At 68.5% G+C, this 230,686-nt stretch carries 177 protein-coding genes, 5 tRNA genes and 3 pseudogenes (2 of these 185 running past the window's edge); 92 read left to right on the top strand and 93 right to left on the bottom strand.

What is annotated here, in order from left to right; all coding sequences use genetic code 11:
- The 5 genes from AB0L60_RS02685 to purM all read left to right on the top strand — a co-directional run.
- Positions 1-989: the 3' portion of an ABC transporter substrate-binding protein gene (locus AB0L60_RS02685; RefSeq protein WP_364606074.1), read on the top strand. It extends 598 nt beyond the left edge of the window; only the last 989 of its 1,587 coding nucleotides appear in the window; its start codon lies off the left edge, out of view; the stop codon is at positions 987-989.
- Positions 990-1,107: 118 nt separating this feature from the next.
- Positions 1,108-2,118 carry an ABC transporter permease gene (locus AB0L60_RS02680; protein ID WP_364606741.1) on the top strand — a complete coding sequence of 337 codons (1,011 nt, stop codon included), beginning with the start codon at positions 1,108-1,110 and terminating at the stop codon, positions 2,116-2,118.
- Entirely contained in the window at positions 2,118-3,140 is a 1,023-nt protein-coding gene (locus AB0L60_RS02675; protein WP_364606071.1) for an ABC transporter permease, read from the top strand. The genes AB0L60_RS02680 and AB0L60_RS02675 overlap by 1 nt, the downstream gene beginning before the upstream one ends.
- The gene (locus AB0L60_RS02670; RefSeq protein WP_364606068.1) at positions 3,133-4,869 is read left to right on the top strand and encodes an ABC transporter ATP-binding protein; all 1,737 of its coding nucleotides are present in this window, start codon (positions 3,133-3,135) and stop codon (positions 4,867-4,869) included. The genes AB0L60_RS02675 and AB0L60_RS02670 overlap by 8 nt, the downstream gene beginning before the upstream one ends.
- Positions 4,870-5,081: 212 nt before the next feature.
- The gene (gene purM / locus AB0L60_RS02665) at positions 5,082-6,161 is read left to right on the top strand and encodes a phosphoribosylformylglycinamidine cyclo-ligase (protein WP_364606065.1); all 1,080 of its coding nucleotides are present in this window, start codon (positions 5,082-5,084) and stop codon (positions 6,159-6,161) included.
- Between the two features lie 345 nt (positions 6,162-6,506).
- Here purM and AB0L60_RS02660 read toward each other — a convergent pair whose 3' ends face one another.
- The 4 genes from AB0L60_RS02660 to AB0L60_RS02645 form a co-directional block, all read right to left on the bottom strand.
- Positions 6,507-6,719, bottom strand: a complete 213-nt coding sequence (locus AB0L60_RS02660; RefSeq protein WP_354831003.1) for a DUF3073 domain-containing protein — start codon at positions 6,717-6,719, stop codon at positions 6,507-6,509.
- 187 nt (positions 6,720-6,906) lie between these two features.
- On the bottom strand, positions 6,907-7,869 hold the full coding sequence (locus tag AB0L60_RS02655; protein WP_364606061.1) for an asparaginase: 963 nt from the start codon (positions 7,867-7,869) through the stop codon (positions 6,907-6,909).
- Between the two features lie 26 nt (positions 7,870-7,895).
- Positions 7,896-8,567 carry an MOSC domain-containing protein gene (locus AB0L60_RS02650; RefSeq protein WP_364606058.1) on the bottom strand — a complete coding sequence of 224 codons (672 nt, stop codon included), beginning with the start codon at positions 8,565-8,567 and terminating at the stop codon, positions 7,896-7,898.
- The gene (locus tag AB0L60_RS02645; RefSeq protein WP_364606055.1) at positions 8,564-9,679 is read right to left on the bottom strand and encodes a folate-binding protein; all 1,116 of its coding nucleotides are present in this window, start codon (positions 9,677-9,679) and stop codon (positions 8,564-8,566) included. Before AB0L60_RS02645 ends, AB0L60_RS02650 begins: the two co-directional genes overlap by 4 nt.
- A gap of 356 nt (positions 9,680-10,035) precedes the next feature.
- Here AB0L60_RS02645 and AB0L60_RS02640 point away from each other — a divergent pair, with 356 nt between their 5' ends.
- The 5 genes and pseudogenes from AB0L60_RS02640 to AB0L60_RS02620 all read left to right on the top strand — a co-directional run bounded on the left by AB0L60_RS02640 (position 10,036) and on the right by AB0L60_RS02620 (position 17,446).
- Positions 10,036-10,962, top strand: coding sequence for an aminodeoxychorismate lyase (locus tag AB0L60_RS02640; protein WP_364606052.1), 927 nt, complete (start codon positions 10,036-10,038; stop codon positions 10,960-10,962).
- 179 nt (positions 10,963-11,141) lie between these two features.
- Positions 11,142-12,614, top strand: a complete 1,473-nt coding sequence (locus AB0L60_RS02635; RefSeq protein ID WP_364606049.1) for a cytochrome ubiquinol oxidase subunit I — start codon at positions 11,142-11,144, stop codon at positions 12,612-12,614.
- 9 nt (positions 12,615-12,623) lie between these two features.
- Positions 12,624-13,673 (top strand): cytochrome d ubiquinol oxidase subunit II, encoded by a 1,050-nt coding sequence (cydB, locus tag AB0L60_RS02630; RefSeq protein WP_364606046.1) that lies wholly within the window; start codon positions 12,624-12,626, stop codon positions 13,671-13,673.
- A 66-nt stretch (positions 13,674-13,739) separates the two neighbouring features.
- Positions 13,740-15,434 (top strand): annotated as a pseudogene (gene cydD / locus AB0L60_RS02625) (thiol reductant ABC exporter subunit CydD); the annotation flags it as partial.
- Between the two features lie 335 nt (positions 15,435-15,769).
- Positions 15,770-17,446 carry an ATP-binding cassette domain-containing protein gene (locus AB0L60_RS02620; protein ID WP_364606043.1) on the top strand — a complete coding sequence of 559 codons (1,677 nt, stop codon included), beginning with the start codon at positions 15,770-15,772 and terminating at the stop codon, positions 17,444-17,446.
- A 408-nt stretch (positions 17,447-17,854) separates the two neighbouring features.
- Here the strand turns inward: AB0L60_RS02620 and AB0L60_RS02615 are convergent, their stop codons facing one another.
- The 6 genes from AB0L60_RS02615 to AB0L60_RS02590 all read right to left on the bottom strand — a co-directional run bounded on the left by AB0L60_RS02615 (position 17,855) and on the right by AB0L60_RS02590 (position 22,107).
- Positions 17,855-18,523: an FABP family protein gene (locus AB0L60_RS02615; RefSeq protein WP_364606738.1), complete on the bottom strand. Its 669-nt coding sequence runs from the start codon at positions 18,521-18,523 to the stop codon at positions 17,855-17,857.
- A gap of 273 nt (positions 18,524-18,796) precedes the next feature.
- On the bottom strand, positions 18,797-19,102 hold the full coding sequence (locus AB0L60_RS02610; protein ID WP_354830981.1) for a DUF1416 domain-containing protein: 306 nt from the start codon (positions 19,100-19,102) through the stop codon (positions 18,797-18,799).
- Between the two features lie 6 nt (positions 19,103-19,108).
- Entirely contained in the window at positions 19,109-19,942 is an 834-nt protein-coding gene (locus tag AB0L60_RS02605; RefSeq protein ID WP_364606039.1) for a sulfurtransferase, read from the bottom strand.
- A 69-nt stretch (positions 19,943-20,011) separates the two neighbouring features.
- A complete protein-coding gene (locus tag AB0L60_RS02600; protein WP_364606036.1) occupies positions 20,012-20,521 on the bottom strand; it encodes a DUF4395 domain-containing protein in 510 nt (169 codons plus the stop codon).
- Positions 20,522-20,776: 255 nt separating this feature from the next.
- A complete protein-coding gene (locus AB0L60_RS02595) occupies positions 20,777-21,235 on the bottom strand; it encodes a thioredoxin family protein (protein WP_364606033.1) in 459 nt (152 codons plus the stop codon).
- Positions 21,232-22,107, bottom strand: coding sequence for an LmeA family phospholipid-binding protein (locus AB0L60_RS02590; RefSeq protein WP_364606030.1), 876 nt, complete (start codon positions 22,105-22,107; stop codon positions 21,232-21,234). Before AB0L60_RS02590 ends, AB0L60_RS02595 begins: the two co-directional genes overlap by 4 nt.
- 246 nt (positions 22,108-22,353) lie before the next feature.
- On the opposite strand from AB0L60_RS02590, the gene AB0L60_RS02585 reads away from it, so the two are divergent.
- From AB0L60_RS02585 to AB0L60_RS02555, 7 genes are all read left to right on the top strand, one after another.
- Positions 22,354-23,109 (top strand): response regulator transcription factor, encoded by a 756-nt coding sequence (locus AB0L60_RS02585; protein ID WP_364606027.1) that lies wholly within the window; start codon positions 22,354-22,356, stop codon positions 23,107-23,109.
- Positions 23,109-24,005, top strand: a complete 897-nt coding sequence (gene mshD / locus AB0L60_RS02580; protein ID WP_364606024.1) for a mycothiol synthase — start codon at positions 23,109-23,111, stop codon at positions 24,003-24,005. Before AB0L60_RS02585 ends, mshD begins: the two co-directional genes overlap by 1 nt.
- A 230-nt stretch (positions 24,006-24,235) precedes the next feature.
- Positions 24,236-25,354, top strand: a complete 1,119-nt coding sequence (pstS, locus tag AB0L60_RS02575; protein WP_364606021.1) for a phosphate ABC transporter substrate-binding protein PstS — start codon at positions 24,236-24,238, stop codon at positions 25,352-25,354.
- A gap of 114 nt (positions 25,355-25,468) precedes the next feature.
- Complete coding sequence (gene pstC / locus AB0L60_RS02570) at positions 25,469-26,440, top strand: phosphate ABC transporter permease subunit PstC (protein WP_364606018.1); 972 nt, start codon at positions 25,469-25,471, stop codon at positions 26,438-26,440.
- The gene (gene pstA / locus AB0L60_RS02565; RefSeq protein ID WP_354830962.1) at positions 26,437-27,336 is read left to right on the top strand and encodes a phosphate ABC transporter permease PstA; all 900 of its coding nucleotides are present in this window, start codon (positions 26,437-26,439) and stop codon (positions 27,334-27,336) included. Before pstC ends, pstA begins: the two co-directional genes overlap by 4 nt.
- 12 nt (positions 27,337-27,348) lie before the next feature.
- Positions 27,349-28,125, top strand: coding sequence for a phosphate ABC transporter ATP-binding protein PstB (gene pstB / locus AB0L60_RS02560; RefSeq protein WP_040854892.1), 777 nt, complete (start codon positions 27,349-27,351; stop codon positions 28,123-28,125).
- A gap of 325 nt (positions 28,126-28,450) precedes the next feature.
- A complete protein-coding gene (locus tag AB0L60_RS02555; protein WP_364606013.1) occupies positions 28,451-30,067 on the top strand; it encodes an MFS transporter in 1,617 nt (538 codons plus the stop codon).
- A 56-nt stretch (positions 30,068-30,123) separates the two neighbouring features.
- Here the strand turns inward: AB0L60_RS02555 and phoU are convergent, their stop codons facing one another.
- The 7 genes from phoU to AB0L60_RS02520 form a co-directional block, all read right to left on the bottom strand.
- Complete coding sequence (gene phoU / locus AB0L60_RS02550) at positions 30,124-30,795, bottom strand: phosphate signaling complex protein PhoU (protein WP_364606010.1); 672 nt, start codon at positions 30,793-30,795, stop codon at positions 30,124-30,126.
- Positions 30,796-30,905: 110 nt separating this feature from the next.
- Positions 30,906-33,056, bottom strand: a complete 2,151-nt coding sequence (locus AB0L60_RS02545; RefSeq protein ID WP_364606007.1) for an LCP family protein — start codon at positions 33,054-33,056, stop codon at positions 30,906-30,908.
- Positions 33,057-33,320: 264 nt separating this feature from the next.
- Positions 33,321-34,469 (bottom strand): tRNA dihydrouridine synthase DusB, encoded by a 1,149-nt coding sequence (dusB, locus tag AB0L60_RS02540; RefSeq protein WP_364606004.1) that lies wholly within the window; start codon positions 34,467-34,469, stop codon positions 33,321-33,323.
- A 294-nt stretch (positions 34,470-34,763) separates the two neighbouring features.
- Positions 34,764-35,537 (bottom strand): alpha/beta hydrolase, encoded by a 774-nt coding sequence (locus AB0L60_RS02535; protein ID WP_364606001.1) that lies wholly within the window; start codon positions 35,535-35,537, stop codon positions 34,764-34,766.
- A 137-nt stretch (positions 35,538-35,674) separates the two neighbouring features.
- On the bottom strand, positions 35,675-36,661 hold the full coding sequence (locus tag AB0L60_RS02530; RefSeq protein WP_364605998.1) for an acyl-ACP desaturase: 987 nt from the start codon (positions 36,659-36,661) through the stop codon (positions 35,675-35,677).
- A gap of 210 nt (positions 36,662-36,871) precedes the next feature.
- Positions 36,872-37,450 carry a DUF937 domain-containing protein gene (locus tag AB0L60_RS02525; protein WP_364605995.1) on the bottom strand — a complete coding sequence of 193 codons (579 nt, stop codon included), beginning with the start codon at positions 37,448-37,450 and terminating at the stop codon, positions 36,872-36,874.
- Between the two features lie 135 nt (positions 37,451-37,585).
- Positions 37,586-37,658 (bottom strand) — tRNA-Lys (locus AB0L60_RS02520).
- 1,116 nt (positions 37,659-38,774) lie between these two features.
- Here AB0L60_RS02520 and AB0L60_RS02515 point away from each other — a divergent pair.
- From AB0L60_RS02515 to AB0L60_RS02490, 6 genes are all read left to right on the top strand, one after another.
- A complete protein-coding gene (locus tag AB0L60_RS02515) occupies positions 38,775-39,440 on the top strand; it encodes a TetR/AcrR family transcriptional regulator (RefSeq protein WP_354830940.1) in 666 nt (221 codons plus the stop codon).
- Positions 39,441-39,532: 92 nt separating this feature from the next.
- Positions 39,533-39,605: transfer RNA gene (locus tag AB0L60_RS02510), tRNA-Glu, on the top strand.
- Positions 39,606-39,640: 35 nt separating this feature from the next.
- Positions 39,641-39,714 (top strand) — tRNA-Asp (locus tag AB0L60_RS02505).
- A gap of 57 nt (positions 39,715-39,771) precedes the next feature.
- Positions 39,772-39,845 (top strand) — tRNA-Phe (locus AB0L60_RS02500).
- 105 nt (positions 39,846-39,950) lie between these two features.
- Entirely contained in the window at positions 39,951-40,121 is a 171-nt protein-coding gene (locus AB0L60_RS02495) for a hypothetical protein (RefSeq protein WP_354830937.1), read from the top strand.
- Positions 40,122-40,244: 123 nt separating this feature from the next.
- The gene (locus AB0L60_RS02490) at positions 40,245-40,946 is read left to right on the top strand and encodes a polyprenol monophosphomannose synthase (protein WP_364606735.1); all 702 of its coding nucleotides are present in this window, start codon (positions 40,245-40,247) and stop codon (positions 40,944-40,946) included.
- Here AB0L60_RS02490 and AB0L60_RS02485 read toward each other — a convergent pair whose 3' ends face one another.
- Both AB0L60_RS02485 and AB0L60_RS02480 read right to left on the bottom strand, forming a co-directional pair.
- A complete protein-coding gene (locus tag AB0L60_RS02485) occupies positions 40,947-42,476 on the bottom strand; it encodes an HAD-IB family hydrolase (protein WP_364605990.1) in 1,530 nt (509 codons plus the stop codon).
- The gene (locus tag AB0L60_RS02480) at positions 42,473-44,842 is read right to left on the bottom strand and encodes a glycerol-3-phosphate 1-O-acyltransferase (protein ID WP_364605987.1); all 2,370 of its coding nucleotides are present in this window, start codon (positions 44,840-44,842) and stop codon (positions 42,473-42,475) included. The genes AB0L60_RS02485 and AB0L60_RS02480 overlap by 4 nt, the downstream gene beginning before the upstream one ends.
- Positions 44,843-45,050: 208 nt before the next feature.
- Here AB0L60_RS02480 and AB0L60_RS02475 point away from each other — a divergent pair, with 208 nt between their 5' ends.
- Positions 45,051-46,385 (top strand): salicylate synthase, encoded by a 1,335-nt coding sequence (locus tag AB0L60_RS02475; RefSeq protein WP_364605984.1) that lies wholly within the window; start codon positions 45,051-45,053, stop codon positions 46,383-46,385.
- A 3-nt stretch (positions 46,386-46,388) separates the two neighbouring features.
- Here AB0L60_RS02475 and AB0L60_RS02470 read toward each other — a convergent pair whose 3' ends face one another.
- On the bottom strand, positions 46,389-47,258 hold the full coding sequence (locus tag AB0L60_RS02470) for an oxidoreductase (protein WP_364605981.1): 870 nt from the start codon (positions 47,256-47,258) through the stop codon (positions 46,389-46,391).
- Between the two features lie 23 nt (positions 47,259-47,281).
- A complete protein-coding gene (locus AB0L60_RS02465) occupies positions 47,282-48,919 on the bottom strand; it encodes an AMP-binding protein (RefSeq protein WP_364605978.1) in 1,638 nt (545 codons plus the stop codon).
- 142 nt (positions 48,920-49,061) lie between these two features.
- Here AB0L60_RS02465 and AB0L60_RS02460 point away from each other — a divergent pair, with 142 nt between their 5' ends.
- From AB0L60_RS02460 to AB0L60_RS02445, 4 genes are all read left to right on the top strand, one after another.
- Entirely contained in the window at positions 49,062-52,592 is a 3,531-nt protein-coding gene (locus AB0L60_RS02460; RefSeq protein ID WP_364605975.1) for an amino acid adenylation domain-containing protein, read from the top strand.
- 282 nt (positions 52,593-52,874) lie between these two features.
- On the top strand, positions 52,875-53,756 hold the full coding sequence (locus tag AB0L60_RS02455; protein ID WP_364605972.1) for an oxidoreductase: 882 nt from the start codon (positions 52,875-52,877) through the stop codon (positions 53,754-53,756).
- 19 nt (positions 53,757-53,775) lie between these two features.
- Complete coding sequence (locus AB0L60_RS02450) at positions 53,776-54,138, top strand: PH domain-containing protein (RefSeq protein ID WP_354830917.1); 363 nt, start codon at positions 53,776-53,778, stop codon at positions 54,136-54,138.
- A 250-nt stretch (positions 54,139-54,388) separates the two neighbouring features.
- Positions 54,389-55,483: a 3-deoxy-7-phosphoheptulonate synthase gene (locus tag AB0L60_RS02445; RefSeq protein WP_364605968.1), complete on the top strand. Its 1,095-nt coding sequence runs from the start codon at positions 54,389-54,391 to the stop codon at positions 55,481-55,483.
- A 128-nt stretch (positions 55,484-55,611) separates the two neighbouring features.
- Here AB0L60_RS02445 and AB0L60_RS02440 read toward each other — a convergent pair whose 3' ends face one another.
- Positions 55,612-56,193: a GNAT family N-acetyltransferase gene (locus AB0L60_RS02440; RefSeq protein WP_364605965.1), complete on the bottom strand. Its 582-nt coding sequence runs from the start codon at positions 56,191-56,193 to the stop codon at positions 55,612-55,614.
- Positions 56,194-56,289: 96 nt separating this feature from the next.
- Between AB0L60_RS02440 and sigJ the strand changes: the two genes are divergently transcribed.
- The 3 genes from sigJ to AB0L60_RS02425 all read left to right on the top strand — a co-directional run bounded on the left by sigJ (position 56,290) and on the right by AB0L60_RS02425 (position 59,242).
- A complete protein-coding gene (sigJ, locus tag AB0L60_RS02435; protein ID WP_364605962.1) occupies positions 56,290-57,219 on the top strand; it encodes an RNA polymerase sigma factor SigJ in 930 nt (309 codons plus the stop codon).
- A gap of 69 nt (positions 57,220-57,288) precedes the next feature.
- Positions 57,289-58,491, top strand: a complete 1,203-nt coding sequence (locus AB0L60_RS02430; RefSeq protein ID WP_364605959.1) for a pyridoxal phosphate-dependent aminotransferase — start codon at positions 57,289-57,291, stop codon at positions 58,489-58,491.
- 106 nt (positions 58,492-58,597) lie between these two features.
- Entirely contained in the window at positions 58,598-59,242 is a 645-nt protein-coding gene (locus AB0L60_RS02425; RefSeq protein WP_364605956.1) for a LysE family translocator, read from the top strand.
- Between the two features lie 57 nt (positions 59,243-59,299).
- Here AB0L60_RS02425 and AB0L60_RS02420 read toward each other — a convergent pair whose 3' ends face one another.
- From AB0L60_RS02420 to AB0L60_RS02405, 4 genes are all read right to left on the bottom strand, one after another.
- The gene (locus AB0L60_RS02420; RefSeq protein ID WP_364605953.1) at positions 59,300-60,703 is read right to left on the bottom strand and encodes a M1 family metallopeptidase; all 1,404 of its coding nucleotides are present in this window, start codon (positions 60,701-60,703) and stop codon (positions 59,300-59,302) included.
- Positions 60,704-60,766: 63 nt separating this feature from the next.
- The gene (locus tag AB0L60_RS02415) at positions 60,767-61,405 is read right to left on the bottom strand and encodes a LysE family translocator (protein ID WP_364605950.1); all 639 of its coding nucleotides are present in this window, start codon (positions 61,403-61,405) and stop codon (positions 60,767-60,769) included.
- Between the two features lie 63 nt (positions 61,406-61,468).
- Positions 61,469-62,137 (bottom strand): DUF3239 domain-containing protein, encoded by a 669-nt coding sequence (locus AB0L60_RS02410; RefSeq protein WP_364605947.1) that lies wholly within the window; start codon positions 62,135-62,137, stop codon positions 61,469-61,471.
- Between the two features lie 37 nt (positions 62,138-62,174).
- Positions 62,175-63,833 (bottom strand): DNA repair helicase XPB, encoded by a 1,659-nt coding sequence (locus AB0L60_RS02405; RefSeq protein WP_364605944.1) that lies wholly within the window; start codon positions 63,831-63,833, stop codon positions 62,175-62,177.
- Between the two features lie 228 nt (positions 63,834-64,061).
- On the opposite strand from AB0L60_RS02405, the gene AB0L60_RS02400 reads away from it, so the two are divergent.
- Positions 64,062-65,690, top strand: a complete 1,629-nt coding sequence (locus tag AB0L60_RS02400; RefSeq protein WP_364605941.1) for a cellulase family glycosylhydrolase — start codon at positions 64,062-64,064, stop codon at positions 65,688-65,690.
- A gap of 348 nt (positions 65,691-66,038) precedes the next feature.
- Positions 66,039-66,542, top strand: a complete 504-nt coding sequence (locus tag AB0L60_RS02395; RefSeq protein WP_364605938.1) for a hypothetical protein — start codon at positions 66,039-66,041, stop codon at positions 66,540-66,542.
- A gap of 92 nt (positions 66,543-66,634) precedes the next feature.
- Here the strand turns inward: AB0L60_RS02395 and AB0L60_RS02390 are convergent, their stop codons facing one another.
- The 4 genes from AB0L60_RS02390 to AB0L60_RS02375 all read right to left on the bottom strand — a co-directional run bounded on the left by AB0L60_RS02390 (position 66,635) and on the right by AB0L60_RS02375 (position 70,840).
- Positions 66,635-68,908, bottom strand: coding sequence for a helicase-associated domain-containing protein (locus AB0L60_RS02390; RefSeq protein ID WP_364606732.1), 2,274 nt, complete (start codon positions 68,906-68,908; stop codon positions 66,635-66,637).
- 290 nt (positions 68,909-69,198) lie between these two features.
- A complete protein-coding gene (locus tag AB0L60_RS02385; RefSeq protein ID WP_120743826.1) occupies positions 69,199-69,387 on the bottom strand; it encodes a hypothetical protein in 189 nt (62 codons plus the stop codon).
- A 146-nt stretch (positions 69,388-69,533) separates the two neighbouring features.
- A complete protein-coding gene (locus tag AB0L60_RS02380) occupies positions 69,534-70,166 on the bottom strand; it encodes a transglycosylase family protein (protein ID WP_364605934.1) in 633 nt (210 codons plus the stop codon).
- Positions 70,167-70,609: 443 nt separating this feature from the next.
- Complete coding sequence (locus AB0L60_RS02375) at positions 70,610-70,840, bottom strand: hypothetical protein (RefSeq protein ID WP_354830880.1); 231 nt, start codon at positions 70,838-70,840, stop codon at positions 70,610-70,612.
- Between the two features lie 182 nt (positions 70,841-71,022).
- Here AB0L60_RS02375 and AB0L60_RS02370 point away from each other — a divergent pair, with 182 nt between their 5' ends.
- The gene (locus AB0L60_RS02370; protein WP_364606729.1) at positions 71,023-71,466 is read left to right on the top strand and encodes a cold-shock protein; all 444 of its coding nucleotides are present in this window, start codon (positions 71,023-71,025) and stop codon (positions 71,464-71,466) included.
- Positions 71,467-71,540: 74 nt separating this feature from the next.
- Here the strand turns inward: AB0L60_RS02370 and AB0L60_RS02365 are convergent, their stop codons facing one another.
- The 3 genes from AB0L60_RS02365 to AB0L60_RS02355 form a co-directional block, all read right to left on the bottom strand.
- Positions 71,541-72,134, bottom strand: coding sequence for a DUF2771 family protein (locus AB0L60_RS02365; RefSeq protein WP_364605930.1), 594 nt, complete (start codon positions 72,132-72,134; stop codon positions 71,541-71,543).
- A gap of 16 nt (positions 72,135-72,150) precedes the next feature.
- Positions 72,151-74,130, bottom strand: a complete 1,980-nt coding sequence (locus AB0L60_RS02360) for an MFS transporter (RefSeq protein ID WP_364605927.1) — start codon at positions 74,128-74,130, stop codon at positions 72,151-72,153.
- 153 nt (positions 74,131-74,283) lie between these two features.
- Complete coding sequence (locus tag AB0L60_RS02355; RefSeq protein ID WP_364605924.1) at positions 74,284-75,078, bottom strand: glutaminyl-peptide cyclotransferase; 795 nt, start codon at positions 75,076-75,078, stop codon at positions 74,284-74,286.
- A 47-nt stretch (positions 75,079-75,125) separates the two neighbouring features.
- Here AB0L60_RS02355 and AB0L60_RS02350 point away from each other — a divergent pair.
- Both AB0L60_RS02350 and AB0L60_RS02345 read left to right on the top strand, forming a co-directional pair.
- Positions 75,126-75,827: pseudogene (locus AB0L60_RS02350) on the top strand (DUF3027 domain-containing protein); the annotation flags it as partial.
- 784 nt (positions 75,828-76,611) lie between these two features.
- The gene (locus tag AB0L60_RS02345; RefSeq protein WP_364605921.1) at positions 76,612-79,779 is read left to right on the top strand and encodes an ATP-binding protein; all 3,168 of its coding nucleotides are present in this window, start codon (positions 76,612-76,614) and stop codon (positions 79,777-79,779) included.
- A gap of 129 nt (positions 79,780-79,908) precedes the next feature.
- Here AB0L60_RS02345 and AB0L60_RS02340 read toward each other — a convergent pair whose 3' ends face one another.
- A complete protein-coding gene (locus AB0L60_RS02340) occupies positions 79,909-80,523 on the bottom strand; it encodes a TetR family transcriptional regulator (protein ID WP_354830864.1) in 615 nt (204 codons plus the stop codon).
- A gap of 131 nt (positions 80,524-80,654) precedes the next feature.
- Positions 80,655-80,897, bottom strand: coding sequence for a DUF2530 domain-containing protein (locus AB0L60_RS02335; protein ID WP_364605917.1), 243 nt, complete (start codon positions 80,895-80,897; stop codon positions 80,655-80,657).
- Positions 80,898-81,007: 110 nt separating this feature from the next.
- Between AB0L60_RS02335 and AB0L60_RS02330 the strand changes: the two genes are divergently transcribed.
- A complete protein-coding gene (locus AB0L60_RS02330; RefSeq protein ID WP_364605914.1) occupies positions 81,008-81,445 on the top strand; it encodes a MarR family transcriptional regulator in 438 nt (145 codons plus the stop codon).
- A 1-nt stretch (position 81,446) separates the two neighbouring features.
- Here the strand turns inward: AB0L60_RS02330 and AB0L60_RS02325 are convergent, their stop codons facing one another.
- The 5 genes from AB0L60_RS02325 to pdxH all read right to left on the bottom strand — a co-directional run bounded on the left by AB0L60_RS02325 (position 81,447) and on the right by pdxH (position 87,153).
- The gene (locus tag AB0L60_RS02325) at positions 81,447-81,836 is read right to left on the bottom strand and encodes a YccF domain-containing protein (protein WP_364606726.1); all 390 of its coding nucleotides are present in this window, start codon (positions 81,834-81,836) and stop codon (positions 81,447-81,449) included.
- A 260-nt stretch (positions 81,837-82,096) separates the two neighbouring features.
- A complete protein-coding gene (locus AB0L60_RS02320) occupies positions 82,097-83,302 on the bottom strand; it encodes a GNAT family N-acetyltransferase (RefSeq protein ID WP_364605911.1) in 1,206 nt (401 codons plus the stop codon).
- Positions 83,303-83,537: 235 nt separating this feature from the next.
- Positions 83,538-84,851, bottom strand: a complete 1,314-nt coding sequence (locus AB0L60_RS02315; RefSeq protein ID WP_354830853.1) for a citrate synthase — start codon at positions 84,849-84,851, stop codon at positions 83,538-83,540.
- Between the two features lie 186 nt (positions 84,852-85,037).
- Positions 85,038-86,321, bottom strand: coding sequence for an MFS transporter (locus tag AB0L60_RS02310; protein WP_364605906.1), 1,284 nt, complete (start codon positions 86,319-86,321; stop codon positions 85,038-85,040).
- A 106-nt stretch (positions 86,322-86,427) separates the two neighbouring features.
- Entirely contained in the window at positions 86,428-87,153 is a 726-nt protein-coding gene (gene pdxH, locus AB0L60_RS02305; RefSeq protein ID WP_364605903.1) for a pyridoxamine 5'-phosphate oxidase, read from the bottom strand.
- 100 nt (positions 87,154-87,253) lie between these two features.
- Here pdxH and AB0L60_RS02300 point away from each other — a divergent pair, with 100 nt between their 5' ends.
- Positions 87,254-88,396: a citrate synthase 2 gene (locus AB0L60_RS02300; RefSeq protein WP_354830844.1), complete on the top strand. Its 1,143-nt coding sequence runs from the start codon at positions 87,254-87,256 to the stop codon at positions 88,394-88,396.
- A gap of 96 nt (positions 88,397-88,492) precedes the next feature.
- Here AB0L60_RS02300 and AB0L60_RS02295 read toward each other — a convergent pair whose 3' ends face one another.
- Positions 88,493-89,296 carry an RDD family protein gene (locus AB0L60_RS02295; protein WP_364605899.1) on the bottom strand — a complete coding sequence of 268 codons (804 nt, stop codon included), beginning with the start codon at positions 89,294-89,296 and terminating at the stop codon, positions 88,493-88,495.
- Positions 89,297-89,591: 295 nt separating this feature from the next.
- Here AB0L60_RS02295 and AB0L60_RS02290 point away from each other — a divergent pair, with 295 nt between their 5' ends.
- A complete protein-coding gene (locus AB0L60_RS02290) occupies positions 89,592-90,458 on the top strand; it encodes a polysaccharide deacetylase family protein (RefSeq protein ID WP_364605896.1) in 867 nt (288 codons plus the stop codon).
- Positions 90,459-90,543: 85 nt separating this feature from the next.
- Here AB0L60_RS02290 and AB0L60_RS02285 read toward each other — a convergent pair whose 3' ends face one another.
- Positions 90,544-91,299: a hypothetical protein gene (locus AB0L60_RS02285; protein WP_364605893.1), complete on the bottom strand. Its 756-nt coding sequence runs from the start codon at positions 91,297-91,299 to the stop codon at positions 90,544-90,546.
- 193 nt (positions 91,300-91,492) lie between these two features.
- Between AB0L60_RS02285 and serC the strand changes: the two genes are divergently transcribed.
- The 3 genes from serC (at position 91,493) to AB0L60_RS02270 (ending at position 94,884) form a co-directional block, all read left to right on the top strand.
- Entirely contained in the window at positions 91,493-92,617 is a 1,125-nt protein-coding gene (gene serC / locus AB0L60_RS02280; protein WP_364605890.1) for a phosphoserine transaminase, read from the top strand.
- 232 nt (positions 92,618-92,849) lie between these two features.
- On the top strand, positions 92,850-93,899 hold the full coding sequence (gene sepH, locus AB0L60_RS02275) for a septation protein SepH (protein ID WP_364605888.1): 1,050 nt from the start codon (positions 92,850-92,852) through the stop codon (positions 93,897-93,899).
- Positions 93,900-94,143: 244 nt separating this feature from the next.
- Complete coding sequence (locus AB0L60_RS02270; protein ID WP_364605886.1) at positions 94,144-94,884, top strand: hypothetical protein; 741 nt, start codon at positions 94,144-94,146, stop codon at positions 94,882-94,884.
- 1 nt (position 94,885) lies between these two features.
- Here AB0L60_RS02270 and AB0L60_RS02265 read toward each other — a convergent pair whose 3' ends face one another.
- Positions 94,886-95,179, bottom strand: a complete 294-nt coding sequence (locus AB0L60_RS02265; RefSeq protein ID WP_364605884.1) for a DUF2537 domain-containing protein — start codon at positions 95,177-95,179, stop codon at positions 94,886-94,888.
- Positions 95,176-95,979, bottom strand: coding sequence for an RNA methyltransferase (locus AB0L60_RS02260; protein ID WP_364605882.1), 804 nt, complete (start codon positions 95,977-95,979; stop codon positions 95,176-95,178). Before AB0L60_RS02260 ends, AB0L60_RS02265 begins: the two co-directional genes overlap by 4 nt.
- Positions 95,980-96,069: 90 nt before the next feature.
- Between AB0L60_RS02260 and AB0L60_RS02255 the strand changes: the two genes are divergently transcribed.
- Entirely contained in the window at positions 96,070-96,432 is a 363-nt protein-coding gene (locus AB0L60_RS02255; protein ID WP_354830823.1) for an FKBP-type peptidyl-prolyl cis-trans isomerase, read from the top strand.
- Positions 96,433-96,508: 76 nt separating this feature from the next.
- Here AB0L60_RS02255 and AB0L60_RS02250 read toward each other — a convergent pair whose 3' ends face one another.
- The 7 genes from AB0L60_RS02250 to AB0L60_RS02220 all read right to left on the bottom strand — a co-directional run bounded on the left by AB0L60_RS02250 (position 96,509) and on the right by AB0L60_RS02220 (position 103,851).
- On the bottom strand, positions 96,509-97,195 hold the full coding sequence (locus AB0L60_RS02250) for an RDD family protein (RefSeq protein WP_364605879.1): 687 nt from the start codon (positions 97,193-97,195) through the stop codon (positions 96,509-96,511).
- Positions 97,196-97,251: 56 nt separating this feature from the next.
- Positions 97,252-97,533 (bottom strand): hypothetical protein, encoded by a 282-nt coding sequence (locus tag AB0L60_RS02245; RefSeq protein ID WP_364606723.1) that lies wholly within the window; start codon positions 97,531-97,533, stop codon positions 97,252-97,254.
- Between the two features lie 147 nt (positions 97,534-97,680).
- The gene (locus AB0L60_RS02240; protein ID WP_364605877.1) at positions 97,681-98,841 is read right to left on the bottom strand and encodes a hypothetical protein; all 1,161 of its coding nucleotides are present in this window, start codon (positions 98,839-98,841) and stop codon (positions 97,681-97,683) included.
- 70 nt (positions 98,842-98,911) lie between these two features.
- Complete coding sequence (locus AB0L60_RS02235) at positions 98,912-100,312, bottom strand: HAMP domain-containing sensor histidine kinase (protein ID WP_364605875.1); 1,401 nt, start codon at positions 100,310-100,312, stop codon at positions 98,912-98,914.
- Positions 100,309-101,007, bottom strand: a complete 699-nt coding sequence (locus AB0L60_RS02230) for a response regulator transcription factor (RefSeq protein WP_364605873.1) — start codon at positions 101,005-101,007, stop codon at positions 100,309-100,311. Before AB0L60_RS02230 ends, AB0L60_RS02235 begins: the two co-directional genes overlap by 4 nt.
- 192 nt (positions 101,008-101,199) lie before the next feature.
- Complete coding sequence (locus AB0L60_RS02225; RefSeq protein ID WP_364605871.1) at positions 101,200-101,586, bottom strand: hemophore-related protein; 387 nt, start codon at positions 101,584-101,586, stop codon at positions 101,200-101,202.
- A gap of 126 nt (positions 101,587-101,712) precedes the next feature.
- The gene (locus AB0L60_RS02220) at positions 101,713-103,851 is read right to left on the bottom strand and encodes an AMP-binding protein (protein WP_364605869.1); all 2,139 of its coding nucleotides are present in this window, start codon (positions 103,849-103,851) and stop codon (positions 101,713-101,715) included.
- 339 nt (positions 103,852-104,190) lie between these two features.
- Between AB0L60_RS02220 and AB0L60_RS02215 the strand changes: the two genes are divergently transcribed.
- From AB0L60_RS02215 to AB0L60_RS02190, 6 genes are all read left to right on the top strand, one after another.
- On the top strand, positions 104,191-108,225 hold the full coding sequence (locus AB0L60_RS02215) for an ATP-binding protein (RefSeq protein ID WP_364605867.1): 4,035 nt from the start codon (positions 104,191-104,193) through the stop codon (positions 108,223-108,225).
- Positions 108,222-108,635, top strand: coding sequence for a roadblock/LC7 domain-containing protein (locus AB0L60_RS02210; protein ID WP_029930951.1), 414 nt, complete (start codon positions 108,222-108,224; stop codon positions 108,633-108,635). Before AB0L60_RS02215 ends, AB0L60_RS02210 begins: the two co-directional genes overlap by 4 nt.
- Positions 108,636-108,642: 7 nt before the next feature.
- On the top strand, positions 108,643-109,017 hold the full coding sequence (locus AB0L60_RS02205) for a DUF742 domain-containing protein (RefSeq protein WP_033085504.1): 375 nt from the start codon (positions 108,643-108,645) through the stop codon (positions 109,015-109,017).
- Positions 108,998-109,600: an ATP/GTP-binding protein gene (locus tag AB0L60_RS02200; RefSeq protein ID WP_174391578.1), complete on the top strand. Its 603-nt coding sequence runs from the start codon at positions 108,998-109,000 to the stop codon at positions 109,598-109,600. Before AB0L60_RS02205 ends, AB0L60_RS02200 begins: the two co-directional genes overlap by 20 nt.
- 174 nt (positions 109,601-109,774) lie before the next feature.
- A complete protein-coding gene (locus AB0L60_RS02195; protein ID WP_364605863.1) occupies positions 109,775-111,325 on the top strand; it encodes a carboxyl transferase domain-containing protein in 1,551 nt (516 codons plus the stop codon).
- A 179-nt stretch (positions 111,326-111,504) separates the two neighbouring features.
- Positions 111,505-112,302, top strand: a complete 798-nt coding sequence (locus AB0L60_RS02190) for an aldo/keto reductase (protein ID WP_364605861.1) — start codon at positions 111,505-111,507, stop codon at positions 112,300-112,302.
- Positions 112,303-112,304: 2 nt separating this feature from the next.
- Here AB0L60_RS02190 and AB0L60_RS02185 read toward each other — a convergent pair whose 3' ends face one another.
- On the bottom strand, positions 112,305-113,435 hold the full coding sequence (locus AB0L60_RS02185; protein ID WP_364605859.1) for an NAD(P)-binding domain-containing protein: 1,131 nt from the start codon (positions 113,433-113,435) through the stop codon (positions 112,305-112,307).
- An 82-nt stretch (positions 113,436-113,517) separates the two neighbouring features.
- On the opposite strand from AB0L60_RS02185, the gene AB0L60_RS02180 reads away from it, so the two are divergent.
- The 4 genes from AB0L60_RS02180 to AB0L60_RS02165 all read left to right on the top strand — a co-directional run bounded on the left by AB0L60_RS02180 (position 113,518) and on the right by AB0L60_RS02165 (position 118,234).
- Positions 113,518-114,243 (top strand): enoyl-CoA hydratase, encoded by a 726-nt coding sequence (locus AB0L60_RS02180; RefSeq protein WP_364606720.1) that lies wholly within the window; start codon positions 113,518-113,520, stop codon positions 114,241-114,243.
- Between the two features lie 11 nt (positions 114,244-114,254).
- Positions 114,255-115,406 (top strand): MBL fold metallo-hydrolase, encoded by a 1,152-nt coding sequence (locus tag AB0L60_RS02175; RefSeq protein ID WP_364605857.1) that lies wholly within the window; start codon positions 114,255-114,257, stop codon positions 115,404-115,406.
- 35 nt (positions 115,407-115,441) lie between these two features.
- Positions 115,442-115,786: an antitoxin gene (locus AB0L60_RS02170; RefSeq protein WP_364606717.1), complete on the top strand. Its 345-nt coding sequence runs from the start codon at positions 115,442-115,444 to the stop codon at positions 115,784-115,786.
- Between the two features lie 171 nt (positions 115,787-115,957).
- The gene (locus AB0L60_RS02165) at positions 115,958-118,234 is read left to right on the top strand and encodes an ATP-dependent DNA ligase (protein ID WP_364605855.1); all 2,277 of its coding nucleotides are present in this window, start codon (positions 115,958-115,960) and stop codon (positions 118,232-118,234) included.
- Positions 118,235-118,243: 9 nt separating this feature from the next.
- Here the strand turns inward: AB0L60_RS02165 and AB0L60_RS02160 are convergent, their stop codons facing one another.
- Positions 118,244-118,888 carry an isochorismatase family cysteine hydrolase gene (locus AB0L60_RS02160; RefSeq protein ID WP_364605853.1) on the bottom strand — a complete coding sequence of 215 codons (645 nt, stop codon included), beginning with the start codon at positions 118,886-118,888 and terminating at the stop codon, positions 118,244-118,246.
- 20 nt (positions 118,889-118,908) lie between these two features.
- Here AB0L60_RS02160 and AB0L60_RS02155 point away from each other — a divergent pair, with 20 nt between their 5' ends.
- From AB0L60_RS02155 to AB0L60_RS02140, 4 genes are all read left to right on the top strand, one after another.
- Positions 118,909-119,337, top strand: a complete 429-nt coding sequence (locus AB0L60_RS02155; RefSeq protein WP_364606714.1) for a TetR-like C-terminal domain-containing protein — start codon at positions 118,909-118,911, stop codon at positions 119,335-119,337.
- Between the two features lie 214 nt (positions 119,338-119,551).
- Positions 119,552-121,630 (top strand): ATP-binding cassette domain-containing protein, encoded by a 2,079-nt coding sequence (locus AB0L60_RS02150; protein WP_364606711.1) that lies wholly within the window; start codon positions 119,552-119,554, stop codon positions 121,628-121,630.
- Positions 121,627-122,391: an energy-coupling factor transporter transmembrane protein EcfT gene (locus AB0L60_RS02145; protein ID WP_364605851.1), complete on the top strand. Its 765-nt coding sequence runs from the start codon at positions 121,627-121,629 to the stop codon at positions 122,389-122,391. The genes AB0L60_RS02150 and AB0L60_RS02145 overlap by 4 nt, the downstream gene beginning before the upstream one ends.
- A gap of 162 nt (positions 122,392-122,553) precedes the next feature.
- On the top strand, positions 122,554-123,192 hold the full coding sequence (locus tag AB0L60_RS02140) for an ammonium transporter (RefSeq protein WP_364605849.1): 639 nt from the start codon (positions 122,554-122,556) through the stop codon (positions 123,190-123,192).
- Between the two features lie 38 nt (positions 123,193-123,230).
- Here AB0L60_RS02140 and AB0L60_RS02135 read toward each other — a convergent pair whose 3' ends face one another.
- Positions 123,231-124,460 (bottom strand): lipase family protein, encoded by a 1,230-nt coding sequence (locus AB0L60_RS02135; RefSeq protein WP_364605847.1) that lies wholly within the window; start codon positions 124,458-124,460, stop codon positions 123,231-123,233.
- Between the two features lie 295 nt (positions 124,461-124,755).
- Between AB0L60_RS02135 and AB0L60_RS02130 the strand changes: the two genes are divergently transcribed.
- From AB0L60_RS02130 to AB0L60_RS02120, 3 genes are all read left to right on the top strand, one after another.
- The gene (locus AB0L60_RS02130; RefSeq protein ID WP_364605845.1) at positions 124,756-125,397 is read left to right on the top strand and encodes a hypothetical protein; all 642 of its coding nucleotides are present in this window, start codon (positions 124,756-124,758) and stop codon (positions 125,395-125,397) included.
- Positions 125,398-125,481: 84 nt separating this feature from the next.
- On the top strand, positions 125,482-125,907 hold the full coding sequence (locus AB0L60_RS02125; protein ID WP_364605843.1) for a DUF4260 family protein: 426 nt from the start codon (positions 125,482-125,484) through the stop codon (positions 125,905-125,907).
- Complete coding sequence (locus AB0L60_RS02120) at positions 125,900-126,421, top strand: TetR/AcrR family transcriptional regulator (protein ID WP_364605841.1); 522 nt, start codon at positions 125,900-125,902, stop codon at positions 126,419-126,421. The genes AB0L60_RS02125 and AB0L60_RS02120 overlap by 8 nt, the downstream gene beginning before the upstream one ends.
- 21 nt (positions 126,422-126,442) lie before the next feature.
- On the opposite strand, the gene AB0L60_RS02115 is transcribed toward AB0L60_RS02120, so the two are convergent.
- Entirely contained in the window at positions 126,443-127,594 is a 1,152-nt protein-coding gene (locus AB0L60_RS02115) for a lipase family protein (RefSeq protein ID WP_364605839.1), read from the bottom strand.
- 380 nt (positions 127,595-127,974) lie between these two features.
- Between AB0L60_RS02115 and AB0L60_RS02110 the strand changes: the two genes are divergently transcribed.
- On the top strand, positions 127,975-128,355 hold the full coding sequence (locus tag AB0L60_RS02110; RefSeq protein ID WP_364605837.1) for a hemophore-related protein: 381 nt from the start codon (positions 127,975-127,977) through the stop codon (positions 128,353-128,355).
- Between the two features lie 172 nt (positions 128,356-128,527).
- Here AB0L60_RS02110 and AB0L60_RS02105 read toward each other — a convergent pair whose 3' ends face one another.
- Positions 128,528-129,982, bottom strand: coding sequence for an NAD(P)/FAD-dependent oxidoreductase (locus AB0L60_RS02105; protein WP_364605835.1), 1,455 nt, complete (start codon positions 129,980-129,982; stop codon positions 128,528-128,530).
- 95 nt (positions 129,983-130,077) lie between these two features.
- Here AB0L60_RS02105 and AB0L60_RS02100 point away from each other — a divergent pair, with 95 nt between their 5' ends.
- Positions 130,078-131,145 (top strand): AraC family transcriptional regulator, encoded by a 1,068-nt coding sequence (locus AB0L60_RS02100; protein WP_364605833.1) that lies wholly within the window; start codon positions 130,078-130,080, stop codon positions 131,143-131,145.
- On the opposite strand, the gene AB0L60_RS02095 is transcribed toward AB0L60_RS02100, so the two are convergent.
- The 4 genes from AB0L60_RS02095 to AB0L60_RS02080 all read right to left on the bottom strand — a co-directional run bounded on the left by AB0L60_RS02095 (position 131,126) and on the right by AB0L60_RS02080 (position 135,119).
- Positions 131,126-131,905, bottom strand: a complete 780-nt coding sequence (locus AB0L60_RS02095) for a metallophosphoesterase (RefSeq protein WP_364605831.1) — start codon at positions 131,903-131,905, stop codon at positions 131,126-131,128. The genes AB0L60_RS02100 and AB0L60_RS02095 overlap by 20 nt on opposite strands.
- A gap of 135 nt (positions 131,906-132,040) precedes the next feature.
- Positions 132,041-132,829: an RNA pseudouridine synthase gene (locus AB0L60_RS02090; protein ID WP_364605829.1), complete on the bottom strand. Its 789-nt coding sequence runs from the start codon at positions 132,827-132,829 to the stop codon at positions 132,041-132,043.
- A 46-nt stretch (positions 132,830-132,875) separates the two neighbouring features.
- On the bottom strand, positions 132,876-134,234 hold the full coding sequence (locus AB0L60_RS02085; RefSeq protein ID WP_364605827.1) for a wax ester/triacylglycerol synthase family O-acyltransferase: 1,359 nt from the start codon (positions 134,232-134,234) through the stop codon (positions 132,876-132,878).
- A 159-nt stretch (positions 134,235-134,393) separates the two neighbouring features.
- Entirely contained in the window at positions 134,394-135,119 is a 726-nt protein-coding gene (locus AB0L60_RS02080; RefSeq protein WP_364605825.1) for a hypothetical protein, read from the bottom strand.
- Positions 135,120-135,341: 222 nt separating this feature from the next.
- Here AB0L60_RS02080 and AB0L60_RS02075 point away from each other — a divergent pair, with 222 nt between their 5' ends.
- Complete coding sequence (locus AB0L60_RS02075; RefSeq protein ID WP_364605823.1) at positions 135,342-136,205, top strand: LLM class flavin-dependent oxidoreductase; 864 nt, start codon at positions 135,342-135,344, stop codon at positions 136,203-136,205.
- A 12-nt stretch (positions 136,206-136,217) separates the two neighbouring features.
- Here AB0L60_RS02075 and AB0L60_RS02070 read toward each other — a convergent pair whose 3' ends face one another.
- On the bottom strand, positions 136,218-136,622 hold the full coding sequence (locus tag AB0L60_RS02070; RefSeq protein WP_364605821.1) for a hypothetical protein: 405 nt from the start codon (positions 136,620-136,622) through the stop codon (positions 136,218-136,220).
- A 252-nt stretch (positions 136,623-136,874) separates the two neighbouring features.
- Between AB0L60_RS02070 and ctaD the strand changes: the two genes are divergently transcribed.
- Both ctaD and AB0L60_RS02060 read left to right on the top strand, forming a co-directional pair.
- A complete protein-coding gene (gene ctaD, locus AB0L60_RS02065) occupies positions 136,875-138,611 on the top strand; it encodes a cytochrome c oxidase subunit I (protein ID WP_364605819.1) in 1,737 nt (578 codons plus the stop codon).
- Between the two features lie 184 nt (positions 138,612-138,795).
- Positions 138,796-139,869 carry a zinc-binding alcohol dehydrogenase family protein gene (locus AB0L60_RS02060; RefSeq protein WP_364605817.1) on the top strand — a complete coding sequence of 358 codons (1,074 nt, stop codon included), beginning with the start codon at positions 138,796-138,798 and terminating at the stop codon, positions 139,867-139,869.
- On the opposite strand, the gene AB0L60_RS02055 is transcribed toward AB0L60_RS02060, so the two are convergent.
- A complete protein-coding gene (locus tag AB0L60_RS02055) occupies positions 139,820-140,308 on the bottom strand; it encodes a MarR family transcriptional regulator (RefSeq protein ID WP_364605815.1) in 489 nt (162 codons plus the stop codon). The genes AB0L60_RS02060 and AB0L60_RS02055 overlap by 50 nt on opposite strands.
- Between AB0L60_RS02055 and AB0L60_RS02050 the strand changes: the two genes are divergently transcribed.
- Positions 140,256-140,975, top strand: a complete 720-nt coding sequence (locus AB0L60_RS02050) for an AMP-binding protein (protein ID WP_364605813.1) — start codon at positions 140,256-140,258, stop codon at positions 140,973-140,975. The genes AB0L60_RS02055 and AB0L60_RS02050 overlap by 53 nt on opposite strands.
- A gap of 73 nt (positions 140,976-141,048) precedes the next feature.
- Here AB0L60_RS02050 and AB0L60_RS02045 read toward each other — a convergent pair whose 3' ends face one another.
- Both AB0L60_RS02045 and AB0L60_RS02040 read right to left on the bottom strand, forming a co-directional pair.
- Positions 141,049-141,810 (bottom strand): SDR family oxidoreductase, encoded by a 762-nt coding sequence (locus AB0L60_RS02045; RefSeq protein ID WP_364605811.1) that lies wholly within the window; start codon positions 141,808-141,810, stop codon positions 141,049-141,051.
- A gap of 201 nt (positions 141,811-142,011) precedes the next feature.
- The gene (locus AB0L60_RS02040) at positions 142,012-143,592 is read right to left on the bottom strand and encodes a serine/threonine-protein kinase (protein WP_364605809.1); all 1,581 of its coding nucleotides are present in this window, start codon (positions 143,590-143,592) and stop codon (positions 142,012-142,014) included.
- A 167-nt stretch (positions 143,593-143,759) separates the two neighbouring features.
- On the opposite strand from AB0L60_RS02040, the pseudogene AB0L60_RS02035 reads away from it, so the two are divergent.
- The 3 genes and pseudogenes from AB0L60_RS02035 to AB0L60_RS02025 all read left to right on the top strand — a co-directional run.
- Positions 143,760-143,894: pseudogene (locus tag AB0L60_RS02035) on the top strand (transcriptional regulator); the annotation flags it as partial.
- 302 nt (positions 143,895-144,196) lie between these two features.
- A complete protein-coding gene (locus AB0L60_RS02030) occupies positions 144,197-144,499 on the top strand; it encodes a hypothetical protein (RefSeq protein WP_364605807.1) in 303 nt (100 codons plus the stop codon).
- 162 nt (positions 144,500-144,661) lie between these two features.
- A complete protein-coding gene (locus tag AB0L60_RS02025) occupies positions 144,662-147,547 on the top strand; it encodes a tetratricopeptide repeat protein (RefSeq protein WP_364605805.1) in 2,886 nt (961 codons plus the stop codon).
- Positions 147,548-147,971: 424 nt separating this feature from the next.
- Here the strand turns inward: AB0L60_RS02025 and AB0L60_RS02020 are convergent, their stop codons facing one another.
- Together AB0L60_RS02020 and AB0L60_RS02015 are read right to left on the bottom strand one after the other, a co-directional pair.
- Positions 147,972-148,883, bottom strand: a complete 912-nt coding sequence (locus tag AB0L60_RS02020; RefSeq protein WP_364605803.1) for a hypothetical protein — start codon at positions 148,881-148,883, stop codon at positions 147,972-147,974.
- A gap of 812 nt (positions 148,884-149,695) precedes the next feature.
- Positions 149,696-150,202, bottom strand: coding sequence for a hypothetical protein (locus AB0L60_RS02015; RefSeq protein ID WP_364605801.1), 507 nt, complete (start codon positions 150,200-150,202; stop codon positions 149,696-149,698).
- A gap of 180 nt (positions 150,203-150,382) precedes the next feature.
- On the opposite strand from AB0L60_RS02015, the gene AB0L60_RS02010 reads away from it, so the two are divergent.
- From AB0L60_RS02010 to AB0L60_RS01985, 6 genes are all read left to right on the top strand, one after another.
- The gene (locus AB0L60_RS02010) at positions 150,383-151,138 is read left to right on the top strand and encodes a DUF5919 domain-containing protein (RefSeq protein ID WP_364605799.1); all 756 of its coding nucleotides are present in this window, start codon (positions 150,383-150,385) and stop codon (positions 151,136-151,138) included.
- Positions 151,131-151,598 carry an NUDIX domain-containing protein gene (locus AB0L60_RS02005; RefSeq protein ID WP_364605797.1) on the top strand — a complete coding sequence of 156 codons (468 nt, stop codon included), beginning with the start codon at positions 151,131-151,133 and terminating at the stop codon, positions 151,596-151,598. The genes AB0L60_RS02010 and AB0L60_RS02005 overlap by 8 nt, the downstream gene beginning before the upstream one ends.
- A gap of 1,054 nt (positions 151,599-152,652) precedes the next feature.
- Positions 152,653-153,129 carry a hypothetical protein gene (locus AB0L60_RS02000; protein ID WP_364605795.1) on the top strand — a complete coding sequence of 159 codons (477 nt, stop codon included), beginning with the start codon at positions 152,653-152,655 and terminating at the stop codon, positions 153,127-153,129.
- Between the two features lie 131 nt (positions 153,130-153,260).
- Entirely contained in the window at positions 153,261-154,847 is a 1,587-nt protein-coding gene (locus AB0L60_RS01995; protein ID WP_364605793.1) for a cell division protein FtsK, read from the top strand.
- Complete coding sequence (locus AB0L60_RS01990; protein ID WP_364605791.1) at positions 154,844-156,490, top strand: replication initiator; 1,647 nt, start codon at positions 154,844-154,846, stop codon at positions 156,488-156,490. Before AB0L60_RS01995 ends, AB0L60_RS01990 begins: the two co-directional genes overlap by 4 nt.
- A gap of 103 nt (positions 156,491-156,593) precedes the next feature.
- The gene (locus tag AB0L60_RS01985; RefSeq protein ID WP_364605789.1) at positions 156,594-156,770 is read left to right on the top strand and encodes a hypothetical protein; all 177 of its coding nucleotides are present in this window, start codon (positions 156,594-156,596) and stop codon (positions 156,768-156,770) included.
- Here the strand turns inward: AB0L60_RS01985 and AB0L60_RS01980 are convergent.
- On the bottom strand, positions 156,767-158,497 hold the full coding sequence (locus AB0L60_RS01980; RefSeq protein WP_364605787.1) for a recombinase family protein: 1,731 nt from the start codon (positions 158,495-158,497) through the stop codon (positions 156,767-156,769). The two genes, AB0L60_RS01985 and AB0L60_RS01980, sit on opposite strands and share 4 nt — an antisense overlap.
- 45 nt (positions 158,498-158,542) lie before the next feature.
- Here AB0L60_RS01980 and AB0L60_RS01975 point away from each other — a divergent pair, with 45 nt between their 5' ends.
- Positions 158,543-159,253: a helix-turn-helix transcriptional regulator gene (locus AB0L60_RS01975; RefSeq protein WP_364605785.1), complete on the top strand. Its 711-nt coding sequence runs from the start codon at positions 158,543-158,545 to the stop codon at positions 159,251-159,253.
- 15 nt (positions 159,254-159,268) lie between these two features.
- Here AB0L60_RS01975 and AB0L60_RS01970 read toward each other — a convergent pair whose 3' ends face one another.
- From AB0L60_RS01970 to AB0L60_RS01930, 9 genes are all read right to left on the bottom strand, one after another.
- Entirely contained in the window at positions 159,269-160,258 is a 990-nt protein-coding gene (locus tag AB0L60_RS01970; RefSeq protein ID WP_364605783.1) for a cation diffusion facilitator family transporter, read from the bottom strand.
- A 109-nt stretch (positions 160,259-160,367) separates the two neighbouring features.
- Positions 160,368-160,544, bottom strand: coding sequence for a hypothetical protein (locus tag AB0L60_RS01965; protein WP_364605781.1), 177 nt, complete (start codon positions 160,542-160,544; stop codon positions 160,368-160,370).
- 364 nt (positions 160,545-160,908) lie between these two features.
- Positions 160,909-161,565 carry a hypothetical protein gene (locus tag AB0L60_RS01960; protein ID WP_364605779.1) on the bottom strand — a complete coding sequence of 219 codons (657 nt, stop codon included), beginning with the start codon at positions 161,563-161,565 and terminating at the stop codon, positions 160,909-160,911.
- Between the two features lie 153 nt (positions 161,566-161,718).
- A complete protein-coding gene (gene dmpI / locus AB0L60_RS01955) occupies positions 161,719-161,943 on the bottom strand; it encodes a 4-oxalocrotonate tautomerase DmpI (protein ID WP_364605777.1) in 225 nt (74 codons plus the stop codon).
- A 152-nt stretch (positions 161,944-162,095) separates the two neighbouring features.
- Positions 162,096-162,980 (bottom strand): LysR substrate-binding domain-containing protein, encoded by an 885-nt coding sequence (locus AB0L60_RS01950; protein ID WP_364605774.1) that lies wholly within the window; start codon positions 162,978-162,980, stop codon positions 162,096-162,098.
- A 69-nt stretch (positions 162,981-163,049) separates the two neighbouring features.
- Complete coding sequence (locus AB0L60_RS01945) at positions 163,050-163,961, bottom strand: dienelactone hydrolase family protein (RefSeq protein WP_364605772.1); 912 nt, start codon at positions 163,959-163,961, stop codon at positions 163,050-163,052.
- Between the two features lie 119 nt (positions 163,962-164,080).
- On the bottom strand, positions 164,081-165,571 hold the full coding sequence (locus AB0L60_RS01940; RefSeq protein WP_364605770.1) for an NAD(P)/FAD-dependent oxidoreductase: 1,491 nt from the start codon (positions 165,569-165,571) through the stop codon (positions 164,081-164,083).
- Complete coding sequence (locus AB0L60_RS01935) at positions 165,564-166,634, bottom strand: FO synthase (RefSeq protein WP_364605768.1); 1,071 nt, start codon at positions 166,632-166,634, stop codon at positions 165,564-165,566. The genes AB0L60_RS01940 and AB0L60_RS01935 overlap by 8 nt, the downstream gene beginning before the upstream one ends.
- Positions 166,635-166,728: 94 nt before the next feature.
- Complete coding sequence (locus AB0L60_RS01930) at positions 166,729-167,364, bottom strand: hypothetical protein (protein ID WP_364605766.1); 636 nt, start codon at positions 167,362-167,364, stop codon at positions 166,729-166,731.
- Between the two features lie 128 nt (positions 167,365-167,492).
- Here AB0L60_RS01930 and AB0L60_RS01925 point away from each other — a divergent pair, with 128 nt between their 5' ends.
- Complete coding sequence (locus tag AB0L60_RS01925; protein ID WP_364605764.1) at positions 167,493-170,672, top strand: BTAD domain-containing putative transcriptional regulator; 3,180 nt, start codon at positions 167,493-167,495, stop codon at positions 170,670-170,672.
- On the opposite strand, the gene AB0L60_RS01920 is transcribed toward AB0L60_RS01925, so the two are convergent.
- Positions 170,656-171,465, bottom strand: a complete 810-nt coding sequence (locus tag AB0L60_RS01920) for an ABC transporter permease (RefSeq protein ID WP_364605762.1) — start codon at positions 171,463-171,465, stop codon at positions 170,656-170,658. The genes AB0L60_RS01925 and AB0L60_RS01920 overlap by 17 nt on opposite strands.
- Positions 171,462-172,406 (bottom strand): ATP-binding cassette domain-containing protein, encoded by a 945-nt coding sequence (locus AB0L60_RS01915; RefSeq protein ID WP_364605760.1) that lies wholly within the window; start codon positions 172,404-172,406, stop codon positions 171,462-171,464. The genes AB0L60_RS01920 and AB0L60_RS01915 overlap by 4 nt, the downstream gene beginning before the upstream one ends.
- A 308-nt stretch (positions 172,407-172,714) precedes the next feature.
- Between AB0L60_RS01915 and AB0L60_RS01910 the strand changes: the two genes are divergently transcribed.
- Both AB0L60_RS01910 and AB0L60_RS01905 read left to right on the top strand, forming a co-directional pair.
- Positions 172,715-172,945: a hypothetical protein gene (locus AB0L60_RS01910; RefSeq protein WP_364605758.1), complete on the top strand. Its 231-nt coding sequence runs from the start codon at positions 172,715-172,717 to the stop codon at positions 172,943-172,945.
- A gap of 116 nt (positions 172,946-173,061) precedes the next feature.
- Positions 173,062-174,615, top strand: a complete 1,554-nt coding sequence (locus AB0L60_RS01905; RefSeq protein WP_364605756.1) for an acyl-CoA carboxylase subunit beta — start codon at positions 173,062-173,064, stop codon at positions 174,613-174,615.
- 102 nt (positions 174,616-174,717) lie between these two features.
- On the opposite strand, the gene AB0L60_RS01900 is transcribed toward AB0L60_RS01905, so the two are convergent.
- The gene (locus AB0L60_RS01900) at positions 174,718-175,893 is read right to left on the bottom strand and encodes an alkane 1-monooxygenase (protein ID WP_364605754.1); all 1,176 of its coding nucleotides are present in this window, start codon (positions 175,891-175,893) and stop codon (positions 174,718-174,720) included.
- 254 nt (positions 175,894-176,147) lie between these two features.
- Positions 176,148-177,407: an alpha/beta fold hydrolase gene (locus tag AB0L60_RS01895; RefSeq protein ID WP_364605752.1), complete on the bottom strand. Its 1,260-nt coding sequence runs from the start codon at positions 177,405-177,407 to the stop codon at positions 176,148-176,150.
- A gap of 712 nt (positions 177,408-178,119) precedes the next feature.
- Here AB0L60_RS01895 and AB0L60_RS01890 point away from each other — a divergent pair.
- Complete coding sequence (locus tag AB0L60_RS01890; protein ID WP_364605750.1) at positions 178,120-179,103, top strand: lipase family protein; 984 nt, start codon at positions 178,120-178,122, stop codon at positions 179,101-179,103.
- 384 nt (positions 179,104-179,487) lie between these two features.
- Here AB0L60_RS01890 and AB0L60_RS01885 read toward each other — a convergent pair whose 3' ends face one another.
- Positions 179,488-180,090: an LppP/LprE family lipoprotein gene (locus AB0L60_RS01885; protein ID WP_364605748.1), complete on the bottom strand. Its 603-nt coding sequence runs from the start codon at positions 180,088-180,090 to the stop codon at positions 179,488-179,490.
- 344 nt (positions 180,091-180,434) lie between these two features.
- On the opposite strand from AB0L60_RS01885, the gene AB0L60_RS01880 reads away from it, so the two are divergent.
- Positions 180,435-180,782 carry a hypothetical protein gene (locus AB0L60_RS01880; protein WP_364605746.1) on the top strand — a complete coding sequence of 116 codons (348 nt, stop codon included), beginning with the start codon at positions 180,435-180,437 and terminating at the stop codon, positions 180,780-180,782.
- Between the two features lie 327 nt (positions 180,783-181,109).
- The gene (locus tag AB0L60_RS01875) at positions 181,110-181,397 is read left to right on the top strand and encodes a hypothetical protein (protein WP_364605744.1); all 288 of its coding nucleotides are present in this window, start codon (positions 181,110-181,112) and stop codon (positions 181,395-181,397) included.
- A 534-nt stretch (positions 181,398-181,931) separates the two neighbouring features.
- On the opposite strand, the gene AB0L60_RS01870 is transcribed toward AB0L60_RS01875, so the two are convergent.
- Together AB0L60_RS01870 and AB0L60_RS01865 are read right to left on the bottom strand one after the other, a co-directional pair.
- Positions 181,932-183,383 (bottom strand): DUF222 domain-containing protein, encoded by a 1,452-nt coding sequence (locus AB0L60_RS01870; protein ID WP_364605742.1) that lies wholly within the window; start codon positions 183,381-183,383, stop codon positions 181,932-181,934.
- A 113-nt stretch (positions 183,384-183,496) separates the two neighbouring features.
- The gene (locus AB0L60_RS01865; protein WP_364605740.1) at positions 183,497-183,736 is read right to left on the bottom strand and encodes a hypothetical protein; all 240 of its coding nucleotides are present in this window, start codon (positions 183,734-183,736) and stop codon (positions 183,497-183,499) included.
- Positions 183,737-184,447: 711 nt separating this feature from the next.
- On the opposite strand from AB0L60_RS01865, the gene AB0L60_RS01860 reads away from it, so the two are divergent.
- Entirely contained in the window at positions 184,448-185,191 is a 744-nt protein-coding gene (locus tag AB0L60_RS01860) for an HPF/RaiA family ribosome-associated protein (RefSeq protein ID WP_364605738.1), read from the top strand.
- 325 nt (positions 185,192-185,516) lie between these two features.
- Here the strand turns inward: AB0L60_RS01860 and AB0L60_RS01855 are convergent, their stop codons facing one another.
- The 5 genes from AB0L60_RS01855 to AB0L60_RS01835 form a co-directional block, all read right to left on the bottom strand.
- Positions 185,517-186,308 (bottom strand): PP2C family serine/threonine-protein phosphatase, encoded by a 792-nt coding sequence (locus AB0L60_RS01855; RefSeq protein ID WP_364605736.1) that lies wholly within the window; start codon positions 186,306-186,308, stop codon positions 185,517-185,519.
- On the bottom strand, positions 186,305-187,138 hold the full coding sequence (locus tag AB0L60_RS01850) for a sigma-70 family RNA polymerase sigma factor (protein ID WP_364605734.1): 834 nt from the start codon (positions 187,136-187,138) through the stop codon (positions 186,305-186,307). The genes AB0L60_RS01855 and AB0L60_RS01850 overlap by 4 nt, the downstream gene beginning before the upstream one ends.
- Before the next feature lie 169 nt (positions 187,139-187,307).
- Complete coding sequence (locus tag AB0L60_RS01845) at positions 187,308-187,490, bottom strand: type I restriction-modification system subunit M N-terminal domain-containing protein (RefSeq protein WP_364605732.1); 183 nt, start codon at positions 187,488-187,490, stop codon at positions 187,308-187,310.
- A 184-nt stretch (positions 187,491-187,674) separates the two neighbouring features.
- A tRNA-Arg gene (locus tag AB0L60_RS01840) sits at positions 187,675-187,747 on the bottom strand.
- A gap of 134 nt (positions 187,748-187,881) precedes the next feature.
- Positions 187,882-189,351, bottom strand: a complete 1,470-nt coding sequence (locus tag AB0L60_RS01835) for an NAD(P)/FAD-dependent oxidoreductase (RefSeq protein WP_364605730.1) — start codon at positions 189,349-189,351, stop codon at positions 187,882-187,884.
- 543 nt (positions 189,352-189,894) lie between these two features.
- Between AB0L60_RS01835 and AB0L60_RS01830 the strand changes: the two genes are divergently transcribed.
- Positions 189,895-191,532 (top strand): long-chain fatty acid--CoA ligase, encoded by a 1,638-nt coding sequence (locus AB0L60_RS01830; protein WP_364605728.1) that lies wholly within the window; start codon positions 189,895-189,897, stop codon positions 191,530-191,532.
- A gap of 74 nt (positions 191,533-191,606) precedes the next feature.
- Here AB0L60_RS01830 and AB0L60_RS01825 read toward each other — a convergent pair whose 3' ends face one another.
- Positions 191,607-191,990, bottom strand: a complete 384-nt coding sequence (locus AB0L60_RS01825; protein WP_364605726.1) for a nuclear transport factor 2 family protein — start codon at positions 191,988-191,990, stop codon at positions 191,607-191,609.
- 111 nt (positions 191,991-192,101) lie between these two features.
- Complete coding sequence (locus AB0L60_RS01820; RefSeq protein WP_364605724.1) at positions 192,102-192,437, bottom strand: cupin domain-containing protein; 336 nt, start codon at positions 192,435-192,437, stop codon at positions 192,102-192,104.
- Between the two features lie 71 nt (positions 192,438-192,508).
- On the opposite strand from AB0L60_RS01820, the gene AB0L60_RS01815 reads away from it, so the two are divergent.
- Positions 192,509-193,444, top strand: a complete 936-nt coding sequence (locus tag AB0L60_RS01815) for a helix-turn-helix domain-containing protein (protein WP_364605722.1) — start codon at positions 192,509-192,511, stop codon at positions 193,442-193,444.
- 20 nt (positions 193,445-193,464) lie between these two features.
- Here the strand turns inward: AB0L60_RS01815 and AB0L60_RS01810 are convergent, their stop codons facing one another.
- Positions 193,465-194,229 carry a class I SAM-dependent methyltransferase gene (locus tag AB0L60_RS01810; protein ID WP_364605720.1) on the bottom strand — a complete coding sequence of 255 codons (765 nt, stop codon included), beginning with the start codon at positions 194,227-194,229 and terminating at the stop codon, positions 193,465-193,467.
- Between the two features lie 255 nt (positions 194,230-194,484).
- Here AB0L60_RS01810 and AB0L60_RS01805 point away from each other — a divergent pair, with 255 nt between their 5' ends.
- Positions 194,485-196,104 (top strand): acyl-CoA synthetase, encoded by a 1,620-nt coding sequence (locus tag AB0L60_RS01805; RefSeq protein ID WP_364605718.1) that lies wholly within the window; start codon positions 194,485-194,487, stop codon positions 196,102-196,104.
- 155 nt (positions 196,105-196,259) lie between these two features.
- On the opposite strand, the gene AB0L60_RS01800 is transcribed toward AB0L60_RS01805, so the two are convergent.
- Positions 196,260-196,652, bottom strand: coding sequence for an SCO5389 family protein (locus AB0L60_RS01800; RefSeq protein ID WP_364605716.1), 393 nt, complete (start codon positions 196,650-196,652; stop codon positions 196,260-196,262).
- 57 nt (positions 196,653-196,709) lie between these two features.
- The gene (locus tag AB0L60_RS01795) at positions 196,710-197,753 is read right to left on the bottom strand and encodes a nitronate monooxygenase (protein ID WP_364605714.1); all 1,044 of its coding nucleotides are present in this window, start codon (positions 197,751-197,753) and stop codon (positions 196,710-196,712) included.
- 198 nt (positions 197,754-197,951) lie between these two features.
- On the opposite strand from AB0L60_RS01795, the gene AB0L60_RS01790 reads away from it, so the two are divergent.
- The 6 genes from AB0L60_RS01790 to AB0L60_RS01765 form a co-directional block, all read left to right on the top strand.
- The gene (locus tag AB0L60_RS01790) at positions 197,952-198,791 is read left to right on the top strand and encodes a M23 family metallopeptidase (protein ID WP_364605712.1); all 840 of its coding nucleotides are present in this window, start codon (positions 197,952-197,954) and stop codon (positions 198,789-198,791) included.
- Between the two features lie 59 nt (positions 198,792-198,850).
- Positions 198,851-199,831, top strand: coding sequence for a helix-turn-helix transcriptional regulator (locus AB0L60_RS01785; protein ID WP_364605710.1), 981 nt, complete (start codon positions 198,851-198,853; stop codon positions 199,829-199,831).
- Between the two features lie 216 nt (positions 199,832-200,047).
- Positions 200,048-207,472, top strand: coding sequence for an amino acid adenylation domain-containing protein (locus tag AB0L60_RS01780; RefSeq protein ID WP_364605709.1), 7,425 nt, complete (start codon positions 200,048-200,050; stop codon positions 207,470-207,472).
- A gap of 261 nt (positions 207,473-207,733) precedes the next feature.
- Positions 207,734-215,185 (top strand): amino acid adenylation domain-containing protein, encoded by a 7,452-nt coding sequence (locus AB0L60_RS01775; RefSeq protein WP_364605708.1) that lies wholly within the window; start codon positions 207,734-207,736, stop codon positions 215,183-215,185.
- A gap of 252 nt (positions 215,186-215,437) precedes the next feature.
- Entirely contained in the window at positions 215,438-230,320 is a 14,883-nt protein-coding gene (locus AB0L60_RS01770) for an amino acid adenylation domain-containing protein (protein WP_364605706.1), read from the top strand.
- A 147-nt stretch (positions 230,321-230,467) separates the two neighbouring features.
- Positions 230,468-230,686: the beginning of an alpha/beta hydrolase family protein gene (locus AB0L60_RS01765; protein WP_364606708.1), read on the top strand. It continues 774 nt past the right edge of the window; only the first 219 of its 993 coding nucleotides appear in the window; the start codon lies at positions 230,468-230,470; its stop codon lies beyond the right edge, outside the window.

The following is a 230,686-nucleotide window of genomic DNA, read 5'->3' as shown; positions in this document are numbered from 1 at the left end:
CCATCACCAGCTACGACAAGAACAAGCTGGTCGAGTACAAGTCCAACCCGGACTACAACGGCCTGTTCGGCAAACCCAAGACCGACGCGGTCACGGTGAAGTACTACGCCGAGGCCGCCAACCTGAAACTCGATGTGCAGCAGGGCAATATCGACGTCGCCTGGCACACCCTCACCCCGACCGACCTGGACTCGCTGAAGACCAGCGACAAGGTGACCGTGCACCAGTCGCCCGGCGGCGACACCCGCTACATCGTGTTCAACCTCAACACCCAGCCCGGCGGCAATCCCGCCCAGAAGCTGGCCGTGCGCAAGGCCGTCGCCGTCTCCGTCGACCGCGAGGCGCTGGCCAACAGCGTGTTCAAGGGCACCTGGGCCCCGCTGTATTCGCCGGTGCCCAAGGGCGTTCCGGGCGGCACCGAGGCCCTGAAGGACATCTACGGCGCGCTGCCGAACAAGGACGCGGCCGCCAAGTTCCTCGCCGACGCGGGCGTGGCCACGCCGGTCGAACTGAACCTGCAGTACACCACCGAGCACTACGGGACCGTCAGCTCCGAGGAGTACGCCGCCGTCAAGAGCCAGCTCGAGGCCACCGGGCTGTTCAAGGTGAATCTGCAGTCCACCGAATGGGTCGCCTACCAGAAGGCCCGCTCCACCGACGGCTACCCGGTATTCCAGTTCGGCTGGTTCCCGGACTACCCGGACGCCGACGACTACCTGCGCCCCTTCTTCACCGAGGACAACTTCCTGCGCAACCACTTCGGCGATCCGAAGATCACCGCTGAGCTGAACGCCGAACTGACCGAACCGGATCCGGCCAAGCGGACTGCCGCGCTCGCCACCGTGCAGCACGACCTGATGGCCGATTTCCTGCCCATCGTGCCGCTGCTCACCGGCAACCAGATCGCGGTGGCGGGCAAGAACATCCAGGGCGTGGAGAACACCCTGGACCCGTCCTCCAAGTTCCGCTTCGGCGTCCTGAGCAAGTAGCCGGATGGTGACGACCACCGAACCCGAGGGCGGGCCGGCGATCCCGGCCCGCCCGGCGGGTACACGAACGCACCGCAGGTTCTTCCCGGCCCGCCGCGGCGACACCCGCTACGGCGCGCTGGCTCGGTACCTCGGGGTGCGAGCCCTGCTCATCATCCCCACCACCTGGATCCTGGTGACCCTGGTCTTCTTCCTGATGCGGGTGATCGGCGATCCCATCACCGCCGCGCAGGGCGGGCGGCTCACGCCCGAGGAGTTGCAGCGGCGCAAGGAGGCCGCCGGACTCACCCGGCCCATCCTCACCCAGTATTGGGACTACCTGTCCGGTCTGCTGCGCGGGGATTTCGGCCGCTCCCAGGACAATCGGGCCATCAGCGACGTCATCATCACCTACGGTGCGGCCACGCTGGAACTGGTGTTCTGGGCGCTCCTCGTGGCCTTCGCGGTGGGTGTGCCGCTGGGCAGATACGCCGCCACCAAACGGGATTCGGCCGCCGACGTTAGCCTGCGGTTGTTCGCGATCCTGGTGTATGCGGCCCCGGTGTTCTTCGTGGGGCTGCTGTTGAAGTTGATCTTCGCGGTCGAGCTGGGCTGGCTGCCCGTGGCCGGGCGGGCGAGCACGACCGTGGAGCTGCAGCTGCAGCACGTGTCGCCCAAGACCAACATCATGATCGTCGACGCGATCCTCTACGGCGACACCGGGAACATCGTCGACGTGCTGAAACACGCAGTGCTGCCGGCGATCGCGCTCGGCCTGCTCACGGCGGGCGTGTTCCTGCGACTGGTGCGGATCAACCTGATCCAGACCCTGCGCTCGGGCTATGTGGAGGCCGCCCGGGCGCGCGGCCTGTCCGACCGCGTCGTCACCGGGCGGCACGCCTTCCGCAATGCCCTCATCCCGGTGGTCACCGTCATGGGCATGCAGATCGCCATGATGCTCGGCGGCGCGGTGCTCACCGAAACCACCTTCGAATGGAAGGGATTGGGCTACCAGCTCGCCACCTACCTGCAGGCGCGCGACTTCGTGGCGGTGCAGGGCATCGTCGCGTTCATCGCCATCGTGGTGGCCGTCATGAGCTTCCTGGTGGACCTGATCGTGGCGCTGATCGACCCGAGGGTGAGGTTCTGATGACCGTCATCGAAACCGGCGTGCGGGCACCGGTCCCGCCGACCCGCTCCCGGCTGCGGATCCCCGGAACGGCCCTGGTGCGCATGACCTCCGGGCTGCAGCGGGCCACGCTGCTGCTCGGGCTCGCCCTGGTCGCGGGGTTCATCCTGGTGGCCGTCCTCGCGCCCCTGCTGGCGCCCTACGGATTCGCGCAGAACGCCTCCGGCGGCGTCGATTTCGCGCGACAGCAGGCGCCGTCGGCCGCGCACTGGTTCGGCACCTCGGTGCGCGGGGAGGACGTGCTCTCCCGCGTCCTCTTCGGGGCGCGCACCGCGCTGTCGGTGATCGCGGTGTCGCTGGTGCTGTCGCTCATCGTCGGCGTGCCGCTCGGCCTGGTGTCCGGCTACCTCGGGCGCTGGGTGGACCGCGTGCTGGTGCTGTTCATGGACGCCATGTACGCGTTCCCGTCGCTGCTGCTGGCCATCGTGGTGTCGATCGTGGTGTCCGGCGGGCAGTCCAGCAGCTTCGGCGGCATCCTGTCGGCCGCCATCGCCATCACCGTCATCTTCGTGCCGCAGTACTTCCGGGTGGTGCGCAACGCCACCATCTCGGTGAAACAGGAACCGTACGTGGACGCCGCGCGCGTCACCGGCGCGTCCACGCCGCGAATCCTGTTCCGGCACATCCTCGCCAATGTCACCCAGTCGCTGCCGGTACTCATCACCCTCAATGGCGCGGAGGCCATCCTCACGCTGGCCGGGCTGGGCTTCCTCGGGTTCGGCATCGAACCCACCCAGGCCGCGGAATGGGGCTATGACCTCAACAAGGCGCTGGCCGACGTCTCCAACGGCATCTGGTGGACCGGCGTGTTCCCCGGCGCCGCCATCGTGATCGTGGTGCTCGGCATGACCCTGGTCGGCGAGAGTCTCAACGAGGTGCTCAACCCGCTGCTGCGCACCCGCCGCGCCGCCACCATAGCCGCCACCGAGACCGAGCCCGCGGCCACCGAATCCGAACCCGCGCAGGAGGCGGCCGATGCCTGAACCCGTCCTGTCCTTCGACTCCCTCACTGTCACCTTCGCCACCGACGCCGGGGCCGTCACCGCCGTGAAAAACGTGTCCTACCAGGTATATCCGGGCGAGGTACTGGCCGTGGTCGGCGAATCCGGCTCCGGCAAATCGGTCAGCTCGCGCACCGCCATGGGACTGCTGCCGCCGACCGCGGGCGTCCGCGGGCACGTCCTGCTGGGGACGAAGGCGATCACCGAAATGAGCGAGAAGGAACTCACCGCGGTGCGCGGCGGAGCCGTCTCCATGATCTTCCAGGAGCCCGGCGCGGCCCTGGACCCGCTGTTCACCGTCGGCTTCCAGATCGGCGAGGCGCTGCGGGCGCATTCGGGCATGAAGCGGAAACCGGCCCGCGCCAAGGCCATCGAACTGCTGCGCGCGGTCGGGCTGCCCGACCCCGAGGCGCGAGTGGACTACTACCCGCACCAGCTCTCCGGCGGCCAGAAACAGCGCGTGGTGATCGCCATCGCCATCGCCTGCGAACCGCGGGTGATCATCGCCGACGAACCCACCACCGCCCTCGACGTCACCGTCCAGGCCGAAATCCTGGCACTACTCCGAGATCTGCGCGACCGCATCGGCGCGGCCATCGTGCTCATCACCCACAATATGGGCGTCGTGGCCGATCTCGCCGACCGCGTCGTGGTGATGCGTGAGGGGCGCATCGTCGAAGAGGCCGCGGTGGAAAAGCTCTTCGCCGAGCCCGAGCACGAATACACGCGTGCCCTTCTGGCCGCGGTGCCGAAACTACATGTGCTGCCGGATAACTGGGAAGCCGCGGAGCGTCCCGGAGACACTGCACCGGCCATTGGGGTCGAGACCCCAGCAGACTCCGCGCCCGTGGCCGGAGCGGCACTGGCGAGAACGATTGTCCGCAAACCCATCCCGGCCGACGCGGCCACCGTGCTGGAGGTCTCTGGCCTGGTGGTGGAGTTCCCGGCCCCGCTCGGCCGCCCGTCCTTCCGGGCCGTGAACGAGGTCGGCCTCACCCTGCGCCGCGGCGAAACCCTCGGCCTGGTCGGCGAATCCGGCTCCGGCAAGTCCACCATCGGCCGCTGCGTGGCCGGTCTGCAGCGGCCCACCGCGGGCAGCGTCCGGGTACTCGGCACCGATATCGCGGGCCTCTCCGAACGCCGGCTGCGGCCCATCCGGCGCCGTTTCGGCTTCGTCTTCCAGGACCCCGCCACCTCCCTCAACCCGCGCCTCACCATCGGCGACTGCGTCGCCGAACCCCTGCTGGTGCACAAACAGGCCAAGGGCGCGACCGCCCGCGACCGCGTCCGCCGCCTCCTCGACGACGTGCAACTCCCGGCCGGGGTGGAAAAGCGCTACCCGCACGAACTTTCCGGCGGCCAGCGCCAGCGGGTCAGCCTGGCCCGGGCCCTGGTCCTCAATCCCGACCTGCTGGTCGCCGACGAACCCACCAGCGCCCTGGACGTCTCCGTCCAGGCCCGGGTGCTCGAACTGTTCGCGGGTCTCCAGCGCGAGTTCGGCTGGGCCTGCCTGTTCATCAGCCACGACCTCGCCGTGGTGGATCAGCTGGCCGACCGGATCGTGGTGCTGCGCAACGGGACCGTCATCGAACAGGGCACCAACGACGACATCCTGCGCAACCCGCGCGAGGAGTACACCCGCCGCCTCGTCGCCGCAGTCCCCGTCCCCGACCCGGTAGAGCAACGGCGTCGGCATCGTTACGAAACGTGACAACAGATTTCGTAGCGCTTGGGGTAACTCACCGGGTACGTCCAAAATAGATCTGGCACCCAGCCGCCGGCACGGGTGCCGGAGTCCGACGGCTCTATGCCATCCGCTGAATTCTCGGGGAGGCGGGCGAGCCCGCTGAGTTCTCGGGGAGCCGCGTGAGCTAGCGTGAGCAGGCATCTATCCATCGATTCGGCTTGGAGCTCTCTCCGACAATGACTGAACAGATCCCCAGCGGTGCCGGTGCCTCGTACGCGGCGGCCGGCGTCGACATCGAAGCCGGTGACCGTGCAGTCGAGCTGTTCGCTCCCCTGGCCAAGAAGGCCAGCCGCCCCGAAGTACAGGGCGGACTCGGCGGCTTCGCAGGACTGTTCGCACTGAAGGGCGGCTACAAGGAGCCCCTGCTCGCCGCCTCCACCGACGGCGTCGGCACCAAGATCGCGGTCGCCCAGGCCCTCGACAAGCACGACACCGTCGGCCTCGACCTGGTCGCCATGGTCGTCGACGACCTGGTGGTCTGCGGCGCCGAACCGCTGTTCCTGCAGGACTACATCGCCGTCGGCAAGGTGGTCCCGGAACGCGTCGCGCAGATCGTCTCCGGCATCGCCGAGGGCTGCGTCATCGCCGGCTGCGCCCTGCTGGGCGGCGAGACCGCCGAGCACCCGGGCCTGATGGGTGTCGACGACTACGACCTGTCGGCCACCGGCGTCGGCGTGGTCGAGGCCGACGCCGTGCTCGGCCCGGACCGCGTCCGCCCCGGCGACGTGGTGATCGGCATGGGCGCCTCCGGCCTGCACTCCAACGGCTACTCGCTGGCCCGCAAGGTGCTGCTCGACATCGACCGCATGTCCCTCACCGGGCACGTGGAGGAATTCGGCCGCACCCTCGGCGAGGAACTGCTCGAGCCGACCAAGATCTACGCCAAGGACTGCCTGGCCCTGATCGCCGAGACCGACGTCCGCACCTTCTGCCACGTGACGGGCGGCGGCCTGGCTGCCAACCTGGCCCGCGTGCTCCCCGCCGGCCTGGTCGCCGAGCTGGACCGCGGCACCTGGAACCCGGCCCCGGTCTTCAAGATGATCGCCCAGCGCGGCCGCGTCGAGCGGGCCGAGATGGAGAAGACCTTCAACATGGGCGTCGGCATGGTCGCCGTCGTCGCCCCCGAGGACGCCGACCGCGCCCTCGCCGTCCTCACCGCCCGCCACATCGACTGCTGGACCCTCGGCACGGTGAAGAAGGCCAAGGACGTCGACGCCGCCCGCGCCGTCCTGGTGGGAGACCACCCGCGCTTCTGAGCGCCGGACAGCAACGAACGAAAGGCCCCGGCCACTCTCCAGAGTGGCCGGGGCCTTTCGCTATATCCGGCGGCGAGCCAAATCGCCCGTCTCCCAACGCGACAACTGATTTGGTTCCGGCGAGGGTAATTCTTCGGGTACATCCAGATTCGGGTCGGCACGCAACCGGCGGCACGCGTGCAGAATCAGCGACGGCTCCCCAGCCGTGCGCCAAGGGCGCGGAGAGGCGGGGGAGCCGTTAGTGCTGCTGGCAAACCCTCAGCGTGACGTGCTTCTCGGCTCAAAACGACGTGCTAAAGGGGGAAGCCCATCGGCCTCCCCCTGCAGTACGTCGAAATATCCGAGTCAGCGACGCCAGTCGTCGTAGCTGTCTTCTTCTTCCCAGCTCGACCGCGATTCGCTCGCGTCATGCTCGTCGGAAAGCACACCACTCCGCTGTGTGTCGGAGGCACTCCCCGACAGCTCGCGCTGAAGGCTCGTGAAGTCGGTCGACGGCGAGCTGTACTTGAGCTCCCGTGCAACCTTGGTCTGCTTTGCCTTAGCCCGGCCACGGCCCATGGCTGACCCCCTCGCGTCACTGCGGGGCGGCCTGGGGTGGGTTTGGCGGCCCCGTTCGAATTAATACTCTTCCTGACGAACACTTTAGCGTGTGTCCGGCGGTCGCGCTTCCAGGAGTGGGGGATAAACGTCCCGGGGCCGGGCCGGGCGCTCTCCGGGCCCGTGCGAAAAGGTTGCCGACCGGGGGCTACAGCACCCCGGGAATCGCTCGGACGATGCCCACCCGGGTTCCGCCGCCGAGCACCGCGGGGGCCGCCAGCTCAGCGTGCTCGTCGGTCCACGGCACCCCCATACGCTGGAGAATGGCCAGCGTCAGGGGAAGTCGCGCGCGATCGGCGCCGTCATCGATCTTGTAGGCGAAGGCCGAACCGTCCGGCAGCGCGCCGGCGTGCACCCCGTCCGCACCGATCTTGCACACGAGGCCGGGGGTCGCGGTCATCACCCGGAAATCGGGACCATCCGTGCCGGAAATCACTCGCGGATGCGTGCGAATCGCGTCCGCGAGACGGCGTTCCGGGCTGTCCTCGGGCGCGGTGGCGAAGGTCGCGTAGGCGCGCGCCAGATTCACCAGCGACACCGGCACGATCGGCAGGCCGCAGCCGTCGATGCCCAGATCGGTCTCCGGTTCACCGGTCAGCTCGGCGACCGTCTCCAGTACGGCCCGCTGCAGCGGGTGCCCGACCTCGAGATAGCCGCGGGTGGGCCAGTCGTTGATCCGGCAGGTCGCGAGCATGGCGGCATGCTTGCCGGAGCAGTTCATGTAAACGCGGCGGGACGCCTCGGCGCGGTTGCGGCCGGTCAGCGCCTGGGCCCGGGCGTGCTCCTCGAACGGCAGATCGGGCGGGCACTCGAGATCGTCCTCGGTGAAGCCGAAGCGGTCCAGCAAACGCTGTACCAGCTCCACATGATCGGCCTCGCCGAAGTGCGAGGCGGTGGCGATGGCCAGCTCGGCGTCGTCCACCGGCTCGAAACCGTTGCGCAGCAGGGTGAGTGCCTGCATCGGCTTATTGGTGGAGCGCGGGAAGATCGGGCCGTGCACCGCGCCCACCTCGACCAGCGGCTCGCCGTCCGGGCGCAGCACCACCGCCGAGCCGCGGTGCACGCACTCCCGGAACCCGGACCGCACCACCTCGACCAGATCGACGCTCATGGTGGGGCTCCCCTCGGAAGTCGGTGTCATCGGGCGGCCGCCCCGGCGTGACGGCGGCGGTGACGATCGATCTGCATGCGGACGTCGTCGGAGATGGTGGGTTCGGCCTCGGCCAGCAGGTCCAGGCGGGCCGGGTCGGCGCCGGTGAACAGGTCGCGGACGGTGATTCGGTGCTCGGGTACGTACATCACCCGCACCTCGTCGCCCGCGCCGATCGTGCCGTCGGTGAGCACGCGCAGATAGGCGCCCGTATTCGCCCGTGCGGTGAAGCGTTTCACCCACTGCGGTTCGCCGGAGTGCCACTGGAAGGTGGAGCACGGGACGCGCGGGGCGGACACCTCGAGCAGGGTGTCGCCGATGGCCCAGCGTTCGCCGATGACCGCGTCGCTCACGGGCAGGCCGGTCAGGCGCAGGTTCTCGCCGAACCAGCCCGCGTCGAGTTCCCGGCCGAGCTCGGCGGCCCAGCGCAGCGCGTCCTCCTCCGCATAGGCGTAGACGGCCTGGTCCACGCCGCCGTGATGTTTGGTGTCGCACACGTGGTCGCCGTCCAGTCCCAGCGCCCGGACCGGAACCCGGTGCGGCACCGGGCGTTTGTCGATGGCGGTGCGACCAACCTTGGAGGAGCGGGCGGGCACCTCCAGCTCGGCGTGCACGACGCAGACGGCCAGCACCCGGCCGGCCGGAACGACGGCGTTCACCGGCCGCGCAGCTTCTCGACGGCGAGCCGGCCGGCCTGCGGCTCGTCGTGGGCGGGTATCGAATCCGGGTCGATGGCCGCCGCACAGGGGCCCGCGACCAGGGCGGTGTCGGCCGGGATGGTGCGCTTGATCAGAGCGAGGGCGATCGGGCCGAGTTCGTAGTGGTCGATCACGGTGCCCAGGACGCCGACGGCCCGGCCGCCCGCGGTCACCGGGTCGCCGGTCGCGGGGCGGGAGTCCGCGGAACCGTCCAGGTGCAGCAGCACCAGGTGCCGGGGCGGCTTGCCGAGGTTGTGCACCCGGGCCACTGTCTCCTGGCCGCGGTAGCAGCCCTTGTTCAGATGCACCGCACCGTGTTCGGCGGGGCCGCCGATCCAGTTCACCTCGTGCGGAATGGTGCGGTCGTCGGTGTCGACGCCCAGGCGCGGGCGCAGCGCGGCCACCCGCAACGCTTCGAATGCCCACAGGCCCGCGGCCGCCGCACCCGCGTCGCGCAGCCGCGTCCACCACGTGGCCAGCTGGTCGCGCGGGACGATCAGGTCGAAGGAGTCGGCGGTGGGCCAGGGCATGCGGCGCAGGAAACCGCCGCCGGGCAGCGGGATCGCGCGGTAGGTGCCGGGAAGGGCTGGGACGCCGAGGGTTTCGATGAGCTCGGCCACACCCGGGCCCAGCAGGCTCAGCACCGCATTGTCGTTCGCGTCGACGGGTTTCGCGTCGGCCCAGAACACCATCTTCTGCAGGAAGCTCAGCAGTTCGGGGCCGCGCGCGCCCTCGGTGTCGATCCACACCGTGCCGTCCAGGTCGGTGAGCACGAAGTGGTTGAGCACCCGGCCGTTCAGATCCAGGTCCAGATTCTCGGCGGATTCCCGGTCGCCCAGATCGGCGACCGCCTGGCTGGAGATGGTGTGCAGCCAGCTCAGCCGTTCCTTGCCCGTGATCGACAGCACGAATCGGTGGGAGCGATCGACCACCGCGACCCCGTGTACCGCCGCGCGCTGCTCGCCGAAGGGATCGCCGTAGTGCCACGCGACCGCGGCATCCGGTGACTCCGGCAGCGCCGCGACCGCCCCTGGAACCTGCAGAATCGGACTGGGTGCAACCGATGAGGACACACACCCACACTAACCCGCCTCTTCGCGCCTTCAGCGCACGGCTCGAGAGCTCCCCCGCCTCCCCGAATATTCAGCGCACGGCTCGAGAGCCCTCACCGGCCGTGCCGCGTACCAGCGATTGGGTGCCGAAACGATTGTGGCCGTACCCGGTGATTTACCCGGATCGGTGCGAGATCAGTTGTCGCGTTGGGAGACGAGACGGTGGCGTGATCGGGTCATGGGTGGGTTTGTCGCGTCCGGAACGATGTCGCCTATGGGCCGCGGGCAGAGGTTTACGGCGTGGCGGCAGGCGGGTTGACCGGCTGGGCGGCGCGGTATGGCCGCCGGGGTCCGCCATCTGTCATAGGGTCGAGTCCATGGTGGAACGGGTTTTGGTGACACTCGACGGCGCGATCCGGGATCCGGACGCGCCGTTGTTGTATGCGGACGACATCGGGGTGCTGCGGGGGGACGGCATCTTCGAGACGGTGCTGGTGCGCGGGGGCGTGCCCGGTGCGCTGGAGTTGCATCTGGCCCGGCTACGCCGCTCGGCGGAGGCGCTCGATTTGCCCGCGCCGGATCTGGAGGCGTGGCGGTTCGCGGTGGAGCTGGCCGCCGAGCAGTGGGGGAGCGAGCGTGAGGGGACGCTGCGCATGGTGCTCACCCGGGGGCGTGACAGCGATCACGGAGCCGCCGGCGAACGCATGGCGAACAAGGGCGGGGACCTGGCCGGCGCCGAACCGGCAACCACCGGTTACGTTTTCGTGGTGCCGGTGCCGGACCGCGTGGAAAAGGCGCGCACCGAAGGTGTTTCGGTGATCACGCTCTCGAAGGGCATCTCCATCGACCTGGCGCAGAACGCGCCGTGGCTGCTGCTGGGTGCGAAAAGCCTGTCCTACGCCACCAATATGTCCGCGCTGCGGTTCGCCCAGCGGATGGGCGCCGACGACGTCATCTTCACCAGCACCGAGCATCGGGTGCTGGAGGGTCCGCGCTCGACAGTCGTCGTGCAGCGCGACAACCAGCTCATCACCCCGCCCGCGCGCAATGGCGTGCTGCCCGGCACCACCCAGCGCGCATTGTTCGCGCAGGCGGAGAAGGCGGGCTGGGAGTGCCGGTACGAGCCGCTGTTCACCGCCGACCTGATCACCGCCGACGCGATCTGGATGCTGTCCTCGATCACCCTGGCCGCGCGGGTCAATTCCCTGGACGGACTGCGCATGTCGGCGCCGGGGAACGCGGACGAGATCGTCGAGATGGTCAATCGCGGCATCGCACTGCCCGGGAGCCTCGCCGACTGGTGATCGGCCCGGGTTTCCCTGACGGTCACCAGGTTCCGGCGGCGACCGGTGGGATTCGCCGCGGCGTGTCCGTCACATTCCGGCAAATATCTGGCACGCTGTGGTGAGGCATACGTTGATCTGAGCTCCCATGGGCGTAATGTCTGATACTACGTCATGTCGTAGATCGGCAGGGAGGTCGGATGAGCGTCGTAGATCTGGCGCGCTGGCAATTTGGAATTACCACCGTCTATCACTTCATCCTGGTGCCGCTCACCATCGGCCTCGCTCCGCTCGTCGCGGGCATGCAGACCGCCTGGGTGATCACCGGTAAGGAGCATTGGCTCAGGCTCACAAAGTTTTTCGGCAAGCTGTTCCTGATCAACTTCGCCCTCGGCGTCGCCACCGGCATCGTGCAGGAATTCCAGTTCGGCATGGGCTGGAGCGAATACTCCCGCTTCGTCGGCGACGTGTTCGGCGCCCCGCTGGCCATGGAGGCGCTGGTCGCCTTCTTCATGGAATCGACCTTCCTGGGCCTGTGGATCTTCGGCTGGACCCGGCTGCCGCAGAAAGTGCACCTGGCCTGCATCTGGCTGGTCGCCATCGGCACCAACGCCTCCGCGTACTTCATCATCGCGGCCAACTCGTTCATGCAGCACCCGGTCGGCGCGAAGTACAACCCGGAGACCGGCCGCGCCGAACTGCACAGCATCTGGGAGGTGCTGACCAACAACACCACCCTCGCCGCCTTCCCGCACGTGGTGGCCGGATCCTTCCTCACCGCAGGCACTTTCGTCGCGGGCATCGCCGGATGGTGGATGGTGCGCAATGCGCGCAAGGGCAAGGCCGAGAGCAGCGACGCGCCGATCGAGGAGGCCCGCACCATGTGGCGGCCGAGCGCGCGCCTGGGCCTGTACGTGATCCTGGTCGCCTCGGTCGCACTCATCTTCACCGGTGACATCCAGGGCAAGCTCATGTTCAAGCAGCAGCCCATGAAGATGGCCTCGGCCGAATCGCTGTGCCACACCCAGACCGACCCCGACTTCTCGGTCCTGACGGTCGGCACCCACAACAACTGCGACAGCGTCGACCACCTCATCGAGGTGCCCTACGTGCTGCCGTGGCTGGCCAGCGGCGACTTCACCGGCGTCACCCTGAAGGGCGTCAAGGACCTGCAGGTCGAGTACAACCAGAAGTACGGCGTCGGCGACTACCGGCCCAACCTGTTCGTGACCTACTGGTCCTTCCGCGCCATGATCGGCTTCATGGCCGGCCCGATCCTGTTGGCGCTGGCCGGATTCTGGGTCACCCGCCGCGGCCGGGTACCGGATCAGACCTGGTACAAGTGGCTTTCGCTGCTCGCCATCGCGACCCCCTACCTGGGCAATATCTCCGGCTGGGTGTTCACCGAGATGGGCCGTCAGCCCTGGGTGGTCGCGCCCAACCCGACCGGCGACCAGCACATCCGGATGACGGTGCAGCAGGGCGTCTCCGGGGTATCGGCGGGCACGGTGCTGACCTCGCTGATCGTCTTCACGGCGCTCTACGGACTGCTGGCCATCGCGTGGTTCTACCTGATGCGCCGCTACGTGAACGCCGGACCCGAGAAGGCGTCCACCGATACGGGCCCGGAGATGACCGGGGAGCCCGTCGAGAAGCTTTCCTTCGCCTACTAGGAGCCGAGGATGAGTCTCCCAGAATTCTGGTTTCTCCTGATCGCGGTGTTGTTCACCGGCTATTTCGTGCTGGAGGGCTTCGACTTCGGCGTCGGCATGCTGATGCCGATCATCGGTCGCGGCGACGAGCAGAAGAAACGGACCGTGCTCAACACCATCGGCCCGGTGTGGGACGGCAACGAGGTGTGGCTGCTCACCGGCGGCGGCGCCATGTTCGCCGCCTTCCCGGAGTGGTACGCCAGCCTGTTCTCCGGGTTCTACCTGGCGCTGCTGCTCATCCTGGTCGGGCTGATCGCGCGGGCCTGCGCCATCGAGTGGCGCGGCAAGATCAACGATCCGCGCTGGCGCACCTGGTGTGACGTGGGCATCGCGCTCGGTTCGTGGATTCCGGCGCTGGCCTGGGGTCTGGCCTTCGCGAACATCGTGCGCGGTGTGCAGCTCAACGAGCACAAGCACATCCAGGGCACGCTGCTCGACCTGCTCAACCCGTACGGCATTCTCGGCGGGCTGGCCACGCTGCTGCTGTTCCTGCTGCACGGCGCGTTGTTCATCGCCCTGAAGACCGGCAGCGAGGTGCGCGACGACGCCCACCGCATCGTCCGGCTGATCTTCGCGCCAACCGCGGTGGTGGTGGCGTCCTTCGGCATCTGGACCCAGCTCGCCCACGGTAAGGGCTGGACCTGGATTCCGCTGGTGCTGGCCGTGGTCGGACTGGTGGTGGCGGGTCTCGCCGCCATCCGGGGCCGGGACGGCTGGGCCTTCACCGGCACCGCGGTCACCATCGCGGCGGCCACCGTGCTGCTGTTCGGGTCGCTGTTCCCGGATGTGCTGCCGTCCACCATCAATGACGCGTACAGCCTCACCGTCGATGGCCGCGGCGGCACCGTGGCGGCGTCCTCGACCCACTACACGCTGGTGGTGATGAGCTGGGTCGCGGTGGGCCTGGTCCCGATCGTGCTGATCTACCAGGCTTGGACGTACTGGGTGTTCCGCAAGCGGCTCACCGTGGAGCAGATCCCGGCCTCGATCGGGCTGCCCATGGAATCCGCGAAGAGCTGAACGGAGCGGGCGCACCGGACGTGATGTCCACGGGCCCGGCGCGCCCGTTCGCAGAGGAGATCGACCATGGCACGACCGGTGGACCCGCGATTGTGGCGGCACGCTCGCTCCGCCCGCAGGTATCTCGGGCTGAGCGTGGGGCTGTCGCTGGTCACCACGGGGTGCATCGTGGTCGCCGCGCTCGCGCTGGCGCGGGTGCTCGCGGGGGTCATCACCGAACCGGACCAGCGGCGTATCGGTTCCTGGACCGTCGAACTGGTGATCTTCGCGGTCGCGGTCGGGTGCCGGGCGGCCGCCACCTGGTGGCAGTCGCGGCTCGCGCACCGGGCCGGGGCGCAGGTGGTCGCCGAACTCGAGACCGCCGCGCTGGCAGCCGGGGCCCAGCTCCCGCCGCGGGAATTGGAGAGCCGCCGCACCGAACTCGCGGTCGTGGTCGGCTCCGGATTGAGCGGGCTGCGCGCCTACCTCGCGGGCTACCTGCCCGCCCTGCTGCTGGCGATGCTCGTCCCACCGGTGGTGCTGGCCGTGATCGCGGTGCACGACTGGGTCTCCGGCCTGATCATCGTCGTCACCCTGCCGCTGATCCCGATCTTCATGATCCTCATCGGCCTGCTCACCCAGGGGAAATCCGCCGGCACCCTGGCCGCCACCACCCGGCTCTCCGACCAGCTCCTCGACCTCTTCGCGGGCATGCCGACCCTGCGCGCGCTCGGCCGCGAGACAGGACGCGCGGATAGCGGTGGGGGAGACGGCGATTCGCCGCGCAGCATGGCGGGCCGGGTCCGCGAGCTCGGCGATGTGCTGCACCGCCGGACCATGTCGGCGCTGCGCTTGGCGTTCCTGTCCTCGATGGTCCTGGAAATGCTCGCCACCCTGTGCGTGGCTCTGGTCGCGGTCAGCATCGGCATGCGCCTGGTGTTCGGCCACATGGGCCTGTACGCGGGCCTGCTCGCTCTCATCCTCGCCCCGGAGGTCTACCTCCCGCTGCGCGCCGTCGGCGAACGTTTCCACGCCGCCCAAGACGGAATGGCCGCCGCCGACAAGGCTTTCGCCATCCTCGAGCCGGACACCGCGTCCGCGGCGCCGACGCCCGTGCCGGCCGCACCCGAGCACCGGAACCTGCACGGCCACATCGACATCCGCGAACTCACCGTGCGGTCCCGCGACGGATCCGCCCCCGAAGGGCTGTCCGCTGCCCTCCGGCCGGGCACGGTCACCGTCCTGACCGGTCCGAACGGGTGCGGCAAATCGACCGCGCTGCAAGCCATCCTGGGCCTGCTCACCCCGGACGCCGGCAGCGTTCTCGTCGACGGCACACCCGTCTCCGATCTGGACCCCGACCACTGGTGGTCCCACATCGCCTGGCTCCCCCAGCGCCCCGTCCTCGTCCCCGGCACCCTCCGCGCCAACCTCGAACTCCTGGGCCCGCCATCCGGCCCGGACCAGGTCGACGCCGCCTGCGCCGCAACCGGTTTCGACGCCGTCCTGGCCACCCTCCCATCCCGCTGGGACACCGTGCTCGGCGCCGGCGGCATCGGCCTCTCCCTGGGCCAGCGCCAGCGCCTCGCCCTCACCCGCACCCTCGCCGCCCCACGCTCGATCCTGCTCCTGGACGAACCCACCGCCCACCTCGACGACGCCTCCGAGACAACGGTTCTCGCGGCCCTGACCGCCCGCGCCCGCGCCGGAGCCACCGTCGTCGTGGTCGCCCACCGCCCCTCCGTTCTCGCCATCGCAGACCACGTGGTCGAAGTCCGGGCCACGACCACGGCGCAGTCCGAGCATGAACCGCAGTCGGATACGACGGCCGCTGCCCCACGGCGATCACAGGCGGCGACGAACTCGGCTGCCGAGCTCAGCGGCAACGCCGCGCCAGGGTCTTCCGGCGCATCCGCCGGAACAGGGATCGAAGGGTCAGCGGCCGCTTCGGATCCGGGCGCCTGCGGACCCGCGCCGGAAACCGCTGCCGCCAAGTCAATATCAGGTCCGCGAGCGGATCCGGGTCCTCGTCGAGCGGACGGGGGCGCACTCGGCCGAGCCGGGAGCGGCGCGGCCGGGAGCGCGGGTGCGGTGAGCTCGATGGAGGTGTCGGCGCGATGAGACCGGTACTGGCCGATTTCCGGCGGATTCGGGAGCTGCTCGAGCTGTCCCGGGGACGGATGGCGCTGTCGGTGGGATGGGGGGTGCTGGCGCTCGGGAGCGGGCTCGGGCTGGCGGCGTTGGCGGCGTGGCTGATTGCGCGGGCGTGGCAGATGCCGCCGGTACTGGATCTGAGCATTGCCGTGGTGACCGTTCGGGCGCTGGGTATTTCGCGCGGGCTGTGCCGGTATCTGGAGCGGCTGGCCACTCACGATGTGGCGCTGCGGTCCATGAGCACCGCGCGGACCACGACCTATCGGACGCTGGCGGGTGCGGACATCTGGCGGTTGCGGCGGACCGGGTCGGCGGACGGCGATGCCGCCGGACCGGCGGGCGCGGAAGACGAAGCCCGGCAGGGGGATCCGACGCATCTGCGGCGCGGTGAACTGCTCGGCCGGGTCATGAGCGATATCGACGATCTCGGCGCCGTGGTGGTGCGCGCGTTCGTCCCGATCGCGGTGGCGCTGATCCTATCGCTGCTGGCCGTCGGACTGCTGGCGAGTATCTCGGTGCTCGCGGCGGTGATTCTGGCGGTGGCGCTGGCCGTTTCGGGCATCATCGCGCCGTGGCTGTCGGCGCGCGCGGCCCGGGAGGCGGAGCTCGCGGTGCGGACCGATCGCACCGAGTTCACCGCCGAGGCGCTGAGCGTGCTGGACCACGCACCCGAATTGCGGGTGGCGGGCCGGCTTTCCGCGGCGGTCGGCGCGGCCGCCGCGGCGGGGCAGCGGGCGGTCGCGGCGGAGGATCGGGCGGCGGCGCGCAGCGCGTGGGCCGCGGCGGTGCTGCCGCTGTCCATCGGGGCGAGCGTGCTGGGTGCGCTGCTCATCGGAATCGTGCTGTACGGCAGCGGTTCTCCCATCCCGACCGCGGGCTTCCAGACCGTCCCGCCGGGCGGCATCACCCCGATGGCGTTCACGGTGCTGGTCCTGGTCCCGCTGTCCGCTTTCGAGGCCGTGGCGGTGCTGCCGGCCGCCGCGCAGGCCCTCACCACCGGCCGCGCCGCCCTGCACCGCCTGGATCGGCTCGAGCACGGCGTATCCGAGGCTCCCGCACCGAATCTCCCCGCACTGCCGCCGGGCCGTCGGATCGCCGTGGTCGGCCCCAGCGGCGCGGGCAAGACCACGCTGCTGATGTCCTGGGCTGGGCTCTTCGAGACGCCGCGCCCGGGCGTCACCTTCTTCGCCGAGGACGCGCACCTGTTCGGCACCACGGTGCTGGAGAACCTGCGCGTGGCCCGCGGCGACATCACCCCGGGCGAGGCCGAATCCGCCCTGCGCGCGGTCGGAGCCGGCGACTGGCTGGACTCCCTCCCCGACGGCGTCGAGACCGATCTGGTCGGCGGCGCGGCCGCGGTCTCGGGCGGTCAGCGCCGGCGCCTCCTGCTGGCCCGCGCCCTGCTCTCCCCGGCCCGCGTGCTGCTGCTCGACGAACCCACCGAGCACCTGGAGGCCGAAGCCGGGGCCGAGCTGCTGCGCCGCCTGCTCGACGAATCCAGTGGCCTGGTGGAGCGCGACCGCACCGTGGTCGTCGTCACCCACCAGCTGCCGCCGGACACGAAGGCGGACACCATCGTTCGCGTCGAGCCGGGCGGAACCGTCGCCATCGCTCGATCTATTCCCACAACGCCGGTCTGACCTGCGATTTCGCAATCCGAGAAAATACGTTGCCGCCACCGTCTCATCCGACTAATTTCGTCGGTACACAGGAAGGAGGTGGTTCGAGAATGATTTCTAGGACGCGTGAGGTGGCTGCCAGCTAGGCGCTACCGCTGCAATCGGATTCCGATCGCGCGAGCCCTCGCGAATCCAAGGCAGTCACCCGGCCCCCGAGTTACGGTCCGTCCGACCGGACCCACGTGAACGTTGCATCCGTGGGTACAACTCGGGGGCCGTACTGTTCCGCCTCCCCGCGACTTCAGCGGGCGGCTGAGAGCCGTCCCGGTCGGCATTCCGTGCCTGCGTCGGGCGCCGAAACAATTTTGGGGGTACCCCAAGAGGTACCCCCATCGCTGCGAAATCAGTTGTCGCGTCGAGAATCGGCCGCTAGCCGATGTAGCGCTGCAATCGTGCCGAGAGCCGCGGCTCCAGTGCGCCGTCGGCGGCGATGCGCTCCTCGACGTAGCCCAGGTCGCCGCCCTCGACAATGCCGTAGAGCCGCTTCGCACCGCCCACCACGATGCCGGACTGGCTGCGGATCACCACGTCGGTGGCCAGCTCCCAGGAGGACTGGGTGAGCGCCTGGCCGTAGAACAGCTCGACAATGCCGGTGGAGTGGGTGAGCAGCAGCTCCAGCACCTCGTCGTCACCGTCGATGCCGACCCGCCAGAAACCGCTCTCCCGCAGATCCGGTCCCGCGTACTCGCCCTGGGCGTCCAGCTTCCAGGAGCGCGCCTCCCAGGTCAGGTAGTCGCCGCCGTCGTGCGAGACGATGATCTGCTGACCGAAGCGGTAGTCGCCGGTCTCGAAATCATTGCCCTCGCCCTCACCGCGCCACACGCCGACCAGCGGCAGCAGCGCGAGCATGGAGGAACTCAGATCCGGGCCCAGCCGCAGGTTCGCGGTATCGACGGGCAACGGCAGATCGGGGAGCGTCGGAACGTTCAGCGACCCGGTCGACTTGGCGCGCTCGGCCGCGTCCGCGACCGCCTGGTCGCCGCTGCGCCGGGGGGCGGCAGCATCAGCGGGCTTCGCGCCCTCGTCGTGGCGAACGATCGGCGTCGACGACGACGAACCGTTGGCCACTCCGTTTTCGATGTTCTCGTGGGCCGGATCTGTCACGACTCGGTGAACAGGCGGTAGAGGACGTACAGACCGAACCAGGCGATCAGCACGGAGACGAGAACCAGCAGAATCTCGAAGGTAAGCACCACGGCTCGGAGTCTAATCGCACCGCCGGGATCACATGAAAACGACCCCGGGAAAACTCCGGCACGTACGAGAACGGCCCCGGGATCACGAATCCCGGGGCCGTTCTTGATGTTTCGCCTACTTGGCGACGCTGACGTCCACGTTGTGGATGCCGGCGCCCTCCGGCGACACCTCGACGGTGCCGTTGCCGGACGCGGACAGCGCGCGCAGGGTCCACGTGCCCGGCGCCGCGAAGAAGCGGAAGTCGCCCGTGCCCGAGGCCACGACCTCGGCGGTGAAGTCGCCGTTGCCGTCCAGCAGGCGGACGAACGCGCCACCGACGGTCTGGCCGTCAGCGGTCAGGACGCGGCCGGTGATGACCGTCTCCTTCTCGACGTCGACGTTGGCGGGCAGGGCCTGGCCCTGGGTAGGTGCTGCACACATAGGTAATTACGCTCCCAACTCGATCGGTGCACCGACGAGGGACCCGTACTCGGTCCAGGACCCGTCGTAGTTCTTGACGTTCTGGTGGCCCAGCAGCTCCTGCAGCACGAACCAGGTGTGCGAGGAACGCTCACCGATGCGGCAGTAGGCGATGGTCAGCTTGTCGCCGTCCAGCCCGGCCTCCTTGTAGATCTCCGCCAGCTCGGCGTCGCTCTTGAAGGTGCCGTCCTCGTTCGCGGCCTTGGACCACGGCACGTTGATGGCGGTCGGGATGTGGCCCGGACGCTGCGACTGCTCCTGCGGCAGATGCGCGGGAGCCAGGATCTTGCCCGAGAACTCGTCGGGGGAGCGCACGTCGACCAGGTTCTTGGCGCCGATGGCCTCGATGACCTCGTCGCGGAAGGCGCGGATGGACAGGTCCTGCGCGGCGGCCTTGTACTCGGTGGCAGCGCGGTCCTTGATCTCCTTGGTCAGCTCACGGCCGTCCAGCTCCCACTTCTTGCGGCCGCCGTCGAGCAGCTTGACGTCCTGGTGGCCGTACAGCTTGAAGTACCAGTAGGCGTAGGCCGCGAACCAGTTGTTGTTGCCGCCGTACAGCACCACGGTGTCGTCGTTGGCGATGCCACGCTCGGACAGCAGGGCAGAGAACTGCTCCTGGTTCACGAAGTCGCGGCGAACCTGGTCCTGCAGGTCCTTCTTCCAGTCGAGACGCACGGCGCCCTCGATGTGTCCCAGGTCGTAGGCCGAGGTGTCTTCGTCGACCTCGACGAGGACCACGCCCGGGGTGTTGAGGTTCTCTTCGACCCAGTCTGCGGAGACCAGGACATCGGAGCGAGCCATGTTGTTCCTTTCGATGCGGTGCCGGTACAGGCGTTGCGTTCGTGTGGTTGAGGGATGGACGGTCGGGGGTCAGACAGAGGAGTTCACGGAGCTGGTCGAGGTCGGGACGGCGCTGCCCGGGGACGAGCGGAACCGCGCGACCAGCGGATAGATCTTGCAGCCCAGGCAGATTCCGAAGGCCGCGTTGAGGAAGGCCGCGAACAGCGCGAATCCGGTGAAGATCGCGCCCGCCACGGGGCTGCCGGCGGCGAAGCCCAGCACGCCCAGCACCGCGAAGGCAAGGCCGACCAGCTGCGCGAACCGCAGCGGCGCAACGGGTTCCAGCTCGGTCGGCGCACCGACGCGCGGGGCGACCACGGTGGCGTAGACCCGGCCGTACGGGCTCCGGCGCGGACCATAGGCCGCACCCAGGCCGAACACGATGGCCTGCAGCGCCAGCAGCACGGTGGCGGCGGGAACCGAGACGGCGGCGAGGATCAGAACGAGGGCGAGCACCGCGGTGGTGATCCAGGCGGCGAAGCGGGGGCCGCGGACATCCACCTGTCCTGCGGGTGATGTGCTCGGATGAGGGTTCGACATGGGAGTACTCCTGCGCTGAAGGTGTATTGGCCAGATCGCCGGAGGATCGAAACGATCTCTCGACAGCGGGACAAATCCGGTCGGCGACAGAGGAATACGAAAGGCCGACCGGCTAGCGGCACAGGCAGCAACAACCACCGAGCCGGCACAGGTCTACCGTGCGGCGTCGGGTGAGCATCAGCTCGCGGTTGGATTGCACGAGAGGGAGTTTACCCAATTTTCGGGGGAAATTGGACCCGGGGTCCGTAATGCTGATCACTCAGCGGAGCCGGCGACCGTTAAAGGGGCCAATGACGTGCGCAGATCCGCCGCCTTCGGAACGCCGGAGATACGGAAGCGTTCCAATCCTCGAGAATCCAATCCGAAAGTGGTGGGCAGCGAGAGCACGTTCAGCTCGCGCGCCAGCTCCGGATACGCGTCGATGTCGACCTCGAGATCCAGTGGCGGCACCTCGGCCGACTCCAGCTCGCCGACCACCGACGCGACCACCCGGCGCACCGCCGCGCACGGGCCGCACCAGTCGGCCGAGAAGTGCAGCACGGCGGGCCGTCCCGGGATCACGCCGGCCGCGGCCAGCAGTGCGGCCCGATTCGATTCGGGCTCAGGCGGATTCGGCGCGGCGGCGGCGCGCACGCGACCCTCGTTGCGGCGCACCAGGATTCCCACGCCGGTCGCCAGGACCAGCATGACCACCAGGATCACGATCGCGATCATTGTTTCTGCAACCTGTCCAGGTCGACGATCGCATTGCGGCCGACGCCCTCCACGACGATCTGCCCGCCGCTGGCCTGGACCCGGGTCGGGACGATGCCGAACGGCATGTTCTTGGTGTCGAGGGTACGGGTGAAGCGGGCCAGCACCGCGGGCCGGTCCTGCTCGGGGATGACGATCCGGTCCTGGTCGGGCAGCACCGAATCGGTGTCGGCCTGCAGATCCCGGCCCGCGATGGCGGTGGCGGTGATCCGCACCTCGTCGCCCACCAGCCGCAGATCGGCCAGCACGTGCACCTTCTTCTTCGTCACCTTCTCGCCGCCGTCGCCGCGCGGGTCGGTGACCGCCACGGTGTCGGCGTCCGGGCCGACCGGCACGGTGCCCTCCAGGATGATGGTGCCCCCGTTGGTCGTGGGGACACTGCCGGAACCGCCGGAGCCGTCGGACTTGTCGGTGGGCGGGCCGAAGACCTGCAGGTCCGGAATCTTGAACAGCCGGCCCAGCTCGGTCGGCTCGATGCGCATGCGGGCCTGCACCTCGTCCACCGGGACCTGGCCCACATCGCCGTCGATGAGATTGCGCATCGACAGGTGCACGCCGGTCAGATTGGCCTCGACCGTGATCCGGCCGGGAATGTCCGGGCGCATGGCGCGGGCGCGGACATCGATATTTCCGTACTGACCGTCCAGCGCCTGGGCGACGAACGGGTGCCGCAGCGACTCGTGAATGGTGATCTCCGGATCGGCGCTCAGGTCCGAACCGGTCCGCAGCAGTCGCGAGACCCGGTACTCGGAATACGCCGCTACCCCGAAATCGAGTAGGACGGCCAGCCCTGCCAGGCAGAGCAGTCCGATGAGCAGCCTCCGGAAACGCATAGCTGCACCCTAATAGGGAGGTGTGTCGTTACCACCCGCAGACGTCCGACTCGGGCCGGTCGCGGCCCGGTGAATGACGGGTGAATCGGAAGCGGACCGGACCGAACGGTTGCGACGGCTGGCCGGAATACGAGGGTGTCGGCCGAGACACGCTAATGTAGGCAGCGATTACCTGTGATGACCTGCATGAGGTAGTGGCGGACAGTGCGGTAGCCACACACATGCCAGATGGGATGGAGGGCCCTCATGGAGCTGCTCCTGCTGACCTCCGACCCCAACCCCGAGTCGGTGTTGCCGTCGCTGGCGTTGCTGCCGCACCACGTGCGACCCGCGCCGACCGAGGTGGCATCGCTGCTCGAGGCGGGTTCCGCCGATGTGGCGCTGGTCGATGCCCGCACCGATCTGGCCGCCGCGCGGGGACTGTGCCGTTTGCTGGGCAGCACCGGATCGTCGGTGCCGGTGGTGGCCGTGCTGACCGAGGGCGGTCTGGTCGCGGTGAACGCGGACTGGGGACTCGACGACATCCTGCTGCCCGGCACCGGGCCCGCTGAACTCGACGCCCGGCTGCGCCTGCTGGTGGCCCGCAACGGCGGGGTCGCCAGCCCGGAGAACACCGGCAAGATCACCCTCGGCGAGCTGGTGATCGACGAGGGCACCTACACCGCCCGGCTGCGCGGCCGACCGCTCGACCTGACCTACAAGGAGTTCGAACTCCTCAAGTACCTGGCGCAGCACGCCGGCCGGGTGTTCACCCGTGCCCAGCTGCTGCAGGAGGTCTGGGGCTACGACTTCTTCGGCGGCACCCGCACCGTGGACGTGCACGTGCGACGCCTGCGCGCCAAGCTGGGCAGTGAATACGAGTCGCTGATCGGTACGGTCCGCAATGTCGGCTACAAGGCGGTGCGTCCCGCGCGCACGGCCGGTAAGGGCGACGCGGTCGCCTTCCCCGACTCCGACGGCACCGACGACTCCGAATTGACCACGGCGAACGGCGCGCTCTGATGACCTCCTGGACCGACCGCCTGCCCGCCGAGACCGCCGCGCAGGTGCGCGCGGTCCTGGAGCGCGCCACCGCCGCCGACGGTGTGGCACCGGTATCCGAACAAGCGGTGCTCTCGCTCGGAAATGATTCGCCCGCACGACATCTGGTGGACATCCGCGATGGCGTGGTCGCCGGGTACGCGAATCTGGTTCCGGCCCATGACGAGCATCCGGCCATGGCGGAGGTCGCCGTGGATCCGGCGGCCCGCGGGAACGGGATCGGCGCAGGTCTGGTGGCCGCCGCACTGGCCGCGGGCGGGCCGGGTGCGCGGGTCTGGGCGCACGGTGACCTGCCGCCCGCGCGGGTGGTGGCGGCCCGGTTGGGCTTGTCCGTTTCGCGTGAATTGTGGCAAATGCGAAGAGAATTGGCTAATTCGGAGCTACCGGAATTGACGGTGCCCGACGGACTCGAACTGCGCACCTACACAGGGCCTTCCGACGATGCCGAACTGCTGCGTGTGAACAGCGCGGCCTTCTCCTGGCATCCCGAACAGGGCGGCTGGACCGAGCGCGATATCGACGCCCGCCGCGCCGAATCCTGGTTCGATCCCAAGGGCCTGTTCATCGCCGTGGATCCGGCGCGGCCGGACCGCGTTCTCGGATTCCACTGGACCAAGGTGCATTCCGACGAGTCCCCGCCGATCGGTGAGGTCTACGTGGTCGGCATCGACCCCGATGCGCAGGGGCGCGGTCTCGGCCGGCTGCTGACCCTGGCGGGTCTGCACTATCTGCGGGACCGCGGTCTCGGCGCGGTGCTGCTCTACACCGAGGGTGACAACACCGCGGCCGTTCACACCTACACCCGGCTCGGTTTCAGTCGATTCCACATCGACGTCGCCTACTCGAGCGGGTCCTGAAAACCCTTCGGCAACAGTGCGGCTAATGTCACATCCGGTGTGCCGCAAAGAGGGTGGGTTGTTCATCTCTCGTTCACCTGCGCTGGTCCAACTGTCAACCAGGCGCCCTTACGTTGCAAGTGGGCCGCAGACCGCTGCCCGGTGCGCTAGTTCGCAGCGAACAGCCGCCAGATCGCGCCCGTCCGACCGTTGAGGGGTTGGACGTGCAATCGTGATTCCCGGAGGAATAGGTGAATCTCAAGCGCAGCAGCGCCCTGCTCGGTGTGTTGGCCGCGGCCGGTGCCCTGACTCTGTCCGCGTGTGGCAGTGACAACAACAGCACCACCAGCGGCGCCGCCAAGATCGACGTCGCGTGTGGCGGCAAGTCGTCGCTGAAGGCCAGCGGCTCGACCGCCCAGAAGAACGCGATGGACCGCTTCGTCGCCGCCTACCAGGCGAACTGCAGCGGCGCCAAGCTGGACTACACCGGCTCGGGCTCCGGCGCCGGCGTGAACGAATTCATCGGCAACCAGACCGATTTCGCCGGTTCGGACTCGCCGCTGGACAGCGCCAAGGGTGAGACCGACAAGGCCGCCGGCCGCTGCGGCAGCCCGGCCTGGAACCTGCCGGCCGTCTTCGGCCCGATCGCCGTCGCCTACAACATCCCCGGCCTGGACGACCTGGTCCTGGACCCGCCGACCCTCGCCAAGATCTTCTCCGGTGACATCACCACCTGGAACGACCCGCAGATCAAGGCCCTGAACACCAACAAGGCCGACAAGCTGCCGTCGGACAAGATCGGCGTGATCTTCCGCTCCGACGAGTCGGGCACCACCGACAACTTCCAGAAGTACCTGACCGCCGCCGGTGGCTACACCAAGGGCGCGGGCAAGGCGTTCAACGGTGGCGTCGGTGAGGGCGCCAAGGGTTCGGACGGCACCTCGGGCGCGGTCGCGAACACCAAGTTCACCATCACCTACACCGAGTGGTCCTTCGCCAAGGCGCAAAAGCTGTCCACCGTGCGCGTGCTGACCACCGCCACCTCCAACGACCCGAAGCCGGTCGAGCTGACCGCCGAGTCCGCGGGCAAGGCCGTCGACGCCGCCAAGGTCAAGGGTGAGGGCAACGACCTGGTGCTGGACAACAGCTCGATCTACAAGCCCACCACCGCGGGCGCGTACCCGATCATGCTGGCCACCTACGAGATCGTCTGCTCGAAGTACAGCGACGCCGACACCGCCAAGGCCGTCAAGGCGTTCCTGACCTCGGCGGTCGGCAACGGCCAGACCGGTCTCGCCGACGCCGGCTACGTGCCGCTGCCGGACGCGTTCAAGACCAAGCTGACGACCGCGATCAACGCCATTCAGTGATCGCCTGATCGAAAAACCACGATGACCGTGCACGATGAAGCTGCATCCTCGGGTCTGTCCGTTTCGACCGACCCGAGGGATGACCGTGCCCAACTGCCGGGGGATACTGCGCTGATGCCGACCGAACCCAGCACCAAACCGGCCGCGGGGCGCGGCGCACCCACGAAGTTCGGCGCGGAGTTCGCGTTCCGCTCGGCGGCCACGGCCGCCGGCGGGATCATCGTCGCCGCCATCGCCCTGATCGCACTGTTCCTGCTGATCCGGGCGTGGCCTTCGATCATGGCGAACAAGGCGAATTTCTTCACCACCACCGAGTTCAACGTCAAGGACGAGAACAACCTGCGCTTCGGCATCAAGGACCTGTTCATGGTCACGGTGCTGAGCTCGGTGTTCGCGCTGGCGATCGCCGTGCCGATCGGTGTGGGCATCGCGCTGTTCCTGACGCAGTATTCGCCGAAGGCGCTCGCACGGCCGTTCTCGATCATCGTGGATCTGCTGGCGGCCGTGCCGTCGATCGTGTTCGGTCTCTGGGGTCTCCTGGTCGTGGCTCCCAAGCTGGGGCCCTTCCAGGACTTCCTGAACAGGAATCTGAACTGGTTGTTCCTGTTCTCCGACGGCAACGTCAGCATCGCCGGCGGCGGCACCATCTTCACCGCCGGTGTGGTGCTGGCGGTGATGATCCTGCCGATCATCACCTCCGTCAGCCGTGAGGTCTTCGGCCTCACCCCGCGCTCGCAGATCGAGGCGGCGCAGGCGCTGGGCGCCACCAAGTGGGAAGTGGTGCGCCTGACCGTGCTGCCGTTCGGCCGCTCGGGCGTGATCGCCGGTTCCATGCTCGGCCTGGGCCGCGCGCTCGGTGAGACCATCGCGGTCCTGATCGTGCTGCGCACCTCGACCAAGGCCGGCCACTGGTCGCTGTTCGACGGCGGCTACACCTTCGCCTCCAAGATCGCCTCGGCCGCTTCGGAATTCAGCTCGAAGCTGCCGACCGGCGCCTACATCGCCGCCGGTTTCGTGTTGTTCGCTCTGACGTTCGTCGTCAACGCACTGGCTCGGCTGGCGGCCGGCGGGAAGGTCAACGGATGACCACCACACTCGACAAGCCGATCAAGGCGCCGACCTTCCGGCATGTCAGCGTCGCCCGCCGGCTCAAGAACAATGTCGCCACCGGCCTGGTCTGGCTGTGCTTCGGCCTGGCCCTGGTGCCGCTGCTCTGGGTGCTGTACGTGGTGATCCAGAAGGGCGCGAAGGCCGTCGCCAATATCGACTGGTGGACCAAGTCGCAGAACGGTGTGCTGCCCGATCAGCACGCCGGCGGTGTCTACCACGCCATCTACGGCACCATCGTGCAGTCGGGCATCGCCGCGATCATCGCGGTGCCGCTCGGCATCATGGCCGCCGTCTTCCTGGTCGAGTACGGCCGGGGCTGGCTGGCCAAGACCACCACCTTCATGGTGGACATCCTGGCCGGTGTGCCCTCGATCGTGGCCGCGCTGTTCATCTTCGCGCTGTGGATCGCCACCTTCGGCAACCCGCAGAGCGCCTTCGCGGTGTCGCTGGCCCTGGTGCTGCTCATGCTGCCGGTGGTGGTGCGCAGCACCGAGGAGATGCTCAAGCTGGTTCCGGACGAATTGCGGGAAGCCTCTTACGCCCTCGGCATTCCGAAGTGGAAAACCATTGTGCGGATCGTGATTCCGACCGCCGCGCCGGGCATGATCTCGGGCATGCTGCTGGCCGTCGCCCGTGTCATGGGTGAGACCGCGCCGGTGCTGGTGCTGGTGGGTTACTCGAAGGCCATCAACTTCGATGTCTTCAACGGCAATATGGCCTCGCTTCCGCTGCTGATGTACCAGGAGCTGTCGAATCCGGAGCCCGCCGGCCGCGAGCGCATCTGGGGTGCGGCGCTGACCCTGATCCTGATCATCGCGCTGCTGTACCTCGCCGCCGCGGCGGTCAACAAGCTGCTGACGCGGAACCGATAGAAGGAAAGACTGATGGCCAAGCGAATTGACGTCAAAGACCTCAATATCTACTACGGCAAGTTCCATGCGGTCGCCAATGTCGGGCTGACGGTGCTGCCGCGCAGCGTGACCGCGTTCATCGGTCCGTCCGGTTGTGGCAAGTCGACCGTGCTGCGCGCGCTCAACCGCATGCACGAGGTGACCCCGGAGGCCCGTGTCGAGGGCGCGGTGCTGCTCGACGGCGAGGACATCTACGGCGCCCAGGTCGATCCGGTCGGCGTGCGCCGCACCATCGGCATGGTGTTCCAGCGGCCGAACCCGTTCCCCACCATGTCGATTCGCGACAATGTGGTGGCGGGCTTGAAGCTGCAGGGCATTCGCAACAAGTCCCAGCTGGACGAGGTGGCCGAGCAGTCGCTGCGCGGCGCCAACCTCTGGAACGAGGTCAAGGACCGCCTCGACAAGCCGGGCGGCGGCCTCTCCGGTGGTCAGCAGCAGCGTCTGTGCATCGCCCGCGCCATCGCGGTGTCGCCGGACGTGCTGCTCATGGACGAGCCGTGTTCGGCGCTGGACCCCATCTCCACGCTCGCGATCGAGGATCTGATCACCGAGCTGAAGAAGGAGTTCACCATCGTCATCGTCACCCACAACATGCAGCAGGCCGCGCGTGTGAGTGACCAGACCGCATTCTTCAATCTGGAGGCGCAGGGCAAGCCCGGCAAGCTCATCGAGATCGACGAGACGGAGAAGATCTTCTCCAACCCGTCGCAGAAGCAGACCGAGGACTACATCTCGGGTCGCTTCGGCTAAAGAACAGACTCGCCCGCCTCTCCGTGCCTTCAGCGCACGGCTGAGAGCCGTGGGCGGTCGTGTATGCGTGCCGCCGGTTGGTCGCCGAACCAATTTCGGGGGTACCCGGGGAGTTACCCCGGTCGGCATGAAATCAGTTGCCACGAACGATTCGGCGTCAGGAAGCGGTCCGGCTCTTGCAGGCTGGGCCGCTTCTTCCTTTGTCGTGGCTCAGGCCGGAACGTGTCGTAGGTCATATCTTCCGAGCATGCCATTGTGTGCAACTGACGGTAACAGTTAACCTGCCCTCGTTGGTAAACCGATTGGTTTAGTAAGGAGGTGTCGGATGACCGTCTCAACGGCGAGCCCGGGATCCGGACAGGCCGCGGCGGAACTGCCGCAGCGGGCCAAGGTGGCGGCCCTGATCGCCATCTGTCTCGCGGAATTGCTGGTGGTCCTGGACAACACGCTGGTCAATGTGGCCCTGCCGTCCATGGCCGTACAGCTGCAGGCCGACATGAGCGGCCTGCAATGGATCGTGGACGCGTTCACCCTGGCCTTCTCCGGCCTGCTGCTCGCCATGGGACACCTCGGCGACCGGTTCGGGCGACGGCTGTTCATGATCATCGGACTCAGCGGCGTCGCGGTCATGTCCGCGGCCGGCGCACTCTCCTCCGGCCTCGGACAGGTCATCGCCGCGCGCGCCGGCATGGGCGTGTTCGCGGCCGTGGTCTTCCCGGCCACGCTGGCGCTCATCACCAATATCTTCACCGCGGCCCGCGAACGCGCCGCCGCCATCGCGCTGTGGACGGCCATGGCCGGCATCGCCGTCGCCATCGGCCCGACCGTCGGTGGCTGGCTGCTCGAGTACTTCTCCTGGCACTCGGTGTTCTGGATCAATGTCCCCGTGGCGCTGGTGGGCATCGGGGCGGTGCTGGCCACCGTGCCGGAATCCCGTGCCGACCAGGTGGATCGGCTCGACCGGATCGGCATCCTGCTGTCCCTGGCCGGGGTGACCGCGCTGGTGTGGTCCATCATCGAGGCCCCCAAGCATGGCTGGTTCGCGACCGAAAGCCTTGCGGGCTATCTGCTTTCGATCGCCCTGCTGGCCGCGTTCGTGGGCTGGGAGCTGCGGGTGCCCACGCCGGTGCTGAACATGCGGCTGTTCCGCAATCGCCGCTTCGCGCTGCCGTCGCTGGCCATCACGGTGTCCTACTTCTCGGCGTTCGGCTTCCTGTTCCTGATCACCCAGTACTTCCAGGGCGTGAAGGAGCTCTCGCCGCTCGAATTCGGCATCCACTCACTGCCTTTCGCGGTGGCGGTGGGCTTCGGCGCACCCATCGCGACCATGCTGGCGCAGCGGGTGGGCACCACGGCCATGCTGGTGTCCGGGCTGCTGATCCTGGCGGTGGCCATGTACATCGCGGGCCGGACCACCGTCGAAACCCCTTATCTGGGACCGGTTGTGGTGTCCATGATCCTGATGGGCCTGGGCTTCGCGGTGGTGCAGGGGCCGGCGACCGAATCCATCATGGGCGCGGTGCCGATCGAGGAGGCGGGGGCGGGCTCGGCGGTCAACGACACCACACGTGAGGTGGGCGGCGCGCTCGGGGTGGCCCTGCTGGGCTCGATCATGACCTCGGTCTACGCCGGGAAGATCGGCGGCCGGATCGACGCGATTCCCGCGCAGATCATGAACGCGCAGCAGAAGGAACTGGCGGGCAATACGCCCATCAGCATCATCGGGATCGTGAAGGCGCCGGTGAATCCGCTACTGGCGCAGGCGAAGTCGGAGCTGATTCATGCCATGAAGGTCGCGGCCATGCAGGGCGCCGAGGCCGCGTCCTATGTCGCGGTCGGCACCCTGGTGGTGTGCGCGGTCATCGTGGCCGCGACGCTCCCGTGGCGCCCCGAACGAGGTCGATCGATCCTGATGGGCTGGCGCGAGTCCGGCGAGGACTGACCCGCACCGAAAGGAGGGAGTTCCGGGGTCGCCCCGGAACTCCCTCCTTCCTCGTCCTAGATGCTTTCCTTCTCGGAGTCCGGGTCGGGCGGCAGCACGCCGGTGACCAGGAACACCACGCGACGCCCGATCTCGACGGCGTGGTCGGCGAAGCGCTCGTAGTAGCGGCCCAGCAGGGCCACGTCCACGGCCGCCGCCACGCCGAACTGCCAGTCGCGGTCCATGATCAGCGTGAACAGGTGCTTGCGCAGGTCGTCCATCGCCTCGTCGTCGTCGGTGAGCTTGGCGGCCCGCTCGGGATCGCGGGACTCCAGCACCTCCTTGGCGGTGGCGCCCATCTTGACCGCGACCCGGCCCATCTCGGCGAAGTAGCTGTTGACGGCCTCCGGCACAGCGTGCGCCGGGAAGCGACGCCGGGTCATCTTGGCCACGTGCAGCGCCAGCACGCCCATCCGGTTCACATCGGAGACGATCTGGATCGCGCTGACCACCTGCCGCAGATCACCGGCGACGGGGGCCTGCAGGGCCAGCAGCGCGAAGGCCTTCTCCTCGGCCAGCTGGATCATCTCGGCGATGCGGTCGTATTCGGTGATCACCTGCTCCGCGAGCTCGAGATCGGCGGTGAGCAGGGACTGGGTGGCCCGCTCCATCGCCGATCCGGCGAGCCCGGCCATGCCGCCGAGCAGATCGGCGAGCTCGGCCATTTGTTCGTTGTAGATGACACGCATGATTCAAGACATTAGTGCCGACCGCTGACCAAGTCACCAACTGCGGGTTAACCGTCGGTGCCGGTCGGTTCCAGCGTCGATGCCGCAGTTCCGGCCAGTGGGACGCGCGGTCACTTACAGAGGTCGTCGGCGGCGTTGACGTGCTCGAGATCGGACGGAAGTGTGACCGGAGCCGCACTGGGTCCGCCGGAATCGCTCGGCGTGTCGGGCAGCGGCTGCCCGAAGGCGGTGGGCGCCTTCACGGTGCCGGTGAAATCGGAGCCGGCGACCACTTCGACAATGCTGCCCAGCCCGCCCGCCGGTTCCAGGATGGCGCCCGGAATGGCACTGGCCACCGTCCCGGCCTCGGCCTCGTGGCCGCTGGAATAGCGGACCTTGGTCCTGGGCGAGGTGCCGTCGGCGTAGTTGCCGGTGCTGTAGATCTGGAAGCCCTGCGCGGCCAGCTTGGTCGCCGTGGTGCTCGCGATGCCCGCCTGGCCGGAGCCGTTGGACACCTGCACCGAAAAGGTGCTCGGATCCACCGCAGCCAGCTTGGGCTTGGCCACGGGCGCGGTGCTGGCGCTGGGCGGCGGGTCGGTCTTCTTCTCGCCGGGCAGCGGCTGGTCGTCGATGATGGCGCGGAAGATGGCCTTGATATCCGATTCGCGCGGGATCTCGTTGCCGTAGGAGGTGGTGCCCGCGGTGGGGACGGTCAGGAAGGTGATGGCCCCGGCCTGCATCTTCTGCATCGAACGGCCCAGTGTCAGCAGGTCTTTGGTGCTGACGTTGTCCATGAAGGAGTGCTTGGCGAAGGCATCGATGAAGCCGTTGAGCTTGCCCGGATCGAAGAGCACCTTGCTCGACAGCGCACTGCGCAGCAGCGAGGACAGGAACCGCTGCTGCCGGTTGATGCGGTCGTAGTCGCTGCGCTCCTCGCCGTACACGTGCCGGGCGCGCACGTAGTCCAGTGCGGTGGAGCCGTTCACGACCTGCTTGCCCGGCGTGGTGAGCACGGTGCCGAGGATCTCGTCGACCAGCGGCTTGGTGGTGCACACCTCGACGCCGCCGACCACGTTGACCATGGATTCGAAGCCGGAGAAGTCGATGCCGACGAAGTGGTTGATCTTCAGGCCGGACAGTTTGGTGATCACCTTGGTCAGGCACTTGGGCCCGCCGAGGGCGTAGGTGGCGTTGAGCTTGTCGCCGTCGGCTGCGGGGAACTTCTCGCTGCTGTAGGCGGCCTTGTCGTTGTCCCAGCCCTCGCAGACCGGGCGGGAGACGTCCAGGTCGCGAGGGAAGGAGACGGCGACCACGCGGGACCGGTTGGCGGGGATATTGACCAGCATGACGGTGTCGGAGCGCGCGCCCTCGGCGTCGTCCACGCTGCCCGCGCCGAGGCTGCCGTTGGCGCCCGCGCGGGTGTCGGTGCCGACGATGAGGAAGTTCTCGTCACCGGTCTGGCCGTCGGCGTCGACGACGTCGGGTGAGTTGTCGTCGAGTGCGGAAACCTGCTGGAAATTGCTGTCCTTGGCGCGCAGGTAGCTCCAGCCGGTGCCGGTCACGATGAGCGCGATGACGGCGACGAGGGCGAGCGTGGCGCGGCCGGCCAGCCGCAGCCGCCGGTTGCGGCGGCGGCGCGTGCTCGAAACCCATTTGGCCGGTGCGGGTCCCACGGCCGCCGGGAGCGCGGTGGTCGGATAGTCGGCGGGCGACTTGACCTTTCGCGCGAGCAGCGCCCGGGTGCGGGCGGCCGCGCCGGGTGCGGCCGGTGGCGGTGCGGTCTCGGCGACCGGGGGCAGTTCCACGGTGACCGGATCCGCGGTCGGGTCGGCCGGGCGCGCGCCGCGATTGCCCGGTGCGCTCGCGACCCGGCGTAGGTGGCTGGTGTCGCGCACAGTGCGCTGGGACCCGGTGTTCGCCGCGGGCTGCGCGCCGGTCGAGGCCGCCGGCTGCGATCCGGTGGCGGGCACGGGAGCCGGTGGGGCTGCCGGTTGCGGCGGCACGGGTGCCGAGCCGTTCGGCCCGGGGGTTTCGCTGCTCGCCTCGACTTCGGGTTCGTTCGGAGTCTCCGGTTCGGCGCGGCGCCGGCGGGTCTGGCGTTCGCTGTCCACGCGCTCGACCAGGTCCTGGACCGAAATGGGTGCGGCGGCAGCGGGTTCGGCGTCGTCGGTGTGCCGCGAGCGGCGGCCGGTGCGCGCCGGATCGTCCCCGTCCGCGTGGTAGCGCTCCCAGGGGGCGCGACCGCCGGGTCGTGGCGTACGCCCGTACCGATCGTCACCCACCAACGAACCTCACTTTGCTTCTGATGCCGAGGGCCATGATAACGATTTCGCCACGACGGACCACTCGAACGTATGTCCACCGCAGGTGAGGGCGGTTTTTCTGCTTTGTCGGGTATGTCGCACGCCCGGTTGGGCACGCTTCGCAAAGTGTGCCAGGGCGTCGCCACAACGCCCGGGAGCTGCGCCGGGCGGTGATCGGATCGAACTCGAAACGGGGAGCGATCAGCCGCCGCTGTCGACGACTCAGCCGCCGCAGTAGATGACTCAGCCGCCGCTGTGCATGACGTCGGCGGCGGTGGGCACGGTCGCGTCCTCAGGGTCGTCGAGCCAGCCGTCGGGGAGGGCCACCTTGGTCTGCGGGGAACCCTGGCGCCCGCGCGGGCCGAGCGCGTCGGCCGGGAACGGCACGTCCGGCTCCAGCTGCCCGGCCAGATCCGCGATCTGCGCCAGGCTGGTCACGGTGGCGAACTGCCGGCGCAGCGCCGATCCCACCGGGAAGCCCATCAGGTACCAGGCCATGTGCTTGCGGATATCACGCATGGCCTTGTCCTCGCCGTCGTGCTCGACGAGCAGCGCGGCGTGCCGGTAGAGGATCTCGCCGACCTTGCCGAGGGTCGGGCCCTCCGGAATCGGCTCGCCGCGCAGGGCGGCGCTCAGCTCCGCGAACAGCCAGGGCCGGCCCAGGCAGCCGCGGCCCACGACCACGCCGTCGCAGCCGGTCTCGGCCATCATGCGCAGGGCGTCGTCGGCGGTGAAGATATCGCCGTTGCCCAGCACCGGGATGCTGGTCACGGTCTCCTTGAGCCGGGCGATGGCGGACCAGTCCGCCTGCCCGGAGTACAGCTGCGCGGCCGTGCGGGCGTGCAGCGAAACCGCCGCGGCGCCTTCGGCTTCGGCGATCCGGCCGGTGTCGAGGTAGGTGTGGTGCTCGTCGTCGATGCCGATGCGGAACTTGAAGGTGACCGGCACATCGCCTGCGGCCGCGACCATTTCGCGCACGATCTCGCGGAACAGCCGCCGCTTGTAGGGCAGCGCCGACCCGCCGCCGAGGCGGGTGACCTTGCGCACCGGGCAGCCCAGGTTCATGTCGATGTGGTCGGCCCAGCCCTCGCCGACGACGATGCGCACCGCCTCGCCGAGGGTCTTGGGGTCGACGCCGTAGAGCTGCATGGACCGCGGCGACTCGTCCGGCCCGAAGGCCATCATGTTCAGCGTCTTCTCGTTGCGCTCCACGATGGCGCGGGCGGTGATCATCTCGCACACGTACAGCGAAGTGGCGCTGCCGAATTCGCGGCACAGGGTGCGGAAGGCGACATTGGTGATGCCAGCCATCGGGGCCAGCACGACCGGCGGATCGAGCGGGTAGGGCCCGATCCGCAGCTCGGTCTTGGGGGCTTCGAGCGAGGCAGTCACGTCGTCCAGTCTCTCATCCGCGCGCTCGCGGCCAGAGCCGCGTACCGCCCGCAGTGCCCCCGGTCACACGGGTCACCACATGCGCAGGCCGCGGCGGCGCACCACGGCGACCGCGAGCACCGTGCCAGGCCGGCCACACCGCGAGCCCGACCCCGAGGTGGATCGCACTGCGCAGATCGCCCGGCATCGAGCGGCCCAGGTGATAGCCGAGGATGGCGCGCTGCTCGCCGTCGATCGGCGCGACGAAGTAGTAGAGCCCGTACGGCAGGACCAGGTGCGTCAGCCAGCATCGGTTCAGTCCAACGAGTCGGCAAAGTCGCCTATCCGGGCGGCCACGGCGCCGGGCAGCCGTCGTGGCAGATGGTGGCCACCCCCACTGATCAGATCGATTCGGGCACAGGGCAACTGCTCGCACAGTGCGTGGGAGGTGGAGATCGGCACGACCTTATCGGCGGGGTCGGCGAGGATCAAGGCCGGCACGCGGATGTCCGCGAGCCGCGCCGTCCACCGGTCCAGCGTGTCGAACATTTCCCGCTGTTCGGTCAGGAAACTGCGCCACACCGGACCGTGCCGGTGGTGCACGCCGGCGAGCAGCGCGAGCGCGGTCCCGGTGGCGGTCCCGGCCGGGCTGTGGTCGAGGCCCTTGCGCGCCAGCCACGGCAGCACCGACCACGCGGTCAGTGCCAGTGCGGTGCCGGCGTACGGTGCGGCGAGCAGTTCGTCCCAGGCGGTCAGGCAACCCGGCCCCACGCTGGAGACCAGTACCAGTCCGCGTACCCGGTGCGGCGCGATCGTCGCGGCCGCCAGCGCGACGGCCCCGCCGTACGAATGTCCGGCCAGGACGGCACGGTCGATGCCCTCGTGATCGAGCCGCTCGAGCAGCCAGCGGGCATTGTCCTCGATGGATCCCGCCGGTTCCGGATTGTCACCGTATCCGGGACGGTCCAAGGCCAGGGCGGTGAGCGATCCGGGCAGCCGGGCGGTCACCGCGTCCCAGTCGGACCGATCGCCCGGTTGCCCGTGCAGCAGCACCACATTCGCCGTGCGGACCCGGGTGTCGAGGCTCATGCAGTCATGATCGGGCCTGCGGGCCTGGATCGGCTGCGGAATCCCGGTGAGCTTGCTGTGAGTCGCGCGCGGGGCGCGAAACGGCCCCTCCGGATCGAAATCCGGAGGGGCCGTGGCCTATTCGCAGCCCGCAACCGCTAGCTGCCGGTGGCGGCCAGCTCCTTCTCGCGCTTGGCGGCCTCACGGGCCAGCATGCGGTCGCGCTGCTCCTCGAACTTCACGACGTCCTTGCCCAGCTTCTCGAGGAAGGTGCCCAGGCGCTCCCGGATCTCCTCGCCGCGCGCGGTGAAGTCGTCGCGCTCGAAGATCCGCCACTTCTTGAGCACCGGGTTCACCACCTCTTCGAGGTGCTGACGCAGGTCGTAGATGCCGTGCTTGGCCATCAGCACGCCGTTGCGGCGGAAGTTGGGCATACCGGCGCCGGGCATCTGGAAGTTCTCCAGGATGAGGGTGATGGCCTCGAGGGTCTGGTCGGGCGACAGGTCGAGGGCAGCACCGCACATGTTGCGGTAGAAGATCATGTGCAGGTTCTCGTCGGCGGCGATGCGCTGCAGCATGCGGTCGGCGATCGGGTCGTCGCAGACACGGCCGGTGTTGCGGTGCGAGACGCGGGTGGCCAGCTCCTGGAAGGTCACGTACGCGACCGAGTAGAGGAAGCCGGCATTGTTCGACAGCCGCTCGAGTTCCTCTGTGGGCGAGGCGAACCCGTTGGTCATGTGGATCATGCGGGCCTGCTCGAGGGCGACCGGGTCGACGCCGCGGGTCACGACCAGGTAGTCGCGCATGACGATGCCGTGCCGGTTCTCCTCGGCGGTCCAGCGACCGACCCAGGTGCCCCAGGCCCCGTCCTGCGAGAAGTTCTCGGCGATCTCACGGTGGTAGGACGGCAGATTGTCCTCGGTGAGCAGGTTGGTGATCATGGCCGCCTTGGCGACCTCGCTCAGCTTCGACTGTTCCGGATCCCAGTCGACACCACCCATGGCGGCGAAGTTTCGACCTTCGTCCCACGGCACGTAGTCGTGCGGGTGCCATTCCTTGGCCAGGGAGAGGTGGCGATTGACGTTCTCCTCGGCAACCGGCTCCAACTCCGTCAGCAGCTCGAGTTGAGTCAGATCCTTTGCCATACGTGTGCCCTTCGTGTCGTGCGTAGTGCTGTCGTACCCTCGCCGGCCTGCCGCCGCGCCCATACCTTACGTGACCGTAGGGTGATGTGAAACTCACATGTGCGCCATTGCGGCGTAGGTGAGAGATGTCATATGACAAGCGGCCCGCAGCGACGGGTGTATCGCCGTGGGCCGTGGTTCGTTAGCCGCGCATCCGGTCGAGATGCCCGATCACTTCCTACCCAGTAGCCCGCCCAGCACGTTGCCGAGCACACTGCCCGCGTTCTGGCCGGCCGCCTTGCCGAGTATGTCGCCCAGACCGCCGCCACTGTTTCCACCGGTGGCGCCGCCGAGCAGACTGCCGAGCAGATCGCCGATCCCGCCGCCGGACTGGCCGGCCGCGCCCCCGCCCAGGGCCTTCTTGCCGAGGTAGGCCAGCACGATCGGCGCGAGCATGGGGAGCAGCTTGCTCATCAGGTCCTGGCTGATGTTGCTACCGCCGACATTACCGAGAGCGCTGATCACCGTGGTCTTCTCGGCGCCGAAGGTCTGATCGACGATCTGGCTGCCGTTGGAGATGTCCACCTGATTCATATCGACACCGCCGTCGAGCAGCCCGTGCGGCTGGCCGGCGACTTCGTGCTCCAGATTCATTCCGACCTCGGGGTTGCCGGCCTGTGCCTGGAAGCCGCCGAGTAGCACAGGGACGGCCGCATCGATCGCCGTCTTCGCGGTCGCCTCGTCGACGCCGAGCCGCTCGGCGATCTGGGCGACTGGGACATTGGAGAGCAGGTCATCGAAGGAAGTCATGAACTCCGCCTGTGGTGATGGTTCCCGGGAAAAGCTCTGCTCCGGCCACGGTAGGTGAAGTCCGGATGGATTGCTACAGATTCGCAGATGTGGCGAGGGGCCCGGAGGTATCGTTCCGGGCCCCTCGCGTGGGGGTGCCCCCACCAGGGCTCGAACCTGGGACCTGCGGATTAAAAGTCCGTAGCTCTACCAACTGAGCTATAGGGGCGTGCGGGACGTCAGTTTAATGGGCCGACCCCATAAGTGTTAAACGAGTATCCGATTGCGCTCTGGCAGACGGTATTTACGCAGGTCAGGATGTGCCGTCGAGGGCCGGGCCGGTGCGGCGCGGGCGCACGGCGGGGAACCACGGGGACCGGTGGCGTCCGGGTGGGGAATGACGCGGTGTGCCGTTGGGGTGACGGGCCGTGCCGATCGGCGGGGCTCGGGGAGCCGGGGCGGTCGGTTGGGGGGACGATGTGGCCCTGTGAGGGTGCGGACCGGTCGGTGCGGCACCGCGAGAAGGTGGACCCGGGGGTGGGACGGGGTCGGCGCGGAGTGTGGGCGGGGTGGGGTGGCGGCGTGGTTTCGCCGTGTCCATTGCCCGATGGGTTCTGGACGGCCCGGTAAGCGGGCGCTGATTGCCGGTGCCGAGGGGTCCGGCAATCGCCTTGCCACTCAGTTTGTTTCGTTGCCCTGGAGTGTGAATATCATCCAATGGTGATGTGTGGCAAGCTATTTGGAGCTGGGGGTGGAAACCGGTCGGAGTCGGCGCGGGCGTGGGGGCGGCGGCTCGGCGGCGATGCGGTGTCGGTGTGGACAGCGCGCGCGGCGGCGATCGGCCGGCCGAACATCGGTGGGATATGGGCGAATTCGTCGATTCGAACCAATCATCCTTACGATTGCTGGGGAATTGCGGCATTTGATAGGAGGTGTGCTGGCTAACTGACTTTCCGGTACACCTCACGCTGGGTGCGCTTTCCGGGTACGGTGACCGACTGGTGAATTCCCGAGGAACCGGGATTGCCCCGGCGGCACGGGATTCGGCTTATCGTTGATGTGCCCGAACGTGTCGCGACCGGTCTGGCCGATCGCGGCTCCCATACGATGAAGCTGCGGGGAGGCGGACCAGGACGATGAACGCCCGGGTGCGCACCCCCTGTGGTCCACCCGGGCGGGAAAAACTATACCTGTTGGTGTGTTTCAAGTTTTTCGCGCTTTTTCGTACCAGAAGTTTGGTAATTCCGGGCGAAGCCCGTTTTGAAGTATTTGAAAGACACGTAACTTTGCGTCGAGGCCGCGCGGCGGTCGGCGACGGTTAGCTAGCTTCGGAGGCGTTTCGAGCATGGCACGGCAGCAAGAGCGGGCCCGCCGGACACGCGCGGCGATCATCAGGTCCGCCGCCGTTGAGTTCGGGAAGAGCGGCTATGCCGCTGCTTCGCTCAACCGCATATTGGAAGGTTCCCGGGCGACCAAGGGGGCCATGTACTTTCACTTCGACTCCAAGGAGGACCTGGCTCGTGCGGTGCTGGAGGCGGCGGTCGACCGCTATCGGGCATCGACCGAAAGGTGGCTCGCTAGAACCGATCTCGGTCCGCTGGATGTGCTGCACGGCATGATCGACGAGATCGCGCTGCGGCTGGAGAACGACATCATCATCCAGGCGGAGTTCCGGCTCATCATCGAGCCGGAGTTCTACCGCGACATCCAGGCCGGCGGCGGCCGCATCCTCGGGCGTGCCATCCGGCAGCTCGCGGTGAAAGCGACCGAGCACAAACAACTGCGCCCGGATTCGGATCCGGACCGGTTCACCCGCACCTTGGCGGCGGCGCTGGCGGGCCAGCGCTATATCTCCGATGTGCTGGCGGGCCCGGTGGATCTGCGGGCCCGGTTCGCCGAGGCGCTCGAGGTGATCGTGGAAGCCACCGCGACACCCGAGTGGACCGAGGAGTTCCGCCGCACCGGCTGGCGGGTGTCCGCCCGGCTCGAAGATCTCAACTTGGGACTCTGACCAGCTGATTTGGGAATCACGCGGAGCCTGTCATAAGCTATCTCCGCTCCCAACGGAAGCCGTTGAGCAAACGGTCCGGAGAGATCCGGCGGGCCCCCTTCGTCTAGCGGCCTAGGACGCCGCCCTTTCAAGGCGGTAGCGCGGGTTCGAATCCCGTAGGGGGTACAACGATGGCAACATCGTTGTCGGAGCAAGAGCAAGGCCCTGTGGCGCAGTTGGTTAGCGCGCCGCCCTGTCACGGCGGAGGTCGCGGGTTCGAGTCCCGTCAGGGTCGCAAGACTCCTTGCATGGCAAGAAGTGGTACAGCGTGGCATTCGAATCGGGTGCCTACGGCCAGGTAGCTCAGTTGGTACGAGCGTCCGCCTGAAAAGCGGAAGGTCGCCGGTTCGATCCCGGCCTTGGCCACCGGATCTGGAAGACCCCGTCCCTCGGACGGGGTCTTTCCGCATTCCCGGGCTCTCCGCGTGTTTTTCGACCTGTGGGTCTGATCTTGGTGGAATGCTGGACCTCATGGCTGAAGACAACCAGTGGTATTACTGCATCTCCCATCAGAAGGCGGAGCAGGGGAAGACCTGTTGGGTCGGCGATCGGATCGGGCCTTATCCGGATAAGGCGACAGCGGAGCGGGCGTTGGATATTGTGCGGGAACGAAATCGGCGCGCGGACCAAGAGGACGACTGACGCCGGAGTGACGGGGGTGACGCGCCGTTCGGTGCGCTCACGAGGCACTCAGGTTGACCAGGTACGGTTTCGTAGCCAGAAAACGACCAAGCGGGAGGGTAAACCTTGAAGGTCACCGTGGTGGTGCCGACCTACAACGAGCGGGAGAACCTGCCGGTGGCGGTGGAGCGGCTGACCGCGCTACCGGTGGCCGACCTGCATGTGCTGGTAGTGGACGACAATTCGCCCGACGGCACGGGTGAGGTGGCCGACAAGCTGGCCGCCGACCTGCCGAACGTGGTGGGCGTGCTGCACCGCACCGAGAAGGACGGTCTGGGCCGGGCCTACATCGCCGGCATCACCCGGGCGCTGGACGAGGGCGCCGACGTGGTCATTCAGATGGACGCCGACCTGTCGCACCCGGCCGAGGTCATCCCGGCCATGCTGGACAAGCTGGAGTCCACCGACGCCGGCGTGGTGCTCGGATCCCGTTATGTTCCCGGGGGTTCCACGGCGGCGGAGTGGAAGTGGTACCGCAAGGCGCTGTCGGCCTGGGCCAACTTCTACGTGAACATGATTCTGCACCTGGGCGTGAAGGACTCGACCGCCGGTTTCAAGGCGTGGAAGGCGGACACGCTGCGCGCCATCGACGTGGCTTCGATCAGGTCCAACGGCTATTCGTTCCAGGTCGAGATGAACTACCGGACGGTCAAGAAGGGCATTTCGATCGCCGAGGTGCCGATCCGTTTCGAGGAGCGCACCAAGGGCGCGTCCAAGATGAGCCTGAAGGTGCAGCTGGAGTCCGCGGCCATGCCGTGGAAACTGCTGTTCGGTCGGGCTGTCTGACTAACCGCCGGGGCGGCTTTCGGGCCAGTGGAGCAGCGTGTCCACGAACAGCTGCCGGACCTGTTCCACCTCGGCGTCCATATCGGCCGGATCCCAGCCGCTGACATCGATCGGCGGTAGGACCGCCACGTCCACGACGCCCTTGCGCAACACGGCCGAATTGCGCCACGCTATTTCGCCGGCATTCCGGATCACCACCGGAATCACCGGCACGCCCGCCTGCCGGGCAATGTGGAACGCGCCCTTCTTGAACGGCCCGATGCGCGGGGTCAGGGATCGGGTGCCCTCGGGCGCGATCACGACCGACAGTCCGCCGCGCAGGGTGTCGACGACGGGTTCCAGCGCGGCCTTGGCGGCCGCGGTATCGGCGCGGTCGATGAAGGTCACCTCGACGAAGCGCATCAGGGGACCGAAGATCGGGTTCTTGGTGATCTCCCGCTTGGCGATGCCGGTGAATCCGGTGCCCAGCACCTCGGCCAGCACCACGATGTCGAACTGGCTCTGGTGGTTGAAGATGAACACGGCCGGGCGTGGGGCGCGGGCGTTCCCGGCGCCCACCACGCGGACCTTCACTCCGGTGCCGCGCAGGGTGGTGTCCGCGGCGTAGGTCATCATCGAATCCGCCATCTGGCGGCGCTGTTTCGTGTGTGCCTTGGCGGCCACGCCGAACAGGGCCCCGCCCAGCAGACCGGTGAATCCGGCCAGGGTGCGGGCGTAGTCGGTGGCCCCGGGCGCTTGCCGGGGCCGGAAATGCAGCACCGGCCAATCCTTTTCGGCCGCCTCCAGCACGACGCGCGGATCCGGATTCACCGCCACCGGGTGCCCGGCGGTCTGCAGCAGCGGCAGGTCGGCGGCGCTGTCGGCGTAGGCCCAGCTCTGGGTGAGGTCGATGTCGTGGGTGATGGCGAAGCGGCGCACGGCGTCGGCTTTGCCGTTGCGCCACAGCGGCTTTCCCTCCACGTGCCCGGTGAGCACGCCGTCCTGCACGGCCATGGCGGTGCACAGCACGTGCGGGACGCCGAGTTCTTCGGCCACCGGCCGCACCTGGTAGCAGGTGACCGAGCTGATCAGCACCAGCGTGTGCCCGGCCGCCTCGTGTTCGCGCACCAGCCGCCAGGCCTCCGGATAGATGTGCCCGTACACGCTGCGCGCGAACGCCTGTCGCCCGAGCCGGGCCAGCTCGTCCTCGGCTGTCCCGGCCCAGCTGTACATCACCGATTGCAGGAAGCGCTCGTACTCGCCCTCGCTGCGCGCCCCGCGGATACTGCCGAGCAGGGTGGCGGTGAGCGCGCCCTGGGTGCTGCAGCGCCGCAGCAGTCGCCGGGGCAGCGGCGGCGGGTTGAATCCGTGGACGACGGTGCCGCCGAAGTCGAAAATCGCTGCGACGCGGGGGCCTTGCGGTCCGGTGCGCACGGCTTCGAGGGCCGCGCCGAGATCCTGTGCGCCGACCGGGCGCTGGGTGACGCCGACGCCGGGCCGGAGCGGCAGTGCGGGCCGGCCCGCGCCGATCCCCCGGACCCGGTGTGTCATAGCGCTTCCAGGCGGTTGGAGGGGTCGAGGGTGGCGGCCCGGGAGATGCGCTGGCCGATGGCGCGCAGTTCGGCGGCGAAGCGGCTGCGCCGGGCGGCCAGATCGGCGGGTTCGTCGGAGGGGGTGAGCAGGCCGTGGTTGTCGGCGAGTTTGATCGCGCTGCCGAACAATTCGGAGGACACCGATTCGGGGCTGTGCAGCCGCTGTTGCAGCAGCATCTGTTTGCCCACCTGCAGGCATTCGTCGATGAGGGCCTTCTTGTCGACCTCGGCGACCGGGTCGCGGGCGGCCAGCCGTTCGGCCACCACCAGTTGCGCGTCGAAGAAGGAGCGCAGCACCCGGTGCGCCATCATGAACCCGGATTCGGCCAGCCGGGCCAGGATGTCGGAGCCGACGGTGCCCGCGGCGGTGCGCTGATGCCAGTCATGGTCCACCAGCAGCATTTCCGCGGTGAGCTGGCTGGTGAATTCGGCCCGCTCCGGGAAGAAGAATTCGAACTTGAGCAGGTCGCGCAGCCGGAAGGCGGCCTCCCAGCCGACCTGGAGCTGATCGCCCTCGGGCGCCTCGACGGCGGTGAGGATGGACAGTTCGAGGATGGCGCGGTTGACGAACCAGTGCACGGCGCTGTTGCGGTAGAACGCGGCCTCCAGGTGTGCCCCGGCATTGATGGCGTACACCGGTTCCAGCCCGCCGCGGTACACGGTGACCACGGTGGCGACGGCCAGCTGTTCGAGCACCACGGCCAGCCCGTGATCGTCGCGCAGCGCGTCGAGTTCGCCGCTGGGCAGGTTCCGGCGCTGGATGTAGCCGAGCACGGGCGCGATGGCGGTGCGCAGTTCGCCGCGGGTGAGGGCGCGCTCGTGCACGCCCAGCAGCACCAGGGTGGTGAGGGCGTTGACGGTGATCGGGGTGACGTCGTTGATGCCGACGGCGACCTCGAAGGCCAGCCGCTGCACGGCCAGGTGCTCGAGTTCGAGGGTCCGCTCGGAAGGCGGATTCGGGTGGACCGTCAGCGGATCGCCGTTCACGGCCAGCCGGTCGCGGGCCGAGAGCGGCGTCCCAAAGCGCACGTACACGCGCCCGGCCGAGTGCTGCTGGTTGCGCACGTAGCGGGCCAGCCAGGTCAGGCCCTCGGGTTGTTTACGGCCGCCGGTCTGTTCGAGGGCGATGGCCCCGATCTCGTTGAGCCGCTCGTAGGTGATGGATACCGGCACCAGCATGACGTCGTCGATGCGTTTCGAACGCAGCGCGGCCGCAAGGTAATTCAGCAGTCCGTAGCGGGGCGGCCGGAGTTTGCCGGTGCGGGTGCGCCCGCCCTCGAAGTACCACTCCAGGTTGAAGCGTTTGGTGAGCAGGTAGGCGAAGTACTCCTCGACGACCGCCTTGTACACCTCGTCGTCGCCGAAACTGCGGCGGATGAACACGGTTCCGGTGCGCCGCGCGATGGGCCCGATCGGCCAGAACTTGAGATTGGCTCCGCCGACCACGTGATTGGGCGGAAAGTCGTTGCGCGCCAGGATGTCCCCGAGCACGAAGGCGTCCACGTAGGACCGGTGCGAGGGCAGGAAGACCAGCGGGTAGCGCCGGTTGAGCGAGCGCAGCCGGTCCAGCCCGGACTCGTCGGCGTCGACCTTCCAGGTGGAGGCGTGCACGGGCCGCATGGCCTGGGTGAACAGGTCCGACACCAGCCGGCTCTGTGCCGCGACGAGTTCGCGCAGGCCCTTCTCGGCCCGCCGGTACACCTCGCGGGCGGGCACACCGGTCTCCTCGGCGATGGCGTCGAGCCGTCGCAGGAATTCGGGCGAGTCCAGGATTTCCTCGACCACCAGCCGCGGCACCTTGTACCGGTCGCCGATGACGGCGCGCTCGGCGCGTTCCAGGGCGACGATGCCGGCGCGCACGATGGCCCGCCCGAAAGCGTCGGGCGCACCGGCGGATCCGGGATTGTTGGCGCGCAGCTCGCTGAGCCGGGCGGGTTGCCCGGTCAGCACCAGGTGCCGGTCGGGGGCCTTGCTGAGCAGCCGCCGCTGCATGAGCCGGTTGGGTTTGCGCGGGTTGGTGAGGGTGAGCAGATCGCTGAAGGTGGTGCGGCGCACGCCGTCTCGCTCGGGCGGCAGCCACAGCACCCGGACCGGCACCACCAGCGGATCGTCGCTGCGCCCGACCAGCCGGGCGGTGACGGCCTCGGGGTCGAGGTCGAGCTGGGTGACGGGGGCGGCGGTGCCGAACTCCTGGGTGATGCCGCCCTCGGCCAGCCAGTGTCCGACGAGGGCGCGCTCCACCTGCGAGGCGGCGTCGACCAGGGCGACCACGGACTGCGGAGCGGTGAGCGCGGCTTCGGGGAGCCGGCTGTCATGATCGAGCATTCTGGTTACCTCCGCATGAGCCGCTGCGATCCATTGAAGCCCAAACGTGCGGCGTCGGTCGGTAGGTCGGGCAATTCCCCGGTCGGGGCGTGGGTTTCGGGGCGGCGCGGGGCGTCGTGACGCAGGTCGCGATCGACCCCTCCCCACTCTGGGAAAGGTAATGCTAACCTCACTAATCAAGTTAGGTAAGCATAACCTTGGAGGTTTGGTGTCGGTCGCTGACGAACGGGTACGGCTCGAGGGGGAGCAGCGGTGGGGCGAACACGTCACCGATCCGGTCGCGGCGGTCACCGCGCTGGCGGCGGCGGATCGCTTCGGCGAATACGTGGTGTACGAGCGGCCCGGCGAATGGGTGTTCGCGGCCGACCCACTGGGCGGCGTCGAGCTGGACGCGAACGAACTGCGGGTGAGCTGGGACGGGCGCACCACCGCCGGGCCGTGGACGGGGAATCCGGCGCACGCCGTCGACGGCGCGCTGGCCGCACTGCCGCTGGATGGCCGGAACGCGTTCGGGTGGATCGGATTCGAGTTCTGTGCCTGGTCGCTGGGCGCGACCGCGCACGTGCACCCGCGAGCGACGCTGGCGCAGCTGATGATTCCGCGCATCGAGGTGCGCATCGACGCCTCGGGGGTGCGGGTGTCGGGTGCGACGCCGTCCGAGACCGGCGACATCCACGCGCTGATCGCGGCCGCGCAGGACACGCCGCTGCCGGTCGCGCACCCGGTCGACGTCACCGTGGATCCGACGGGCTACCGGGACCGGGTGGCCACCGGCGTCGCCGAGATACGGAATGGCAAGTACCAGAAGGTGATTCTGTCGCGGAAGGTGGAACTGCCCTTCGCGGTGAACATTCCGGCCACCTACCGGCTGGGCCGCGTGCACAACACCCCGGCGCGCTCGTTCCTGCTGCGGCTGGGCGGGCTGGAGGCCGCGGGCTTCAGCCCGGAACTCGTCGCGGCCGTGGACGGGGACCGGGTGGTCACCACCGAGCCGCTGGCCGGGACCCGGGCCTTCGGGCGCGGCGACGAGGTCGATCTGGCCGCCCGCGCCGACCTGGTGCGGGATCCGAAGGAGATTGTCGAGCACGCCATTTCGGTGCAGACCTCATTCGCCGAGATCGCGGCCGTGGCGGAGCCGGACACCACCGCGGTCTCGGACTTCATGGCCGTGCGTGAGCGCGGCAGCGTGCAGCACCTGGCCTCCACGGTGCGCGGGCGGCTCGCGGCCGACCGCAGCCCGTGGGACGCGCTGGAGATGCTGTTCCCGTCGGTAACCGCCTCCGGGATTCCCAAGGCCGCGGGCGTCGATGCGGTCTTCCGCCTCGACCACGATCCGCGCGGTCTGTATTCCGGTGCGGTGGTGACGGTTTCGCCCGACGGTGCGCTGGAGGCGACGCTGGTGCTGCGCGCGGTCTACCAGACCGGTGCGGGCGCGTGGCTGCGCGCGGGCGCGGGCGTCGTCGGGCAGTCACGGCCCGAACGCGAATTCGAGGAGACCTGCGAGAAACTCGGCAGCGTCGCGCCGTACGTGGTGCGCGCCTGAGCGTCAGACGCCGAACTCGACCCCGGTCAACCGCTCGGACAGCTCCCAGAGCTGCCGGGCGGTCTTCTCGTCGTGGGAGGCGGCATTGGAGCCGACCTTGGCGGGGTGACCGCGCCAGTTGAACCGGTCCGGCCCGTAGTAGCCGCCCGGTTCGACCGCGCCGGTGGCGGCGTACAGCGTTGGGAGAGCGCCCATCTCGGCGCTCTGCGCCACCAGCCGATTGCCGAGCCCGACGATCTGCTCCAGCAGGTTCTGGGTCTCCGAGCTGATCTCGGTGGCGGCATAGCCCGGGTGCGCGGCCACCGAAAGCGTGGGCGAGCCGGTGAGCGTCAGCCGCCGCTGCAGCTCGTAGGTGAACAGCAGCAGCGCCAGCTTGGACTGCGCGTACGCGCCGAAACGGGAATAGGCGCGCCGCTCCCAGTTCAGGTCCTCCAGATCGATTCGGCCGATGAAGTGGGTGATGCTGGAGGTGTTCACCACCCGCTCCGAAATCCGGTCCAGCAGTAGACCGGTCAGCGCGAAGTGGCCCAGATAGTTGGTGCCGATCTGCAATTCGAAGCCGTCGGCGGTGCGCTGTTTCGGCACCGCCATCACCCCGGCGTTGTTGATGAGGACATCGGCGCGCTCGACACCCGCGGCGAAGGTACGCACCGAGGCCAGGTCGGCCAGGTCGAGCTGGCGGATCTGCACGGTCCCGGGCATGGTCCGGGCCACGGCCTGCGCCTTGATCTCATTGCGGCAGGCCATGATCACCTGGGCGCCGGCGGCGGCCAGGGCCCGCGCGGTGGCCTCGCCGAGGCCGCTGGTCGCGCCGGTGACGATCACGATGCGACCGGTCTGGTCAGGAATGTCCGATGTATTCCACCCGCCCATGGCTGAACCCTAGGGCGTGTGGCTCAGTAGCGCGCGGCGAGGGCCTTCTTGTCGATTTTGCCGACCGCGGTGACGGGCAGGACGTCGGCCTGCCGCACTACATCCGGGAGCTTGTAGGTGGCCAGGCCGCGCTCGGTCAGGAAGGCCTTGATGGCGGCCAGCTGCGGGAGGTCGCCCGCGGTCACCAGGACCACGCAGACCTTCTCGCCGAGCGCCGGATCGGGCAGGCCCACGGCGGCCGCGTGCCGGACGCCCGGATAGGCGAGCAGGTGTTCCTCGAGCTCGTCACAGGAGATGTTCTCGCCGCCGCGATTGATGACGTCCTTGATGCGGCCCGACACGATCAGGTGGCCGCTGGGCAGGCGGCGCACCAGATCGCCGCTGCGGTAGTAGCCGTCCGGGGTGAAGGCGCGCGAATTGTGTTCGGGGGCACGGTAGTAGCCCCGCAGGGTGTAGGGGCCGCGGGTGAGCAGCTCACCCTCCTCGCCATCTTCGACGTCGTCGCCCTGCTCGTCCACCACGCGGACCTCGTCGGCGGGGGAGAGGGGGCGGCCCTGGGTGGTGCAGACCAGTTCGTCGGAGTCCTCGGCGCGGGTGTAGTTGAGCAGGCCCTCCGCCATGCCGAACACCTGTTGCAGCCGCACGCCCAGGGCGGGGACGACATCGCGGGCGTTCACCTCGGCCAGCTTCGCGCCGCCGACCTGGAGCAGGCGCAGCGAGGACAGGTCGGCGTCCTCCCACTCCACTGCCGCGCACCAGAGCTGGGCCAGCGGCGGCACCACCGCGGTGACGGTGACACGGTGGCGTGCGATGGCGGCGAAGGCGCTCTCCGGACTGGGGTCGGTGACGAAGGCCATGGCGCCGCCGGTGGCCACCGTGCCGAGCACGCCGGGGCAGGCCAGCGGGAAGTTGTGGGCGACCGGGAGGGTCGCGAGATAGACGTCGTCGGGGCCGAGGTCGCAGACCTCGGCGCTGGCCTTCGCGTTGTAGGCGTAATCGTCGTGGGTCCGGGCGATGAGCTTGGGCAGGCCGGTGGTGCCGCCGGAGACCAGCATCAGCGCGATATCGGAGGCGTCGACCTCGGGCAGCGAATCGCCGTCGACGGGAATCGAATTCAGGTCGGTGAACGGTCCGGGGTCGCCCAGCACCAGGACGTGCCGCAGGGCCGGGACGCGCGCGCTCACCTCGGCGGCGAGGATGCGGTAGTCGAAGTCGGCGAGCCGGTCCGCCGTCACGTAGGCGACCGCGCCGGAAAGCCTTGTCAGATGCTCGATTTCGGCGCGCCGGTGGGCGGGCAGGGTGAGTACGGGGATGATCCCGGCGCGCAGCAGGCCGAACAGCACCGGAACGAACTCGGGGACATTGGGCAGCTGCAGGACGACCCGGTCGCCCGGCCGGATGCCCAGGGTGAGGAAGCCGTGCGCCATCCGGTCGGCCGCCAGATCGAGTGCCGCGTAGGAGGTCTCGGTGCCGCTCAGCAGCGCCGGTCGGCCGGGCCACTGCCGGGCCGCGTCGCGCAGGAGTTCGCCCAGCGGCCGGCCTGCCCAATATCCGGCCCGCCGGTACTGCTCGGCCAGGTCGCCGGGGAAGGGGACGAAGCCGTCGCGGTGGTCCGTGGCGGGTTTTGCGGCCGATGTCTCCGCGGATGCGGTCGATGTCACAGCTCTGACCTCTGGCTAGTAAGGGTGGCCTTGCATAGGTTAGGCAACCCTATCTCAATGGGTTACGCTGCTGTCGAACGACATCCGAATTCCGGATCGGCAGCGGCCATCCCCTCCCCTCGAACAAGGAGTACCACCGGAAATGGCGTCACCCCAGGGGGCAGCGGCGAGCATCGCCCGGGACGAGATCCGCACCGCCGTCGCCGGCCACCTCGGCCTCGACCCGGTCGCCGTCTCCGATCACGCCGACCTCATCGAGCTCGGCCTCGATTCCATCCGCACCATGAAACTCGCGGGTTCCTGGCGCAAACGCGGCCTGGCCGTCAACTTCGCCCAACTCGCCGCCGAACCCACGGTCGCCGCGTGGCACCGCCTCCTCGGCGGGGCGGAATCGAATGATCTGACCGACGATGTGCTCGCGGCCGCGAGCGAGAAGGCGGATGACGGAAGTCCGTTCGGGCTGGCACCGATGCAGCACGCGTACTGGGTCGGGCGGGGCGAGGGCCAGGAGCTCGGGGCGGTCGCGGCGCATCTCTATGTCGAATTCGACGGGGCCGGGGTGGATCCGGAGCGGCTCCGGGCGGCGGTCGGGGGGCTGGTGCGGCGACATCCGATGTTGCGGACGCGGTTCCTGCCCGACGGGACCCAGCAGACGCTGGAGCGGCCGGGCCGGGATGTCTGGAGTGTCACCGATCTGCGCGGGGCCGACGCCGAATCGGTGGAGCGGACGCTGGAGGCGTTGCGGGAGCGCCGGACTCATCAGCTGATGGCGGTGGAGGCCGGCCAGGTCATCGATATCGCGCTGACCCTGCTGCCGGACGGGCGCACCCGGCTGCACCTGGATGTGGACATGCTCGCGGCCGACGCCATGAGCTACCGGATCCTGGTGGCCGACCTGGCGCGGCTCTACCACGGCGAGCAGCTGCCGCCGCAGCACTACACGTTCCGGCAGTACCTGGCCGAACACGCCGGTCCCGCACCGGAACACGCCGCCGATCGCGCGTGGTGGCAGCAGCGGCTCGCGGATCTGCCGGGTGCGCCGGAACTGCCGGGCGCCTCCGCGGTCCAGGAGCAGGCACGCACCGTGCGGCTGCATCGGTGGCTGTCGCCGGAGGCCAAGGCGCGCATGTTCGCGGCGGCGCATGCGCGGGGGATCACCCCCGCGATGGCGTTGGCGTCGGTGTTCGCCGAGACCATCGGCGGGTGGTCGGCACAGCGGCGGTTCCTGCTGAATCTGCCGCTGTTCCAGCGGGAACCGGTGCATCCACAGGTGGACGGGGTGGTGGGTGACTTCACCTCCTCGGTGTTGCTGGAGGTCGATGTGACCGAGCCGGCTACCGTCACCGACCGGGCCCGCGCCCTGCAGCGTGAATTGCACACCGCCGGAGCGCATTCCGGATACACCGGCCTCGAGGTGCTGCGCGACCTGGGCCGGCAGCGCGGCGAACCGGTGCTGGCCCCGATCGTCTACACCAGCGCCATCAATCTCGGCGAACTCTTCGCCGACCAGGTCACCACTACTTTCGGCGAGCCGGTCTGGATCATCTCCCAGGGCCCGCAGGTGCTGCTCGATGCTCAGGTCACCGAGGTTCGCGGCGGCCTCCTGCTGAACTGGGACGTTCGCGCCGACGCCTTCCCGCCCGCCATGGTCGAGACCATGTTCACTCGCTACATCGACGCCGTCCTGCGCCTGGCGGGCAGTGACGAGCCGGACGTGGAGGTCCGCGACGCGGGGTGGGAGGCCGAGGCGGCGGTGCGAATTCCGGTGGAGCAGGCGGTGGTTCGCGCCCGGGTGAATGCCACCGATGGTCCGGTGAGCGGGCGGGCGCTGCACAGTGGGCTGTTCGAGTTCGCCGCCGCGAATCCGGATGCGTCCGCGGTCATCTGGGAGGACGACCTCGTGGATACGTCCGCCTCCGCAGCACGGGTGCTGACCTATGGCGAGCTGGCCGGGCAGGCGCTCGCGGTGGCGGGTGCGTTGCGTGCGGCGGGGGTGCGGCCGGGTGATGCGGTCGCGGTGCAGTTGCCGAAGGGGCCCGATCAGATCCTGGCCAGCGTGGGTGTGCTCGCGGCCGGCGGCGTCTATGTGCCGATCGGGTTCGATCAGCCCGCGGCGCGCCGGGACGAGATCGTGCGGATCGGTGCCGTAGTGGCGGCGGTGACGGCCGGGGCGGAGGTCGCCGGGCTGCCGACGCTGGCGCTGACCGAGGCGCGGCGGTATCCGCAACCGTTGGCCGAGGCGGTGATTCCGGATCCGGAGGCCATCGCGTATGTGCTGTTCACGTCGGGGTCGACGGGGCAGCCGAAGGGCGTGGAGGTGCCGCATCGGGCGGCGATGAACACCATCGACGACCTCAACGAGCGGTTCGGGATCGGCGCTGACGATCGGGCGCTCGCCCTGTCGGCGCTGGAGTTCGACCTGTCCGTCTACGACATCTTCGGCCTGCTGAGTGCCGGGGGTGCGGTCGTCGCGCTGGATGAGGGACAGCGCGGCGAGCCGGGGCGGTGGGCCGAAATGATTCGGCGGCATCGGGTTTCGGTACTCAACTGTGTCCCCAGCCTGCTGGACATGCTGCTCGAGGCGGCCGCCGGGAAGCCTGTGGACAGTGTGCGCATGGTCATTCTCGGCGGTGACCGGGTGGATGTGGCGCTGCCCGGACGGCTGGCCGCGGTGGCCCCGGACTGCCGGTTCGCCGGATTGGGCGGGGCCACCGAGACCGCCATCCACTCCACCATCTGTGAAGTGGTGAATGCCGAAGTGCCGCAGGAGTGGTCGGCCGTCCCGTACGGCACACCGCTCCGCAATGTGCGCTGCCGGGTGGTCGGGCCCTCGGGGCAGGACTGCCCGGACTGGGTCACCGGCGAGCTGTGGATCGGCGGGGCGGGCGTGGCCGCCGGGTATCGCGGCGACCCCGAGCGGACCGCCGACCGGTTCGTCACCCACGAGGGCCTGAACTGGTACCGCACCGGCGATCTCGCGCGGTACCTGCCGGACGGCTGCCTGGAGTTCCTGGGCCGCGCCGACCATCAGGTCAAGATCCGCGGGTATCGTGTGGAACTCGGCGAGGTCGAGAACGCCCTGCGCGCCCTGCCGGGCGTGCGACACGCCATCGCGGCGGTGATCGGTGCGGCCGCACCGAAACTCGCGGCGGTCGTGGTGGCGGGCGAAGGCGTCACCCTCGAGATCCCGGCCCTGCCGGCGGCCGCCGCGGACCTGTTGCCCGCCTACATGATTCCGTCCCGGGTCGAACTGCTGGCCGAGCTGCCCTTCACCTCGAACGGCAAACCGGACCGCAAGGCCATTGCGACCCTGCTGGCCGCGGGTGATCGGGACGGCGAATTCGTCTCCCCCCGAACCGATATCGAGCGCGCCGTGGCCGACCTCGTCGCCACGGTGCTGGGCCGCGAGCGGGTCGGCGTGACCGACGACTTCTTCGCCCTCGGCGGCGATTCGGTGCTGGCGACCGCGGTCGTCGCGCGCGTGCGGGATTGGCTGGATTCCCCGGACACCGTGGTCGCCGACTTCTTCGCGGCCCGCACGGTCGCGGGACTGGCCCGCCGTCTGCTGGATCGTGAGGAGCGGGCCGGCGCTGCCGGCCGGCTGGACGAGGTGGCCCGCCTCTATCTGGAGGTGGCCGCCATGTCCGACGACGAGGTCCTCGCCCTGTCCTGAAACGCCCGATCCCGCTCGGTGAGGGTGGTCGCGGTGTCCGTGGCGATCACAATGTCAGATCGGCACGAGAACGTCGGATCAGCACCAGAACGCCCAGCAAACCCGGTTGTATCAGAGTGTCCATGGCCGCGGACGCTACCGCTCGAGCAGGTCGCAGGGGTCGGCGGCGAGGCGGACGCGACGCGCCGGAGCGCCCTCGGCCGGCGTCGGCAAATTCCGAATCCGGGAGCGGTTCGCGCCGAGATCAGACGAGCACGCCGCCGCGCCCCTAGACTCGACCCCGTGAGTGGTTGGGACATCTCCGACATCCCCGATCAGGCGGGCCGGACGGTCATCGTGACCGGCGCCAACAGCGGGCTGGGCGCGGTCACCGCGCGTGCGCTTGCCGGCGCCGGAGCGCGCGTGATCATGGCGTGCCGCAATGAGGTCAAGGCGCGGGCCGTCGCCGACGAGATCGGCCCCAATGCCCAGGTGCGCCGGCTGGATCTGGCCGACCTGACCTCGATCCACGAGTTCGCCGACTCCGTCGACGGCGCCGACGTGCTGATCAACAATGCGGGCGTGATGGCGGTGCCGTTCAAGCGCACCGCCGACGGCTTCGAAATGCAGATCGGCACAAACCATCTCGGTCATTTCGCGCTGACCGGGCTGCTGCTGGACAAGATTCGCGACCGGGTGGTCACGCTCTCCAGCGGCATGCACGCCATCGGCCGTATCGACCTCGAGGATCTCAACTGGGAGCGGCGCTCCTATCAGCGCTGGGCCGCCTACGGGCAGTCCAAGCTGGCCAATCTCATGTTCGCGCGGGAACTGCAGCGTCGCCTGACGGCCGCCGGATCCACCAAGGTGTCGGTGGCCGCGCATCCCGGCTACGCCGCCACCGAGCTGCAGGGGCACACCGAATCCCTGTACGACGCGCTCATGTCCATCGGCAACCGGCTTTTCGCGCAGAGCGCCGAAATGGGCGCACTGCCAACGCTGTTCGCCGCCACCTCGGAGGTCGAGCCGGGTGGCTTCTACGGCCCGACCGGGCTGCGCGGCATGCGCGGCTACCCAGGGCCCAGCACCTCCACCGCCGCCTCCAAGGACGAGGTGATGGCGCGGCGGCTGTGGGAGCTGTCCGAGCAACTGACCAAGGTCACCTATCCGTTCGTTCGCCGCTGACCCGGAGGCCGGAGAACCGATGAGCATTCCATTCGACCGGCGGGATCAGCTCGACAAGATCCAGCAGGGACTGCTGCCGGGGGAACAGATCCTGGCCGTGTACGACGCCATCGGGGTGGGTACCGGATTCCTGGGGATCACCGACCGGCGGGTCGTCATCCAGGACAACTCGTTCGTCGGGAAGAAGATCGCCATCACGAGCATCCCGTACGCGCGGATCTCGAGCGTCAGCATCCTGACCAACAAGTCGTTCGCGGGACAGTTCTTCTCCTCCGGGCACATCGCCATCAGCACCGGGCACCACACCTACGAGGTGGAGTTCCGGGGCGACGAGAAGACCCGTCACGTCCACGATGTGATCCTGCACTACATCCTGCGCTGACGTAGGTCTTCCCAGTATGTGAGATGCCTATCCCATCGATAGTGTTCCACGCCACAGGCGCGATTCGAGATCTCTGGTACAGTCCGGTGCATGCAGCGTGTGTATTTCTGGTTTAGCCAGCCGGCCCCGGGTGGGTCGCGCGGCGTGAACCTGCGCTGACATCCTCCACCCCGAGCCGGACGAAAACAGACCGGCTCGAAGGGGTTTCGAAGAACTCTCCGTGGGTCGGCCTGGGACAGGAAACCAACCCATGACCACCACCGCCGATCTCGAACGGCATGCCGATCTGGACGATCAGCGCACGCTCAGTGTGAGCCCGCTGCGGTCGCCCCGTGAGATCCGTGCCGCCCACCCGATCGACGACACCCTCGCCGACACCGTGCGCGCCGGCCGCAAGGCCACCGTCGACGTGCTCAACGGCGCCGACGACCGCCTGATGGTGATCGTCGGCCCGTGCTCGGTGCACGATCCCGACGCCGCCATGGACTACGCCCGCCGGCTCGCCGCCAAGGCCGCCGAGCTGGACGACCGGCTGCATGTGGTGATGCGCGTCTACTTCGAGAAGCCGCGCACCACGCTGGGCTGGAAGGGTCTCATCAACGACCCGCACCTGGACGGCAGCTTCGACATCAACACCGGCCTGGACCTGGGCCGTCGCCTGCTGGTCGACATCACCGCGCTGGGGCTGCCGGTGGCGTGCGAGTTCCTGGACCCGATCACCCCGCAGTACATCGCGGACCTGGTCGCCTACGGCGCGATCGGCGCGCGGACCGCGGCCAGCCAGGTGCACCGGCAGCTGTCCTCGGCGCTGTCCATGCCGGTCGGCATCAAGAACGGCACCGACGGCGACGTGCAGGTCGCGGTGGACGGCGTGCGCGCCGCGGCCGCCTCGCACGTCTTCCCCGGCACCGACCTGGACGGGCGTTCCGCGCTCATCCGCACCGCGGGCAACCCGGACTGCCACGTCATCCTGCGTGGCGGCAGCAACGGCCCCAACTTCGACGCCGCCTCCTGCGCGGAAGCCCTGCTGCGCCTGGAGAAGTCGTCGCTGCCGCAGCGGCTGGTCGTGGACGCCTCGCACGGCAACTCCAACAAGGACCACAACAAGCAGATCGACGTTGTCACCGATCTCGCCGAGCGCATCGCGGCGGGCGAGCACACCGTGGTCGGTCTCATGATGGAGTCCTTCATCGTGGCGGGCCGCCAGGACCTCACCCTCGGCCACCCGGAGGCGCTCACCTACGGGCAGTCCATCACCGACGCCTGCATCGACTGGGACACCACCGCGGCCCAGCTCGACCGGCTCGCCGACGCCGTCACCCGCCGCCGCGAGGCCCGCGGCTAGCCGGCCCGGTCATCTGACCAGCACCCGCTCGTCGCGAGTTCAGCTCGCACGGGACGAGTCCGGCGTGCACACTGTGTTCGGCGCACACCCAGTCCGGCGGGTGTGCGCCGAACCTGTTTCCGGGTGTGTCAGACACCGTCGGGCCAGTGCGGGCTGGGCGTCGCGGGGTCGTCGCGCAGGCGGCCCGCCACCCAGGTGTGGCGGCGGGCGCCGCGCTGGAGCGAGCCGCCGCGCAGCAGTCCCTCGTAGTGGTAGCCGGCGCGGCGGGCCACCGCCGCGGAGGCGTGATTGCCGACGAAGGCGCGCCACTCCAGCCGCTCGAAGGCCAGCCCGGCGGGATCCAGACCCACCGCGGTGACCAGGAGCGCGGCCCGGGTCATCAGGCCCTCGCCGCGGGCGGCGGGGGTGAGCCAGAAGCCGATCTCGGCGGTGTCCTCGTCCCGGCGGCGATTGGGCACGGTCAGGCCGATCATGCCGACCACCGGCCCGTCCGCGGCGCGGCGCAGCGCCCAGGTGGGGCTGCGGGTGGCCCAGCCCGGGCCGACGACGTCGTAGATGAACTTCTCGGCGTCGGCGCGGTGATAGGGGACCGGCATGGTGGTCCAGGCGCCGATGGACGGTTCCTGACACAGCGCCGTGATGGCGTCGATGTCGGAAACTGCGGGCGGCGACAGCCGGACCACGCCGTCGGAGAGGAAATCCGCGTCCATGCGGTCATGCTGTCACGGAAACGTGCGCGGGCACAGCGGGTTCTGGCCACCGGGGCGGTGAGGAGGCTGTCGGAGCCCGGCCGTAGGATCGATCCGATGGTTGCCGCTCTCCTTGCCGACTTGTTCGAAACGCATCGGCCGCATCTGCTCTCGGTGGCCTACCGGCTCACCGGCAGCGTCAGCGACGCCGAGGACGCGGTACAGGAGAGCTGGCTGCGGCTCGCGGTGGCCCGCCAATCCGAGATCGAGGATCTGCGCGCCTGGCTCACCACAGTGGTCGGCCGCATCTGCCTGGACCGGCTGCGCAGCGCCGCGGTCCGGCGGGAAAAGTATGTGGGGCAATGGCTCCCGGAGCCGGTGGTCAGCGCGGTGACGCCCTCCAGCACCCCGGACCCGCTGGCGGCCGTGGTGCGCAAACAGGAATTCCGCTTCGCCGCCCTCGTGGTGCTGGACACGCTGACCCCGCCGCAGCGCGTGGCATTCGTTCTGCACGACGGCTTCTCGGTGCCGTTCAGCGAAATCGCCGACATCCTGGGCATTTCCGTGGACTCCGCGCGACAGCTGGCCACCCGGGCCCGCAAGGCGGTGGCGGCCGCGCCCGCCCCGGTCACCGACGACGAGCACAATGCCGCGGTGCAGCGACTGCTCGCCGCGCTGGGCAGCGGCGACGTCGACGCCATCGTGGCCGCGCTGCACCCGGACGTGCGCACCGTGGGCGACGGCGGCGGCGCCGTGTCCACCGCCATCAATGTGGTTGCGGGCGTGGACAAGAACGTCCGCCTCTGGCTGGGCCTGTGGCGCCGATTCGGGCTCTTCGACACCGAGCACATCGGACCCGCCCGGCAGCTCGAACCGGTGCTGGTCAACGGACAGTGGGGAATCCTCGCGCACGCGATCCCGGCCGAGAACGGGTCCGCAGGGAACCCGCAGCGCGTGTACGCCTTCACCGTGCGCGAGGGCCGGGTGTGGGGCGTCTACGACGTGGTGAACCCCGCCAAGCTGACGGGCATCCGGCTGCCGCAGTGAACCGCGGCCCGGCGCTGTGAGGTAACTCACCGTCGCGGGCCGTTTTCGCCGATGGATTAGGCTCCGGACATGCCGCGCATTCCCACCGTCGCCCGACTGCAGCCCTTCGCGTCGACGATCTTCGCCGAGATGACCGAGCTCGCCGTGCGCCACGGCGCGGTCAACCTCGGTCAGGGTTTCCCGGACAGCGACGGCCCCACGGGCATGCTCGAGGTGGCGCGGCAGGCCATCGCCGACGGGTTCAACCAGTACCCGCCCGGCCGCGGCGTGCCCGCCCTGCGGCAGGCCATCGCCGCCGACCGCGCCCGCCGCTACGGCACCCGCTACGACCCGGACACCCAGGTGCTGGTCACCGTCGGCGCCACCGAGGCCATCGCGGCCACCGTGCTCGGACTGGTCGAACCCGGCGAGGACGTGGTGCTCATCGAGCCCTACTACGACTCCTACGCCGCCGCCATCGCGCTGGCCGGGGCGCGGCGCCGCACCGCGCGGCTGGTGCCCGACGGCGACGGCTTCGCCCTCGACCTCGACAGCCTGCGCGCCGCTATCACCCCGAAAACCCGTCTGCTGCTGCTGAATTCGCCGCACAACCCGACCGGGACCGTGCTCTCGCGTGCCGACCTCACCGCCATCGCGGACATCGCCATCGAACACGACCTGTACGTCATGTCGGACGAGGCGTACGAGCACCTCTACTACGACGGGCACGAGCACATCAGCCTGTCCACCCTGCCCGGCATGTTCGAGCGCACCATCGTGATCTCCAGCGCCGCCAAGACATTCAGCGTCACCGGCTGGAAGATCGGCTGGGCCTGCGCGCCCGCGCCGCTGCTGGACGCGGTGCTCGCCGCCAAGCAGTTCCTCACCTTCGTCGGCGGCGGGCCGTTCCAGCCCGCGGTCGCGCATGCGCTGAATACCGAGCAGCAGTGGGTGGCCGCGCTGCGGGACACGCTGTCGGAGAAGCGACTTCGGCTCTCGGCCGCGCTCGCCGACGCCGGGTTCGGGGTGAAGCGCAGCGACGGTACCTATTTCGTGTGCGCCGACATCACGCCGCTGGGCAAGCGCGGGGAGGCGGAGCGGACCGACGCCTACGCCTTCTGCAAGGAGCTGCCCGAACGCCTCGGCGTGGCCGCGGTGCCGGTGAGCGTCTTCGCCGACGACAAGGCCGCCTGGAACCACCTGGTGCGCTTCACCTTCTGCAAGAAGGAGGAGACCATCGCCGAGGGCGTCCGCCGCCTGCGCGCGGGCCACACCGCCGACATCGTCCGCTAGCGCCGGACGCGCCGATCCGGCTGTGCGTGATGGCTCCGGGTTCGCGGTCCAGATGATGGTGAGTGGACCGCGACAGCGGGTGGGTGGGGCTCGGAGAATTGGCCGGGTGATCGAGACGAGTGCGGTGCTGGGGGTGGCCGCGGCGGCGCTGGGGCTGGTGCTCACGCCGGGGCCGAACATGATGTATCTGGTGTCGCGGACCGTGTCGCAGGGGCGGCGGGCCGGGCTGGTGTCGCTGGCGGGGGTGGCGGTCGGGTTCGGGGTGTATCTGGCGGCCGCGACCGCGGGGATCACCGCGGTGTTCGCCATGGTGCCGGCGCTATATCTGACGCTGAAGGTGGCCGGGGCGGTGTACCTGCTCCATCTGGCGTGGAAGACGTTCCGGCCCGGCGGGCTTTCGCTGTTCACGCCGACGGAACTGCCCGCGGATCCGACGCGGCGACTGTTCACCATGGGGCTCGTCACCAATCTGCTGAATCCGAAGATCGCCATCCTGTACATGGCGCTCATTCCGCAGTTCGTGGTGCCCGCGCATGGGCGGGTATGGCTGCAGAGCCTCTGCCTGGGCGCGGTGCAGATCAGCATCGCCATCACCGTGAACGGGTTGATCGTGCTCAGCGCGGGCGCCATCTCGACCTTCCTGGCGCGGCGGCCGCTCTGGCTGCGGGCACAGCGGTTCGTCACGGGCTCGGTGCTCGGCGCCATGGCCGCGCTGGTGCTGTCGGACCGCACCCGCCCGCTTCCGGCCTGACCGGATCACGGTCGCCGCCGCGGTGGTCCGCCGCGAATTCCCGCGGCGGGCAACGTCTCACGCGCGCAGGCTGCCAGGGTAGAGGAACTCGTCGGCGGGACGGTCGGTGCGGTCGAGCCAGGCGGTGAAGAAGCCCTGCAGATCGCGGGGAGTGCGGGTCTGCATGAACGCGCGGAACTCGGGCATGGAGGCATTCCCGTACTTGTGTCCCATGACGAAGTCGCGGACCGCCGGGAAGAAGGCGTCATCACCCATGGTGCGGCGCAGCGCGTGCAGGAACAGCGGGCCGCGGTAGTAGACCGAGGTGAATTCGCTGCCCTTGCCGGGGTTCTGGAGCGGGATCTCCCAGAACTTCGGATCGTCATGGTATTTCGCGATGGTCTCCCGGTACTCGGCGTCGACGTCCTTGCCGTCCTTGCGTTCCGGCCACAGGTAGTCGGCGGTGTAGCTGGCGAAGCACTCGTTCAGGCAGACGTCCGACCACTGCTTCACCGACATGGAGTCGCCCCACCACTGATGGGTGATCTCGTGCACCACGGTGTCCAGATCGGTCCAGGGCGCGTAGATGGGCCGGGTCTGGGTCTCCAGCGAGAACTGCAGATCGGTGTCGACGTAGATGCCGCCCCCGGTGTCGAATGGGTAGGGCCCGTACAGCTGCTCCTGGAAGTCCAGGATCTCCGGCAGTCGCGACTCCACCTCCCTGGCCTTCAACGCGTCCGGTGCGAACGCGCTCAGCAGTGGAGTTCCATTGGCGCGCCGCTGTTCCAGGAACTGGAACCGGTCGATGGCGACGGTGGTCAGGTAGCCGACCACCGGCTGGCGCATCTCCCAGGAGACGGTGCGGTCCGCGCCCTGCACGGTGTCGGACACCTTGTCGCCGTTGGACATCACCTCCCACTCCTGCGGCACGGTGGCGTGCAGCGTGAAAGTCGCCTTGTCCAAGGGCGTGTCGTTGAGCGGGTACCAGGCGCTCGCCGAATGCGGTTCGCCCGCAACGAAAGCCCCGCCACTGGGCGAGAACCACCACCCGTTGCCATCGGTGCCGGTGGCCGCGCCCGCGTACTGCACCTGCACGGTGAACGGCAGGCCGGGCAGCAGCGGGATCAGCGGCGTGACGACCAGTTCGTGCTCATCGGTGCGGTCGAACCAGGCCGGCAGCCCGTTGACCGTCACCTTGGAGATCTCCGGCCCGCTGTAATCCAGGTTGAACGTGCGCAGCGCCTGTGTGGCCACCGCGTCGATGCGGGTCGACCCGGTCAGCTGATGGGACGGCGGATCGTAGGAGATGGTGACGTCGTAATGGCCGGCGTGATAGCCGCCATTGCCGTCCATCGGATAGTAGGGATCGCCCAGCCCGGGCGAGCCGGCGAGCGGGTCACCCGAATCCGCCTGCGCGGGAGCCGCATTCGTGCCCGCCAGCAGTACCGCCCCCACCGCCAGGTACCGCCAGTTCCGCCTCATGCGCTGCACCGACCCCTTTCCGTGATCGACCGCCGACCAGCCCGATGCTAATCGGCGCACCCCTCAGTTACCGCTGCCCGACACGGCGACGCTCGCGCCCAGTCCGATGATCATCACGCCGCCCGCGCCGCCGACCACCTCCAGCCGCTTGGGCGACCGGGCGAACCAGTTCCGCGCGGTACCCGCCAGCAGGGCGTAGATCGAGTCCGAGATCAGCGCGACCACCAGGAACAGCCCGCCCAGGATCAGCATCTGCACCGGGACCGCGCCCGCCTTGGGCGCCACGAACTGCGGCAGCACCGCGGAGAAGAAGATGATGGCCTTCGGATTGGTCAGCCCGACCAGCACCGCCTGGCGCAGCACCCGGCCGTTCTCCATGGGTTCGACCTTCGCCTCGAAGGCCTCGCGCAGCGAACGCCGTTCCCGGACGGCCTGGATGCCCAGGTAGATCAGGTACAGCGCGCCGGCCAGCTTCACGATCGAGAGCGCGATGGCCGAGGCGGCGAGAAGGGCGCCGAGCCCGGCGGCCACCAGCCCCAGGACCACCATGACGCCGGCCGAATGGCCCAGCACCGACAGCAGCGCTGCGCGCCGCCCGTAGGTCAGCGCCCGGCCGATCACGAAAAGCACACCGGGACCAGGGATTATGACAATGACAATGGATGCGACGAGAAACGCCAGCATATTCGCGGCGGGAATCATCCGATCATTCTATTTTCGGCGGCCGAGCCTGTCGCCCCTATTGTTGCCGGTCGCCCGGTTTGTTCAGCCGCGCAGTTCTTCCGGCAGCTGCTGCGGGTCCAGCAGCAGGTGCTTGGCATCCGCGCCGCGCACCTTGGTGGCCAGGTCCAGATTGTCGGTGAGCAGCTTCCACTCCACCTCGTTGATGGCCCCGCGGGCGCGCTCGATGATGTTCAGATCCCGGGTGCCCCAGGCGATGGGCATGGCGCTCACCGACTGCCACAGATCCCCGACCGGGCCGGGCGCGCGGTCCACCCGCACGGTCACCGCGGGCACGCGCTCCCCGGCCCGGGCCCGATGCCCGGGTAGTGAGCGGACCGTGCGGGTCACCAGCGCGTAGCGCGGCCCCGCGGTATTCGGCTTGGCCAGATCGACCAGGGCCAGCAGGGTGGCCCCGTTCCCGTGGGTCTCCGACACCACCGCGGGCACCAGATCGCCGGCGGCGTACAGCTTGTCCACCCGGCCCCGATGCGGCGTCCAGTACCCGATGAACAGCGCGGTCACCGCGGCGAGCAGGAACGCCACCGCCAGCAGCCAGGACCAGGGGTGGTTCACCCAGATCAGGAATGCCGTGCCCAGTCCCAGCCCGATGGCCGCGCTGTACGCCCAGATGCGAAGCCGCCGCAGGTACGCGACGACCTCGTTGACCGCCCGGGCATGGTCGCGATCCACCGCGAATTCGAAGCGCCGCACGTGCGTCCCTCCCGCCTTATGGAGGCTCTTCCTCCACTTATCCTATCGTCGGCCCCAGCAGGTCGTCCGCATCGGTGATGCGATAGGCATACCCCTGCTCCGCCAGGAAACGCTGCCGGTGCGCGGCATACTCGGCGTCCAGCGTGTCACGTGCGACCACGGAATAGAAGTGAGCTTGGCCGCCATCGTGTTTGGGGCGCAACAGCCGCCCGAGCCGCTGCGCCTCCTCCTGCCGCGACCCGAACGTGCCCGAAACCTGCACCGCCACCGAGGCTTCCGGCAAATCGATGGAGAAATTGGCCACCTTCGACACCACCAGCACCGGGATCTCGCCGCGGCGGAAGGCGTCGAAGAGCTCCTCGCGCTCCCTGGTACGGGTGGAACCCTGGATGACCGGGGCGTTCAGATGCTCGCCCAGCTCGTCCAGCTGATCCAGGTAGGCCCCGATCACCAGGCTCGGCGCGTCCTGGTGCCGGGCCAGAATCGATTCCACCACCGGTAGTTTCGTGCGCGCGGTGGAGCACAGCCGGTAGCGCTCCTCCGGCTCGGCGGTCGCGTAGGTCATGCGTTCGGCGTCGGTCAGGGTGACCCGCACCTCGATGCAGTCCGCGGGCGCGATCCAGCCCTGCGACTCGATGTCCTTCCACGGCGCGTCGTAGCGCTTGGGGCCGATCAGCGAGAACACATCGCCCTCGCGGCCGTCCTCGCGGACCAGGGTGGCGGTCAGCCCGAGCCGGCGGCGCGACTGCAGGTCCGCGGTCATGCGGAAGACGGGGGCGGGCAGCAGGTGCACCTCGTCGTAGATGACCAGGCCCCAGTCCCGGCTGTCGAAGAGCTCGAGATGCCGGTACTCGCCCTTGGTCTTGCGGGTGATGACCTGGTACGTGGCAATGGTGACCGGGCGGATCTCCTTGCGCTCACCGGAGTATTCGCCGATCTCGTCCTCGGTCAGCGAGGTGCGGGCCAGCAGCTCGCGCCGCCACTGCCGCCCGGCCACGGTATTGGTGACCAGGATCAGCGTGGTGGCCTTGGCCTTGGCCATGGCCGCCGCGCCCACCATGGTCTTGCCCGCGCCACAGGGCAGCACGACCACGCCGGACCCGCCCGCCCAGAAGGATTCCGCGGCCATCTCCTGGTAGTCGCGCAGATGCCAGTCGCTGGACTCGTAGTCCAGGTTGATCTCGTGGGCCTCGCCGTCCACGTATCCGGCGAGATCCTCGGCGGGCCAGCCGATCTTGAGCAGCATCTGCTTGATGCGCCCGCGCTCGGACGGATGCACGATCACCGTGTCGTCGTCGAGGCGCGCGCCCAGCATGGGCTGAATCTTCTTGTGCCGCAGCACTTCTTCCAGCACCGCGCGATCCAGGCTGACCAGCACCAGCCCGTGCGCGGGATGCTTGACCAGCTGCAGCCGCCCGTAGCGGGCCATGGTGTCGACGATGTCGACCAGCAGCGGCTGCGGCACCGCGTACCGGCTGTGGCTGACCAGCGCGTCCACCACCTGCTCGGCGTCGTGCCCGGCCGCGCGGGCGTTCCACAGCGCGAGCGGTGTCACCCGATAGGTGTGCACATGCTCGGGCGCGCGCTCCAGTTCCGCGAACGGCGCGATGGCCTGCCGCGCCGCATCGGCCGACTCGTGGTCGACCTCCAGCAGCAGCGTCTTGTCGCTCTGCACGATGAGTGGACCGTCGGTCACGACACCTCCTGGCTTTGTCCGAGCCCGAATGGGCCTGGTCCATTCTCCAGGAAGCCACCGACAATGCCACGTGACCTGCGTCCTTTTCGCTTCTGGCGGAGCTGACCGGCCGGGAAGCGGCCGATCGATCTCACGAAAACGGTCAAGACCCGAGTTTCGCTGGCTACGATCACCCCAAACTTGGACGGATGTCCATTTGGACGATTGACCTGAAAGAACTGAACAGCGATGCCGATACACAGGACCACCACGGCCCGGATCGGGCGCGGGCGCGCCAGACGCTGGATCCGCGGACTGCTCACCGCGGCACTGGCGGGTGCGCTGATCGCGCCCGCCGCCGTCGCCCAGGCCGCGCCCGCGGGCTCCGCGTTCGCGCGGCTCCACACCGACGGCGTGCGGTTCGTCGATGACAGCGGCCGCGTCGTCCTGCTGCACGGCGTCAACAATGTCGACAAGGAGCCGCCCTTCCTCGAACCCGGCGACGGCCTCACCGTCACCGCCGACGATGCGGCGCTGCTCGCGCGGCACGGCTTCAACACCGTGCGCCTCGGCGTCCCCTTCGACGCGCTCATGCCGACCAAGGGCGTGGTCGACACCGCCTACCTCGATCGCGTCGCCGGCGTGGTGGACACCTTGGCGCAGTACGGGATTCACACCCTGCTCGACAACCATCAGGACGGACTCTCGAGCATCTGGGGCGGCAACGGCTTTCCCGAATGGGCCATCCACGCGCGGCCCAGCGGCCTGGAGCCCAATGTCGGCTTCCCGTTCTACTACCTGATGCCCAGCATGAACTCCGGCTGGGACGAAGTCTGGAACAACACCTACGGCGTGCTCGACTACCTGGGTGACGGGCTCAGGGCGCTCGCGGCGCGGGTGAGCGGACACCCGGGCGCGCTCGGCATCGAATTGCTGAACGAGCCGTGGCCGGGTTCGGCCTTCCTGTCGTGCTTCCCGAACGGTTGTCCGGGCTTCGACGTCAAATACCAGGCGGCCATGCAGAAGCTGACCGATGCCGTGCGCGGCCGCAATGGCGACCTCATGGTGCTGTGGGAACCCAATGTCACCTGGAACGAGACCATGCCCACGAACCTGGGCAAGAATCCGCCGATCAGCGCGCCCGACATCGCCTTCGCGCCACACGACTACTGCATCCCGAGCCAGCTCGCCATCTATTCGGGGCTGCCCGCCTTCCTGCGCGGTCTGTGCCCGGTGCAGCAGGCCAAGACCTGGAGCAATATCGACGCCTTCACCGCTCGCACCCAGTTGCCCACCCTGGTCACCGAATTCGGTGACGGCGACGCGTCCGTGCTGAGCAATACCCTCAGCCGCGCCGACGAGCGCTTCGTCAGCTGGCAGTACTGGACCTACACCTCGCGGTTCGGCGCGGGCGGGCCGAAGCCGGACCCGTTCCTCGGGGATGTCGGCAAGCAGCTGGTTCGGACGTATCCGCAGGCCACCGCGGGCACGCCGGGGCGGATGATCTTCGATCCCGACACCGGCGACTTCGCCTACCGGTACACGCCGCGCCCGGCGAGTGGGCCGACCGAGATCTATGTGTCGGATGTGCACTATCCGGACGGGTACGCGGTACGGGTCGACGGCGGCCATGTCACCTCCGCGGCGGGTGCCCGGGTGGTGACGGTGGAGGCGGACGCGTCGACGCCGGTGACCGTCTATGTCAACCGGCCGGGGTCGAAGGGTGCGACCGTGCCCAGTGGTCCGATCGGCACGGGTTCGGCGGACAGTGGTTCGGCGAGCGGCTCGGCCGACAGTGGTTCGGCGAGCGGCTCGGCCGACAGTGGTTCGGCCAGTGGCTCGGCGGGCACCGGATCGGGGACCGGTTCGGCGCGCTGATGCGCGAAACCCGTTGCTGTGCTTATGTCGTGAGCCGAGGGTGGGGAGCGACACGGGGCGCAGGCATAATGTTGGACCTGCGCCCAGTTCATCCGATCGAGCGGCACAGACCATGAACGCCTTCGGTCTGCAATTGCCCAGTGCCCTCCCGGCCATCCTCGTGAACCTCTCGTTGCTGGGCATGCGCGCGCGGTCCATGTTGCACCGAGAAACTCATGCGGTTCTGATATAACCCCCATGTCGGATGCGCGTGTGGGCCGCACACAGGTATTCTCACCGCGTTCACAGCCGTGAATTGTTCGGTGAGAAAGGTTTTCGCTAGTGAAGTTCGCAGGAACGAGGACGCTCGTGCGCCTCGTACTCGCCCTCGTGGCGGTGGCCGTGGCCGTGCTGGCCGTTTCCGGCTGTTCGATGCTGAAGGACGCCAGTAAGTCCGACACCGCCAAGTCCAAGGTGGGCGACTGCATCAACGTCATCGAAGGCTCGGCCACCGACTCGAAGACGGCGCCGGTCGACTGCTCCGACCAGAAGGCGGTGTACAAGGTCGCGGCGGTCTACGACAAGAAGACCGACTGCAAGGAAGAGGAGACCTCCTACCAGGAGACCCTCAATGGCGGCACCACCGCGTTCCTGTGCCTGAGCCCGAACTTCAAGGAGGGCGCCTGCTACAACGAGAGCCCGTCCACCGGCTACAAGTACGTGGCGTGCACGGCCCCCGAGGCGTCCTTCAAGGTGGTCAAGCGGATCGAGGGCCAGGACGACGAATTCGCCTGTGACGCCAACACCGCCACCAGCTTCCGCATCATTCACGACCCGAAGACCACGTTCTGCCTAGGTAACCCGAAGGGGTAACCCGGCGCTCGGGACCTGCGGCCCGGTACGCGGACGACATGACGAATGTCGTTCGGGTACCGGGCTTTCCTGTTCCAGGGCGACCGAGGCCGCTATTCGACCAGGGCGACCGACGCGATGCGGTGCAGCGTGAAGTGGCGGACCGCGCCGGTGACCGGATCCAGCGCATCGAGCTGGCCGCCGCCGACCTTGAGGGGTTCGACCACGCGCTGGGTGGCGACGCCCTGGGCGTCCACGTAACCGATGTGGACGGGGCGGCGAGTGCGGGCGGCCAGCTGCAGCAGGTTGAGGGTGGCGGCGGTGCTGGTGCGGGAGCCGTCGGAGCGCACCGCCTGGCCGGGGCGGACATTGGCGGCGCGTTCGCCCGCGCGGAGTTCGGCGACCAGGGATTCGAGCTGTTCGGTGCTCGGTGGGTTGGGCCGCCAGTTCGGGCGCTGCTGCCCCCGCGCGGACAGGCGGGCCCCGCGGGGTCGCAGGTCGACGATGGCGCCGGACGAATCCTCGCCCGCCGGGCTGAAACCGGCGGCGCGCAGCCGCTCCAGCACCTCGGCCAGCGGCGCCTGCGAGATGACGACGGTCGGGGCCACGGCGCGCAGCGCGAGTTCGCCGGCCACGGGCGCGGCCAGCACCTCCGCCAGCAGCGTCGGGTCCTCACTGCGCACGAAGCTCTGCGCCATGCCCACGCGCAGGCGTCCATGGCGGCGGGCCACATCGTCGATGAGATAGGTCAGCGACTGGGGGACCGGGGTGCGGGAGTGCGTGGTGAACAGATTGTGCAGTTCCGCGGCCGTCGCGCCCGCGTCCAGCGCCCGGCGCACCGAGATCTCGCTGATGCGGTAAACCGTTGCGGCGCCCGCGGATTCGACATCGGCGACCATGGCGACCCGGCCCTGGAGTTCCGGGGTGAGCGGGCCGGGCGCGATGACCGTCAGATCCGCCTGCACCAGGACGTGGTCCACCGGCTCCGGCAGCGCGATCGCCATCTCCGATTCGGCGTCCTCCGGACTGCCGTGCAGCAGGGCCCAGCCCGCCGAGCTGAGGGCCCCGCGCGCCACCAGCCCGAGCGCCTCGGCCTCGGCCAGCGTGTTCGCCACCGCCTCCAGCCGGTAGTGCCGTCGCCAGCGCGGTTGCCGCCAGGCCAGGATCCGGCCCAGGTCGGCGGCGGAGACCTCGGTGCCGGGCGGGAATTCGGCCAGCGCGCCCAGTACGGCGTGCCGGTCGCGGACGGCGTGCACATACCGCAGCTCCGCCGACAGCGCGGCCAGGGGCTTGTCATTGGCGTCGCGCATGCCGATCATCCACGGGAAGCGGTCCAGGTCCAGCCAGGCCTGCGCCAGCACCGTCCAGCGCCGCGGCGGCACCACCGCGAGCCAGGCGTCGGCGGTGGTGGTGGGCGCCCAGTAGTCCTCGGCCCCGTCGCCGTCGGGCGCGGGCTCGGGACTGCCCTTGTCGATCAGCCGGGCCGCCGCGAGGACCTCGGCCAGCAGGCCGACCCGGTTCTCGTCGATGCCGGTCTGCTTGGCGACGCGGCGCAGCTCCCGGACGCCGAGACCGCCGGAGCGCAGCACCGGGGCGGGCGACCCACCCAGCGCCTCCAGCACGGCCGCGCTGTGCCGCAGCAGTTCTCCCACCTCGCCCGCGGCCACCGCATTGATGTCGGCGGGGGCATGCTTGGTCGAATCCGGGTGCGGCGGCACCAGCGCATGCGGATCACTGACCGGCTCGTTGCGCAGCACCTGCCCGACCGAGACCGGCAGCTCCACGGTCTCCTCGTCGATCCAGTTCAGTAGCCGGTGCGACAACAGCCGCTGCACCGGGCGCTCGGAGGGAGTGCCGGGCGCGGCATCGCGGGTGCGCCCGCGCGGGCCGGTGCCGGCCAGCTTCTCCAGCAGGGCCCGCTCCTGCGGGGTGGACGCGGCCAGGGCCGCGGTGATCTCGGGTTCGGTGAGCGCATCCGGCAGTTCGGTGGTGCTGCCCAGCGGCCACGGCAGCGCCTCCTGGGCGGCGGGTGTCACGCGCAGGGCGGTATCCGGGCCCCAGACGAGGGCGCGGGCGCGTAGCTTCTGCAGCGCGGCATTGACGGTGGCCGCCGGAACCCGGTCCGACAGCAGCTTGCGCAGGGTCTTGGCGGGCAGCGGCACGGCGCGGCCGCCGTCTCCGGCCCCTTGCACCACCAGGGTTTCGATGACGGCGAAATCGAGGGTGTCCAGCTCGTCGCCCGCGCGCAGCACCGAGGCGCGCTGTTCGGTTCGCGCGGCCAGCACGGCCATCGAACCGGGCAGCGGGACGGCCAGATCGGGCCGCAACTGCAGCAGCGTCACGAGATCCGCGTCGCTGCGCTTGGAAAGCCATTCGGCCAGAGTCATATCCGCGCGGGCGGCGGATTTCGCGGACTTGGCGGGACGGGCGGCCGCGTCGGCGGTCGTGGCTGAGGTGGGAAGGTCGGTCACTTCACCCGATCCATCGGGCAGCCGGCATGTCGGGCCGGGCGCGGTTCATCGGGCACGGTGCGGACGCGGTTCAGCGGCCGCCGCGGCGACCAGGCGGTAGGTGGGGCTGCTGGCACGGTGCCCGCCCCGCGGGCCTGGGGTCGTATGCGCGGCGGCCGCCCGGGAACGAGCGCCGTTAACCGCATGGTTGTCGGTCGTACGTCGGATCAGCGGTTGACGATGGTGTGCGGGTGCACGTAGGGCAGCTGATCGGCCGGCAGCGGGAACTCGGTGTCCTCACCGTACGGGGACAGGCCACCGGAGCGGGTCGAGGAGAGTTCGGTGACCGCGTGATCGCCATTGGCCATCTCCGGCCAGCCATTGTCGACATAGGGTTTGTTCGATTTGTTCACCACGCGCTCATTCTGGCATGCGGCCGTCGGGGCCGCCCCCTCCGGCACCCCGAAGTTTGCCCCCGCCACGGCGTTCCGCCGGCAACCCCGGAAATCGCGAATGCCCCGCATCGGCATTGATGCGGGGCATTCCGAAGTGGGAACGGGTGCTACTGCGGCAGCAGGCCCTTGTTCGCCTCGAAGAAGTTCACGATGCTGGGGTCCAGCTTGGTGCCGTTGGCCTTGGTGGCATTGAGGAAATCCAGTGCGGGCTGCGGGATCTGGACACCCTGCGACTGGGCGACCGCGATGGCGCGGTCCACGGCCTGGAAGACTTCCTGGGTGCCGTCGCTGCCGGCGCCGGGGCCCGCCTGCTGCGGGTTCCACTGCGGGGTGTCCGAGGTCGCGGGCGCGGGGGCGGTTCGCGGTGTGGATCCGCTGGTCAGGCCGAGGCTCGAGGAGCAGGAGGGCCAGGCGCCCCAGCCCTGCGTGGCGAGCACCTTCTCGGCGACCGCGATCTGCTGCTCGCGGGTGGCCTGGTTGGCGGTGGGGGCGTATTCGCCGCCGCCCGCTGCGTTCCAGGTGCCGGGCGAGAACTGCAGCCCACCCTGGAAACCGTTGCCGGTGTTGATGCCCCAGTTGCCGCCGGCTTCGCACTGTGCGAGGCGATCCCAGTCGGAGTCGGGTGCCGCGCTGGCGTTACCCGCCATGGCCACTCCGGCGCCGCCGAGAGCGATGCCCGTCAGGGCAACCTTGGCGACAGTGCGGCCGGTGTTGGTCGGCTTGCGATGGCGTCCACTCATTTTCGGGTCTTTCCTCTCGTACGCGCCTGCGAGGCCGACTACCGGGGTCGAACTGAGAGGTCGTCCGGCCCGGCGCACTGGATGTGCGCTGTTCCTCGTCTTCGCCCCTTTTCTCCAGTTGGGGGTCCGGTACCCGCGGGGCGAAGTTCGGTGCGGCGGGCCGGTGGCGCCGGGCTGACCCGGCGAGGAAGACACTACGACGACCGCCGCCAAAAATCACCATTTGGTAACCGACGTGTTTGTCCGGGTCGCTAACCGGCGCAAGGGGTTCCGGATGGCTTCTGCGCAGGTGGTCACGGCGAGTCTCCGCCGATAGGGGTCTGTCACCGCTCCGTGACCTTCTCGTTATGTGACGAAGATCACATGCATGCTCGGGTAACGAACTGGGCAATCTCCGTGTCGTCGCGAGCGTGTCGGCAGAGTCCAGATCCTGACCCGGACGGTCAGCGGGACCGGCGGCCCGACCAGAGCGCGTAGACCACCGAGAGCAGGAAACCCAGCGGCGCGCACATGGCGAGCAGATACAGCCACAGACCCGGCTTCGCATCGGTCAGCAGATGCACGCCGAAGATCGCGAACACCGCCAGCAATCCAATCGCGAACAGGCCCAGGGCGATATACAGCAGCCAGCTCGCGGAACCGCGAGGGGCCTGCTTGGAAGAAGTGTCGGACACCTCTGAACCGTAAAACTGATGTGCTTGCGCTATTCGCACCGGGGTAGACTCGGTGTCAGTCGCGTCCTGCATAGCTGTGTGGGGCGCGTTCTTTTCGCAAACAGAAAGGTCGCCGGCGCATGCGTCCGGCGACCACGAATGTGCCCGGCTGCCCGGGCTTGAATGACGAACGGGTGAGCGCAGTGCCGACCGGCAAGGTGAAGTGGTACGACGTCGAAAAGGGCTTCGGCTTCCTTTCCCAGGATGAGGGCGAGGACGTCTACGTTCGATCGTCGGCGCTGCCCGATGGCGTGGAGGCCCTCAAACCGGGCCAGCGCGTCGAATTCGGAATGGCGGCGGGTCGCCGTGGCCCGCAGGCGCTTTCGCTGAAGCTGCTGGAGACCCCGTCCCTGCGCGAGGAGCGCGGCGGCCGTGGCGAGCGCGGTGACCGCCGCGGTGGCGGTCGCAATGACGCCCCCATCAATCGCAAGAGCCCCGACGAGCTGCACGGCCTCATCGAGGACATGATCACGCTGCTGGAGACCAAGGTGCAGCCGGATCTGCGCCGCGGCAAGTACCCCGACCGCAAGACCGCCCAGCGCATCGCCGAAGTGGTGCGCGGCGTGGCGCGGGAGCTCGACCACTAGGTCGTGACGAGAAGCCAACGGGCCCCGGTGATTTCATCACCGGGGCCCGTTTTGTTGTTGCGGCGGGCGGGATCTCAGCTGAAGAGCGCGGGATCGAACGCGGGGGTGTGCAGCGCCCAGATCCCGCGGGAGATGACACCCTCGTTACCGTTCTCGTCACGGGCGGGTATCGGCAGGTGCAGTTCCATGATGGCCAGGCGCACGTGCTCGGTCGGCGGGGTCTTGATGGTCAGGGTGAGCGGCTTGTCGTAATTGGGATCCTTATCCCGCTCCGGCTTGCCCGACAGCCGCCAGGGCTGCTTGTAGGTCAGGACCTCCGCGTCGGCCTTGTTGTTCGGCAGGCGGTAGCCGATCAGCATCTCCCACGGCGCGTCGGCGACCTCCTTGGGCAGCGACATCTGCACCGTCGAGCCCGGGGGCACATCGAGATCGGCGACGGACTGGGTGGAATTGCACTTGCCGATCGCCAGCCGGTCCTTCGACACCTCGAGGTTGCAGTACAGGAACGGATTCACCGACACCGACTTCCCGTGCGCGTACGCGGTGATCTGCGGATCCGGCTTGGTGGTGTGGCGGGCGATGACCACGATCGCGGCGAAATAGGCCACTGCCACCACGACTAGAACCGCCAGCAGAGCGATGATCGTGCGGGCTTTGGGTTGGTTCACCGGGGCTTCCTGTCCGTCACTGGGTGGGTTCCCCCGCGCCGTGCGCGGCGGGGATCTCCTGCTTGGCGTGCTGAGGTCGGTTACCGCCCAAACCGGGCAGCAGCGAATGACCACGGTAGCTGACCACGGTTTGGATCAAGCCCAGCGCCATCACCGACGCGACCACGGTGAAACCGATCCACCAGGTCGGCGGCAGCATCACGCCCATCGCACCGCCGATCACCCAGGACAGCTGCAGCACGGTCTCGGAGCGGCCGAAACCGGAGGCGATGGATTCGGGTGGCAGATCGTCCTGGATGGAGGCGTCGAGCGAGACCTTGGCCAGGGCGCTCGCGCAGGCGGCGACCATGGTCGCGATGGCCGCGCCCATCAGGTTGTCCAGCAGGGCCGCCACAATCGCGACCGCCACGCAAGCGATGGTGCAGCTCAGCACGATCAATTGCGGGCGGCCGAGTTTCATGCGCGCGCCGCTCGCATTGCCGGTGAAGTTGCCGATGGTCGCGGCCGCGCCGATCACGCCCAGCATGGCGATCTGCTGCACCGGCCGATGCTCGGTGGCCTTGGCCACGAACGCGCCGTAGAAGGTGAGGAACCCGGTGAGGACGCGCACGGTGCTGTTGCCCCACAGCCCGGTCACGACCGAACGGCCCAGTGGCTGACGGCGTTTGCTCGGCTGCACCTGGTCGGCCTTGGTGGGGTCCAGCACCTCGGTGCGGGCGTTGTTGCCGTGATACCCGAGGGTGGCCGGGACCTCGCCCTCGGTGACCTCGACCCAGGACGGGATGCGCAGGCTCAGATACGCGCCCGCGGCCGCGAGCGCGGCGGCGAAGAGCAGCGCACCGGTCGAGCCGGTCAGCTTGGCGATCAGCGCGGCCACGCCGCCGGCACCCAGCGTGCCGCCGACCAGGCCGAAGACGGTGAGCCGGGAATTGGTGCGCACCAGGTCCATTCCCGGTGGCAGCACGCGCGGGGTGACCGCGGACTTCAGCACCGAGAACGACTTGCTGAGGATCATCATGCACAGGGCGAGCGGATACAGCGCCCAGTTGTCGATATTGAAGATGAGCAGCCCGGCGATGAACACGCGCAGCGCGAACGAGCCCGCCAGCGCGACCCGGCGACCGCGTTGCAGCCGGTCCAGCATGGGGCCGATGACCGGCGCGATCACCGCGAACGGGGCGATCGTGATCAAGAGGTACAGCGCCACCTTGGTTTTGGACTCCGCCGTGGCGCTCGCGAAGAACAGTGTGTTGGCCAGGGCCACCGCGATCGCGGCGTCGGTGGCGAAGTTGGCCATGGTGGCGTAGATGAGCGCGGTGAGACCCGACTCCTCCGCCCCGTCGGCCTTGGCGGCACGCTGGAAGGTCGCGAAACCGCTCTGCGTCAGCTCGATGCTGCGGCGTGCCGCGACCCGGGTGACGGTCAGTTTGCGGGGCGGCTTGTGCAGCCCGCCGCCGTCCGGGGCCTTCGGGTCGGCTTCGTGCGAAAACGATTGCGTGCGAGCCGTTTCCGGGTGCGGCGGTTCGGTGTGCGGGTGCCGTGCGTTGTCGGGGCGCGTCGGATGACCCTGATCGCGGTGTGCGGGCGGCGCGGATTCCGGCTCGTGCGATCGGGCTCGGGCCGCTGATTCCGGGTCGTAGCGCACCCGCCGCGTGGTGCCGAAGTCGTGCGGCTGCTGCCACGCTTCCGGCTCGCTCGCAGTTCCCTTGGGCGGCTGGGTCTCGTACGGCCGGGTCGGCGGGTTGTCCTTGGTCCCGTCATGGGTTTCGGCCTTGTCGTGGCGGCGGCGCGCCCAGCGCGACCTACGGCCCTCCGGTTCGCCGCCTGGGCTGCGCGGAGATTCGCCGCGCGACCTCGACGGCGGATCGGTGGGACGCGCGGACATACGCCGGGCCAGGAATTCCGGCACTTCGCTCTCGTCGTCCGGCGGGACGGGTCGGCGGCCCGCGCGGTTGGCGGGCGGATAGCGGTCGTACCCCGGGTGCCGTTCGATCATGGGAGAGTCCTCGTCGCCCCAGCGACCTGGGTCGGCACCGGGGTCACGGGGAGGAGTCACGCACCCAATTCTTGCAGTGCCGTCGGCCGGTGGCTGCACTACGGCCGGTGTGGGCCGCCACAAGTTCGGAGCGACCGGTCGCGATGAACCAGATCAGGCGGGGACGAAACGCACTTCATAGGACGTCGGCCACTTCTTGCCGGTGAGGAGGAAGTGGTCGGTGCCGGGGAGGTGGGCGATGCCATTGAGGACATCGGTGTCGGGGGTACGGGCGCCGCGGGGGAGCAGGCCGGAGGCGTCGATCGCGGCGAGGACCTCGCCGGTGCCCGGATCGATGCGCAGGATGGTGTTCGTCGGCCAGGTGTTGGCGTAGACGGAACCGTCGGGGGCGCAATCCAGTTCGTTGAGCTCGGCGTCCTTGTGGCTGGTCAGCGCCACGCTCCCGGTGATCGCGAAGGTCCGTGAATCGCGGAAGGTGAGGGTCGAGCTGCCATTGCTCATGAGCACGCGATCGTCCCGCGTGCACAGGCCCCAGCCCTCGCCGTCGAAATGCGTGGTGCGCAGTTCCGCGAGAGTGTCCGGGTCGCGGGCGATCGCCACGCCGTTCTTGTAGGTGAGCTGCCACAGCACATCGCCGGCCCGGGTGATGCCCTCGCCGAACAGGGGCGCGGGCAGGTCGGCGCGGGCGAGTTCGGCGCCGGTGTTCAGGTCCGTGGCCCGGATCGAGGAATTGCCGGCGAGACCGGTGCCCTCGTAGAGAACCGACCCGTCGACCTCCAAGCCCTCGGTGAACGCGCCCGGGTCGTGCGGCCGGGTGGCGACCACCTCGACCCGCAGCTTCGGCGTGTTGTCGCTGCTGGTGCAGCCGGTCGCGGTCGCGGCCAGGGCCAGGGCCGTGGACAGCGTGATCGTGGCGGCCGCTACCGGTGCACGGCGTTTGCGCTCCATACGGCAAAATGTAGGGCGTGAGCGCGGTTGGAGTTTCGGAGTCCGGTATGCGGCCGATCCTGGCGGAGGCGGTCGAGCTGGCCCGCCGTGCGCTCCTGGACCTGGAACCGGTCGGGGTGGGCGCGCATCTGGGCGTGACCGGCGAGGACGAATCCTCGGCCACCCATCACTTCGAGGCGACGCTGCCTGGCTATCGCGGCTGGCAGTGGGCGGTCGTGGTGGCCGCGCCGCCGGAGGCGACCACCGCCACGGTGAGCGAGTCGGCCCTGCTGCCCGGGCCGGACGCGCTGGTGGCGCCCGATTTCATCCCGTGGGATCAGCGCATCCGCCCCGGCGATCTCGCGCCCGGCGATCTGCTGGCCCCGCCGCCGGGCGACCCGCGCCTGGTGCCCGGCTATGTCGCCACCGGTGACCCGGCCGTCGACGAGGTCGCCCTCGAGATCGGGCTCGGCCGTACCCAGGTGCTCTCCCGCGAGGGTCGCGAGGAGGCCGCCTACCGCTGGTTCTCCGAATACGGCCCCGACACCGACATGGCCCGCGCCGCCCCGTCCACCTGCGGCCGCTGCGCCTTCTTCGTTCCCATGGCCGGCGCCCTGGGCGCTGCCTTCGGCGTCTGCGCCAATGCCATGGGCGCCGACGGCCATGTGGTCCACGTCGCCTACGGCTGCGGCGCCCACTCCGACGTCGAACTCCCCACCGGCAGCGGCTCTCCCCTCTACGAGGCCTACGACGACGCCGCCGTGGACCTGTTCCCCACCGCCGAACTCCGCATCGAAACCGGTGCGCTGGAAGCGGAATCCGCCAAGAACGGCGAAGTAGACGGATCCGGCGCGGTAGCGGGTGCGGAAGCGACTGCGAGCGACACTGATTCGACGCCCATCGTGACGGACGCCGACGCGACCGCTGCCGAGACGGCCGACGCCGCCGTGACCGCAGACGCTGCCGCTGAGCCTGCCGCGACTGCTGACGCTGCCGCGCCGACCGAGGCCGCGGAAGCCGAACTTGCGGCTGTGGCCGGGGTGGCCTCGGGCGAGGCGGACGAATCTGGCGTGGCTCGGACGGCGGAGACCGACACGGTCGCTGCGGACACGAGCGTTGCGGCTGAGGCCGGTTCGGCGACGGGCCTGGCTGATGCCGCGGATGTACAGGCGGGTGTGGTCGATCCGGACGCCGAGGTTGCTGCTGTGTCGGTGGTGCCCGAGAGTGGCGGGACCGCAGGACCGTCCGAGAACGGCGAGGCTGCGGGAGCGTCCGAGAAGTCGGTGGCCGCGGACGATTCCGGCCCGGCCGGGTTGTTCGAGGCGGGCGATCCGGATGCGGTGTACGACGATGCGTGGGCCGTGAATGCGGTGCGGGTGGAGCCCGAGACCGGTTCGGCCGAGTCGCGCTGAGGCGCTCGCCCGGATAGGTTGTAGCGCCGCCGGATTCCCGGCGGCGGGTGCGGTTTTCGATGGATCGCGCCGGAGTTCTGTGAGATACCCGGATGCTTGGCTCTGGCGTGCCATCAACGGTTGTGCGGAAGGGGTGTAGGGCGTGGTCGCGACCGATGCGGGGGATCCGTTCGGGACGGCGGAACTGCGGGCCGGGGTGGTGGCCGCCTGGCGCGGGTCGCCCACCCGGTTGCGGGAGGACGCCGCCACGGAGGCGGACCTGGTCCGGGCCGGATACCGGGACCGGTTGCTGACCGAGCTGGCGCAGAACGCCGCCGACGCGGCCGCCAAGGCGGGCGTCGACGGGCGGATCGCGGTGTGGCTGGACGGCCGCACCCTGCATGTGGCCAATACCGGTGCGCCGCTGGATGTTTCGGGCGTGCACGCGCTCACCGCACTACGAGCCTCGGGGAAGACGGACGCCGCGGCCGTCGGGCAGTTCGGGGTGGGATTCACCGCCGTGCTGACGGTGTCGGACGAGGTGGAGTTCCGTTCGACCGGCGGCTCGGTGCGGTTCTCACGGGCCGAGACCTGGGCGCTGCTCGGCGCGCAGGGCATCGAGATCCCGCAGACGCCGGACGATTTCCAGCCGCCCGCGCTGCGACTGGCCTGGGCCACCGCGGAGCAGCCCGTGAACGGCTTCGACAGTGAGATCGTGCTGCGGTTGCGCGAGGGCGTGGACACCGTCGCCCTGCTCACGGAAATGCGGTCGGAGGCGGCCGATCTGCTGCTGGAACTGCCCGCGCTGCACGCCATCCGGATCGGTGACGACGAGATCGCCAGTGCCGAGCGGGAACTCGGTGAGGGCCTCACGGAACTGCGGGTCATCGGCCCGAATTCCGATGAGCGCGTGTGGTGGCAGTACCGCACCGAGCGTGCCCGGTGGCTGCTGCCCGTGCGCGACGGCCGCCCGATCGCCACCCGCCCCGATGTGCTGCGCGCACCCACCCGCTCCGACGAAGAGCTGTCCATTCCGGCCCTGCTCATCGCCGACATCCCCATGCAGCCGGACCGCCGCCGCCTGCTCCCCGGTGCGCACCTGACCGCGCTGGCCGCTGGTTACGCCGCGTTCGCGCGCGCCCTGCCGCCGCGCGACCGCCTGGTCCTGGTCCCCACTCCCGGCTTCGCCCGCAGCGAGGCCGACGGCCTGCTCCGCGAGGCCCTGATCGCCGAGCTCCGCGACAACGAGTGGCTTCCGGTCCTCACCGGCCGTCCGGAACGCGCTGCCGAATACGCCCCGGCGCCAGAAGAATTCGACGCCGCCTTCGGCGAGACGGCAGTCGGCAGCGATACCGAGGCCGATGAGGTGCGGGCATCGGGCGATCCCGATACCGCGGCCGCGCTCGAACTGGCCGCCGCGCCGGACGTCGACTCGGCCGCCGCGCCGATCGGCAAGGCGAGCATGGCATGGGAGCAGGAAACCCTGCCGCTGTGGGATCTTCCGGCCCAGGACGAAGCGCCCGGCGACACGGTCGAACCCCACGACGCCATCGGACCGCACGATGTGGTCGCGACCTTCGACTCGGCCGAGTTCGAGGAACCATCCCCAGTGGACCTGGGGATGGTTGTGAATGAATCGGCGACGGGCGCGGATTCGCGGGCGAACGTCGCCTCGCCGCGCCGGGCCACCGTATTCACCGGTGCGACCGTGGAATTGGCCGATCTGCTGGCGGACATGGTCGGCCCGCTGGTGATTCCGGAGCTGTCCGGCCGCATGTACGCCGATGCCCTCGCCGTGCTGGATGTGCACCGGATCGGCCTGGCGCGGATCGCCGAGCTGTCGAGCAGCCTGGAACGTGAACCGCAGTGGTGGTATTCGCTCTACGACGCCCTGGAGCCGTTCGCGGTGGATCCGCTGGCGGTGGAGGAACTGGGCGCGCTGGCGGTGCCGCTGACCGACGGCCGCCTGGTGACCGGCCCGCGCACGGTGGTGCTGGATGACCGTCTGGAACAGGCGATTCCGGTGCACTGGGCGCGTCTGGTGCATCCGGAGGCGGCGCACGAGCTGCTGGGCCGGCTGGGCGCGCGCCCGGCCACGTCGGAGGATCTGCTCAATGACGCCGGGCTGCAGGCGGTGCTGGAGGACGATCCGAGCGATCCGGACACCGTCGACGCGGTGCTGAAGCTGGCCGCCACCACCCTGGCCGCGCCGGGTGTCCTCCCGTCCTGGCTGGGCCTGGTCGAATTGCCCGATGTCGACGGCGAATCGACGCCGGCCGACGAACTGCTGCTGCCCGATGCGCCGCTGGCCCGCGTGCTCGTCGAGGATTCGCCCTTCACCACCGTGGACGCCGGCGTGCTCGAGCGCTACGGCCCGGAGGCCCTGCGCGCCATCGGCGTCGGCTGGAGCTTCACCCTGGTCGCCGAGTCGGATCCGACCGGCCCGGACCACCACCTCGACGACGAGGAGACCTGGTGGGAGGGTCTGGCCGAGGATCCGGCCGAACTGGTGGCGGTCCGCGATCTGGACCTGGTGGACGACGCCGAATGGCCGGAGGCGCTGCGGCTGTTGCTGTCCGATGAGACGACCCGCCGGCTGCTCGCGGACCGCGACGGCTACACCGCCTGGTGGCTGCGCCATCACGCCCACATCGATGGCATTCCGCTGGGCCTGCTGCGCCACCCGGACGACACCCTGTTCGCGGGTCTGCTCCCGCAGCTGCCGGGCTTCGACGCGAACGATCTGGCGGTGCTGCGCGGCGTGCTCGCCGACCCGGAGGTGCTCACCCCCGCGCTGGCCGAGGAACTCCTCGACGCCCTCGCCGATCCGGCGAGAATGCCCACCCCGGAATCGATTTCACAGACGTACCGGTATCTGGCCGAGGCGCTCGACGCGGGCCGTCTGGACACCGAGGATCTGGTGCTGCCGGGTCAGGTACGCGCCCTCACCGGCGAGGTGATCCCGGCTGCGGACGCCCTGGTGCTGGATCGCCCGTGGCTGGGCCCGGCGCTGCCCGCCGACCGGCTGGTCGTGGGTGACCTGGTGTCGGCGCGCCCGCTGGCCACGCTGCTGGATCTGCCACTGGCCTCCGAGGCGGTGACGGCGGAGGTGGTGAGCACCGGCCGGGAGACCAGCTGGACCGCCGAGCCGCTGGGCGTGCTGCTGCGCCTGCAGTTCGACTTGCCGCTGCCCGCGGGCGATCTGGTGGTGCACGACGAGCTCCGGGTCCGGCTGACGGGTGCGTTCGAGGCCACGGTGACGGTCGCGTGGTGGCGGGAGGGCGATATCACCCACGTGCAGGCGCAGCCGCAGAACTTCTCGCGCCGCTGAGGATGGGCGCCGGCCCGAATGGCTGTACGCGGGCCCGGCCTGGATGAGATACACAGGCGGGCAGGCGAATTCGGGTCCGGCGCGGGCGATGCTGCACAGTGCCCGCGCCGGAGCGGGGGGAGGCCCGGGTCAGGCCGCGTGGGCTGCCACGGTGGTGGCGAGGACGTCCAATTGCTGCCGGACAGCGGCGCTGTCGTTGTCGACCAGCCAGCGCAGCACGATGCCGTCGATGGCCGCCAGTATGAAACGGGACAGCGTGTCGACGGAAACGGTCCAGGAGGTGCCGGTGGCTTCGCGCGCGTGTTCGATGACGTCGGCGACCGTGGAGTCGTTGAAGGTGTACTGCTCGCGTGCGATGGCGAGTTTCGCGGGGGTCTGCTCGCCTTCGCGTAGGGCGTAGGTGGTGGTTTCGTAGGTGAGTAGTTGGCGCTCCGGAGTGGCTTCGATGTTGAGCCACATGAGTTCCAGACCGGCGCGCACCAATTGTTGCAGCGCTTCTTTTCCGGTTCCGACGTCCTGCCATACCGTTTCGTTGGCATCGACGGAATCGCGCAATTCCATCGAGAGTGCCTTGACCAGCTCGGTCATCAGCTGATCTTTGTTTTCGAAACAGTAATGCACCACACCGAGGGAAACACCGGCTGCCTGGGCAACATCGCGCGTGGTAACTCCTGCCACGCCCTTTTTTTCGGCAAGGCCGATGGCTGCCTCGATAAGGTGGGCCCGTCGTTCTTCGACGCTCAATCGGGAGGACACTCCAGGGAGTTAAGCCTCCGAGGCGCGTGCAGTCAATTCGCACGGTCCGCAAGTTCGTTTTGTCAGACCCCACTGGACGGCCGACCAGTCGCTTGAGCGCTAATCCGGACCCGAGCCCGCTAATCCAGACCGAGCTGAGCGCCTTTGTCCCCGCGCCGTGCGCTCCGGCGCTGAATCGCGAAGATCGTGTAGCCGAGCAGACCCACCGCCAGACCCATCAGGCAGACCGGACGCGCGGTCGCCCACGCGTCGTTCGCCCACACCGCCACCGTCGCGATCAGGAAACCGATGGTGCCCACGGCCAGTACCGGGCGCGGATCGGTGAAGCGCGGGGGAATCTCCGGAACGGGCGGCGTGGTCACCCCACCAGACTAGAGGGCAGGGGCCGGTCCGGGTGGCGCGCCGGGGCGGCCGGCCCCCACGCACCGGAACAGCCGACTCCCGCGCGGGCGGTCCCGTATCGTTTGCCTCTGTGACAACGCCTTCCGATATTCGAGCGCTCGCCGGTGAACTTTCGCTGGCGGTGGTGCGCTTGACTCGGCATCTGCGAGGCCGGCGGGCCGATGCCCAGATTTCGCTGACCCAGCTGTCCGCGCTCGCCACGCTGAATCGGGAGGGCGCCATGACGCCGGGCGCGCTGGCCGCCAAGGAGCGGGTGCAGCCGCCGTCGATGACCCGGGTCATCGCCTCGCTGTCGGAAATGGATCTGGTGGAACGCAATCCGCACCCCACCGACGGGCGGCAGATCATCGTGTCGCTGTCCGACGCCGGGCGGGCCCTGATCGCCGACGAGAACCAGGCCCGCGAGGCCTGGATGACCGATCAGCTGTCCCGGCTGTCCCCCGCCCAGGTCGGCGTGCTCGCCGAGGCGGTCGGGATCATGAAGCAGATCGTCGACGAATCCGAGTGATTCAGTAGCCGAAACGCCGGTCGCTGTCGACGATTTCGCGGCCCAGGGGGAACAGGGAGATCGGGATCAGCTTGAGATTGGCCCAGGCGAACGGTATCCCGATGATGGTGACGGCGAGGGCGATGCTGGTCATCAGGTGACCCAGCGCCAGCCACCAGCCCGCCACGACGATCCAGATGATGTTGCCGAGCATCGAGCCCACGCCCGCGCTCGGCTTCTCCACCGCTTCCCGGCCGAAGGGCCAGAGCACGAAGTAGGCGATGCGGAGGGACGCGACGCCCCACGGGATGGTCACGATCAGCACGCAGCAGATCAGCCCGGCGATGACATAGCCGACGGCCATCCAGAATCCGACCAGCACGAGCCACAGGACGTTGAGTATCAACTGGATGGGTTTCACGTATCCAGCATGCAGCGTCCGGTGCTCGCCCACCACCGGGAAAACCCTGAACTCGCCTGGGATGGCTCTTGCCCGAATCGCGTGAAATGCCCCGAAAGCCGTTGAAGTATTGACCATTGGTTAATACATCGCTATCTCGACTTATGCAGCTCTATCCATTTTTCTTGCAAGGAAAGAATCAATAGCGAATTTTGAGCAAGGAACCGGTTCCAACGCCGCGCCGGACCCGGCAGCCGTTTTCGTCTGCCGACTCAGAAGAACCAGCCGAGTTCGGCGTCCCGTTCGGCGGCGAACGCCTCGTCGAACGCGCGCAGCACGGCCGCGTCCTTGGCCTGGATCCGATTGGCGGCGGCGAAGACCCGGGCCCGGTATGCGCCGAAGTAGAGGCTGCCGAGTACGTCGATGCCGAGTTCCAGATCCGGGGTGCGGCCGGTGGGCGCGCACTCGGCGATGCCGTCGCGCACCCGCAGCGCGAAGCTGCCGCCCGCGTCGCGGAACGGATCGTCGACCGACAGCACGACATCCAGATCCCGCTGGTAGGTGCGGGCGGTGAGAGCGGCGGGGACGTCCATGACCCGGGTCCACAGCGCGTCGTGGCGGCCGGTGACGCGCACCAGGCGCGGATTCGTGACCAGGTAGGGGAGCGGATCGTTGTCACTGAGCGTGGCCTCGACCGTGTCCACCAGATCCAGGCTCAGCAGCACCCGCCACAACGCGACATGGGCTTCCGCCGTGACAGCCCGCAATTCACGGACCGTGGCCGTGTTCTTGTCCTCGTGCCAGGCGCGCCGCAGGATGGCGTAGCCGTCCGGATGGATCAGGAAGAACTGCGGTGAGCTCTCCTCGCTCTGCACCGCCTCGGCGAAGAACCGCTGCTGCCAGCGGGCTGCGGGCCGCGCCTGTGCGCCCGGGACCAGCCGCCGCCAGCGGTCGTAGATCTCGGGCAGCCGGATCTTCGCCGCCTCCAGGTCTGCGACCTGCACCCCTCCGGGATCCGGTGTGGTGGAACGGAATTCGGCGGTGCGCCCGCGCACGGAGATCTCGTTCTCGACAATGGACGGGCCGTAGCCGAAGCGGCCGTAGATGGTGCCCTCGCTGGCGGTGAAGATGGTGAGCGGTATGCCCTCGGCCTCGGTGCGCCGATGCTGCTCGGTGTAGAGCGCCCGCAGAATGCCGCGCCGCCGATGAGTCGGCGCGACCACGACGCTGCTGACGCCGCAGGCCCGCACGGTGCGCGCGCCGGGCACGGTGACGGTCATGGTGCGGTCGTTGGTGTGCCCGACGATGCGATCGCCGTCCACGGCCACCAGGGCCCGCTCGGTCGGAAAGACGTCGCCGCCGTATTCCAGATCGGCCGGGCCGACCCGCATCCCGAAGCAGATCTCCGAGAGCCGGGTGATCTCCGCCCGCTCGTCCGCTCGCGCCGAACGCACGGTAATGCCATTCGTCGATGCCATACCCCGAACATCCCACGTATTACCGGGCCTCGCACCCGATTTTCTCCGGCGCCACCTGCCGCCCCCGCTGCGGCAGGTAGCGCCGGAGCTGAGATCGGTTCCATCTCATGGGAACAAGATTGCCGTCGCACCCCAGCGAGATTCTCAACGAGACCCTGTGAACGAAAAACCCCGCCGCAATGATGCGTTGCGGCGGGGTTCGTCGGAAACCCTTCGGGCGCAGGGCCCGTCGGGGTCAGCGTCCGTTGATCTGCACGTAGTCGCGCTCGCCGTAGCCGGTGTAGATCTGGCGCGGACGGCCGATCTTCAGCGGCTCGCGGTGCATTTCGCGCCAGTGGGCGATCCAGCCCGGCAGCCGGCCCATGGCGAAGAGCACGGTGAACATGCGGGTCGGGAAGCCCATGGCCCGGTAGATGACGCCGGTGTAGAAGTCGACGTTCGGGTACAGGCGACGCTCGATGAAGTACTCATCGGTGAGGGCGGCCTCTTCGAGGGACTTGGCGATGTCGAGCAGCTGGTCGTCGCCGCCGATCTTGGCCAGGATGTTGTCCGCGACCTGCTTGACCAGGGTGGCGCGCGGGTCGTAGTTGCGGTAGACGCGGTGCCCGAAGCCCATGAGCTTCACGCCGTCTTCCTTGTTCTTGACCTTGCGGACGAACTCCTTGACGTCGCCGCCGCTGGCCTTGATGTCGTCCAGCATCTCCAGCACCGCCTGGTTGGCGCCGCCGTGCAGCGGGCCCCACAGCGCGTTGATGCCGCCGGAGACGGAGGTGAACAGGTTGGCGTCGGACGAACCCACCAGGCGCACAGTCGAAGTCGAGCAGTTCTGCTCGTGGTCGGCGTGCAGGATGAGCAGCATGTCCAGCGCCGCGGCGATCTCCGGATCGACCTCGTAGGGCTCGGCCGGGAAGCCGAAGGTCATCCGCAGGAAGTTCTCCACCAGCGACAGCGAGTTGTCCGGGTACAGGAACGGCTGGCCGACCGACTTCTTGTACGCGTAGGCCGCGATGGTCGGCAGCTTGGCGAGCAGTCGGATGGTGGACAGCTCGACTTGCTCGGGATCGCGCGGGTCCAGCGAGTCCTGGTAATAGGCCGACAGCGCGTTGACCGCGGAGGACAGCACCGGCATCGGGTGCGCGTTGCGCGGGAAGCCGTCGAAGAACCGCTTCAGATCCTCGTGCAGCAGGGTGTGCCGGCGGATCCGGTTGGTGAAGTCGTCGAGCTGGGCCTGGGTCGGCAGCTCGCCGTAGATCAGCAGGTAGCTGACCTCGATGAAGGTCGACTTACCGGCCAGCTGCTCGATCGGGTACCCGCGGTAGCGCAGGATGCCCGCCTCGCCGTCGATATAGGTGATGGCCGACTTGGTCGAGGCGGTGTTCATGAAACCGGGGTCATAGGTGACGTACCCGGTGCTGGCGAGCAGCTTGCCCAGGTCGATTCCGTCATTGCCCTCGACAGCCTTGGCGACGGTCATCGGGTACTCGCCGCCCGGGTATTGCAGTACCGGCTTGGCGTCGTCGTCGACGTTGATGATGTTCTCAGCGGGCACGGAAGGATCCCTCTCAGGCTTGTAACCGTAGGCATCGGACACGGTCGGCGTGCGATGCGCTCGAGTCAACGCTAGCCGCTGTCCACTACGCCCGACCAATGAGGGTGGCTCTTTGCTACCTCACAGTCACATCGTTGGCAGGTGAGGAGAGCGGCGGTCATGTGCTATGAGCATGAACCCGCGACATCACGCGAGCTGCACCTCCGAATACGCACGTGCCACCCGGTATCGAACGAACGCCGGAAACGCCACGGCCGCGATCATCATGCCGATCACGACCAGGACGCCACCGCCGGCCGCAGCCGTCGCGGTACCCACCGCCACGGCCGCGAAACCGTGCGCAACATCACCGATGCGCGGTCCACCCGCCACGACGACGATGAAGACCCCTTGTAGTCGTCCCCGCATCTCGTCGGTCGCCACCGACTGCAGCATGGTGGTGCGCAGGGCCGCGGAGAACATGTCCACCGCGCCCCCGAAAGCCAGGCAGGCCAGCGCGATCCAGAGTGCGAGCGTCACGCCCAGCCCGTGCCCGACCAGGCCCACGGCCAGGCCGAACCCGACCATGCCCAGCCCCCACAGCACGATGCAGACCACCACGGCCAGACCCTGCCGCCGCACCCGCGACAGCCAGCCGGAGAACACCCCGCCCAGCACCGCGCCCACCGACATGGCCGCGAACAGCAGGCCCAGTGCCGTTCCGCCGGAAGCGGTGTCGCCGAAGCTGTCCTGGGCGATCTGCGGGAACAGCGCGCGCGGCATGCCGAACACCATGGCCACCACGTCGACCGCGAACGAGGCCAGCAGGATGCGCTGGGTGGCCAGGTAGGCGAAACCGTCGAACACCTCGCGCAGGCCCGCGCGCCGGGTCTCGCCGTGCGGCGGGATGGGCGGCAGCTTCCAGGTGGCCCACAGCGTGGCCAGCAGCGCGATGGAGTCGATCAGATACAGGGTGGCCAGGCCCGCGAACGGAATCAGCATGCCCGCCAGCACGGGACCGGCGATGGCGCCGAACTGCATGACCGTCATGCTCAGCGAATTGGCCGCGGGCAGCTGCTCGGGCGGCAACAGCCGGGGGTAGATGGCGCTGCGCGCGGGCTGGTTCATGGCGAAGAACGCCTGCTGCGCCGAGAACAGGATCAGCACCAGCCAGGCGTTGTTCAGCCCGGCGGCGGCCTGCGCCCAGAAGGCCAGCGAGGTCAGGCCGGTGCCCGCACTGGTGACGAGCAGCATCTTGCGGCGGTCCATGGCGTCAGCGAGCGCGCCGCCCCAGAGGCCGAAGACGATGAGCGGGATGAGGCCGAACAGCCCGGCCAGGCCGACATACGAAGAGCTGTGGGTGATGTCGTAGAGCTGTTTGGGGACGGCTACGACGGACAGCTGTGCGCCGATCACGGTGACGATGCCGGTGGTCCAGAGCCTCCGGTAGTCGGGATTCCGTAATGGAGTTATGTCGGCGAGCAGCTTCACCGGCCCAACCTAGCGACGCCGATGAGCGCTTGGGAAGGCATTTTGGGCCGATCATCCCATCATTTGAACGTGAGATATCCAACTCTTTCGGGCCGGCGAGAGTCGGTCAGGGTTGCAGGCGTTCGACTTTCATGACCGACACGTCGGTATTGCCCGGTTCGACGGTGACCCGGATGCGGTTGTGCATGCGGCTGCGGCGGCCCTGCCAGAACTCCACGGTCTCGGGCTGAATCTGGAAGCCGCCCCAGAACGGCGGCACCGGGATGTCGCCGACCTCGGCGAACCGGGCGGCCGTCGCATCCATCTGCCGGTCCAGCTCGGCACGGGAAGCGATGGGCCGCGACTGCTGCGAGGCCCACGCGCCCAGCCGGGAACCGCGCGGACGGGACTGCCAGTACAGCTCGGTGGCCTCGGCCGGGACCCGCTGCACCGGCCCGCGCACGGTGACCTGCCGGCCCATGGCGGGCCACACGAAAGTGGCCGAGGCATACGGGGTTCGGGTCAGCTGGCGGCCCTTGAACGATTCGTAATTCGTGTAAAAAGTCACACCTTCGGGAGAAAGCCCTTTGCACAGGACAGTTCGCGACGCGGGCCGCGGACCGGTTTCGGTGATCTCGACGGTGCTCAGCACCATCGAGTTCGGATCGGTCATGCCCGCGCTGGTCGCGTCCTCGATCCAGTTGCGCAGCAACGGCTCCCAGCCGTCGGACAGCCAGGTCTCGTCGAGATCGGTTTCCGGGCCCGGGTGGTTGTCGCCCTGATCGACTCCGTACTCGACCCGCAGGGCAGCCATGTCGATGTCGGGCATGGCGAATTTCTCCTGGTCAACCATGGGGCAGACGTTACTCCGGAGTAATGCGGGGGTTAAGCTCCAGTTGATCGGCGTGGCTGCCCAAAGATCGGGCGGTCCGACTTGCAAGGAGAGTCACAACATGACTGCCAGCGCTGCGGTACCAAGCTCGGTCGTCCCCGACGGCTTCGTGAGCGGTCTCGAGGGAGTGGTGGCCTTCACCACCGATATCGCCGAACCCGACAAGGACGGCGGTGCACTGCGGTACCGCGGCGTCGACATCGAGGACCTCGTCGGCAACTCGGTCACCTTCGGCGACGTGTGGGCCCTGCTGGTCGACGGCGAATTCGGCCGCGGCCTACCGCCCGCCGAGCCGTTCCCGCTCCCCATCCACACCGGCGACGTGCGCGTCGACGTGCAGGCCGGCCTGGCCATGCTGGCCCCGATCTGGGGCTACGAGCCGCTGCTCGACATCGACGACGACACCGCTCGCGAGAACCTCGCCCGGGCCTCGGTCATGGCGCTGTCCTACGTCGCCCAGTCGGCGCGCGGCATCTACCAGCCGGCCGTGCCGCAGGCGAAGATCGACGAATCGGCCACCATTACCGAGCGGTTCATGACCCGCTGGAAGGGTGACCCGGACCCGCGCCACATCGAGGCCATCGACGCCTACTGGGTGTCGGCCGCCGAGCACGGCATGAACGCCTCCACCTTCACCGCCCGCGTCATCGCCTCCACCGGCGCCGACGTGGCGGCCTCGCTGTCCGGCGCCATCGGCGCCATGTCCGGCCCGCTGCACGGCGGCGCCCCGGCCCGCGTGCTGCCCATGATCGAAGCCGTCGAGAAGACCGGCGACGCACGGGCTCTGGTCAAGGGCATCCTGGACCGCAAGGAGAAGCTGATGGGCTTCGGCCACCGGGTCTACCGGGCCGAGGACCCGCGCGCCCGCGTGCTGCGCGCCACCGCCAAGCGCCTCGACGCCCCGCGCTACGAGGTCGCCGCCGCCCTGGAGCAGGCCGCCCTGGCCGAGCTGCGCGAGCGCCGCCCCGACCGCGCCATCGAGACCAATGTCGAGTTCTGGGCCGCCGTGATCCTGGACTTCGCCGAGGTCCCGGCGCACATGATGCCCGCCATGTTCACCTGTGGCCGCACCGCCGGCTGGTGTGCCCACATCCTGGAGCAGAAGAAGCTGGGCAAGCTGGTCCGCCCGGCCGCCATCTACACCGGCCCGGCCCCGCGCAAGCCCGACGCCGTCCCGGGCTGGGATCTGGTGTCGCACAAGTAATCCGGTTCTGACACGACGGTGGCCCGCGGCGAGAATCGCTGCGGGCCACCGTTTTTCACATCCGTCCCCGGGTCACCCCCCAGCCCCGGGAAGCTCTCAGCCCTTCACGACGATGGTGCTGACGATCTTGTCGGCGAAGGTCTGCTTCTTGTCGTCCCAGGCGGGCCACAGGAAGCCGAGGTAGCAGGGGAGGGCGTCGATGAAGTGCAGCAGGCGGCGGCCGATGGCGAGACCGAAACCGACCGGCTGGCCGGTGGATTCGCGGACCAACCGGATACCGACCACACGCTTGCCCGGGGTCTGGCCGGTGGTGCCCTCCTGGTGGCTGATGAACAGCAGGCCCGCGACGCCGACGACGAAGGCGAGCAGCAGGCAGATGACGCCCACCGCGTTCATCCCGCCGCCCGTGCAGGACGTGTGGTAGGTGCCGGGCGTGACGCTGCACTGCACCTTCGACGTGCCGGCGGTGACCGCGATGGTCCGCAGGATCGCGCCGGGCAGAATCCAGATCGCGCCGTCGATCAAGTACGCGCCCACACGCGCGCCCCAGCTCGCATACTGTGCCCCGTACCCTCCGAACGGCGCATAGCCGGGCTGCGGCGCACCGTACGCGGGTTGCGCTGCGCCGTAAGCAGGTTGGGGCGCGCCGTACGCGGGCTGCTGCGGAGCGCCATAGGGGGACTGGGCGTCGTAGCCGGGCTGCGGAGCCCCGTACGCGGGTTGCGGGGCGCCGTACGCGGGCTGGGGCGCACTGTAACCGGGCTGCGGCGCGCCGTAGGCGGGCTGCTGCGGCGCGCCGTAGCCGGGCTGGGGAGCGCCGTAGCCCGGGGCGGGCTGATCGGCGGGCGGGTAGCCGTATCCGGGCTGCTGCTGCGGGTACGGGTTGTTCGGGTATGTCAATGCGTTTCCTTGCAAAGGGATTGTTTCGGTCGGGCAGGCTACAGTCTGGAGCAATCCGGCCTTCGGGATGAACTGGAAATCCGACACGCCGTGAGCGCTGCGCGATTGCTGATCCGCTCACCAGCGGCGGCGTCCCGAGGTGCTCGTATTCAGGCTGCTGCGGCGAATCCTGCAGTGGAACACTGGATTACATCTGAACCAACGGCGGTGGCGAATTGGTTGCCGGATCGCAACGGTTGGAACAATCATGATCGTGGTCCTGGCTACTGCGACCGGATTCACATAACCTGCACCGGTGCTCGACGCAGGACTGTCCAGGCGCGGCTTCTTCGCCGCGGGCGCGGCGCTCGCCGCAGGCCTCGTCACCGCCGGATGCGGTGTGGCGAACGGCAATTCGTCTGACCGCATCCTCGATCCGCACGCCGGGGCCGATCCGGCCACCGCGCCGGCGCGGCTACCCGCCGCCACGGTGTCGCCCGACGCCGTGGCCGCGAAGTATGCCGGTCGGCAGCCGCAGGGCTGGGGAATGGACCTCGACGGCATCGTGACCGGGTTCAATGCCACGGGCAAGCAGTTCGCGGTCACCTTCGACGCCTGCGGCGGCCCCGGCAACAACGACATCGACGAGAACCTGCTGGCCTTCCTGCAGGCCCAGCAGATTCCGGCCACCCTGTTCCTGAACAAGCGCTGGATCGACGCGAATCCCGGTCGCGCCGGGCAGCTGGCCGCCAATCCGCTCTTCGAGATCGGCAATCACGGCACCGCGCACTGCCCGCTGTCGGTGAACGGCCGCGCCGCCTACGAGATCAAGGGCACCGCCTCCCCGCAGGCGGCCATGGACGAGGTGTGGGGCAACCACCAGCGCATCACCGCCCTGACCGGTCACGCGCCCCGCTTCTTCCGCGCGGGCACGGCACACTACGACGACGTGGCCGTGGCGATCGTCAAGGACCTGGGCGAGACCCCGGTCGGCTTCTCGGTCAATGCCGATTTCGGTGCCACCGCGACCGCCGCCCAGGTCCAGAACAACATGACGGCCGCCAAGACCGGCGGCATCTCCCTGGCGCACATGCACCGCCCCAAGTCGGGCACCGGCGCGGGCATGCTCGCCGCCCTGCCCGCCCTGAAGGCCAACGGCTTCCAATTCGTGCACCTGCCATAGCCTTTCGGGCAGGTGCCACAGCGGTTCGAGTCGGGCAGGTGCCACAGCGGTTCGAGTGCGAGTCACAGCATTTCGGGCCCGGCGGTCAGCCGGGTAGCGAGGCCGCCCAGTCCACCGCGACGGATTCGCCGCGGTCGACGGTGAAGAAGGCGACCTCCAGATGCCGGCCCAGATCCACCAATTCCAGGGCGGACAGGGGGACCGGCTGCACCACCCGCACCCGCCACGGCCCCGGCTCGTCCCAGGCGTGCAGTTCCAGATCCAGCCGCAGCACCGGATCGTCTCTGCCGGTGTAGTCGGCCGCGACCGGTGTCGCGGCCAGCACGGTGGCGCGGGCGCGGCGGCCGTCCGCCAGGATCTTGGCGATATTGGTGCGCGAGGTCTCCCCGGACGCGGGCAGAAACAGCACCACCCGGTCGTCATCGCCCGGATCGACCCGGCAGCAGACCACATCGCCGGGCTGCATCCACTGCCGATCGGCCGCGTTCATCCGCTGCCGGACCCGCGCCTCGTAGGCATGCCGGCCCTCGAGCTGGACCCGCACCCAGAATTCCGGTCCCCGCTCGGCCTCGGCGGTGCCGTGGATACCGAGCACGGTCGCGGCGCCCTCGACGCCGTGCAGCAGCAGTTCGCGCCGCGCGGCCTCGTCGAGAGTGGGCCCGCGGCGGGTGAGGCCGCGGGAACCGAATTGCGAGGACAGCCGGGCGAGCAGGCCGACACGCGGGGCGGGCGCGACCTGCGGACCGCGGCGCTGCCGACCGGAATTCGGGGGCGCGCCGGGTCCGGAATCGGGCGGCTGGTCGGAAGCGCTGCGCGGTCGCTCGTGTGCGGCCATGTCCATGGCGGTACACCGTAATCGCTGTATGGTGCCTGACACAGCGACACCCGCATGCCGGGGTATTCGGTACACGGTATTGACCTCGGGCTTACCGCTGTCCTTGCGAAGTCTTCCAGGACGCCGGCCCGGCGGGCGGACCGTTTCAACGGCGCACCCAGTCGCATACCCGGGTGTCAGGACCTCTACCCTTGTCGCCATGACCTCTGCGTTCCCGACCATCCCCGACGATCTCAAGCCCGCCGACGGACGGTTCGGTTGCGGCCCCTCCAAGGTCCGCCCCGAGCAGCTGCAGTCCCTGGTGGATACCGGCGCCTCGGTGTTCGGTACCTCGCATCGGCAGAAGCCGGTCAAGGACGTGGTGGCGCGGGTGCGCTCCGGCCTGCGCGACCTGTTCTCGCTGCCCGACGGTTACGAGGTCGTGCTGGGCAACGGTGGCACCACCGCGTTCTGGGACGCCGCCGCGTTCGGCCTGATCCGCGAGAAGTCGCTGCACCTGAGCAATGGCGAGTTCTCCTCGAAGTTCGCCTCGGTCGCCAAGGGCAACCCGTTCATCGGTGACCCGATCGTGGTGAAGTCGGAGCCGGGCGACGCCCCCGAGCCGACCTCCGACCCGTCGGCCGACCTGATCGGCTGGGCCCACAACGAGACCTCCACCGGTGTCGCCATCCCGGTGTCGCGCCCGGCCGGTTCCGAGCACGCGCTGGTCGCCATCGACGCCACCTCCGGCGCGGGTGGTCTGCCGGTGAACATCGCCGACACCGACGTCTACTACTTCGCCCCGCAGAAGTGCTTCGCCTCCGACGGCGGCCTGTGGATCGCGCTCATGAGCCCCAAGGCGCTCGAGCGGGTGGAGGAAATCAAGAACTCCGGTCGCTGGACCCCCGAATTCCTCTCGCTGCCGATCGCGATCGACAACTCCACCAAGGACCAGACCTACAACACCCCGGCGCTTGCCACCCTGTTGCTGTTCGCCAACCAGATCGAGTGGCTGAATGGCAACGGCGGCCTGGACTGGGCCGTGAAGCGCACCGCCGACTCGTCCTCGCGTCTGTACTCGTGGGCCGAGACCAGCTCGTACGCAACGCCGTTCGTGCAGAACCCGGCGCTGCGCTCGCAGGTCGTCGGCACCATCGACTTCGCCGACACCGTGGACGCCGCGCAGGTGGCGAAGGTGCTGCGCGCCAATGGAATCGTGGACACCGAGCCGTACCGGAAGCTGGGCCGTAACCAGCTGCGCATCGGCATGTTCCCGGCCATCGACCCCGACGATGTGTCGCAGCTGACCCGCTGCGTCGACTGGGTCGTCGAAAAGCTCGCCTGAGCAGTAAAAACGACATCGGTTCACGGTTCTCTCACGCTCTTCGGGAGATCGTGAAACCGGTTTCGCCGCTGAGGCGAATCGATCACACTAATGCGGCGCGGAAGTCTGGGAACAGATTTCCGCGCCGCGTGTCTTGCCCCATGATTCTCAGGAGTGCACTACTGTTCCAGAACGTGGGCGGTGTCGCGAGCCTAGCTATAGCTGTGAGTTGCGCAGCGAACAGGAGGTAACGGTGCGTGAACTTCGAGTAATCGGATTGACGCCCGATTCCACGCACATCGTGTGCATCGATACCGAGAGCGGCCAGAAGTACCGGCTCGCCGCCGACGATAAATTGCGCGCCGCTGCCCGCGGAGATCTTGCCCGATTCGGCCAAATCGAGATCGAAACGGAAGCCACGATGCGTCCTCGCGATATCCAGGCCCGTATCCGTGCCGGTGCGTCGGTGGAGCAGGTCACCGAAGAGTCGGGTATGCCGCTGTCGCGGGTGGAGCGTTTCGCGTATCCCGTTCTGCTGGAACGCGCCCGGGCCGCCGAGCTGGCGCAGAAGGCGCACCCGGTTCGCAACGACGGTCCCGCCGTGGAGACCCTCATCGAGATCGTGTCGGCCGCCTTCGCCGAGCGCGGCCACAATATCGAGGTCGCCGAATGGGACGCCTGGAAGGACGAGAAGGGCTACTGGGTGGCCCAATTGCAGTGGCAGGCGGGCCGTTCCGTGATCGCCGCGCACTGGCGCTACCAGCCGGACGCGCACGGCGGCTCGGTGGTGCCGCTCGATGATCCGGCCTCGGACCTGATCGATCCCGACTTCGGCCGGGCACTGCGCGGCCTGGCGACCATCCTGCCGGACCAGACCGACCCGGTGGTGGACGAGGTACCAGCGCCCGTGCCCGCACCGCGTGAGGAGCGGACCCCCGACTACGAGTCCGCGCCGGCGCGAGTCGCCAAGCAGCAGAACGTGGACGACTACTTCGAGCAGCGCGCCGCGGTCGGCGACGGCACCGTGCCGGTGACCACCGCTGCCGCCCCGGCGCCGGCGCCCGCTCCGGCGGCGAAGGAGCAGCCCGCTCCGGCGCTCCCGGCTGGCCCCGCACCCGCTCCGGCCCCGGCGGCTGCCGCCGAGCCCGCGGAACCGGCTCCCGCCCCGGCGCAGCCGGCCGCGAAGGCCAACGCGCAGAAGCCGAATCGGAAGCCCGGGGAGGCGGGGCGCAAGCGGGGTGGCAAGGCGCCGATGCCGTCCTGGGAGGATGTACTCCTAGGCGTGCGGTCCTCCGGTCACTGAGTCCTGCCGGGCAGGCCGCTCGAATTTCTCGGATGCCAGTGGATTGCTGAATCCGCAGGCTATCCGCTCTGCGCCGCGCCGCGAAACAAGGTTGGCAACGGCGATATTTCGGCCCTCGCGGGGGTAGATTCATTAAGTCGGCGGTCAGTGCCGGGTCGATCCACGTCGATGCCAGCGATCGGCCGCCGGATGTTTGCTCAAAAGTAGCCATCCTGTGTGCAGTGACTGAGGGGAGGTGACGTCGGTGCCATCAACGGTCTCGTCCCTGTGGTATGTCGACGCCCCCGATCCGGTGGCCGTGCTGCGCGCGCACCCGGGACCCGACCCGGACGCCGCCTTCGCACTCGCCAAACAGCTCAACCCGGACCGTGATGTGGTGCCCGCCGCCTCGGGCACCATGAGGGTGTGGGCGGGGCCGGATCGCGAATCCGTCTATATCGGTTGCTATCCCGGCGTCACGGTCGTCTGCTCCACCCAGGCCGCGTTGCCACGCCCGACCAGACTGCCGGAGCTGCTGGTACGTCCGCTCGCCTCCGAGCAGACCTACCTGATCTCCTACGACCTGCGCCTGGGCTGGGGCGCGTTCGCGCACTGGGAACGCGGCGAATTCCGCCGCTCCTTCAGCGCGACCCGGGTCAATATCCTCGAGGACGAGGGCATGCCGCGGGTGTGGGAGCGGCCCTACTGGGCGGGTGAACATCCCATCCACCTCGCGCCCGGCGAACTGCCCGACCCGCAGCTGCTGCCCTTCGACCCGGCGGACTTCGCCGACGCCGCCAATCTGGAGTGGCTCGGCTTCCGGTATCGCGGCCGGGATCCCGAGCAGGCGCTGACCGCCGACCGGATCGAGGTGTGCGGCTTCTCGCTGTTCCCCAGGGGCGAGGCGCCTACGGTGGTGGAGGTCGTGCCGGAGGCGTCCGTCGAGCACAACGGCAGCAAACGCGGACTGCTGGGCTGGCTGCGCGGCCGCGACCGGGTCTCCTGACTCAGAACAGCAGCAGGCCCAGCCAGGCCAGCAGGACGCCCGCGCCCAGGCCCGCGATCACCCAGCGGGTCACCGGGGCGTAGCGCCAGCGCCAGGCGGTCGGCGCGGCCCCGCCCACCGCGATCAGGTTGACCGCCACCGACAGCACCGGATGGATCTGGGCCAGCGCCGCGCCGAAAGCGTAGACGCCGACGGCGGTCAGCGCGGCCACCATGACGACCACGGCGATGCCGCTGGCCCACGGGGTGGGTTCGGAATAGCCGTATCCATACGGTCCGTCGGGCGGATGGGTCACTGGGCACGCACTCTCTCGTAGAAGGCCATGGCGGCTGCGGTCGCCACATTAAGCGAATCGGTGCCCGCCGTCATGGGGATGCGAGCACGAATATCGCTGGCCCGCATGGTCTCCTCGGTGAGGCCGGGGCCCTCCGCGCCGAGCAGCAGGGCCACCTTCTCGCCGGTCATGGCGGTGGCGAGGGTGTCGGCCTTCGGGTTCGGGGTCAGGGCGATGATCTGGAAGCCGTTGTCGCGCAGCAGGTCCAGCCCCGCCGGGAAGGGCGGCAGCTGGGCGAAGGGGACCCGCAGTACGTGGCCCATGGAGACCCGCACGGCGCGCCGGTACAGCGGATCCGAGCAGCGGTCGCCGAACAGCACGGCGTCCGCACCCAATCCGGCGGCATTGCGGAAGATCGACCCGATGTTCTCGTGGTCGTTCACGCCCTCGAGCACCGCCACCGTGCGCGCATCCGCGAGCAGCTCGCCGGCGGTGAGTTCACGCGGCCGATAGGCGCCCGCGAGGACGCCGCGATTCAAATGGAATCCGACGACCTGCGCCATCACCTCGGCGCTGGTCCGGTAATACGGAATTTCCACTCCGGTCAGCTCCTCGGCGAGCTGTTCGTATCTCTTCGCGACACCGAACAATGCGAAGGGCGTGAATCGCGAGGCCAGCATGCGCTGCACGACCACCACCCCCTCGGCGATCACCAATCCCTTGCCGCCGGGCAGGTCGGGACGTCGATCGGCATTGTTGAGGTCGCGGAATTCGGCGACCCGCGGATCGTCCGGGTCGTCGATATCGATCACTTCGGCCACCGGGACATTTTCGCCTCCGCTGCGGGCGGGCGAATGCGCGGGGCATAAGGTGATCGAGACCCGATTCCGATCTATCGAAGAGGACAGCCCATGAGCAGCAAGCCGGAAATCGAGTTCCAGGATGGTCCCGCCCCCGCCGAACTCGTGATCAAGGATCTCGTTGTGGGTGACGGCGCGGAAGCCAAGCCCGGCGACACCGTCGATGTCCACTACGTGGGCGTCGAGTACGACTCCGGCGAGCAGTTCGACGCCTCCTGGGACCGTGGTGAGTCCATCGTCTTCCCGCTGCGGGGCCTGATCCAGGGCTGGCAGGACGGCATCCCGGGTATGAAGGTGGGCGGCCGCCGCCAGCTGACCATCCCGCCGAAGCTGGCCTACGGCGAGGCGGGTGGCCACCATCTGGCCGGCAAGACCCTCGTCTTCATCATCGACCTCCTGGACGTCGTGAACTGACGACTCCGGTCGGCGAAAAACCCGTGCCCGCCGTGCTTTTCAGCGCGGCGGGCACGGTTGTCTTCGCTGCCGGAACTCACACCTTCACGACAATGCTGCTGATGATCTTGTCGGCGAAGGTCTGCTGCTTGGCGTCCCAGAGCGGCCAGAGCCAGCCGAGGTAGCAGGGGAGGGTGTCGACGATGTGGCAGATCTGCCGGACGAAGGCCATGCCGAAGCCCAGGGGCTGCCCGTCGGCCTCGCGGATCAGCTTGACGCCCAGCAGCTTCTTGCCGGGGGTCTGGCCGCTGGTGCCCTCCATATAGATGAGGTACAGGCCGCCGATGATCGCGATGGCCGCGCCGATGAGCACCAGCACGATCCCGCCCGCGGAGAGCCCGCCCGAGCAGGAAGTGCTGTAGGAGGAGTCGGTCGAGTCGGTGGTGCAGTTCATGTCCTTGGACCCGACCGCGAAGCCGATGCCGTAGAAGATGGCCGCGGGCACGCCGATGATCAGCCGGTCGATGAGGTACGCCCCGACCCGCGCGCCCCAACTGGCATAGGGCGCTTGGGGATACGCGGCATAGCCGGGTCCCGGCGGATAGCCCCCGGGCTGCCCCGGGTAGCCGCCCACCGGCTGCCCGTACCCGGGCTGTGGTTGTCCCCCGTAGCCGGGTGGTGGCTGCTGCCCGTAGCCGGGCGGTGGCTGCTGGCCGAACCCGGGCTGCTGCCCGAATCCGGGCTGTTGCGGCTGCTGAGAGTAGGGATCGTTGCCGTAGGTCATCGGTTCCTCCCCAGAGGGAATGCGGGGGCTGGGCCCCCGCATTGTCTCCCGAATCCCTAGCCGACGATGGCGTTCATGATTGTTCCGGCGCTCGTGGCGGTCGCGCCGCCGATCATGGCGTTGGCGACCATCTTCGGGGAGGCCGAGCCGCCGCCCCACTTCTCCCAGGCGAAGCGCCCGCCGCCGTAGGTGATGGCCGCGACGCCCGACATCTGGGTGAACCAGGTGAAGTAGCGGAACATCTTCATCATCTTGTCGGCCATGGGCGGGGTTTCCGCGGTGGGGTTGCCCAATTGGGCGAGAACCGTGCCGTACATGTCATGCGCGGCCATCAGCATGCTCACGATCGTTCCTCTCCGGTACCGGGGCGCTAGGTGGAGCCAGGGTCGGTAGAGCGGTGGAGCTTCCCGAAACGGGTCGATTAGAGCAATCCGGACAGAGTGTATCCGGGCGAATCGCCGAATGTTGCTGATTGTTTGCGAACGTTATTTCCGAACAATGTCGACCGGGTCGGTGAGGGCGGCTGCGATGGCCGTTTGCTGCGGCACCCCGAGCTGCGGGAGCGCGCCCATCGCCTGACCGGCCTGATTGCCCAATGTTCTGGTCACGGCCTGCAATTGGGTGACGCCACCGGTCAGCGCCTGCATGGCCGCCACCAGCTGGGTCCCCGCCTGATCGGCGATGGCCGGAATGCTCTGTGCCAGCGACGCGCCCTGATTCAGCTGCGTGCTCGCGTCGTTCAGCCGGCCGGCGGCGTCGCGTAGTAGTTGCCCGACCTTGGTATCCGGAGTGACTTGTGTGCCGGTCAGATTGGCGAAGCCGCTGAGCTGGGTGTCGGCCTGATTCGCCACGTTCTGCAGACCCCGAAGCTGGGTGATGACATTCGCCAGTTGCGGATCATTGGCGAACGGCAGCGCCTGCAGCAGCGGCACCACGAAGTCGAGACCATTGGACAGCGTGCTCGCCGCCTGGGAGACCTGTCCCATGGTGACGCCGGTCGAATCCAGCGCCGCGGCAAGCTGATTCGCCTGTGTGGTGGCGGCGCTCAGGGTGGAGTTCAGCGCGTCGATGCCGGAGGTCAGCTGTCCCGCACCGGATTTCGCCTGATTCAGGAAGTCCATCATCTGGTCGGCGCCACCGGAGAACTGCTGCGCCCCGTCGGCGGCCGCCTGTACGCCCGTGCTGAGCAGCTGCGAGGTGCCTGCGATCTGCGACACCTGCAGGCGCGCGGTGTTCATGGTCGCGAACAGAGTGTCCAGCCCGGCGGCGCTGATCTTCTTGGCCACCTCGGTCACCGCGTCGTTGACCAGGTTCGGGTCGGCGCGATCGTGGGTGGTGACGGTGACCTGCGCCCGTTGCGGCTTGTCGGTGAGCAGGGAGGTGATATCGGTGCTGAGGTCGGTGGGCAGCGTGACCACCGCGGCATAGTCCTTGGTGCTCGCCTCGTCGACCACGTCCCAGTGCCGGGTTCCGCTGCCCTGTAGCTCCTGTGCGATGCGCGCGCCCAGTGGCCCGGTATCGCCGTTGATGAGCGCGACCGCGGTGGGCGCGGAGCGCAGCCGGAGGACGCTGATCGTGCCCGCGGTGACCGCGGCGGCGAGCAGCAGGACGATCAGGACCCAGCGGGCGCGTTTTCCGAACACCATTCAGACCGTAGAGGGGCGGTGTGCCCCGAGCTCTGATGGTTGTCTGAGAGTTCGGTAAAGACCGGTACGTTCACCCGCGGCCGGGCGATGGCCCCGGCGGCGCATCGCGGTCCGGAAGTTCCAGTACCAGGCGCACCCCGCCCAGCATGCCGTCGTCGAAATAGGCTCGGCCACCGTGTAATTGGGCCTGCTGCGCGACCAGCGCCAGCCCCAGCCCGGACCCGCCCTTGGCGGCGTGGCTACCCCGGAAGAACCGTTCGAATACCGCCTCGCGCTCCACGGGCGGCAGTCCGCGCCCGTTGTCGTCGATGGAGATGACGATGCGCCCGCTCGCCGCCCGGTGCGCCGACACCAGCGCCTCGGTGGCCCCGCCGTGGCGCGCAGAATTGGTGAGCGCGTTGTCCACGGCCAGCCGCAGCCCGGTGGGCAGGCCCCGGGTGACGAGTTCGGCGTCGGTGTCGATGCGCACCTTCAGCTGCGGGAAGTGCCGCATGGCGTCGTGCGCGGCGGCGTCGCAGAGCTCGGCCACATCGGTGACCACGTGGTCACGTTCATTGGTGAGGTCACCGGCGGCCAGCCGTTCCAGTGCCGCGAGGGTGGTCTCCACCCGGTTCTGGCCGCGCTGCAGGTCGCCGAGGATCTCCCGGCGCTGGTCCTCGCTGAGGTCGAGGGTGCGCAGCACTTCCAGATCGGTGCGCATGGCGGTGAGCGGGGTGCGCAGTTCGTGCGCGGACACCGCGGCGAAGTCGCGCGCGGTCTCCAGCGCCGCCGCGATCTCGGCCTGGGCCCGATCCAGCCGCTCCAGCATGGTGTTGACGGCCTCGCCCAGCTTGTCGGCCTCCCTGACCCCCGAACCGTCCACGGGCAGCTGCGCATTCGGGCCGCCGGTGGGCCCGCGCTGGTCGACCGCCTCGGTGAGCCGGACGATGGGCCGCACCGCGCGGCCGCCGAACAGCCAGCCCAGCCCGGCCGACGCCGCCACCGCGGCCAGCGCCGCGAAGAACACGAACCGCCGCTGCTCCGCGGTGGCGTGCTCGGTCTCCGTGGTCGGAATGCCCAGGGAGACAACGCGTCCCGGGGGCTGGTTCTCGGTGGTGGTGAGCACCCGGTAGGAATTGCCGTCCACCGTGACGGTGTGATTACCCACCGACAGGGCGGGCAGCTGCACGGAGGTGCTGGTCATGGAGCCGTCGGCATTGCGCACGGTGAGCGCCAGCTGGTTGGTGGGCCCGAGCACGTCGAGGACGGTCACCGCGAGTTGTGGCTCGATGAGCACGATCCGCGAGGACAGCGCCAGCTGCTGATCGGCCTGACCGAGATTGTTGCGCTCGATGGCGGTGACGGTCACCCAGCTGAGCACCGCCACGATGATGGTGGCGCCCAGCGCCGCGGCGGCCGCGACCCGGAAGCGCAGCGAATAGGAGTGGCGGCGCCGGCGTGGTGGTGCGGAATCGGGTGCGGGCCGGTTCATTTGGGTGCGCGTAAGACGAATCCCACCCCGCGAATGGTGTGCAGCAGGCGCGGGGTGCCGTCGACCTCGAGTTTGCGGCGCAGGTAGCCGACGAAGACGTCCACCACATTGGTGTCGGCGGCGAAGTCGTAGCCCCACACCAGTTCCAGCAGCCGCTCGCGGCTCAGCACCACGCCGGCGCTGCGGGCCAGCGTGGACAGCAGCTCGAATTCCCTTTTGGTGAGCTCGATCTCGGTGCCGTGCAGCAGCGCCCGGTAGCCGGCGACGTCGACTTCCAGGGGGCCCACGGTGATCGCGCCGGGGATGGCGGAGGCGGGTACGTCGCTGCGCCGCCGCAGCAGCGCCTTGATGCGGGCGACCAGTTCGGCGAGCACGAACGGCTTCACCAGATAGTCGTCGGCCCCGGACTCCAGCCCGGCGATCCGGTCGTCGACCGAACTGCGCGCCGACAGTACGCAGATCGGCACCTCGTTGCCCATGGCGCGCAGCGCGGTGACCACGCCCGCGCCGTCCAGCACCGGCATGTTCATATCGAGCACGACGGCATCGGGTGCGGATTCGTTGACACTGCGCAGCGCCGCCGCGCCGTCCCGGGCGATGACCACCCGGAACCCCGACAGCCGGAGCCCGCGCTCGACCGATGCGAGCACATCCTCGTCGTCGTCGACGACCAGGACAGTGGGTACTGGGTCCAATTTGCCCTCCGCTTCGCTCCGGGCGGGTTCGCGGCCCTGGAGGTCTCGTTCTTCCCTCCCTGCGCTCCTCCGCTTCGCTCCCCCGCTCCAAGGCGGAGGTCGATCAAGCCGCAGTCCAGAACGAGACGGGCCGCGAACCTGATGTGGTGTGCCACCCAGGCGGCACACCACATCAGTATCGTCCGACGAAGGTCAGTAGTTGTGGCAGGAGTCGGCGACCTGCTGGATCGCGGCGGCGATTCCACCGGCTCGCGGGTCGGCCGCGGCCTGGTCGGCGGCGTCCGGGTTGTCCCTCAGGTACTGGTCGAGTTCGGCCTGACGCTGCTCGGGCGACAGCGCGAACTTGGCCTGCAACTCGGACTTGTAGCCCGGGTTCTGGTCCAGGAACGAGGCCAGGGCCGGGGCCTTGTCGTGCAGGGCCGCGTCCACCTGGGTGAAGGTGCAGGTCGAGTTCAGTAGCGGCGCAACCAGATCCGCAGGGGAGGCCGAGGCGGTGGCGGGCGCGAGGGCGAGGGCCACGGCGGCGACCGCGCCGGCTCCGAAGAGCGCACCGACGCGGCGATTACGGACGAAGCTCATGCATCGACCTTTCTTGTTCGACAAGCAGAGCGAAAGGGTAGAGCGCGAATCCCGCGATTCGCGCCCGCCCGACGCTAAACCACCCGCATGGGAGGCCGATGAGCGAAGTATGAAAACTCTCTGAGGCTAGCCCGAGACGGCCGAATCCCCGGCCTGAGCGGCCGGATCCACCCCGGACGCGCCCGTATCGAGGGTGGCCGGGTGAATCGGGGAGGTGGCGACCGCGGCATCGGCGGCGGCGATGCGCTCCTTGTCCTCCATGAGGGTGACCGCGTCGCGGATCTGCTTCTTCAGGGTGGGCAGCATGGCGGCGTCGTCGATGGTGGGCGGCACCTCGAAGGTTTCACCCGCCGCGATCTGACGCATGGTGCGGCGCAGGATCTTTCCGGAGCGGGTCTTGGGCAGCGCGGTCACCGCGACCACGTCGTAGAGGGTGGCGATGGCGCCGACCCGCTCGCGTACCCGCTCGATGACCTCGGCGCGCAGCCGCTCGGACTCGATGTCGATGCCGGTCTTGAGCACCACGTACCCGATCGGCCGCTGCCCCTTCAGCTCGTCCGGGATACCGACCACCGCGGTCTCGGCCACAGCCGGATGGCCGGAGATGGCCGCCTCGATGCCGCCCGCCGAGAGCCGGTGCCCGGCCATATTGATGACGTCGTCACTGCGGCCCAGGACGTACAGGTAACCGTCCTCGTCGAAGAAGCCGGAGTCCCCGGTCAGATAGTGGCCGGGATAGGCGGAGAGATAGGAGCGCTCGTAGCGGGCGTCGTCGCGCCACAGCGTGGTCAGTGTGCCGGGCGGCAGCGGCAGCCCGATGACGATGTTTCCTTCTGTATTGGGTGGGACCGCGTTGCCTTCGGAATCCAGCACCCGCAGCCGGTACCCGGGCACCGGCACCGAGGCCGAACCGGCCTTGATCGGCAGCTGCTGCAGCCCGAGCGGATTGGCGCAGATGGGCCAGCCGGTCTCGGTCTGCCACCAGTGGTCCACGACCGGGCAGTCGGGCCGCTCCGCGAGCAGCGTGTCCACCGCCCACTCGTAGGTGGCGGGGTCCAGCCGCTCGCCGGCGCAGAACAGCGCCCGCAGCCGGGTCAGATCGTGCCGATGCGCGAGTGCGGCGTCCGGATCGGCGCGTCGAATGGCCCGCAGCGCCGTCGGTGCGGTGAACATCACGTCCACCTTGTACTCCTCCACCAGTCGCCAGAAGGTCCCGGCGTCCGGGGTCCCGATCGGCTTGCCCTCGTAGAGGATGGTGGTCGCCCCGACCAGCAGCGGCGCGTACACGATGTAGGAGTGCCCGACCACCCAGCCGATATCGGAGGTGGTGAGCATGGTCTGGCCGGGGCCGACCTCGTAGATATTGCGCATGGACCAGGCCAGTGCGACCGCGTGCCCGCCGTTGTCGCGCACCACGCCCTTGGGCTTCCCGGTGGTCCCGGAGGTGTAGAGGATATAGAGGGGATCGGTCGCGGCCACCGAGACCGGATCGGCCGGTTCCGCGCCGATCAGCGCCTCGTCCCAGTCCAGCCAGCGGGCGGCGACGGTGTCGGAGGAGGCGGGCAGATGTTCGGTGGCGGCCTGCTCGGCGGGAAAACGAATGGTGGGGAAGCCGTCCCGCTGCTTGACCAGCACCGTGCGGGGCGCGGTGGTCTCCGCGAGGTCGAGGGCGGCCAGCACGATCGGCGGGTATTCGATGCGGCGGCCGGGTTCCAGCCCGCCGGAGGCGGTGATAATCAGCACAGGTTCGGCGTCGTCGATGCGGGCCGCGAGTTCGTGGGCGGCGAATCCGCCGAAGACCACCGAGTGCACCGCGCCGATGCGGGCGCAGGCGAGCATGGCCACCACGGCTTCCGGAATCATCGGCATATAGATGACGACACGATCACCGGTCTTGACGCCCAGTCGGAGCATGGATCCGGCAAATCGGGCGACTTCGTCCAGCAGCTCCCGATATGTGTAGATCCTTCTGGACCCGGTCATAGCGGAGTCGTATATTAGGGCCGGTTGTTCAGCGCGACCCCCCTCCTGACCGCCGGTCGGGCCCCCTGGGGATGTGATATCGCGCACATGCCGGTCCAGGGCGTTGTAGGAGGTGTTGAGGCGAGCGTCGGGAAACCAGCGCGCCGTCGGACGGGCCGCGGTATCGAGGATCTGAGTGGGGGGCACATCCCAGCTGATGGCTTCGGCCGCGTCGCACCAGAACTCCGAGGGATCGACCAGGCTCAGCTGATAAGCCGATCGGTACTCCTGCTTCGCGTTCAACCCGGTGACTCCCTAGCTCCGCCATGTGTCCTCGAGATGCGCTGAGATGCCCGCCTCGATAGATCCAGCTGATTGTGGCAGACTTCACGCGACGTCCGGGCGGACGCCGCGACCTTTGATTTTGCCTGCAAAAGGCAGGTCAGAGACCGGTGGTTGCCAAGAGGTCACACAAGAAGTTATTGATCCGTTAGAATCGCATGTCACATATTTCGGCCGTCATGGACGCAATTTCTCGGCCAGCCGCAGTTCTCGGCCAGCTGTGCCAGTCGAGCCCAGCGTGCGATCGCGGAGGCTCGCTGATGGCGCGTGGCTGGGGCCAGTTTGGAAAGTGAGTGGGAGATGCGTGACGCCGCTAGGTCCGGCAGCAATAAGCGCTGGGCGCTGAGCAACTGGGACCTGCGATGGAAGGTCACGGCGGTGCTCGCCGTGCCGCTGTTGGTTGCTGTTGTGCTGGGAGCGTCCAGGATCTCGGCGGAGTTCGCCGACTCCAGCCGGCTCTCGACGGCGACCGATCATGTCGGGGTCATCCCGGCGATCACCGGTCTCAGTGCTGATGCGGCGCAGGTCGCCAGTGGTCAGATGGTCATGCTGGGCCCGACCCAGTCGCTGACCTCGGATCCGGAGCTTGCGCAGTTGGATACGGCCATCGCGTTCGCCGAGAAGGCCGCCGCGCGATTGAGCGATATGCCCAGCGCCCGCTCGGCGCTGGACGAGATGATCGTGGGCGCCAAGGCGATCCGGGCCCAGGGCCTGGCGCCGTCGAAGTCGATTCCGGACACCGTCACCGCGGTCGAGCGGATCCGTGGCGACAGCGTGCGCACGGTGGAGAACATCGTGTCCAGCGTCGCCGACAAGAACGTGGACCAGTCCAAGCTGCGCCTGGTCGACTCGCTGAACAGCCGTTGGATGCTGTTCAACGAGGTCGCCGGTATGGCCGAGGCGCTACGTAACAACCCCAAGGATGGCCTCAAGGACATCCAGATCGGCGTCAATACCGAGCGGCAGATGCTGGCCGTGCTCGCGCACCGCTTCCCGGACGGCGACGCCACCATCGCGGAGCTCGATCGGCAGGCCGACACCCGCGTGCAGCTGGTCAACGGCCCGCAGGCGCTGGCCGGGCAGCTGCCCGTCGCCGAGCTGAAGGATTCGCTGGTCGCCAGCATCAACGGCTACCAGTCGATCGCGACCGCCTCCACCAAGGACATCGTGTCCCGGGTGGACGATCTGGCCGCGGCGGCCCGCTCGGGCGCCATCCGCTACTCGATCATCGTCATCGCCACCATCCTCGGCGCCCTCGCGCTGGCCGTGCTGATCGCGCGCGCGATGATCGTCCCGCTGCGCCGGCTGCGCCTGGCCGCCCTGCGCGTCGCCGAATACGACCTCGGCCAGGAAGTTTCCTCGCTGCGTGACGGCGCGGATCCCGAAGACGTTCCGCTGGAACCGATGCCGGTGCACACCGACGAGGAGATCGGCCAGCTGGCCCGCGCCGTCGACGACATCCACGGCCAGGCGCTGCGCCTGGCCGCCGACCAGGCCGCCATGCGTACCCAGGTCAACGACATGTTCGAGACCCTGGCCCGCCGCTCCAAGTCCCTTGTCGATCACCAGCTCTCGCTCATCGAGGCGATGGAGTACGACGAGAAGGACCCGCGCCTGCTCGAAAACCTCTTCCGCCTCGACCACCTCGCCGCCCGTATGCGGCGAAACGGCGACAACCTGCTGATTCTGGCCGGTACCAAACAGCGCCGGACCAAGTCCGCGCCCGTCGAGATCGCCGACGTGCTGCGCGCCGCCATCTCCGAGGTGGAGGACTACGAACGCGTCAAGCTGGGCGCCACCCCGCGGGGTGCGCTCGTCGAGCCCGCCGCCTCCGACCTCGCGCACCTGTTCGCCGAGCTCCTGGACAACGCGCTGCGCGCCTCGCCCCCGGAGACCGACGTCAAGTTCACCTTCGCGCAGGCACACGATCAGGGTCTCCTGATCGAGGTCGCCGACCGCGGTATCGGTATGCCCCCGGCCGAAATGGCCGAGATCAACCGGCGGCTGGAGGCCGTGGCCGAGGTCGGTCCGGACACCGCCCGCCACATGGGTCTGTTCGTGGTCGGCCGCCTGGCCGAGCGCCACGGCCTGACCGTGCGGCTGCGCCCGACCTTCGACATCGCCCGGGACCCGGGCGTGACGGTCACCGTGCACGTGCCCAAGCCGCTGATCGTCTCGGCGGGCGGGCCGATCTCGGTGCCGCCGCAGCAGGGTCAGACGCCGCCGTCGGCTCCCATGCCGTCCGCGCCGCAGGGTGCGGGCAATCAGGCCGGTGCGCCGTCCTCCATGCAGATGCGCGCGGTCACCCGCACGGCGACCGGCAATGTGATGGTCACCGTGGATCCGGGTGTGAGCGGGCCGATTCCGGCTCCGGCGGGACAGACGCCGGGCGCTGCCCCGGCCCCCGCCGCGGCCAGTGCCTCGACCGGACTGCCCACGCGGCAGCCGGGCGCCCAGGTGCCGGGCGGTCTGCCGACCCGGCAGCCCGGTGTGAACGGGCCCACCGTCAAGCACACGCTGGCGGCTCCTGGCGGTTCGAAGCCCGCCGGCCTACCCCAGCGTGATCCGGGTGCGCACGGTCCGTCCGCGCCCTCGGCCCAGCCGGGCGCCAATCTGCCGCAGCGCGGTCAGAGCCCCGACGGTCCTTCGCAGCCGCGGGGCGGTCTCGCCGCCAATATGCTCAAGCGCCAAGGTGCCCCGGGCGGCATGCCGCCGCGACCGGGCGAGCCGGGGGCCGCACCGAGCGGTCCGGGCCAGAGCGGTCTGCCGCAGCCGGGTCAGTCCGGTGCGATGCCGCAGCGCAATCCCTCCGTCGGCCTGCCGCAGCGCGATGCAGCGCCGGGTGGAACTCCGTCGGGACCGGGTGGTCTGCCGCAGCGTCAGCCGGGCACCAACGGTGCACCGGGCCGCGAGGCCGGTCTCGGCCAGCCGCAGCGCCCCGGGCCCGTCGGCCTGCCTCAGCGTGACCCGGGTAGCAATGGTGTGCCGCAGCAAGCGCGCGGAGCGGATTCGGGTCCGACCCGTCGTGAGCCCGCCGCTGGCGGTCTCCCGCAGCGTGACTCGGCCGCCGGTGGTCTGCCGCCGCGTGATCCTTCGGCCGGTGGTCTGCCGCAGCGTGATTCCGCTGCCGGTGGTCTGCCGCGTCGGGAGCCGGGCGCCAATGGCGCTCCGCCGCAGCGTGGTCCGGGTGCGCCGGGCCAGGGGCTGCCGCAGCGGGGTGCCGCGCCGCAGCGGGACGGGGGCAACGGCCTCGCCGCCGCTCAGCAGGATTCGGACATGCCGGGTCTGCCCAAGCGTGATGGCCTCGCGCCGCGCGACGGCGGCCTGCCGCAGCGTGATCCGGCCGCGGGTGGTCTGCCGCAGCGTGGTGCGGCGGCCGGTGGCCTGCCGCAGCGCGAAGCGGGCAACGGTCAAGCGCTGGGAGGTGGAGCGGCGCAGCGTGACGCCGGTAGTGGTCTGCCGCAGCGTGGTGCCGCCGGTGCTGATCCGTTGTCGGGTGGTCTGACTCAGCGTGATCCGCTGGGTGGGTCTCGAGCGCTGGGAGGTGGAGCGGCACAACGTGATTCCGCCGCCGGTGGTCTGCCCCAGCGCGGTGGCAACGGCCTGCCGCAGCGTGACGCCGGTAGCGGTCTGCCGCAGCGGGAATCCGCCGGTGGTCTGCCGCAGCGTGGTGTCCCGGGCGCTGATCCGCTGTCGGGTGGTCTGACTCAGCGTGATCCGCTGAGCGGTCCACTGCCGCAGCGTGATCCGGGCGCGGGTCAAGCGCTGGGAGGTGGAGCGACCCAGCGGGGCGCGACCGGTCTGCCGCAGCGTGATCCGGGTGCGGTGCTGCCGCAGCGCCCGAGCCCGATTCCGGGTGTGGGCCTGCCGCAGAACGGCTCCGACGCTGTCAAGGAGCCCGGACGGCACAGCTTCCGCTCGAATCCGCAGAAGGCGGCTTCGTTCTTCCAGACCCGTTTGCAGCCAGCCGATTCCGGTGGCGATGCGATCATGGGCGGCACGCCGATTTTCGCGGAGATGATGTCGGCGTGGCTGTCGGATCCGAATGCCGACCGGTCCCAGGTGGCGTCGTCCTTCGAATCACCGGGTGACGAGGGCTGGCAGGCGGCTCGCCGCGTGAACGAGTCCTCGGCGGACAAGCGGACCGCCGCGGGTCTGCCGCAGCGCGATCCCGGTAACCGACTTGTGCCCGGCGGTGTCACCGGAAACGCTGACAAGGCGGCCCATCGGGACCCAGAATCCATCAGGTCAAGTCTGAGTCGTCACCAGCAGGGCGTCCGGGATGGCCGCGCGATGAAAGCTATGAACCTAACCGGAGATAAAGGAGACCGATGAACCCCGATCTAGGTGGTACGAAGCGTCAGCTGGATTGGCTGGTTTCGAATTTCGCCAATGAGGTTCCCGGCGTTGCGCACGCGGTCCTAGTGTCGGCTGACGGCCTGCTGATGGCCGCGAGTGCGCAGCTGCCCGTGGACCGTGCCGAACAGCTGTCAGCGGTGACCGCGGGGCTCGCGAGCCTCTCGGTGGGTGTGTCGAACTTGTTCGAGGGCGGCACCGTGTTGCAGTCGGTGGTCGAGATGGAACACGGCTACCTGCTGCTCATGGCGGTCGGCGACGGCTCGTACCTGGCCGTGCTGACGAATACGTCATGTGACATCGGCCAGGTGGGATACGAGATGGCCTTGTTGGTCGAGCGAGTGGGCCAGACGGTTCAGGCCACACCTCGCGTCACGATGGGTTCCTGATGGCGGGATGGACATAGACAACGAACGCGTTGGGAGCGCCGAACCGAGCCTGGTTCGCCCTTATTCACTGACGGCCGGTCGCACCCGGCCGAAGGTGGAGCTCGCCCTGGAGGCGCTCGTCGCATCGCATCCGGTCGCCCTCGAGCGGCAGTTCGAACTGACCAATATCGAGACGTCAATCGTGGAGTTGTGCAGAGAATCGCCGTCGGTTGCCGAGGTGGCCGCGCGTCTGGGCATCCCGCTCGGGGTCGCGCGGGTGCTGGTCGCCGACCTCATCGATGCCGGCCATGTGCGGGTATCGGCGACATTGAAAGACGATTCCAGCGACGATGAACGTCGCGAGCTGATCGAAAGGGTTCTCAGTGGACTCCGGCGTATTTGATTCGACGACACAGGTCGACACGCGCACCAGCAAGCCCACGTCGGCCAAGATCGTCGTGGCCGGTGGTTTCGGTGTCGGCAAGACCACCCTGGTCGGTGCCGTGTCGGAGATCGTTCCGCTGCGCACCGAGGCTTTGGTGACCAATGCCAGTGTCGGCGTGGACTCCCTGACCGGGGTTCCGTCGAAGGCCACCACCACGGTGGCCATGGACTTCGGCCGCATCAGCCTGGCCGATGACCTGGTGCTGTACCTGTTCGGCACGCCCGGCCAGTACCGCTTCTGGTTCATGTGGGACGACCTGATCAAGGGCGCCATCGGCGCGGTGGTGCTGGTCGACACCCGCCGGCTGGAGGACAGTTTCGCCGCCGTCGACTACTTCGAGGCGCGGAACCTACCCTTCCTGGTGGCCATCAACGAATTCGATGATGCGCCACGGTATCCGGTCGAGGACATTCGCCAGGCCCTGGCGGTGCCCGCGGACGTGCCGATCCTCTCGATCGACGCCCGTCGCCGGGAGCCGGTGAAGCAGGCTCTGGTCGCGGTCACCGAGTACGCACTGCGCAAGGTCGTGCAGGGTTACTGAGTTGAATTGCGGCGGCTCCGCCGCCGCGGTTCGCGGCCCAAGGCGCAGGCCTATTGGAGCCGGTACCTCGGCCTTCCCTCCTCCGCTCCTCCGCTTCGCTCCCCCGCTCCGTCGGTCCAGGCCGAGGCGGGCCGCGAACTGAGGGTGTGCCATTTGTAGCTACTCTCATGTCTCATGAAGATCTCGGCACGGGAGCTGCTCGGCGCATTGCTCGATCCCGGTTCCTTCGTGAGCTGGGATCGGCCACCCGTTGCGGTGGCGGCATCGGCCCGGTATCGCGAGGATTTGCTGGCTGCTGCGGCAACGGCGGGCACCGATGAGGCGGTGCTCACCGGGGAGGGGTTGCTGCGCGGGCGGCGGGTCGCCGTGCTCGCGTGTGAGTTCGGGTTTCTCGCGGGGTCCATCGGGGTGGCCGCGGCCGAGCGCATCGTGTCGGCGGTGGAGCGTGCCACCGAGCTGGGACTGCCGCTGCTCGCCTCGCCGACCTCCGGCGGTACCCGAATGCAGGAGGGCACAGTCGCTTTCGTGCAGATGGTGAAGGTCGCCGGGGCCCTGGCCGTGCACAAGGCGGCGGGGCATCCGTATCTGGTGTATCTGCGCGATCCCACCATGGGCGGGGTGTTCGCCTCGTGGGGATCGTTGGGGCACATGACATTTGCCGAGCCGGGTGCGCTGGTCGGTTTTCTCGGGCCGCGAGTTTACAAGGCGCTGTACGGGAAACAGTTTCCCGAGGGCGTACAGACAGCCGAAAACCTTTACCACAATGGCGTTATCGACGGAATCGTACCTGTTTCGGTCTTCCGCCGGATCGCACATCGGGCTCTGAACGTCCTGTGCGACGGACCGGCGCCGCTGCCCGAAAAGAACGGCGGCTCACATCGTTTCGAGGAGGGCGGCGGTTCCTTCCTGGCAGGTGCGGAGGAGCGGCGCGGCCCGGCGCCGGTCGATACGGGCGACGTCGACGGCTGGCAGTCGGTGCTCATCTCGCGGCGGCCCGATCGGCCGGGAATCCGGGAGTTGCTGCGCCACGTCACCGATCGAGTTCCGTTGTCCGGCACCGGACAGGGCGAGCTGGATCGCACCGTCGTGCACGCGCTCGCCCGTTTCCGCGGTCAGCCCTGCATCGTCTTCGGTCACGATCGCGCGGGGCAGTCGCCCGAGAACACCATGGGTCCGGCGGCATTGCGCGAGGCCCGGCGCAGCATGCACCTGGCCGCTGAACTTCACGTCCCACTGGTCCTGGTCATCGATACCGCGGGCGCCGCGCTGTCCCGTGAGGCGGAGGAGCGTGGCCTGGCACCCGAAATCGCCCGCTGCATAGCAGATCTCGTGACACTCGATACGCCGACGGTGTCGGTGCTGCTCGGCCAGGGCACCGGCGGTGGCGCGCTGGCCCTGCTGCCGGCGGACCGGGTGCTGGCGGCCGCGAACGGCTGGCTGGCTCCGCTCCCGCCGGAGGGTGCGAGCGAGATCGTCTACCGCGACATCGAGCACGCCCCGGAACTGGCTGCCGCCCAGCGGATTCGCGCGCAGGATCTGCGGGCCGACGGGATCGTGGACCGCATCGTGCCCGAGTATCCCGATGCCGCGGACGAGCCGGTTGATTTCGCGCTGCGCATGGTGGCGGCCATTGCCGACGAACTGGCCGGTCTCACCAGTCGGTCCGCCGCGGATCTGCGGGCCGCACGGCAGCTGCGATACCGTCGCCTGGGTCTCGGATCGTAGTTCTCCTCACATCCCACCAGGGCGACGCTGAGAAGTTGCCGCCGTGCGGATCCGATTCGGTTCCTTCCCTATCGTGTGTTCGGTTGACGGGGTGGAACGGCGCTTCTACCTTCGGAACGGTGACTTATCGGTTCGAGGCCAGCGGCATCCCAGCGATAGTGCTCAATGATGGCCAGGTCATGCCGAAGCTAGGGTTCGGTGTGTACAACCTCGTCGGTGACGAGGCGGTCGGCACCATTACGACGGCCCTCGAGCTCGGCTACCGGAGCCTCGACACCGCCGCCTTCTACGGCAATGAGGAGGAGGTCGGCCGCGCGGTCCGCGAATCGGGCCTACCGCGGGACGAGGTGTTCGTCACGACCAAGCTGTGGAACGCCGACCACGGTTACGACGCCGCCATGCGCGCCTTCGACGCCAGCGTCAAGCGACTGGGCCTGGACACCATCGACCTGTTCCTGATCCACTGGCCGCTGCCCGCGGCCGATCTGTACCTCGACACCTTCCGCGCGCTGCAGACGCTCAAGCGGCAGGGCCGGGTGGTCTCGATCGGTGTCTCCAATTTCACCAGGGCGCACCTGGAACGGGTGATGGGTGAGACCGGTGAGGTGCCGGCCATCAATCAGGTTGAGCTGCATCCGTATTACGCGCAGTCGGAACTGCGGGCCTTCCACGCCGCGCACGGCATCGTGACCGAGGCGTGGAGTCCGCTGGGGCGCGGGGCCGAGTTCAACGACTCGGTCATCATCGCGCTGGCGGACAAGCTCGGCCGGACGCCCGCACAGATCATCCTGCGCTGGCATATGCAGCTGGGGAACGTGGCCATTCCGAAGTCCACGGTGCCGTCCCGGATGGCGGAGAACCTGACGGTCTTCGATTTCGAGCTGTCCGGCCGGGAGATGACGCAGATCGCCGGCATAGACAAGGGCGCGCGGCAGGGCGGGGATCCGAACATTTTCGACATGGACGCCCCCGCCTGAGCTCACGGCTCGTGCTGGGTGGGAATGCCCAGGTACGATGTCAATTCCACGGCGGCGGCCCGGCCCGCGCGATTCGCGCCGATGGTGCTGGCGGACGGCCCGTAGCCGATCAGGTGGATGCGCGGATCGGTCTCGACCCGGGTGGCGAGCCGGCCGCCCATGGTGATGCCGCCGCCGGGACCGCGCAGCCGCAGCGGGGCCAGATGGTCGAGGGCGCTGCGGAATCCGGTGGCCCACAGGATCACGTCGGCGTGCTGGAAAGTGCCGTCGGCCCAGCGGATTCCGTCGGCTTCGAGGTGGTCGAACATGGGCCGCCGGTGCAGCACGCCGCGGTCGCGCATGGCCCGCACCCGGGCGTCCTCGGGCAGGCCGGTGACCGAGACCACCGAGCCGGGCGGGAGTCCGCGCCGCACACGGTCTTCCACCATGGCCACCGCCGCCCGTCCGTCCTCGGGTGCGAATTGCGCTGAGCGGAACACGGGTTCGCGCCGGGTCACCCACGTGGTGCCGGTGACCCGCGAGATCTCGTCCAGCAGTTGGATGGCGGTGATCCCGCCGCCCACCACGACCACGTGCTTGCCCGCGAATTCCGTTGCGGTGCGGTAATCGTGGGCGTGCAGCTGACGCCCCGCGAAGGTGTCCGCGCCCCGGTAGTAGGGAATGAACGGCTTGTCCCAGGTGCCGGTCGCATTCACCAGCCCGCGCACCCGCAGCATCGCGTCCGGTGTCAGCTCCGCGTGCAGCAGCCCGTCGACCTCCTGATCCGGGCAGGTGGCCGCGGTGGCCCGGTCGCACACCAGGCTGACCGACACCGGCCGGTGCACCCGCAGATCGAAGCGCTTCTCGTAGAGCTCGAAGTAGTGCGGCACGGCCGTGGCCGCCTGTGCGTTCTCCGAGTCCTCGGGCAGCGTCTCCGCGAACGACATGCCCGGAAGATCGTGCACCCGATTGACGTTGCTCAATGTCAGTGACGGCCACCGGAACTGCCACGCCCCGCCCGGAGCGGGAGCATGGTCGACAATGAGAAAGTCCTGCTCCGGCCGCAAACCGAGCCGCCGCAGGTGATATCCGACCGACAAACCGGCCTGCCCGGCGCCGATTACGAGGATGTCGACATCGGGTGTTGCGGTCACCGGCCCGACGGTACCCGCACCTAGAGTGAAAGCCGATCATGGGTCGAAAGCGCAGGTGAGTTGGACAGTGGGGAAGAGACAGATGCTCGGAGTCAGCCGCGATGGCGAGGTAGTGACCATCGAACTGCAGCGTCCGGATCGACGGAACGCCCTGAACGAGGAGCTGATCGGGCAGCTGCACACGGCGCTCGAGGAGGCCGCGACCTCGGCCCGCGTGATCGTGCTGACCGGCCAGGGACCGATCTTCAGCGCGGGCGCGGATCTGGACGGTGTGTATTCGGACACGTTCCTGACCGGGCTGCTCGGCATGCTGCGCACCATCGAGACGATCCCGGTGCCGGTGATCGCGGCCATCAACGGCGGGGCGCTGGGCGCCGGGGTGCAGCTGGCCCTGGCGTCGGACCTACGGGTCATGACGCCGGACTCCTTCATCGCCGTGCCGGCGGCGAAACTCGGTATCTCCGTGGACCGTTGGACCGTGCGCCGGTTGTCCAACCTGATCGGGCCCGGACCGGCGCGCACCATCCTGATGGGCGCCGAGCGGGTGCAGGCCGCGGACGCGTACCACTTCGGCTTCGCCAACCGGATCGGCACGCTGGCCGACGCGCAGGCCTGGGCCAAGCAGATCGCCGAACTCGCGCCGCTCTCGCTGCGGCATTTGAAACTGGTCTTCAACGACGACGACACCCGAGGCCCCGACTCCCTGGAGCAGACCGCGGCGCTGGACGCGGCGTGGCAGAGTGCCGACGCGCAGGAGGCGCGCACGGCACGTCAGGAGAAGCGGCCCGCGAAGTTCGAGGGCAAATGAAGGGGCAGCGCATGACCGCGAATGCGCGGAAACTGGTGGGTATGTCCGCGGGTGTATTCGGTCTTTCCTGGTTGGTGCGGGCGGCGTGGGGGATTCCCTCCGCCATGGGCGCCTCCATGTCCGCCATCGCGCCGACGGCGCGCGGGGCGACCACCTATCGCAATCGGCAGTTCCACAACACCGAACCGAGCAGCCAGATCACCGGTTCCCCGGTGGAGCTGCTGTATCAGCTGGCCACCCAGCGCGACCGGGGCCGCCCGGCCGGGACGATCCCGCTGGTGACGCCCGCGCTGCCGGAGCAGGCGGGGGACCTGGCCGTCACCTGGTACGGGCACGCCACCTGCCTGATCGAGGTGGACGGCTACCGGGTGCTGGCCGATCCGGTGTGGAGCGAGCGGGTCTCGCCATCGCCGCTGGTGGGCCCGGCCCGGCTGCATCCGGTGCCGTCGCCGCTGTCGGAGCTGCCGCCGCTGGACGCGGTGCTCATCTCGCACGACCACTACGACCATCTGGATCGCGACACCGTGATCGAGCTGGCGGACAGTCAGGACTGCGTGTTCATCGTGCCGATCGGCATCGGCGCGCATCTGCGCCACTGGGCGGTGCCGGAACATCGCATTGCCGAATTGGACTGGGCCGCTTCGGTTTCGCTGTCGGAGCTGCAGCGGGATCACGGTGACGGCACCGATCTGGTGATCACCTGCGCGGAGGCGCGGCACTTCTCCGGCCGCGGGCTGGTGCGCAACACCACGCTGTGGGCGTCCTGGTCGATCGCCGGACCCACCCGCCGGGTCTACTTCGGCGGCGACACCGGCTACACCAAGGCCTTCGCGGAGGCGGGTGCGCGGCTGGGCCCGTTCGACCTGACCCTGCTGCCCATCGGCGCCTACGACCGGCACTGGCCGGATGTGCACATGAACCCCGAGGAGGCGGTGCGCGCCCACGCCGATCTGTGTGTCTGCGATGCGGGCTACGGGCTGCTGGTGCCGATCCACTGGGCCACCTTCAATCTGGCCTTCCACGGCTGGTCGGAGCCGGTCCACCGGTTGGTCGAGGCGGCGGAGGCGGCGGGGACACGCATCGCCGTGCCGAAGCCGGGCGAGCGGATCGACCCGATTGGCCTCCCACCACGGGATTCGTGGTGGGAAGATATTCGCCAATAACGGACCGAGATTGAAGGAGCAGCGCTGTGAGTCTCATGGACACGCTCAAGGGCTTGGTCGGCAAGGGCAAAGAGGTGGCGGCCCAGAACGCCGAGAAGATCGAGCAGGCGGTCGATAAGGCCGGACATGTGATCGACGAGAAGACCGGGGGGAAGTTCTCCGCCCAGATCGACAAGGGCACGGAGGCGGTCAAGTCGGCCATCAAGCCCGAGGCGCCCGCCGCGGCCCCCGCGGAGGCTCCCGCGGCCGAACCGGCCCCGGAGCCGGCACCCGCCGCGGCGGCGGCCGAACCGGCCCCGGAGCCGGCACCCGCGGCGGCGGGCGAACCGGCCCCGGAACCCGCTGCGGAGGCCGCGGAAGGCGAACAGCCCAAGGCGTAATCGTCGCGGCGTCTCGCAGTGGTCGCACCGGTCGTTCCACGGGCTGTTCGGGAGTGGCGGGATCCCCGTCGCTGACCTGAACGGCCCGTTGGCATTTCACGGATGGCGCGAGTTCCTCCGGGTCGCTTCGGGTTGCCGGTTTTTGCCGGGACCCGGACCTAAACTGCTGTCATGGGGTCCCGCAGGGATTTCGGGGGTATCGAGGTTGGGCTGACCAACCTCGACAAGGTGCTGTACCCGGCCACCGGGACCACCAAGGGGGAGGTCATCGACTATTTCACGGCCATCGCCCCGGCCCTGCTGCCCCATATCGCGCAGCGGCCGGTGACCCGCAAGCGGTGGCCGAACGGGGTGGACGAGCAGTCGTTCTTCGAGAAGAATCTGGCCGAGCACGCGCCGAAGTGGCTGGCGCGGAGGACGGTTCGGCATTCCGACCGGCCGGTCACGTACCCGCTCATCGACAATCTCGCGGGCATGGCCTGGCTCGGGCAGCAGGCGGCGCTGGAACTGCATGTGCCGCAATGGCGTTTCGACGGGGCCGAGGTCGGGGACATCACCCGCCTGGTGTTCGACCTGGATCCCGGGCCGGGGGCCGGGCTGGCGCAGTGCGCCGAGGTGGCGCTCATCCTGCGGGACGTGGTGCGCGAGGTGGGGCTGGAGGCGTACCCGGTCACCAGCGGCTCCAAGGGAATTCACGTCTACGTGCCGCTGGACCGCAGACTCGGGCCGAACGGAGCGTCGACGGTGGCCAAGCAGGTCGCCACCAACCTGCAGCAGCTGCGGCCGGAGCTGGTGACGGCCACCATGGCGAAATCGGCGCGCGGGGGCAAGGTGTTCCTGGACTGGAGCCAGAACAATCCGGCCAAGACCACCATCGCGCCGTATTCGCTGCGCGGGCGCACCGAGCCGTGGGTGGCCGCGCCCCGGGCCTGGACGGAGATCGAGAAACCGAAGCGGCTGCGGCACTTGCGCTTCGACGAGGTGCTGCGGCGCTGGCGGGAGCAGGGGGATCTGCTCGAAGGATTGGACGAGCCACTGCCGGAACCGGTTCCGGACCGGCTCGACACCTACCGCTCCATGCGTGACCCGCGGCGCACACCCGAACCGGTCCCGCCGGGCCCGCCCGACGACGGTCCGGGGAATCGGTTCGTGGTGCAGGAGCATCACGCCCGGCGGCTGCACTGGGATGTCCGGCTGGAACGCGAGGGCGTGCTGGTGTCCTGGGCGGTGCCCAAGGGCCCGCCCACCGAGACCGGCGAGAACCGCCTGGCCGTGCACACCGAGGACCATCCGATGGAGTACCTCACCTTTCACGGGACCATTCCCAAGGGCGAGTACGGCGGCGGCGAGATGACCATCTGGGATACCGGCACCTACGAGACCGAGAAGTGGCGTGACGACGAGGTCATCGTCTGGCTGCGCGGGCAGCGGCTGGCAGGGCGGTACGCCCTGATCCAGACCAACGGCAACCAGTGGCTCATGCACCTGATGAAGGATCAGACGCCACCGGGGATGGAAGGCAATGGGGCGCAGCCGGTTCCGGCCGCGCCGCCGCGCACCCCCGCGCCCATGCCGCGGGGGCTGAAACCCATGCTGGCCACGGCGGGTGATGTGGGGACCCTCGACGCCGAGCGCTGGGCCTTCGAGACCAAGTGGGACGGGTTCCGGCTGATCGCCGAGATCGAGGACGGCGCGGTCACGCTGCGCAGCCGGGCCGGGCACGTGGTTACCGGGAAGTATCCGGGCCTGGCGGTGCTGGGTTCGGAACTGTCCGGGCACAGCGCGGTGCTCGATGGCGAGGCGGTGGTCTTCGACGATCACGGCGGAGCGAATCTCGGCCTGCTGCGGGAGGATTCGACGCGGGCGGTCTTCCTGGCCTTCGACCTGCTGTATCTGGACGGCACCTCGCTGGTCCGCAAACGCTACGACGATCGGCGGCGGGTGCTGGAAGCCCTTGCCGGGCAGGCGCGTTCGCTGATCGTGCCGAAGCAGCTGAGCGGGCCGGGCGCGGAAGCCCTGCGGTACAGCCAGGATCACGGCATGGAGGGCGTGGTCGCCAAGCGGCGGGACTCGGTGTATCTGCCCGGGCGGCGCGGGCAGTCGTGGATCAAGACCCGGAACTGGCGGACGCTGTCGGTGGTGATCGGCGGCTACCGGAGATCGGAGGTGCGGCAGTTCGCTTCGCTGCTGGTCGGTGTTCCGCACGAGGGGGAGCTGTACTACCTGGGCCGGGTCGGCACCGGGTTCAGCGAGCAGGAGATGAGCGATCTCGCTGATCGGCTGCGCCGCCTGACACGCAAGACCAGCCCGTTCGGCAATGAACTCACCGCCGACGAGCGCGAGGACGCGGTGTGGGTGACGCCGAAACTCACCGGCACCGTGCGCTTCATGAACTGGACCGAGACCGGACGCCTCTGGCATCCGGCCTGGATTCCCAGCTCCGACTGACCGTTTCGGCTAGCTCGACTTCTCGAGCAGCGGCACGATGGTGTCGATATCGGTGACGATGGCGTGGCCCTGGAAGGCGAAATCGTCCCAGGCGCGCTGCTGTCCGGGCTCGTCCCGCCCGCCGACGCCGTCCCGGATCACGACCGGGATGAAACCAAGATCGGTGGAGTGGCACACGGTCGGCGCGATGCCGATCTCGAGCGCGACGCCGACGATGGCGTACGCGCCGATCCCGAGGTCCCGCAGGGTGGAAGCCAGCGGGGTGCCCTCGAACGCCGACATCGAGGTCTTGTCGAAGACGGTCTCGCCCGCCTGCGGCCGAAGTTCCGGCACCAGCTCGAATCCCGGGGTGTCCCGCTGCAGGATCGGCACCACGTCGTCCGCGGAGTCCACGCCCTGCCAGCTCATGGCCATGCGCAATGCGAAGGTCCCCATGAGGCGCTTCGGCAGGAAGAAGTGCCGCAGGAAGATCACGGGGTAGCCGCCGCGCCGCGCGGCCTCGACGACCCGCGCGACCCGTTCGGTGATTGCCGGGCCGTCGTCGAGCTGCCCGAGCACCCCGACCTGCATGTCGTACACGACGACCGCCAGCTTCTCCGGCGAACACACGTCCTCGAGCGTCTCCGGAATCTCCAGCCCATTCCCGCGCCGCATAAGCCCTCCGCAATCTCCCACTGCCCCACCCTCTTTCGCCACCCTACCCGCCGGCGAACCATGATCAGGGACCTCGCGGTGCGGGGAATCGGGCGAAGTCCCTCGGTGGGTACGTCGGCTTCGCCCGCGACCACGCCGCCTACTTCCGGATCATGTTCCGTCCCGGGCTGTCCCAGCCCGAGAAGCATCCCGACACCGAGGCCGCGGGCGACGCCGCCTACGCCATCCTCGAATCCGCCGTCGCCGACGCCGTCCACTCCGGCTTCCTCCCCGCCACCGACGCCGAAACCATGGCCCTGGCCTGGTGGTCGCTGGCCCACGGCATGGCCGCCCTCACCGTCGACGGCAAATTCGGGCTCCGCGCAACCCAATCCGGCACCACCCCCGAAGCCCTCACCACCCGCATCACCCACATCTTCGCCAACCTCATCGACCACCGTCCGGCCTGACCTCCCTCGATGTGGTCCGATCCGCGGGACGGCCGGGTGGGCCATGCCATAGGGGCCGGCGTTTCCGCTGATCGACCGCGGATATCTGTGGCGGCATTGCCTGCAGTCTGTGGAGATGTTGAGAGGTCGCGGTGGGTTGGGGTGCGGACACGGCAGACTGGTAGGCGTGACCGATTCGTACCGGATTCGCGGTGGGCTGGCCGAGCAGGTTGGCGTGTCCCGCGCCGGGAGCAGCGCTGGGGCGACGCTTCCCACGGGGGCGTTGCGGCCCATCGAGCTGGCCGCGTCGGCCGTGCTGGGCGGGGCGACGGTGGGGCTGGTGACGCTCGGGTCGCTGGTGCCGTTCGCCGCGGCACTGCAACTGGTGGCGGCGGTGCCCATGGGGCTGCTGGCGCATCGGCACCGGTTCCGGGCGCAGCTGGCGACCACCATCGCGGGGGCGCTGGTGACGTTCGTCGCGGCGGGGCTGCTGCCCGCCGAGAACCTGGTCGGCGTCGCGGTGATCGGTGGGATCATCGGCACCGTCAAACGCAGGCGAGGCGGTCTGCCCGCGGTGGTGGCGCTGTCGGCGGTGGCCGGATCCGTGATGGCCGCCCTGACGGTCGGCATGCTGCTGGTTTTCGCCCAGTCGCGTCACCTGCTGTTCGACAGCATCCGCAACTCCGCCGAGGGCATCGAAAACCTGGCGGCGCGCCAGCCTTCGCTGGAGCCGCTGGGCCGTGCGGTATCCGACTACACCGACACCGTCCTGCACTGGTGGTGGGCCTTCGTGGACGGCGGCATCATCGCCTCCATGGTGGTCAGCGGAGTGTTCTCCTGGTTCGTGCTCGGGCGGGTGCTGGATCGCCTGTCCTGGCTGCCGGGCCGCGACAGCCTGCTGGACGCGCCCGCGGATCCGCGTCCGGTCGCGCCGCTGCCGGTCACCTTGCGGGAGGTCGCGTTCCGATACGAGGGAGCGCGCACCGATGCCCTGCACAATATCGACCTGACCGTCGACGTCGGCGAATTCGTGGCGGTGGTCGGCCACAACGGGTCCGGAAAGTCCACGCTCACCAGGATTCTCGCGGGTCGCCCACCGACCGCGGGCACGGTCACCCGGCTGGGCGCGGCCGGTCTGGGCGTGCGTGGCGGTACCGCGATGGTGTTGCAGCGGCCGGAGAGCCAGACGCTGGGGGTGCTCGTCGCGGATGACGTGGTGTGGGGCCTGCCCACCGCGGATGCCGCGGCCGTCGATATCGACGGATTGCTGTCCGAGGTCGGCCTGGCCGGTATGGGCGGCCGCGAAACCTCGACCCTGTCGGGTGGCCAGCAGCAGCGGCTCGCGGTGGCCGCCGCCCTGGCCCGGCAGCCCACGCTGCTCATCGCCGACGAGGCGACCTCGATGATCGACCCCGAGGGTCGTCGTGACCTGGTCGCACTGCTGGCCGACCTGCCGCGCCGGCATCCGATGGCCGTAGTCCTGGTGACCCATCACGAGGCGGACGCGGCTGCCGCGGACCGGGTGGTCCATCTGGAACAGGGCCGCTTGGTCGGCCATCTGCCCGCCTGGCCGCGCCCCGTTCGCGATCCACGCCGCCGGCCCATGGGCGACGCCGTCCTCGAATTGCGGGGCATCGGCCACACCTACAACCGCGGCACCCCCTGGGAGGCGCCCGCGCTGCACGACATCGACCTGAGCGTCCGCCGCGGCGAAGCCCTGCTCATCGTGGGCGGCAACGGTTCCGGCAAGTCCACGCTGGCCTGGATCATGGCCGGGCTGACCATGCCCACCGCCGGCACCTGTGTGCTGCGCGAACCCATGGGCACCACCCGTCCGGTGCACAAGCGGATCGGGGCCGTGCAGCTGGCCTTCCAGCATTCCCGCCTGCAATTGCAGCGCCAGGACGTCGGCACCGAGATCGAGGACTGGGGTGGCCGCGGCAGTTACGCCGTCGCGCGTGCCCTCGACGCCGTGGGGCTGGACCGGGCGCTGGCCTCGCGCTCGGTCGAGGAGCTCAGTGGCGGGCAGGCCAAGCGGGTGGTGCTGGCGGCGATCGTGGCGAGCCACCCCCAGGTGGTGGTGCTCGACGAGCCGCTGGCCGGACTCGATCCGGAGGGCCGCGCCGGAGTGGTGGAACTGCTTGCCCGGCTCCGGGATTCGGGCCTGACCCTCATTGTCATCTCGCACGATGTGTCCGACATGGCCGCGGTGTGCGACCGCACCGTCCACCTGCGCGACGGCCGCCTCGTCGAGAACGGTGCCGCCGCGGTGCACGACAACCGGATTCAGGATTTCACCGGAGGTGTCCGATGAGCAGCGTCGTCCTCCGCGAGGTCCCCGTCGACAGCCCCGTGCATCGACTCTGGGCCGGTACCAAGATGATCGGCGTCTTCGCCGTCAGCGTGCTGCTCATGTTCATCCCGTCCTGGGCGCTGCTGGGTGTCGCGACGCTGTTCCTGGTGGCGGTGTTCCTGCTGGCGAAGCTGCCGCTGGGCACGCTGCCCCGCCTCCCGTGGTGGTTCTGGGTGGGCGTGCTGATCGGGGCGGCCATCAACGCGCCCGTCGGCGCGTCGGCGCTGCTGCGGTACGCGCAGGTGGTCCTGTTCGGTTTCCTGCTGCTGGGTGCCTCGTTCCTGGTCGCCTGGACCACGCCGATGGGTGAGGTCGCGCCCGCGCTGGCCAGATTGGGTGCGCCGCTGAAGCGCATCGGCTGGACACGCCACGGGGTCCGGCACGCGATTCCGGTGGACGAGTGGGCGGTGGTGGTCGCGCTGACCCTGCGCGGCCTGCCGCTGCTGCTGGAGGAGATGCGCATCCTGCGCGCGGCTCGCAAACTGCGGCCCAAGGATTCGCTGCTGCATCGCGCGTCGGAGAACCCGCTGGTCGACATTCTGACCGCGAGCATGGCGGTCTCGAGTCGGCGGGCGGGCGAACTCGGCGAGGCCATCACCACCCGCGGCGGCACCGGCGAGCTGACCGCCCGCCCGGGATCGCCGGGGCGCGCGGACGTGGTGGCGCTGCTGGTGGTGGCTCTGGTGTGCGCCTTGGGAATCGGCGTCGAACTGCTTTTTTAGCAACACTCGAGCGGAAAATAATTCGGGCTGTCGGTGCCGCGCGCTACCGTGTCTGCCAGTAGAACGCGTTGCCGATGCAGCACGGGCTCACAGTCGCGAAGGGGGAATTCTTTCAACTGAGCCGTGTGTTGCCACAAACACCTGATCAAGATTGGAAGACCCATGATGCTGCGCAAGATCACCGCTGTCGCCGCGCCGGTTGTCACGGCAGTCGCCATCGCCGGAGCCGGTGTGGCACACGCGGATCCGGCGGTTCCCGACATCGGTTACCAGACCCAGCTGGTCGGCAATACCGTTGTCACCACCCTCACCAACGGCAGCTTCGAGCTGGCCGGGCGAGCGGTGAACATCAAGGACTCCGCGGGCGCGACCGTCCTCAGCCTGCCGCTGGCCTTCGAGCAGGACGGTCTGAGCTACCCGGTGCCGGGCACCGTCAGCGATGACGGCGCCACTCTGTCCCTGACCGCGGTCAAGGATGTCGCCGCGGCCACGCCGGCACTGCACCCGGTGGCCTCGACGAACGAGAATCAGCACGCCCTGGAGGCGTTCAGCACCCAGTTCGGCATCGGCACGGCCATCGGCAGTTTCCTGGGCCTGGCGGTGGGCGCGGCGGTCGGCGCGATCGGATTCCTCGGTGGCGCTTTCGGTTTGGCGACGGTACCGGTGGCCGCGGCTATCGGCGCGGTCATCGGCACCCTGGTGGTCGGCGGGCCCGCCCTGCTCATCGCCGGCATCGACCTGATCAACACGCTGAACGCGGCGCCCGGCACCACCAAGTGGGCCCAGCTCGGCGACCAGTAACGCTCTGGCGCGGGTGCGCCGGCCGCTGCGGACGATCGTCAGCGCACGGTGCACCCGGCGAGCACCGGGTCGCCGTTGAAGCGATCCGACAGAAAGTTCATGGCCCCCAAGGCTTCTCCGGCAGCGGCCGGGTTGTGGCCCGGTATCGCCGAGTGCACGGCGGTGAGGTTCGCGCCCAGCGCGCAGTAGCGGTCCACCAGGGCGCTGAAGCCCGCCGACGGAATCACGTCGTCGTTGTTGCTGTGGTACAGGTACAGCGGCACGTCGGGCGCCCAGCCGCCCAGTTCCTGATGGCTGGTGGCGGCCCGGAAGGCTTGGCTGTCTAGGATGTCCGGGACGCTCGAGTAGTCGTCGACGTGCCCGAAGAAGTGGCGGGCCACCAGATCGCCGCCGCAGGAGGTCGCCTCCTGTGCCAGCAGCGTCCGGCCGCTGTCATTGAGCGTGTCCGCGAGTCCGGAGCCGGAATCGTTGCGGGCCAGGGCGAGCAGGATCAGCACCGCGAGCCCGGCTTGATAGTTGCCGTCCACGCCGCGCGCGATGGCGGGGATGTCGGCGGGCACGCCACCGGAGGTCACACCCGCGAACCAGATCTCGGGCGCGTAGCTCGCCCGCAGCTGCATGGCCCACAGGGTGGCGAAGGCGCCGCCCGAGTAACCCCAGGCTCCGAGCGGGCTGGTGTCAGTGATGCCCAGTGGAGCAAAGGATTTGGCGGCGCGCACGCCGTCCAGCACGGCCCGGCCGGAGTTGACGCCGTCGAAGAATCGGGACTGCGGGCCCTCGTAGTCCGACACCACCACGGCCCAGCCGCGGCGGAACGCCTCGGCCAGGAAGGGCACGTCCAACAGGGTGGTGGCAATGGAGAAGTCGCGCCCGCCGCGCAGCGCGAACGATGGGGCGCAACGGGTTCCGAGGCTGTCCTCGGCGATCTGATACGACAGCAGTGGGCGATCGCCGGGACCGGTCCAGGGCATCAGCGGCGTCATGACGGTGGCCACGTTCGCGGCGGCTTCCCCGGCGGAATCGGTGGTGCGGTACTGCACCTGCCAGCCCGCGACCGGGAGCGGCAGTCCGAAGACGGCGATGGCCCGGGAGTTGAGGATTGCCCCGTTTGCGAACTCTCCCAGGTTGATCGGCGCCGCGTAGAACGGATCATTGTCGGGATAGGGGATGTCGGCGCGAGTGCCGGGCACCGCGACCGCCGCCGCCAGCAGGGTCAACGCGCCGATCAGCCCGGTGCGCCACCAGTGCCGAACCTTGTATGGGCGCACCGTGAATCCGCGCGTGCGTACCCCGAACCCTGCGCCGTCCCGCCGCATAACGCCTCCAGCGTCGAATCATCCGACGCTCCAGACATCCCACGGACCCGCTGTTCGCGCCGACAAGAATTCCGGCGCATCGGAGAAACAAAATTACGTCGGGCCGGTCCTCGCGGTCAACGCGTCTCCGCGCGTCGTAACTACGGCGTTGCGCGGTTTGTTGTACGAGAAGATATATCCAGCTTGGTATCCAGATCTTTGCGACTGGCTCTACCGGTTGCATGCCAGTTGCCGCCATGCTCGGTCAATGTTGTTGCGCCGCCTCATCGCCCTGTATGTCGGACTCTGGTTGTACGGCTTCTCCATGGCCGTGATGATCCGCGCCGCGCTCGGCCTGGATCCGTGGGATGTGTTCCACCAGGGCGTGGCCGATCAGGTGCCGCTGAGTTTCGGTACGGTCGTGGCGATTACGGGCGCGGCGGTACTGCTGGCCTGGATTCCCCTGCGGCAGTGGCCGGGGCTGGGCACGGTCAGCAATGTCGTGGTGATCGGCGTCTCGGTGGACGCGGGGCTGTGGTTGCTGCCGGAGTTGCACGCGTTGCCGATCCGGATCGCGGCCATGGGTGCGGCGGTGGTGCTCAATGCGATTGCGACGGTGCTCTATATCGGCGCGGGCATGGGGCCGGGTCCGCGTGATGGCCTGATGACTGGCCTGGTTCGGCGTACCGGCAAGCCGGTGTGGGTCATCCGGACAGGGCTGGAGGCGACGGTGTTGTCCGTCGGTTGGATCCTCGGCGGCAGCGTCGGAGTGGGCACGGTCGTGTACGCGTTCGCCATTGGACCGCTGATCCAGCTGATGATCCCGTTCGTGGACCGGTTCCTGCCGGGCTTCCATCCCGCGGAACCGGCCGGCTCGCCCGCCGCGGAGGCCGAGTCGATGGCCGCCTGACCATCCGGGGTTGACTGGCTAACGGCGTTAGCATAGCGTGGTGGCTAACAACGTTAGCCCCTGTTAGAAGCCTCGGAGGGTCCGATGACCACCATCGCCGCCAACCTGCCGGCCATCACCGATCACCGCCTCCCGGCCCTCGTCCGCAAGGCCGGATGGATCACCTGGACCGTCTTCCTCGCCGCCTTCGCCATTCTCGAGGGCGTCAACCACGGCACCGGCTCGTGGCTGGCGCTGACGGCCGGTCTCATCGCTCCCGACCTCACCTTCTTCGCCGCCATCGGCGCGAAAGACCCTGTGCAGCAGGGGCAATTGCCCCGCCGGGCCGTCCCCTTCTACAACACCGCCCACCGCACCTGGATCCCCCTGGTCCTGGCCGTCGCGTACGCCTTTGCCCCCCTCCAGATCCCGGCCCTTTTCACCTTCCTGCTGGCCTGGATGCTGCACATCGGCATCGACCGCATCGCCGGCTACGGCCTCCGCACCGCGGACGGATTCCTCCGTGCCTGACCAGACCGGGCCACTCACCGAGCGGCAGCGGCAGATCGCCGCCGCCGCGCGCACCCTCTTGGACACCCAGGGCCCCGAGGCCTTGACCATGCGAAACGTAGCCGAGGCCTTGGGTATCAAAGCCCCCTCCCTCTACAAGCACGTCCCCGACAAGACCGCCCTCGAAACCCTGGTAGTGGCCCAGGCTTTCACCGAGGTGGCGCAGGCCCTGGAAACCGCCTCCGCCGAGGGCCTCCCGGGTGTGGCCCAGGCCTACCGTGACTACGCCCTGGCCCACCCGCACGTATACCGCCTCATGAACTACCGTCCACTCCGTCGCGACCTACTCCCGCCCGACCTGGAACAGCGCACGGCACAACCACTCGTCACGGCCGTCGGCGGCGACCCGGCCCGAGCCCGCGCCCTCTGGGCCTTCGCCCACGGCATGGTGAGCCTCGAAATCGACGGCCGCTTCCCCGGCAACGCCGACCTGACAGCCGCCTGGCAATCCGGCCTCGCCGCCTTCGGCGAGTAGCGGCCGATCCCGCAATGCGCCTCAGCGCACGTTGCAGCCGGGGGGCATCGGTTTGCCGGCGAAGCGGTCGGACAGGAAGTTCATGGCCCCCAGGGATTCCACGACTGCTGCGGGGTTGTGGCCGGGGATCTGTGAGTGGATGGCGGTCAGGTTTGCGCCGAGGGAGCAGTAGCGGTCGACGAGGGCGCTGAAGCCTCCCGTCGGGATCACGTCGTCGGCGTTGCTGTGGTACAGGTACAGCGGGGTGTCGGGGGCCTGGGCGCCCAGTTCCTGACGCATGGCGGCGGCCTTGAATGCTTGGCTGCCGACAAGATTCGGTGCGGTCGAGTATTCGTCGAGGTGCCGCATAGCGTGGTGGACCACCAGGTCGCCGGCACACGAGCTGGCCTCTCGGGCCATCAGCGTGCGGCCGTTGTCATTGAGTATCTTGGCCAGTCCGGTGCCGGAATCGTTGCGCGCCAGGGCGATCAGAATGAGCACGGCGAGCCCGGCCTGGAAGCCGCCGTCCACCCCGCGCATCATGGAGGGGATGTCCACGGGCACGCCGCCGGAGGTCACGCCCGCGAACCGGAGCTCGGGCGCGTAGCTCGACCGCAGCTGCATGGCCCACAGGGTGGCGAAGGCGCCGCCCGAGTAGCCCCACGCGCCGAGCGCGCTGTTGTTGGTAATGCCCAGCGGGGCAAAGGATTTGGCTGCACGTACGCCGTCCAGCACGGCCCGGCCGGAGTTGACGCCGTCGAAGAATCGGGACTGCGGGCCCTGGTAGTCGGATACCACCACCGCCCAGCCGCGCCACAGCGCCTGCGCCAGGAACGGGACATCCAGCAGCGTGGTGATGATGGAGAAGCCGCGTCCGCCGCGCAGCGCGAATGATGGCGCGCACCGTGTTCCGAGACTGTCCTCGGCGACCTGGAATGCCAGCAGCGGTCGATCACCCGGCCCGTTCCACGGGGTATCGGGCTTCAAGACCGTGGCCATATCGGCGGCGGCCTCGCCACTGGAGCCGGTGGTCCGGTATTGGACCTGCCAGCCCGCTACCGGCAGCGACTGCCCGAACACCGAGATCGGCCGGGAGTTGAGAATCGACCCGTTCGCGAATTGTCCGAGGTTGGCCGGTGCCGCGTAGAACGGATCGTTGTCGGGGAAGGGGATATCGGCGCGGGCGCTGGGCACCGCGATTGCCGTCGTCAGCAGTGTGACTGCGCCGATGAGTCCGGCGCGCCACCAGTATCGGATTGTTCGCGATAATTTGGTCGATCTATTCGTGCGTTTCCCGAACCGTGCGGCATCGAGCTTCAAAACGCCTCCAGTGTGTATCGGCCAACGCTCCAGATACCACGGACCACTGCTTGCGCCGCCGAGAATTCCGGCGCACGGGAGAACAAACTATGTGGCCTGGTACGCGCGGTCAACGATGACTCGCGCGTGGAGACAAAGGTGTTGTGCGGAGTCCAGCGCTCCGGCCCTCGCTGCCCTCGGCTACCCTTCGGTCCGGCCCGGACGAGGGCCGGTTGTCATCCGCAGATCCAGCTACTACGAAAGGTTGGTCTCACATGAGGTTGATCAGTGCGCGGTACGCAGGCGTGATTGCAGTGACGATTGCCGGATTCGCCGCCGGTGCGGCGCTGTCCGGTGCGGGAGTGGCGGGCGCCGATCCGATGAGCGATCTCGAACCGCTGCTGAGCTCGAGTTGCTCGTTCGACCAGATCGATGCCGCCTTCCATCAGGTGGAACCCGAGATCGCGGCGCAGCTCGATGCCGCACCCGCGCGCAAGGCCGCGTTCCGGATGGCCTACGACCAGCCGATGTGGCAGCGGCGCCTCGCCTTCCAGGCCCTGCTCGTCGAACAGCAGCAGATGGGCGCGCCCACCGACATCAACTCGGACTTCGGTCCGCACCTGCGCCAGGTCACCGACATGTGCCACCGGTACTGACCAATGGGTTGCCCTTCTGATTCTCATTGAGCGTTGAAGCCGAGGAATCGGGAAGGTTCGGTGCTGGTGGCAGACGGCCGAAGCGGATCACTCGGTGTCCGCTGCCAGCACCGCGTTCTCCGTCGAGTTGAGATGATCTGGCGGGCAAGGAATTTCGCGTACCGGTCACTGATCAGCCTCGGATCGGGGTGAAGGTGTAGTCGGGGAGGCGCAGGGCGCGGGTGCGACGGCGGTAGCTACGGGTGGTGCCGGGCCAGTTGTTGGTGATGCGGCCGGAGGGCGTCCGATACCAGCTGGTGCAGAAGTTCCACGGGGTGCGGGCCAGGCGCCGCTGAAGGGCATCGTTGAAGGCCAGTTCGACTTCGGGTCGGACTTCCAGATAGGTGCGCGGTCGTTCGGCGAGCAGTTGCAGGGCGTGTCGGATGTACCGCGCCTGGGATTCGATCATGTAGATGATGGATCCGACGCCGAGGTTGGTATTAGGGCCGTAGACCATGAACATATTGGGGAATTCGGGGACCGTGATGCCCAGGTAGGCGTGGGCGCCACCGTCCCACACGTCGCTCAGGTTGCGGCCGCCGCGGCCCCGGATCTTCATGGGCCACAGGAATTCCGTGCCCTTGAAGCCGGTGCCGTAGATGATGACGTCGGCCTCGTGCAGCATGCCGTCGGCCGTACGGACGCCCTCGGGGACGATCTCGCTGATGGCGGTGGTCTCCACGTGCACATTGGGCTGGGTGAGGGCCGGGAAGTAGTCGTTGGAGAACAGTCCGCGCTTGCAGCCGATGGGATAGTCCGGGGTGAGCTTGGCGCGCAGCTCCGGATCGGCGACCTGCACCTCCAGATGCTTCTCCGCGATCCGCGCGACCGCGCGCACGATGCCGGGGAACTCGACCAGCCCCAGCGATATGAACTCGGCGAGCAGCCACCACGAAAGGCGTTCGGCCTTGGGCATTCCCGGAATCGAGATGAGGATCCGCTGATGCACCGGCTTGTAGTCGGTGTCGAACTTGGGCAGCACCCAGGCGGCGGTGCGCTGGAAGACGGTCAGATGAGCGGCCCGCGGCTGGATCTCGGGAATGTACTGGATCGCGCTGGCGCCGGTCCCGATGCAGGCCACCCGCTTGCCGGCCAGTTCGACCCCGTGATCCCACCGCGCCGAATGGAAGGATTCCCCGCCGAATACCTCGATGCCCGGAATCGGCGGCATGGCCGGGCGCGACAACTGCCCGACGGCCGGGACCAGCACATCCGCGGTGCGCGTCACGCCGTCGGCGGTGCGCACCGTCCACTGCCCGGTCGTCTCGTCGAACTCCGCCTCGGTGACCTCGGTCCCGAACACGATGTGGTCCCGTAGCCGATGCCGCTCGGCGATCCCGCGCATGTACGCCCAGATGTCCTCGCGTGTCGAATACCGCTGCCGCCACTTCGGTCTGGGCTCGTGCGCGAACGAGTACAGCGGCGACGGCACATCGCAGGCCGCCCCGGGATAGGTGTTCTCCCGCCACACCCCGCCCAGGTCGGCCGCCTTCTCCAGGATGGTGAACTCGCGGAAGCCATTGCGCTGAAACTCGATCGCCATGCCGAGCCCGCCGAATCCGGCGCCGATGATGATGACGGACGGCATTGTGGTGCTCCTCACATCGAAGACTCTTCTCACTGTAGGAGCGAGCGTCCGGTTTGGTGGGCGACCGGATCGAGAATTTCGGCCATAATCAGGCTATGGGCACGGTGCAGGAGGCGGGAATTCGCGACTGGAATTTCCCGCGCGGCGTGGCGAGTGTCGCCCTCATGGTCGGATTCGCCCGCGAGCACGGGGTCCCGGCCGCCCGCATGCTGCAGGGCAGCGGACTGAACGAGAAGCAGCTGGCCAATCCGGACGAGCAGATCGACGCGCACACCGAACTGGCGGTGATCCGGAACCTGGTGCGCGAACTGGGCGCCCGCCCCGACCTCGGGCTGGAGGTGGGCCGGCGGTACCGCATCACCACCTTCGGCATCTTCGGCTTCGCCTGTGTCAGCAGTCCCACCCTCGGTGAGGCCATCTCCCTCGCCCTGCGCTACCTGGAGCTCAGCTTTACCTTCTGCATTCCGGCGGCCCGCTGGCGGCCGGGTGAATTCATGGCCCGCATCCACGACGAGCGGGTGCCCGCCGACGTCCGCCGCTTCCTGGTGGAACGCGATGTCACCGCCATGTTCCAGATGCTGTCGGACCTGATGGGCCACCGCGTCGAACTGCTGCGCGCCGACTTCGATTTCGAGCCGCCGCCCGACCTTCGCCTCTACGCCGAAATCTACGGGCTGACACCGAATTTCGAGGCCGAGCACAACGTGTTCACCATGGATCCGGCGATCCTGGAGCGGCCGCTGCCGCAGGCCAACGAGCACACCTGGGCCATGTGCCTGGCGCAGTGCACCGAACTGGTCTCCCGCCGCCGCGCCCGCACCGGCATCGCCGCCGAGGTGCGGGAGCTGCTGGTGCCGCGCGGCGGCCTGGACGGTTTCGCGGTGCCGCCCGGAATCGATTCGGTGGCAAGGGATCTCAATATGAGCACCCGCACCCTGCGCCGCCACCTGGACGCGGCGGGCACCAGCTACCGGCAGCTGCTGGACGAGGTGCGGCGCGCGCTGGCCGAGGAAATGCTCACGGCCACACCGCTGTCGGTGAGCGATGTGGCGATCCGGCTCGGCTACGCGGAGGCGTCCACCTTCATTCACGCCTTCAAACGCTGGACCGGCACCACGCCCTCGGCCTACCGGCGCGGCGCGCTCACTCCGTCGGTTCGCTGAGCCAGCCGCCCATGGCGATGGGCCGGAACATCGACAGCAGCCGGCCGTCGGTAATGGAGTGGAAGATCATCGACGGGTCGGGCGCGAAGTCGATCGGCACGTGTCCCGGTGCGGCGGTTTCCCATTCGCAGCCGATGGTGGAGGAGACGCTGGGCGCCACGATCAGCGGCTTGCCCGCGAACTGGGTCATGAGCCCGGCGTGCACGTGGCCGGTGAGGACGGCGGCGATGCGGTCGTCGCCCGCCACGATCTCGGCCAGGCGTTCCGGATTGGTGAGCCGGATGGGATCCACGACGGTGGACTGCACCGGCACCGGCGGATGATGCATGGCCACCAGCACCACCTCATCGGCCGGTGCCGCCGCCAAGACCTCGGTGAGGAAGTCGTAGGTCTCGTCCTCGAGCAGTCCCTCCGGTTTGCCGGGGATGCTGGAGTCCAGCAGGGCCAGGGTCACGCCGTCGATCCGGTAGGACTGGTTGATGGGTCCGGTGCCCGAGGTGGCGGGGAAGAGCACGCTGCGCATATTGGCGCGATCGTCGTGATTGCCGGGAAGGATCAGCACGGGCAGATCGGCGGTCAGGGCCGCGCGCGCCTGCTGGTACTCCTCCACATCGCCCTCGTCGGCGATGTCGCCGGTGACGATGATGACGTCGGGTCGCTGCGGCAGCTCGGCGAGAAAGGCCATCACCCGTTCGGCGCGTTCGACATTGCGGGCGCCCATATTGAAATGGGTGTCACTGAGCTGAGCCAGCAGAACCATCGGCGTTCGCTTTCTGTGAAGGGCAGCATCATTGCGCCCGGCTGTGCCGCCGCACCGCGGTCACCCCAATCAGGCTAATTGACCTGCCCTGATGTGGTCTCGGTGAGACCCGCCACCCAATATAGCGAAGTCGTATCAGTGACCGGTCGATGTGGTGCGGGTCATGAGTTCGCCTGTGCTGCTCAACAGTTGCCGCGGATCGGTGGTGACCGGGGTGTCGCCGATCCGCCAGAAGTCGGCGCCCGGCTCGGCCTCCAGTTCGAGTGTGCCGGTGGGACGCCAGGACGCGTCCAGGGTCAATCGCCACGAATGCAGATGGGTGCGGGGAAATGCGCCGGACCGGTCGAACAGCGGGTCGCCGACGATGGGGTGACCGATCCAGGCCAGGTGCACGCGAATTTGATGCCGCCGCCCGGTGATCGGGCGCAGCGCCAGCACGGTATGGGAATCGGTGCGGGCCAGGGTGGTGAATTCGGTGACCGACGGATAGCTCTTGCCCGCCGCCACGTCCTGCTCGTCGACCAGCCAGGTGTCGCCCGTGCGTTGAATGCTCTCGCGGGGCGCGGCGATTCGCACCCGGTTCTTGCGGCCCACGCTCAGCGGCAGGTCGATGACGCCGCGGTCGGGCAGGCCCGTGGAGGCGGTGACGGCCAGGTACGTCTTCTCCGCGGTGCGCTTGTTGAACTGCCGGGTGAGCTGCCCGTGCGCGGGCAGCTCCTTGGCCAGCAGGACGAGACCCGAGGTGACCTTGTCGATCCGGTGCACCGGATACAGCGTCTCGCCCTGCGCCGCGGCCATTTCCACGATGTCGGTGTCGTGGCGTTCGCCCGTCACCGAGATCCCGGCCGGCTTGTTCAGGGCCAGGACCGCCTCGTCCTCGAGGATCAGGCACTCGGTGCGCAGTTCGGGCCACGATGTTTCCACGCCGACCAGCGTAATGAGGCCCGGCGCGGCGCCGTGCCACGAGGCGTCAGGCGACGGCTCGCTCCAGCTCGGCCAGGCCGTTCTCCAGATGGTCGGTCATGCGATCGAGATCCGGCACGGTGCGGCGGCAGCCGACCAGGCCGAAATCCAGATTGTCGCCATTGGTGGTCAGCGTGATGTTCATGGCCTGCGATTCGAACGGAATCGACAGCGGGTAATTCGCGTCCAGGCGCGCACCCTGCATGTAGACCGGTTTACGCGGCCCGGGCACATTCGAGATCACCAGGTTGAACGGCATGCGCGGCAGTGCTTCGAAGCCCGGTAGTAGCGACACCCCGAACGGTGTCATCAGCGCGGCCGACAGCAGCATGGCCTCCAGCTTCGGCAATTGCGTGAACACCCGTTTGGCGTCGCGCATGGAGGTGCTGATGGTTTCCAGCCGGACCGCCGGATCCTCGATGTGGGTGCCGAGGTTGGCCAGGCAGGCCGCCACCAGATTGCCATCGGAGGTATCGGATTCGGCGGCGCTGCGAATGTTGACCGGCACCATGGCGATCAGCGGCTCGTCCGGCAGCGCGTCACGCTCGAGCAGATAGGCGCGCAGCGCGGCGGCGCTCATGGCCAGCACGATGTCGTTGACGGTGGCCCCGGTGGCCAGCCGGACGGCATTGATCCGCTCCAGCGGCCAGGACCGCACCGCGATGCGCCGGGCCCCGCCGATGGAGGTGTTGAGCAGGGTGCGCGGGGCGGTCATGGGCAGGGTGAGCCGCCCGTCGATGGCGCCCCGCAACGGCGCGGCGATCGATCCGGTGGCGCGCAGGATCCGCGGCACCGCCCGGCGCAACTGCGTCCAGGGGCTCTCGGGTTCGGGGCTGTCGTCGCGCGGCACCGGCGCCGTGCCCCACGGGACGGTGAGCCGGCTGTCGAACGGGTCGTCGGTGAGGGTGCGCTGCAGCAGGCGCATGGCCGAGACGCCGTCGATGAGGGCGTGGTGCATCTTCACGTAGACCGCGAAGCGGCCGTCGGACAGTCCCTCGATGAGCCGGGCCTCCCACAGTGGGCGGTGCCGGTCCAGCAGGATGCCGTGCAGGCGCTCGGTGAGGTCCAGCAGATCACCCATGCCGCCGGGCGCCGGCAGTGCGGAACGCCGCAGGTGGTAGCCCAGATCCACGGTCTCGGCGTGGGACCAGGCGAGGCTGGAGAAGCCGCCCAGCAGCCGGCTCGGTTTGCGCCGGAATCGGGTGCGGACATCGGTTTTCGCGGCCATCGCCTCGAAGAGCTCGTGGGTGAACTCGGGGCCCGCGTCGGCGGGCGGTTCGAACAGCTGCAGACCGCCCACGTGCATGGGATGCTCGCGGGATTCGATGGCAAGGAAGATCGCGTCGAGAGGGTTGAGCAGGTCCATGGAAGCCGCCTTGGCCGGGTGGGGCACAACTGCCCGGAGCGGATACGGTGCGGCGACGCTGCCCCCCGCTGCGTGAACGGTTGATCAGGCTATCACTGTATATGATTCATCCCACATCGACCTGTTGGCGCAAACTCCCAGCTCTGCGCGGCGTGTCCGCTATCGGGGCGCGAGTTCCGCAGCCCGCCACGGGACTTCCCGCTCGGTGTCGGTCCGCGACGCGAAGGTCATGGCGACGATCGTGCGGCGGCCGTGCGCGAAGGGGTGCACGCGGTGCAGGGTGGTGTCGGCGCGCATCAGGTAGAGGTCGCCGGGCTGTATCTCCCAGGAGTGGATCGGATTGCGGGTCAGGGTCCGGTAGATGTCGGCGTGGTCCCAGTCGCGGCGGGTGTGCGCCACCGTCTGCACGAAGCCGCCGTCCGCCAGCGGCGGGCACTCCACCACCAGGACGAGGGCGAAAGCGTAGTCGTCCCAATGCCATTGGTCGACGGAGTCGTCGTGGTGCAGGCGGCTGACGCGGTAGCGCTCGGCCGCGGGGCAGGCCAGGACCGGTTCGGCGGCGACCACGGAAAGGCTGTGCCGCAAGGGTTCACAGTCGTAGAGCTGCGGGATGCAGGAGGCGTGGGCGGCCACCTCCTGCTCGGTCAGGTCGACCTGCTGCCGGGCCAGGCCCTCGCCCTCGGGCAGCAGGTCGCCCCACTGTTTGTGATGATCGAGCAGGGTCAGCGCCTCGGCGGCGAGGACCCGTTTGACCCGATGCGGGAGCAGAAATCCCAGCCGTGCGATTCCGGTCTCCGCCAACCGGTTCCGTGCGTGGTGCAACGCCGAGGGATCCACTCCCCTCAGGTGCCGTAGGGCGATGTCCACCGTGCTGTGAGCCGGCATCGCGCACGTCCCTTCACCCGGCCGTCGCGAACGGCCCACTGCCGAAAAGACCGGGTCGTGACCCGGGCGACCCGGTCTCAATTGTATTCCGTTGCCCGGCAACGACTATGGAATCGGGTTGCCAGTTGATCACGATCTGAGAGGGCTGCCGCCGCCCGGACGTGCCGAATCCGCCCGATTTCGCCCGGCCACCCCTGGCAGCGCGGTAGCTTGATATTCGCTATGGCGGATTACGGGCATGAGCTCCGGTTCGGGATCTTCGTGCCGCCCGAGGCGGCGCGCGGGCGTCAGCTGCTGCGCCTGGTGCGTCACGCCGACGAGTCCGGGCTGGAAGTGCTGGCGGTGCAGGATCATCCGTATCAGCCCGCCTTCCTGGACACCTGGACCCTGCTGTCCTATCTGGCGGGCGTCACCCGCAACCTCACCCTCATGCCCGCGGTCGCGAACCTCCCGCTGCGCCCGCCCGCGGTGCTGGCCCGCAGCGCCGCCAGCCTGGACCTGCTCAGCGGCGGCCGGGTCGAACTGGGCCTGGGCGCCGGCGCGTTCTGGGACGCCATCGAGACCATGGGCGGCACCCGCCGCAGTCCCGGCCAGGCCCTCGCCGCGTTGCGCGAGGCCATCGCGGTCGTTCGCGCGCTGTGGGGTGAGGGTGAACGCTCGCAGCTGGCCGGCCAGTTCTACCCGCTGCGCGGCGCGAAACCTGGTCCGCGCCCGGCCCATCCGATCGGCATCTGGCTCGGCGTCTACGGTCCCCGCGCCCTGCGCCTGACCGGTGAACTGGCCGACGGCTGGCTCGGCAGCGTCGGCTACGCCCCGCCCGCCACGCTGACCGCCATGATGACCGCCATCGACGCCGCCGCCCGCGGGGCGGGTCGCGTCCCGGCCCTGATCCGCCGCGCCTACGTCATCGACCCCACCATGACACCCGGCCAGCTCACGGAACTGGCCCTGGCCCACGGCATCAGCGAATTCCTGCTCCCGGTCGATCCCGGCGGCGACCGCGCCGCACACCATTTCGCCACCGAGACCGTGCCCGTGGTCCGGTCCGCGGTGGCCTCGGCCCGCGCCGGTCACCCGGTTGTCTAGCCCCGAATACAGCTATCTGGCCCCGAAGAATCGGTTGCGCATGATCTGGCGGATGGGGGAGAGCAGTCCGTCGAAGGTCACCCGATCCGAGCGGACGGTGTGCAGGCTGGCGTCGCCGCGCTTGGGGTCCTCGCAGATGACGCGCAGCTTCTTGGCGTTGCTGTGCACCGCGCCGAGCGTGAGGGTGACGGTGCCGTCGGCGCCGACGATGCCCCACGGACCACTGATATCGGACGCCGCGATCTGGCACTTGTTGTCCGGCTTCTCGCCGGTGACCCGGGCGGTGACCTCGGTGCGGCCCTGGATCACGGCCTTGGGTTCGCCATGGGCATCGGTGGCGGCGCCCACGGCGAGCACGGTGCCGAGGCTGCCGACCACGGCGACGGTGAGCACGCGGGCGCGCAGTGATCGAGACATAGCACCGATATTGGACCCTGCCTCGTGAGTATTTCGTGATGGCGCGGGATGAACTGCCAATGAACAACGCACCAAACCTGTTCGAGACCGCCATCGACGCGCAGGGTTGCCCTGCAGTATCTTGCATTCCAATCGCTGTTCACCCCGACCGGAGTGTTTTCGGCGAGGATCGATTTGCTGTCGGTACGCTGTGCGCCGTTCTATGTGCCCTGATTGGTAGAAGCTGGACGGAACCCTCCCGAGGAGGATGTGGTGACTGCAGTTGCTCCAAAGCCCGAACAGAATCTCGAGGCGATCCGCCCGTACCCGCCGCGGCACGGTCCCAAGGGCTCGTTCGTCCTCAAGGTGATCACCACGACCGATCCCAAGATGCTGGGGATGATGTACATCACCACCGCCATCAGCTTCTTCCTGGTCGGTGGCCTGATGGCGCTGCTCATGCGCGCGGAGCTGGCTCGGCCGGGTATGCAGTTCCTCTCGACGGAGCAGTTCAACCAGCTGTTCACCATGCACGGCACGATCATGCTGCTCTTCTACGCCACCGCCATCGTGTTCGGATTCGCGAATGTGGTGCTGCCGCTGCAGATCGGTGCGCCCGACGTGGCCTTCCCGCGGCTGAACGCGCTCAGCTACTGGCTGTACCTGTTCGGGGCGTCCATGGCCACCGCCGGCTTCCTGACCCCGGGCGGCGCGGCCGATTTCGGCTGGACCGCCTACACGCCGCTGTCGGACATCGTGCACGCGCCGGGCGTGGGCGGCGACCTATGGATCCTGGGTCTGGCCATTTCCGGTCTGGGCACCATCCTCGGTGGCGTCAACATGATCACCACCGTCGTCTGCCTGCGCTGCCCGGGCATGACGCTGTTCCGGATGCCGGTGTTCGTCTGGACCATCCTGACGACGAGTTTACTTATCCTGGTAGCCTTCCCGATCCTGACCGCCGCCCTGTTCGCGCTGGCCTTCGACCGCCACCTGGGCGGGCACATCTACGATCCGTCGAACGGCGGCAGCATCCTCTTCCAGCATTTGTTCTGGTACTTCGGGCATCCCGAGGTGTACATCATCGCGCTGCCGTTCTTCGGCATCATCTCCGAAGTCATCCCGGTGTTCTCGCGCAAGCCGATTTTCGGTTACACCACCCTGGTCTACGCGACCTTCGCCATCGCGGCGCTGTCGATCGCGGTGTGGGCGCACCATATGTACGCCACCGGTGCCGTTCTGCTGCCCTACTTCTCGTTCATGACCTTCCTCATCGCGGTTCCGACCGGTGTGAAGTTCTTCAACTGGATCGGCACCATGTGGCGCGGTCAGCTCACCTTCGAGACGCCCATGCTGTTCGCGGTCGGGTTCATCGTCACCTTCCTCTTCGGTGGTCTGTCGGGTGTCATCCTGGCCTCGCCGCCGCTGGACTTCCACGTGTCCGACACCTACTTCGTGGTCGCGCACTTCCACTACGTGCTCTTCGGCACCATCGCCTTCGCCACCTATGCCGGCATCTACTTCTGGTTCCCGAAGATGACCGGCCGCATGCTCGACGAGCGCCTGGGCAAGTGGCACTTCTGGACCACCTTCATCGGCTTCCACGCCACCTTCCTGGTGCAGCACTGGCTGGGTGCGCAGGGCATGCCGCGCCGGTACGCCGACTACCTGCCCAGCGACGGATTCACCACGCTGAACACCGTTTCCACCATCGGGTCGTTCATTCTGGGCGCGTCGGTGCTGCCGTTCGTGTGGAACGTCTTCAGGTCCTACCGCTACGGCGAGGTCGTGACCGTGGACGACCCGTGGGGCTACGGCAACTCCCTCGAGTGGGCGACCTCCTGCCCGCCGCCGCGGCACAACTTCTACGAGCTGCCGCGCATCCGCTCCGAGCGTCCGGCCTTCGAGCTGCACTACCCGCACATGGTCGAGCGCATGCGCGCGGAGGCGCATGTGGGGTGGGGCTCGGGGCGACACACGGTGGAGGAGTTCGAGAAGGCTCCCAGCTAGCTCGTTCCGTACGTCGGGCGCGGCGGCCGTCTCCGGACGGCCGCCGCGCTTTTTTGTGTGCCGAACAGGATCATCCCGTCGGAGGAAATTTTTAGGTTTGACATATGAAGGGTGGCATGCCTAATTTTAGGTTAAACATAGAAAAATCGGCGGAAGCGCCGGGTCTCACCGAAAGGCACTGCCAGTGCGCAAGATTCAGTTCTCCGGCCGCAGTCCCGTCGTCGTCACCGCCGCCGAACTCGTGCCCGGCCCGGGCCAGTTGCTGGTGCGCATCGAGCTGGCGGGCGTCCACCTCGGGCTGGTGCGCATGCTGCAGCGGGACGGCGGACCCGACGGCGGTGAGATCGTCGGCACGGTGGTGGCGGCCGGACCGGACCTCGCCGACTGGGTGGGCAAACGGGTCGGCGGCGTGGTCTTCGAGGGGGCTTACGCCGAATATGCCCTTGCCGCACCGCAATTGATGTCCGAGATCCCCGCCGGGGTGGATGCCGCCGACGCGCTCACGCTGGTGCGGGGCGGCGTCATCGCCCTGGGCCTGCTGCGCACGGCACGGTTCGTCGCGGGGGAGTCGGTGCTGGTCACCGGCGCGGCCAGCGGGGTCGGGCATCTGGCCGTCCAGCTGGCCCGGGCGCTGGGGGCGGTGCGGGTGATCGCGGCCGTCGGCAGCCTGGACAAGGCCGAGTTCCTGCGCGACTGTGGCGCGGACGAGGTCGTCACCTACGCGGACGCCTGGACCGAGCGGGTGGACGTCGTCCTCGACGGCGTAGGTGGCGACGTGGCTCAGCGCTGCGTGGACATCCTCGGCCCGCACGGTCGCCTGATCGCCTTCAGCGCGTTCGGCGGAACCATCGACGCGGGCAGCCTGCTCGGCGAGCTGAAGACCGTCGGCGGCTTCTCGATGGGCCTGCTCAGCCGGACTCGGGCCGATCTGCTGGAGGGCTGGCGGGCCGAACTGTGGAACCTGCTGGCGTGGGGGGGGGGGGGGGGGGGGGCGGGGCGCGGGGCGCGCGGGCGGGGGGGGGGGGGCCCGCCCCCCCCCCCGCGGCGCCGCCCCCCCCCCCCCCCCCCGCCACACCATTGTTCCGCTCGACGAGATGGATGCCGCACTCGAGCTCATCGAGACCCGCGGCAATCGGGGCCGGGTCGCGGTGCGCATCGCCTGAAGCCGGGGCGCATCCTCGGATTCGGGTGCGCACCCCGGCGATCCGTCAGGGGCGAGGCCAGGGCCGCCCGTCGAGGCGCTCGATATCGGTGTTGAAGCGTTCGAGATAGCCCGCGAAGGCGGCCACGTCGTCGGCGGACCAGTTCACCATGACGCGGTCGAGGCCCTCGGTATTGGCCTGCCGCTCGGCCTCCAGTGCCTGTTCGCCCGTGTCGGTGATGCGGAATTTGCGGGCGATGCCGCCGATGGGGTCGGGGATGCGGTCGACCAGTCCGGCGCGCAGCAGGGCGGCGGTCTGCCGGTTGACGGTCGAGGTGTCGAGGCCGAAGGCCTCGGTGAGCTGGCCGATGGACATGGGTCCCTCGACGCTGAGGCGGCTGAGCAGGACGTAGGCGCTACGATCGAGGCGGGTGCCTGCGCGGCGGTAGCGGGCGGCAATGGAGTAGCGGCCGAGCAACATGGTCTCGAATTCCACTCGGGCCGTGGGCTTTTCGGACGAGATCGGATTTCCGGACGAATCCGCGGGCTGTCCCATACCGTCCTTTCGTCGCGAGCTGCGGAATCTGTCTATCACATCGGATGTTTGCGATACCGCAACGACGTTCGCCGGTAGCTTCACCGACTCGCCCTACGATTGGCAGCGGCAGCTACGACAGTGGAACGACACCAGCACGGCCGTCGCGCTGACGCTACCCCAGCTGCTCACCCGGGCCGCCTCCGGCGCGGAACCGCTGCCGCACCTGCGCCTGCTCGCCACCGCGGGTGCGCCCTGCCCGGCCAAGCTGACCGGAATCTGGTCGGCCGGAAGGTCGTTCGTGAGCGGCTATGGCTGGGCGGCGGCGGGCCTGTGCGCCACCATGAGCCGTCCGCTGAGCCCGGTCGCGCCGCATGCCGCGGTGTCCATCGGCGAGCCGGTGGCCGGCGCCCGCTGCTATGTGCTGGACGAGGGGATGAATCCGCAGCCGCCGGGAGTGGTCGGTGAAATCTATGTGGCCGGTGCGGGATTGGCGCGCGGCTACCATCACCGGCCCGGGCTCACCGGAATCCGGCTGATCGCCGACCCGTACGGCGCGCCCGGCGATCGGATGTACCGCACCGGGGAGCTGGGCTGCGGGCGCGGTGACGGCGAGCTCGACCACCACGGCCGGCTCGGGTCGCTGCGATCGGACAGCTCGTCGGCTACGGCACCGCCACCGTGCTGAATACGGCGGGCGCGCTGATCTGGCGGAAGTGGCTGCCGCCCAGCCGATTTCGCCGGGCGGCTACCCGATTCCCTCACGCCTGCTGGGTTGGCAGGACGATCACCTGGCGCAGGTTCACGTGCGCCGGACGGCTGGCGGTGTAGGCGATCAGATCGGCGATATCGTCCGCGCGCAGCGACTCCATGAACCCGAACATGCCGTCCAGCTCGCCGCTGAGCTCGGCGTTGTCGATGTGGCTGCCGAGTTCGGTATCGGTGAGGCCGGGCTCGATATTGGTGACGCGCACCTTGCGCGCGCCGAGCTCGGTGCGCAGCGCCGCCGACAGCTGGGTGATGGCGGCCTGGGTGGCCCCGTACACCGCGTAGCCGGGGAACGCCACGTGCGCGCCGATCGAGGAGATATTGACCAGATCGGCGGTGCGTCCCGCGTCCGCGGCGGCCAGCAGGTCCGGCAGGAAGGCGCGGATCATGTGCAGGCGCCCGGCCACATTGGTCTCCAGCATGCGGGTCCACTCGTCCTCGCGGCCGTCGGTCATCGGGTTGGGCAGCATGACGCCCGCCGAGTTCACCACCAGGTCGACCGGGCCGAACGCGGCGTGCACCGCGTCCGCCGCGGCGGTCACACTCGCCGAGTCGGTGACGTCCACCGGCACCGCCAGCGCGATCCCGCCCTCGGCTTCGATCTTGGCGGCCAGGGTGTCGAGCCGGTCCGCGCGCCGCGCCAGCAGTGCCACCCGGGCCCCGTTGCGGGCCAGCAGCAGTGCGGTGGCCTCTCCCATGCCGCTGGCGGCTCCGGCGATGACGGCGGCGCGGCCGGACAGGTTCTCGTAGCTCATGTCGAATGCTCCTTCGCTCTTTGCGTGTGCATTCATCCTGCGAGCGCGCGCGATCGGCAACGAGGGTTGCGGTTTTCCTGGGTCTGCCGGTACCAGGATGGGTTCGTACGCTGGCGGCGAACGACCTTACACGCCAGCAGAATTGGATCAGTTCGCGGCACTCGGAGCGCCGGACGGGGCCGTGCTCACGATCTGCGTCGGCTAGCGGATCGGTACTGTCACGCCGGGTGATGAGGGCTCCCCGTGCAGGATCAGATGGCTCGGCATGGCGTCTTTCTTCTTGCCCATATCGTCATTCTTGTTGCCTTCTTTACCGGGGAGTTCGAAGGCCAGAGGAATCGTGGTGGTGGTGCCGGGCGCGAGCTGGTGGAACTCGCCGTTGTACGGGTGAAGCCTCGCTGTGGCGGTTGCATCGGGGGCTACCGAGCGCCCGTCGACGGTGATCAGGCGCTGAGCGGCGATGGTGAACAGTTGCTGACGTCCGGACATGTTCGTGACCGTCAGTGTCACGATGGTGTAGACGCGGTCTGCGTTCGCCGGGGCGGTGATCAGTACTCCGGAAACCACATCGCTCACGGTAAAGGCGAAACTGCCGTCGTACACCGTGTGCGCCGGGTCTGCGGGCTGACCGCCGATCGTGAACGGCGGCGGACCGGACGCTGTTGTCGCCGCGGAAGAGGGCTGTGCCGGGATGCTCGTATCTGGGCCCGACCCGGTATCGAGGCCGCTGGTGAACAGCCACACGATCACCGCGGCGATGAGTGCAATCCCGGCTGCCGCCAATATCCGTTTGGGCCCCACAGGATTTCGTCGTGGATCGGAATGTACGGCAGGGGCAGGTGCGGATGCGTGGGACTCGTGCGTCACCGGGTGAGTCGCCGCCGGACCGGTGGCAGTGATGACGCGGGTCTGCGGGCTGGGGCCGGGGGCTGCCGAGTCCAGGATCGGTGGGGGCGGTCGTGCCGGTGCGGGCAGGTCCAGGGCGGCTCGCGCGGCAGCGGCGAATTCTCCCGCGCTTGCGTAGCGATTGTCCGGTTTCTTGGCCATGCCGCGGGCGATGACATCGTCGAGCGCGGTCGGGACAGCAGGGGCAGCCTGCGAGGCGCGCGGTGGTTCGGACATCAAATGCGCGTGCATCTGCTGTGCCGGGTTGCCGCTGAAGGGCGGATGCCGAGTGAGGGCTTCGTAGAGTACACAGGCCAGCGAATAGATATCGGAGCGCGCATCGAGCGTGCCGGCGAACCGCTCCGGTGCCATGTACTCCAACGTGCCCACGACCAGACCGGTGGCTGTGAGTGCGGTGCTGTCGGCGGCGCGGGCGATACCGAAGTCGATCAGGTACACGAAACCGGTGGTGTGCTCGAGGATATTGCCCGGCTTGACATCCCGATGGATAAGTCCCGCCGCGTGTGCGGCATCCAGCGCCTCGGCCGCCTGGGCGATGACCTCCACAGCCCGAGCCGGAGCCATGGCGCCCGCCCGCAGGCGCGCGGCCAGGTCGAGGCCTTCGATGTAGGCCATCTCCAGGAACAGGTGTCCGTCGATTTCACCGAAGGCGTGAATGGGCACGATGTGCGGGTGGTGCAGCTGAGCCCCCAACCGAGCCTCTCGCTCGAAGCGACGTCGATAGCCCTGATCTGCCGAGTTCGCGGCAGACAACACCTTCACGGCGACGGTGCTGCCGGTACGGTCGCGCGCCAGCCATACCTCGCCCATGCCGCCACTTCCCAGCAGGCGTTCGAGACGATAGGTCCCGAACGAGCCACTGTGCTGCCCGGACATGCTCTGACCGTACCCCCGGAACAGACTGCGGCACGACCGCGACGGCACCGGGTGTACACCAGCGCTCGCTACCGGATGCCCTATCGCAGCGATGAACCCGGGGAACCGTGACAGACGTGGAATCTGAGCATGGATAGGTACCAGGAGCGGTTCGTACGCTGGACCCCATGCAGAACGATCTCGGCGACTTCCTGCGCTCGCGCCGCTCCCGCATCCAGCCCGCGGACGCGGGGCTGCGCGAATACGGCCGCCGCCGGGTTCCCGGCCTGCGCCGTGAGGAGGTGGCGCAGCTGGCCGGGGTGAGATATCGATTACACACTCCTTTGATCCTCGTCGAGACCGCTGAGTGGCGAGTGCATGAGTGTGAACTCGATGCAGACAGGTCCAGGGCTCATGTACGGCAAGGTGTCCGGCGGTACGCTGTACCGCGAGCAATTTCACGACTTCGCATGTGGGCCAGCGGCAGTCGCCAAAGCCGACACACCGATCTGACGACGCTCCGCGACATTGGCCAGTCCTGATCGACGGCCAGTAAAGTCGGACGTCCGATGCCGCACACTGTGTGATACCCGGACGCCGGTGGCCCTCCAGCGACAAGGAAACGATGAGCAACAATGTGAAGCGCGGCGCCGCTGCCGCTGTGACGTTTGCGATCGCAGCTGCGGTGAACATTGCGACGGGAATGGTGACTCAGCGTTGGTCCCTTGCCTGGGTGCTGGCAACAGTCGCGTTCGTTCTGGTCGGCGGCGCGTTGCAGTGGTGGCTGAGCGTGCAAGGCGGTGACGCGACGCAGAAGATCTCCGGCACCAAAGTGGGGGGCTCAGTTACTCAGAGAAGCTCCACCCCTGCTAGCCAGGCGGTCCTAGAATCAGAAGTCGGCCGTGACCTTAGCCAAGAGCAAGGGTAAATCATGATGTTTCATTTGTGGTCCGATGTGACCTTTTAGCAAACTGACCAAAGACAAGCGTAGCTTCACAACGTTTGGCGTAACAACCAGATATGGCACCATTCCTGGTCAGTATGTAGCAGAGATATCTAGCCAGATCTCTTCGTAGCAAGGTGCGATCCGATGAAATTTACTATTGGTGGTTCGAACCAAATAATCAAAGATTCCATAATCTTTGGCACCGTCAATCAGTTTCATGGGATAGGCGGCGACGTCAGTATAGCTCCCGTTCCCGACTCCGGTTTCGGAGTTAGCAAGTTTCTCCTAGCGGAAACTCCAAGGAATCGAGAGAAAGCCCGCGCTCAGCCCAGCATTCTGCTCAATCCGCAGAACCAAATCGTACCGTTCATCGGCCGAGGTGCTGAAACTGCCAACCTTCAGGATTGGATTGCTTCAACTGAGTCTCTGTCTGTGCAGTTGATATACGGACCAGCAGGGCAAGGAAAGACGAGAATTGCTAGACAACTAGCGCACCGTCAGAACCGTGAGGGCTGGTCAGTATGGCACGTTACTAGCCAACCTCTATCTGCGGGGAGCAGCTCTGTAGTAGGCGATAATTTTCGAGTACTAGCGATCGTAGATTATGCAGACCGCTGGCCCGCATCACGCCTGATCAACTTCATGATACATATGCGCGACTTGACGCTCGAAAGCGAAAGAGCTGTACGCGTCCTGCTCCTGGGTCGATCACCAGGATATTGGTGGACTAGTGTTCAGGATTTCTGCGAAAACAATCTATCAATTTCTACAAATCAGCTATTACTTCTACCGATCGAGCCAGGGATCCCACGCTTTGAGATCGTTCAGGAAGCGACTACCGCATTCTCTACGGTACTTGAGGTTGATGTCGATAAGGTGCGCTCAAAACTGGAAAGTTTAGACCTCGATAGAAGCGAATTTCAGAATACCCTAACACTGCATATGACGGCATTGGCGGCGGCTGACGCAGCCTGGCGAGACGACGACCTACCGGCAGACCCCGCCGCCATATCTTCATACCTGCTGCGCCGAGAAAGAACGCACTGGCACTCTCTTCATACTCGCCAAGAAGATCCCCTGAATACTTCACCTGTCGTAATCGCACGCACCGCGTACATCGCAGCGTTTACGGACGAGCTGCAGCGTACTGCTGCGCGGAAGATATTGGCGCTAAGCGGGTTAGCAGAGACAACTTTAAAAGCCGATATCATACTTGATGATTACGTCTACTGCTACCCATCAATGGATTCTTCGAAGGTGCTGGCTTCGCTCCATCCAGATCGTTTAGCCGAGGACTTCGTTGCACTAACGATTCCCGGCCATGGTCTGGCAATTGGCTGGCAGTCTGACGACTGGAGCATATTGGCGACATCGGAAATCCTCACTCAGAAAGATGGCAATTCAGAGGAGGGCGCGAAGGAGAACTCCCGCGCTCTGATGGTACTGGTTGAGACTGCACTGCGGTGGCCCCACGTTGCCGAAAGTGTACTTATTCCAGTTCTGCAAGAATATCCATATCTCGCAATTGGCGCTGGTGGAAATATCCTCGAAAAGATTCTCAACTTAGATATCTCGACAGATGTTCTTGAAAAGATCGATAAATTCATTCCCACTTCGGGTTACTCTGATCTGGATTTCGCTGCGGCAAGAATCTCCACCTCTCTGATGCCTAGCCGACTGGAGGCTGCCTCTGGCCAAGTAGCAAAGGTCGCTATACATGTGAATCAGGCCAACCGTTTGGCGAGGATCGGTGATCGGAGTGGTGCACTTGACGCGACCTCGAAAGCTCTTGAGATCGCCCGTTCACTCGATGCAGAAGTCGAGGAAAATTCCCGTCATCTGGCTAAAGCGCTCTTGGCCTACGGATTTTCACTCTTCTACATGGGTAGATATGGCGAGGCATATCAAGCCTTTTCCGAAGGGATAGCCAAAATTCAACCTCGGCTTTCGGCTGACGGGGGGAAAATCGACGAATTAGCCGAGCTCGGCAAATTGTATACCGGCAAGACTATTTCTCTGGCTGAGTTGGGAAAGTTCTCGGAAGCTGCAACATCGGCTGAGAATGCGGCGAGAATACATCGACACCTCGAAAGTGATACTCCGGGCTACAATCGATTCGACGTGGCCGCCGCTCTTGCTAACTACAGTAACTGCCTTCGTCGGGCGGGAAATCTGAAAGATGCGGTCGAGCCCATCCGGGAGTCAGTGCAGATCTACGAAGAGCTTGCCGCAGGAGGGGGGATAAATGAAAGTATGCACCTCTCAATTGCCAAGACCGATCTTGCCGCACTCTTAATCGATAATCGAGAATACAATTCGGCACTTGATGTGGTGTATCCCGCAATTGATTCACTCAAGCGCATCGCCGAAACGCATGCATATATAGCAAGTTCACCTTTGGCATCCGCATTTAGCTGCGCCGCCGTCGCAGAAGCGCTCGGGAAAAGATATCGAAACGCTCTTGATTTGTCTGCCCAAGCAATCGAGATATATCGATCTCTGGTGGATGTCGGTTCAGGTGGATCTGCTGCACAATTGGCAAGCGAACTATCTAACCATGCATCATCTTTGGCTAGTCTGAAATTACACCAAGAAGCAGTGGAATTCGGTGTAGAATCGATATCGATCTATCGCTGGATGATGGACACTGGCTACAGTGTCGTTCCTTTGAATGTTGCATCCGCCTATTTTAATGTAGCTGACGCACACGAAAAAATGGGGGAGATAGATCTCGCGATTGCGGGTTTTCATGACGGCTGGCAGATTCTGGATTTGGTGCCGGAATCTGATCGGCTGGCAATTCTCGATGCGGCCAGTATTGGATTGACGATTTCGCGCCTCAGCTTGCGGGCAAAAGGAGCTCCAATCGCGGGAGTTATGTCAATAATTGAGAAGTCCGCACAAAGCTACTCAGACTATTTGGAGTCTCATTCTAGAGATGTAGCCCGGACGCGCGAATCTATTGAAATAAAGCGCAACCTTCGGTTGCTGAGGAATAGGTCTATCGAATCGAATGGTGAGTACAGCTAGCGACTGACGATCCGATCGCGCTGACACCGCTTCGCCTCGGTCGGAGATAGCGCGGCCCTCGTTCCACTCATAGCAGTCAGGTGGCAAACTCGGAGGGCGCGGCGGGATGTGGCTACTCTAGCCATACTTTGTGCGGGCATAGCGTGGCGATTTCGGGGCCTTCATTTGTGTGGTTCTGCCCCGGGCAGCCGGGCGGCGCGGCTTGTCGCGCTCGTGATCCTTTAGAGAGAAATTGGGAGTGGCAGGGCCACTCAGGGCCGGGGTCCGCGTTCTAGACTCGAATGATGAGTTCGGACAATCAACTCGATGAGTTCCTGCGGTCGCGGTCGGCCGCGCTGCCGGCCGGTGTGAGATGTCAGTTACACACTCCTCAAATGCCCGCATACGGGGACGGAGGCGGATGTCACCTCCGTGCACGCAGTCATCACGACGCAGTTTCCTCAAGGGGCGCGGCCGGTCCCGGTGGGATTCGGAGAATTCTGATGCTGATGCTTTGGTCGTCTGGATTATCCCCAATTTGCGACCCTTTTACATCGGCAAATGCGGTTCCCCCGCAAACCCAATGCGGTCCAAATCTCTCCGGCACAAAGCCACCGTCTGCGATGTAGCTGAACATCGCCGCATCTGTTGTTAACCCGACTGAATCTATCTGGCTGAGGATCATTCCTCGAGATACCGGATTCTTTGGAAGGGATATCACCATCGCATCTGTGCCGACCGTTCCATTGCTGCCACTCACATGCCGTTGAAGTGCGACCATCAAACGCACCAGTCGATTTACGTCTTGTGGTCCGCGGGCGACCCTGAAAATCCTCTTGTTTATGACGCGTTGATGCCAGAGATCTAGGCTCGCACCTGCGGTCACGTAGTACATGACGTCGGCACTCGTTGGGTCATGGTAGATAGTTCGGAAGAAGTTGGGCTGGTGGCGGGGCCAAATCTTCTCGCGTTGCTCGAAGTTCGAGATTTTGTAAGTCACCGAGAGTCGCAAGCCTGCAGGATCATCGAAGAATCCTGTCATCACTATGGTTAGCCGCTTATCGGGCCAAGATGCGGGGAGCCTTGCAATTGCATCTTCGGCCCCCTTCCTGAGCTTCTCGACGCCTTCCTCGACACCGGCGACATCGCACAGCATTTCGGCGATCCACTCGGACACCGGCTTCCGTTGCGCACGATCGATGAACGCCAGTCCGGTGAACCCGATTGCCATTTCACCACACCACGACACGGCCTTATTATGCGAGTCGGCAAAGATTGTGCCATCGCCGCGCGTAAGTCGGCGGTCAGAGACTTGTAGGATGTGGTTTGGTGTGACGAGTGTCTGGATCAGTGTCATGGCTGCAACCCTCGCACGATTGATCGGTTGTACGGTATCCAATTACGAAACTGGCAGCTTGCACATCGGCAGTCAGTCGAAGTCGGCGCTCGCCAGGCCCATGCGCGAGTGTCGGAGGATTCGTGGGCGGGTTGCGGGAGAGCAAGTCGGGGACAGCTGACGCAGGCCCAATATGGCAAGCCCCGAAGAGGTGCGGCAGCACTACGGACTTGGGGTACTGAGGATGCTGCGGCGCAAGGACGGAACGGACGGCGCTCCGGCATCGGTGTCGATCCGCTCGGGACTATGCATCGGTGGACGCTGATTCGGTCCCCACTCTGGTTCTGCACCGGGGTGCCTGCCCGGGAGCGGAGCGGTAGGGCCGGCACCCCGGGCGGCGCGCGCATGCGCGCCGCTCTTGATCCTGTAGAGGAAAATTCGGCAAGTTCTCTTCGGGGGTTCCCGCTTTTCTTTCTTCTTCTTTCCTTTTTCCCTTTTCGGGGGTTCCGCTCTCTTCTCTCGCTGCGCAGGGTGTCGAGACTGTGGCACACCAGGATTCGCGGGACGCATCGGTGAGCCCCGCGCCTGATGCGACGCATCCCGGCAGGCACACCCCGCGTGCAGAGTGCCAGCATTGGCGGGCGACCGAAGCATGCAGGAGTGGCCCCAATCCGTCTCCGGTGGACTGGGACCTCCCGAGGATGCGGAAACCCTCGGCACGGTTGCGGTGGCCGAGGGCTCGTCGCGAAATGCGTTGTGGAACAACGTCATCGGTCTGTCGTGAATTCGGTCGATACACCACCCCCTTTCAGGTCCCGAGCTATCGGAGTGGTCTAAGCGCCGTCTGCCTTGGCGGGTGGCGGGTCGCGAAGCGGAGGCATCGTCCGCCGGGCGTAGGTCTCTTCCGGGGTCACGGTGATCACGTCGAGTTGCTGCACTAGCGTTCCGGGGATCTCCCCGCCCTGGAAGTGCTCGGGACTGGGGACTATGACTGCTTCGGCGTCCAGGCGGGTTACTTGCGCCTTCAGGCGGGCCAGCGGTGGCCGTCCGAATCGGGGATCGTAGATCACCATGTCGGCAAAGTCGTAGCCCAGACGCGTTGCGAGCTTGCGGATCTGGCTCTGGTCCCACAGCTGGGCCACTCCGGACACATCGGTCCGGAGATAGCCCAAACATGTTGGCTTGTAACGCATTACAACACCTCTGTCTTCATGGTCATCAAGCATGTAGAAGTCTTGGAACTGGAGGTAGAAGCCGCCATAGTCCTCGGAGTCGTCTTCGGTGGCCTGGAGTTCGAATACGCCTCCGGGGAACTTGTAGAGCCTTGTGCGCCGGTTCATTTCGACCCCTGTCCGCCGTTGGTGAGGCAACTCAGGAACGGGAGCGTTCAGCCGCCCCTGAGCGCCTGACCTTGACGCTACGAACCGGAAAAGTGCGTTACCACCGCGTTTGCCGGACGTTTGGGACGTTTTAGAACTAGCGTTAGTAACGTCCCGGAGTGTCCCCCACGGAGGCGTACGTTGAATGAAGCGCTGAGATTGGCGATGTCCAAAGCGGGTGTATCGGATCAAGCCTTGGCGGAAGCATGTGAAGTGGATGTCAAGACCGTGAACCGGTGGATCACGCACCCGACCCGTACGCCACACGCCCGCCACCGCTGGGCGGTGTGCCAGCTGCTGGGAGTAGAGGAGGCTGATTTGTGGCCTTCAGCTGTACGTGTGAGCCTCAAGATGGGTGCGGACCGCGAGATCGTTCAAGTGTTCCCGTATCGCTCGGCTGCCCCAGCATCGCTGTGGCGCAGCCTGATTCACGGAGCGCACAGAGAGCTGGTGTTCGCGGGATATACGAACTATTTCCTGTGGTTGGAGCATGCGAACCTCGGCAACCTGCTAGGTAAGAAGGCGGCAAACGGTTGCCGTATCCGGTTCCTGATCGGCGACCCGGACTCGGCGACCACCCGAGAGCGAGAGCGGGAGGAAGGGGTACCCCTCACGTTGTCCACCCGGATAGCCGTGACGGTTGGAGAGTTGCACAAGCTGCGCGGTATCAACAACATCCAAGCCCGGTACGAAACCGGGCACGTCAACATCTCGGTGTTCAGGTTCGACAACGACATGATCGTTACGCCGATCCTTGCCCGAAGAGTCGGGCATGACTCACCGATGTTCCACATCCGCCGTGAACAGAACGATGGCATGTTCGACCGGTTCGCCGAGCATGTAGAAGAACTGTGGTCCCGAGGCCGGGACATCTGGGAGGAGGCGCAGAATGGCTAGACGCGACTACGAAGACGATCCGAACGCGCCCGCGCCGAACAGCTTGGTCCCTGCTGCCTCTGTGGTTGTGGTGAACGACCGTGGGCAAGTGCTGCTCCAACGCCGGGTCGATAACGGCATGTGGGCGCTTCCGGGCGGCAAGATGGAACTCGGGGAGTCCCTTGCTGGATGCGGCATCCGCGAGACCAAGGAAGAGACCGGAATCGACATCGAGATAGTCGGCATCGTTGGTACCTATACCAACCCGCGGCACGTCTTCGCCTACGACGACGGCGAAGTACGGCAAGAGTTCTCAATCTGTCTTCTCGGAACGCCGACCGGCGGAGAACTTGCCGTGTCCGACGAGTCCCACGAAGTCGCCTGGTTCGACCCGGGCGAAGTTGATGCACTTCCGATGGTCGAGAGTATTCGTCGGCGTGTGAACGACTGGCGTTCGGGGAGATACCCGGTCGTTCAATAGATGGCGTTGGTGAACCGCTGGTGCCCAGGGTGATCGATGAGTATCCGCTGAGGACGCCCCCGTCTGGTCCGAGTCTCGTTGTAGCCGTGTGGGTTCGGTGGACTGGTAAAACCCTTGCCAGTAGTTTTGCTTGACCTTGGTCGTTTTGGCTGGATGATGGATGTCAGGGTAGTACGGCAACTGGAAGCCAACAGCGAGAAAGGGTTTGGGCTCGAGCCGTTCTACTTTGTGTACCCTTCTTTCGCGCGGCGCGCTGGTAGCGGCCGTGCAAGCGGAGTTGATTCCGTGTCGCTGATTCTCGCGGCACGTCGAGCGCGGCAGGTCTGCGAACTCCCTATCGTGCTTAGTCTTTCGGTGGCCGCGGTGTTGTGGGCTGGCTTCGCGTCTGCCGGTGGGCGGGATGGCACACAACAGGTGTGTCGCGCTCATGTCGACTCCGCTGGTAGACAGGGTGGTGCCGGGAGATCCGGTGACCTGTCGGACGCGGACCTGATTGCGGTGCCGGATGTTTGGGGTTTGCGTGTTCGCGACCGCGCTGGTGTGAGGCTCTCGCGGAAACCTGTCAAAACGAACGGTTCTGGAAGGTTCAGAGTGCCCGATTTGATGGCAGACTGGGTGCGGTACAGAGCTTGCTACAAAGTGTGAACGGAAAGGCGGGTATCTATCGGGTGACGTGATGACGGCCTGAGTCTTTGCGCTCGTGGCTGGCCCCCCGCGTCAACGGGGGACCAGCGAAACGAGATATCACGCCAGGTTAACGGGGTGCAATCCCAGCCTGGCGAACCTGAACCATCTCATTGCAGAGGAGCTCTGCTGTGTCCACAGTAGTGGATACGCGTGCTTGCTGCCGCCGGCTGAGGGTTTCCACACCCCGCTCGGGGCGGGTGGGCATGCGTTCGATTACGCGTGTGCGGGGTTGTGCCCGTGTGCGTGGTCCGCCTGTCGTGCTGGTCACCAATGCCGTGACATCCCGGTTCGGGATGTCGTGGCGGCCGGGGTCGTCCTCCGGCGCATCGGTTGTTGATCTCAAACGCACGAATGGAGTTGAGCCGTCATGGCTTTGGAACAGAGCAACATGCACGACAACCAGTCGAAAAATCCGCGGAAGGATCTGCGGTTTCCGGTGGTGTTCGAAGAGTTCTTCGCGCTGGGTTTGTATCAGATGGGTCCGGTGCGGCCGGACACGGAGTATTCGGGGGTGCCGGATCGTCCAGGTCCGCAGAAGCGCGACCCGGTGACGGGGGCGCTGGTGTGGAAGATCGCGGTCACCGATCCGGGTGAGGCCAACGCCAAGCGCGCCAGCTATGACCTGCTGCTGCTCGCCGACACCGAGCCGGTCCCCACGACTCCGGAGCTCGCGCCGGGTATGCGCCCGATCCAGCTGTCGGGGGTCACTGTTCAGCCGCGCGTGGGTGGTCAGGGCGAGTACCGGTACCAGGCGTACACGGTGCGTGCCACGGGCTATGCCCCCGCCCCGTCCCCGCGCGCCAATTCCGCCGCTGGTGGCGGCTCGGGCAAGTCTCCCGCCTGATCCAGGTAACCGCGGGTGGGTCCCGCCGTGCGGTCTCTCCACGGCCGGACTCACCCTAGGGTTCGTCTTTCGCGCTGTATCTCGGTGCGACACAACATGTTTCGTTTTCGATAATGATTGAAGGTTCTACCGTGGTTCGATCTGCGAACTATCAGAATCAGCCCCCGCGCGGGCAATCCGATACCGGCTCGATGTTGTTGGCCGATTTCGGCGAGTTGATCGTCAAACTCGCATATGGGCTGCTGATCGCCGTGTGGTGGGCGGTGCTGTTCCCGATGCTGTCGCTACCGGTGGCGGGGGCTGTGGCGCTGGGCTGGTGGCGTGGCTGGCCTTACGGGGTCGCGGCAGGGGTCGGTGCGCTGCTGGTGTGGGGGTGGTGGCGGCTGGCGTGGCCGAGGTCGTTCGAGCGGTGGGTGAGTGCGCGTATCCGGTACCGGTATCGGCGGTATTGGCGCTATACGCGCCGGTGGCGTGAGGTGATGGCGTTGCAGCACTTGACCGCTGAAATCGACACCCGGGTGTTGACTCCGCCGGTGTACTCGACCCGGATCGGGCGGATCGCCGATGTTCTCGAGATCGGGTTATTGCACGGGCAGAAGGTCGAGACCTGGGCAAACCGGTCCGAAGAGTTGCGGCACTCGTTCAGGGCGGTCGCATTGCGGATACGGCACACCACGTCGGGGCGGGTACGGGTGGAAGTCATCCACACCGACATCCTGCGCAACCCCATCCCCCTGCCCCGAGAGTTGTGCAGCGCAAAAACCGTTGACCTGGAATCGATCCCGGTCGGCATGACCCAACTGGGCAAGCCATGGCGGCTACCACTGCTGGGCACTCATGTGCTGGTGGCTGGTGAGATGGGCTCGGGCAAGGGGTCGGTGGCGTGGTCGATCATCGCGGCCCTGATGCCCGCGATCACCCGAGGCATCGTGGTGGTGTGGACGTGTGACCCAAAGGGAGGGGCGGAGTTCGGATTCGGAATGCACTGGTTCGACCGGTTCGCCTACGACAACAGTGGCGGCGCGCTCGAAATGCTGCGGGAGGCCGCCCGGATCATGCTGGCGCGTCTGGCACGCATGCGCGAGCACTCCCGCAAGCTGATCCCGTCGTTCGAGGAACCGATGATCCTGTTGATCATCGACGAGGCGGCGTCGCTGACCGAGTACTACTCGGACAAGCGGGTGAAAGAGGAGATCGAACGCCTACTAGGTCTGCTTCTGACGATGGGCCGTGCGGCCGGTGTGGTGGTCGTCGGCTGTGTGCAGGACCCCTCGAAGGAGGTCATGCGGCTGCGACAGTTGTATCCCACGCGGATCGGGCTGCGGTTGAGTGAGGCCACTCAGGTGGCGATGGTGTTCGGGCCGTCCGGGCGTGATCGGGGTGCGTTGTGCGATCTGATCTCCCGCAAGACTCCCGGGGTCGGGTATGTGCAGATCACCCCTGGCAACGACCCCAAAGTCCCGGAGACCAACGAAGACGAGGAACTGACCTCCGAGATCGAACGGGTCCGCGCGTTCCACGTCACCGACGACGACATCCGATGGATGATCGCGACCTTCACACCGCCCCGGCGCTACAGCGGTGATGCCGTGGCGGGTGACCCGGTCGTGATCGATCTGGACGACTACCTGTGGACCGACAACGGCAACAACAACTCTGGTATCGGGCGTTCGGGGCGCAACGGTTCGGCTCGGGATGGCAAGGGGCGCAACCGATGAGCGCGCTACAGCGGCTGGGACCTTCACTCGATGAGATCACCCTCGCCACCGCACAACGGTTCGGGGTGTGCATCCGCCCGGTGGTCCTGCAACGCCTCGACCTGCACACCGGGCGCATGGAATGGGTGTCGGTGCCTTGTGGGCACACCCTCGAATCGGTGTGCCCGCCCTGTGCCCGCAAGGCCAAGTTGGTGCGGTTGACCCAATGTCGGGAAGGCTGGCACTTGACCGAAGAACCCGAACCGCCCAGGGCACGGGTGACTTTCGATCAGACCGGGATGGTGGGCTACCGCGCCGACCTGATGGCCGTCCTGACCGAAGCGCGGGAGGAAGGTCTCGTGGCCGATGAGACCGAACTGCGCAAGGAGATCGGATGGGTCGATGCCCAGCTGATCGCGATGGGCATGCGAGGCACACCGCCGGCACTTGAAAATGACGAACCGCCGGCCGACTCGACTGCGAAGCGTTCGACTCGGCGGCGTCAGGACACCCCCGCGCTGCCGCGCCTGCCGATCACCGATCGCACCCTCGGGCATGAATTCGCGGGCAAGTACACGCCCTCGATGATGATCACCCTGACCCTCGACAGCTACGGCAAGGTCCACCGCGACGACGGTTCGCCGATCGACGCGCGCGACTACGATTATTCGCGGGCGGCGTGGGATGCGATCGCGTTCTCCCGGTTGTTCTCTCGGTTCATCGACAACCTGCGCCGGGCGGTCGGGTGGGATGTTCAGTATTTCGCGTCGGTCGAACCGCAGCGCCGTGGTGCCCCGCATGTGCATGTCGCGATCCGCGGTGCCATCCCGCACAAAATCATTCGGCAAGTCGCCGCCGCGACGTATCACCAGGTGTGGTGGCCCGATCCCGGGGACCTGCGCTACGACCCGGCCGACCCCGCCCGGGCACCGATGTGGGACAAGCGGTCCGAGACGTTCGTCGACCCGGACACGGGCGCGGTGTTGCAGTCCTGGGACGAGGCGATCGAGGAGACCTTCGCCGAGGACGCGCAACCCGCGCACGTGGCCCGATTCGGGGCACAGGTGCATTCCAGGGGCATCCTGGGCGGTACAGAGGAAGCCAACCGGCACATCGACTACGTGTGCAAATACCTCCACAAGTCCGTGGACCAGGTGCTGGAAGCGACCTCCGCGCGTGCGCGGACGCATTACGAGCGGCTGCATGAAACCTTGTGTGTCACGCCGTGTTCGCCTCGGTGCGCGGTGTGGCTGCTCTACGGCATCGTTCCCAAGGACGCGACGGGCAAGACGATCCCGGGCCGGTGCAAGGCCCGGGCGCACCGGCGCGACACCTTGGGCTTGCCTGGCAATCGGGTGTTGACCTCGCGTAGGTGGACAGGGAAGACCGTGGGTGACCATCGGGCCGATCGGCTGGAGTTCGTGCGACGGACGCTCGAGTTCGTGGGGATCGACAAGCCTGCTCCGGACCCGCGCCGCTATGCCTGGTCTCTCCCGGCCCCGGGGACGCGTCTGCCACCCCGGCGGCGGTTACTGCTGGCGGCCATCGTCGAACGGCTCGCGTGGCGGGCTGAATACGACCGGGCCTATCTGGCCGCCGGGCAACCACCCGACCTCGACGTGGCGGCTACTGGCGAGACGGGCAGAGGTGGTGGCGGTGACTAGTGTTCGGCAACGCCGGAATCCGGGCACTCGTGGGCACCGGCGTGATGCTTCGGTGGCGGGTTCGGGGTGTACCCGCGCGGCCGGCGGGACTACGCACATACCGATGATGGTCGGCCCGACAAGTGAGGAGACCCGCCGCCTGGTCGCGCAGAGCCGGCTGAGCCAAGGGTTGCCGCCCCGCATCGACAACCCTGCGGTGATCGAGTCGCTGGCGTTGTTCCTGCACAATGCGCTGGCCACCCTCGACACGGGCGACCAGCACACGCAACGAGGCGGCTAGAAATCGCGCCAGACGATCTCGACCGAGGACGTATCGAACCGCCACGTGTGGCCGTTCTGATCGGTCCACCGCGCGGCATAGAGTTTCGCCGGTCTCACGACGATTTTCTCCACCAGACGCGCGGTGGCCTCGTGTCGCCACCGAGAACCCTTCGCACTCCACGCCGCACGCAACTGCCCCGGCGTGGAACCGATGTCGGCCAGCACCGCCAACGCTGCCGCACTGCGCAACGAATCCTGCTCCGTGCGAAGAGCTTTCAACGTGGTTTTCAGGCCGGTGATGGTGCGGTCGATAACCCGCAAGTCGTACTCGTCACCACCGCCGGTCAAGACCTCGGTGCGCCGGTCGGTCTCGGCATCGAGGTTGCCGGTCGTGACCTCGATGCGTTTCTCCAACTCCGCGATACGCCCCGCGTTGTCGTTGCCGCGATCCAGGCGGGCGAGAATCTCGGGGTCCTCGTAGGCGGCGATCACCTGCTCAGCGACGAACATCTCCAACGCGCTCGCATCCCGAAACACCCGCCCACAGCCACACCGCACCCTCGCCGCATCTCGGCTCTGGCATCGGTAACGGCGCTGACTGATCGTGTGGTGCTCGCGCTTTCGCTCCAACACCGATCCGATCATCCACGATCGGCATTCCTGCCCGGCGCGTTCGGTGTCCTCGGCCCACACTCCTCCGCACTCGACCAACCCTGTCAGCCAGTACTCGCCGTTGCGCTGGCGCGGCCGGTCGGAGTTCTTCGCGCGGTCGTGGGATCGCAGCGCTACCCGCATGGCGTCGTGCTCGGCGCGGGTGAATATCGCTGGCCACTGGGCACGATGGCGGGTGTTGGTGCGCCGATGCACCCGAATTCCGTTGCCCACAGGGTTGTTCAAGCATTCACAGCGGGCACCGTTCACATCGGTGTGCTCCCCCAGGTCATAGGCCACATAGGCTTCCAACAGCAGCTGCCGCGACAGTTGGCCAACCCGCCACGGTCCGCCCTCGGTTGTGGTCACAGCCCGCGCATTCCAGTCGCTGACGATCGCGGTCTGAGACTCCCCGTTGATCACCCGGTCACAACCTTCCCGAAGCACATCGAACTCACTGTCCCGCAGCGTGTTTCGATCAACAATGTCGGCACCGGTAATCGGATGCTGGCCGACGATCTTGCCGTACCCGAACCGGCGCGAACCGCCCTGCATCACGCCCTTCGCGGCCTCCTCGCTCATGCGGTCCAACAGGTTTTCGGTGTTGGTCTCCCGGTACTCCGCCGCTTCGGCAACCTTCACCATGAAACTCTTGCGGCCCGCACCCGTGGTCAGGTCGTAATCGCTGTCGCGCATGAACACCAGCCGCACGCCCTCATCACGCCCAGCCTTCATCAACTCGTTGCCCAAGTCGTAATCCCGGGTCAACCGCGCCACGTCACGGGCCAAAATGGTTTTCACCGGACCGCGCCGCACCAGTGTCAGCACCTCGGTCAGGCCCGGGCGCGTCGCGTCGGCACCGGAAAGATCGTTGTCACAAAGGATCCGCGCCAACCGCAACCCCTTGCGGGTCGCGTAGGCAACCTCGTTCTTGGCCTGCAACTGCACACCCTCGGCGCGGTCCTTCTCATCCCGAGAGATCCGCACGTACCCATACACCCACTCCGCCGGGTCCACGCCAGCCACTCCAGCTGCCAGCAACTCGTTAATTTCGTTGAGCCACAACGGTTCACCCTGAGCCATCGATCGCGTCATGCCACCACCGTACGGGAAGGAGTGTGTAAGTGAAGTCTCGCTGGGGTGAGCGTCGACTACTACATCCGCCTGGAACAGGGCCGCGGCAAACATGTTTCGGATGCCGTGCTCGACGCGGTCGCCCGTGCCCTGCGGCTGAGTGATCAGGAGCGGCTGCACCTGTACGCGCTGGCCCGGCCGGGCGGCACCGTCGATGCGCATCCGACCACCGTGTCCGGCGTGTACAGCGACACCGTCCACCCCGGTGTCCGGCTGGTGCTCGACGCCCTCACCGCGCCCGCCTTCGTGCTGGGGCGGCGCATGGATGTGCTGGCCTGGAATACCCTGGGCGACTTGGTATCCGGCTTCTCGCGCATACCCGCCGCGGAACGTAACCAGGCGCGCTACCTGTTCCTGGATCCCGCCGCGTCCACTTTCTATCCCGACTGGGAGACGGTGGCCGGCGAGACCGTCGCGTTCCTGCGGCGCGATGCGGGACTGCATCCCGACGATCCGCGGGTGGCGGCGCTGGTCGGGGAACTGTCCGCCCGCAGCGCGGTCTTCCGGCGGCTGTGGGCCGCGCATCCGATCAAGGAGAAGACGCGCGGCGCCAAGCTGATTCAGCATGCCGAGGCAGGGCGGCTGGAACTCGGCTACGAAACCTTCGCGCTGCCGGGCGATCCCGATCAGCTGCTGGTCGTGTACACCGCCGCGCCGGAGTCTCCGGCCGCGGCGGCGCTGGCCCGGCTCGCCGGGCTGCACTCCGTGCACGCCTGAGCCAGCGGTCGGCTCTCAGTTCGTGGCAATGGATTTGCGGTGCACCGGGCCGTGCGCGTCCTGGCAGTGCGGGACATGGTCGTGCTCGGTGTCCGGGCATTCCGCGTGGTCGGTGTAGTCGACCTGGAGCACGCTGTGATCGATGTGGTGCTTGTCGGAGAGCATGCCCGCGACCTCGGCGCGCACCGCCTGGCTGTCGGTGCCGGGCCCGACCAGGATGTGCGCCGACAGCGACGGGGTACCGGAGGTGATCTCCCAGATGTGCAGGTCGTGCACCTCGATGACGCAGTCCACCTCGGCCATCTCCCGGCCGATCTCGATCGGGTCCAGGTGGGAGGGCGCGGCCTCGAGGAAGATGCGGCCCGAGGCGCGGACCAGGCTGACGCCGGCCTTCACCATCAGCACCACCACGATCAGGGTGGCGATGCCGTCGGCGCGGGCGAAGCCGGTGAGCATGATGATCAGGCCGGCGACCGCGGTGGCGATGAAGGCGAAGAGGTCGTTGAGGATGTGCTGATACGCGCCCTCGACATTGAGACTGGTCCGGTTGGCGCGGCTGATCATCCAGCCGGCCAGCACGTTCACCACGATGCCGACCAGGGCGGTGGCCAGCACCAGGCCACCGGTCACCTCGGGCGGGTTGATCAGGCGGCGGATGGCCTCGTAGGTGAGCCAAGCCGCCAGGCCAAGCAGGGTCAGGCCATTGGCCTGGGCGGAGAGGATCTCGGCGCGCTTCCAGCCGTAGGTCATGCGGCCCGCGGCGGGCCGGGCCGCCAGCCGGATGGCCCACAGCGCCAGCACGATCGAGGCCGCGTCGGTGAGCATGTGGGCGGCGTCGGAGAGCAGTGCCAGGGAGCTGGCTACCAGCCCGACCACGACCTCACCGAGCAGGAACGCCACGATGACCGCGAGCGCGCCGGCCAGCCAGCGCTTGTCGCTGTCGGCGGTCGCGCCGTGTGAATGTCCGGCGTGGTCGTGCCCGTGTGAATGCTCGTGCCCGCCCATAACCCTCCTTCGTAGTGCCCGACGAACACCATATGCATGAATCGCTATGTATGCAATGTTTGTGACACGCCTGATTCGGGTGGTTTGCCCGGAGGAAGCTCCGGCCTCGTCATGAGAGGTCGCGGAACGTCATGAGGAACCCGGCGAACGCGATCGCGAACAATGCGACGAACCCGGCTGCCCGCAGCCACAGCCAGGGCCAGTCCCGGACCCACAGCCCGGCGAGCATGACCCCGACCAGCATCAGCGCCCCGTAGAACGGCGTCCGCTGCGGATGGCGACCCATAGCTCCTGCATACGCCTGTTCCGGGGATCGGGCACTCGCGGCACGCCGGGCCCGCGCGGGATCGGTTCGCCTGTTACTGCGCCGCGGGCGTCCCGCATCGCTGGTGGGCGCCACACGCCCGAGATCACGACACTGCTGGGTGTCGGTGGCCGACACACTGGTTATTCGCCGGCGGCCGCACCGTTCCAGGCGGACAGCGCCCCGTCCGAGGGCCGAAAAGCCTAGAATCACAAGGGTGGACGCAATTCTGACAACCATCGGTGTGGTCGTGGTTATCGGCATCTCCGGCGCGGCCTATGCCGCGTTTCTGTTGCTACGCGGTCGTAAATAGTTCGGGGGCACCGGGTTCGGCGTTGCCGGGCGCTCAGCTCTGGACTCGGGGCCAGGGGTAGAAGGCCAGGTGGATGAGCAGCACCACCAGTGCGGCCAGCAGGATGGCGGCGATCGGGTGGGCGCGGCGCTCCAGGTAGCCGATGGTGCGAAACAGGGTGGGGAAGGGCACATCTCGGCTGAAGAACATGGCCAGAATGCTGGGCATGATGACCCACATCAGGGCGATCAGTCCGTAGAGGACGTACGCGCCCAGGTAGGACTGTGGGTGCATGCCACGGTCGGTGGCGGCGAACAGGACTCCGAAGACGAACGTGCCCATCGCGGCCAGCAGATACCCCGCGCCCAGTAAGGTGATCGGCGAATACGGGTTGGTGACACGGCCGTTCACGGTGAGGGTGCGCCCGGCGACCATCTGTGGAGTGGGCTCGGGCGGGGTGGCCAGTTGCGGGACAGCGTAATACGCCAGCAGTACGATCACCGACACGACGATGAGCCGGACGAACGAATGCTGAGTCTCCAGATGCCCGATGGTGTTCGAGATGGTCGGCCAGCTCGCCAGTCCGAAGACCGACGCCAGCTCCGAGGTGGCGATCGCCAGTCCCGCGAGGCCCCACATGCAATAGCCCCAGAATTCCACCGAGCGCCCCGCCGCTGTCGGTACGGCCGCGCTGCCGACATCCTCCGTCATGCTGCCGTTGTATCACTAAAACGGGGGTCTACCTGGGAGCATGCACAGTCGATGCCGGGTTGTCACGGGTCCGACATCTAACGGTACCGGCGGGTCGGTTCGGGTGCGCCACAGCTGGTTTCGGCTCCCCCTGGCGACCCGCCGGTGTACCGGCTATTTGCCGTCGACGGTCAGGCGACCGGCCGTGCCCCAGCTGTCGGCGGGCGTCTCGTGGATCCACACCTGCACGGCCTCGGCCGGAATCTGATAGGCGTCCACGAACGCGTCGGTGATGCGGCGGACGAGGTCCCGCTTCAGCTCGACGGTGCGCGGGCCCTGCTGCACGGTGACGATGGGCATGACTGTTCTCCTTCGCGAAAACTGCTGGGAACCGGCCATCTCGGAACGGGGTTCCGATCTCCGATCCGTTCGGCGGCCTGTAAACAGTTCACCGGAAAACCGAAGCCCGACCAATGAGCAGGTCGTTCGCGCAGTGATAAGCGATCCTTATCGCCTATGTGCCCGCGAGATCCCGCGCGCCGGCGAGATCCCTACGCGCGCGCGAGCAGGGCGCCCAGCAGGCGCAGATTCGGCGATGCCGCATCCGCCCGCACCGCCAGCGCGATGGGCAGGGTCAGGCCGGCATCGGCGAAGGGGCGGAAGGCGACCCGCGTGTTGTGGACCTGTCGTGCATTCGATTCGTAGACCACCGTCCACATGGGCGAGCCCGCGCCGATGGCGGCCAGCGTGTCCTGGAGGGTGGTGGAGGTGGGCGCGGGCACCGGCTCGAATCCGGCGCGCACACACGCGTTCAGCACCAGATCCACCAGCGCCGGATGGTTGCGCCGTTCGGTCAGCCGCAGCGGCACCGTGGCCAGGTCCGCCAGCCGGACCGAATCCTGGTTCGCCAGTGCGTGTTTGGCGGGCAGGGCCGCCACCAGCGGATCGTCCCAGGCGGGCAGGAAGTCCAGTTCCGGGCTCTCACCGGGTTCCGGCGAGCGCACGAAGGCGGCGTCCAGACCGCCGTCCGCCACCCGGGCCAGCCGATCCCGCACCGGCAGCGCCACCAGCTCGACCTGTACCTGCGGCGCCTGCTCGGCGAAGGCATCCAGGACCGCGTCCAGGCGCTCGCCCAGTCCGGTCACCGTGCCCAGCCGGAACACCTCCGCGCGGCCACCCGCCAGGCCGGCCACGCTGGCCCGGGCCTGATCGGCCGCGGCCAGCACACCCCGTGCCGCGGGCAGGAAGCGCAACCCGGCCTCGGTCAGCCGCACCCGCCGCGGCGACCGGTCCAGCAATTGCACGCCCAGATCCCGTTCCAGCCGCTGCACCTGCTGGCTCACCGCGGGCTGCGCGATGTGCAAGCGCTCGGCCGCTCGCCCGAAGTGCAACTCCTCGGCGACGGTCACGAAATACCGCAACTGACGCAATTCCACGAACCCATGGAACCATCAGCGCCCGTCCAGGGCCGTGGCGAGGCGGCCGGGTCGGCGTGACCGCCGCGGTCAGGCCAGGTAGCGGCCGTACCAGTCGAGTACCCGGCGCCAGGCCTCGGCGGCGGCGGTGGGCTGGTAGCGGGGGCCGGTGTCATTGAAGAAGGCGTGGTCGGCATTGTCGGCCACGAAACTCTCGTGCGGGAGGCCCGCCTTGTCCAGGGCCGCCTCGGCGGCCGGGCGGGAGGCGTCGACCCGGCTGTCCAGTGCGCCGTAGACGGCCAGCACCGCGGCCTTGGATCCGGTGACCTCGCCGCCGTCGGGGAACGGGCCGTAGAAGGGGGTGGCGGCCGCGAGTTCGGGAGTGCCCGAGGTGAGTAGCAGCCAGGTCAGTCCGCCGCCGAAGCAGAAGCCGGTGGCGCCCAGCTTCTTTCCGGGCACGCGGCGCTGCAGCTCGGTCAAGCCCGCGCGCAGATCGGCGACGAATCGGTCCTGGGGGATCTTGCCGAGTGCGGCGGTGGCGGCCGCCTGATCGGTGAAGGTGGCGGTGCCGCCCTCCTCGGAGAGCAGATCCACCGCGAGCGCCGAGTACCCGACGCCCGCGAAACGTCCTGTCACCGAACGGATGTGGTCGGTCAGGCCGCGGTTCTCGTGGATGACGAGCACGCCGCCCATGGGCTGGGACGCCTCGGCCCACGCGGCCTGCAGGGTGCGGCCCTCGGGTCCGGCGAAGGTGATCGCGGTGGGCTGCAGGGCCGTCGCGGTGCCGGGCGGTGCGGCCGGCGGGGACGCGGACGAGCTCGCGGCGGTGGTCGTGGGGGAGGACTGCTTGCCCGAGTCGGCGCAGGCCGCCAGCAGCGCCACGGCCGCCGGTGTCCCCATGCCGAGCAGCCCCAGCCGGCGTAGCGCTTCCCGGCGGCTGAGCAGGCCCTCGGCGTGATCGGTGGCGATTTCCTCTGCGATATAGCGCTGCAGCGGCGTCATGCCCTCAGCCTAGGCTGCCGGACCGGTCCGGTCTCGGCCGAAACGCTGGGGATCTGCCGTCTGCCGAGATGGCTGAATGATCGCCATCATGGCCGCGGTCGCAAGCTCCGCGGGCGGGGTCAGCGGTAGGCGGAAATGTCGAAGGCGCCGTTGCTCTGGCGGAACGAGACCGCGGAGTCCGGCCAGAGCAGCGTGACGCGACCGGTCTGTTCGTCGCGGTACCAGCTCGTGCAGCGTCCCTGGGTCCATACCGTATCGCGGGCGCGCTCCTCGATATCGAGCATGGAGGAGCGGACCGCCTCGGGCGTGACCTCCAGGACGGTGTCCGCGCTGGAGGCGAGATGGTCCAGTGCGCTGAGCACGTAGTCGATCTGGGTCTCGATCACATAGATGGCGGAGTTGTGGCCCAGCGCCGCGTTCGGGCCGTCCAGCACATACATATTGGGGAAGCCGTCCACGGTGGTCGACGCGTGCGCGACCATGCCGTTGCTCCAGCGCTCGGACAGCAACGAGGTACGGCCCCGGATGTGCTTGGCGATCGACGGCCGGGTGGCGTTGAAACCGGTGGCGAAGACCAGGATCTCGAGATCGTAGGTGTGCCCGCTCGCGGCGATGGCCAGGCCGTCGTCGACGCGGGTCAGCTCGGTCGGTTCCAGCTGGACGGTGTCCAGCTGCAGGGCCGCGTAGTAGTCGTCGGAGAAAAGGATTCGCTTGCAGCCGATTTCGTAGTCGGGCGTCAGCCGCTGCCGCAGTCGTGGATCACGGACCTGGGCCGCCAGATGGTCGGTGGCGCGCTGGTGCAGCAGATCGATCTCCGGGTGGCGGCGGCGCCGGGCGGCGATGCTGAGCTCGGCCTCGGCGAACAGCTCGTCGCGCAGTTCGGTGATGGTCCGCGGATCGGCGGCGAAGCTCGACAGCTCGTCGGGGGTGTAGAAGCGGTCCCCGCGCGGCAGCACATAGGGCGCCGAACGCTGGAAGACCACGACCTCGCTGGCCTCGCCCGCGAGCCGCGGCAGGATCTGGACCGCGGACGCGCCGGTGCCCACCAGGCCGACCCGCTTGCCGACCAGCGACACCTTCGGATTCCACCGCGCCGAATGCCAGTGCCGGCCACCGAAATTCCGCAGCCCGACGACCGGCGGGATCCGGGGTTCGGTCAGCCGTCCGGTGGCGATGATCAGGGTGGCGGCCGAGAAGTCGCCGCGGGAGGTCCGGACGAACCAGCGCGCCTCGGCTTCGACCCACTTCGCCTGTTCCAGCGCGCAATTCAGCCGCAGATACGGTTCCAGCTCCTCCTGCTGGACGCACGACCGCAGGTAGGCGTGGATCTCCGCGCCCTCGGCGAACACCCGCGACCACCGCGGATTCGGCCGGAACGAAAAGGAATACAGATGGGCGGGGATATCGCAGGCCACGCCCGGATAGCGGTTGTCGCGCCAGGTGCCGCCCACATCGTCGGCCTGCTCGATGATGACGAAGGAGTCCCGGCCCCGGCGGGCGAGCTGGATGCCCATCCCGATACCGGCGAAACCCGCGCCGACGATCAGCACGTCGACCCGTTCGGGGCTCGAATGTCCTTCGGCGGTGGCCGGATCCGTGCTCTCAGGCATGGCCGTACCGGGTGGTGCGGCGGCGCAGCGAGCGGCCCAGCTCCGCGGCGATCCGATCGACATCGGTGACGGTGAGGCTCAGCCCGGCCTCCGGACCGGACTCCGGCGCGAGCCGGCCGTCGAGCAGCAGGCCGCCGAGATCGTTCGCGCCGCCGCGCAGCAGTTCGACCGCCATCGTCAGCCCCAGCCGGGGCCACGCGGCCTGAATATTGTCGATGCGCCCGTGCAGGAGCAGCCGCGCGACGGCGTGCACCGCCCGCGTCTGCCGCCGGAGTGCTTCGGGCACAACGGGATCGACGAAGCCGGACGCCGCGGTCACGGGAACCATGGGCATGGCGATGAATTCGGTGAAGCCGCCGGTGCGGTCCTGGATATCGGCGAGCAGCCGCAGATGGGCCACCTGCTGCGCGGGGGTCTCCACATGCCCGTAGACCATGGTCGAGGTGGAGGTCAGGCCCGCGCGGTGGGCGGTCTCGATCACCTCCACCCAGCGGCTCACGGGCAGATCCGGGCTGCCCTTCAACCGGGCGCGCACATCGTCGTCGAGGATGCGCGCACCGGTGCCGGGAACCGATCCGAGGCCGGAATCCTTTGCGCGCGACAGGAACTCGTCCAGGGGCAGCGCGCGGCGCGCGGCGCCGTCGAGCAGTTCCTCCGGGCGGAAGGCGTGCAGGTGCAGGGGAGCGGTCTCGGTGATGGCGGCGATCAGCGCCAGGTAGTCGTCATCGCTGTCGGCGGGCAGCGGGCCCTGCATACAGATCTCGGTGGCGCCCAGGGCGTGCGCCTCGGACACCAGCGCGGCCAGTCGCTCCCGCGCCGCGGAGCCGGAGACCACGGCGGTATCCAGATTCCGGTTCACGACATAGGTGAGGGCGTCGCCGACCGTCCGCTGCCGGAGCGCATCGGCCAGCTCGCACAACCGCTCCAGCTCGGAGCCGTCCGCGTGCAGCAGCGCGATGTATCCCGCGTCCGGCAGGCCCGCCGGATTCCGCTCCGCTTCCGCGAGCCACTCCCGCACCCGCCCCGCATCGGACAAGCCAACCTCGGCGACACCACGATCCACGATCGCCACGATACCGCCGCCCCTGCGGGCGTCCCGTCCCGCTCGGTGCCGCCGGGTGGGCGGCCCCGAGCCGGGATGTGGACAACCATGCGGTTCAGGCGGCGGTGGTGTGCCCGATGGTGATGTTGCCGTAGGAGTTCCGGGCGTGGACCTCGACGATGTCCTGCGGCCGGCTGACGGGATACAGCTGGTTCTGGATGGTGCCCTTCTGCGCGTTGGTTTCCATCCGGGCGGCGCTGCCCGGGTGGATGCCGATCGACAGGTCGCCGGTGGAGGTCTCCACGTCGATCACGCCGCGGGTGGCCTCGACGATGCGGATGTCGCCCTTCGCGACCTTCGCTGTGACCGAGCCGAGCGGGTGCTCGATGGTGATGTCACCGGCGGAGACCTCCAGCTCGCACTCGCCGAGCGGGCCCGCGCCCAGCAGGGTGCCCATGCCGAGCGAACCGGTCAGGCGGGAGCCGGCGGGCACCTCGATGGTGACCTCGACCGACCCGCGGCCCGCGAGCGGGGAGAACTTCCGCCAGCCCTTGGGGGCCTGCACGGTCAGGATGCCCGCGGCGAATTCGGCGCGGATCTGCTCGGCGGCGCGCACGTCCTCCTTCTTGGACGCGTCGGCCGGGCGGATCTCGACGACGGTGTCGGTGCGGTTCGAGGCGATGACGGTGACGTTTCCGGCGGCCACGTCGACGGCGACGGTGATGGCTTCGGGGGTCTGGAACGCGGTCATGGTGTTTCTCCTTCGAGGGGCTGTGCTGCTGATGTGACTACTTTCGCGAGCCCGGCTGACAGCGGCCTGACGCCGCACTGACACGTCCGCTGACACGTGTTCGGCCCGGCTGGACAGCGCACGGCAGAATGGTCCGGGTGCAGATCGGAATGCTTGGGCCGCTCGAAATCCGGGCAGACGACGGCGGATTGCTGGAGGTACCGGGCGCCCGGTTGCGGTCGCTGCTGATCGCGCTCGCGCTGGAACCCGGCCGGGCGGTCTCGAAAGCGCGGCTGGTCGACTGGATTTGGGGCGAGGGGCCGCCGTCCGATGCCGCGAATGCCTTGCAGGCCTTGGTTTCCCGATTGCGGCGGGTACTGCCGGACGGGTCGATCGACGTGCAGGCGGGCGGCTACCGGCTGACGGTGGCGCCCGGCGACATCGACGCCGTGCGGTTCGAACAGCTCCTCGACCAGGCCCGTGGCGGCGACGACGTCCATCAGGCCGAACTGCTGCGCGAGGCCCTCGCACTGTGGCGCGGCGCGCCCATGCGGGACATCGGGGCGCAGGACGGCGCGGCCCTCGACGCGGTGATCGCCCGGCTCGAGGGACTGCACATCGGTGCGCTCGAGGATCTGTACGACGCGGAACTCCGGCTCGGCCGGGGCGCGGAACTGGTCACCGAACTGAATGATCTGGTGGCCCAGCACCCCGTGCGGGAGCGACTCGCCGCGTCGCTGATGCGCGCGCTCGCCGCCGCGGGCCGGGGCGCCGAGGCGCTGGTCGTGTACCAGCGGGTCCGGGAGGCCCTCGCCGACGAGCTGGGTGTGGATCCCTCGCCGGAGCTGTCCGCCCTGCACGTCGCCCTGCTGCGCGGGGAGGTGGGCGGGCGGGAGGACGACCGCCGGACCAACCTGCGTGCCGAACTGACCCGATACGTCGGCAAGCAGGCCGACGTCGCCGCGGTGCGCGCCCTCGTCGCCCGCCATCGGCTCACCACGGTGACCGGACCGGGCGGTTCGGGAAAGACCAGGCTGGCCACGGAGACCGGGCGCGCCCTGCTCGACGGGCTGCCGGACGGCGCGTGGCTGGTGGAGCTGTCCTCCGCGAGCGCGGGCGGTGACCTCGCGCAGGCGGCGCTGCCCGCGCTCGGGCTGCGGGACGCGCTGCTGGGCGGCGGGGCGAACGCGGAACCCATGGACCGCCTCATCGCGGCCATCCGCGAGCGCGACATGCTGCTGATCCTGGACAACTGCGAGCACGTGATCGAGTCCTCGGCGGCGTTCGCCCACCGCCTGCTCGGGGAGTGCCAGCGGTTGCGCATTCTGGCCACCAGCCGCGAACCGCTCGGCATCACCGGTGAAGCGCTCTGGCAGGTCGAGCCTTTGGCGCTGCCCGCCGCGGACGCGGACGCCGGCGCGATCGAATCCTCCCCGGCCGTCCAGCTTTTGCGCGACCGCGCCGGCGCGGTGCGCCAGGACCTCGGCGCCGATGCTCGCACCCTGGCGACCATGGCCCGCGTGTGCCGTGCGCTCGACGGGATCCCGCTGGCGATCGAACTGGCCGCGGCCCGCCTGCGCACCATGTCTCTCGAGCAGCTCGCCACCCGTCTCGACGATCGGTTCCGGCTGCTGACCGGGGGCAGCCGGACCGCGCAACCGCAGCACCGGACCCTGCGGGCCGTCGTGGACTGGAGCTGGGAACTGCTCAGCGAGGCCGAACAGGCTGTGCTGCGCCGGCTTTCGGTGTTCGCCGGTGGCGTGAGCCTCGAGGCGGCCGAACAGGTCTGTGCGAGTGGCGAATCCGAGGGGCAGCCCGCGGCGGTCGAACAGTGGGAGGTGCTCGAGTTGCTGACCGCGCTGACCGAGAAATCGCTGCTGCTCACCGCGGGCGACGACGGGCCGCGCTACCGGATGCTCGAGACGATCAGGCAGTACGCCCGCGACCGGCTCGCCGAGGCGGGGGAGGCGGACGCGGCCCGGCGCGCGCATCTGGCGTATTTCACCGGACTGGCCGCGACCGCGGAACCGCATCTGCGCCGGGCCGAACAGCTGGAATGGCTCGCCGTCCTCGAACCCGAGCACGACAATATCGCGGCCGCCATGCGCGGCGCGCTCGCCGCGGAGGACGCGACCGCGGCCATGGGGCTGGCCGCGGCCGCCGGCTGGTACTGGTGGCTGAGCGGGCACAAGGCCGAGGGCATGGAGCTGGTCACCGCGGCCGCCCGGACGCCCGGCGAAGCCGATGACGAGACCCGGGCCACGGTCTACGGGCTCGTCGTGCATTTCATGACCTCCGGCCCGAATGACGAACACCACGTGGAGGAATGGATCCACCAGGCCTACCGGGCCGGCGGCGATCGGACCGGCAGCGGCCGGACCGGCCATCCGACGCTGGCGTTCGTGGTCGCGCTGGAACGCATGCTGCAGGGGCCGGATCAGTTCCTGCCCGCCTTCGAGGCGCTGCTCGGCGACGACGATCCGTGGGTGCGGGCGCTGGCCCGGCTGCAACTGGGCAAGTTGCGGACCGTGCTCGGCCAGGGCGGGCCGGAGGCCGACGAACACCTGGAGCTGGCGCTGGCGGAGTTCCGGGCCGTCGGAGAGCGCTGGGGGATCTCGTTCGCGCTGACCGAGCTGGCCGACAGCCTCGCCCTGCGCGGCGAATTCGCCAGTGCGTGTGAGTATCTCGAGCAGGCGATCGCGGTGGTCGCCGAGGTCGGTGCGATCGAGGACCTGGTCCGGATGCGGTCACGGCAGGCGCAGCTGTACTGGCTGCTGGGCGACGCGGCGGCGAGCGCGGCCGCCATGGCCGAGGCCCAGCGGTACGCGGATCAGACCGGCTGGCCGATCGCGCTGGCCGAAATGGCCCTGGCCCGAGCGGAATTGGCGCGCTGGAACGCGGATCCCGAAGAGGCGCACCGGCAGATCGGCGTCGCGAAGACCCTGCTGGCGGGAGAATCGGAGCAGCCGTTCATGAGTGCGGTGATCCACGATCTGCTCGGCTATCTGGCGGACGGTCTCGACGAGGCCCGCCACCATCGGGCCGCGGCGTTCCGGGTGGCGTCGGCGGCGGGGCACGCGCCCCTGCTGGCCAAGGTGCTGGTCGGTCTGGCGGATCTGGCGCTGCGGGCGGAGCAGGACGAGCAGGCGGTGCGGCTGCTCGCGGCCAGTACCGCGGTGCGTGGCGTATCGGATCATTCCCACCCGGATGCGGCCCGGATCGAGCGGACAACGCGAAGTCGCCTCGGTGACGTGAAGTTCACCGAGGCGACGGGGGAGGGGGCGCGGGCGGTCTGGCATGAACTGGCCGAGATCACGCTCGCTTCGTGAAAGTGGCACGGGACCACAGGTATCCGACGATCGCGAACCCGGCGCACCAGGCCAGCGCCGCGGCGGTGTAGCCGCCCGACGGGTGCCCGGTGAGGAACCCGCGCAGGGACTCGATGATCGGGGTGAAGGGCTGGTACTGCGCGAACTGCCGGACGCCCTGGCCCATCTGGCCGGCCGGGACGATCGCGCTGCTCACGAAGGGCAGCATGATCAGCGGCACCACGGACATGCCCGCGGACTCCGGGGTCTTGGCGGCCATGCCCAGGGCGACGGTCAGCCAGGACGCCCCGAACGATGTGGCCAGGACGATGCCGAGCGCGCCCAGCCAGTCCAGCGCGGTGGCCGGCGGCCGGAAGCCCAGGGCGAACGCCACTCCCAGCACGGCCGCGATGGCGACCACATTGGTGAGCATGGTGGCCACCACGTGCCCGGTCAGCACGGCGCCGCGGGAGACGTCCATGACCTTGAACCGGTTGATGACGCCCTTGGCCATGTCCGAGCTCACCGCGACCGCGGTGCCGGAGAGCCCGTAGCTGATGGCCAGCAGGATCATGCCCGGTGTCGCGTAATTGATGTAGTGCTCGCCGACATTGAAGGCGCTGCCGAACACGTAGACGAAGATCAGCAGCATCACCACCGGCATCAGCGCGGCGTTGAAGATCGCGACCGGGTTGCGGGCGATGTGTTTGAAGTTGCGGCGCAACATGATCGCCGAGTCGCCCAGCGACGCCGCCAGGGCGCCGGTCGCGACGGTGCGGTTCGGGGTGCTGCCGGTGGAAACGATGGTGCTCATTGTGCGTCGGCCTCCGTGGTGGCGTGCCCGGTCAGGGCAAGGAAAACGTCATCGAGATCAGGGGTGTGGATGGAGACCTCCGCGGCCTCGACCGAGTGATCGGCGAGCCGATCCAGCAGGGCCCGCAGGGTTTTGGTGCCGCCGTTGCCGGGCACCTGCAGGGTCAGCGCCTCGCTGTCCATGGTCGCGGCGGGCAGGATCCGCGCGGCTGCTTCCAGTTCGGTGAGGTGGGTGAACCGCAGCTGGAGGTAACTGCCGGGAACACGGCGCTTGAGGTCGTCCGGGGTGCCTTCGGCGACGATGCGGCCGCCGTCGAGGACCGCGATCCGGTCGGCCAGCTGGTCGGCCTCCTCGAGGTACTGGGTGGTGAGGAAGATGGTCACGCCGTCGGAGGTCAACTCCCGCACGATCTCCCACATGGTGCGCCGGCTGCGCGGGTCCAGTCCGGTGGTCGGCTCGTCGAGGAAGACGATGTCCGGCTTGGTGACCAGCGTCATCGCCAGATCCAGCTTGCGGCGCATGCCGCCGGAGTAGGTGGCGGCCTGCTTGCGCGCGGATTCGGTGAGGTCGAAGCGCTCCAGCAGCGTGTCGACCACCTGCTTGCGCGCCGCGCCCCGCAGCCGGTGCAGATCGGCCATCAGCTGCAGGTTCTCTTCGCCGGTGAGTAGGTCGTCCACCGCCGCGAACTGACCGGTCACCCCGATGGCCGCCCGCACCGCCTTGGTCTCGGTGGCGATGTCGTGCCCGGCGACCCGGGCCGTCCCGCCGTCCGCCGTCAGCAGCGTGGTCAGCACGTTCACCGTCGTGGTCTTGCCCGCGCCGTTCGGCCCGAGCAGCGAGAAGATTGTTCCCGCACCGATATTCAGATCAATGCCGTCGAGGATCGTCTTGTCCCCGTAAGCCTTCCGCAGCCCCGAGGCCGCGATTGCTGTGCTGTTCATGTGGACCACTGTCGCGACCGGGCCTGACACCGGCCTGACACCGACCTGATACGCGCTCTGACACGGTGTTCTGCCTGTTCACGAGAGGTGGGCGAGGGTTGTCGGCCGTGGGGCGGAGCCAGCATGGCGGTGGCCGGTGTCCCCTCGCCCTGGCGGCGGTGGACCACGGTGTCGAAGCTGTCGAACGGGCTGGGCCGATCTGTGTAGGCCGACCCCATCATCGGCGGCCCCAACTGTTGGGGCTGTCGGTGGCGGCGGCCCGGGTTCGATACTTGCTCCCGCCAAGATCGAGAACGATGGAGCCGCAGATGAATTCGAAGAAGACCCTCGCCGCGTTCGCCGTCAGCGCGGCCCTTCTCACCCCCGCCGCCGTGCTGGCCACCCCTGCCCAGGCCGATGCGCCGGCGCCGGCGCAGGCCCAGCCCGTGGACACCACCGCCACCGGCTCCTCCAGCGGGTCCTACTCCGCCGCCAACCACCTGGTCTGCATCCTCTTCCACACCAGCCTCAACGGCTCCGTGGGCATCCCGTTCTGCTGACGGCCGTTGGCCGGGACTGTGATTCATCACGTTTATCTGCTTCAGTGACCCGTACCGTCTCGGCGCCGCTTACCGTCGCGAGGCACAACAGTTTGTTTGGGAAGGTGGCAACAAGCGTGATCGGTACGCGGGCGAAGCTTGATGAACTGGCCAAGATCCTGGAGATCGCCGCGGAACCGGCGGGTGAGGCCGGTATCGCCAAGCGGGCGTCGAAAGGCATTCCGAGCGTTCGGCAGCGGGTGGAGATGCTGGTCGACCGCGGCACGTTCATCGAGACCGGCGCGCTGGCTCGCCAGCCTGGTCAACCGGACGCGCTCTACGGTGACGGACTGGTGACCGGTCGCGGGCTGATCGGGGGGCGTCCGGTGGTGGTGATCTCCCACGATCAGACCGTGTACGGCGGGTCGGTCGGGGTCACGTCCGCCCAGAAGTTCATGCGGGCACTGAAATTCGCGTTCGACAACGCGTGCCCGGTGGTGACGATCAACGATTCGGGCGGCGCGCGGATCCAGGACGCGGTGGGTTCCATCGCATCGTTCGGTGATATCTCCCGGGTGCTGGAGAAGCTGTCCGGCTACGTGCCGCAGGTGTCGATCATTCTCGGCAAGTGCGCCGCGGGCTCGGTGTACGGGCCGATCAATACCGACGTGCTCATCGGCACCAAGGATTCCTACATGTTCGTCACGGGGCCGGAGGTGATCAAGGCGGTCAACGGCGAGGACGTCACCGCCGAGGAGCTCGGCGGCGCCAAGGTGCAGGCCGAACGCGGCACCCTGCATCACGTGGCCGAGACCGAGCAGGAGGCCTACGAGTGGGCCCGCAACTACCTGAGCTTCATGCCGACGAGTTGCCTCGAGCAGCCGCCGATCGTGAATCCCGGCCTGGAGCCCGAGATCACGGCCAGTGACCGGGAACTCGACACGATCATCCCGGATTCCGATCGTGCCGGTTACGACATGCACGAGATCCTGCTGCGCATCTTCGACGACGGCGAGTTCCACGAGATCCGCGCCGCGTTCGCGCCGAACCTGATCACCGGCTTCGCCCGCGTCGACGGCTACCCGGTCGGCGTGATCGCCAATCAGCCACTGGTGCTGGGCGGTTCCATCGACGCCGCCTGCTCGGACAAGTCGACCTACTTCATCCGGCTCTGCGACGCCTTCAACATCCCGCTCGTGTTCGTCGCCGACACCCCCGGCGTGCTGCCGGGCCTCGCGGAGGAGGCCAACGGCGTCATCATCCGCGGCGGCCGTGTCCCGCGCGCCATCATCGAGGCGACGGTGCCGATCATCAACCTGGTGGTTCGAAAGTCCTACGGTGGCGCATACGGCATGATGGCCGCCCGGCAGGTCGGCGCGGACGTCAGTTTCGCCTGGCCCACAGCACGTATCGCGGTGATCGGCGCCGAAAGCGCGGTCGACCTCCTCGGCAAGCGCCAGTTGGCCGCGATGCCGGAGGAACATCGCGCCGCGGCCCGCGAATTCATGATCAACCAGTACAACGAGACGGTCGCCACCCCCTGGGTCGCCGCCGAACGCGGCTACATCGACGCCGTCATCGAACCGTCCCACACCCGCCTGGAAATCCGTCAAGCCCTCCGCCTGCTCCGCGACAAGAAGCCGGTCAAGCCGGAGTTCAACCCCCGCAAGCACCCGGTATACCCGATGTGATGTGACCGACCAGCGCGAAAACCGGTGCGGGACAACGGCCGGATGGCCCTGAGCCATCCGGCCGCTGCCGCGCACTCGGTTCTCGTTGACGTCTGCTCGCGATCAGCTCCTGTCGGTCGTCGATATTCGGTGCAGGCGCACGGGTCCCACGAAGCGGCGCGTGGATGCTGGTTTGGTGTTCACGAGCGAGAGGTCGCCGCCGTAATGGGCCAGAACGCGGTGGTCCATCACGGCACGCCACAGCGGGGGAATGGCGGCGAGCAGGATCAGGGTGGCGTAGCCGGCCGGGAGCTGTGGTGCCGTTTGTGTGCTGCGCAGGGTTTGGTAGCGGCGACCGGGATTGGCGTGGTGGTCGCTGTGGCGTTGCAGGTGGAACAGGAATACGTTCGTGACCAGGCGGTCGCTGTTCCAGCTGTCGCGCGGGGAGCACCGTGCGTAGTTGCCGTTGGCGCGGCGCTGGCGCAGCAGTCCGTAGTGCTCGATGTAGTTGACCGTTTCCAGCAGCCCCGCACCCAGCACCGCCTGCACGATCAGAAACGGAATCACCCCGAGGCCGAAGGCCAGGATCATGGTGCCCCACAACGCGACACTCATCGACCAGGCCTGCAACAGCTGATTGTGCCAGCTGAACCAGCGCTTTTCCTTGCGGTACAGGCGTTCTCGCTCCAGGGCCAGCGCCGAGCGGAAGCCGCCGACCGCACTGCGCGGCAGGAACTCCCACAGTGACTCGCCGAATCGGGCGCTGGCCGGATCCTCGGGCGTCGCCACGCGCACATGATGACCCCGATTGTGCTCGACGAAGAAATGCCCGTAACCCGACTGTGCCAGAGCGACCTTCGCCAGCCAGCGTTCCAGATGTTCGGCCCGGTGCCCGAGTTCATGGGCGGCATTGATTCCGATGCCCGACACGAAGCCGAGCGTGACGGCCAGACCGAGCTTGTCGGATACGCTCAGCTCTGGGCTTGCCCAGAGATAGCCAGCAATGAGCAGCCCGATGAGCTGTAGCGGCAGAAAGAGATACGTGCACCACCGATAGAACCGGTCCTCGGATAATGCCTCGTAGTCTTCCTCGCGTGGGTTGCTCCCGTCATCCCCCACAGACAGATCCAGCAGTGGGATCAGTACCAGCACGAACACCGGACCGATCCACCAGAATATTGTGAGCCCCGTGCGGGCTACCAATTGTGAGGGAAGTACAGCGCACGAAGGGGCGATCAACCCCAGAATCCAGAGGTATCGCTTGGGGTCGCGTGCCTTCGAGTCCTGGAAAATCGACATAGGGGCCTCTTTGATCCAACAGCGGCACTCGCTCGCGAGTGCAGACGGCCGAAATCTTTTGGCTCAAACCCGTCGATTTAGACTAGTCGTTTTTCTCCGCTGCGCTAGATGAATTGCCAAAAATGGTGACTGACCGGGCAATTCGACCTCATGCCCGGTTACGAACATCGAGCTCTGTGCATGCTGCCCGGCAGTCGGGGTCGGTGCGAGGACCGATCCCGGCTGCCGGGCAGCATCGACTGAACGTCAGCGGGTCAGGGCAGGGCCCCGCAGTTGCTCGGAGCAGGCCAGCCGGCGAGCCGATCGGTCAGCCACTGCTGCGAGTCCGCCAGCGACGGAAAGAACGCCAGCACATGGGTTCCCACCAGTCCCGAAACGGTCGGAATCTGCGCGTTCGGATCCAGTTCGACGGTCACGCCGCTACTGCACCAACCGGCCGCCATCTCCCGCACCGGCACGTAGGGCGCGCCCTCATCGTTCATGGCCGAGGCGGTGAGGACGGGCATCGACGGAGCGAGCGTGCCGATGCGCTGTTCGCCGAAGGCCGATTTCAGCTCGGGGTTCCGATCGATGACCGCGGTGAGCGGTTCGCCGCTGGTGGTCCATTCGGACGTGCGCGGATGGTCCTGGGCCAGGCTGGCCGGGACGGCGCATTTGCCCAGAGCGTCGTGCAGGATCGCCTTACCGGTGTCATTGAGCTCGGCGTCGAGTATCGGGCGAGTCTCCGGGTAGTCGGCGGCGATGCCATTGAGGATCCAGGCGAAAGCCGGTGCGATGGAGGGCCGTCCGTCGTTGTATCCGATGAAGTATTCGTCGTCGACCACCGGACCGCCCACGTAGGCGCCGCGTACATTCAGCTCGGGAGCGTAGCTCGACTGCAGTTCGGCCGCGCCCGCGGAAGCCATGCCGCCCTGCGAGTATCCGTAGAGAACGACCGGCGTGCCGGGGTTGAGGCCGGTGCCGGGCAATTGCAGTGCGGCGCGCGCCGCATCCAGCAGCGCGTAGGCCTGTGCCTTGCGGTTGAGGTAGTCGTGCACGTCGGGGGTGCCGAGGCCGTGGTAGTCGGTCACCACCACCGCGATTCCGCGGGCGAGCAGCGAATACAGTGCCAGCAGGTCGTATTCGAAAATGATGTCCGCCGGGGGCTGGTATTGCACGACCTGCGTCATCAGTTTCGACGGCGCACATTGATTGCCCTGGCCCTTGGTGCCGCCCGCGTACGCGATCAGTGGGCGCTCGCCGGGGCCGGTCCACGGCACGCTCGGCTGCAGGAGCGTGCCGACGACTGCCGTCGGCGCATCGTGGGTGTCGCTGCTGACGTACATCATTCGCGTCGCGGCGGCCGGAACGACGCCGGGCATTCCGGGTGCGGAGAAGGCCACCTGTGCCGGTTCGGCGCGCACGATGGCTCCCGGTGTGGGTGGCAGCGGCGGCGGCAGGTAGAAATCGTCGCCCGCCGCGACTGGTTCCGCGCCGGCGAGCAACGCCGAGTTCGTGGCGCCTCCGCCGACCATGATGAGGGTTCCTGTCAAAGCTACGGCCAATCCAAGCAGTCGCCTCCGCACTTTATCGATCCTTCCTGCGAGTGAGGGACCCAGGGCATCTCGAATCGGGTGTTGAGGCTATACGCAGGGCTATGGGTTTTTTGTGAATCAGTGGAAGAAACGCCGGACTCACGTAGGCCCACCGCGTGTCGTTATGGGATTGCCCGTCGTGTCGGCATTGCCAATTCGGGTATGTCTATGAATGACCTGTGCGCCCCTGCGAGATTGGGAATCCTCGGGTTGCGCAGGCGGGAGGGCTCGTTGACCGGGTGGCCGGCGTCGGCCAGGCGACCATGTGAATCCCGGTCTCGGGGAGGACTGTTGGCCGATCAATGACAAACGCCCGTTTTGGTGTGTTGCTGGAAGTTTGCCGATATAGTCGTTTCAGAATTCGGACTGGCTTGTCTAACGACGTGAACTATTCATGGAGGTCAGACACGTGCTTGGTCGGTTTCCTGTATTCCTGCGCAGCGGGTCGGCGAAAGTTGTGGCTGCGCTGGGTGGTGTGGTTCTCGGGTTGTCGATGACGACGACGGCTGCGGCGGATCCGATATATCCGATCCCCGATCCGGATCCGTTCTACGCCGCCCCGGCGGATCTGGCGGCACACCGGCCCGGTGATGTGCTCCGCACGCAGACAATGCCGCCGGTGGCCATATTTCCCGGCGCCACAGTTACATTGGTGCAATTCCGATCCACCAACTCCCACGATGAGCCGATCGCGGCCACCACCACGATCCTTACCCCCGCCGGTCACCAGCCCGACGCCCCGTTGATGTCGTATCAGCACTTCATCAACGCGCTCGGCACCAGCTGCGCGGTGTCGCATCTGCTGTACTCCGACGATCCGAATCTCCTGACGACGGCGTCGATTCTGAATATGGCACTGGCGCAGGGCTGGAGCATAGCGCTGCCGGATCATCTCGGTCCGTACGTCGCGTTCGGTGCGGCGCGTCTGGGCGGCCGGATCGTGCTGGACGGTGTCCGAGCGGTGAAACAGCTGCCGGCACTCGCCGCCCAGCACAGTCCGGTCGTGTTGGCCGGCTACTCCGGCGGCGGCATGGCCACCGGGGCGGCCGCTGCGCTCCAGCCGTCGTACGCGCCGGAGCTGAAACTCGCGGGCGCGGCCATCGGCGGTGCCCCGATGAACCTGCTGACGATGGTGCAGGCGTTGGGCTACGACCCGCACCCGGCCTTCGGGCTGGCCATGGCGGCGGCGATCGGCCTCGAGCGCGAATACCCGAACGAGCTGCCGATCAGCTCGTACCTCAACCAGAGTGGCCTGGCCCTCCGCAATGCCATGGCCAATGACTGCACCAATCAGATCCTCGCCGAGGGCGTCGGCGGCAGCGCGCGGGCATACATGGCCGACCCCGCGGGCTTCGACGTGCGGGAAGGCCAGTCGGTGCTGGAGGAGAACAGCTTGGAACTCTTCGGCGAAGTGCCGGAAACACCGGTGTTCGAATGGCATTCACCCGACGACCCGCTGATTCCGGTCCAAGCGATCGACAACACCGACCACCGCTGGTGCGCGGCCGGCGTTCCGGTGCAGACGCTGCGCGTTCCCGCACCCGAGCATCTGTCGGGAGCGGTGCTGGGTGCCCCCGAGGTACTGGCGTGGCTCAACGGCCGGGTTCGCGGCGAGCCGGCACCCAGCAACTGTTGACAGGAGCAGGGGCGCCGTGACTTCACGGTCGGCGTTCTCACCCGGTCCGGTCGGCCTCGCAGGTCGCCCGGACCGGGCTGAGCGGTCCGGATCGGGCGGTTCCGGCTCCCCGCCCCGACGGGGTGGTCGGCAACTGCCCTGGTGCTCCACCACCGCGTCAACCCGTGGTGGGTGAACCAAATGTGTGCCCTCGGCAGGACGCGCACAACATGGGCAACTGGAGAATCGTCCGGTCATCGCGGGGGCTCGTCCGGCCTGAGCGTGGTCGGCCATCCGGGGCATGTCGGCAATACAGGCCCTGCAGCAGCCGTTCTGCGAGGTGGCGGAGGCCACGGAAGTCATTGGGGCCGAACGTGCTTCGAGTTATGATCGCCGACGGGGACGCTACTTCGGATTGATCACTTCGGTGGGGAAGTCACGGTCCGGGGTGACGGTGTGACCGTCCGCGCCCAAGGTGAGCGTCACGATCACCGGCCCGCCTGTGGGACAGCAGCTCGCATCGGTCCCCGCCAGCCAGCGGTACTCGACCTGAACGCTGCGATCGGACGAACTGGCAATCGACGTGTATGCCGTCCACTTCTTCGTCGCCGTGCCCAGGAACCCCGCCTGGTTGAACAGCATCACGTGCCATGGCGAACTGGCCGTCCCGCCCTCGGTATCGGCGAGCACCCACATGAGCGCTGGACAGGACCCGATCGCGGCGTCGGTTCCCTGGTACGCGAAGAACTTCGAGCCGCCGACGCTGGGCCCCAGCTTCCCCAACGCAGCCGTCACCACCGGCGACTTCAAATCGACGCACTTGCCATTACCCGCGGTCGCGGGAACCCCGCCGCCCGGCGCCTGAGTCGTGCCCGGCGCCTGCTGGCCACCCGACGGCTGCACCGTCCCCGGACCGGCGAGTGTCGTCGTCGTCGGTGCACCCCCGGACTTCGGTGTGGCGTTGTCGTCCTGACATCCGGTAACCAGCGCAAGCGCCGCAACCGCCATCGTGATCCCGACGATTCTCTTCATGGATTGCCCTCTCCCCTCGGTACTCCAAGTAATTCGCGAACGGCCCGAGAATCGTTGCGCTTCTGACCGATTGATGTGGCGCCGAAAATCCCGGGCACCAGATCGCCACGTCTGGGTGGACGGCTTGGACGGTGACAATGGTGGCGACGGCCCTTCGATATGTGCTTCGGCGAATCATGAGTCATGCTGCCGCGCCTGACATCTGACGCAACCACTAGCCTGGGTGCCGGGGAGCGAATCCCTGAGCTTCACCAGAGCGTTCGGAGGGGATCGTGATCCATCGTCGATGGATCGGCATGACCATCGGGTCTATCGCCACATTGTTCATCGTCGCCGGCCTGGGCGCGGGATGTGATCTCGGCGCCGATTCCTCGCCGTCGGCACTCCCGCCGATCGGGGACCTGACGACGCTGGATCCCTGTGGGTTCATCGCACCGGACGCGTTCGCCGATCTGAAGACCGTCGCTGCCCAGATCACCATCGAACCGGCCGACTTCGTCAGGTGCAATCTCAACCTGCACCTCGTGGACAAGGATCAGGGACGCATAGCCGTCTGGACGATCCTTGGGGCCCACATCGCAGACCTCGCCTCGGCGGATGCGGTGTCGACCGATCGGGGGTCGGTGTATATCACCAAGGGGCACATCCCAGAACGGCGCTCAGTGTGACGCGACCGTTCGCTTGGCCGGTGGCGAGGGAGTCCTGTTGCACACGAGCGCCGACCGAAATGGCCAGCGACTCAACGATGTTGATCCCTGCCCCGCGCGAGATCGGGCGGTCGATGCCGTCGTGGCGACCATGAAGAGCGGGGCGTACTCGCGCATCATCTATCCGAGCGACTCGCTGCACGGATATGACCTGTGTGGCTCGGTCTCCCTTGCCGGAGGTCGAGACCGCGGTGAACCTGACCGGCCTCGCCGACAAGTCCATCCGAGCAGGACTGCCAGTGGCGTGCCGGTGACAGTTCCGACGCCCCCGGAGCGATGGTTTCGGTCATGATCGACGACCCGAGCCTCTTCATGGGAAAACGCTCTACTGTCAACGGATTTCCGGCACGTGTTTGGGATATCAGCAGTGCCGGCGGATCCGGTCGATGCGTGATCACCACGACAACGAAGCACTGGGACACCTGGCCCGGGCAGCATCGTTCGACTGCCGGCGAGGCGTTCAGCGAAGTGCTCTATACCCAGGTCATTCTCCCCGCCCAAACAGAACCCGGACAGGCCTGCCAAGCCGCGAAGTCGGTCGCGACCCAGGCTCTGTCTCATCGCCTACCGAACTGACGAGGTCGGCCAAGTCGGAATCAGGCCTTTCCGATTGGACGAAGAACCAGCGCATTCTTGCGTGCTCTGAAGAGGCGATCACGTGAATTGTCATGTCGTAGAACCGTCACGGAATTTTTTGTGGGGAGGTTTCCGATTGAAGCGGGATCCGGCCGGCGGCGCTCAACTACAACCCCGACTACGACGACTACCCGAATCAAGGCTGCACAAATTTCATTCCCAGTGCTTGCGTGCGGCAGGCTTCAAGGATGAGGGCGACGGAGGCGTTCCGTATCTGCATTACGACGAATCAGGCGAACGTAGCGGTGTCGCAGTTCAATTCGGAGTTTCTCCGGCACAGCGGGTGTGTTGCGCTACCTCGGCGGGCACATCGCCGACTACGAGATGGTCGAAATCTGACCCGCTGAGCTGTTCTGTCAGTGCTGATCAGAGCGGTCGAGAATAGCTGCGCTGCACCGTAGATCAACAGATTCCGCGATGCGGTGCTTCCTGAACGTCCGGAATGAACACTGGCGGGCACGAGCAGCTCGGGATTCAAGCGGCCTGTGAGCGCCACTGTCGGCAGCTGGAATCGATGGCAGCGGCGATCGCCTGCCCCACGTGATGACGCTGATTCACCCGAGGCGTGCCCGTGGGATCAAGACCCTTCGGGGCAATCCACCCAGTGCGTCCGGCATAGGGTGAGTCTTTGCCCATGACAACGGTTTTCCAGCCGTCGCGGCCGTCGTTGATCATCGCGTGGCAGTGGTCGCACGCCAGCGTCAGGTTATTGATGTCGGTGGGTCCGCCCTTGGCCCAATCGGTGATGTGGTGGGCGGCGCACATGTTCGCCGGTTGCTCACACCCCGGGCGGGTGCACCCTTTGTCACGTGCCAGGAGAGCGAGGCGTTGCGCGTGGTTGGCGGTGCGGCGGGAACGTTGCAGGTAGAGCGGCATTCCTTTCCCGTCGAGGACCGCCAGGACCGGATTGGTGCCTTCGGCCATCCTCAGGGCCTCGTTCATGGAGATCTGCGTGCCGGAAGCGGTGGTCGCGACCCCGGTGCCGCGCTCGAGGTCGGCCAGGCTCATGGTGAGGACGATCTCGACCGGCATCCCGCGGTGGTAGCCGAGCTCGCTCAGGTCGACACCGGGCTGCAGCATGGCCAGCAGAGCGTCGTGGGTGCGCTGGGCGGCATCACGACGATCCCGTCCCGCAGCAGCATCAAGGACCTTGTCTTCGATGAACCCGGCTGTGGCGGTGAGGCTTTCAGCGTCTTCGAGGTTGCACATGCCGGGACGGGCGAGCTTGGCGAACACGGCGTCGAGCAGGGCGCGCAGTTCGGGGGTGATCCAGCCTTCGATCCGCGACATCCCATCCACACCGGGACGGCACAATGTGATGCCACGCCGACGCCGACGGTCGGCATCGGAAACAACGTTCCCATCGGGGTCCAAACGCGCGACGATGTCACGCCCGATCTTCGGCAGATCATCCGGCCACCCCTCACGGGAGTAGTCGACGGGGATCTGCTCGGCCTCCGCCCGCGCCTCGACAGGGATATCCAAGGGCAGGTGGTCCATCACATCCATGATGTTGCGGACGTGATCGCGGGAAATATGCCCGGCAGCAAAGGCTTCCGCCATCACCGGCAACACTGCCGGGCGCAAGTGCCCGGTCGGTTCGATGAACTCCCCGCAGTGGTGGGTGACCTTCACCCGCAAGGCCGCGTCATATCGCGACAGGCCGAGGGTATGACGCAGGAACGGCACCATCTTCCCCGCACCGGACCGCGCATGCAGAGAACGTTCCCCTGCCTCGATGATCAGCCGGGTGTCCAACGCAGTCAACTGCCGCTTGCAGGCTTCCAGCTGCCGCATCAGCGCCGTGACATCACCATCAGTGAACTCGGCCAGCTTCCCGGCCTGAATGGAATCCGACAGGGTCGAGACCGCGGCCGCCAATTCAGCGATGCCGCAGTCGTCGAGTGTCACCCCATTCGAATCCATGTGCTAATTCTACGCCCCGCATGATCGCACTTGAACCCGAATTGTCCAGTATAGCAACCATTTTCAGATCGAATCCACCTTCATCGGGATCGGGAGGACTCTACAGCGGCAGGTCAAGCGTTGTCGTCCGGTGCGCGGCGTCCGAGGAGGAAGTATGCGACGGGGAGGGCGCCTATCGAGTTCACCAGCACGATCGAGGTTGCCCATATGCGTTTGGAGCCGCGGATTTGCTCGGGCGGCCGTTGGAGCAGATCCAGCAGAGCCGCGATCTTCGCGATGCCGTCGATCGCGCCGGCGCCCACGATCAGCCTGCGAGTGCGCACGTTCAGATCTTTCCACTGCTTTCGGACCATCTCCGATTCTCCTACTTCGGCTCGAGGTGTCGATTTGCATGCATAGGGCCGCTTGTCAGGAGTTCCGGCCGATGGCGGGCTGGGTGGTGGTGTCGCTCATGCGATTCTCCTGATGTGCACGAACATTCCGGAGGTGGCAGCGGCTACGCTGGCGCTGCCTGATCCAAGATCGCCCGCCACGCTGGCTCACCACAGGGGCCGAAAGTCAGCTGTCGGGGCCCCGAAGGGCACATCCACTGTCGCCGAAACCGAGCCATCGATCCTGAATGCAGTGCACAACCATTGGTGGCCAAGGCAAATCGGGAGGAGCCTTCCGGCGCTGCCGTGGCGTCGACGCACACTGCAGCCTGGTAGCCGTGACGACGGGGAGCAAGGCGAACGCATATGCCGAGAGCTCGCCGCAGTCATCGCCGGCCTGTTGAAATGGGCTGGCTCGCAAGCAAAGACGCCACTGCGATGATCTCGATTTGCGCAACCGTACCGCCGAATGAACGCGGGGACCTTATCGATCACGGGGGCGGTAGAAGATTTTCGGCGCAGGTCCCACGACGAAGGGCCGGGTGTGTGTGGACCTTCGACTCTGAAACCGGTTGTGGCCTGCGTGCGAGGGTTCGGAATGTAGCAAGGCAATGGCACCGCGAACTAGGAGGATCGTTGATACTGCAGACAGCGGAAACGCGATCGGTGCTTCGAATTTCGGCCGGTCACGATGTGTCGGCAGCCGCGCCGGAGTATGTGCGGGAGAAGGTGGAGCGGGCCCTGGAGCATGCTCCTGGCCCCATCGTGTCGGCGCAGGTGCGCCTCACCCGGCACGGTGATCGGGTGACCGCCAAGCCGGTGGTCGCCCAGGCGAATGTGGGCCTGGCGGGTCGGGTGGTGCGGGTGCAGGTGGCGGCGGCATCGGAGCGTGAGGCGGCCGATCTGCTCGAGGCGCGGCTGAAATCGCGACTGGAGCGGCTGGTGCGGCATTGGGAGGCGGTGCGCGGCGGGCGGTCCGCCGCCGGTGCGACCGAATGGCGCCACGGCGCTGCCCCGCGGGTGTCGCTGCCGTACTTTCCCCGGCCTGTCGAGGAGCGGGAAGTGGTGCGCCGCAAGTCTTTCGCGCTCGCCGAGGCGACTTGTGACGAGGCGGCCTTCGATATGGAGCTGCAGGACTACGACTTCCAGCTGTTCACCGAGACTGGCAGCGGAGTCGACAGCGTGTTGTATCGCCGCTCGCGCGGTGATCTGCGGCTGGCTCAGCTCACGCCGCGGCTCGACGCCGTCGCCTGTGGCGCGGTCGAGCTGTCCATCAGCCCGATGAGCTCGCCGGAGCTCGATGTGCCGGGGGCGATCGAGCGACTCGAGCTGACGAACTGGCCGTTCGTGTTCTTCCGTGACCGTGACAGCGGACGCGGCAGCGTGCTGTATCACCGCTACGACGGGCACTACGGCCTGATCACCCCTGCCGCATAACCGCATCCGTCCTCGAGCATCCGCCGAGGCCGCCGCTGACCGGCTCGGCTCGGCGGGTGCTGCCTCGTCGGTGGCGATCCGCGCGGCCTCTTCCGGATCGATGTCCGGCTGCTACCTGGTGATAGTCGCGATGCGATCCAGAATCTCCTTGTGGCGCGGGCGCAACCGACGCGCCCGGGCATGAGCGGAGGTACGGAGCGAACGGCCGTCGCGGGTCGTAGCGCGGGGCGGCGCGCACCGCGCGCCGCTCTTGAGTCTGTATAGCCAGATTAGGCAAAGCATGGGATCGCGGGCCGGCGATGGGGAGCGGGGCCGGTGCAAGGGGTTACGGCAAGGCGACGGCGATAGTCATGTCGTCGTGGCGCTTGGAACGTGGCTGGAGTTGGCCATCTGGATCGTGGTCGGCTTCCCAATGCCGACCACGTTCGAGGAATTGCCGGAGTCCGGTGGCGTTCATCTTCGCGATGTCCGGCCAAGAGATCTCCAGTGGCGCGAGGTGGCTTGCGGCTCCGTCGGTAGCGAGCACGATCCAAGGGACTGATTCAGCTGGGTAGCGGGCGGTTACGGCGTGATATGCGGCATCAGGTTCGGTCTCGGCGATCCAGTAGCCACCGGCTTGGTTTCGGCGCTCTCGCTGTTTGCGTCGAAGCACTCGGAGTATGCCGCGGTGGGTCTCGTCGTAGCCGGTACCGGAGGCAAGCCTGTTTCGGTACTGCGTGGACTCTGGCAGATTGAGGTCGTCCAGGCGGGTGTCGGTGACGATGTCGAAGCCGTTGTCCGTTCGGCCGACGATCACCGGAGAATCTCCGAGAGTGAGGATCTCGGCGATGTTGTCACAGATCCGAAGCAGCGCGACCGTGCTCGATGGAGCGACGCCGGAACGCAGCTGGAGATGATCCGCGGTGGCGGCAATGGCCCCGGCGAGAATGCCTCGCAGATCCCCGGGGCGGTCGATTCGACTGCGGAGCTCAGCGCCGAGGGTGTCTACGTACTCGCGAGCGGCTGGCATGGCTGGGTCATGCGCGGTGGCTCCGTCGAGCACAATCACGCTGTGATCGGTGACGAGTACCCGATCCTCGTCCGCTAGCGCGGGAAGCTGAGCCGTGGTGACCTTCATGAGCGCTCCGAGTATGGGCCGACGATCAAACGGCTGTCGGTCACGGCGAAGTCAGCATCGAAGTCGCATTCGACTACTCCGCTGATGAATGTCGAGGACGAGCTGAACACCTCGCTCAGATTCCGATCCAGCCAATGCGCCACGCCGAGCGATCCGATGCTGGTGATGCCCGCGATGTGAACGAGTACGCGGCCCGCCTCTCGCCGCCGGGAGAAGTAGCCGAGGTCAATTCGAACCGAGCTATCGCAGCGGTATGGAGAGCGGTGGCGGTTGCCGCTCCGGGCATCGGTGATCCACCAGGCTTCCTCAGTGTGCTCGAAGTCGAGCACCGGATCGGCATCGAGCAGATGTCGCCCGATGGGCGCGGACTTCGGCCCGCAGATGATCACCGAGTCACCTGCCGGCGGCTCGGACATGTCTTGATCGATCGCAAACCGGCTGTTGGCCAGTGAAAGCCGTGTCAGCGTGCCTTCAATGGCTTCGCGTGTGGCCTCGTCGTTCGCGTCGAAGAACGGGCGCTCACGCCCCTCCTCGAACCCAAATCGTCGGGGGACGCCCACGGCCACTGGGCCAACTCCGAAGAAGGCGCGTTCGGGCCCGGGGGCGGTAGATCGAATCTGGCTGATGCGCCCTTTGGTGATACCGAGTTGATCGGCAATCTCGGTGTAGCTCAGGCCATTTCGATGGGCTTCCTCGATGGCGGCCTTTCGGAGGCGTGCAAGTTCGGTAGCACGCTGTTGGTAGATGATCATGAGCTCGGCGGCTCGCTGACCACGCCGAATGGGGTCCGGGTCGTTCCGGACCTGTTCGAACTCCTCGGCGGTAGCCACGCGTACGAGTTTAGAGGCCCTTTACGGCGGACAGTCGTCGGCGTATGCTTTGTTTATCCCCCCTAAACCGCATCTCTGGCCGTCCGACTTGAGTTTAGGGCGCATAAACAAATACAGCCTTGACTAGCTAGGGGGTCGTCTTGCAGGTCCGTAAATCATCATGTTCATCTCAATCCGTCCGCCTCGGGTAGCGATGGCAACCGGGTCTATGGAACAGCAGCGTCAGGATGTAGTCCTTGTACTGGCTGGCATCCATACCGCCGCGAAGCTGGTCGCAACTCGCCCAAAGTGATGAGTAAAGATCCGACTTCTCGAGTGCCACAGATGGTCTTCCTGTTGTGTCAGCAGGCATCCGCAATGCCCGGCGCGGCTCGCGATTTGGTCGGGTCTCAGCATGCCAGAGGGAGGCGACAGCACCACCGAATACCAAGTCTTGGGCTGGCGATTTCCATCGGTGGCATCGGCGGCGCAGCCGGCGCCGGGAATCCGCGACACACGGAACACGCCTGACCTGCCGAAATGAGGCTTCCCGAAAGTGCCCTCGGCAGGATTCGAACCTGCGACACCCGCTTTAGGAGAGCGGTGCTCTATCCCCTGAGCTACGAGGGCTGGACGTGCCGGGCGGGAGCCCGGCCGGGACGTCGGGGAGTCTACCTGGTTGGGGGCCGGGGCCGCATTCGTGGTCGGGGTGGTGGAGTCGGCTGATCGGCGGGCGGTGGGAGCGGCGAGTCCGGCCGGAGTCGCTAGCGGCCCGCGGGTCGGCTCTCGTCGTAGTCCGATGGTGCGAATCTGCTTGTCTTCCAGCGGAAGAGGAGGGTGGCGCCGGGCCAGTTGTTGGTGATGCGGCCGGAAGCGTTGCGGTACCAGCTGGAGCAGAAGTTCCAGGGGGTGTCCTTCAGGCGGCGCTGCAGCCAGTCGTCCCAGGACTTTTCGGCGTCGGGGCGGGGCGAGAGGACGTGGCCGGGGCGGGCGGAGAGGTAGTCGATGACCTGGCGGATGTAGCGGGCCTGGGACTCCAGCATGTAGATGATGGAGCCGGAGCCGACGTTGGTGTTCGGGCCGTACATCATGAACAGGTTGGGGAAGCCGGGGACCGACATGCCGAGGAAGGCGCGGGGGCCCTCGGGGGACCACTCGTCGGCGAGCTTGCGGCCCTGCAGGCCATAGATATTCATGGGGGCGAGGAACTCGGTGCCCTTGAAGCCGGTGCCGTAGACGATGACGTCGACGGGGTGCTCGACGCCGTCGACGGTGCGAATTCCGTTGGGCGTCACCGCTTCGATGGCGGTGGTCTCGACGGTGACGTTGTCCTGGGTCAGTGCGGGGAAGTACTCGTTGGAGAACAGGCCGCGCTTGCAGCCGGCGGCATAGTCCGGAGTCAGCTTGGCGCGCAGCGCCTCATCGGGCACCTGCCGGTTGCGATGCCGGTCCGCGACGGCGATCACCGGATGCTTGATGGCGGAAATGTCGGTGAGCGCCAACGCCATCACCTCGAAGAAGGTCCAGATGGCGAATCGCTCGGCCAGCCGCGTCCCGGGCACGTACTTGAACAGCGCGTGGTGCAGCGGGGTGTATTCGGTGTCGAACTTCGGCAATACCCACGCGGCCGAGCGCTGGAACAGCGTGAGGTGCTCGACCTTCGGCTGGATGGCCGGAATGTATTGGATGGCACTGGCTCCCGTGCCGATGCACGCCACCCGCTTGCCCGTCAGGTCGACCGAGTGATCCCACTCGGCGGAGTGGAAGGCCGCGCCGGTGAAGGAGTCGATGCCGGGGAGGTTCGGCATCGCGGGCCGGGAGAGCTGCCCGACGGCGGGGATGAGGACGTCGGCGAGGTGGGTGCCGCCGTCGGCGGTGCGGACCCGCCACCGGCCGCCCTGCTCGTCGAATTCGGCGTCCACCACCTCGGCGCCGAACTCGATCCTGGCGGGCAGGTCGTGCTTCTCCGCGACGGTGCGCATGTACGCGTGGATGTCGGCCTGCTGCGAGAACCGGCGTGGCCAATCGGATTTCGGCTCGAACGACCACGAGTACAGCGGCGAGGGCACATCGCAGGCGGCGCCCGGGTAGGTGTTCTCGCGCCAGACGCCGCCGAGGTCGGCGGCCTTCTCCAGGATGGTGAAGTTGGTCAGGCCGTGGCGTTGCAGTTCCAGCGCCATGCCCAGCCCGGCGAATCCGGCACCGATGATCAGAATGGAGGGCTCTCGCTGCATACCGGCAACGGTAGGGCGTATTCCCATCGGTCCTGCAGACATCGCCGGACAGTGAATCCGTATTTTCGGTCACGCCGGGCGGGTGGGTCCGGATTCACCCCTGGCAATCATGGGAGGGCCGCCCTCACGGCCCACTGTCCGGGTCAGTGAGCGCCATCTGACCTGCGACGCTGTCCTCGACTGGACAGCCCGGTGTCACACTCAATATATTCACGGAAGTTCTTGCTCCAATTTACTTGTCCTGGTTAGTGATTGGCTATTCTGCGCCGCCGCAGGGGGCGTCGTCAGCAGGTCGTGACGCTGATCAGGATTGCGGAGCCGGCTGGTCGTCGTGTTGGGCGGCGGCGGGTCGGCTACGGGCTGCGGGCGGCGAGGGTGGGGTTCGTCGCCCGCAGCTCGACTATTTCGCCAGCTCACCGGGCCTGGACTGAGGTCACCATGCCGTCAGTACGGGCCCTGACCCGTGTATGTCCGAATCGGCTAGGCTCGCCGCAAGTGACTCAGTTCACTTTCCAGTAGGTACATGCAAGGAGCGGTTGGGAAATGTTGAGCACCATGCAGGACGAGCAGCTGTCACTCGCGACACTGCTGCGCTACGCCTCCACCTTCCAGGGCGACAGCCACGTCTCCACCTGGACCGGTGACGGCTTACGCACCCAGACCTATCGCGAGGTCGGCCAGGACGCGGCCCGGCTCGCCAATGCCCTGCGTGACCTGGGCATCGGCGTCGGTGACCGGGTCGGCACGTTCATGTGGAACAACAACGAGCACATGGTCGCCTACGCCGCGGTGCCCGCCATGGGGGCGGTGCTGCACGCGCTGAACATCCGGCTCTTCCCCGAGCAGCTGGTGTACGTGGCCAATCACGCCGAGGATCAGGTCGTCATCGTGGACGGCTCGCTGCTGCCGATGTTCGCGCAGTACCTGCCGAACCTGAAGACGGTGCGCCACGTCATCGTCGCCAATGGCGATGCCGCCGCGCTGCAGGCCCCCGAGGGCGTCACCGTGCACTCCTACCGGGAGCTGCTCGATGCCCAGCCCGACACCTACGACTACCCGGTCATCGACGAGCGTTCCGCCGCCGGCATGTGCTACACCTCCGGCACCACCGGCGACCCCAAGGGCGTCGTCTACTCGCACCGCTCGAACTGGCTGCACGCCATGCAGGTGATCTCGCCCAACGGCATGGGCTTCACCGCGGCCGACACCGTACTGGCCATCGTGCCGCTGTTCCACGCCAATGCCTGGGGTATTCCGTACGCCGCGCTCATGTCGGGCGCGAATGTGCTGATGCCGGACCGTTTCCTGCAGCCCGCACCGCTGCTGGAGATGATGGCCGAGGCGAAGCCGACCTTCGCCGCCGCGGTCCCGACCATCTGGGGCGGCGTGCTGGCCGGGCTGCAGGCGCAGCCGCAGGACATCTCGCACCTGCGCACCTGTGTGGTCGGCGGCGCTGCGGTCCCGCCGTCGATGATGCGGGCCTTCGAGGAGCGGCACGGCGTGAAGCTGCTGCACGCCTGGGGCATGACCGAGACCTCGCCGCTGGGTTCGGTGGCGCATCCGCCCGCCGGCGCCGAGGGCGAGGAGGCCTGGAGCTACCGCTACACCCAGGGCCGTTTCCCGGCCGGTGTGCAGGCGCGCCTGGTCGGCGATGACGGTTCGGTGCTGCCGAACGACGGAGAAGTCCTGGGCGAGTTGGAAGTTCGCGGCCCGTGGATCACCGGCGCCTACTACGCGCCGTCGGGCGGCGAGGTCGATCCCGACAAGTTCCACGACGGCTGGCTGCGCACCGGCGACGTCGGCAAGATCAGCCCCAATGGCTACCTCACCCTGGTCGACCGTTCCAAGGACGTCATCAAGTCCGGCGGCGAATGGATTTCGTCGGTGGACCTGGAGAACGCCGTCATGGGTCACCCGGCCGTGGCCGAGGCCGCCGTCATCGGCATCCCGGACGCGAAATGGGACGAGCGCCCCCTGGTCGCCATCGTCCTGGTCGAGGGCACCGAGGCCAAACCCGAAGAGCTGCGCGACTTCCTGGCTCCCAAGTTCGCCAAGTGGCAGCTGCCCGAGCACTGGTGCTTCATCGCCGAGGTCCCCAAGACCAGTGTCGGCAAGTTCGACAAGAAGCGCCTGCGCGCCCAGCACGCCGACGGCTCGCTGACCATCGTCACGCTGTCCTGACCCACCCGGGTGCGCCCTCCGCGCGAGGGCGCACCCGCCGGTCAGCGCTGTGGAATGCGCTGTGTCGCAGCGCTTCACGCCGTCCCGAGCGGATTCAGGACGGCGAATCGCCATTCCCCGTTCTCGAGCCGCCGGGCGATATTCGCGGTGGTGCCGGTGGGGGAGACTCGCGTGCCGTCGGGCGCGTCGATCTCCAGGGTCCAGTCGGTGACCAGCAGGGCTGCGTCACCGCCGATCAGCAGATGCTTGCTGTTGTTGGTGAGCTGTCCGCGGGCGGCGACCGTGCCGCTGATCTCCTGACGCAGCGCGTCCGGGCCGGAAATGACGGCTCCGGTGGTGGTGCGCATGGTCGCGCCCGGGGCGAAGAGCGAGAGCACCACCCCCGCCACGTCGCCCGCGTTCAGGCGCTCCTCGAAAACCCTTGGCAGCTGGGCGGGATCGGTGATCTGGGTGGCCATGAGCTGGTCCTTTCGTGGTCGGATCGACGTTTCCATGCTGGTCTGCGGCGGTGGCCGGGGCGAGGTCGAAAGGGGACGCGTCATGGTCGAAAGTGGACAATCGCGGTTCGGCTAGCCCTCCGGGTAGAAGACGAACAGGGTGCAGCCGGTGACCGTCGAGGGGACGTGCCAGGAACCGGCAGGGGCGTGCAGGAAGGTTCCGGCGGGGTAGTCGCGCGCGCCGTCGTTGAAGACGCCCGAAACCACGTACACCTCTTCGGGACCGGGCTCATGGATGTCGCGACCGTGCCAGGAGGCGTTCGGATCCAGCTCGACGATATTGGCGCTCGCGCCGTTCGGTCCCGTCCAGAGGTTACGTACCCGGATGCCCGGGAAGATCTCGCGCGCAGGGGATTCCGTGGCGGAGGCCGAGGTGTAGCCGGGCTGGGTGAGGATTTCGGAAGTCATGCCGACCACGGTGCCGTGCGCCGCAGGGGCGGCACAGTGTCAGAAAAGACATTATAGGGTACTTTTCTGCCATGCATCGCGTGACGGCTCTGGTGCGGCCGGTCCAGTCGACCTTCGAGCTCGGCTGTGCCGCAGAGGTATTCGGCACCGAGCGGGAAGGTGTGCCGAACTACTACGAATTCGGGGTGTGCACCGAGACGCCGGGACTGGTGCCCACGACAGCCGGGTACTCGCTGGATGTGGCGGACGGGCTTGCGGCGCTGGCCTGCGCCGACACGGTGATAATTCCGGGCTGGACGCCGGTGGAGGCGCCGCTCTCCGACCCCGTGCGTCGCGCGCTGCTACGGGCGCACGGCCGCGGTGCTCGAATCGTCACGATCTGCCAGGGGGTATTCGCCCTGGCGCGTACCGGATTACTGGACGGCAGGGCTGCCACCACGCACTGGGCGCGCGCCGACCGGCTGCAGGCGGAGTTTCCCCGGATCCAGGTGCAGCCGGACGTCCTCTACGTCGACCACGGCGACGTCGCCACCAGCGCCGGTGCGGGCGCGGGCATCGATCTGTGCCTGCACCTGGTCCGCCGCGATCACGGTGCCGCCCACGCCGCACTGCTCGCCCGGCACATGGTGATGCCGCCGCACCGTGAAGGCGGACAGACCCAATACGCGCCGACGCCCCCGCCCTCCGACATGCTGGACGGCCTGCTCGACTGGGTGGAGGGCCGGCTCGGATCCCCACTCTCGGTGCGCGACATGGCCGCTCACCTCAATGTCTCGCCCCGCACGCTGGCCCGCAGCTTCGACGATCGGCTCGGCACGAGCCCGGGTGCGTGGCTGCTCGCGCGCCGGGTGGCGGCGGCCCGCACGCTGCTGGAGGACACGGACCTGCCGGTGGACGCCATCGCGACTCGCGTCGGTCTCGTCTCGGCGGTGAACCTGCGCCGTCGTTTCCGTGCGCAGGTGGGGACGACTCCGGGCGCGTACCGCCGGGCCTTCCGGATCTCGTGAGCGGCCGGTGTCGCCGCGGGCTAGACATCCTTGACGGCGGACAGGCCGTAGAGCACCGGGAGGATGGGGTCGGCGGGAGGGAGTCGCCACCAGCCGGTTTCGGTCCGGATCATCTGGGGCCAGCGGGGCCACGGGAGGGTGTCGGTCTCGGTGAGGCCGGTGATGCGCAGGCCCGCCGCCAGCAGGGCGTTGATGACTTCGCCGAGGCCGTGGCGCCATTCGTAGGCGGTGGTGTCGGTGCTGAGGTCCGGGCCGTCGGTATAGGTGTGGGCGCTGTCGCGACGCTGGGCGCCGCGGCCGGCGAGGTAATCGTCGTGCAGCACAAGCTGTCCCGGGTCGACACCCGGCGGCGGGGTGGGGCCGAGGGCGTGCAGCAGCGGATGGAATTCCACCAGGTAGAGCAGGCCGCCCGGGCGCAGCAGGCCGGCCACTTCGCGCGCCCAGCGCGGCAGGTCGGGGAGATAACAGAGCGCGCCCTTGCCGGTGTAGGCGATGTCGAAGGTGCGCTCGCCCAGGGCTTCCCGCGCGTGGTAGACGTCCGCGCAGACGTAGTCGACCGCGCCCCCGGCCAGTTCGCGGGCGTGGCGCACCGATTCGGCCGAGAAGTCCAGGCCCACCGCGCGGGCCCCGCGCCGCGCGAATTCGATTGTCTCCGTGCCGAGATGGCATTGCAGATGCACCACGTCGAGGTCGCGCACGTCGCCGAGGGTGTCCCATTCGAACGGCGCGAACCAGTAGCTGGTCGCGGTAGAAGCTGCTGGCGGCGTGAATGCCCGCCCGGGCATCCCAGTTCCGCCGGTTCGCCGACAACGGATCTGTCACGGTCGCCACTATAGGCACGACCCGGACGCCAGGGCCGGAGCCTGCGGCGGAGCGGTTCCGGTCGCGGCTCCGGATCCGTACCGTTAGTTTGAGGGCAGATGCCCGCAATCTGCAGGGGTGGACGAGGAGGTCCGGGTGGAGTCGACACGCGCGCAGGCCGCACGGCCGGTCACGGCGAGGAAGGTACCGCCGATCACGCAGGCCGGGGGTGGCCGCGCATGACGCTCGGGCTGATCAGGTCGGTGGGGGAGCGGGCCTACCTGGAGGCGGAATCGGCGCGGCTGGTGCTGGAGGCTGGGCTGGCCCGGCTGGAATCGCCGGCGGTGCTGCTGTCGGCGGCCACGGCCATGCTGCGCTACGGCACGCTGGCGGCCGGGCTGCGGCTGTCGGCGGCCCGGTACGGCGGGCGGGTCGCGGTCATCGACGAGCGGGGCGAGCTGACCTTCGCCGAACTGGAGGACCGGTCGAATCGGCTGGCCAACGCCTGGCGCGAGCGCGGCCTGAAACCCCATGAGGGCGTGGCGATCCTGGCGCGCAATCACCGCGGCCTGCTGGACGCGATCTTCGCCGCCGCCAAGTGCGGGGCCCGGATCATCCTGCTCAATACCGATTTCGCGGGCCCGCAGATTCGCGATGTCGCCACCCGCGAGGGCACCGACCTGCTCGTCTACGACGACGAGTACGCGCACATGCTCGACGAGGTGAGCCCGCGGCGCGGCAGCTACCGGGCCTGGACCGAGCAGCCACGCGAGGACAGCCTCGAATTTCTCATCGAGACCGGCTCGCCCGACGCGCCGCCCGCGCCCGGCGCGGAACCCAAGATCATCCTGCTGACCAGCGGCACCACCGGCACCCCCAAGGGCGCGCCGCGGACCGAGCCGAAATCCCTGCTGGCGCTGGGCGGTCTGCTGTCCAAGGTCCCGTTCCGGGTGAACGAGGTGACCGAGTGCTGCGCCCCCATGTTCCACACGCTCGGATTCGCCTGCGCCATGCTGACTCTCGGCTTCGGCTCCACCCTGGTGATCCGCCGCCGCTTCGACCCGCAGGCCGCCATCGACTCCATGGCGCGGCACCGGGCCACCACGGCGATCGTCGTCCCGGTCATGCTGGCCCGCATGATCGATCTGGGCGGCGGCGCGCTCATCGGGCACGATCTGTCCGCGCTGCGCATCATTTTCGTCGCGGGCTCCCAGCTGGGCGCGCACCTGTGCCGGGAGGTGACGGCGGCCTTCGGGCCGGTCGTCTACAACCTGTACGGGTCGACGGAGGTCGCCTACGCCACCATCGCCACGCCCGAGGACCTGGCCGAGGAACCCGGTTGTGTGGGCAGGCCGGTGCTGGGGGCGCGGGTGGAGATCCTCGACGATCGGGGCCGCCGGGTGCCGGCCGGCGCCACCGGCCGCATCTTCGTCGGGAACACCATCCAGTTCGAGGGCTATACCGGCGGCGGCCACAAGGAGATCGTCCGCGGCCTCATGTCCTCCGGCGATGTCGGCCACTTCGACAGCGCGGGCAGGCTTTTCATCGACGGCCGCGACGACGACATGATCGTCTCCGGTGGTGAGAACGTCTTCCCGGTGGAGGTCGAGGAACTGCTCTGCACCCACCCGTCGGTGCGGGAGGCGGCCGTCCTCGGTGTCCCCGACGAGCAATTCGGCGCGCGCCTCGAGGCTTTCGTGGTCGTCCACGACGGCCACCAGCTCAGCGAGCCCGAGATCAAGGACTTCGTGAAGGCCAATCTGGCCCGCTACAAGGTCCCCCGCGAGGTGGTCTTCCTGCCCGAACTGCCCCGCAACCCCACCGGCAAGGTGCTCAAGCGCAAGCTCCGGGAGGCGTGAGCCGACAGCGATCCGGGGGATTCGGCACCTTTGCTCGGGGGATTCGGAACCGAACACGTTCGCGCCGCCGCTGAAATCGGATCGGGGGTGTGCCGGGTGCGAACGCTGATCGGCGCGGCCGGGTTGGCCGGTCGCGCCGGATCAGGGTGGTGCGCTCAGCAATTGCGGAGTTCCGGGCTCTGGTTGAGCAGCTGGGCGCGGGTGGAGATGAAGGTGGTGTAGGTGTCGCCGCCGACCGAGGCGAGGGGGAAGGCCGCCACCCGGTGACAGTTCTGGAAAGCGAGCTTGATGCCGAAGTGGCGTTCCAGGCCGCCGCGGATGGCGTCCGAGGCCATGGCGCGCAACAGCTGGCCGCGGGCGGTCTCGTCCGGCGGGGGAATGGTGTTGTCGGCGTATTCCGCCGTGCCGGAACGCAGGTCGGCGGCTACCCGGCTGACGACCTCGTAGGCGTAGGGCAGCGAATTACGGACGCATTCGACGAACTCTGCGTCGCTGACTTCACCGCGTTCGGCGCGCTCGAGTAGTGCGGTAGGTACGTCGAGTGACATATCGCTCTCCTCATGGGATGGCGGAAGGTGTCAGCCGATTGTAGATGAAAAACGTTGTCAATAACTCTGAATTCGCAGCGAAAGTACCCGTTCCAGAGCATTTTTCGCATCCGCCGACAGTGTGCGCACCAGCTCGCCCGCCGGTAGCTCGGGCGCGAGCGAATGTGTCTGACCGGCCCAGAGGTTCACCGCGTCGGCATTGCCGGCCGCCCGCGCGGCCGCTCGCAAAGGCCCGGTGGCGTAATGGATCTCGGGGTAGGCGACCGGCGCGTCGGGGTGTTCCACCATGAACCGGTTGCGCAGCCCGCGTGCCCGCCGCCCGGTGAAGGCGCGGCTCAGCATGGTCGGTGTCGGCTCGGCGATGGCGTCCCGGACAACCGGCGCGGTCCCGGCCTCGGGGCAGCGCAGGAACGCGGTGCCGAGCTGGGCCGCCGCCGCGCCCGCGCACAGCACCCCCGCGACCGCCGCGCCGGTCGCGATGCCGCCCGCCGCCACGATCGGTGTGTCCACCGCGGCGCGCAGCAGTTGCAGCAGCGTCAGCAGCCCCAGCGGGTCGGTGAGGTCGTCGGCCGGATCGTCGACGAAGACGCCGCGGTGCCCGCCCGCCTCCGCGCCCTGTGCGATCAGCACGTCCGCACCCGCGGCGACCGCTTGCCCGGCCTCGGCCACGGTCGTGACCGTCACCCACACCTCGGACCCGGCCGCGTGCAGGCGCGCGATCTCCCCGGCGGTCGGGTAGCCGAAGGTGGTGGACACCACCGGCACCGGATCGGCGATCAGCAGGTCCAGCTTGGCGGCCCAGTCGTCGCTGTCGTAGCGGGCCTCGCCGAGGGGGAACTCGGCCGCCAGCGTCCTTATATATGTAGCGAACCGATCGGTCGGACTCGGTTCGGAGGGATAGAACAGATTGACTCCGAACGCCCCGGAGGTCAGCGCCCGGGTGGCCTTGATCCGGGCGGCCAATTCGCTCGCGGGCAGGTATCCGGCGGCCACGAAGCCCAGCCCTCCGGCCTCGGTCACGGCCGCGGCCAGTTCGGGGGTGGACGGTCCGCCCGCCATGGGGGCAAGAACGATCGGCGTATCCAACTCGTCGAGAACCATCTCGCAAGTGTGCGCCTTCGGTTACGGTTTGTGACCAAGGGTTCGAGCATTCGACCTGGCGTTATCGCACAAAAGGTTGCGAATTGGTCACGAGCGAGTACTGTTTCCGTCACAGCGATGCCGAATCGTTACCGGACCCACCGAACGCTAGGACTTGCAGTGCCGCACCATCGAACGACCGCGAACTCTGTCACAGTCATGGATCTGCTCGGTGATTCCGGTGCGGGCAGCACTGTCACCATGCCGCGCCGACGCCACCGGGCCGAACCCTCCACCGCCGAGCGCGTGAAGACCGCCGCGGGTGTGGCCGTCGCCGCCGGCGCCCTGATCGGCACCGGAACCCAGCTGGTCCCGGCCCTGGCGCACGCCGCGCCGCTGCTACCCACGCACGACGAGAAGCCCGCTACCATCGGCGAGGACGTCGCCCCGGTCGAGCAGGCGGACCTCGATCTGAAGCAGGCCAGGGACTCCGCCCCCGCGGCGCAGACCCCGCAGGCCCAGCCGATCGCGGCCGCCACGCCCGACCCGGCCCCGTTCGGCCTGCAGAACCTGCCGCCGGAGATCTCCGCGCCGCTGCAGCAGGCCGAGCAGACCCTCAAGAACCTGCAGCAGCAGCTGAACCCGGGCCCGAACGTGGTCAAGCCGGTCGACGGCCAGCTCACCTCCGGCTTCGGCATGCGCTGGGGCGCAATGCATTACGGCATCGACTTCGCCGACCCGATCGGCACGCCGATCCGCTCGGTCATGGGCGGCGAGGTCATATCCGCCGGCCCCGCCTCGGGCTTCGGCCTCTGGGTGCGCGTCAAGCAGGACGACGGCACCACCGCGGTCTACGGCCACGTCAACGACATGTACGTGACCGTCGGCCAGCGGGTGAACACCGGCGATGTCATCGCCTCCGTGGGAAATCGCGGAAACTCCACAGGTCCCCATCTGCACCTCGAGATCTGGGACGCCGCCGACAACAAGATGGATCCGCTGCCATGGCTAGCCAGCAAGGGCGTTCTCATGCAGCAGCAGTGGGGACCGGACCAGTAGACCGTTCACCGCTGCCCTCGACCGGACGCTTTCCGGATCGGCGCCCGCCGGTGGGTGCGGTGACGACACTGGACGATCTCTTCGACCCGGCCTCCGTGCCCGGCCGCTCCTACGCGGTGCTCGTGCAGCACCCGCGCTCGACCGTGCTCGAGGTGGCCGAGCGGCTGACCATCCCGCCGCGCGTGGCCGAGGCCGCGCTGGAGGCGCTGTGCCAGCTCGAGGCCGCGGTGCGCCTCACCGACGGCAAGGGCGTGGTGCGGTTCGACGCGCACGCGCCGGAAGCCTTGTCGGAGGCCGAGACTCGCCGGCGCAATCAGGAGCTGCTGCGCATGCAGTCGGCCGCCGCGCGCCTGGGCGAGACCTTCCGCTCGGTGCGCCGCACCACCGACGCCGATGGCGCGGTGGTGGCGGTCTATGAACGCCGCCAGCTGCTGGCCGATTTCGAGGATCTGCAGCACACCGCGCACGCCTGCGTGAAGGTGGTGGAGCGCGGCCCGTTCCTCTCCGATGTGGAGACCGAGGAGCGGATGTTCGAGCTGAAGTCCTCGCGCATCACCGCCGGCATCGCCTACCGCACCCTGTACCAGGAGACCATTTACCAGGACCCGGAGCGGCTGCGCCACGTCCTGGCCACCAATGCGATTGGGGCGCAAGCGCGTACGCTGCCCGATCCGCCGATGAAGCTGATCGTCGCCGACGATCGGCGCGCGGTGCTGGTGCTGCACACCGACGAGCGCCGCGGCGACCCCATGGGCGTGCGCGTCGGTCCGTCGCCCACGCTGGACCTGCTGGTCAAGACCTTCGACTCGCTGTGGCTGATGGCCACGCCGATCTCGGTGAACCCGGCCGAAGCCCTCGACGAGCGCGACAAGGCCATCCTGACGCTGATGAGCATGGGCGCCACCGACGACACCATCGCCCGCCGGCTCGGCCTCTCGCGCCGAACAGTGGTGCGCCGCACCGCGAGTCTGCTCGAGCGTCTGGGCGCCAGCACGCGGTTCCAGGCCGGCGTGCAGGCGACACGCCGCGGCTGGCTCTGAACCACTGTGGTGCAAGTCACTTCATGGCAACAATCGTTGCTGCTCAGCGATAGTCACTGTGCTCGGGCCGCTCGAGGCCGCGCGCGAGCATCGATATGATTGTTTGATCCGCTCACCCGTTGGCGATCCATAGGGAACAAGACGCCATTTTTCGTGGGTCGGGCCGAGTGTCTTCGGCCTGCGGAAAAAATGAACCCGAGAGGTGAATGCACGCGAATGGATACTGCCCGCCGTACAGCTCGCGGTAATCGTCGGCGTCGGTCCGGCAGCCCACTCTTCGGGCAGTTACTCACCGCCGCGGTCGAGTCCGCCGCCGACGACGTCGCCATCCGGTTCAATCCCACTGGAAACCCGGCCGACCAGCGCGAGATCAGCTACCGCGAACTCGATGCCGGGTCCTCGCAGCTCGCCCGGGAATTGATCGGCCGCGGTGTCGGCCCCGGCGACATGGTCGCGATCGGCATCACCCGCTCCATCGAATCGGTGCTGTCGGTCTGGGCCATCGCCAAGACGGGCGCCGCCTACGTGCCGGTCGATCCGGCCTATCCGCCCGATCGCATCGAACACCTGCTCACCGACTCCGGTGCGGTGCTGGGCCTGACGACGCGGGAGTACCGCGCCGCGCTGGGCACCGCCGCCGAGTGGATCGAACTGGACGATCCGGCGCACGCGCAGCGCATCGCCGCGCACCCGGATCACCCCATCTCCTATGCCGACCGGCCGGGCACGCTCACCGAGCAGCATCCGGCCTATGTCATCTACACCTCCGGGTCGACCGGAAAGCCCAAGGGCGTGGTGGTCACCCACACCGGCCTGGCCGGGCTGGTGGCCGCCGAGCGGGAGCACTACGCGGTCACCGCGGATTCGCGTGTGCTGCACGTCTGCTCGCCGAGCTTCGACGTCTCGGTGCTGGAACTGCTGCTGACCTTCACCGCCGGTGCGACCCTCGTCATCGCACCGGCCGGGGTCTTCGGCGGCGTGGAACTGGCCGAGTTGCTGGGCCGCGAGGCCGTCACCCATGTGCTGATCACCCCGGGCGCACTGGAATCGGTGGATCCGGCCGGGCTGACCGAGCTGACCACCGTGGTGGTGGCCGGTGACAAGTTCGGCCCGGAACTGGTGTCGCGCTGGGCGACCGCCGACCGCTCCTTCTACAACGGCTACGGCCCCACCGAGGCGACCATTCTCGCCACCTCGAGCGCCCCGCTGCTGCCCGGCGAGCCGATCACCATCGGCTCGGCCATCTCGGGTGTCGGTGCGTACGTACTGGATTCGCGCCTGCGGCCGGTGCCGGACGGCGTGGTCGGCGAGCTGTACCTGTCGGGTCCGGCGCTGGCGCAGGGCTACAAGGGGCGGCCGGGGCTGACCTCGGAACGCTTCGTGGCGAGTCCCTTCGGCGAGGCCGCGGGCACACCGGGCGCGCGCCTGTACCGCACCGGCGACCTGGTGCGCCGCACCCCCGCCGAATCGGACACCCCGGGCGTCATCGAGTACCTGGGCCGCTCCGACTTCCAGGTCAAGATCCGCGGCCTGCGCATCGAACTCGGCGAGATCGACAATGCGCTGAGCGCGCACCCCGACGTGGATTTCGCTGCGACACTGGGCAAGACGCTGCCCTCCGGCGCGACCGCACTGGTGTCGTACGTGCTGCCGCGCCCGGGCGTGACCCTGGACACCGCGGCGCTGGCGGCGCACGTCGGCGAATCGCTGCCCGCCTACATGGTGCCCGCGGCCCTGCTGGTGCTCGACGAGATTCCGCTGACCCCGGTCGGCAAGCTGGACCGGAATGCCCTGCCGGAACCGGTTTTCGCGGCCCGCGAGTTCCGCGCCCCCGCCACCCGCGCCGAGGAGATCGTCGCGGAAGTGTTCGCCGCCTTGCTGATTCCGGACAACCCGGACGCGCGGGTGGGTGCGGACGACGACTTCTTCGAACTCGGCGGCAACTCGCTGCTGGCCGCACAGGCCGCCGCGCGCATCGGCACCGCACTCGGGGTGCGGGTTCCGGTCCACGTGCTGTTCGAGGGCTCGACCGTGGCCGAGCTGGCCCGCCGGCTCGACGGCGAATCGGCCCCGGCCGCCGCCGGACCGGCGCTCGGCTCGCTGCCCCGCCCGAACCGGGTGCCGCTGTCGTTCGCACAGCAGCGCATGTGGTTCCTCAACCGCTTCGACCCGAACAGCGCGGTCGACAACATGCCGCTCGCGGTACGGCTGTCCGGCGCCCTCGACGTGGACGCCATGCGCGCCGCGGCCGCGGATCTGGTTGCGCGCCACGAGGTCCTGCGCACCATCTACCCGGAGGTCGACGGCGAGGGCTACCAGCTGGTGCTGCCCGCCGGCGATCCGCGGGCGCTGCCCGAACTGCCGGTCGTCGACATCGACGCCGCCGAGATCCCGGCCCGGGTGGCCGAGGTGGTCGGCGCCGGCTTCGACGTCACCGCCGCGCCGCCGCTGCGGCTGCGCCTGCTGCGGCTCGCGCCCGACGAGCACGTGCTGGTGGCCGCGATCTATCACATTGCCGCCGACGGTGTTTCGATCGGTGTGCTGGCTCGCGATCTGGTCTCCGCCTACGCCGAGCGTATGCGCGGCGCCGCGCCGCAGTGGGCCCCGCTGCCGGTGCAGTACGCCGATTATGCGGTGTGGCAACGGGAATCGCTGGGCAGCGAGGACGATCCGGACTCGGCGCTGTCCCGCCAGATCGCCTACTGGCGCGAGGCCCTCGCGGACCTGCCTGACGAACTGGTGCTGCCCTGGGATCGGCCGCGGCCCGCCGTCGCCTCCTACCGCGGCGGCACCCACGCCTTCCGCATCGACGACGAGATCTACGCGGCCGCGCGGCATTTCGCCGAGACGCACAACACGACCCTGTTCATGGTGGTGCACTCGGCGCTGGCCGTGCTGCTGGCCCGGCTCTCCGGCACCCGCGACATCGCCATCGGCACGCCGGTGGCCGGACGGGGTGAGGCCGAACTCGACGATCTCATCGGCATGTTCGTCAACACCCTGGTGCTGCGCACCGACATCGACCCGGCCGTCTCCTTCGCGGACCTGGTGGCACGGGTGCGCGAGACCGACGTGCGCGCCTTCGGCCACGCCGACGTGCCGTTCGAGCGCCTGGTGGAACTGCTGGACCCGGCCCGCTCGCAGGCCCGCAACCCGCTGTTCCAGGTCATGCTGACCTTCCAGAACATGGCGCCCACCCGCCTGGAACTGCCCGGGCTCACGGTGGCCGGCGCGGACCTGGAGATCCCGTTCGCCAAGTTCGACCTGCAGCTCACCATGCAGGAGTCGCACGACGAGCACGGCGATGCGACCGGTCTGGCCGCCGAATTCTCCTACGCCCTGGACCTGTTCGACGCCGCCACGGTGGCCGAGCTGGCCGCCCGCTTCCAGCGGGTGCTCGCCGCGGTGACCGCCGCCCCGGCCGCCCCGGTCGGCGATCTCGCGCTGTTCTCCGCGGGGGAGCGGCAGCGGGTGCTGGGCGACTGGAATGCCACCGCCTTCGACGTGGCGGCGACATTGCCGGAAGGCGCTGGGGCGACCCTGGTTTCGCGATTCGAGGCGCAGGTGGCGGCCACCCCGGACGCCGTCGCGCTGAGCTTCGCGGACGAGACCCTCACCTATCGCGAGCTGTCCGAACGGGCCAATCGCCTGGCGCGGCTGCTCATCGCCGAGGGCGTGGGGCCGGAATCGCTGGTGGCGCTGGCCCTGCGGCGCTCGACGGAACTGGTCGTGGCCATGTACGCGGTGCTGCACGCCGGCGCCGCGTACGTGCCGCTGGACCCGGACCAGCCGCTCGACCGCATCGGCCACATTCTCGACACCGCGCGCCCGCGTCTGCTGCTCACCGCCGAGCGGGACGAATTCGACGCCGGTGCACGTGATGTCGTGACGGTCGCGGTGGAGCGGGCGGAGGCAGCGGCGCGGTCGCACAGCGGTGCGCCGATCACCGATGCCGAGCGCGTCCAGCCGCTGCGGCCGGAACACACCGCCTACGTCATCTTCACCTCCGGCTCGACCGGCCGTCCCAAGGGCGTCGCCATCGAGCACCGGGCCATCGTCAACCGCCTGGTGTGGATGCAGCACGAGTACGCGCTGACCGCGGAAGACGCGGTGCTGCAGAAGACTCCGGCCACCTTCGACGTGTCGGTGTGGGAGTTCTTCTGGCCCTTGCAGACCGGTGCGCGCCTGGTGGTCGCCAAGCCGGACGGGCATCGCGATCCGGTGTACCTGGCGCAGATCATCGCGGAACAGGGTGTCACCACCGCCCATTTCGTGCCGTCCATGCTCTCCGCCTTCGTCGCAGCACTGGGCGAGAGCAACCCATTGGTTCGCGGCGCGTCTCGATTCTGGACTGACGTAGCGGGGGAGCGAAGCGGAGGAGCGGAGGAGGGAAGCATCGAGACCTCCGGCGTCGCGAACCCGCCGGAGCGCAGCGGAGGCAAATTGAACACAGTGTTCGCCTCCGGTGAGGCGCTGCCCGCACCCACCGCGCGGCAGCTGCGGGAGCTGACCGGTGCGCGGCTGCACAACCTCTACGGTCCGACCGAGGCCGCGGTCGACGTCACCTATCACGAGGTTACCGAGGCGGACAGGGTGTCGGTGCCGATCGGCCGGCCCGTCTTCAACACCCGTGTCTACGTGCTGGATTCGCGCCTGAATCCGGTGCCCGTCGGCGTCGCGGGCGAGCTGTATCTCGCCGGTGCGCAGCTGGCGCGCGGCTATGTCGAACGACCCGACCTGACCGCCGATCGCTTCGTGGCCGATCCGTTCGGGACGGGTGAACGGCTGTACCGCACCGGCGATCTCGTGAAGTGGGATGCTGCGGGTGAGCTGGAGTACCTGGGCCGCACCGACTTCCAGGTGAAGCTGCGCGGTCTGCGCATCGAGCTGGGCGAGATCGAGGCGGCGCTGCTGGCGCAGCCGGGCGTCGCGCAGTCGGTCGTGGTGGTGCGCGCGGACGCGCACACCGGTGACCAGCTGGTGGGCTACGTGGTGAGCACCGAGGCCACCGCCGAGGAGCTGAAAGCCGGTCTGGCCCGAGCGCTTCCGGCCTACATGGTGCCCAATGCCATCGTGGTGCTCGACGCGTTCCCGCTCAATGCCTCCGGCAAGCTGGACCGCAAGGCGCTCCCGGCCCCGGTGTTCGAGGCCAAGACCTTCCGTGCGCCCTCGACCCCGATCGAGGAGAGCGTGGCCGATGTCTTCGCCGAACTGCTCGGCGCGGACCGGGTGGGCGCGGACGACGACTTCTTCGAGCTGGGCGGGAACTCGCTCATCGCCACCCGCGCGGTGGCCCGCATCAACGCCGCCCTCGACGCCAATGTGGCCGTGCGCGAACTCTTCGAGACCGCAACGGTTTCCGGTCTGGCGGCGCGTATCGTGCCGGGCACCGCGACGGGCGTGCGTCCGCCGCTGGTGGCGGGGGAGCGTCCGGCGCGTGTCCCGCTCTCCCTTGCGCAGCAGCGCATGTGGGTGCTCAATCAGCTGGATCCGGAGTCCCCGGCCTACAACATTCCGATGGTCATCCGCCTCACCGGCGCACTGGATGTGCCCGCCCTGCGGCACGCCGTCGAGGATGTGCTGACCCGCCACGAGGTGCTGCGTACGCGCTACCCCGAATCGGCTCCGGGCGCAGCGGCCTACCAGGAGATCCTCTCGGTCGCCGATGTGCTGCCGAACGGCCTCGAAGTGGAGCGGTCCGGCGATATCGGCAGCCGGGTCGCCGAGCTGGTCGGCACCGGATTCGATGTGGCCCAGCGGGTTCCGGTGCGGGCGCGCCTGATCACCGGCGACGACCCGGACGACTACCTGCTGGTCCTGGTGGCCCACCACATCGCCGCCGACGGCGCCTCCATGGCCCCGCTGGCCCGCGACCTGATGACCGCCTACCTCGCGCACGCCGCCGGCGAGGCCCCGGCGTGGGCGCCGCTGCCGGTGCAGTACGCCGACTACGCGGTGTGGCAGCGGGCGGCCATCGGCGTCGAGGACGACGCGGACTCGTCCGCCGCCGCGCAGGTCGCGTTCTGGCGTGAGCAGCTGGCCGGACTGGCGGACCGCCCGATCCTGCCGCTGGATCGGCCGCGTCCGGCGGCGGCCGCCATGCGCGGCGCGCTGCTCGACTTCACCCTGCCCGCCGAGGTGCACGCGGGGCTGAATCGCCTGGCGCGCAACCACAATGCGTCGCTGTTCATGGTGGTGCACGCGGCGGTGGCGGCCTGGCTGTCGCGGCTGTCGGGCAGCGCCGACATCGTCCTGGGCACGGCGGTCGCCGGGCGCGGCGAGCGCGCGCTCGACGATCTGGTCGGCATGTTCGTCAATACCCTCACCCTGCGCACCCGGGTCGACGCGGCCGCGCCGTTCGACGAGCTGGTGGAGCGGGCCCGCGAGACCGACCTGTCGGCCTTCGCCCACGCGGACGTGCCGTTCGAACGGGTCGCCGAACTCGTCGCGCCCGGGCGGACCGCGGCGAATCCGCTACTGCAGGTGGTGCTTTCGCTGCAGAACACCGAGACCCCGGTGCTGGAGCTACCGGGGCTGACGGTGGCGGCGGTCGATACCCAGCTGGCGACGGCCAAGTTCGATCTGCAGATCAGCGTGGAACCGCGCCCGGGCGCGGCGGGCGCTGCGGGTGAACTGGCCGTGATCCTCAACTACGACACCGAGTTGTTCGAGGCATCCTCCATGGAGTCCTTCGGCCGGGCCCTCGAGCGGGTGCTCACCTCGGTCGCTGCGGATCCACAGCTGCCGGTCGGCGATATCGTGCTGCTGGACGTCGCGGAATCCGCTGCGGTGCAGGCACTGTCGCAGTCCGCGCCGGAACCCGCCGGGCTCGGCGTGCGTGGTGCCGCCCTGGCCCAGGTGCTCACCACCGCCGCCGAGGACGACCCGGACGGCCCGGCGCTGGTATGGGGCGACGAAGCGCTCACGTATCAGGAACTCGACGCCCGCTCCTCCCGGCTGGCCCGGGTGCTCATCGCCCGCGGCAGCGGCCCGGGCACCGGCGTGGTGCTGCGCCTGGACCGCGGCGTCGACCAGGTGGTCGCGGTGTGGGCGGTGCTGAAGGCGGGCACCATGGTGGTGCCCTTCGCCGCCGCGGAAGTCCCGGGCCGGGATGTGAAGGTCGGCATCACCGTCGGCACCGCGCCCGACAGCGTGCGCGGCATCGAATGGGTGTCGCTCGACGACCCCGAGACGGCGGCCGAGATCGCCGCCGAATCGGCGCGACCGGTCACCTACGCCAACCGGATTCGCGCACTGAGCGGCGCCGACATCGCCCACGCGGCGGCGGATCGGACCCTCACCTACGACGGCCTGGCCGCCGCGGTGGACCGGGCCCGCGCCCTCGACCTGACCTTCGAGTCGCGCACCTTCCACCATGGTGCGGCCGATTCGGCGCTGACCCTGATCGAAGTGGTCGCGGCGGGCGCGGTCGGAGCCTCTGTGGTCCTGGTGGATTCGGCCGGACCGGATCTCTCCGAGGCGCTGGCCGACGAGTGGGTCACCCACGTCTTCGCCGACCACGATCGCCTCGGCGAGCTGAATCCCGCTCCGCTCGAGGATCTTCGGGCCGTGGTGCTCGACGCGCCGACGACCGCCGCCGAGCGCTGGACGGACGCCGCCGTGCTCGTCCTGCCCGAGTAGCCGAACGCTAGCGGGCCGTGCTCGCGCCGCCGGATCCACCTCCCGGCGGCGCGAGTAGTAGCGAACGGCAATCGCTATGGCGCAGGTCACATGGTGCAACGCCGGGGCCGGGTCGCCGATAGTCCCTCCAGTTCGAGCCGCCGTAGCTGCTGTGCGCGGCTATGCTGTGCCGGTTCGCCGGGGCGAGTCGGTTTCTCGGCCCGGGCTGTCGAAGAAATTCGACGTGTGTGGATTGCTGGACGTGTGAGGTGGACAACACGGATGGATACAACCCGTAGATCAGTCCGTGGGAGCAGACGCCGCCGGTCCGGCAGCCCCTTCTTCGGTCAACTGCTCACCGCGGCAGTCGAATCCGCCGGCGATGCCGTCGCCATCAGCTTCAATCCCACCGGAAACCCTTCCGACCAGCGCGAACTCACCTACCGGGAGCTCGACGAGCAGTCCTCACGGGTGGCGCGCGAACTTATCGCCCTGGGCATCGGCCCAGGTGACGTGGTGGCCATGGGCATCGCGCGCTCGGTGGAATCCGTGCTGGCCATGTGGGCCATCGTGAAGACCGGCGCCACCTATCTGCCGGTGGACCCGACCTATCCGGGCGACCGGATCGAGCACATGCTCACCGACTCCGGTGCGAAATTCGGTGTCACCCTGGCGACCCACCGGGCCGGGCTGGGGACCGCCGCCTACTGGATCGAACTCGACGATCCCACCCGGGCCGAGCGCATCGCGGCCCGGCCCGCGCACCCGATCTCCTACGCCGACCGCACCCGGCCGCTGACCGAGCAGCACCTGGCCTACGTCATCTACACCTCGGGCTCGACCGGCAAGCCCAAGGGCGTGGCCATCACCCACTCCGGGCTGGCCGGACTGGCCGCCCGCCGGGAATGCCGTGCGGTGACCGAGGATTCCCGCATCACCCAGCTCACCACCCCGAGCTTCGACTTCTCCATCGTCGAGATGCTGTACGCCTTCACCGCGGGCGCCACCCTGGTCGTGGTGCCGCCGGACGTGTTCGGCGGCCACGAGCTGTCCGAGCTGCTCCGCCGCGAACGGATCACCCACATCTGCATCACGCCGGCGGTGCTGGAATCGCTGGATCCGAATGTCCCGCAGGACCTGCGCGCCATCATGTGCGGCGGCGAGCGGGTGCCGCCCGCCCTGGTGGACCGCTGGATCACCCCCGACCGCGACTTCCACATCGAATACGGCCCGACCGAGGTCACCGCGCTGTCCACCGGTACCGCGGCGCTGCCGCCCGGCGGCGGCACGCACATCGGCACCCTGCTGCCCGGCATCGGCGCGTACGTGCTGGACGCGGGCCTGCGGCCGGTGCCGCCCGGCGTGGTCGGCGAACTCTATCTGGCCGGACCGGCACTCGCCGCGGGCTATCTGAACCGGCCCGGGCTGACCGCGGAACGATTCGTCGCCGGACCCTACGGCGAACCCGGGCAGCGGCTGTACCGGACCGGCGACCTGGTCAAGCGCCTGGAGAACGGGAATTTCGAACACCACGGCCGCACCGACTTCCAGGTCAAGATCCGCGGTCTGCGCATCGAACTCGGCGAAATCGACAGCGCCCTCACCGCGCACCCCGGCGTGGACTTCGCGGTCACCCTGGGCGCCACCCTGCCCACCGGCGCCGCCGCCCTGGTCACCTATGTGCTGCCCAGCCCCGGAACCGCGCTGGACACCGCGGAATTGGCGGCCTTCGCCGGAGAATCCCTGCCCGCGTACATGGTTCCCGCCGCCATCATGGTGCTCGACGAGATCCCGCTGACCCCGGTCGGCAAGGTGGACCGCGAGCGGCTGCCGGAACCGGTCTTCACCACCCGGGCCTTCCGCGCCCCCGCCACCGCCGCCGAAGCCGCTGTCGCGGAGGTCTTCTCCGGCCTGCTCACCCCGCCCGGCGCCGAGCCGCTGCGCGTCGGCTCCGACGACGACTTCTTCGAGCTGGGCGGCAACTCGCTGCTGGCCACCCAGGCCGTGGCCCGCATCGGTACCGCGCTGGGCCTGCGGGTTCCGGTGCGCGTGCTGTTCGAGGCGTCCACCGTCGCCGACCTGGCCGCGCTGCTGGCCGGGGAGGCGACCGGGAACACCGCCCCCGCACTGGTATCCGGGCCGCGGCCCGACCGCGTGCCGCTGTCGTACGCGCAGCAGCGCATGTGGTTCCTCAATCGGTTCGCACCCGACAGCGCGGTAGACAATGTGCCGCTCGCGGTGCGGCTCTCTGGCGAACTCGACCTCGAGGCCATGCGCGCCGCCGTCCGCGACCTGGTCGAGCGGCACGAGGTGCTGCGCACCGTCTATCCGGAGGTGGACGGCGAGGGCCATCAGCAGGTGCTGCCGCTCACCGATCCCCGTGCGATACCCGACCTGCCGGTCGAGGACATCGATGCCGCGGAGCTGACCACCCGGGTGCTGGCGCTCGGCGGGACGGGCTTCGACGTCACCGCCACCCCGCCCATCCGGTTGCGGGTGCTGCGCCTCGGACCCGGCGAGCAGGTGCTGGTCGGCGTGGTGCACCACATCGCCGCCGATGGCTTCTCCATGGGCCCGCTCACCCGGGACCTGGTGACCGCGTACGTATCCCGCAGTTCCGGGGCCGCGCCGCACTGGGCTCCGCTGCCGGTGCAGTACGCCGACTACACCCTGTGGCAGCGTACGGCACTCGGCGCCGAGGACGACGAGAACTCCACGCTGGCACGGCAGATCGCCTTCTGGCACGAGACACTGGCCGAACTACCCGACGAACTGGTGCTGCCGTCGGATCGCCCGCGACCGCCGGTCGCCTCGTATCGTGGCGGCACCTACCGCTTCGAACTCGCCGACGACGTCTACGCCGCCGTGCGCCGGCTGGCCCGCGGCCACAACGGCACCACCTTCATGGTCGTGCACACGGCACTGACGGTCCTGCTGGCTCGGCTGTCCGGCACCCGGGACATCGCCGTGGGCACGCCGGTGGCCGGGCGCGGCGAGGCCGAACTGGACGACCTCATCGGCATGTTCGTCAATACCCTCGTGCTGCGCACCGACGTCGATCCCGCCGCCGGGTTCGCCGACCTGCTGGACTTGGTGCGCGACACCGACGTACGCGCCTTCGGCCACGCCGACGTGCCCTTCGAACGACTGGTGGACCTGCTCGACCCGGCCCGCTCGCAGGCGCGCAATCCGCTGTTCCAGGTGATGCTCTCGTTCCAGAACCTGGCGCCCGCCGAATTCCGGCTGCCCGGGCTCACCGTCTCGGGCACCGACCTCGAGGTGCCCTTCGCCAAGTTCGACCTGCAGCTGACCGTGCAGGAGACGGTGGACGAGCGCGGCGACGGCATCGGGATGGCGGCCGAATTCTCCTACGCGCTGGACCTTTTCGACGAGCCGACCATCGCGTCGTTCGCCCGCCGCTTCGCCCGCGTGCTGGAACTGGTCGCGGCCGACCCGGGCGCGCCCGTCGGGGATCTCGACCTGCTCGCGCCCGAGGAACGCCACCGCGTCCTGACCGACTGGAATGCCACCGGCTTCGACGTCACCGCCGCGGCCGGCCTGCCGAACGATGTCGTGCCGACCCTGATCTCGATGTTCGAGGCGCAGGTCGCCGACACCCCGGACACCGTGGCACTGGTCTGCGCGGACGAGCGCCTCACCTATCGGGAACTGGCCGACCGCGCCCGCCGGCTGGCCCGCGAACTCATCGACGGCTACGGAGTCGGGCCGGAAACCTCGGTGGCCCTGGCCATCCGGCGCTCCACCGAGCTGGTGGTGGCCATGTACGCGGTCCTCATGACCGGCGCCGCCTACCTGCCGCTGGACCCCGACCAGCCGCTCGACCGTAACGAGCACATTCTCGGCACCGCCGAGCCGCGCCTGGTGCTGACCACCCGGCGGGACGGCTTCGACAGCGGGAGCGGCACTCCCGCCCGCTTCGTCGAGGAGGCCGAGGAGCGGGCGCGGACCCGGTGGCCGAGCACACCGATCTCGGACGCCGAACGGACCCGTCCGGTGCGGCCGGGGCACCCGGCCTACGTCCTGTTCACCTCGGGCTCGACCGGCCGGCCCAAGGGCGTGGCCGTCAGTCACGCCGCCATTGTCAATCGGCTGGTCTGGATGCAGGCGCAGTACCGGCTGACCTACGCGGATGTGGTGCTGCAGAAGACTCCGGCCACCTTCGATGTCTCGGTGTGGGAGTTCTTCTGGCCCTTGCAGACCGGCGCGCGCCTGGTGCTCGCCAAGCCCGACGGCCACCGCGACCCGGTGTACCTGGCGCAGATCATCGCGGAACAGGGTGTCACCACGGTGCATTTCGTGCCGTCCATGCTCTCGGTCTTCCTGTCCGCGCTGGGTGAGAGCAACCCATTGGTTCGCGGCGCGTCTCGTTCTGGACTGAGAGGAGCGGAGGAGCGAAGCGGGGGAGCGGAGGGAGGGAAGAACGAGACTTTCAGCGCCGCGAACCCGCCGGAGCGCAGCGGAGGCAAATTAAAAACAGTGTTCGCCTCCGGCGAGGCGCTACCCGCGCCGACGGCGCAGCGACTACGGGAGCTGACCACCGCCCGCCTGCACAACCTCTACGGTCCGACCGAGGCCGCGGTCGACGTCACCTATCACGAGGTGACCGATGCCGACACCGTGTCGGTGCCGATCGGCCGGCCGGTCTTCAATACCGCACTGTACGTGCTGGATTCGCGGCTGCGACCGGTCGCCCCCGGCGTCCCGGGCGAGCTGTATCTGGCCGGTGACCAGCTGGCCATCGGCTATGTGGCCCGCCCGGACCTGACCGCTGACCGGTTCGTCGCCGACCCCTTCGGTCACGGGGCGCGCATGTACCGCACCGGCGACCTCGTGAAGTGGCGTGCCGACGGCGAACTGGAATACCTGGGCCGCACCGACTTCCAGGTGAAACTGCGCGGCCTGCGCATCGAACTGGGCGAGATCGAGGCGGCCCTGCTGGCCCAGCCCGGGGTGGCCCAGTCGGTCGTGGTGGTGCGCGCCGACGCGCAGGGCGGTGAGCAGCTGGTCGGCTACGTGGCCCGCGACCCCGCCGCGGAGGTCGATCCCACGCTGGTGAAAGCCGCTCTGACGCAGCTGCTTCCGGCCTATATGGTGCCCTCCTCGATCGCGGTCATGGACGCCTTCCCGCTCAACGCCTCCGGCAAGCTGGACCGCCGGGCCCTGCCCGCCCCGGTGTTCGAGCCCCGGCGTTTCCGCGCGCCGTCCACCCCGATCGAAGAGATCGTGGCGGGCGTCTTCGTGGATCTGCTCGGCGCGGACCGGGTCGGCGCGGACGACGACTTCTTCGAGCTGGGCGGCAACTCGCTGATCGCCACCCGGGCGGTCTCGCGGATCAACGAAGCGCTGGAAGCCACCGTCTCGGTGCGCGACCTCTTCGAGACCGCAACGGTTTCCGGTCTGGCGGCGCGTATCGTGCCGGGCACCGCGACCGGTGCGCGTCCGCCGCTGGTGGCGGGGGAGCGGCCGGCGCGGGTGCCGTTGTCGCTGGCGCAGCAGCGCATGTGGGTGCTCAATCAGCTGGACCCGGAGTCCCCGGCCTACAACATCCCGATGGTCATCCGCCTCACCGGCACCCTCGACGTGCCCGCCCTGGCACGCGCCGCGGAGGACGTCCTGACCCGCCACGAGGTACTGCGCACCCGCTACCCGGAATCGGGCCCCGGCGGCGCTCCCTATCAGGAGGTGCTCTCGGTCGCGGAGGCGCTGGCGGGTGGTCTCGAGACGGAGCGCGCCCGCGACATCGGCGCGCGGGTACAGGAGCTCATCTACGCCGGATTCGATGTCGCGCACCAGGTTCCGGTGCGCATGCGACTGCTCACCGGGGACGCGCCCGACGACTACCTGCTGATCCTGGTCGCCCATCACATCGCCGCCGACGGCGCCTCCTTCGCGCCGCTGGCCCGCGATCTCATGACCGCCTACACCGCGCGCGCCGCGGGCGAGACGCCCGGCTGGGCGCCGCTGCCCGTGCAGTACGCCGACTTCGCACTGTGGCAGCACGCGGTGATCGGCTCGGACACCGACGAGAACTCCGTCGCCGCGGCGCAGGTGGACTACTGGCGCGGACAGCTCGCCGGTCTGCCCGCGCGGCCGCTGCTGCCGCTGGACCGGCCCCGCCCGCCGGCGCCGTCCATGGCGGGCGCGCTGGTCGACTACCTGGTGCCCGCCGAGATCCACGCCGAGCTGAATCGCATTGCGCGCCGCCACAATGCGTCACTGTTCATGGTGATGCACGCGGCCGTCGCGGTCCTGCTGGCGCGGCAGTCGGGCAGCCCGGACATCGTCGTCGGCACCCCGATCGCGGGGCGCGGCGAGCAGGTGCTCGACGGCCTGGTCGGCATGTTCGTCAATACCCTCACCCTGCGCAGCACGGTCGATCCCGCCGCCTCCTTCGACGATCTGGTGGCCGCCGCCCGCGAAACCGATCTGTCCGCCTTCGCGCACGCGGACGTGCCGTTCGAGCGTGTGGTGGAGGCGGTCGCACCCGGCCGTGGCCAGGCCGATCCGCTGCTGCAGGTGGTGCTCGCGCTGCAGCACAACGAGGTGGTCGAGCTCGAGCTGCCCGAAGCGCGGGGAGGCGGAGCGCTGTCGGTCTCCGGGGTGGACGCGGCGCTGGAGGCCGCCAAGTTCGACTTGCAGATCGGCGTCGAGGCCGGGCCGCTCGCCGCGGACGGTACCCCCGGCGACCTCACCGTCGTCTTCGCCTATGCCACCGAGCTTTTCGACGAGTCCACCATCGAGGCCCTGGGCGCGCGCCTGGTGCGCATCCTGGCCGCGGTGGCCGCCGATCCACACATGCCGGTGGGCGACATCGACCTGCTGAGCCCGGCCGAGCGCGCCCGCGCCCAGGCGCTGCCCGCGCCCGCCCCGGCGGTGACCACCACCGCGCGCGGCACCGCGCTGCCGCAGTCGCTGTCCGCCGCGGTCGAGGACGACCCCGACGGTCCGGCCCTGGTCCGGGGCGAGGAGACGGTGTCCTACCGGGACCTCGACGCCCGCTCCTCGCGACTGGCCCGCTTCCTGATCGGGCGCGGCTGCGGCCCCGGCACCGGCGTCGCCGTGCGGCTGGACCGGGGAGCCGACCTGGCCGTGGCCACCTGGGCGGTACTCAAGACCGGTGCGGCGGTGGTGCCGCTGGCCGGTCTGGACCGGCTGCCGCCCAGTGGACTGGATGTGAAGGTGGGCCTGACCGCCGGGAAACCGATTGCCGTGCCCGGCATCGACTGGCTCGCCCTGGACGATCCCGGGGTGGCCGCCGAGGTCGCCACCGAATCGGCGCGGCCGGTCACCTACGCGCACCGCATTCGCGCACTGCGCGGCGATGACACCGCCTTCGCGGCGCCGGGCCGGGCGCCGCTGAACTATGACGAGGTCGCGGCCATGGTGGATCGGGTGCGGGCCGAGTCCGAGCTCACCTTCGAATCACGCACCTACTGGTCCGGTTTGGCGGATCACCCCCTCGCGCTCATCGAACCGGTCGCCGCCGGCGGCGTCGGGGCGTCAATGGTCCTGGCGGAGGCCGGAGCCGATCTCACCGAGACCCTCGCCGACGAATGGGTCACCCACCTGTTCGCCGACCGGGCCCGGCTCGACGGACCGGACCCCGCGGAACTGGACGATCTCACCGCTCTCGTGGTGGACGGGCTGCCCGTCCCCGCCCGGTGGTCGGGTCTGACCGTCGTCGCCGTCCCGGGGTCCGCCACCGCCCGATGAGCACCTGGTGAGCGGCCCGGAGTGGCCCTCCCGCCCGCAGGACTGAATACTCCTTTGGGGAAGCGCGCGTGACCGGTCCCTCCGCGGGGGCCGACAGCCCTGCCACCAGCAGGGCCGAGTAACGCGGCCTGCGTGAACCCGATGAACAATGTCGGTGCACGCGGCGGTATGGGCAATGACGGACAGGATGAGGACAGGCTGCATGATTCGGGTGGTCGGGGACCGGAAGATCGAGCTCGTGGCGGTGGCGGCATGACCCGCACGGCGCGCGTACGTCCCACCCGGACCCGCCGTGGACCCCACATTCCGACATTGCCGCAGCTGCTGGCGACCGCGGTCGAGGCCAATCCGGGTGGCCTCGCCGTCACGGTCGCCGACGCCGACCGCAGCCTGGCCGCGCTGAGCTACGCCGAACTCGACGAGCGTTCGAACCGGCTGGCGCGCCTGCTCATCACCCGCGGCATCGGCCCGGAGGATCTGGTCGCGGTCGGTATCCGCCGCTCGCTGGAGTCGGTGGTGGCGGTATGGGCGATCGCCAAGACCGGCGCGGGCTTCGTCCCCGTGGACCCCAACTATCCGGCCGACCGCGTGCGGCACATGATCTCGGACTCGCGAGCCGTGCTGGGCCTGACCGTGGCCGACACCCGCTCGGGCCTGCCGACCACGCTGCCCTGGCTGGAGCTGGACACCGAGGAGATCGCGGCCGCCGCCCAGGGCTATCCGGCCGAACCGGTCACCAATGCCGACCGCGCGCGCCCGCTGCGCGCCGAGCATCCGGCCTACGCCATCTACACCTCGGGGTCGACGGGCCTGCCCAAGGGCGTGGTGGTCACCCACACCGGCCTGGCCGCGCTGACCGCGGAGATGCGTGACCGCTTCGGCATCGGGCCGGAGTCGCGGGTGCTGCAGGTGGCCACCCCGTCCTTCGACGCCTCGATCATGGAACTGCTGATGGCCATCGGCGCGGCCGCGACCATGGTGGTCGCGGTGCCCGAGGTGTACGGCGGTGACGAACTGGGCCGCCTGATCGCCCGGGAGCGGGTCACCCACGGCCTGATCACGCCGTCGGTGCTGGCCTCGCTGGACCCGGATCAGCTCACCACCATGGAGGCCATCGTCGGTGGCGGCGAGGCCATTTCGGCCGAGCTGGTGCGCCGCTGGTCCGGCGACCCGTCCGGTCGCCGCCGCTTCCACAATGCCTACGGCCCGACCGAGGCGACCATCGCGACCAATATCTCCGATCCGCTGTCCCCGGACCGGCCGGTGACCATCGGCGCCCCCATTCGCGGCGCCGCCGCGTACGTGCTGGACGAATGGCTGCGTCCGGTGCCGGTCGGCACCCCGGGCGAGCTGTACATCGCGGGTGCGCTGCTGGCGCGCGGGTATCACGCCCGGCCGGAACTGACCGCGGCCCGCTTCGTCGCGAACCCGTTCGACGGGGGCGCGGGGGCCCGGCTCTACCGCACTGGTGACCTGGTGCGCGCCAATGCCGCCGGTGAGCTGGAGTATGTGGGCCGCAACGACTTCCAGGTGAAGATCCGCGGCCTGCGCATCGAGCTGGGCGAGATCGACGCGGTGCTCGCCGGGCACGAGTCGGTCGACTTCGCGGTCACCGTCGGTCACGAGGTGAACGGCCGCGCCACCGCGCTGGTCTCGTATGTGCATGCGGCCCCGGGCTTCCCGGTGGACACCGCGGTGCTGTCGGAGCTGGCCGAGCGGACGCTGCCCGCGCACATGGTGCCGGCCGCCATCATCGTTCTCGACACCATCCCGTTGACGCCCGCGGGCAAGCTGGACCGCCGCGCGCTGCCCGAGCCGGAACTCGAGGTCACCGAGTACCGGGCCCCGGAGACGGCGGCGCAGCAGGCGGTGGCCGAGGTCATCGCCGAGGTGCTGCGCCTGGACCGGGTCGGCCTCGACGACGACTTCTTCAGCCTCGGCGTGGATTCCATCACCGCCATCCAGATCGTGTCCCGGGCGCGGGCCCGGGGTCTGGGCTTCAGGCCCAAGGAGATGTTCGCCGCCCGCACGGTGGCCGCGCTGGCCGAGCTCGCGGTGCCGGTCGACACCGCCGCCGCCACCGAGGAACTCGCCACCGGACCACTGGTCGAGTTGAGCGCCGACGACGAGGCGCGGCTGCGTGAGCGCTACCCGAACCTGTCGGAGGTGTGGCCGCTCACCCCGCTGCAGACCGGCATGCTGTTCCACGCGCGGCTGGCCGAATCCTCCGTCGACGCCTACATGGTCCAGTTCGCCCTCGACCTGGCCGGTGAGATCGACGTGGCGCGCGTGCACGCCGCCGCCCGCGCCATGCTGGACCGGCACGTGAACCTGCGGGTGGTCTTCGCCGAGGACAGCGCGGGCAATCCGCTGCAGATTGTCCTCGACGAGGTCGAACTGCCCTGGCAGTACCTGGATCTCAGTGACCGGGTGCCCGCCGAGGCGCTGGCCGAGACCGACCGGCTGATGGCCTTCGACGTGGCCCGCCACTTCGACATGGGCACCGGGCCGCTGCTGCGCGTGGCGCTGTACCGCACGGCCGCCGACCGTTGCAGGGTGTGTGTCACCAGCCACCACATCCTCATCGACGGCTGGTCCATGCCGCTGCTCATCCAGGACATGCTGCTGCTGTACGCGGCCGGCGGCGACGCGGCGCAGATCCCGGCGGTGCGGTCCTACCGTGACTACCTGGCCTGGCTGGCCGCGCGCGATCACGCCGCGGCGCGGGAGGCGTGGCGCGAGACCCTCGACGGGTTCACCGAGCCGACGCCGCTCGCGGCCGTCGATCCCTCGCGCGAGATCACCTCGGGCATCGGCGAAGTCGCCTTCCAGCTGTCCGAGGACGACACCGCCGCGCTCACCCGGGTGGCGCACGAGGCGGGCGTCACCCTCAATACCGTCGTGCAGGCCGCGTGGGGTCTGCTCATCGGCCGCAGCACGGACCGCGACGATGTCGTCTTCGGCGCCACCGTGTCCGGCCGTCCGCCGCAGCTGGCGGGCATCGAGACGATGATCGGCCTGTTCCTCAACGCCATCCCGGTGCGGGTGCGGCTGACCCCGGGCAGCACGCTCACCGAGGTGCTGCGGGCGCTGCAGGACGAACAGGCCGCGCTGCTCGACCACCACTATGTCGGGCTGGGCGAGATCCAGGAGATCGCCGGAGTCGACGGGCTTTTCGACTCCATCGTCGTGTTCGCCTCCTTCCCGGTGGACGAGGAGTCCCTCGACGACGCCGCCGCGCCCATCGACGGCGCGGGCATTCTCGGCGCGTCCGCGGTGAACGGCACCCACTATCCGCTCACCGTCATGGTGCAGCCGCGCGGCAAGGGCCTCGGCTTCGGCGTGAAGTACCTGCGCGACCTCTTCGAGGCGGACGCGGCCCAGGCCATCGCGGACCGGCTTTCGGCGCTGCTGTCCCGCATCGCCGCCGACCCGCGAGCGCGGGTGGCCGCGGTGGACGCGCTGCTCGACGGCGAGCGCCGCGAGCTGGCGGCCGTCAATGCCACCGAAGTGCCCGAGCTGCTGGACGATTCGACGCTGCTCACCCTGTTCGACGCCCAGGTGGCGCGGACCCCGGACGCCCCGGCTGTGATCTTCGGCCGCACCACCCTGACCTACGCCGAGCTGGACGCCCGCTCCCGCCGTCTCGCGCAGGAGCTCACCCTGCGCGGTGTCGGCGCGGAATCCCGGGTGGCTGTGGCCATGCGGCGCGGCATCGATCTGGTGGTCGCCGTCTACGCGGTGCTGCGCTCCGGCGGCGCGTACGTGCCGGTGGATCCCGATCACCCGGCCGAGCGCAACGAGTACGTCCTCGCGGGTTCCGCGCCGGTGTGCGTGCTCACGCGCGCGGCCGACGACTTCGAAACCGCCTCCGGCGTACCGCTGTTCTTCGTGGACGCGCTCGCGGGCGCGGACCCGTTCGTGGAGGTCGCCCCCGCGGGTGTGCGCCCGGACAATGCTGCCTACGTCATCTACACCTCCGGCTCCACCGGCCGCCCCAAGGGCGTGGTCATCACGCACCGGCAGATGGCCAACCAGTTCCGCTGGGCCCAGCGCACCTACCCGCACCGCGCGGGCGACGTGGTGCTGCACAAGACGCCCATCACCTTCGACATCTCCACCTGGGAGCTGTTCTGGCCGTTGCAGACCGGCGCGGCCGTGGTGGTGGCCGAACCGGACGGGCACCGCGACCCGGCCTACATCGCGCGCACGATCGACGAATACGCCGTCACCTCCGTGCATTTCGTGCCGTCCATGCTCGACGCCTACCTCGACGGCGCGGCCCGGCGGCACCCCTCGCTGCGCTGGGTGTTCGCCGCCGGTGAGGCCCTCACGGCGGAGAGCGCCACGAAATTCGCTGCCGCGCTGCCGGATACCGTGCTGGTGAACTGGTACGGCCCGGCCGAGGCCACCGTGGTCACCGCGCACCCGGCCGAGCGCGTCCACGGCGTCGCCGTGCCGATCGGCAGGCCCGTCGCCAATACCCGGGTGCTGGTGCTGGATCGGCAGCTGCGGCCGGTGCCCTTCGGCGCGGCCGGTGAACTCTATGTCGCCGGCGTGCAATTGGCGCGGGGCTACCTCGGCGCGCCCGCGCTCACCGCCGAACGCTTCGTCGCCCACGAGGACGGGCAGCGGCTCTACCGCACCGGTGACGTGGTCCGCTGGATCGACGTCGGCGGTGCCGAACCCGTCGGCTCGGCCGGCGCCTCGCATGCGCTGGAGTACCTGGGCCGCAGCGACTTCCAGGTCAAGCTGCGCGGCCAGCGCATCGAGCTCGGTGAGATCGAGACCGTGCTGCTCGGCCACCCGGCCGTGCACCGGGCCGCGGTCTCGCTGGTGCGCGGCGCGAGCGGCGACCGCCTCGTCGCCTACGTGGTGCTCGAGGACGGCGCGCGGGTCACCGACGCCGGACTGCTCTCGCACACCCGCGAATCCGTGCCGTCCTACATGGTGCCCTCCGCCGTGGTGCGGCTGGACGCCATGCCGCTCAACGCCTCCGGCAAGCTGGACCGCAAGGCGCTGCCGGTGCCGCAGTTCCAGGCCCGCGAATACCGCGAGCCCGCCACCGCAGCCGAGCGCACGGTGGCCGAGGTGTTCGCGACCGTGCTGCACCTGGAACGGGTGGGCGCGGACGACGACTTCTTCGAGCTGGGCGGCAACTCGCTGAACGCCACCCGGGTGGTGGCGCGGTTGGGCGCCGCGGTCGGCACCCGGGTGCCGGTACGCGCCCTGTTCGAGGCGCCCACCGTCGCGGAACTCGCGAATTCGCTGGGCGCACTGGACGATTCGGCCGTCGCGCCGCTGCGGCCGATGCCGCGGCCGGAGCTGGTGCCGCTGTCCTACGCGCAGCAGCGCATGTGGTTCCTCAACCGCCTCGACACCGACGCCGCCACCTACAACCTGCCCATCGCGCTGCGCGTCACCGGCCCGCTCGACGTGCCCGCCCTGCGCGACGCCGTGGCCGACCTGGTCGCCCGGCACGAGGTGCTGCGCACCTACTATCCCGAGCACGAGGGCGTCGGCCACCAGGTGATCCTGGACGTCCACGAGCCCGACGCCATGCCCTCGCTGCCGGTCGTCCCGGTCACCGAAGCCGAGGTGGCGCAGGTGGTCTCGGAGGCCGCCTTCGCGCCCTTCGACGTGACCACCGTCCCGCCGCTGCGGCTGCGGCTGCTGCGCCTGGACGCCGAGGACCACGTGCTGGTCTGCGTGGTCCACCACATCGCCGGCGACGGCTTCTCCGGCGGCCCGCTCACCCGCGACCTGATGACCGCCTACTTCGGCCGCATGCAGGGGCGGGAACCGTCCTGGACCCCGCTGCCGGTGCAGTACGCCGACTACGCGCTGTGGCAGCGCGAAAGCCTCGGCGACGAACACGATTCCGGCTCGCTGCTGGCCCGCCAGTTCGACTACTGGCGCTCCGCCCTGACCGGACTGCCCGATCAGCTGGAGCTGCCCACCGACCGGCCCCGGCCGGCGGTGGCCTCCGGGCGCGGCGCGGTGCACGCCTTCGATATCGACCCGCACGTGCACGGCGCCCTGAACCGGGTTGCGCAGCAGCACAATACGACGCTGTTCATGGTGCTGCACGCCGCCTTCGCGGTGCTGCTGGCGCGGGTGTCCGGCACCCGCGATATCGCCATCGGCGCGCCCATCGCGGGTCGCGGCGAGGCCGAGCTGGACAACCTGATCGGCATGTTCGTCAACACCCTGGTGCTGCGCACCGAGGTCGACCCCAACGCCAGCTTCGCCGAACTGCTCGCCGCCGTGCGGCAGACCGACCTGGCCGCCTTCGAGCACGCCGACGCGCCGTTCGAACGCATTGTGGAGCTGCTGGATCCGCCGCGCTCGCAGGCCCGGCACCCGCTGTTCCAGGTGTCGCTGACCGTGCAGAACATGACCCCGGCCGTGTTCGAACTGCCCGGCGTCACCGTCTCCGACGTCGACCTGACCGTGCCGGTCGCCAAGTTCGACCTGGATCTGACGCTGGTCGAGCGGACCACCGCCGACGGTGTGGCACAGGGCATTTCGGCCGCGTTCACCTACGCCACCGACCTGTTCGATCCGGAATCCCTGGATCGGCTGGCCGAGCGGCTGCGCCGCACCCTGGTCGCGGTGGCCACCCATCCGGAACGGGCGGTCGGCGACTTCGACCTGCTGGCGGTGGACGAACGGCAGCGGGTGCTGTCGGACTGGAACGCCACCGCCGTCGACGTCGCGGCCGGGCTGCCCCGCGCGGCCACCGCGACCCTGGTGTCGCTGTTCGAGACCCAGGCGCTGCGTACCCCCGCCGCCATCGCCCTGGTCCATGACGGCGAGCAGCTCACCTACGCCGAGTTCTCGGCCCGCGTCCACCGCCTGGCCCGCCGCCTCATCGCCGAGGGTGTCGGACCGGAATCGCTGGTGGCCCTGCACATCCGGCGCTCGCTGGACTTCGTGACCGCCGTCTACGCCGTGTTGGCCGCGGGTGGCGCCTACGTGCCGCTGGACCCGGACCAGCCCGCCGAGCGCATCGCGCACGTGCTCGACACCGCCGAACCGGTGTGCGTGCTCACCACTTCCCGCGACGCCTTCGACGCGGGCGCGCACCCGGTGCTCGAGATCGACACCGCCATCCTCGCGGGCTACGCCGACCGCCCGGTCATCGACGTGGAACGCCGTGCGCCGCTGCGCGCGGAGAACACCGCGTACGTCATCTTCACCTCCGGCTCCACCGGCCGTCCCAAGGGCGTGGCCGTGCCGCACGCCGCCGCCGTGAACCAGATCCGCTGGATCACCGCCGAATACGCGCTCGACGGCGACGACATCGTGCTGTTCAAGACCCCGGCCACCTTCGACGTGTCGGTGTGGGAACTGTTCGGCCCCTTGGCCACCGGCGGCCGCATGGTCGTCGCCACGCCCGACGGGCACCGCGACCCGCTGTACCTGGCCGATGTCATCGCCGCCGAACGGGTCACCCTCACCTCGTTCGTGCCGTCCATGCTGCGCGCTTTCTCGGCGGCCGCCGATCCCGCGCTGCTGACATCGCTGCGGGCGCTGCTGGTGGCCGGTGAGGCGTTCACCTCCGACGCGGTCGACGCCTTCCGCGCGATCAGCCCGGCGGAGCTGCACAACCTGTACGGCCCCACCGAATTCACTGTGCACGCCACCTACGCGCCGGTCGCCGGCGACGTCTCCGGTGCCGTGCCGATCGGCGGCCCGGTCTGGAACGCCCGCGCCTACGTGCTGGACTCGCGCCTGCACCCGGTCGCCCCCGGCCTGGTGGGTGAGCTCTACCTGGCGGGCGCGCAGCTGGCCCGCGGTTACGTCGGCCGCGCCGACCTGACCGCGGATCGCTTCGTGGCCAGCCCCTTCCGCCGTGGCGAGCGCCTGTACCGCACCGGCGACCTTGTCCGGTGGAACGCCGATGGCGAGCTGGTCTACCTGGGCCGCACCGACTTCCAGGTGAAGCTGCGCGGCCTGCGCATCGAGCTCGGCGAGATCGAGGCCGCCCTCACCTCGCACCCCTACGTGGACCAGGCCGTCGTGGTCATGCGTTCCGACTCGGACCTCGGCGACCAGCTCGTGGCCTACGTGGTTCCCGAGATGTCGAGCACACAGGGTCGCGGCGCAAGCGCGGGGAGCGAAGCGGGGGAGCGGAGGAGGGAAGAACGAGACTTCAGCGCCGCGAACCCGCCGGAGCGCAGCGGAGGCAAATTGAGCACCGCGCTGAAGGCGCACCTGGCCGCCCGGCTGCCGTCCTACATGGTGCCCGCCGCTCTGGTGGTGCTGGACGCCATGCCGGTCAACGCCAACGGCAAGCTGGACCGGAAGGCGCTGCCCGCACCGGAATTCGAGGTTCGCGAATTCCGCGCCCCGGTCTCCCCGGTCGAGCAGACCGTCGCCGCCGTCTTCGCCGAGACCCTCGGCCTCGGCCACCCGGTCGGCCGCGACGACGACTTCTTCGCCCTCGGCGGCAACTCCCTGGTCGCCACCCAGGTGGTGGCCCGCCTCGGCGCGGCCCTCGACACTCGCGTCCCGGTCCGCATCCTCTTCGACGCGCCCTCGGTGGCGGCGCTGGCCGCCGCCCTCGAATCGGCCACCGGCACCGGCCGCCGCGCCCTGGTGGCCGGTCCGCGCCCGGAGCACATTCCGCTGTCCCCGGCGCAGCAGCGCATGTGGTTCCTCAACCGCTTCGACACCGAGTCCGCCGCCTACAACATCCCCGCCGCGGTCCGGCTCACCGGCACCCTGGATGTGGCTGCGCTGCGCGCGGCCGTCGCGGATGTGGTTGCGCGCCACGAGATCCTGCGCACCATCTACCCCGAGACCGACAACGGCCCCGTGCAGGTGGTGCTTCCGGTCGCGCAGGCGACGCCCGTCCTCGAGGTCCGCGCCGTCGCCTCCGGCGAGGTTCCGGACGCGGTGCTCGCGGTGGCCTCGCACCTGTTCGACGTCACCACCGAGGTGCCGCTGCGCATCGCGCTGTTCGAGATCACCGACGCCCCGGGCGAATACGTGCTGGCCCTGGTGATCCACCACATCTCCGGTGACGGCTCGTCGGTGACCCCGCTGACCCGGGACCTCATGGTGGCCTACGCCGCCCGGTCCATGGATCTGGAACCGGCGTGGCAGCCGCTGCCGGTGCAATACGCCGACTACGCCATCTGGCAGCGCGAACTGCTGGGCGACGAGCACGATCCGCAGTCGGTGGCCGCCGCCCAGATCGGCTACTGGCAGCAGGCCCTGGCCGGACTGCCCGACCAGCTCGACCTGCCCTCGGACCGGCCGCGCCCGGCCGTGCAGTCCTTCCACGGCGGCAAGGTCGAGCTCAGTATCGACGCCGCCGCCCACCGCGCGCTGGTGGACCTGGCGCGCGCCGAGGGCGCGACACTCTTCATGGTCGTGCACACCGCGCTGGCCGTGCTGCTGGCCCGGCTCTCGGGCACCGACGACATCGCCATCGGCACCCCGATCGCGGGCCGCGGCGAAGAGGAACTCGACGACCTGATCGGCATGTTCGTCAATACCCTGGTCTTCCGTACCCGGGTGGACGGGGGCGCGAGCTTCACCGAACTGCTGGCGCGGCAGCGCGAAACCGACCTCGCCGCCTTCGCGCACGCCGACGTCCCGTTCGAGCGCCTGGTGGAGGTGCTCAACCCGGTGCGCTCCACCGCCCGGCACCCGCTGTTCCAGGTGGGCCTGTCCTTCCAGAACCACAGCCAGGCCGGTCTGGAACTGCCGGAGCTGACCGTCGCGGGCCTCGACATCGACACCGAGCTGTCGCAATTCGACCTGCACCTGATCGCCGCCGACCGCTACAGCGAAACCGGTGAGCCCGCAGGCATTCTCGGCCACTTCACCTACGCGACCGCCCTGTTCGACCAGGCCACCGTCGCGGGGTTCGCCGAGCGCTTCGTGCGGCTGCTCACCAGCGTGGTGGCCGAACCGGCGACCCCCGTGGGCGAGGTGGAGCTGCTCGCGTCTGCGGAACGGGCCCGAATCCTGCAGGGCTGGAACGACACCCGGCACGAGGCCGACACCCGCGCCACGCTGGCGTCCCTGCTCGACCGGACCGCGAGCGCCCACGCCGGGCGGACCGCCCTGGTCGCCGACGGCGAGGGCGAGCTGACCTACGCCGAACTCGCGCAGCGGGTCAACCGCCTGGCGCGCCACCTGATCTCGCTGGGCGTCGGCCCCGAGTCCCGGGTGGCGCTGGCCCTGCGGCGCTCGACCGACCTGGTGGTGGCCATGTACGCGGTCACCGCGGCGGGTGGCGCGTACGTGCCCGTCGATCCGGATCAGCCCGCCGAGCGCACCGGCCACATCCTGGAATCGGCCGCGCCGGTGTGCGTCCTCACCACGAGCGCGACCGGCTTCGTGACCGGTCTCGCACCGATGGTCCGCATGGACGAGCTGGCGACGGATTCGGTTCCGGCCGGGCCGATCACCGACGCCGAGCGGGTCGCGCCCCTGCGGCCGGCGAACACCGCCTACGTCATCTTCACCTCGGGATCGACCGGCCGCCCCAAGGGCGTGGCCGTGCCGCACGCGGCGATCGTCAACCAGTTGCAGTGGAAGACAGCGGAATTCGATCTCGGTGTCGACGACGCGGTACTGCTGAAGACGGCGTCCACCTTCGACCTGTCGGTGTGGGAATTCTGGTCCGCCGCCGTCTCGGGCGGCCGCCTGGTCATCGCCGAGCCCGACGGCCACCGCGACCCCGTGTACCTCAACGCGCTCATGGCCCGCACGGCCGTGACCGTGCTGCACACGGTGCCGTCCATGCTGGACGCGCTACTGGCCGAATCGAATTCGGCCGTCGGACCGGGCGCGCTGCGGCGCGTGCTGGCCATCGGTGAGGCGCTGCCCGCGACGCTCGCGCAGCGGTTCCGCACCGCCTTCCCTTCGGTGGGCCTCTACAACCTGTACGGCCCGACCGAGGCCGCGGTGTCCATCACCAACCACGAGGTCACCGCCGCCGACCGCGTCTCGGTGCCGATCGGCGCGCCGGAATGGAACAGCCGCGTCTACGTGCTCGACGCCCGGCTGCGTCCGGTGCCCGCCGGGGTGCCGGGCGAGTTGTACCTCGCCGGTGCGCAATTGGCGCGCGGCTACTTCGGGCGACCGGATCTGACCGCGGATCGCTTCGTGGCCGACCCGTTCGCGACCGGCGAGCGCATGTATCGCACCGGTGACCTGGTCGCGTGGAACTCGACCGGCGAGCTGGAGTACCGGGGCCGCACCGACTTCCAGGTGAAGATCCGTGGTTTCCGTATCGAGCTCGGCGAGATCGAGGCGGCGCTGCTGGCGCTGCCGGAGATCGCCCAGACCGCGGTGCTCGCCAAGACCGACGCCAAAACCGGCGACCGGCTGGTCGCCTACCTGGTCCCGTCCGGCTCGGATATCGAGGTGCCGCAGGTGAAGTCGGCCCTGTCGGCGGCGCTGCCGTCGTACATGGTCCCGGCCGCCTTCGTGGTCCTCGACGCCCTGCCGCTGAACGTGAACGGCAAGCTGGACCGCGCCGCGCTGCCCGACCCCGAATTCGAGGCGGCCGTCTTCCGTGCCCCGGCCACCGCCCTGGAACAGACCGTGGCGGAGGTCTTCGCCGAGGTGCTCGGCCTGGAGCGGGTCGGCGCGGACGACGACTTCTTCACCCTCGGCGGCAACTCGCTGCTGGCCACCCAGGTGGCGAGTCGCCTGCGCACGCTGACCGGCGCCGAGGTCCGGGTGGCGTGGTTCTTCACCGCGCCGACCGTGGCCGGACTCGCCGCGCAGATCCTGGCCGCGCTCGAGGGCGAACACGACTTCGACTCGAATTCCGAAGCCGGACTTCAGGTCGTGCTGCCGATTCGCGCCACGGGTACCCGGACACCGATCTTCTGCGCCCCGCCCATGTCCGGAATGTCGTGGTGCTACGCCGGTCTGGCGCGCTTCCTCCCCGAGGACCAGCCGTTGCTCGGCCTGCAGTCGCCCGCCCTCACCGAGGCCGACTACGACCCGGCCGACCTGGCCGACGTGGCCCGCCGCTACGCCGCCGAAATGCGCGCCATCCAGCCGGAGGGCCCCTACCGGGTGCTCGGCTACTCGCTCGGCGGCATCCTGGCCTACGCCATCGCCACCGAGCTGCAGGCCGCCGGACAGCAGGTCGACCTGGTCGCGATCCTGGACTCCTATCCGGAGTCGAAGTCCGACTTCCGGACCTCGATCCTGGACGAGTTCGCGACCATCGGCGTCGGCCCCGAGGCCTTCCCCGACGGCGACCTGCTGAACCTGAGCGAGGAGGCGCTCATCGCGCTGCACGGCGCGGTGCCGCCGGACCTCGGCGTCCTCACCCTGGACCGCCTGCGCCGCATCTACCGCGGCGCGGTGCGCAGCCTCGAGCTCGAATCGCAGTACCGGCCGCGGCATTTCGACGGCCGCGTCGAGCTGTTCCGGGCCGAGTTCCTCAGCGCCGGTATCCCGCAGGCGAAGTCGTCCGCCGACTGGCGGCCCTACGTCAGCGGGACCGTGGGCGAGCACCCGGTGCCCGGCACCCACCAGATGATGACCACCGCGGAAGCCCTCGCCGTGATCGGCCCGGTGCTGGCCGGCCTCATCGAGCGCGCCGACACCGAACCGGCCGGCGATACCGCCGCTGCCGCCGAGCTGGTGGGCACCCTGCCTGAGCTCATGGCCGCCGCCGTCGAGGCGAATTCGGACGGCGCGGCGGTGATCATCCGCGGTCGTGCCTTCACCTACGCCCAGCTCGACGCCGAATCCTCGCGTCTGGCACGGGTTCTCATCGATCAGGGCGCGCGCCCGGGCACCCGGGTGGCCGTGGCGCTGCCCCGCTCGGTGGCGCTCATCCTCGCGGTGTGGGCGGTCGCCAAAACCGGTGCGACCGTGCTGCCCGTGGATCCGGCCACCGGTGATACGAGTGCGATCGACTCCCGGACCACGCACGGCCTGACTCTCAGCGCCGCGATGGCCGCGCTGCCTCCGCTGGCCGCCGGCGGGGAGTGGCTCGTGGTCGACGATCCGCGCGTCGGTGCCGACGTCGAATCCCGTTCGCCCGCACCGGTCACCGACTCGGATCGAAGCGCACCCGTCGCGCCCGGCGACGCGGCCTGGGTCGATCGCGCGGCCGACGGCTCCGGCGAGGTGGTGCTCGCCCAGGCGGACCTGCACGCGATCGCCACCCGGACGCTGTCCTTCGGCCTGCACGGCGAGGCGCGGGCGATCTATCTCGCGGCGGCCGGGTCGAGCCTGTCCCCGCTGGAACCGCTGCTGCCGCTCGGCGCCGCCGCCGCCCTGGTGGTCGCGCAGCACCGGGCCTACGAGCCGGGCGAACTCACCGAGCTGCTCACCCGCGAGGCGGTGACTCACCTGGTCCTCGCCGAACCGGTGCGGGACGCCCTGTCCCCGGCGGTCCCCGCGGACGTGCGGATCATTGCCGCCGAGGACCTGCGCGCCCGGCCCGTGGCCGGCGCCCGCGACGACGCCGTGTCCGCTACCGGCGAGCCGGCGTCCGCCACGGACGAATCCGCGTCCGCCGCAGGGCAGTCCGAGGAGCTCGAGGTCGACTGGGCCACCACCGCGGTGCTGCCGGTGATCAGGCCCGAGGATCTCGAGCGGTCGGTGAAGCTGCGCGATCCGGAACAGGCCGCCGAACCCGAATCGCTCCGGGAATCCGAGCCGGATCCCGATATCGCGTTCCGGCCGGTTGCCGAGCCCGAGCCGGTGCGCTCGGCCGCCGCCCTCGCACCGGAGAACAACGCGACGGCCGCACCCGAGGAGACCGCACCGGCCGCGTCGCCGCGCGTGGCCGTCAAGAATCCGGTCATGGGGCCGAGACTCAGTGCGGTGGGCGAGGTTTCGCCGCTGCCCGCGGGCGCCATGGGCCTGCTCGAGGTGGAACCGTCCGGGGTCTGGGTCCGGGCCATCACCCTCGATATCGCCGCCGGCATCTCCGGCACCCGGGTGCGCCGCTCGGTCGCCGGACTGCTGGACCGGCATCCGGGCCTGTGGGCGCGACTGCGCCGTAATGGCGACGCGGTGGCGCTCGACATTCCGTCCGCCCAGCCGCGCGGCGCCGCGGTGGTCTGGCAGATCGACCCCAACCTGGAGGCCGTCGGTGACCCCATCGAGGCCGTGATCCACGCCGCCGCCGCCGAATTGGACCCCGAGAAGGGGTACAACATGCGTTTCGTGCTGGTGGAGAACGTGGCGACCGACCCGGCGGAGGACCCGCAGGACCGGCCCGCCGCCGTGCTCGTCGTGGTCGCCAACGGCCTGGTCGTGGACGACGCCTCCTGGCGCACCGTGATCGAGGACCTCACCGCCTCCTGGTCCGGCGGCCACGCCACCCCGCACAGCGCGGATGCCCATCCGCTCGGCATCGCCCGCGCGCTGGCCGAACGCGCCGTGGACGCCGACACCATCGACGAATTGGACTGGTGGCGCGGCCGGCTCGCCGACGCCGCGGAGGGCGTGTCGCCGGAGCTGGTGCTCGGCGACGCCGATTCCGGCGCCCGCGGCCGGGTCTCGGTGTCCATCACCGGCGAGGGCGCGGCGGCCGTCGACGGTGTGGCGCGCCGCTACGGCGCCAGCATCGACGACGTGCTGCTGGCCGCCCTGGCCGCCACCCTGCTCGACCCGGGCGCCGAAACCCTGCGCGACACACTGGGTTCGGTGGTGCGGCTGATCGCCGACGGCCGCACCACCGGCGATCCGGCCGGGCTGCGGACGGTCGGCGCGTTCAGCACCACCTACCCGTTCCCGCTGCGCCTGGACGGCGTCGACCTCGCCGAGGTGCGGGCCGGCGGCCCGACCGCGGGCGCGGTGATCGAGCAGATCCGCGACCGGGTCCGCGAAGTACCTTCGCAGGGAGTCGGTTTCGGGCTGCTGCGGCACCTGAACCCGGAGACGGTGGCGGAGATCGCCGTACTCCCGGTGGGCCGCATCGGCTTCCGCTACCGTGACCTGCGCCCGGCCCGGGTCTACCCGGAACCGGTCGCCGACGACCTGTACCTGGACATCACCGTGGACACCACCCAGGACGGCCTGATCGCCCGCTTCGATTTCGTGGGCACGGTGCTCGGCCTGGACCAGGTCAAGCAACTGGTGGAGGGCTGGGTGCAGGCGCTGGGTGGACTCGCCGAGCACGGGCGCTGACGCCCGCGGTGTGACCGACCCGTAGTATCAGCTGAATTCGACACGAGATGAAGGTGCGAAACATTGATTCGTCGACATGTCCGGAACGGGCGGCGCGGGCTGCGAGCCGCGGCCTTCCTTGCTGCCACAGCGGTTCTCACCGGTCTGATGACCGGCGTCGGTGGTGGCGCCGCCTCCGCTGACCCGATCATCGACGGCAAGAAGCTGCTGGCCGATCCGGTCTCGGCGGATGGTTCGAAGATCACCAAGGCCGAGATGAAGGACGACCGGAACATCCGGCTCTACGTCTACTCCGCGGCCATGGGCGCCACCTACCCGGTCGACGTGCAGCGGCCCGCGGACACCTCGGTGCCGCGCCCGACCCTG

This window comes from Nocardia sp. NPDC051981, from assembly GCF_040680715.1.
Classification (GTDB): domain Bacteria; phylum Actinomycetota; class Actinomycetes; order Mycobacteriales; family Mycobacteriaceae; genus Nocardia.
The sequence above is the reverse complement of the archived record's forward strand: the minus strand, read 5'-3'. Positions and strand labels throughout refer to the sequence as shown.

What these genes read in the sequence shown, in the direction of transcription:
- AB0L60_RS02675 (WP_364606071.1), top strand. Translation starts at nt 2,118, where the DNA reads ATGACCGTCATCGAAACCGGCGTGCGGGCACCGGTCCCGCCGACCCGC.
- AB0L60_RS02670 (WP_364606068.1), top strand. Translation starts at nt 3,133, where the DNA reads ATGCCTGAACCCGTCCTGTCCTTCGACTCCCTCACTGTCACCTTCGCC.
- purM (WP_364606065.1), top strand. Translation starts at nt 5,082, where the DNA reads ATGACTGAACAGATCCCCAGCGGTGCCGGTGCCTCGTACGCGGCGGCC.
- AB0L60_RS02660 (WP_354831003.1), bottom strand. Translation starts at nt 6,719, where the DNA reads ATGGGCCGTGGCCGGGCTAAGGCAAAGCAGACCAAGGTTGCACGGGAG.
- AB0L60_RS02655 (WP_364606061.1), bottom strand. Translation starts at nt 7,869, where the DNA reads ATGAGCGTCGATCTGGTCGAGGTGGTGCGGTCCGGGTTCCGGGAGTGC.
- AB0L60_RS02640 (WP_364606052.1), top strand. Translation starts at nt 10,036, where the DNA reads ATGGTGGAACGGGTTTTGGTGACACTCGACGGCGCGATCCGGGATCCG.
- AB0L60_RS02635 (WP_364606049.1), top strand. Translation starts at nt 11,142, where the DNA reads ATGAGCGTCGTAGATCTGGCGCGCTGGCAATTTGGAATTACCACCGTC.
- cydB (WP_364606046.1), top strand. Translation starts at nt 12,624, where the DNA reads ATGAGTCTCCCAGAATTCTGGTTTCTCCTGATCGCGGTGTTGTTCACC.
- AB0L60_RS02620 (WP_364606043.1), top strand. Translation starts at nt 15,770, where the DNA reads ATGAGACCGGTACTGGCCGATTTCCGGCGGATTCGGGAGCTGCTCGAG.
- AB0L60_RS02610 (WP_354830981.1), bottom strand. Translation starts at nt 19,102, where the DNA reads ATGTGTGCAGCACCTACCCAGGGCCAGGCCCTGCCCGCCAACGTCGAC.
- AB0L60_RS02605 (WP_364606039.1), bottom strand. Translation starts at nt 19,942, where the DNA reads ATGGCTCGCTCCGATGTCCTGGTCTCCGCAGACTGGGTCGAAGAGAAC.
- AB0L60_RS02600 (WP_364606036.1), bottom strand. Translation starts at nt 20,521, where the DNA reads ATGTCGAACCCTCATCCGAGCACATCACCCGCAGGACAGGTGGATGTC.
- AB0L60_RS02595 (WP_364606033.1), bottom strand. Translation starts at nt 21,235, where the DNA reads ATGATCGCGATCGTGATCCTGGTGGTCATGCTGGTCCTGGCGACCGGC.
- AB0L60_RS02590 (WP_364606030.1), bottom strand. Translation starts at nt 22,107, where the DNA reads ATGCGTTTCCGGAGGCTGCTCATCGGACTGCTCTGCCTGGCAGGGCTG.
- AB0L60_RS02585 (WP_364606027.1), top strand. Translation starts at nt 22,354, where the DNA reads ATGGAGCTGCTCCTGCTGACCTCCGACCCCAACCCCGAGTCGGTGTTG.
- mshD (WP_364606024.1), top strand. Translation starts at nt 23,109, where the DNA reads ATGACCTCCTGGACCGACCGCCTGCCCGCCGAGACCGCCGCGCAGGTG.
- pstC (WP_364606018.1), top strand. Translation starts at nt 25,469, where the DNA reads ATGCCGACCGAACCCAGCACCAAACCGGCCGCGGGGCGCGGCGCACCC.
- pstA (WP_354830962.1), top strand. Translation starts at nt 26,437, where the DNA reads ATGACCACCACACTCGACAAGCCGATCAAGGCGCCGACCTTCCGGCAT.
- pstB (WP_040854892.1), top strand. Translation starts at nt 27,349, where the DNA reads ATGGCCAAGCGAATTGACGTCAAAGACCTCAATATCTACTACGGCAAG.
- AB0L60_RS02555 (WP_364606013.1), top strand. Translation starts at nt 28,451, where the DNA reads ATGACCGTCTCAACGGCGAGCCCGGGATCCGGACAGGCCGCGGCGGAA.
- phoU (WP_364606010.1), bottom strand. Translation starts at nt 30,795, where the DNA reads ATGCGTGTCATCTACAACGAACAAATGGCCGAGCTCGCCGATCTGCTC.
- AB0L60_RS02535 (WP_364606001.1), bottom strand. Translation starts at nt 35,537, where the DNA reads ATGAGCCTCGACACCCGGGTCCGCACGGCGAATGTGGTGCTGCTGCAC.
- AB0L60_RS02530 (WP_364605998.1), bottom strand. Translation starts at nt 36,661, where the DNA reads ATGGCAAAGGATCTGACTCAACTCGAGCTGCTGACGGAGTTGGAGCCG.
- AB0L60_RS02525 (WP_364605995.1), bottom strand. Translation starts at nt 37,450, where the DNA reads ATGACTTCCTTCGATGACCTGCTCTCCAATGTCCCAGTCGCCCAGATC.
- AB0L60_RS02515 (WP_354830940.1), top strand. Translation starts at nt 38,775, where the DNA reads ATGGCACGGCAGCAAGAGCGGGCCCGCCGGACACGCGCGGCGATCATC.
- AB0L60_RS02495 (WP_354830937.1), top strand. Translation starts at nt 39,951, where the DNA reads ATGGCTGAAGACAACCAGTGGTATTACTGCATCTCCCATCAGAAGGCG.
- AB0L60_RS02485 (WP_364605990.1), bottom strand. Translation starts at nt 42,476, where the DNA reads ATGACACACCGGGTCCGGGGGATCGGCGCGGGCCGGCCCGCACTGCCG.
- AB0L60_RS02480 (WP_364605987.1), bottom strand. Translation starts at nt 44,842, where the DNA reads ATGCTCGATCATGACAGCCGGCTCCCCGAAGCCGCGCTCACCGCTCCG.
- AB0L60_RS02470 (WP_364605981.1), bottom strand. Translation starts at nt 47,258, where the DNA reads ATGGGCGGGTGGAATACATCGGACATTCCTGACCAGACCGGTCGCATC.
- AB0L60_RS02460 (WP_364605975.1), top strand. Translation starts at nt 49,062, where the DNA reads ATGGCGTCACCCCAGGGGGCAGCGGCGAGCATCGCCCGGGACGAGATC.
- AB0L60_RS02450 (WP_354830917.1), top strand. Translation starts at nt 53,776, where the DNA reads ATGAGCATTCCATTCGACCGGCGGGATCAGCTCGACAAGATCCAGCAG.
- AB0L60_RS02445 (WP_364605968.1), top strand. Translation starts at nt 54,389, where the DNA reads ATGACCACCACCGCCGATCTCGAACGGCATGCCGATCTGGACGATCAG.
- AB0L60_RS02440 (WP_364605965.1), bottom strand. Translation starts at nt 56,193, where the DNA reads ATGGACGCGGATTTCCTCTCCGACGGCGTGGTCCGGCTGTCGCCGCCC.
- sigJ (WP_364605962.1), top strand. Translation starts at nt 56,290, where the DNA reads ATGGTTGCCGCTCTCCTTGCCGACTTGTTCGAAACGCATCGGCCGCAT.
- AB0L60_RS02430 (WP_364605959.1), top strand. Translation starts at nt 57,289, where the DNA reads ATGCCGCGCATTCCCACCGTCGCCCGACTGCAGCCCTTCGCGTCGACG.
- AB0L60_RS02420 (WP_364605953.1), bottom strand. Translation starts at nt 60,703, where the DNA reads ATGAGGCGGAACTGGCGGTACCTGGCGGTGGGGGCGGTACTGCTGGCG.
- AB0L60_RS02415 (WP_364605950.1), bottom strand. Translation starts at nt 61,405, where the DNA reads ATGATTCCCGCCGCGAATATGCTGGCGTTTCTCGTCGCATCCATTGTC.
- AB0L60_RS02400 (WP_364605941.1), top strand. Translation starts at nt 64,062, where the DNA reads ATGCCGATACACAGGACCACCACGGCCCGGATCGGGCGCGGGCGCGCC.
- AB0L60_RS02390 (WP_364606732.1), bottom strand. Translation starts at nt 68,908, where the DNA reads ATGACTCTGGCCGAATGGCTTTCCAAGCGCAGCGACGCGGATCTCGTG.
- AB0L60_RS02380 (WP_364605934.1), bottom strand. Translation starts at nt 70,166, where the DNA reads ATGAGTGGACGCCATCGCAAGCCGACCAACACCGGCCGCACTGTCGCC.
- AB0L60_RS02360 (WP_364605927.1), bottom strand. Translation starts at nt 74,130, where the DNA reads ATGATCGAACGGCACCCGGGGTACGACCGCTATCCGCCCGCCAACCGC.
- AB0L60_RS02355 (WP_364605924.1), bottom strand. Translation starts at nt 75,078, where the DNA reads ATGGAGCGCAAACGCCGTGCACCGGTAGCGGCCGCCACGATCACGCTG.
- AB0L60_RS02320 (WP_364605911.1), bottom strand. Translation starts at nt 83,302, where the DNA reads ATGGCATCGACGAATGGCATTACCGTGCGTTCGGCGCGAGCGGACGAG.
- pdxH (WP_364605903.1), bottom strand. Translation starts at nt 87,153, where the DNA reads ATGGTTGACCAGGAGAAATTCGCCATGCCCGACATCGACATGGCTGCC.
- AB0L60_RS02300 (WP_354830844.1), top strand. Translation starts at nt 87,254, where the DNA reads ATGACTGCCAGCGCTGCGGTACCAAGCTCGGTCGTCCCCGACGGCTTC.
- AB0L60_RS02285 (WP_364605893.1), bottom strand. Translation starts at nt 91,299, where the DNA reads ATGGACATGGCCGCACACGAGCGACCGCGCAGCGCTTCCGACCAGCCG.
- serC (WP_364605890.1), top strand. Translation starts at nt 91,493, where the DNA reads ATGACCTCTGCGTTCCCGACCATCCCCGACGATCTCAAGCCCGCCGAC.
- AB0L60_RS02255 (WP_354830823.1), top strand. Translation starts at nt 96,070, where the DNA reads ATGAGCAGCAAGCCGGAAATCGAGTTCCAGGATGGTCCCGCCCCCGCC.
- AB0L60_RS02250 (WP_364605879.1), bottom strand. Translation starts at nt 97,195, where the DNA reads ATGACCTACGGCAACGATCCCTACTCTCAGCAGCCGCAACAGCCCGGA.
- AB0L60_RS02245 (WP_364606723.1), bottom strand. Translation starts at nt 97,533, where the DNA reads ATGCTGATGGCCGCGCATGACATGTACGGCACGGTTCTCGCCCAATTG.
- AB0L60_RS02240 (WP_364605877.1), bottom strand. Translation starts at nt 98,841, where the DNA reads ATGGTGTTCGGAAAACGCGCCCGCTGGGTCCTGATCGTCCTGCTGCTC.
- AB0L60_RS02235 (WP_364605875.1), bottom strand. Translation starts at nt 100,312, where the DNA reads ATGAACCGGCCCGCACCCGATTCCGCACCACCACGCCGGCGCCGCCAC.
- AB0L60_RS02225 (WP_364605871.1), bottom strand. Translation starts at nt 101,586, where the DNA reads ATGAGCTTCGTCCGTAATCGCCGCGTCGGTGCGCTCTTCGGAGCCGGC.
- AB0L60_RS02215 (WP_364605867.1), top strand. Translation starts at nt 104,191, where the DNA reads ATGCGTGACGCCGCTAGGTCCGGCAGCAATAAGCGCTGGGCGCTGAGC.
- AB0L60_RS02210 (WP_029930951.1), top strand. Translation starts at nt 108,222, where the DNA reads ATGAACCCCGATCTAGGTGGTACGAAGCGTCAGCTGGATTGGCTGGTT.
- AB0L60_RS02205 (WP_033085504.1), top strand. Translation starts at nt 108,643, where the DNA reads ATGGACATAGACAACGAACGCGTTGGGAGCGCCGAACCGAGCCTGGTT.
- AB0L60_RS02195 (WP_364605863.1), top strand. Translation starts at nt 109,775, where the DNA reads ATGAAGATCTCGGCACGGGAGCTGCTCGGCGCATTGCTCGATCCCGGT.
- AB0L60_RS02190 (WP_364605861.1), top strand. Translation starts at nt 111,505, where the DNA reads ATGCCGAAGCTAGGGTTCGGTGTGTACAACCTCGTCGGTGACGAGGCG.
- AB0L60_RS02180 (WP_364606720.1), top strand. Translation starts at nt 113,518, where the DNA reads ATGCTCGGAGTCAGCCGCGATGGCGAGGTAGTGACCATCGAACTGCAG.
- AB0L60_RS02175 (WP_364605857.1), top strand. Translation starts at nt 114,255, where the DNA reads ATGACCGCGAATGCGCGGAAACTGGTGGGTATGTCCGCGGGTGTATTC.
- AB0L60_RS02170 (WP_364606717.1), top strand. Translation starts at nt 115,442, where the DNA reads ATGGACACGCTCAAGGGCTTGGTCGGCAAGGGCAAAGAGGTGGCGGCC.
- AB0L60_RS02165 (WP_364605855.1), top strand. Translation starts at nt 115,958, where the DNA reads ATGGGGTCCCGCAGGGATTTCGGGGGTATCGAGGTTGGGCTGACCAAC.
- AB0L60_RS02160 (WP_364605853.1), bottom strand. Translation starts at nt 118,888, where the DNA reads ATGCGGCGCGGGAATGGGCTGGAGATTCCGGAGACGCTCGAGGACGTG.
- AB0L60_RS02145 (WP_364605851.1), top strand. Translation starts at nt 121,627, where the DNA reads ATGAGCAGCGTCGTCCTCCGCGAGGTCCCCGTCGACAGCCCCGTGCAT.
- AB0L60_RS02140 (WP_364605849.1), top strand. Translation starts at nt 122,554, where the DNA reads ATGATGCTGCGCAAGATCACCGCTGTCGCCGCGCCGGTTGTCACGGCA.
- AB0L60_RS02130 (WP_364605845.1), top strand. Translation starts at nt 124,756, where the DNA reads ATGTTGTTGCGCCGCCTCATCGCCCTGTATGTCGGACTCTGGTTGTAC.
- AB0L60_RS02125 (WP_364605843.1), top strand. Translation starts at nt 125,482, where the DNA reads ATGACCACCATCGCCGCCAACCTGCCGGCCATCACCGATCACCGCCTC.
- AB0L60_RS02110 (WP_364605837.1), top strand. Translation starts at nt 127,975, where the DNA reads ATGAGGTTGATCAGTGCGCGGTACGCAGGCGTGATTGCAGTGACGATT.
- AB0L60_RS02105 (WP_364605835.1), bottom strand. Translation starts at nt 129,982, where the DNA reads ATGCCGTCCGTCATCATCATCGGCGCCGGATTCGGCGGGCTCGGCATG.
- AB0L60_RS02100 (WP_364605833.1), top strand. Translation starts at nt 130,078, where the DNA reads ATGGGCACGGTGCAGGAGGCGGGAATTCGCGACTGGAATTTCCCGCGC.
- AB0L60_RS02095 (WP_364605831.1), bottom strand. Translation starts at nt 131,905, where the DNA reads ATGGTTCTGCTGGCTCAGCTCAGTGACACCCATTTCAATATGGGCGCC.
- AB0L60_RS02085 (WP_364605827.1), bottom strand. Translation starts at nt 134,234, where the DNA reads ATGGACCTGCTCAACCCTCTCGACGCGATCTTCCTTGCCATCGAATCC.
- AB0L60_RS02080 (WP_364605825.1), bottom strand. Translation starts at nt 135,119, where the DNA reads ATGCCGGCTCACAGCACGGTGGACATCGCCCTACGGCACCTGAGGGGA.
- AB0L60_RS02075 (WP_364605823.1), top strand. Translation starts at nt 135,342, where the DNA reads ATGGCGGATTACGGGCATGAGCTCCGGTTCGGGATCTTCGTGCCGCCC.
- AB0L60_RS02070 (WP_364605821.1), bottom strand. Translation starts at nt 136,622, where the DNA reads ATGTCTCGATCACTGCGCGCCCGCGTGCTCACCGTCGCCGTGGTCGGC.
- AB0L60_RS02055 (WP_364605815.1), bottom strand. Translation starts at nt 140,308, where the DNA reads ATGGGACAGCCCGCGGATTCGTCCGGAAATCCGATCTCGTCCGAAAAG.
- AB0L60_RS02045 (WP_364605811.1), bottom strand. Translation starts at nt 141,810, where the DNA reads ATGAGCTACGAGAACCTGTCCGGCCGCGCCGCCGTCATCGCCGGAGCC.
- AB0L60_RS02040 (WP_364605809.1), bottom strand. Translation starts at nt 143,592, where the DNA reads ATGTCCGGGCAGCACAGTGGCTCGTTCGGGACCTATCGTCTCGAACGC.
- AB0L60_RS02030 (WP_364605807.1), top strand. Translation starts at nt 144,197, where the DNA reads ATGAGCAACAATGTGAAGCGCGGCGCCGCTGCCGCTGTGACGTTTGCG.
- AB0L60_RS02025 (WP_364605805.1), top strand. Translation starts at nt 144,662, where the DNA reads ATGAAATTTACTATTGGTGGTTCGAACCAAATAATCAAAGATTCCATA.
- AB0L60_RS02020 (WP_364605803.1), bottom strand. Translation starts at nt 148,883, where the DNA reads ATGACACTGATCCAGACACTCGTCACACCAAACCACATCCTACAAGTC.
- AB0L60_RS02015 (WP_364605801.1), bottom strand. Translation starts at nt 150,202, where the DNA reads ATGAACCGGCGCACAAGGCTCTACAAGTTCCCCGGAGGCGTATTCGAA.
- AB0L60_RS02005 (WP_364605797.1), top strand. Translation starts at nt 151,131, where the DNA reads ATGGCTAGACGCGACTACGAAGACGATCCGAACGCGCCCGCGCCGAAC.
- AB0L60_RS02000 (WP_364605795.1), top strand. Translation starts at nt 152,653, where the DNA reads ATGGCTTTGGAACAGAGCAACATGCACGACAACCAGTCGAAAAATCCG.
- AB0L60_RS01990 (WP_364605791.1), top strand. Translation starts at nt 154,844, where the DNA reads ATGAGCGCGCTACAGCGGCTGGGACCTTCACTCGATGAGATCACCCTC.
- AB0L60_RS01985 (WP_364605789.1), top strand. Translation starts at nt 156,594, where the DNA reads ATGATGGTCGGCCCGACAAGTGAGGAGACCCGCCGCCTGGTCGCGCAG.
- AB0L60_RS01980 (WP_364605787.1), bottom strand. Translation starts at nt 158,497, where the DNA reads ATGACGCGATCGATGGCTCAGGGTGAACCGTTGTGGCTCAACGAAATT.
- AB0L60_RS01970 (WP_364605783.1), bottom strand. Translation starts at nt 160,258, where the DNA reads ATGGGCGGGCACGAGCATTCACACGGGCACGACCACGCCGGACATTCA.
- AB0L60_RS01965 (WP_364605781.1), bottom strand. Translation starts at nt 160,544, where the DNA reads ATGGGTCGCCATCCGCAGCGGACGCCGTTCTACGGGGCGCTGATGCTG.
- AB0L60_RS01960 (WP_364605779.1), bottom strand. Translation starts at nt 161,565, where the DNA reads ATGACGGAGGATGTCGGCAGCGCGGCCGTACCGACAGCGGCGGGGCGC.
- dmpI (WP_364605777.1), bottom strand. Translation starts at nt 161,943, where the DNA reads ATGGCCGGTTCCCAGCAGTTTTCGCGAAGGAGAACAGTCATGCCCATC.
- AB0L60_RS01945 (WP_364605772.1), bottom strand. Translation starts at nt 163,961, where the DNA reads ATGACGCCGCTGCAGCGCTATATCGCAGAGGAAATCGCCACCGATCAC.
- AB0L60_RS01940 (WP_364605770.1), bottom strand. Translation starts at nt 165,571, where the DNA reads ATGCCTGAGAGCACGGATCCGGCCACCGCCGAAGGACATTCGAGCCCC.
- AB0L60_RS01930 (WP_364605766.1), bottom strand. Translation starts at nt 167,364, where the DNA reads ATGACCGCGTTCCAGACCCCCGAAGCCATCACCGTCGCCGTCGACGTG.
- AB0L60_RS01925 (WP_364605764.1), top strand. Translation starts at nt 167,493, where the DNA reads ATGGTCCGGGTGCAGATCGGAATGCTTGGGCCGCTCGAAATCCGGGCA.
- AB0L60_RS01920 (WP_364605762.1), bottom strand. Translation starts at nt 171,465, where the DNA reads ATGAGCACCATCGTTTCCACCGGCAGCACCCCGAACCGCACCGTCGCG.
- AB0L60_RS01915 (WP_364605760.1), bottom strand. Translation starts at nt 172,406, where the DNA reads ATGAACAGCACAGCAATCGCGGCCTCGGGGCTGCGGAAGGCTTACGGG.
- AB0L60_RS01910 (WP_364605758.1), top strand. Translation starts at nt 172,715, where the DNA reads ATGAATTCGAAGAAGACCCTCGCCGCGTTCGCCGTCAGCGCGGCCCTT.
- AB0L60_RS01900 (WP_364605754.1), bottom strand. Translation starts at nt 175,893, where the DNA reads ATGTCGATTTTCCAGGACTCGAAGGCACGCGACCCCAAGCGATACCTC.
- AB0L60_RS01895 (WP_364605752.1), bottom strand. Translation starts at nt 177,407, where the DNA reads ATGGTCGGCGGAGGCGCCACGAACTCGGCGTTGCTCGCCGGCGCGGAA.
- AB0L60_RS01885 (WP_364605748.1), bottom strand. Translation starts at nt 180,090, where the DNA reads ATGGCGGTTGCGGCGCTTGCGCTGGTTACCGGATGTCAGGACGACAAC.
- AB0L60_RS01875 (WP_364605744.1), top strand. Translation starts at nt 181,110, where the DNA reads ATGATCGACGACCCGAGCCTCTTCATGGGAAAACGCTCTACTGTCAAC.
- AB0L60_RS01870 (WP_364605742.1), bottom strand. Translation starts at nt 183,383, where the DNA reads ATGGATTCGAATGGGGTGACACTCGACGACTGCGGCATCGCTGAATTG.
- AB0L60_RS01865 (WP_364605740.1), bottom strand. Translation starts at nt 183,736, where the DNA reads ATGGTCCGAAAGCAGTGGAAAGATCTGAACGTGCGCACTCGCAGGCTG.
- AB0L60_RS01855 (WP_364605736.1), bottom strand. Translation starts at nt 186,308, where the DNA reads ATGAAGGTCACCACGGCTCAGCTTCCCGCGCTAGCGGACGAGGATCGG.
- AB0L60_RS01845 (WP_364605732.1), bottom strand. Translation starts at nt 187,490, where the DNA reads ATGCCTGCTGACACAACAGGAAGACCATCTGTGGCACTCGAGAAGTCG.
- AB0L60_RS01835 (WP_364605730.1), bottom strand. Translation starts at nt 189,351, where the DNA reads ATGCAGCGAGAGCCCTCCATTCTGATCATCGGTGCCGGATTCGCCGGG.
- AB0L60_RS01830 (WP_364605728.1), top strand. Translation starts at nt 189,895, where the DNA reads ATGTTGAGCACCATGCAGGACGAGCAGCTGTCACTCGCGACACTGCTG.
- AB0L60_RS01825 (WP_364605726.1), bottom strand. Translation starts at nt 191,990, where the DNA reads ATGGCCACCCAGATCACCGATCCCGCCCAGCTGCCAAGGGTTTTCGAG.
- AB0L60_RS01820 (WP_364605724.1), bottom strand. Translation starts at nt 192,437, where the DNA reads ATGACTTCCGAAATCCTCACCCAGCCCGGCTACACCTCGGCCTCCGCC.
- AB0L60_RS01815 (WP_364605722.1), top strand. Translation starts at nt 192,509, where the DNA reads ATGCATCGCGTGACGGCTCTGGTGCGGCCGGTCCAGTCGACCTTCGAG.
- AB0L60_RS01810 (WP_364605720.1), bottom strand. Translation starts at nt 194,229, where the DNA reads ATGCCCGGGCGGGCATTCACGCCGCCAGCAGCTTCTACCGCGACCAGC.
- AB0L60_RS01805 (WP_364605718.1), top strand. Translation starts at nt 194,485, where the DNA reads ATGACGCTCGGGCTGATCAGGTCGGTGGGGGAGCGGGCCTACCTGGAG.
- AB0L60_RS01800 (WP_364605716.1), bottom strand. Translation starts at nt 196,652, where the DNA reads ATGTCACTCGACGTACCTACCGCACTACTCGAGCGCGCCGAACGCGGT.
- AB0L60_RS01795 (WP_364605714.1), bottom strand. Translation starts at nt 197,753, where the DNA reads ATGGTTCTCGACGAGTTGGATACGCCGATCGTTCTTGCCCCCATGGCG.
- AB0L60_RS01790 (WP_364605712.1), top strand. Translation starts at nt 197,952, where the DNA reads ATGGATCTGCTCGGTGATTCCGGTGCGGGCAGCACTGTCACCATGCCG.
- AB0L60_RS01780 (WP_364605709.1), top strand. Translation starts at nt 200,048, where the DNA reads ATGGATACTGCCCGCCGTACAGCTCGCGGTAATCGTCGGCGTCGGTCC.
- AB0L60_RS01775 (WP_364605708.1), top strand. Translation starts at nt 207,734, where the DNA reads ATGGATACAACCCGTAGATCAGTCCGTGGGAGCAGACGCCGCCGGTCC.
- AB0L60_RS01770 (WP_364605706.1), top strand. Translation starts at nt 215,438, where the DNA reads ATGACCCGCACGGCGCGCGTACGTCCCACCCGGACCCGCCGTGGACCC.